Annotated in this window: 210 protein-coding genes and 2 pseudogenes (2 of these 212 only partly in view); 38 read left to right on the forward strand and 174 right to left on the reverse strand. The window is 55.1% G+C overall.

All coding sequences use genetic code 11. The features are described 5' to 3' along the window. The 8 genes from MHI24_RS03915 to MHI24_RS03950 all read right to left on the reverse strand — a co-directional run. Window positions 1-1,722: the 5' portion of an ATP-binding protein gene (locus tag MHI24_RS03915; RefSeq protein WP_340024261.1), read on the reverse strand. It extends 585 nt beyond the left edge of the window; the window shows 1,722 of its 2,307 coding nt (coding positions 1-1,722); it begins with the start codon at window positions 1,720-1,722; the stop codon falls past the left edge of the window. Window positions 1,723-1,935: 213 nt separating this feature from the next. After that, on the reverse strand, window positions 1,936-2,403 hold the full coding sequence (locus MHI24_RS03920) for a DUF2004 domain-containing protein (RefSeq protein ID WP_340024262.1): 468 nt from the start codon (window positions 2,401-2,403) through the stop codon (window positions 1,936-1,938). 15 nt (window positions 2,404-2,418) lie between these two features. Next, complete coding sequence (locus MHI24_RS03925; RefSeq protein ID WP_340024263.1) at window positions 2,419-4,566, reverse strand: HNH endonuclease; 2,148 nt, start codon at window positions 4,564-4,566, stop codon at window positions 2,419-2,421. 107 nt (window positions 4,567-4,673) lie between these two features. After that, window positions 4,674-6,590 carry a hypothetical protein gene (locus tag MHI24_RS03930; RefSeq protein WP_340024264.1) on the reverse strand — a complete coding sequence of 639 codons (1,917 nt, stop codon included), beginning with the start codon at window positions 6,588-6,590 and terminating at the stop codon, window positions 4,674-4,676. A gap of 189 nt (window positions 6,591-6,779) precedes the next feature. Further along, window positions 6,780-7,574 carry a DUF1906 domain-containing protein gene (locus tag MHI24_RS03935; protein WP_340024265.1) on the reverse strand — a complete coding sequence of 265 codons (795 nt, stop codon included), beginning with the start codon at window positions 7,572-7,574 and terminating at the stop codon, window positions 6,780-6,782. 51 nt (window positions 7,575-7,625) lie between these two features. Then, window positions 7,626-7,892, reverse strand: coding sequence for a hemolysin XhlA (locus MHI24_RS03940; RefSeq protein ID WP_340024266.1), 267 nt, complete (start codon window positions 7,890-7,892; stop codon window positions 7,626-7,628). 112 nt (window positions 7,893-8,004) lie between these two features. Beyond that, entirely contained in the window at window positions 8,005-15,723 is a 7,719-nt protein-coding gene (locus MHI24_RS03945) for an HYR domain-containing protein (protein WP_340024267.1), read from the reverse strand. Between the two features lie 93 nt (window positions 15,724-15,816). Continuing rightward, a complete protein-coding gene (locus MHI24_RS03950) occupies window positions 15,817-16,221 on the reverse strand; it encodes a hypothetical protein (protein WP_340024268.1) in 405 nt (134 codons plus the stop codon). A gap of 181 nt (window positions 16,222-16,402) precedes the next feature. On the opposite strand from MHI24_RS03950, the gene MHI24_RS03955 reads away from it, so the two are divergent. Together MHI24_RS03955 and MHI24_RS03960 are read left to right on the forward strand one after the other, a co-directional pair. Then, a complete protein-coding gene (locus MHI24_RS03955; RefSeq protein WP_340024269.1) occupies window positions 16,403-16,837 on the forward strand; it encodes a sigma-70 family RNA polymerase sigma factor in 435 nt (144 codons plus the stop codon). Between the two features lie 29 nt (window positions 16,838-16,866). Beyond that, window positions 16,867-16,995, forward strand: coding sequence for a hypothetical protein (locus tag MHI24_RS03960; RefSeq protein ID WP_340024270.1), 129 nt, complete (start codon window positions 16,867-16,869; stop codon window positions 16,993-16,995). Between the two features lie 211 nt (window positions 16,996-17,206). Here the strand turns inward: MHI24_RS03960 and MHI24_RS03965 are convergent, their stop codons facing one another. From MHI24_RS03965 to MHI24_RS03975, 3 genes are all read right to left on the reverse strand, one after another. After that, complete coding sequence (locus MHI24_RS03965; RefSeq protein ID WP_340024271.1) at window positions 17,207-17,566, reverse strand: hypothetical protein; 360 nt, start codon at window positions 17,564-17,566, stop codon at window positions 17,207-17,209. 96 nt (window positions 17,567-17,662) lie between these two features. Then, the gene (locus MHI24_RS03970; protein WP_340024272.1) at window positions 17,663-18,577 is read right to left on the reverse strand and encodes a hypothetical protein; all 915 of its coding nucleotides are present in this window, start codon (window positions 18,575-18,577) and stop codon (window positions 17,663-17,665) included. Window positions 18,578-18,698: 121 nt separating this feature from the next. Next, window positions 18,699-19,499 (reverse strand): hypothetical protein, encoded by an 801-nt coding sequence (locus tag MHI24_RS03975; protein ID WP_340024273.1) that lies wholly within the window; start codon window positions 19,497-19,499, stop codon window positions 18,699-18,701. Window positions 19,500-19,594: 95 nt separating this feature from the next. Between MHI24_RS03975 and MHI24_RS03980 the strand changes: the two genes are divergently transcribed. After that, window positions 19,595-20,110 carry a GNAT family N-acetyltransferase gene (locus MHI24_RS03980; protein ID WP_340024274.1) on the forward strand — a complete coding sequence of 172 codons (516 nt, stop codon included), beginning with the start codon at window positions 19,595-19,597 and terminating at the stop codon, window positions 20,108-20,110. A gap of 19 nt (window positions 20,111-20,129) precedes the next feature. On the opposite strand, the gene MHI24_RS03985 is transcribed toward MHI24_RS03980, so the two are convergent. After that, window positions 20,130-21,713, reverse strand: a complete 1,584-nt coding sequence (locus MHI24_RS03985) for a helix-turn-helix domain-containing protein (protein WP_340024275.1) — start codon at window positions 21,711-21,713, stop codon at window positions 20,130-20,132. Between the two features lie 132 nt (window positions 21,714-21,845). On the opposite strand from MHI24_RS03985, the gene MHI24_RS03990 reads away from it, so the two are divergent. Beyond that, window positions 21,846-22,631 carry an acetoacetate decarboxylase family protein gene (locus MHI24_RS03990; protein WP_340024276.1) on the forward strand — a complete coding sequence of 262 codons (786 nt, stop codon included), beginning with the start codon at window positions 21,846-21,848 and terminating at the stop codon, window positions 22,629-22,631. An 11-nt stretch (window positions 22,632-22,642) separates the two neighbouring features. After that, complete coding sequence (locus tag MHI24_RS03995; RefSeq protein ID WP_340024277.1) at window positions 22,643-23,410, forward strand: glucose 1-dehydrogenase; 768 nt, start codon at window positions 22,643-22,645, stop codon at window positions 23,408-23,410. An 82-nt stretch (window positions 23,411-23,492) separates the two neighbouring features. Here MHI24_RS03995 and MHI24_RS04000 read toward each other — a convergent pair whose 3' ends face one another. Genes MHI24_RS04000 through MHI24_RS04020 form a run of 5 tightly spaced genes read right to left on the reverse strand, consistent with a single transcriptional unit; the run spans window position 23,493 to window position 26,298 of the window. Further along, a complete protein-coding gene (locus MHI24_RS04000; protein ID WP_340024278.1) occupies window positions 23,493-24,110 on the reverse strand; it encodes an HAD family hydrolase in 618 nt (205 codons plus the stop codon). 22 nt (window positions 24,111-24,132) lie between these two features. Continuing rightward, window positions 24,133-24,747 carry a class I SAM-dependent methyltransferase gene (locus MHI24_RS04005; RefSeq protein ID WP_340024279.1) on the reverse strand — a complete coding sequence of 205 codons (615 nt, stop codon included), beginning with the start codon at window positions 24,745-24,747 and terminating at the stop codon, window positions 24,133-24,135. 21 nt (window positions 24,748-24,768) lie between these two features. After that, a complete protein-coding gene (locus MHI24_RS04010; protein ID WP_340024280.1) occupies window positions 24,769-25,401 on the reverse strand; it encodes a pyridoxamine 5'-phosphate oxidase family protein in 633 nt (210 codons plus the stop codon). Window position 25,402: 1 nt separating this feature from the next. After that, entirely contained in the window at window positions 25,403-25,795 is a 393-nt protein-coding gene (locus tag MHI24_RS04015; protein WP_340024281.1) for a VOC family protein, read from the reverse strand. Window positions 25,796-25,839: 44 nt separating this feature from the next. Then, entirely contained in the window at window positions 25,840-26,298 is a 459-nt protein-coding gene (locus MHI24_RS04020; protein ID WP_340024282.1) for a hypothetical protein, read from the reverse strand. 214 nt (window positions 26,299-26,512) lie between these two features. Between MHI24_RS04020 and MHI24_RS04025 the strand changes: the two genes are divergently transcribed. After that, complete coding sequence (locus tag MHI24_RS04025) at window positions 26,513-26,884, forward strand: iron chaperone (RefSeq protein WP_340024283.1); 372 nt, start codon at window positions 26,513-26,515, stop codon at window positions 26,882-26,884. Window positions 26,885-26,924: 40 nt separating this feature from the next. Here the strand turns inward: MHI24_RS04025 and MHI24_RS04030 are convergent, their stop codons facing one another. The 6 genes from MHI24_RS04030 to MHI24_RS04055 form a co-directional block, all read right to left on the reverse strand. Next, window positions 26,925-27,419, reverse strand: coding sequence for a YcxB family protein (locus tag MHI24_RS04030; protein ID WP_340024284.1), 495 nt, complete (start codon window positions 27,417-27,419; stop codon window positions 26,925-26,927). A gap of 88 nt (window positions 27,420-27,507) precedes the next feature. Next, window positions 27,508-28,431, reverse strand: coding sequence for a hypothetical protein (locus MHI24_RS04035; protein ID WP_340024285.1), 924 nt, complete (start codon window positions 28,429-28,431; stop codon window positions 27,508-27,510). A gap of 18 nt (window positions 28,432-28,449) precedes the next feature. Then, entirely contained in the window at window positions 28,450-29,580 is a 1,131-nt protein-coding gene (locus MHI24_RS04040) for a PTS transporter subunit EIIC (protein WP_340024286.1), read from the reverse strand. 106 nt (window positions 29,581-29,686) lie between these two features. Further along, window positions 29,687-31,243, reverse strand: coding sequence for an ABC-F family ATP-binding cassette domain-containing protein (locus MHI24_RS04045; protein WP_340024287.1), 1,557 nt, complete (start codon window positions 31,241-31,243; stop codon window positions 29,687-29,689). Between the two features lie 87 nt (window positions 31,244-31,330). Next, window positions 31,331-31,648, reverse strand: coding sequence for a hypothetical protein (locus MHI24_RS04050; RefSeq protein WP_340024288.1), 318 nt, complete (start codon window positions 31,646-31,648; stop codon window positions 31,331-31,333). A gap of 160 nt (window positions 31,649-31,808) precedes the next feature. Next, complete coding sequence (locus tag MHI24_RS04055) at window positions 31,809-32,336, reverse strand: GNAT family protein (RefSeq protein ID WP_340024289.1); 528 nt, start codon at window positions 32,334-32,336, stop codon at window positions 31,809-31,811. Between the two features lie 242 nt (window positions 32,337-32,578). On the opposite strand from MHI24_RS04055, the gene MHI24_RS04060 reads away from it, so the two are divergent. Next, window positions 32,579-33,451: a hypothetical protein gene (locus MHI24_RS04060; RefSeq protein WP_340024290.1), complete on the forward strand. Its 873-nt coding sequence runs from the start codon at window positions 32,579-32,581 to the stop codon at window positions 33,449-33,451. Between the two features lie 23 nt (window positions 33,452-33,474). Next, window positions 33,475-33,879, forward strand: coding sequence for a hypothetical protein (locus MHI24_RS04065; protein WP_340024291.1), 405 nt, complete (start codon window positions 33,475-33,477; stop codon window positions 33,877-33,879). A 221-nt stretch (window positions 33,880-34,100) separates the two neighbouring features. Here the strand turns inward: MHI24_RS04065 and MHI24_RS04070 are convergent, their stop codons facing one another. The 3 genes from MHI24_RS04070 to MHI24_RS04080 form a co-directional block, all read right to left on the reverse strand. Further along, entirely contained in the window at window positions 34,101-34,913 is an 813-nt protein-coding gene (locus MHI24_RS04070; RefSeq protein ID WP_340024292.1) for an ABC transporter permease, read from the reverse strand. Continuing rightward, window positions 34,910-35,938, reverse strand: coding sequence for an ATP-binding cassette domain-containing protein (locus tag MHI24_RS04075; RefSeq protein ID WP_340024293.1), 1,029 nt, complete (start codon window positions 35,936-35,938; stop codon window positions 34,910-34,912). The genes MHI24_RS04070 and MHI24_RS04075 overlap by 4 nt, the downstream gene beginning before the upstream one ends. 237 nt (window positions 35,939-36,175) lie before the next feature. Next, window positions 36,176-37,057 carry an AraC family transcriptional regulator gene (locus tag MHI24_RS04080; protein WP_340024294.1) on the reverse strand — a complete coding sequence of 294 codons (882 nt, stop codon included), beginning with the start codon at window positions 37,055-37,057 and terminating at the stop codon, window positions 36,176-36,178. 170 nt (window positions 37,058-37,227) lie between these two features. On the opposite strand from MHI24_RS04080, the gene MHI24_RS04085 reads away from it, so the two are divergent. Further along, a complete protein-coding gene (locus MHI24_RS04085; RefSeq protein ID WP_340024295.1) occupies window positions 37,228-37,773 on the forward strand; it encodes a CDP-alcohol phosphatidyltransferase family protein in 546 nt (181 codons plus the stop codon). Between the two features lie 13 nt (window positions 37,774-37,786). Here the strand turns inward: MHI24_RS04085 and MHI24_RS04090 are convergent, their stop codons facing one another. The 3 genes from MHI24_RS04090 to MHI24_RS04100 are packed head-to-tail and all read right to left on the reverse strand — an operon-like array spanning window position 37,787 to window position 39,607. Further along, a complete protein-coding gene (locus tag MHI24_RS04090) occupies window positions 37,787-38,146 on the reverse strand; it encodes a multidrug efflux SMR transporter (RefSeq protein WP_340024296.1) in 360 nt (119 codons plus the stop codon). A 3-nt stretch (window positions 38,147-38,149) separates the two neighbouring features. Next, window positions 38,150-38,473 carry a multidrug efflux SMR transporter gene (locus MHI24_RS04095; RefSeq protein ID WP_340024297.1) on the reverse strand — a complete coding sequence of 108 codons (324 nt, stop codon included), beginning with the start codon at window positions 38,471-38,473 and terminating at the stop codon, window positions 38,150-38,152. A 12-nt stretch (window positions 38,474-38,485) separates the two neighbouring features. Further along, complete coding sequence (locus MHI24_RS04100; RefSeq protein WP_340024298.1) at window positions 38,486-39,607, reverse strand: SGNH/GDSL hydrolase family protein; 1,122 nt, start codon at window positions 39,605-39,607, stop codon at window positions 38,486-38,488. 181 nt (window positions 39,608-39,788) lie between these two features. On the opposite strand from MHI24_RS04100, the gene MHI24_RS04105 reads away from it, so the two are divergent. Beyond that, window positions 39,789-41,669: an LTA synthase family protein gene (locus MHI24_RS04105; protein WP_340024299.1), complete on the forward strand. Its 1,881-nt coding sequence runs from the start codon at window positions 39,789-39,791 to the stop codon at window positions 41,667-41,669. Window positions 41,670-41,730: 61 nt separating this feature from the next. Here the strand turns inward: MHI24_RS04105 and MHI24_RS04110 are convergent, their stop codons facing one another. Both MHI24_RS04110 and MHI24_RS04115 read right to left on the reverse strand, forming a co-directional pair. Continuing rightward, complete coding sequence (locus MHI24_RS04110) at window positions 41,731-42,606, reverse strand: alpha/beta hydrolase (RefSeq protein ID WP_340024300.1); 876 nt, start codon at window positions 42,604-42,606, stop codon at window positions 41,731-41,733. Between the two features lie 97 nt (window positions 42,607-42,703). Then, window positions 42,704-43,078 carry a MerR family transcriptional regulator gene (locus MHI24_RS04115; protein ID WP_340024301.1) on the reverse strand — a complete coding sequence of 125 codons (375 nt, stop codon included), beginning with the start codon at window positions 43,076-43,078 and terminating at the stop codon, window positions 42,704-42,706. A 136-nt stretch (window positions 43,079-43,214) separates the two neighbouring features. On the opposite strand from MHI24_RS04115, the gene MHI24_RS04120 reads away from it, so the two are divergent. Further along, a complete protein-coding gene (locus tag MHI24_RS04120) occupies window positions 43,215-44,156 on the forward strand; it encodes an SDR family oxidoreductase (protein ID WP_340024302.1) in 942 nt (313 codons plus the stop codon). 90 nt (window positions 44,157-44,246) lie between these two features. Next, window positions 44,247-45,044 (forward strand): lipase family protein, encoded by a 798-nt coding sequence (locus MHI24_RS04125; RefSeq protein WP_340024303.1) that lies wholly within the window; start codon window positions 44,247-44,249, stop codon window positions 45,042-45,044. On the opposite strand, the gene MHI24_RS04130 is transcribed toward MHI24_RS04125, so the two are convergent. From MHI24_RS04130 to MHI24_RS04210, 17 genes are all read right to left on the reverse strand, one after another. Beyond that, entirely contained in the window at window positions 45,041-46,354 is a 1,314-nt protein-coding gene (locus MHI24_RS04130; protein ID WP_340024304.1) for an extracellular solute-binding protein, read from the reverse strand. The genes MHI24_RS04125 and MHI24_RS04130 overlap by 4 nt on opposite strands. A gap of 55 nt (window positions 46,355-46,409) precedes the next feature. Next, on the reverse strand, window positions 46,410-48,461 hold the full coding sequence (locus MHI24_RS04135; RefSeq protein ID WP_340024305.1) for an iron ABC transporter permease: 2,052 nt from the start codon (window positions 48,459-48,461) through the stop codon (window positions 46,410-46,412). Further along, window positions 48,458-49,459, reverse strand: coding sequence for an iron-siderophore ABC transporter substrate-binding protein (locus MHI24_RS04140; protein WP_340024306.1), 1,002 nt, complete (start codon window positions 49,457-49,459; stop codon window positions 48,458-48,460). Before MHI24_RS04140 ends, MHI24_RS04135 begins: the two co-directional genes overlap by 4 nt. Before the next feature lie 167 nt (window positions 49,460-49,626). Then, window positions 49,627-51,243 (reverse strand): response regulator, encoded by a 1,617-nt coding sequence (locus MHI24_RS04145; protein WP_340024307.1) that lies wholly within the window; start codon window positions 51,241-51,243, stop codon window positions 49,627-49,629. 1 nt (window position 51,244) lies between these two features. Next, window positions 51,245-53,032: a sensor histidine kinase gene (locus tag MHI24_RS04150; protein WP_340024308.1), complete on the reverse strand. Its 1,788-nt coding sequence runs from the start codon at window positions 53,030-53,032 to the stop codon at window positions 51,245-51,247. A 107-nt stretch (window positions 53,033-53,139) separates the two neighbouring features. After that, window positions 53,140-53,952 carry a carbohydrate ABC transporter permease gene (locus MHI24_RS04155; RefSeq protein ID WP_340024309.1) on the reverse strand — a complete coding sequence of 271 codons (813 nt, stop codon included), beginning with the start codon at window positions 53,950-53,952 and terminating at the stop codon, window positions 53,140-53,142. A gap of 15 nt (window positions 53,953-53,967) precedes the next feature. Beyond that, a complete protein-coding gene (locus tag MHI24_RS04160) occupies window positions 53,968-54,891 on the reverse strand; it encodes a sugar ABC transporter permease (protein ID WP_340024310.1) in 924 nt (307 codons plus the stop codon). Window positions 54,892-54,982: 91 nt separating this feature from the next. Beyond that, window positions 54,983-56,293 (reverse strand): ABC transporter substrate-binding protein, encoded by a 1,311-nt coding sequence (locus tag MHI24_RS04165; RefSeq protein WP_340024311.1) that lies wholly within the window; start codon window positions 56,291-56,293, stop codon window positions 54,983-54,985. A 266-nt stretch (window positions 56,294-56,559) separates the two neighbouring features. Beyond that, window positions 56,560-58,203 (reverse strand): family 16 glycoside hydrolase, encoded by a 1,644-nt coding sequence (locus MHI24_RS04170; protein ID WP_340024312.1) that lies wholly within the window; start codon window positions 58,201-58,203, stop codon window positions 56,560-56,562. 132 nt (window positions 58,204-58,335) lie between these two features. After that, window positions 58,336-60,111 (reverse strand): sugar-binding domain-containing protein, encoded by a 1,776-nt coding sequence (locus tag MHI24_RS04175; protein WP_340024313.1) that lies wholly within the window; start codon window positions 60,109-60,111, stop codon window positions 58,336-58,338. Window positions 60,112-60,264: 153 nt separating this feature from the next. Continuing rightward, a complete protein-coding gene (locus MHI24_RS04180) occupies window positions 60,265-61,188 on the reverse strand; it encodes a helix-turn-helix domain-containing protein (RefSeq protein WP_340024314.1) in 924 nt (307 codons plus the stop codon). A gap of 85 nt (window positions 61,189-61,273) precedes the next feature. Further along, complete coding sequence (locus MHI24_RS04185) at window positions 61,274-61,999, reverse strand: MOSC N-terminal beta barrel domain-containing protein (RefSeq protein WP_340024315.1); 726 nt, start codon at window positions 61,997-61,999, stop codon at window positions 61,274-61,276. A gap of 42 nt (window positions 62,000-62,041) precedes the next feature. Continuing rightward, window positions 62,042-62,869, reverse strand: coding sequence for an Rpn family recombination-promoting nuclease/putative transposase (locus tag MHI24_RS04190; RefSeq protein WP_340026594.1), 828 nt, complete (start codon window positions 62,867-62,869; stop codon window positions 62,042-62,044). Between the two features lie 295 nt (window positions 62,870-63,164). Continuing rightward, window positions 63,165-65,108, reverse strand: coding sequence for an ABC transporter permease (locus tag MHI24_RS04195; protein ID WP_340024316.1), 1,944 nt, complete (start codon window positions 65,106-65,108; stop codon window positions 63,165-63,167). Further along, the gene (locus MHI24_RS04200) at window positions 65,105-65,860 is read right to left on the reverse strand and encodes an ABC transporter ATP-binding protein (RefSeq protein ID WP_340024317.1); all 756 of its coding nucleotides are present in this window, start codon (window positions 65,858-65,860) and stop codon (window positions 65,105-65,107) included. The genes MHI24_RS04195 and MHI24_RS04200 overlap by 4 nt, the downstream gene beginning before the upstream one ends. Before the next feature lie 98 nt (window positions 65,861-65,958). Further along, complete coding sequence (locus tag MHI24_RS04205) at window positions 65,959-66,963, reverse strand: sensor histidine kinase (RefSeq protein WP_340024318.1); 1,005 nt, start codon at window positions 66,961-66,963, stop codon at window positions 65,959-65,961. Next, on the reverse strand, window positions 66,960-67,649 hold the full coding sequence (locus MHI24_RS04210; RefSeq protein WP_340024319.1) for a response regulator: 690 nt from the start codon (window positions 67,647-67,649) through the stop codon (window positions 66,960-66,962). Before MHI24_RS04210 ends, MHI24_RS04205 begins: the two co-directional genes overlap by 4 nt. A gap of 95 nt (window positions 67,650-67,744) precedes the next feature. Here MHI24_RS04210 and MHI24_RS04215 point away from each other — a divergent pair, with 95 nt between their 5' ends. The 3 genes and pseudogenes from MHI24_RS04215 to MHI24_RS04225 form a co-directional block, all read left to right on the forward strand. Continuing rightward, entirely contained in the window at window positions 67,745-67,978 is a 234-nt protein-coding gene (locus tag MHI24_RS04215) for a DUF6199 family natural product biosynthesis protein (protein ID WP_340024320.1), read from the forward strand. A 101-nt stretch (window positions 67,979-68,079) separates the two neighbouring features. Beyond that, window positions 68,080-68,463, forward strand: a pseudogene (locus MHI24_RS04220) (LysE family transporter); the annotation flags it as partial. Window positions 68,464-68,538: 75 nt separating this feature from the next. Beyond that, window positions 68,539-68,691: pseudogene (locus MHI24_RS04225) on the forward strand (AraC family ligand binding domain-containing protein); the annotation flags it as partial. A 61-nt stretch (window positions 68,692-68,752) separates the two neighbouring features. On the opposite strand, the gene MHI24_RS04230 reads toward MHI24_RS04225, so the two are convergent. Next, window positions 68,753-69,433, reverse strand: a complete 681-nt coding sequence (locus MHI24_RS04230; protein ID WP_340024321.1) for a hypothetical protein — start codon at window positions 69,431-69,433, stop codon at window positions 68,753-68,755. 162 nt (window positions 69,434-69,595) lie between these two features. Then, complete coding sequence (locus tag MHI24_RS04235; protein ID WP_340024322.1) at window positions 69,596-70,147, reverse strand: hypothetical protein; 552 nt, start codon at window positions 70,145-70,147, stop codon at window positions 69,596-69,598. Between the two features lie 457 nt (window positions 70,148-70,604). Between MHI24_RS04235 and MHI24_RS04240 the strand changes: the two genes are divergently transcribed. Next, entirely contained in the window at window positions 70,605-71,558 is a 954-nt protein-coding gene (locus MHI24_RS04240; RefSeq protein ID WP_340024323.1) for a serine hydrolase, read from the forward strand. Here the strand turns inward: MHI24_RS04240 and MHI24_RS04245 are convergent. The 5 genes from MHI24_RS04245 to MHI24_RS04265 form a co-directional block, all read right to left on the reverse strand. Next, window positions 71,545-72,618: an endospore germination permease gene (locus MHI24_RS04245; RefSeq protein WP_340024324.1), complete on the reverse strand. Its 1,074-nt coding sequence runs from the start codon at window positions 72,616-72,618 to the stop codon at window positions 71,545-71,547. The two genes, MHI24_RS04240 and MHI24_RS04245, sit on opposite strands and share 14 nt — an antisense overlap. A gap of 48 nt (window positions 72,619-72,666) precedes the next feature. Continuing rightward, complete coding sequence (locus MHI24_RS04250; protein WP_340024325.1) at window positions 72,667-72,876, reverse strand: hypothetical protein; 210 nt, start codon at window positions 72,874-72,876, stop codon at window positions 72,667-72,669. Then, the gene (locus MHI24_RS04255; RefSeq protein ID WP_340024326.1) at window positions 72,873-74,078 is read right to left on the reverse strand and encodes a Ger(x)C family spore germination protein; all 1,206 of its coding nucleotides are present in this window, start codon (window positions 74,076-74,078) and stop codon (window positions 72,873-72,875) included. Before MHI24_RS04255 ends, MHI24_RS04250 begins: the two co-directional genes overlap by 4 nt. Before the next feature lie 2 nt (window positions 74,079-74,080). After that, window positions 74,081-75,577 carry a spore germination protein gene (locus MHI24_RS04260; protein ID WP_340024327.1) on the reverse strand — a complete coding sequence of 499 codons (1,497 nt, stop codon included), beginning with the start codon at window positions 75,575-75,577 and terminating at the stop codon, window positions 74,081-74,083. 836 nt (window positions 75,578-76,413) lie between these two features. Further along, a complete protein-coding gene (locus MHI24_RS04265) occupies window positions 76,414-77,154 on the reverse strand; it encodes a CPBP family intramembrane glutamic endopeptidase (RefSeq protein ID WP_340026595.1) in 741 nt (246 codons plus the stop codon). Between the two features lie 207 nt (window positions 77,155-77,361). Here MHI24_RS04265 and MHI24_RS04270 point away from each other — a divergent pair, with 207 nt between their 5' ends. After that, window positions 77,362-77,721, forward strand: a complete 360-nt coding sequence (locus tag MHI24_RS04270) for a hypothetical protein (RefSeq protein WP_340024328.1) — start codon at window positions 77,362-77,364, stop codon at window positions 77,719-77,721. Between the two features lie 67 nt (window positions 77,722-77,788). On the opposite strand, the gene MHI24_RS04275 is transcribed toward MHI24_RS04270, so the two are convergent. The 3 genes from MHI24_RS04275 to MHI24_RS04285 are packed head-to-tail and all read right to left on the reverse strand — an operon-like array spanning window position 77,789 to window position 81,833. Next, complete coding sequence (locus tag MHI24_RS04275) at window positions 77,789-79,777, reverse strand: chemotaxis protein CheA (protein WP_340024329.1); 1,989 nt, start codon at window positions 79,775-79,777, stop codon at window positions 77,789-77,791. 16 nt (window positions 79,778-79,793) lie between these two features. Further along, window positions 79,794-80,219 carry a chemotaxis protein CheW gene (locus MHI24_RS04280; RefSeq protein WP_340024330.1) on the reverse strand — a complete coding sequence of 142 codons (426 nt, stop codon included), beginning with the start codon at window positions 80,217-80,219 and terminating at the stop codon, window positions 79,794-79,796. A gap of 24 nt (window positions 80,220-80,243) precedes the next feature. Next, the gene (locus MHI24_RS04285; RefSeq protein WP_340024331.1) at window positions 80,244-81,833 is read right to left on the reverse strand and encodes a methyl-accepting chemotaxis protein; all 1,590 of its coding nucleotides are present in this window, start codon (window positions 81,831-81,833) and stop codon (window positions 80,244-80,246) included. 308 nt (window positions 81,834-82,141) lie between these two features. Here MHI24_RS04285 and MHI24_RS04290 point away from each other — a divergent pair, with 308 nt between their 5' ends. Together MHI24_RS04290 and MHI24_RS04295 are read left to right on the forward strand one after the other, a co-directional pair. Continuing rightward, entirely contained in the window at window positions 82,142-83,497 is a 1,356-nt protein-coding gene (locus tag MHI24_RS04290) for a glycoside-pentoside-hexuronide (GPH):cation symporter (protein WP_340024332.1), read from the forward strand. Between the two features lie 30 nt (window positions 83,498-83,527). Beyond that, entirely contained in the window at window positions 83,528-84,283 is a 756-nt protein-coding gene (locus MHI24_RS04295; RefSeq protein WP_340024333.1) for a PIG-L deacetylase family protein, read from the forward strand. 435 nt (window positions 84,284-84,718) lie between these two features. Here MHI24_RS04295 and MHI24_RS04300 read toward each other — a convergent pair whose 3' ends face one another. Next, window positions 84,719-85,558, reverse strand: coding sequence for a GNAT family N-acetyltransferase (locus tag MHI24_RS04300; protein WP_340024334.1), 840 nt, complete (start codon window positions 85,556-85,558; stop codon window positions 84,719-84,721). Between the two features lie 189 nt (window positions 85,559-85,747). Here MHI24_RS04300 and MHI24_RS04305 point away from each other — a divergent pair, with 189 nt between their 5' ends. Continuing rightward, entirely contained in the window at window positions 85,748-86,785 is a 1,038-nt protein-coding gene (locus MHI24_RS04305; RefSeq protein ID WP_340024335.1) for an asparaginase, read from the forward strand. Window positions 86,786-86,862: 77 nt separating this feature from the next. Here MHI24_RS04305 and MHI24_RS04310 read toward each other — a convergent pair whose 3' ends face one another. Next, entirely contained in the window at window positions 86,863-88,263 is a 1,401-nt protein-coding gene (locus tag MHI24_RS04310) for a HAMP domain-containing sensor histidine kinase (protein WP_340024336.1), read from the reverse strand. Window position 88,264: 1 nt separating this feature from the next. Next, complete coding sequence (locus tag MHI24_RS04315; RefSeq protein ID WP_340024337.1) at window positions 88,265-88,969, reverse strand: response regulator transcription factor; 705 nt, start codon at window positions 88,967-88,969, stop codon at window positions 88,265-88,267. Between the two features lie 159 nt (window positions 88,970-89,128). Here MHI24_RS04315 and MHI24_RS04320 point away from each other — a divergent pair, with 159 nt between their 5' ends. Then, window positions 89,129-89,677 carry a hypothetical protein gene (locus tag MHI24_RS04320; RefSeq protein WP_340024339.1) on the forward strand — a complete coding sequence of 183 codons (549 nt, stop codon included), beginning with the start codon at window positions 89,129-89,131 and terminating at the stop codon, window positions 89,675-89,677. 65 nt (window positions 89,678-89,742) lie between these two features. On the opposite strand, the gene MHI24_RS04325 is transcribed toward MHI24_RS04320, so the two are convergent. The 4 genes from MHI24_RS04325 to MHI24_RS04340 all read right to left on the reverse strand — a co-directional run bounded on the left by MHI24_RS04325 (window position 89,743) and on the right by MHI24_RS04340 (window position 98,931). Beyond that, on the reverse strand, window positions 89,743-91,296 hold the full coding sequence (locus MHI24_RS04325; RefSeq protein WP_340024340.1) for an amino acid permease: 1,554 nt from the start codon (window positions 91,294-91,296) through the stop codon (window positions 89,743-89,745). Window positions 91,297-91,448: 152 nt separating this feature from the next. Beyond that, on the reverse strand, window positions 91,449-92,291 hold the full coding sequence (locus MHI24_RS04330) for a methyl-accepting chemotaxis protein (protein WP_340024341.1): 843 nt from the start codon (window positions 92,289-92,291) through the stop codon (window positions 91,449-91,451). Between the two features lie 37 nt (window positions 92,292-92,328). Next, window positions 92,329-97,752, reverse strand: a complete 5,424-nt coding sequence (locus tag MHI24_RS04335; protein ID WP_340024342.1) for a diguanylate cyclase — start codon at window positions 97,750-97,752, stop codon at window positions 92,329-92,331. Between the two features lie 12 nt (window positions 97,753-97,764). Beyond that, a complete protein-coding gene (locus MHI24_RS04340; protein WP_340024343.1) occupies window positions 97,765-98,931 on the reverse strand; it encodes a small-conductance mechanosensitive channel in 1,167 nt (388 codons plus the stop codon). 314 nt (window positions 98,932-99,245) lie between these two features. Between MHI24_RS04340 and MHI24_RS04345 the strand changes: the two genes are divergently transcribed. From MHI24_RS04345 to MHI24_RS04360, 4 genes are all read left to right on the forward strand, one after another. Next, the gene (locus MHI24_RS04345; RefSeq protein ID WP_340024344.1) at window positions 99,246-100,553 is read left to right on the forward strand and encodes a peptidoglycan-binding domain-containing protein; all 1,308 of its coding nucleotides are present in this window, start codon (window positions 99,246-99,248) and stop codon (window positions 100,551-100,553) included. 89 nt (window positions 100,554-100,642) lie between these two features. After that, window positions 100,643-100,840 carry a hypothetical protein gene (locus MHI24_RS04350; protein ID WP_340024345.1) on the forward strand — a complete coding sequence of 66 codons (198 nt, stop codon included), beginning with the start codon at window positions 100,643-100,645 and terminating at the stop codon, window positions 100,838-100,840. 824 nt (window positions 100,841-101,664) lie between these two features. Further along, window positions 101,665-102,090 (forward strand): VOC family protein, encoded by a 426-nt coding sequence (locus MHI24_RS04355; RefSeq protein WP_340024346.1) that lies wholly within the window; start codon window positions 101,665-101,667, stop codon window positions 102,088-102,090. Between the two features lie 197 nt (window positions 102,091-102,287). Then, window positions 102,288-102,692, forward strand: coding sequence for a CBS domain-containing protein (locus tag MHI24_RS04360; RefSeq protein ID WP_340024347.1), 405 nt, complete (start codon window positions 102,288-102,290; stop codon window positions 102,690-102,692). A gap of 70 nt (window positions 102,693-102,762) precedes the next feature. On the opposite strand, the gene map is transcribed toward MHI24_RS04360, so the two are convergent. The 8 genes from map to MHI24_RS04400 all read right to left on the reverse strand — a co-directional run bounded on the left by map (window position 102,763) and on the right by MHI24_RS04400 (window position 114,845). Beyond that, window positions 102,763-103,509, reverse strand: a complete 747-nt coding sequence (gene map, locus MHI24_RS04365; RefSeq protein ID WP_340024348.1) for a type I methionyl aminopeptidase — start codon at window positions 103,507-103,509, stop codon at window positions 102,763-102,765. A 197-nt stretch (window positions 103,510-103,706) separates the two neighbouring features. Next, the gene (cysI, locus tag MHI24_RS04370; RefSeq protein ID WP_340024349.1) at window positions 103,707-105,422 is read right to left on the reverse strand and encodes an assimilatory sulfite reductase (NADPH) hemoprotein subunit; all 1,716 of its coding nucleotides are present in this window, start codon (window positions 105,420-105,422) and stop codon (window positions 103,707-103,709) included. A gap of 30 nt (window positions 105,423-105,452) precedes the next feature. Further along, on the reverse strand, window positions 105,453-107,312 hold the full coding sequence (locus MHI24_RS04375) for an assimilatory sulfite reductase (NADPH) flavoprotein subunit (protein WP_340026596.1): 1,860 nt from the start codon (window positions 107,310-107,312) through the stop codon (window positions 105,453-105,455). 249 nt (window positions 107,313-107,561) lie between these two features. After that, window positions 107,562-108,026, reverse strand: a complete 465-nt coding sequence (lspA, locus tag MHI24_RS04380; RefSeq protein ID WP_340024350.1) for a signal peptidase II — start codon at window positions 108,024-108,026, stop codon at window positions 107,562-107,564. A gap of 207 nt (window positions 108,027-108,233) precedes the next feature. Continuing rightward, window positions 108,234-109,208 carry an aldo/keto reductase gene (locus tag MHI24_RS04385; protein ID WP_340024351.1) on the reverse strand — a complete coding sequence of 325 codons (975 nt, stop codon included), beginning with the start codon at window positions 109,206-109,208 and terminating at the stop codon, window positions 108,234-108,236. Window positions 109,209-109,508: 300 nt separating this feature from the next. Then, window positions 109,509-112,805, reverse strand: a complete 3,297-nt coding sequence (locus MHI24_RS04390; protein ID WP_340024352.1) for an ATP-binding protein — start codon at window positions 112,803-112,805, stop codon at window positions 109,509-109,511. Continuing rightward, window positions 112,792-113,166, reverse strand: coding sequence for a response regulator (locus MHI24_RS04395; protein ID WP_340024353.1), 375 nt, complete (start codon window positions 113,164-113,166; stop codon window positions 112,792-112,794). The genes MHI24_RS04390 and MHI24_RS04395 overlap by 14 nt, the downstream gene beginning before the upstream one ends. Window positions 113,167-113,210: 44 nt before the next feature. Then, a complete protein-coding gene (locus MHI24_RS04400) occupies window positions 113,211-114,845 on the reverse strand; it encodes a diguanylate cyclase (protein ID WP_340024354.1) in 1,635 nt (544 codons plus the stop codon). A 237-nt stretch (window positions 114,846-115,082) separates the two neighbouring features. Between MHI24_RS04400 and MHI24_RS04405 the strand changes: the two genes are divergently transcribed. Beyond that, on the forward strand, window positions 115,083-115,352 hold the full coding sequence (locus tag MHI24_RS04405) for an ACT domain-containing protein (protein WP_238652918.1): 270 nt from the start codon (window positions 115,083-115,085) through the stop codon (window positions 115,350-115,352). 28 nt (window positions 115,353-115,380) lie between these two features. Next, window positions 115,381-116,736 (forward strand): PFL family protein, encoded by a 1,356-nt coding sequence (locus tag MHI24_RS04410; protein ID WP_340026597.1) that lies wholly within the window; start codon window positions 115,381-115,383, stop codon window positions 116,734-116,736. A gap of 338 nt (window positions 116,737-117,074) precedes the next feature. Here MHI24_RS04410 and MHI24_RS04415 read toward each other — a convergent pair whose 3' ends face one another. From MHI24_RS04415 to MHI24_RS04425, 3 genes are all read right to left on the reverse strand, one after another. Further along, window positions 117,075-118,028 carry a sigma-70 family RNA polymerase sigma factor gene (locus MHI24_RS04415; protein ID WP_340026598.1) on the reverse strand — a complete coding sequence of 318 codons (954 nt, stop codon included), beginning with the start codon at window positions 118,026-118,028 and terminating at the stop codon, window positions 117,075-117,077. A gap of 66 nt (window positions 118,029-118,094) precedes the next feature. After that, the gene (locus tag MHI24_RS04420) at window positions 118,095-118,541 is read right to left on the reverse strand and encodes a carboxymuconolactone decarboxylase family protein (protein WP_340024355.1); all 447 of its coding nucleotides are present in this window, start codon (window positions 118,539-118,541) and stop codon (window positions 118,095-118,097) included. A 128-nt stretch (window positions 118,542-118,669) separates the two neighbouring features. Beyond that, window positions 118,670-120,124 carry an MFS transporter gene (locus tag MHI24_RS04425; protein WP_340024356.1) on the reverse strand — a complete coding sequence of 485 codons (1,455 nt, stop codon included), beginning with the start codon at window positions 120,122-120,124 and terminating at the stop codon, window positions 118,670-118,672. Window positions 120,125-120,293: 169 nt separating this feature from the next. On the opposite strand from MHI24_RS04425, the gene MHI24_RS04430 reads away from it, so the two are divergent. After that, window positions 120,294-120,737, forward strand: coding sequence for a MarR family transcriptional regulator (locus MHI24_RS04430; RefSeq protein ID WP_340024357.1), 444 nt, complete (start codon window positions 120,294-120,296; stop codon window positions 120,735-120,737). Here the strand turns inward: MHI24_RS04430 and MHI24_RS04435 are convergent. Beyond that, window positions 120,711-122,201 (reverse strand): response regulator, encoded by a 1,491-nt coding sequence (locus MHI24_RS04435; RefSeq protein ID WP_340024358.1) that lies wholly within the window; start codon window positions 122,199-122,201, stop codon window positions 120,711-120,713. The genes MHI24_RS04430 and MHI24_RS04435 overlap by 27 nt on opposite strands. Further along, window positions 122,194-123,168: a histidine kinase gene (locus MHI24_RS04440; protein ID WP_340024359.1), complete on the reverse strand. Its 975-nt coding sequence runs from the start codon at window positions 123,166-123,168 to the stop codon at window positions 122,194-122,196. Before MHI24_RS04440 ends, MHI24_RS04435 begins: the two co-directional genes overlap by 8 nt. Before the next feature lie 309 nt (window positions 123,169-123,477). Here MHI24_RS04440 and MHI24_RS04445 point away from each other — a divergent pair, with 309 nt between their 5' ends. Further along, a complete protein-coding gene (locus tag MHI24_RS04445; protein WP_340026599.1) occupies window positions 123,478-124,098 on the forward strand; it encodes a GyrI-like domain-containing protein in 621 nt (206 codons plus the stop codon). Window positions 124,099-124,117: 19 nt separating this feature from the next. Here MHI24_RS04445 and MHI24_RS04450 read toward each other — a convergent pair whose 3' ends face one another. Both MHI24_RS04450 and MHI24_RS04455 read right to left on the reverse strand, forming a co-directional pair. Further along, on the reverse strand, window positions 124,118-125,434 hold the full coding sequence (locus MHI24_RS04450; protein ID WP_340024360.1) for a VWA domain-containing protein: 1,317 nt from the start codon (window positions 125,432-125,434) through the stop codon (window positions 124,118-124,120). A gap of 145 nt (window positions 125,435-125,579) precedes the next feature. After that, the gene (locus tag MHI24_RS04455) at window positions 125,580-126,194 is read right to left on the reverse strand and encodes a 50S ribosomal protein L25 (protein WP_340024361.1); all 615 of its coding nucleotides are present in this window, start codon (window positions 126,192-126,194) and stop codon (window positions 125,580-125,582) included. Window positions 126,195-126,520: 326 nt separating this feature from the next. Between MHI24_RS04455 and MHI24_RS04460 the strand changes: the two genes are divergently transcribed. Both MHI24_RS04460 and MHI24_RS04465 read left to right on the forward strand, forming a co-directional pair. Next, on the forward strand, window positions 126,521-126,796 hold the full coding sequence (locus MHI24_RS04460) for a GNAT family N-acetyltransferase (RefSeq protein WP_340024362.1): 276 nt from the start codon (window positions 126,521-126,523) through the stop codon (window positions 126,794-126,796). Between the two features lie 12 nt (window positions 126,797-126,808). Next, complete coding sequence (locus MHI24_RS04465; protein WP_340024364.1) at window positions 126,809-127,663, forward strand: GNAT family N-acetyltransferase; 855 nt, start codon at window positions 126,809-126,811, stop codon at window positions 127,661-127,663. An 84-nt stretch (window positions 127,664-127,747) separates the two neighbouring features. Here the strand turns inward: MHI24_RS04465 and MHI24_RS04470 are convergent, their stop codons facing one another. From MHI24_RS04470 to MHI24_RS04485, 4 genes are all read right to left on the reverse strand, one after another. Next, window positions 127,748-128,524, reverse strand: coding sequence for a hypothetical protein (locus MHI24_RS04470; protein ID WP_340024365.1), 777 nt, complete (start codon window positions 128,522-128,524; stop codon window positions 127,748-127,750). A gap of 2 nt (window positions 128,525-128,526) precedes the next feature. Continuing rightward, complete coding sequence (locus MHI24_RS04475; RefSeq protein ID WP_340024366.1) at window positions 128,527-128,979, reverse strand: flavodoxin; 453 nt, start codon at window positions 128,977-128,979, stop codon at window positions 128,527-128,529. Window positions 128,980-129,289: 310 nt separating this feature from the next. Then, window positions 129,290-129,655, reverse strand: a complete 366-nt coding sequence (locus MHI24_RS04480) for a VOC family protein (RefSeq protein WP_340024367.1) — start codon at window positions 129,653-129,655, stop codon at window positions 129,290-129,292. Between the two features lie 110 nt (window positions 129,656-129,765). After that, window positions 129,766-130,587: a helix-turn-helix domain-containing protein gene (locus MHI24_RS04485; RefSeq protein WP_340024368.1), complete on the reverse strand. Its 822-nt coding sequence runs from the start codon at window positions 130,585-130,587 to the stop codon at window positions 129,766-129,768. A gap of 204 nt (window positions 130,588-130,791) precedes the next feature. Between MHI24_RS04485 and MHI24_RS04490 the strand changes: the two genes are divergently transcribed. Continuing rightward, window positions 130,792-131,655 (forward strand): class I SAM-dependent methyltransferase, encoded by an 864-nt coding sequence (locus MHI24_RS04490; protein ID WP_340026600.1) that lies wholly within the window; start codon window positions 130,792-130,794, stop codon window positions 131,653-131,655. 3 nt (window positions 131,656-131,658) lie between these two features. After that, window positions 131,659-132,405, forward strand: coding sequence for an RluA family pseudouridine synthase (locus MHI24_RS04495; RefSeq protein WP_340024369.1), 747 nt, complete (start codon window positions 131,659-131,661; stop codon window positions 132,403-132,405). 64 nt (window positions 132,406-132,469) lie between these two features. Here MHI24_RS04495 and MHI24_RS04500 read toward each other — a convergent pair whose 3' ends face one another. The 19 genes from MHI24_RS04500 to leuC all read right to left on the reverse strand — a co-directional run bounded on the left by MHI24_RS04500 (window position 132,470) and on the right by leuC (window position 161,437). Then, the gene (locus tag MHI24_RS04500) at window positions 132,470-132,913 is read right to left on the reverse strand and encodes a MarR family transcriptional regulator (RefSeq protein ID WP_340024370.1); all 444 of its coding nucleotides are present in this window, start codon (window positions 132,911-132,913) and stop codon (window positions 132,470-132,472) included. Between the two features lie 389 nt (window positions 132,914-133,302). Beyond that, complete coding sequence (gene gyrA / locus MHI24_RS04505; protein ID WP_340024371.1) at window positions 133,303-135,744, reverse strand: DNA gyrase subunit A; 2,442 nt, start codon at window positions 135,742-135,744, stop codon at window positions 133,303-133,305. Between the two features lie 31 nt (window positions 135,745-135,775). Beyond that, window positions 135,776-137,758 (reverse strand): DNA topoisomerase IV subunit B, encoded by a 1,983-nt coding sequence (gene parE / locus MHI24_RS04510; RefSeq protein ID WP_340024373.1) that lies wholly within the window; start codon window positions 137,756-137,758, stop codon window positions 135,776-135,778. 67 nt (window positions 137,759-137,825) lie between these two features. Then, on the reverse strand, window positions 137,826-138,815 hold the full coding sequence (locus MHI24_RS04515) for an ABC transporter permease (RefSeq protein WP_340024374.1): 990 nt from the start codon (window positions 138,813-138,815) through the stop codon (window positions 137,826-137,828). After that, window positions 138,808-139,788 carry an ABC transporter ATP-binding protein gene (locus MHI24_RS04520; RefSeq protein ID WP_340024375.1) on the reverse strand — a complete coding sequence of 327 codons (981 nt, stop codon included), beginning with the start codon at window positions 139,786-139,788 and terminating at the stop codon, window positions 138,808-138,810. Before MHI24_RS04520 ends, MHI24_RS04515 begins: the two co-directional genes overlap by 8 nt. Before the next feature lie 64 nt (window positions 139,789-139,852). Beyond that, window positions 139,853-140,782, reverse strand: coding sequence for a GDSL-type esterase/lipase family protein (locus tag MHI24_RS04525; protein ID WP_340024376.1), 930 nt, complete (start codon window positions 140,780-140,782; stop codon window positions 139,853-139,855). Between the two features lie 1,352 nt (window positions 140,783-142,134). Next, window positions 142,135-142,899, reverse strand: coding sequence for a CAP domain-containing protein (locus tag MHI24_RS04530; protein WP_340024377.1), 765 nt, complete (start codon window positions 142,897-142,899; stop codon window positions 142,135-142,137). A 290-nt stretch (window positions 142,900-143,189) separates the two neighbouring features. Continuing rightward, window positions 143,190-145,151, reverse strand: coding sequence for a WG repeat-containing protein (locus MHI24_RS04535; RefSeq protein WP_340024378.1), 1,962 nt, complete (start codon window positions 145,149-145,151; stop codon window positions 143,190-143,192). 204 nt (window positions 145,152-145,355) lie between these two features. Further along, window positions 145,356-145,820 (reverse strand): GNAT family N-acetyltransferase, encoded by a 465-nt coding sequence (locus MHI24_RS04540; RefSeq protein WP_340024379.1) that lies wholly within the window; start codon window positions 145,818-145,820, stop codon window positions 145,356-145,358. Next, window positions 145,810-147,003, reverse strand: a complete 1,194-nt coding sequence (gene purT, locus MHI24_RS04545) for a formate-dependent phosphoribosylglycinamide formyltransferase (protein WP_340024380.1) — start codon at window positions 147,001-147,003, stop codon at window positions 145,810-145,812. Before purT ends, MHI24_RS04540 begins: the two co-directional genes overlap by 11 nt. 149 nt (window positions 147,004-147,152) lie before the next feature. Continuing rightward, on the reverse strand, window positions 147,153-150,827 hold the full coding sequence (locus MHI24_RS04550) for a dynamin family protein (protein ID WP_340024381.1): 3,675 nt from the start codon (window positions 150,825-150,827) through the stop codon (window positions 147,153-147,155). Window positions 150,828-151,202: 375 nt separating this feature from the next. Beyond that, window positions 151,203-151,469 carry an NAD/NADP transhydrogenase alpha subunit gene (locus MHI24_RS04555; protein ID WP_238652953.1) on the reverse strand — a complete coding sequence of 89 codons (267 nt, stop codon included), beginning with the start codon at window positions 151,467-151,469 and terminating at the stop codon, window positions 151,203-151,205. 2 nt (window positions 151,470-151,471) lie between these two features. Beyond that, window positions 151,472-152,179, reverse strand: a complete 708-nt coding sequence (gene nth / locus MHI24_RS04560) for an endonuclease III (protein ID WP_340024382.1) — start codon at window positions 152,177-152,179, stop codon at window positions 151,472-151,474. Between the two features lie 212 nt (window positions 152,180-152,391). Continuing rightward, window positions 152,392-155,133 carry an S-layer homology domain-containing protein gene (locus MHI24_RS04565; protein WP_340024383.1) on the reverse strand — a complete coding sequence of 914 codons (2,742 nt, stop codon included), beginning with the start codon at window positions 155,131-155,133 and terminating at the stop codon, window positions 152,392-152,394. Between the two features lie 84 nt (window positions 155,134-155,217). Continuing rightward, entirely contained in the window at window positions 155,218-155,859 is a 642-nt protein-coding gene (locus MHI24_RS04570; protein WP_340024385.1) for a GerMN domain-containing protein, read from the reverse strand. A gap of 107 nt (window positions 155,860-155,966) precedes the next feature. Then, complete coding sequence (locus MHI24_RS04575; protein ID WP_340024386.1) at window positions 155,967-157,406, reverse strand: N-acetylmuramoyl-L-alanine amidase family protein; 1,440 nt, start codon at window positions 157,404-157,406, stop codon at window positions 155,967-155,969. Between the two features lie 199 nt (window positions 157,407-157,605). Continuing rightward, window positions 157,606-159,165 (reverse strand): N-acetylmuramoyl-L-alanine amidase, encoded by a 1,560-nt coding sequence (locus MHI24_RS04580; protein ID WP_340024387.1) that lies wholly within the window; start codon window positions 159,163-159,165, stop codon window positions 157,606-157,608. A gap of 215 nt (window positions 159,166-159,380) precedes the next feature. After that, on the reverse strand, window positions 159,381-159,983 hold the full coding sequence (leuD, locus tag MHI24_RS04585; protein ID WP_340024388.1) for a 3-isopropylmalate dehydratase small subunit: 603 nt from the start codon (window positions 159,981-159,983) through the stop codon (window positions 159,381-159,383). A 29-nt stretch (window positions 159,984-160,012) separates the two neighbouring features. Beyond that, window positions 160,013-161,437, reverse strand: a complete 1,425-nt coding sequence (gene leuC / locus MHI24_RS04590; protein ID WP_340024389.1) for a 3-isopropylmalate dehydratase large subunit — start codon at window positions 161,435-161,437, stop codon at window positions 160,013-160,015. Between the two features lie 168 nt (window positions 161,438-161,605). Between leuC and MHI24_RS04595 the strand changes: the two genes are divergently transcribed. The 4 genes from MHI24_RS04595 (at window position 161,606) to proC (ending at window position 166,220) form a co-directional block, all read left to right on the forward strand. Then, window positions 161,606-162,517 carry a LysR family transcriptional regulator gene (locus tag MHI24_RS04595; RefSeq protein ID WP_340024390.1) on the forward strand — a complete coding sequence of 304 codons (912 nt, stop codon included), beginning with the start codon at window positions 161,606-161,608 and terminating at the stop codon, window positions 162,515-162,517. 395 nt (window positions 162,518-162,912) lie between these two features. Next, the gene (gene proB, locus MHI24_RS04600) at window positions 162,913-164,016 is read left to right on the forward strand and encodes a glutamate 5-kinase (RefSeq protein ID WP_340024391.1); all 1,104 of its coding nucleotides are present in this window, start codon (window positions 162,913-162,915) and stop codon (window positions 164,014-164,016) included. A 57-nt stretch (window positions 164,017-164,073) separates the two neighbouring features. Next, window positions 164,074-165,321, forward strand: a complete 1,248-nt coding sequence (locus MHI24_RS04605) for a glutamate-5-semialdehyde dehydrogenase (protein ID WP_340024392.1) — start codon at window positions 164,074-164,076, stop codon at window positions 165,319-165,321. 32 nt (window positions 165,322-165,353) lie between these two features. Then, window positions 165,354-166,220, forward strand: a complete 867-nt coding sequence (gene proC / locus MHI24_RS04610) for a pyrroline-5-carboxylate reductase (protein ID WP_340024393.1) — start codon at window positions 165,354-165,356, stop codon at window positions 166,218-166,220. A gap of 241 nt (window positions 166,221-166,461) precedes the next feature. On the opposite strand, the gene MHI24_RS04615 is transcribed toward proC, so the two are convergent. The 23 genes from MHI24_RS04615 to MHI24_RS04725 form a co-directional block, all read right to left on the reverse strand. After that, the gene (locus MHI24_RS04615) at window positions 166,462-167,220 is read right to left on the reverse strand and encodes a DnaD domain protein (RefSeq protein ID WP_340024394.1); all 759 of its coding nucleotides are present in this window, start codon (window positions 167,218-167,220) and stop codon (window positions 166,462-166,464) included. Window positions 167,221-167,243: 23 nt separating this feature from the next. Continuing rightward, window positions 167,244-168,539, reverse strand: a complete 1,296-nt coding sequence (gene asnS, locus MHI24_RS04620) for an asparagine--tRNA ligase (RefSeq protein WP_340024395.1) — start codon at window positions 168,537-168,539, stop codon at window positions 167,244-167,246. A 21-nt stretch (window positions 168,540-168,560) separates the two neighbouring features. Next, the gene (locus MHI24_RS04625) at window positions 168,561-169,769 is read right to left on the reverse strand and encodes an acetate kinase (RefSeq protein ID WP_340024396.1); all 1,209 of its coding nucleotides are present in this window, start codon (window positions 169,767-169,769) and stop codon (window positions 168,561-168,563) included. After that, window positions 169,766-170,638: a 3-hydroxyacyl-CoA dehydrogenase NAD-binding domain-containing protein gene (locus tag MHI24_RS04630; RefSeq protein ID WP_340024397.1), complete on the reverse strand. Its 873-nt coding sequence runs from the start codon at window positions 170,636-170,638 to the stop codon at window positions 169,766-169,768. The genes MHI24_RS04625 and MHI24_RS04630 overlap by 4 nt, the downstream gene beginning before the upstream one ends. 132 nt (window positions 170,639-170,770) lie before the next feature. Next, window positions 170,771-172,273 carry an AAA family ATPase gene (locus MHI24_RS04635; RefSeq protein WP_340024398.1) on the reverse strand — a complete coding sequence of 501 codons (1,503 nt, stop codon included), beginning with the start codon at window positions 172,271-172,273 and terminating at the stop codon, window positions 170,771-170,773. Then, entirely contained in the window at window positions 172,266-172,808 is a 543-nt protein-coding gene (locus tag MHI24_RS04640; protein ID WP_340024399.1) for a hypothetical protein, read from the reverse strand. The genes MHI24_RS04635 and MHI24_RS04640 overlap by 8 nt, the downstream gene beginning before the upstream one ends. Before the next feature lie 199 nt (window positions 172,809-173,007). Beyond that, complete coding sequence (locus tag MHI24_RS04645; protein ID WP_340024400.1) at window positions 173,008-173,775, reverse strand: aminoglycoside adenylyltransferase domain-containing protein; 768 nt, start codon at window positions 173,773-173,775, stop codon at window positions 173,008-173,010. Window positions 173,776-174,055: 280 nt separating this feature from the next. Next, the gene (locus tag MHI24_RS04650; protein ID WP_340024401.1) at window positions 174,056-174,577 is read right to left on the reverse strand and encodes a DUF5590 domain-containing protein; all 522 of its coding nucleotides are present in this window, start codon (window positions 174,575-174,577) and stop codon (window positions 174,056-174,058) included. 29 nt (window positions 174,578-174,606) lie between these two features. Next, window positions 174,607-175,908 carry an amidohydrolase gene (locus tag MHI24_RS04655; RefSeq protein WP_340024402.1) on the reverse strand — a complete coding sequence of 434 codons (1,302 nt, stop codon included), beginning with the start codon at window positions 175,906-175,908 and terminating at the stop codon, window positions 174,607-174,609. After that, window positions 175,895-176,548 carry a redox-sensing transcriptional repressor Rex gene (locus MHI24_RS04660; protein ID WP_340024403.1) on the reverse strand — a complete coding sequence of 218 codons (654 nt, stop codon included), beginning with the start codon at window positions 176,546-176,548 and terminating at the stop codon, window positions 175,895-175,897. The genes MHI24_RS04655 and MHI24_RS04660 overlap by 14 nt, the downstream gene beginning before the upstream one ends. A gap of 119 nt (window positions 176,549-176,667) precedes the next feature. Beyond that, window positions 176,668-179,529, reverse strand: coding sequence for an ATP-dependent DNA helicase DinG (gene dinG, locus MHI24_RS04665; protein ID WP_340024404.1), 2,862 nt, complete (start codon window positions 179,527-179,529; stop codon window positions 176,668-176,670). 114 nt (window positions 179,530-179,643) lie between these two features. Then, window positions 179,644-180,282, reverse strand: a complete 639-nt coding sequence (locus MHI24_RS04670; protein ID WP_340024405.1) for a hypothetical protein — start codon at window positions 180,280-180,282, stop codon at window positions 179,644-179,646. A 113-nt stretch (window positions 180,283-180,395) separates the two neighbouring features. Then, window positions 180,396-180,779, reverse strand: a complete 384-nt coding sequence (gene panD, locus MHI24_RS04675; protein WP_340024406.1) for an aspartate 1-decarboxylase — start codon at window positions 180,777-180,779, stop codon at window positions 180,396-180,398. After that, a complete protein-coding gene (gene panC, locus MHI24_RS04680; protein ID WP_340024408.1) occupies window positions 180,772-181,662 on the reverse strand; it encodes a pantoate--beta-alanine ligase in 891 nt (296 codons plus the stop codon). Before panC ends, panD begins: the two co-directional genes overlap by 8 nt. Before the next feature lies 1 nt (window position 181,663). After that, complete coding sequence (panB, locus tag MHI24_RS04685) at window positions 181,664-182,530, reverse strand: 3-methyl-2-oxobutanoate hydroxymethyltransferase (protein WP_340024409.1); 867 nt, start codon at window positions 182,528-182,530, stop codon at window positions 181,664-181,666. Between the two features lie 370 nt (window positions 182,531-182,900). Then, window positions 182,901-183,701 (reverse strand): biotin--[acetyl-CoA-carboxylase] ligase, encoded by an 801-nt coding sequence (locus MHI24_RS04690; RefSeq protein WP_340024410.1) that lies wholly within the window; start codon window positions 183,699-183,701, stop codon window positions 182,901-182,903. Then, window positions 183,688-185,082: a CCA tRNA nucleotidyltransferase gene (locus MHI24_RS04695; RefSeq protein WP_340024411.1), complete on the reverse strand. Its 1,395-nt coding sequence runs from the start codon at window positions 185,080-185,082 to the stop codon at window positions 183,688-183,690. The genes MHI24_RS04690 and MHI24_RS04695 overlap by 14 nt, the downstream gene beginning before the upstream one ends. 11 nt (window positions 185,083-185,093) lie before the next feature. Next, window positions 185,094-186,251 carry an N-acetyl-alpha-D-glucosaminyl L-malate synthase BshA gene (gene bshA / locus MHI24_RS04700; protein ID WP_340024412.1) on the reverse strand — a complete coding sequence of 386 codons (1,158 nt, stop codon included), beginning with the start codon at window positions 186,249-186,251 and terminating at the stop codon, window positions 185,094-185,096. 55 nt (window positions 186,252-186,306) lie between these two features. After that, window positions 186,307-187,014 (reverse strand): bacillithiol biosynthesis deacetylase BshB1, encoded by a 708-nt coding sequence (gene bshB1 / locus MHI24_RS04705; protein WP_340024413.1) that lies wholly within the window; start codon window positions 187,012-187,014, stop codon window positions 186,307-186,309. After that, window positions 187,011-187,436: a methylglyoxal synthase gene (mgsA, locus tag MHI24_RS04710; RefSeq protein ID WP_238652984.1), complete on the reverse strand. Its 426-nt coding sequence runs from the start codon at window positions 187,434-187,436 to the stop codon at window positions 187,011-187,013. Before mgsA ends, bshB1 begins: the two co-directional genes overlap by 4 nt. A gap of 15 nt (window positions 187,437-187,451) precedes the next feature. Next, window positions 187,452-188,255, reverse strand: a complete 804-nt coding sequence (gene dapB, locus MHI24_RS04715) for a 4-hydroxy-tetrahydrodipicolinate reductase (protein ID WP_340024415.1) — start codon at window positions 188,253-188,255, stop codon at window positions 187,452-187,454. Window positions 188,256-188,287: 32 nt separating this feature from the next. Beyond that, window positions 188,288-188,809 carry a tetratricopeptide repeat protein gene (locus MHI24_RS04720; RefSeq protein ID WP_340024416.1) on the reverse strand — a complete coding sequence of 174 codons (522 nt, stop codon included), beginning with the start codon at window positions 188,807-188,809 and terminating at the stop codon, window positions 188,288-188,290. A 59-nt stretch (window positions 188,810-188,868) separates the two neighbouring features. Continuing rightward, complete coding sequence (locus tag MHI24_RS04725) at window positions 188,869-189,198, reverse strand: nucleotide pyrophosphohydrolase (RefSeq protein ID WP_036698080.1); 330 nt, start codon at window positions 189,196-189,198, stop codon at window positions 188,869-188,871. 134 nt (window positions 189,199-189,332) lie between these two features. On the opposite strand from MHI24_RS04725, the gene MHI24_RS04730 reads away from it, so the two are divergent. Next, a complete protein-coding gene (locus tag MHI24_RS04730; protein ID WP_340024417.1) occupies window positions 189,333-190,205 on the forward strand; it encodes a YitT family protein in 873 nt (290 codons plus the stop codon). Window positions 190,206-190,279: 74 nt separating this feature from the next. Here the strand turns inward: MHI24_RS04730 and MHI24_RS04735 are convergent, their stop codons facing one another. From MHI24_RS04735 to MHI24_RS04970, 48 genes are all read right to left on the reverse strand, one after another. Beyond that, complete coding sequence (locus MHI24_RS04735) at window positions 190,280-191,197, reverse strand: sporulation protein YpjB (RefSeq protein WP_340024418.1); 918 nt, start codon at window positions 191,195-191,197, stop codon at window positions 190,280-190,282. A 55-nt stretch (window positions 191,198-191,252) separates the two neighbouring features. Further along, entirely contained in the window at window positions 191,253-191,885 is a 633-nt protein-coding gene (locus MHI24_RS04740; RefSeq protein WP_340024419.1) for a DUF1405 domain-containing protein, read from the reverse strand. Between the two features lie 100 nt (window positions 191,886-191,985). Then, window positions 191,986-192,858: a c-type cytochrome gene (locus MHI24_RS04745; protein WP_340024420.1), complete on the reverse strand. Its 873-nt coding sequence runs from the start codon at window positions 192,856-192,858 to the stop codon at window positions 191,986-191,988. A 24-nt stretch (window positions 192,859-192,882) separates the two neighbouring features. Beyond that, window positions 192,883-193,554, reverse strand: coding sequence for a cytochrome b6 (locus MHI24_RS04750; RefSeq protein WP_173129040.1), 672 nt, complete (start codon window positions 193,552-193,554; stop codon window positions 192,883-192,885). Window positions 193,555-193,558: 4 nt separating this feature from the next. Then, window positions 193,559-194,113 carry a ubiquinol-cytochrome c reductase iron-sulfur subunit gene (locus MHI24_RS04755; protein WP_340024421.1) on the reverse strand — a complete coding sequence of 185 codons (555 nt, stop codon included), beginning with the start codon at window positions 194,111-194,113 and terminating at the stop codon, window positions 193,559-193,561. Window positions 194,114-194,319: 206 nt separating this feature from the next. Further along, a complete protein-coding gene (locus MHI24_RS04760) occupies window positions 194,320-194,745 on the reverse strand; it encodes a DUF2487 family protein (protein ID WP_340024422.1) in 426 nt (141 codons plus the stop codon). Window positions 194,746-194,868: 123 nt separating this feature from the next. Continuing rightward, the gene (locus MHI24_RS04765) at window positions 194,869-195,048 is read right to left on the reverse strand and encodes an IDEAL domain-containing protein (protein WP_238650027.1); all 180 of its coding nucleotides are present in this window, start codon (window positions 195,046-195,048) and stop codon (window positions 194,869-194,871) included. Between the two features lie 18 nt (window positions 195,049-195,066). Beyond that, window positions 195,067-195,573, reverse strand: a complete 507-nt coding sequence (locus tag MHI24_RS04770) for a gamma carbonic anhydrase family protein (protein WP_340024423.1) — start codon at window positions 195,571-195,573, stop codon at window positions 195,067-195,069. A gap of 11 nt (window positions 195,574-195,584) precedes the next feature. Then, window positions 195,585-196,673, reverse strand: coding sequence for a hypothetical protein (locus tag MHI24_RS04775; protein WP_340026601.1), 1,089 nt, complete (start codon window positions 196,671-196,673; stop codon window positions 195,585-195,587). Window positions 196,674-196,764: 91 nt separating this feature from the next. Continuing rightward, the gene (locus tag MHI24_RS04780) at window positions 196,765-197,352 is read right to left on the reverse strand and encodes a histidine phosphatase family protein (RefSeq protein WP_340024424.1); all 588 of its coding nucleotides are present in this window, start codon (window positions 197,350-197,352) and stop codon (window positions 196,765-196,767) included. A gap of 259 nt (window positions 197,353-197,611) precedes the next feature. Then, window positions 197,612-198,202, reverse strand: a complete 591-nt coding sequence (locus MHI24_RS04785; protein ID WP_340024425.1) for a zf-HC2 domain-containing protein — start codon at window positions 198,200-198,202, stop codon at window positions 197,612-197,614. A 5-nt stretch (window positions 198,203-198,207) separates the two neighbouring features. Continuing rightward, window positions 198,208-198,795 carry a sigma-70 family RNA polymerase sigma factor gene (locus MHI24_RS04790; RefSeq protein WP_238650031.1) on the reverse strand — a complete coding sequence of 196 codons (588 nt, stop codon included), beginning with the start codon at window positions 198,793-198,795 and terminating at the stop codon, window positions 198,208-198,210. 991 nt (window positions 198,796-199,786) lie between these two features. Next, window positions 199,787-200,881, reverse strand: coding sequence for a prephenate dehydrogenase (locus tag MHI24_RS04795; RefSeq protein WP_340024426.1), 1,095 nt, complete (start codon window positions 200,879-200,881; stop codon window positions 199,787-199,789). Between the two features lie 55 nt (window positions 200,882-200,936). After that, window positions 200,937-202,034: a histidinol-phosphate transaminase gene (hisC, locus tag MHI24_RS04800; protein WP_340024427.1), complete on the reverse strand. Its 1,098-nt coding sequence runs from the start codon at window positions 202,032-202,034 to the stop codon at window positions 200,937-200,939. Between the two features lie 43 nt (window positions 202,035-202,077). Next, window positions 202,078-202,899 (reverse strand): tryptophan synthase subunit alpha, encoded by an 822-nt coding sequence (gene trpA, locus MHI24_RS04805; protein ID WP_340024429.1) that lies wholly within the window; start codon window positions 202,897-202,899, stop codon window positions 202,078-202,080. Next, window positions 202,896-204,095: a tryptophan synthase subunit beta gene (gene trpB / locus MHI24_RS04810; RefSeq protein WP_340024430.1), complete on the reverse strand. Its 1,200-nt coding sequence runs from the start codon at window positions 204,093-204,095 to the stop codon at window positions 202,896-202,898. Before trpB ends, trpA begins: the two co-directional genes overlap by 4 nt. Then, on the reverse strand, window positions 204,092-204,772 hold the full coding sequence (locus MHI24_RS04815; RefSeq protein WP_340024431.1) for a phosphoribosylanthranilate isomerase: 681 nt from the start codon (window positions 204,770-204,772) through the stop codon (window positions 204,092-204,094). Before MHI24_RS04815 ends, trpB begins: the two co-directional genes overlap by 4 nt. A 1-nt stretch (window position 204,773) precedes the next feature. Then, window positions 204,774-205,595, reverse strand: a complete 822-nt coding sequence (gene trpC / locus MHI24_RS04820) for an indole-3-glycerol phosphate synthase TrpC (protein ID WP_340024432.1) — start codon at window positions 205,593-205,595, stop codon at window positions 204,774-204,776. After that, a complete protein-coding gene (gene trpD, locus MHI24_RS04825) occupies window positions 205,585-206,625 on the reverse strand; it encodes an anthranilate phosphoribosyltransferase (RefSeq protein ID WP_340024433.1) in 1,041 nt (346 codons plus the stop codon). Before trpD ends, trpC begins: the two co-directional genes overlap by 11 nt. Before the next feature lie 129 nt (window positions 206,626-206,754). After that, window positions 206,755-208,308 carry an anthranilate synthase component I gene (trpE, locus tag MHI24_RS04830; protein ID WP_340024434.1) on the reverse strand — a complete coding sequence of 518 codons (1,554 nt, stop codon included), beginning with the start codon at window positions 208,306-208,308 and terminating at the stop codon, window positions 206,755-206,757. Between the two features lie 351 nt (window positions 208,309-208,659). Next, window positions 208,660-209,031 (reverse strand): chorismate mutase, encoded by a 372-nt coding sequence (aroH, locus tag MHI24_RS04835; RefSeq protein WP_340024435.1) that lies wholly within the window; start codon window positions 209,029-209,031, stop codon window positions 208,660-208,662. After that, window positions 209,025-210,128 (reverse strand): 3-dehydroquinate synthase, encoded by a 1,104-nt coding sequence (aroB, locus tag MHI24_RS04840; protein ID WP_340024436.1) that lies wholly within the window; start codon window positions 210,126-210,128, stop codon window positions 209,025-209,027. Before aroB ends, aroH begins: the two co-directional genes overlap by 7 nt. A 1-nt stretch (window position 210,129) precedes the next feature. Further along, complete coding sequence (gene aroC, locus MHI24_RS04845; RefSeq protein WP_340024437.1) at window positions 210,130-211,299, reverse strand: chorismate synthase; 1,170 nt, start codon at window positions 211,297-211,299, stop codon at window positions 210,130-210,132. 183 nt (window positions 211,300-211,482) lie between these two features. Then, the gene (locus tag MHI24_RS04850; RefSeq protein WP_340024438.1) at window positions 211,483-211,656 is read right to left on the reverse strand and encodes a hypothetical protein; all 174 of its coding nucleotides are present in this window, start codon (window positions 211,654-211,656) and stop codon (window positions 211,483-211,485) included. 110 nt (window positions 211,657-211,766) lie between these two features. Then, window positions 211,767-212,570: a protein-glutamate O-methyltransferase CheR gene (locus tag MHI24_RS04855; RefSeq protein ID WP_340024439.1), complete on the reverse strand. Its 804-nt coding sequence runs from the start codon at window positions 212,568-212,570 to the stop codon at window positions 211,767-211,769. Window positions 212,571-212,597: 27 nt separating this feature from the next. Next, window positions 212,598-213,041, reverse strand: a complete 444-nt coding sequence (gene ndk, locus MHI24_RS04860; RefSeq protein ID WP_340024440.1) for a nucleoside-diphosphate kinase — start codon at window positions 213,039-213,041, stop codon at window positions 212,598-212,600. Window positions 213,042-213,152: 111 nt separating this feature from the next. Next, a complete protein-coding gene (locus MHI24_RS04865) occupies window positions 213,153-214,121 on the reverse strand; it encodes a polyprenyl synthetase family protein (RefSeq protein WP_340024441.1) in 969 nt (322 codons plus the stop codon). Next, on the reverse strand, window positions 214,118-214,978 hold the full coding sequence (locus tag MHI24_RS04870; protein ID WP_340024442.1) for a menaquinone biosynthesis protein: 861 nt from the start codon (window positions 214,976-214,978) through the stop codon (window positions 214,118-214,120). Before MHI24_RS04870 ends, MHI24_RS04865 begins: the two co-directional genes overlap by 4 nt. A 3-nt stretch (window positions 214,979-214,981) precedes the next feature. Beyond that, a complete protein-coding gene (locus MHI24_RS04875) occupies window positions 214,982-215,584 on the reverse strand; it encodes a flavin prenyltransferase UbiX (protein ID WP_340024443.1) in 603 nt (200 codons plus the stop codon). Next, window positions 215,581-216,456, reverse strand: coding sequence for a UbiA-like polyprenyltransferase (locus MHI24_RS04880; protein WP_340024444.1), 876 nt, complete (start codon window positions 216,454-216,456; stop codon window positions 215,581-215,583). The genes MHI24_RS04875 and MHI24_RS04880 overlap by 4 nt, the downstream gene beginning before the upstream one ends. Continuing rightward, on the reverse strand, window positions 216,449-217,198 hold the full coding sequence (locus MHI24_RS04885) for a demethylmenaquinone methyltransferase (RefSeq protein ID WP_340024445.1): 750 nt from the start codon (window positions 217,196-217,198) through the stop codon (window positions 216,449-216,451). Before MHI24_RS04885 ends, MHI24_RS04880 begins: the two co-directional genes overlap by 8 nt. Before the next feature lie 3 nt (window positions 217,199-217,201). Beyond that, the gene (locus tag MHI24_RS04890) at window positions 217,202-218,071 is read right to left on the reverse strand and encodes a heptaprenyl diphosphate synthase component 1 (protein ID WP_340024446.1); all 870 of its coding nucleotides are present in this window, start codon (window positions 218,069-218,071) and stop codon (window positions 217,202-217,204) included. Window positions 218,072-218,185: 114 nt separating this feature from the next. Further along, on the reverse strand, window positions 218,186-218,725 hold the full coding sequence (locus MHI24_RS04895) for a hypothetical protein (protein ID WP_340024447.1): 540 nt from the start codon (window positions 218,723-218,725) through the stop codon (window positions 218,186-218,188). A 123-nt stretch (window positions 218,726-218,848) separates the two neighbouring features. Continuing rightward, entirely contained in the window at window positions 218,849-219,097 is a 249-nt protein-coding gene (mtrB, locus tag MHI24_RS04900) for a trp RNA-binding attenuation protein MtrB (RefSeq protein ID WP_238650053.1), read from the reverse strand. Window positions 219,098-219,197: 100 nt separating this feature from the next. Next, window positions 219,198-219,470, reverse strand: coding sequence for an HU family DNA-binding protein (locus MHI24_RS04905; protein ID WP_042178229.1), 273 nt, complete (start codon window positions 219,468-219,470; stop codon window positions 219,198-219,200). A 352-nt stretch (window positions 219,471-219,822) separates the two neighbouring features. Continuing rightward, entirely contained in the window at window positions 219,823-221,301 is a 1,479-nt protein-coding gene (gene spoIVA / locus MHI24_RS04910; RefSeq protein WP_340024448.1) for a stage IV sporulation protein A, read from the reverse strand. 400 nt (window positions 221,302-221,701) lie between these two features. Next, window positions 221,702-222,466, reverse strand: coding sequence for a hypothetical protein (locus tag MHI24_RS04915; RefSeq protein WP_340024449.1), 765 nt, complete (start codon window positions 222,464-222,466; stop codon window positions 221,702-221,704). 52 nt (window positions 222,467-222,518) lie between these two features. Then, complete coding sequence (locus tag MHI24_RS04920; protein ID WP_340024450.1) at window positions 222,519-222,884, reverse strand: 2Fe-2S iron-sulfur cluster-binding protein; 366 nt, start codon at window positions 222,882-222,884, stop codon at window positions 222,519-222,521. Between the two features lie 22 nt (window positions 222,885-222,906). Further along, window positions 222,907-223,542 carry a hypothetical protein gene (locus tag MHI24_RS04925; RefSeq protein WP_340024451.1) on the reverse strand — a complete coding sequence of 212 codons (636 nt, stop codon included), beginning with the start codon at window positions 223,540-223,542 and terminating at the stop codon, window positions 222,907-222,909. A gap of 88 nt (window positions 223,543-223,630) precedes the next feature. Beyond that, the gene (locus MHI24_RS04930) at window positions 223,631-223,810 is read right to left on the reverse strand and encodes a DUF2768 family protein (protein WP_340024452.1); all 180 of its coding nucleotides are present in this window, start codon (window positions 223,808-223,810) and stop codon (window positions 223,631-223,633) included. A gap of 104 nt (window positions 223,811-223,914) precedes the next feature. Beyond that, window positions 223,915-224,190, reverse strand: a complete 276-nt coding sequence (locus MHI24_RS04935; protein WP_340024453.1) for a stage VI sporulation protein F — start codon at window positions 224,188-224,190, stop codon at window positions 223,915-223,917. Between the two features lie 66 nt (window positions 224,191-224,256). Further along, a complete protein-coding gene (locus MHI24_RS04940; RefSeq protein WP_340024455.1) occupies window positions 224,257-225,297 on the reverse strand; it encodes an NAD(P)H-dependent glycerol-3-phosphate dehydrogenase in 1,041 nt (346 codons plus the stop codon). Beyond that, window positions 225,290-225,907 (reverse strand): glycerol-3-phosphate 1-O-acyltransferase PlsY, encoded by a 618-nt coding sequence (gene plsY / locus MHI24_RS04945; RefSeq protein ID WP_340024456.1) that lies wholly within the window; start codon window positions 225,905-225,907, stop codon window positions 225,290-225,292. Before plsY ends, MHI24_RS04940 begins: the two co-directional genes overlap by 8 nt. Before the next feature lie 11 nt (window positions 225,908-225,918). Then, window positions 225,919-227,244, reverse strand: coding sequence for a ribosome biogenesis GTPase Der (gene der, locus MHI24_RS04950; RefSeq protein WP_340024457.1), 1,326 nt, complete (start codon window positions 227,242-227,244; stop codon window positions 225,919-225,921). Between the two features lie 149 nt (window positions 227,245-227,393). Next, a complete protein-coding gene (rpsA, locus tag MHI24_RS04955; RefSeq protein ID WP_340024458.1) occupies window positions 227,394-228,707 on the reverse strand; it encodes a 30S ribosomal protein S1 in 1,314 nt (437 codons plus the stop codon). A 139-nt stretch (window positions 228,708-228,846) separates the two neighbouring features. Continuing rightward, window positions 228,847-229,434, reverse strand: coding sequence for a lysophospholipid acyltransferase family protein (locus tag MHI24_RS04960; protein ID WP_340024459.1), 588 nt, complete (start codon window positions 229,432-229,434; stop codon window positions 228,847-228,849). Continuing rightward, on the reverse strand, window positions 229,431-230,141 hold the full coding sequence (cmk, locus tag MHI24_RS04965) for a (d)CMP kinase (RefSeq protein ID WP_340024460.1): 711 nt from the start codon (window positions 230,139-230,141) through the stop codon (window positions 229,431-229,433). The genes MHI24_RS04960 and cmk overlap by 4 nt, the downstream gene beginning before the upstream one ends. Window positions 230,142-230,355: 214 nt before the next feature. Further along, window positions 230,356-230,686: the 3' portion of a flagellar brake domain-containing protein gene (locus MHI24_RS04970; protein WP_340024461.1), read on the reverse strand. Its footprint extends 323 nt past the window's final position; only the last 331 of its 654 coding nucleotides appear in the window; its start codon lies off the right edge, out of view — the gene reads right to left on this strand; the stop codon is at window positions 230,356-230,358.

Raw genomic sequence — 230,686 nt, forward strand, 5'->3', positions numbered from 1 at the left:
GAGCTCCAGGCTCAGCTCTGTCGCAATGACTTCGGCCGCCATCGTCTTCCCCGAGCCCGGCGGGCCGGAGAACAGGATGTTGAGCCCTTTGCCGAGGGAGAGCCGTCCTGCAAAGCCCCACTCGCCATAGACCAGCGCCCGGTACTTCACCTGGCGGCAGATTTCCTTAAGCTGGTTCAACTGCTCCCCGGGAAGCACCAGCATGTCCCAGGTATACATGGCCTGGATCTTGTCAGCCAGCGTCTGGATTCTGCGGCTGGACTGGAAGTAACACGCCTGGTAGAGATCGCTTGCGCTCATCTCCCCCTCCGGGGAGCCTCTCCACCACGCGAGGCTCTCACCTGCGTTCAGCGCCCCCCGGATCTGGCTGGCGGTGAAGCGGAAGCTGCCGCTGAGCTCCTCCAGGTCGACCTCCGGAGACAGCCAGTATTCCCGGCTGAAGTCTGACCAGATCGTCTTGCGGGCGGCCGCATCCGGGAAGGGCAGGTCGAGCTGCATGAACTGCAGGGGCAGCCCGGTCAGGCTGACTCCCCACGGCGCTTCTCCCAGAATGAACGTCAGCGGTGCACAGGCTGCCAGCATCTCCATCAGGAGGCGTATCTGCAGACTGTAGCGGTCATCTCCGGTGACGATGCTGTCGAAGCCGGTAAAGAGAAGCGCCGCCTGCGCAAGCATCGCGTGCCGTCCCAGCAGTCTCAGCCGCCCGCTGAACTCCGCCTCCGGGTGCAGCAGCTTCGCAATATCCACCGTCAGCACAGAGTACCCGAGCTGGCTGCAGACCCTGCGGATGCCGCTGCGCTTCGCGGCCTCATCCGGGCCGCTGCAGTAGAGCAGGCTGCCGGGGCTGCGCGCCCCGCCGCTGCTGTAATGCTGCACGAACCGGAGCAGCTTCTGCGCAAGCTCCGGCGGGAAGCCGGTCTGCGCCGGAAGCGGCACCAGGCAGAGCTCTGCCGTCTCCCGCAGACGCTCGTCCAGCACCTCGTAGCCAAGCAGCAGGCTTACCGCCCAGTCCTCCAGCTTCAGCGGCCGAGCCAGCAGGGGGCTCAGGCTGTCGCCGTATTCCCCCCGCCGCTCCAGCAGCTTCATCAGCGGCGCATCTCCCTCGAACAGCAGGCGGGCCGCCAATCGCTCTTCCTCCGCTGTCCCGGCGAACAAATCCAGCACAAGCTCCACCGACGGCCGCCTGTCCGACATGTCGTTCTGCAGGTACGCGTAGATGCGCCCGTACTTGGAATCCAGCTCCGGTGCCAGGCAGGCCACCAGGATGCTTAGCTCAAGCCCTGACAGGCTGAGCCTGGAAGCCACATGCGGGAGCATCAGGCGGGGAGCGGTGCCACCGGACTGCCCCGAGGTTGCCCCTTGGCTGGCCTTCAGCCGGGCAGAGATCCGCTGCTCCAGATGACTAATTTCCGATGTTAGCTGACTTATTGTACGCTCATTCCCGGTACCGTCATCCAGCAATTCATGGATCTCACTGTCCAGCAGCGCCAGCTCAGAAGAACCCGGCGGCGCCTCCAGCAGCCTGAGCTGCAGCCGCAGCTGCAACCGCTGCAGCTCCTCGGCCAGATGCTCGTGGTTCGAGGTATACGGCGGTGCAAGGTCTGATTCGGGAGCTGCAGCAGGAGTGATTACTTGCAGAGCAGGTGCTTCGTCCCGCTCAACAATAACGTCAGCTTCCGCAGCCCCCAGACGAAAGGTTCTGGCCAATCTTTTGAATTTCATCGGCAGTTTCGTTCCTCACTCTATATTTTCTTGCTCATCTATAAAGTAAGTTTTGGACGGGGGAATACAACTGGGGGAGGGGAGAGAATTTTCAAACTTTGAGATAAATAAAAAAGAGTGCATTATGGAATTTCCCACAATACACTCTTTTCTTGATAGATATTGGTTTCCCCTTGATATCTCAGAAATTCGTCCATTTTATAAATATGACGGTTAAATTGCCACATCCTGATAGCCGACTTTTAAAACTTGTTCATTAACTACACGAAGACCCAAGCCATTCTCGTTATCCCAAGTACAATCAAACGTAATCCCTATATCTCTGCCTTCATTAATGTCTGGAAACGGAATAGTTATTCCTGACAATGATATATAATTTAATAATTGATCTGTCGATGTAATTAACGGATAACTTTCATTAACTTCCACATCATAACCAAGCTCATGTCTCTTCTGAATATAATATTTCAAAATTGCGTCTATGAAACTATGCTGCAACTCCCCCCAATGTTGCATTAATGAAGAATATGATTCATATTGTTCTTCATCAATCTCTTCATCTTCTTCACCATCAATCATTATTGATATCTCATATTCCTTTCCAAAAAATTCAATAGTGGTATCTTTTGTCCAACCAAATTCATAGTTCAGTTCACCAAAAATCTCATCATCTATAATCATTCCAATGCCTCCTCTTTATTTATTAGCAAATCCACCAAACTCAAATGCTCCTGCATTTATTTCCCCTACCCCACCCAGGTGTCCAAATGTATCATTGATCTCTGTGGGAACGAGCTGTAGAGTTTTTACATCATTTAGCTCATGCCAAGTTAAACCGTTTCTATTTCGATATTTTGCTACATCTGATCTTTTAATTGATCCTGCTTTCATTCCAAACCGACGTGCTAATTCAGGGGAGGCATTAAGCTGATCAACTAATTTTAAATCCGCTTGGGCAAAATTAATACGTCGAGCCTTTTTCCCCATACCCCCTACTCCCCCTAGCATATGATCTACTTCCACCTGAGCTTTTGCAACAGGCGAGAAGTCAGGAACCGAGTTTTTGTATTCGATTCCCTTAACTCCAGCATCATCTAGTATTTGTTTTAATTTTGGATCTGCGGGTTGCTTGAGAGTAGCCAATGATTCACCTCTAGTTGCCTCAAAGCTTACTTTTACATTCTTTTTACCAGGTGTTTGATGTAATCTATCTTGATAAGAACTAGCAAACTCGGTCTGTTTGAATGCCGGAGGAACATCAGTATCAGGCAATTTAATACTATCAAAATCAATCTTACCATCTGGTTTGGCGACTGCTCTATTATAAATATCAATTCTCTCAGATGGTTTCAGACTCTTAATCTTATCCAGTTCAGCCTGAGTACTGATCCCTGCTTTTCTTCCATCCAGACTATCAACTTCTTGAATCGTTCCATCAGCCAGCAGCACCCAAGGATTAACCTCGCCATATAGACGGATATGCTTGCCCTTGCGCTCCAGCTTGAACTTCTTGAACTTGAATTTCTGCAGAATCCGGTCCAGCAGGCCCCGGAGCTTTTTGGCCCCCTTCATGAGCCCCTTTTGCAGGCTCTTAATCACGATTTTACCGTTACGTATGATCATGCTGCCGCTCTTGGAGGCCAGCTTGGCTCCGGATTTCAGCAGGCTCTTGATGCCTTTGGCACCTGCGCCTACAGCGTTTTTCACACCGCTGGCTGCCGCGCCGGCGCCTTTCTTGACAGCTTGTCCGGCTTTCTTCACGCCGGCCCCGATGGCCTTGAAGCCAACTGCCATCGCCAGCTCAACCAGTCCCATCGCCAGTGCAGCGGCGAGCGCTATCGCGGCAGGCTCAATCATCTTCTGCCAGCCCTGGCTCAGGTAGGTCCCGATGTAGCCGGCGGCTTGCGCCAGGCTCTGTGCGACAGACACAATCGCCTGAGCCTGCATGACAACCGTAATGATATTAAGGATCGGGGGAATGAGAACCGTAACGGCCCCGCCCGTGGCGACAAAAGCAACGCCAGCCACAACCAATACTCCCGCGATACCTGCAATAATCTGTAAACCATGGGCCTTCATCCATTTTATTACATATGATTTAATTTGGTCAAACAGCATTTTCGCATTGTTCGCGCGCAGCTTGGCTCCGTCTGCTATTTTGCCGCCAAGGCTCTGCTTCGCTGCCCCGGTGTCGAATTCGGCCATTATGCTGTCCATCGTGGCCGGGTCACGGCTGCCGGGCATCTCCTTCGTTTCCCCATCCTTAAGATTGGCTTCCTGCACCAGTGCCGGGTCCATTTCGCCCTGCTCCACCGACTCCATCTCAATGTCCTCGGCGCTCAGCTTCTCGTTCGCTGCTGCACCAGCACCAGCTCCCTCCGCCTGCTCTACTTCCCCGCCTTCCACAGCTCCGCCGCCCATCGGCTTCGAAATATCTACGCCCAGCAGATACTCCCACATCTTGCCTTCCAGATGGCTGAAGGAACGCTTCGCCGCCTGGCCGAGCGCGCCGATCCGGGACATCACATCCAGGAACGTGGCAATCAGCAGACTGCCCAGGGTGGAGATCAGCTTGGAGTAGAAGTTCTGCACCGCGGCCAGCGCCTGATCCACCTTGGCGGCCAGGAAATCCATGACCTGTGTGACTTTGGTCTTCAGCTTCTGCGCCAGCTGGTTCACGGCCTGGACAGCCTTGTTGACCACACTGTCGATTTTGCTGCAGATTTTGGCGGCAATGCCGGGGAATTTGGCAAAGACCACGGACACCAGCTTCTTCAGCAGTGCGCCTAAGCCCTTGATCAGGGTGGTGATCAGCCGGCGGCCCAGTTCAATAATGCCCAGCACCGCCTGCTTCGCTTTCTCAAAAATGAATTTGACCGCTTTCCGCAGCCCCTCAAAGATGAAATTGACCGCTTTCTTGACCAGATTCACTACGGCTTCAAGCTTATCCTTCACCCAGCCGAGGAAGCCCCCTTCTTCTCTTCCTTGGCCTTTTCCTCCTCATGCTTGCTGTCCGCTTCCTTCTTGGCCTTGCTGTAGGCCTGGGTCGCCTCCCGTTCCGCCTCGGATTGCTTCTTCTGCGCTTCCCGCTCTTTGTCGGTGCGGACAGTGTTGATCTCCTTCTTCTTCTGCTGGGCGGCGGCTCCGGCCTGCTGCGAATAATCCGCTTCGGCGGCGTCCAGCTCCTTCTTCCATTCGCCCCGCAGCTGGGTGACCTCTGCTTTGGCCCCCGCCTGCTGGCTGAGCTGTTTATTCCTGGCCTCCGTCTCCGCCTGCCGGATCTGCGCCTGGCTGTCCGCTTTGGAGCTCAGCACGCTGCTGTCAAATTTCGCCTGCTCCTTCTTGTATTCCGCCTGCTTGGCGCCCAGCTGCTTCTTCATCTCCGGGGCCAGGCTGCGGTTCAGACCGGCAGTCATCTCTGCGGGCAGCGCCAGGGCCGGCAGCTTCTTGGCTCCGGGCGCTTGCCCGCCCTTCAGCCCCGCCGCAGCTTTCACCACGGTGCCATCCGGTTCGGGATAGATGTCATTCTCGCCCCAAGGCTGCTGGATCTGGCCCAGCTCCGCCTGCTTGGCTGCACCCACCTCCCGGGAGGCCTCCTGGCCCATGCCGTCCATCTGCGCCGGATCGGCCTCGCCGGTCATGCTGATGCCCGGCGGCTGGGCGGCAGCGGAACGGATCTCGCTCATGATTGCCTCGGGATTGTCACCCGAACCGGAAGAGCGGATGGTCATTGTATCCAGGTGACCCGGATTCACTGCCCCGCCGGTGCGCTCACTCTTGAAGCCTTCCTTCACCGTGTGCTTCAAACCTGCCGGCTTCCTCCGGGCCTGCAGTACCTTTCCCTTCAGCCCGGTGGGAACGGGAACCGCAGGCAGCCCTTGCTTAGCCTTCTGGTTCTGCTTCGCGAACGCTCCGGCCGAGACATTCACCGCCTGGGCATAGGCGTCGCCCAGCTCCGTGGGCTGCACCCGGGTCAGCTGATCCAGAATCTGCCCCGGGTCTTCACCGCTGATCTTCACCGTCTTGCCCTTCGCCGGCTTCTCCTTCCCGCCGCCGGCCAAGGCGCCAAGCGCTGCTCCCAGCGAGGGCTCCTTGGCCGCCTTCTTCGGCGTACCGGCTCCCTTGCCCTCTGCAGCCGCCTTCCCTTGCCCCGCAGCGTCGCCCTTCCCGGACGCCTCTGACTTCCTGGCCTCTCTGGCAGGTGTAGCTTCAGTAGCTTGCTCTTCCTTCGCTTCGTCCTTCGCTTCTTCTTCAGTTGGAGCGGCCTCTGTAGTCTCTTCAGCTTTTTGGGCTGCTGCTGGCCCGTCCGCTGCTTGCCGGGCAACAGCAGGCTTCGCTGCCGCCTTCGGCTGGACAGCCGCCACGGTCTTCTTAACGGCGGCTCCCGGACCGGAAGAGGCCGCTTCACTTGAAGACTTAGCCTGTGTAACAGGCACAGGTGCGCTCACTGCCTTAACATCCGGCTCCTCCTTGCCCTGCATCTTGACTTCAGCCGGAGCGCTCGACCGCTCTGCATCCTCCTGCGCCGGCTCCGGTGAATCCGCTTTGGCTTCGGTCTTAGTATCAACAGGCCCACTCGGGCCTTGTCCGGCCGCTTGGGCCCCGGCTTCCGCCTGCTCTTTCTTCTTGCCCTCCTCCTTCAGACTGGCTAACAATTGAACAACAGCCCGGTTGCCCAGTGTGCGCTGGAGCGCCAGCTTGTCTTCACGGCTTAAGGAAGCCGGATTCTGGCGGATGCGCCGGATAATCTCTACCGGGTCCGGCGGCTTCACAGCGGCCGGACGAACGAACACCGGCGGGCTGCTGTAAGGCTTACGTCTGCCGGAGCTTTTTTCCTGTTCCTTATTCACGGTTGCTTGGGTCTGCAAATCGAGTCCCCCCTCTGTACAAAATCGATCCTATAGATAAAGTAAAATCCATAGCGATTTTTACATCCGGAGGTGCAAATAATTCTATTTTTGAATTTTTGTTAAATAATTGTACGACCGGTCACAGCATTCCGGTACGGCAAAAAAGCCACCCGAAGGCGGCTTATGATTAGGCTATGAACTGAACGGCTAACGATTCAGTGTCGCTTTTTGCCCGGAAGCCAGACGCAGTTCATTCGCCAGCCGGTGAAATTCCTTCCCGGATTCGGCATTGCCCGCAACCATATAGGCAGCTTGAAGAAAAGCGATCATCTTATCTGCATCCTCTTTCTTCAACATATAGTCCTTCCCCTCCCCGTTGGCATTGCCGGGCACAGGCGCAGCAGCCGACAATGTATTCCACCAGCCCGCCTCTCCGCTCGACAGGTTGAGATCCACATTGACTCCGTGGATGGGCTGGCCCAATCCCTTCGGGCCGTTATCATATTGATAAATGTGAATACCCTCCGCTTTCCGGCCTTTACTCCAGGCATAGGTCTGCCAGAAGCCGGTACAGGCCCTTGCAGCCATCGCGGCTTCAATAACGGCTATACCGCCATAGACTCCCGACTGGTAATTCCGGGCGGCTTCACCCGCCGCGCTGATATATTGAATTACAGTATCCATCTGTTTCGCAGATGCATCGAAATCTACCGCGAAGTAGATCCGGCTTCCTGCGGGCTGTCCAACCGATAATGCTGTCTGTGCAGCGATCGCCCCATCCGTCAGACCGGCGGTCCGTCCTCCCAGCGCCCGGCTGGCGGTTGTTTCATAGACTGAGACAATCTGCAGCCCGGCTGAGCTAATCGCTTCCGCCTCGGCCTGGGTTAACCTTTTCCAGCCGGACGGTACGAGGTAACGGCATACGAACTCGTAGCCATCCTCACGGAATTTCCTGGCCACTGCCCGCGTCAGCGGTGTTGCACAATCGAAACCTTTGGCCATTCCACCCTCTCCTTTCCCCTTAGATCATTCATCCGTATCCCGTTTCTTACCCTACCCTATTAAAATTTTCATCAGCAGTCCTGCTGCAGCAATACACATCCCCGCGCTGCTAATGATGGTCCCTACCAGCCAGCGCTGATTCTCTCCTTGCCTAAGCTTCAATCTGGACAGCTCATCACGCATCTCATCCATCCGCAAATGGGCGGATTTGCTGCTCTGCATCGCCTCCAGCGCAATATCCCTTGCACTGTTCATGATGTCGAGCTTGGTCTCTACACGGGTCAACCGTTGAAGGATTTCATTCATGTCGTCTGGCATATTGTACCCCCGGAATGAAGCTGGTTGATCTCTGGCTTGCTTTTGCCGGCTCCGGGCTGCAACTGTTCTTCCGGAAGCAGCCCGGGAGCGGCATAGGCTATACCTGCCTCGTTTACGGCTCCAGCCCCGCAATCAGATTGCCTGACGAGTAGACCGTAATTTTGCTCGTATCAGTGAACCCTGTTGCTAGAGCATTGAAGGAATAATCATTCGGCTGATAATAATTAGAGAAGTCTGACTTCCAGAACCGGCACTGGATTTCTACCGTTTCACCCGGCTTCAGGCTGCCTGCTCCACTGGTGAAACCAATTTCCAGGTAATAATCACTGCCGGTCTTGCCGGCCGTCTTCTGGAAGCTTCCGGTGACATACGGCTGAATGACCCTCATACCGGAGCCGGATACCTTGGCATAGTCCGTATAGAAGCTCTGGTATTTCTCCCCGTCAATGGTGTAGTAGTATCTCAGCTTGATGCCGGAGAGCTGCAGGGTGGTTTTACTGGTATTCTCAAAGCTGATTCGCGGAAAAATCGTATTGGTATTACTGCTTCTGCTGGCGTTATAAGATTGAACCTTGAACGTCTGAGTCACGGTTACATACTGCACGGCTGTGGTAACATTGCCGTTACTGTCGGTTGCGGTCCAGGTGACTGCGGTTTTGCCTAACGGGAAGCCGTCAGCCGGAGCATCGTTTTTCACTGTAACTCCGAAAATATCGCTGGCCTGCGCTTGGCCCAGATTCACAACCGTTTTCGCTCCTGTAGCGGGAACAGAAAGGTCGGCGGGCACCTTCAGCACCGGCTTGGTGGTATCGACCACTGTAATCTTTTGCACACCTGTGATTACGTTGCCGTTCTCATCCGTGGCTGTCCAGACGACTTCTGTTACGCCTAACGCGTATGCTTCGGGAGCATTACTCTTCACTGTCACCTTGAAAATATCCGTCGCTGTCGCTTCGCCGATCTCGACCGGAGTCTTCACCGCTGTCGCTTCCACCGTCTTGTCGGCGGGCACCTTCAGCACCGGCTTGGTGGTATCGACCACTGTAATCTTTTGCACACCTGTGATTACGTTGCCGTTCTCATCCGTGGCTGTCCAGACGACTTCTGTTACGCCTAACGCGTATGCTTCGGGAGCATTACTCTTCACTGTCACCTTGAAAATATCCGTCGCTGTCGCTTCGCCGATCTCGACCGGAGTCTTCACCGCTGTCGCTTCCACCGTCTTGTCGGCGGGCACCTTCAGCACCGGCTTGGTGGTATCGACCACTGTAATCTTCTGCACACCTGTGATTACGTTGCCGTTCTCATCCGTGGCTGTCCAGACGACTTCTGTTACGCCTAACGCGTAGGCTTCGGGAGCGTTGCTCTTCACGGTCACCTTGAAAATATCCGTCGCTGTCGCTTCGCCGATCTCGACCGGAGTCTTCACCGCTGTGGCTTCCACCGTCTTGTCGGCTGGCACCTTCAGCACCGGCTTGGTGGTATCGACCACTGTAATCTTCTGCACACCTGTGATTACGTTGCCGTTCTCATCCGTGGCCGTCCAGACGACTTCTGTTACGCCTAACGCGTAGGCTTCGGGGGCGTTATTCTTCACTGTGACCTTGAAAATATCCGTCGCTGTCGCTTCGCCAATCTCCACCGGAGTCTTCACCGCTGTGGCTTCCACCTTCTTGTCGGCTGGCAGCTTCAGTACCGGCTTCGTCGTATCCACGACTGTAATCTTTTGCACACCTGTGATTACGTTGCCGTTCTCATCCGTGGCTGTCCAGACGACTTCTGTTACGCCTAACGCGTAGGCTTCGGGAGCGTTGCTCTTCACTGTCACCTTGAAAATATCCGTCGCTGTCGCTTCGCCAATCTCGACCGGGGTCTTCACCGCTGTGGCTTCCACCGTCTTGTCGGCGGGCACCTTCAGCACCGGCTTGGTGGTATCGACTACTGTAATCTTCTGCACACCTGTGATCACATTGCCGTTCTCATCCGTGGCCGTCCAGACGACTTCAGTCACACCTAACGCGTAGGCTTCGGGAGCATTGCTCTTCACTGTCACCTTGAAAATGTCCGTCGCTGTCGCTTCGCCGATCTCGACCGGGGTCTTCACCGCTGTCGCTTCCACCGTCTTGTCGGCGGGCACCTTCAGCACCGGCTTGGTGGTATCGACCACTGTAATCTTTTGCACACCTGTGATTACGTTGCCGTTCTCATCCGTGGCTGTCCAGATTACTTCTGTTACGCCTAACGTGTAGGCTTCTGGGGCGTTATTCTTCACTGTGACCTTGAAAATATCCGTCGCTGTCGCTTCGCCAATCTCGACCGGAGTCTTCACCGCTGTCGCTTCCACTGTCTTGTCGGCTGGCACCTTCAGTACCGGCTTCGTCGTATCCACGACTGTAATCTTTTGCACACCTGTGATTACGTTGCCGTTCTCATCGGTAGCCGTCCAGATTACTTCTGTTACGCCCAGTGAATAGGCTTCAGGAGCATTGCTCTTCACTGTCACCTTGAAAATATCCGTCGCTGTCGCTTCGCCAATCTCGACCGGAGTCTTCACCGCTGTCGCTTCCACCAGCTTGTCGGCTGGCAGCTTCAGTACCGGCTTCGTTGTGTCCACAATGGTCACTGTCACCACGCCAACCACAGCGTTACCGCTGCTGTCTGTGGCAGTCCAGGTCACTTTAGTTACACCCAGCGGGAAATTCGCAGTAATACTGTCCTCTGAAACGGCCAGATTCTGCTCTTCCTCCCAGCCCGGAGCATCTGTCGTCAGTGTAACAGGGAAGAGGTCCAGCACTCCCGGCACTTCCAGTTCTACAGGCGTTGCCAGAGCCGTTGCTTCCCGGGTTACCTGCAGAGATCCTTTGAACTTGAGCACTGGCTGTGTGGTATCCTTCACTGTAATCCGCTGTACCCCGGTAATTTCGTTTCCATTCGCATCCTTAGCCTTCCAGGTGACTGTCGTTGTTCCGAGCGGATAATCGGCCGGAGCATCCGATGTAAGGGTCACTGGGAAAATATCCTCTGCCACAGCCTGCCCGATTTCAACCGGAGTCTGTACCGCTGTAGCTTCCACTGTCAGATCCTTCGGCACTGTCAGCACCGGCTTGGTGGTATCCACGACCGTAATCTTTTGCACACCAGTACTTACATTGCCGTTCTCGTCAGTGGCGGTCCAAGTCACTTCCGTCACGCCCAGCGGATAAGCTTCCAGGGCATTACTCTTCACTGTCACCTTGAAAATATCCGTGGCTGTCGCCAGCCCAATCTCCACTGGAGTGTTCACCGCTGTCGCTTCCACCGTCTTATCGGCGGGCAGCTTCAGCACCGGCTTGGTGGTATCCATCACTGTAATCTTTTGCACACCAGTACTTACGTTGCCGTTCTCGTCAGTAGCGGTCCAAGTCACTTCTGTTACGCCCAGCGGATAAGCCTCCAAGGCATTACTCTTCACTGTCACCTTGAAAATATCCGTGGCTGTCGCTTCGCCAATCTCCACCGGAGTCTTCACTGCCGTCGCTTCCACCGTCTTATCGGCGGGCAGCTTCAGCACCGGCTTGGTGGTATCCACGACCGTAATCTTTTGCACACCAGTACTTACATTGCCGTTCTCGTCAGTGGCGGTCCAAGTCACTTCCGTTACGCCCAGCGGATAAGCCTCCAAGGCATTACTCTTCACTGTTACCTTGAAAATATCCGTGGCTGTCGCTTCGCCAATCTCCACCGGAGTCTTCACTGCCGTCGCTTCCACCGTCTTGTCGGCGGGCAGCTTCAGCACCGGCTTGGTTGTATCCACCACCGTAATCTTTTGCACACCAGTACTTACATTGCCGTTCTCGTCAGTGGCGGTCCAAGTCACTTCCGTTACGCCCAGCGGATAAGCCTCCAAGGCATTACTCTTCACTGTTACCTTGAAAATATCCGTGGCTGTCGCTTCGCCAATCTCCACCGGAGTCTTCACTGCCGTCGCTTCCACCGTCTTATCGGCGGGCAGCTTCAGCACCGGCTTGGTGGTATCCACGACCTTAACCTTCTGCACCTTCGTGGACACATTGCCGTTCACATCCTTCGCTGTCCAGGTCACCTCTGTGACGCCAACAGGGAAGGAGGCCGGAGCATCACTGGTCACTGCGGCAAGCGCAAAAATATCCGTAACCGCCGGAGCCGGCAGCTCTACCTGCGTCAACTGTCCAGTCGCTTCCGCAACATAATCGGGAAGATCCGCTATGGCCGGAGCAGTTGTGTCAGTCACTGTAATCGTCTGTGTTCCCGTGCTGGTGTTGCCGTTCGCATCGGTTGCCTTCCAGGTAACAATCGTCTTGCCGAGCGGATAGCCGGCCGGAGCATTGCTGGTCACCGTGACCGGGAACAGATCGGTAGCCGTAGCCTGGCCAATCTGAACCGGTGTGTTCACCCCGGTAGCCTCAACGCTGATATCCTTCGGAACCGTCAGGATCGGCAGCGTGGTGTCTGCTACCGTCACCTTTTGCTTGCCTGTAGTGACCAGGCCGTTCGCATCCTTCGCCGTCCAGGTCACCTCTGTGACACCGACCGGATAATCCTCAGGCGCATTACTGGTTACAGTAACCGGGAAAATATCCGTGGCTGTAGCCTCTCCCGTCACAACCGGAGTCCGGATAGCCGTTGCCTCAAGCTTGACATCTGCCGGGAGCTGAAGTACAGGCGCGGTAGTATCCGTAACCGTCACCTTCTGCGTCCCAATGGCCACATTCCCGCTCAGGTCCGTTGCCATCCAGGTCACCTTCGTTGTACCCACCGGGAAGTCCTCAGGCGCGTCATTCACCAGAGTGGTTTTGAACAGGTCGAATACTGCAGGCTTGCCCAGATCGACCTTGGATCGGACCGCTGTCGCCTCCACCGTAACATCCTCCGGCACCGTCAGGACCGGCTTCGTGGTATCCACAATCTTAATCTGCTGGGTTCCGGTGGTGGCATTACCATGCTCATCCGTCACCGTCCAAGTTACCTTGGTCAGGCCAAGCGGATAATCCGCCGGGGCATCATTCTTAACCGTAACCGGGAAGATTTCCGTTACCACCGGCTCGCCGATGTCCACCTTGGTCCGCTCTGCGGACGCTTCCACCGTCTTGTCGCCCGGCAGTGTGACCAGCGGCTTGGTGGTATCTATAATTTTGACCGTCTGCGTCTTCTTCGTGCTGTTGCCGTTCTCATCCGTAGCTGTCCAGGTAACCACGGTAGTCCCGAAGCTATAGCTGTCCGGGGCATTATTAGTAATGGTCACCTTGAAAATATCCGCAGCCGACGCCTCTCCCAGCTCCACCGGCGTCTTTATGCCAGTCGCTTCGGCCGTAATATCTGCCGGAACGGTTAACACCGGAGCCGTCTTGTCAGTAACCGTGATCCGCTGAATAGCCTCCGAGACATTGCCATGCTCGTCTGTCGCTGTCCAGGTCACCTTGGTAGTTCCTACCGGATAATCGGCCGGAGCATCCTTGGTTAAGAGTACATCGAACAGATCGGTTGCTTCGGCTTGCCCGATGTCCACCTTCGTCCGTCTTGCCGTGGCTTCCACCGTGATATCCGCCGGAATGGTCAGTACAGGCTTGGTCGTATCGGTAATTGTGATGATCTGATCTGCCGTAGAGACGTTGCCGTTCTCATCCTTGGCCGTCCAGCTCACCTTGGTCACGCCTACCGGATAGTTCTCAGGCGCATTATTCGTAATATTCACCTTGAAAATATCTGTCGCCGTTGCCTTCCCTGTATCCACAGCTGTTCTCCGGCCTACCGCTTCTTTCGTAATGTTGGCCGGAACCGTCAGCACCGGCTTGGTTCTGTCTACTACAGTAACCTTCTGTGTAGCGGTAACCACATTGCTGTTGGCATCCGTTGCCGTCCAGGTGACGGTGGTCGGGCCAATGGGGAATTCCTTCGGCGCATCGTTCACTACAATGACCGGGAAGATGTCGGTCGCCGATGCTCCCGTGACTACCAGAGGCGTCTTCACCGCTGTAGCCTCCACTACAATATCTCCCTGTACCGTAAGTACCGGCTTCGTGGTATCCTTCACGGTGATCCGCTGCACCTTGGAGGAGGTAAGCCCTACCGGGTCGACCGCAGTCCACTTCACGGTTGTTGTACCGATTGGATAATCCGCCGGGGCGTCGTTCGTCAGGGTTACATCCGGGATGGAAATATCCTGGACCGTGGCCTGGCCAATATCGGCAGGCGTACGTACCGCTTTGGCTTCCATTGTGATGTCTGCCGGAACCGTGATCACCGGAACCGTCTTGTCAATCTTCACTTCCGTCTTCTGGGCAGGCGTCAGATTGCCCGCATGGTCAACCGCCCAGAATTCAATAGGGGTAATCCCCTCGGCTGTTACCGTGAACGATACCGGGCTCCCTGCCGCAATCTGTTCCTCTCCGTCAGCGCCCAGTCTGTAGTGAATGTCCTTCACCCCGGAATGAGCATCTGAAGCAGTGAGCGAGACGGTGACATCCGTACTGTTCCAGCCCTTGTCATTGGCTTCCGGGCTGAGGATACTGGAGATGAGCGGACCGCTCTTGTCAATCTGCACCACTGCAGTCCGTGGGGCCTCCGCATTCCCTGTATGGTCAACCGCCCAATAGCTGACGGTAGTCACCCCTTCCTCCTCCAGCTCCAGCGCAGCGCTAGAGCCGGCAGTCCGCACGGCCTCCTGCTCACCCAGCTTGTAATAGACGGCCTCCACCCCGGAATATTGATCCGCCGCAGTGAACTGCAGGGCTGCTTTTCCCTGGCCCCAGGCCCCGGAATCGGCCCCCGTTACTGTGACTTCTGTAACCGGAGCGCTTTTATCAATGTTAATAGGGCCAAAGGTGGCTATGGAATAATGGTTCTTGTCCTCATCACTGGTGGCTGCACTGTCCACGGCCTTGCCGGTTGCGGTCTGGCCCGCACCCTCCGCCGTGAATTTCTGATCCGGTGTCAGTGATTTGATCGCCGACAAGGTATCCTCTGCCGTGTAATGGACGGTCACCGAATGGCTGGTCCAGGTCCCGGCAATATAAGGCGTACCTGCATCCGTCGTGGCTGTAGCTCTGATCGAAGGCGGCGTGGTATCGACCAGATTGGAGCCAACCGACCCGATCTCCACTTTGAAGCTTACAGGCGTAAGTCCCGGCACGGTGGCCCGTACCTCCATCGTCTTGATAACCCCGGTGCTTTTGGAGTAGACCTGATAGCCTTCCCCGATATAACCGGTATAGTTGTTAGCCGCAGTGGCATATCCGTTCTCATCCGTGAACACTGTAATAGCAGTGCTGTTCAGCCCGCGCATAACCGCTGTAATGGTACTGTCCTCCGAGACGGTGAACGTGACCGGAACTCCGGCCAGCGGATTCCCCGCCGGGTCTTTGACCGCAACGACCTGCGGAAGCATGAAGCCGCGTCCGCCCGGAATGACACCCGAGGCCTGCGCCAACCGCATCTGCTGAAGCAGCGGCGATACCGCGTTCATCGTTCCCTCTACATTGACCGCAGCCAGCAGGTTCAGCTGGTATGCTCCACGGTGTATAATCACCCCCAGCGTCGGGTCCAGCTCATACACCGATTGATAGACGGACTGGTAGACTGAATTTTTGACCGAAGGTGCGGTCAGCTGCTCCGGTGCGGGAGGCTCTGTCCCGTATACCGCTGCATAGGCTGTCCCTGCCTCCTGGTGCGGTGCCCCGTCCGGGGGCCACTTCTCCGAACCGAACACGGCGCCGGGCGCCAGCATCAGGATCAGAAGGGCGAGACACAGCCATCTGCCGATTACACCTAACCTTCCTTGCTGCACATGCTTCCGTTTGCGTTTTGAATGTTTCATCATGCATCCCCTAACTTTTGTAATAGTGAGCTTTACCTGCTCTGACGAAGCTTTATCCTCCTTTACTAATCAAAGGGAACTCGGGACCCGTTTTTACAACTGCTTGTTGCGGTTCACATAAACTTCGATTTTGGCCTCAATCCATGCCTCCAGATCACCGGTGACCAGCTTCAGCTCCTTCTTGGCCGCTTCCCCCAGGAGAATCAGCGCCTTCTCTTTGGCCATACGGAAGGACTTCTCCATCGCCTCTGCATTGAAATCGCCCTGCTGCTTAAGCGTCTCCACGAAGGTCTGATTCACGGCAATCACTGCGGATTCAACCGCATCAGCCGCCTGGTTCAACAGATGGTTCACCGACTCGTTCCCGATCCGCTGCTCCAGCCCGGCAATCTCCCGTTTCAGATACGTAATCAATGACTTCGCCAGCAAGCCCAGCAGCGGAATGACCAGCACGGTTAGAATCGTATTGACCATCTCCGCTGTACTGTAATCCTTCATCACCATCGCCTCCAGAATGAGAATTCGACAATCTATTCCTACACTTTCTCGTAGTAAATGGTAATTAGGAGATTATTCTTACAACTTTCGCTAGAAAAATAGTAATCATGTAAATTTATGTTTTTGTCAGTTGTGGAATCTATGGAATATTTTACTTGTTATACAAGGGGAAGCGGGAGGTATGTCCGGCCTGGGGGAACAGGCGCCGCTGAACCTGTCTGATCCAGTACAACTGAACATGGGGAGGAATATAGTTATGGTTACCTGTGACGATGAACTCGTCGAGACCTGCAGAACATTGTTGAAGCGCTCCGCATGGAGAATCCAGTACAAGACTCGCATTCAGCTGATACGCGAGAGCAAGCCGCTCTACGACAATCAAGTCTATGACAACAGCTTTGAGAGCATGGTGGTCTCGGATCTGTTCGTCGATGAGCTTCTGAATACGATTCCATGGGACAAGTGCAGGTATATCATCAAGCGGACAGTGATTGAAGGGATGCCGGAGCATGAGGTGGCGGCCGAGCTGCAGATGACTCAACAGGGGGTTAGCAAATGGAAACGCAAGGGACTGGAAGTTCTGAAGCAAGTTCTTGCCCATTCGTCGAGACTGTGAAAAAAGCACAAAACGGAGATAAAGCCTCCATGGAGGATATCCTTAGCCTGTTCTCGGTTGACATCGAATATTTATCCAGGTTCATCATGATGCCGCGGGAAGAAGCGATCCAGACCCTGAAAATAGAACTCATGAATATAGTCTTTCAGGAATTGTAAAATCAAAATCAGCAGTTGTAGCCGCACCGTACATATTTCATAGATTCATTACACCAAGCAGAAACGGCTTTGCCGTCCTTTTTAAGGACGGTATCGTTTCAGCGAGAAATATAAGGATAAGTTATCGTGTGCAACACATAAATTCTTATATTTGCAAAAAGGGAATGCCCGGACCCGCCGGTTGCATTCCCTTACACTTCCTATACTAAGCTCAAGCCTTGAACAGAATCACAATCTCTGTGAGCAGAATCAGCCCGGCCGCTGACACGCCTAGTGAATTAATAACAGTGAGGGCATCAGGATAATTCTCCTTGCGGAACTGGGAGCAGAGCGAGACCGTCCATAACACGCTGAAAAAAAGCCCAGTCGCCCCGCAGCCCCGCTCATTCAGCACCTGCCTCCGCCTCCGGAAGTACCTGCCCAGCCCGGCACAGGTAAGCACCATATAAAGGATAAGCTCAGCGGATGAAATCACGATCACCTCACCTGCAGACAACAAATGCATCATTGCATACTGAAGACTGAAACCGATAAATACCAGCATGTTAAAGGAAACCTTCGGGACACTCAAGCCGTCTTCCTCCCTTTACCTTGTAATGAACGCCATCAATAGATAACGCTTACATTATAAAGGGAATTCCTGACATGTTCTGTGATATATGACGCTCTACAGGGCGTCCAGGAAATGAATGACGGCTTGCGTCCGCCGGTCACCGTTCTTCTCCAGCAGTACCAGGAATTCATCCAGCTGAGTCAGCAGTCGGCTGCCTTCAATTCTCTCGGGGCCAGCCTCAGACAAGGTATTCTCGTAAGCGATTGCCGCCTGCTCCAGCATGACCTGTGTCTTCTTGTCGAACAACGGGGTCTTGGCCGTTCCGTTGAACACAATCCGCTTGGCCCGATCCAGCGCTTCTGTCATCGCTGCAGCGCGGTTAGAGCTCTTATATGTCTCCACAAAATCCTCATATTGCACAGCCCGCTCTATGACTTCATACCAGTCCGCCTGCAATCTTCCGCCAGCCACCATCGGCTGCTCCGACTCTGCGGCCATCAGATCGATATAGGACTGCAAGTCCTTGCTGACATATGGCTTGAAGACTTTGAAGCTTTTATAGGGAATAGCGGGTACAAAGTCTTCGTCCTGTACCAGCTTGTAGCCCATCCCTTCCAGGTCCTGCAATACGATACGCACCTCAGCCTGTCTCACCTTGGAGCGCGCCAGCGCCATAGGCATCCCCGGAGTATATATACTCTTGATATTCAGTTGAACGACAGGCGCACTCAGACGTTTGGTTGCCGTAGGCAGGTAAGCCTTCAGCGCATTCTCCAGATGCAATACCGCCAGATTGGCCTCCTGCTGCGTCATCTGACTAATCCGGTTGACCAGCGTAGCTTGAGCCAGGCCAAGGGAGGACGGCTTCTGCAATCTCTGTTCAAATAAGCTGAAGGCCGGTGTAGGCTTCACTGCCGCTGCCCCGATCTTCTGCGGGAAGGCGCTAAGAACAGTAACTCCGGTGCTTGTCAATACCAGTGCAGAGGCAAGTGCGGCTGCCAGGCTTTTTGTCCATCTGGTTGACCTCATAGGCACACCCCTTTCAATGTTTGTAAGCAGCTTATATTTTACCATACATTAACAACCTACTTATTGCAAAAAAGCCCTGCATCTCTGCAAGGCGAGCTTTATTACTGTCTTTTTTCATCTATCAGTATTCTAGAAATTTTTTCAATTGCTTCTGGTACCTTAGAATCTGTTCACTATTAGCAAATTCTCTAAACGACTCAAAAAGAGCTAACAATTTTTTTATTGATATGTTATCTCCAAGAACTACACTTGACGCTAGAGCTTCCAGGTTCTTATCAATCGCATCTTTATAATCTTCCTGATAATATTTATATAGTGAAAACAGGCACAAATATCTCATTAAATATCTTGCTGTTATTTTATTATCCGGATAAGTCTCAATAGCGTTCAACTCGTCAGACAAATCTGTTAGAATCCACTCTATGGATAAACTCTTTTTAATAGCACACTCAAAGATTGTGACCATTCCGGCAATAATCTCTCTCGGATATTGCTTTAAATACTGAACATATTCTTTGAGCACCTCCTCTTTGCCTTCCATCAAGTCAATGGTATATGTATTTCCTAGAGCAAATATACTAAAATCTTGTATAATAAACTTGTCATTTTCCTCTACACCTTTGACCCATGAAAGATCTTTATATTTCAGGATGCAATCTCTTGATTCTGAATATCTTTTTAATTTCTCATAAGCAACCCCCTTGCATAGCTGTGAATAACCAAGGTAGTAGATTAAGGGCCTGTCGTGAGGCGATTGGCGGGAGGACTGGCTAAGCTGATAGTAGTACAAAAAACTAGACGCTTCGTAGAGCCTGTCGGCAACTCCAATCATATTATGCCAATCTTCGTTCGCAAAGGTTAGTCTCAACATGTTTGTAAGTGAATCAAGGTTATCTATGTTATCTAGTTTCAACTCTCCCACTCTAGCCCCTCCTTATTCGCCACATAAATACATATTATACCATAAATATACATAATTCAATCAAAAACAATTTTTCATGAACAGGAGAGAACACAATGAATCTATCTGAATCCTTATATACCAAACGACTACATTTCCGCCTGCTCAATCTGGAGGATACCGATGCTGTCTACAAGCAATTCTCGGACCCGGACATGTGCAGATATTTCAGTGAGCCGCCATGCGATTATAACGAAGCTGTCGAAATCATTGAGCACTATGCCCAGCCTGAAGGCAAAGGCCACCACCGCTACGGGATGTTTGACCGGGAGACCGGTGCCTTCATCGGCACCTGCGGCTATCATTACTGGGACCCGGAGCGGAAGCAGGTGGAGATCGGCTATGACATCTGGAAGGACTATTGGGGACAGGGCTATATATCGGAGGCCTTGCCTGTTCTACTTAATACGTGCTTCACACATCTTAATGCGGAATGTATCTATATCCTGACCCATCCGCAGAATGCTGCCTCGAAGGCAACCGTGCGCAAGTTCGGCTTTGAACAGTGTGCGCCGTGCAGAGCCGTAGAGGGCGAGCCTCAGGTATGTATGAAGCTAATGCGCGGACACTGATCCTCAGCCAAAAGTTGAATCAGGGACACCAGGGGTGGCCTCCGCCATTCAGCTTATCCAGATAATCTGTCATTTGATAAGACATATACAGCCGCAGCACTTGATCAATCTGGCTCAGATCCACCTGAACCAGCTCGTCGATCTGGCGTAACCGGTAGCGCAGGGTGTTGCGGTGGACAAATAGTTCATCGGCCGTTTTTTGCAGCTGCTGGTTGTTCTTCAAGTAACAATAGAGGGTATGGTACAGGTCGGCATGGTGCTGCTCATCGAATTCACGCAGGACGGTAAGCGCCGGATGGCTGATCTCCCGGGAATCCTGCCGCGCATACGGGGATAAAAGATCATAGAGCTGCACATCAGCATACAGCACGCGCGGCTCCGCAGGCCGGACAATCCGCCCAATCTCCAGCGCCTTAAGCGCCTGCAGATAATATTTGCGGCAGTCCGTAAGGTCGGTGAATTCCCGGCTGATCCCCAGGCGGATCTGATGGGCCACCAGAAACTCCCGCAGCTTCGGATTCCTCTCTCTTGGACTGACCGCAGCAGAGCTGTCTTCGCAGACCCCTACCATATGCTCATGGTAAAAGATCAGCCGCTCCTTCCCGAAATACAGGTGCAGCTGATCCCTCAGATACCCGTTATATTTGCTTGCAGCCTCATACCCCGCCAGATCCAGCACCATCACGGATAGCCTGCCCTTGGGCAGACGCACACCGCTCCGCTGGCTCTCCTGAATTAACGCCAGTCCGTTCGCCTCCCCCTCCAGCAACCGATAGATTAACTCTTCATATTCAGCCTGGCTGGAATTCCGGTAAAAGCTGTTCTTCGCCAGCTCCGCCGCCACCAGCTCTGCCGTAAAACCCGCCAGCTCATGATCCCTCTGCCGGATCGGGCGGGTATCGCCCAGCACAATCACATTGCCGACAGGCTTACTGCCAATCCTGATCTTGGCGACCAGCTTGGTCACCTCGCTGCCGCTGCATTCCACTTCGTAAGCCTCCTGCGACGCTATGCCGGTCTGCACACTGGTCAACTGGTGGACAGCGGCTATGAAATCATAGGAGCAATAGCCCTGTTGCAGATTGTCATTCCATATGGGGTCGGTAACCCTGCTGCAATCAGAGGAGGCCAGAATTCTGTAGCTTACATCGATAATAATTACCGGATTGCAGAGCAGCTCCGCCGCAGCCGAGAGTATGGCCTCCAGACCTTTGCCGGCGACACAGGCCTCCAGCATTCTGCCCTTGGCCTGCTCCCGTTCAGCCTCTTCCAGGAACAGCGCCCGGGTCTGATTATAGAGCTCGAAAACATCCTCCGCCGCCCCGAATTCCAGCCGGTTCTGCCCGCTGTGCATCCCCTGACCCAGCTGGCTGGCAGGCTCCGCACCATCATTGATCAGCATCAGGCTGGCTTGCTCCAACCCTTCCGCGTGCTCCGGCAATCCGGACCGGTAGCCCACATAGATAAATTCAGGCGCGAAATAAGCCAGGCTCTTCGTAATCAGCATCGTATCCGCATAATCTGCTCTTAACGTTTTGTTCCACTGGATATGTACAGCCTGCTTGGCAAAATATCTGCTAATCTGTTCAAAGCTAACACTCATCGCTCTCACCCACTGCTTATTATAGTGCGCCGCGCACAATTTTCCCATTTATTTTTATATTTTCCATATATATAAACCCCGGAATGGTAATGTTACATTATTCGTGACCCTATATCACAGGAGGCGCTTGCGATGAGCAGCTTTGTGAAAGATGTGAACGAGATTGCCAAAAGAATCAATACACCAACGACCTTCTATAATGCCGAGACATTAACCGTCTATTGGGAGACCTCTCCCGAAGTGATCCGCAGGATTCTGCCCGCCCCGCTTACGCCGGGTCCAAGACCGCTGGTGCACGCTTTTGTAGCCGATTATCCCCGCACCAGCTTCTGTGAGCCTTACCGGGAAGCGGCGGTCTTCATCCTGGCAGCCTACAACGGACAGCCCGGGACCTACTGCCTGTCCATGCCGATCAGCGATGACATCGCTATGGGGCTGGGGCGGGAGATTTACGGCTTCCCCAAGAAAATGGCTGACATCCGTCTGCGCAAGGAAGATCAGCATGTGGCAGGCAGCGTCTCCCGGCGGGGCACCGAATTCTTCCGCGTTGAAGCCGCGCTTAACGGTACAATGAACACCACGGATGCAGAGAGCCTCATCTCCGCACATTACGGCGCCGGCCTGCCTGTCTTCAACATGAAATACTCCAAATCCCCGGATGGCCGCGGATTCGACATGGGACCGCTGCTGATCCGGCAGACCGCTTCAATGGATATTAGTGTACGCAAGGCGGCACAAGTGGAGATTCACCTGAATGACTCTCCGCATGATCCCTGGGCTGAGCTGGAGGTGGTTCGTATGCTGGGCGGCATCTACACCGTCAGCAATACTGTATTGGAGCGCGGCGAGGTGCTGGCTGAAGTAGATCCGGCACAGTTTCTTCCCTATTCGAACTTGCGCTGGGACTGGTGGGTCTAGAGGAGGGATGAATGATGAGAAATCCTTTTGATTTAAGCGGAAAAGTGGCGGTAGTCACAGGGGCGGCCGGGGGAATCGGTGTGGAAATCTCGCGGGCGCTGGCTGGAGCAGGGGCCGACGTTGCCTTGCTGGATCTGCAATTGGACAAGCTGGAGCTGTCCAGGCAGCAGATTGAGGCCCAGGGCCGCCGCGCGCTTCCGCTCCACTGTGATGTAACCAGCGGCACAGCGATAGAGTCGGCGGCAGCAAGCATTCTGGAGCATTTCGGACGGCTGGACATCCTGGTGAACAATGCCGGAGTCGCTTCCGCAGGCTCTATCGAGGAATTGGATGAAGCCGAATGGGACCGGGTGATGGATACCAATGTGAAAAGCGTTTATCTCATGTCCAAGGCTGTGATCCCGGCCATGAAGGAACAACGCCAGGGCCGCATTATTAACCTTGCTTCGATCTGCGGGGTGAACGGTACGAAGCTGGCCCCTGTTCACGCCTATAATGCCTCCAAAGGTGCTGTCGTGAATCTGACCCGCGGAATGTGCGCCACCCTGGCTCCTTATGGAATTACGGTGAATGCGATTGGACCGAGCCTGTTCCCCAGCGGAATGACGCGTGCACTCTATCAGGAGCAATTCCTGGAGCAGTACAATACCTTATGCCCCATGGGCCGCCCCGGCAATCCCGATGAGCTAAACGGTGCTGTCCTCTATTTCGCATCCGATGCTTCCAGCTACACAACAGGCCAGACGCTGTATGTGGACGGGGGCTGGACAGCAGTCTGATCCTTTGACCAAGGAGCTGTCTTAACCGGCCATGAAACGGCGGTAAGACAGCTCCCTCTTTTGCCGGAACAGACTATTCACTTCAGAATAAATCCAGCAGCCCAGCCAGCCGATCGATAACATAGTCATACCGGCTGACTTCACCGAATCCGTACCCGGCATACACAAAGGGAATCCCGGCGAACTCTGAAGCCTTCCTGTCCCCCTCCGTATCGCCCACGTAGACAGGAGCGGTTAAGTGATTGCGGTCCATGACCAGCCGGATGTTCTCGCCCTTGGACAGCCCGGTGCTTCCCGGATGCTCATAGTCCGTGAAATACTTCTGCAGCTGATGATATTCATAGAACGCTTCAATATACCCCGACTGGCAGTTGCTTACGATGAACAGCTTATATTTTGCCGCTAATGCCTGAAGCACCTCCTCCGCCTGCGGGTATAACCTTCCGCCTTGCTGCCCCAGAACGTGACACTCCATCTCACAGCATTCACTCATGATGCGCTCCCGGATCGCCTCGCCGGTGTCAGGGAACAGCTTCCGGCCAACCTCCGGCACCGGCAGCCCCATAATCCCCTGTAAATCCTGTATCGTTATTTCATTAGCAGCTCCGTTATAGCTGTTAATCACTTGATTCCATCCGCCCACTACAGTCTCCGTCGGGTCCCATATCGTGCCATCCAGATCAAAAATGATACTGTCCATTTCCATTCTCCTCACATTCAGATCATAGTTGTTGTCCTTGCGGGCCAGCCCAGATCAGGTGAACCATATTCAGCGAAAAGCTCTCTGTTCTGCGTATCTGCATCCCGGACTCCCGCACCAGTCCGATGATATCCCGGGTATGATGGCATCCGTAGATGCGGTATAGCAGCGGATTCAGCGCCCGTTGCAGCGTGGTCACCAGGAAGCTGGAACCGAGGCCATGCTCCATAAGCAGGATGGTGCCGTCCGGCTTACACCAGCGATTCATTTGGACCAGCATGCCTAACGGGTCCTTATAGCTGCATAGAGATAATGTCGAGACAATGGTATCGAACGATTGTGCGGGAAAGCTCATGTCTTCAATATCAGAACAGATAAAATCCGCATCCAGGCAGTGCCGGTGTGCCGCCTTCTCTGCACGCTCAATCATAGCACTGCTGAAATCAGCCGCTGTAATCCGGACGCCCTGCGGATAGAACGGGAAGTTAGCCCCGGCCCCCACGGCAAGCTCGAGCACATCACCCTGCGCAGAACCGATCAGCTTCTGGCGCCAGCGCCGCTGCTTCGGATCTTCCCTTCTTCGGTCATAGTCTGCAGCCTGCCGGTCAAAAATCCGGATCAGCTTCTCGGTATCCATCCCCGCAGATCACTCCTGTTCTTAATAAAGCCGCTTCGCGTAGCTCTCCTCTATCCCCCGCCGCACTACTTCCTCCGTGAACTCTGCTGTATTCACATGGGCGGCGATAATGGCCGGCACAGAAGGAAGCGCCGTTTCCTCAGGCCAAGTGTTACTGTTCCACACCTGCGAGCGTTTGAAGGCCTTGGCGCAATGCATATAGCACTCCTCCACCTTCACCCCAATGCCGAGCAGAGGCCGCTTATCTCTTGCTACCATCTGATCCAGAATTGACTCATCCTTGATGACATAGGCCTGCCCGTTAATCCGCAGCGTCTCTTCAAGTCCCGGAATGATGAAAATCAGTCCGATATTCGGATTAACCAATATATTGCGCAAGGAGTCCAGTCTGCGGTTGCCCGGCCGCTCCGGGATCACCAAATGCCCGTCATCCAGCACCAGCACCGAACCGGGAGCATCCCCGCGCGGCGAGACATCGCAGGAGCCGTGTTCATCGGCTGTGGACAGAAACAACAATGGGGACATCGCTATGTAAGCGCGGCAATGATGATCCAGATGATGGATCGCTTTGCGCTTCACCACTTCGTTTGGATACCCGAGCAGGGCTCTAAGCTCATCTTCGGACGTAAGAATATCTTGAAAAGGCTGATTCATGCTAATGCCATACCTCCATTCGTTCATCCAGGGTGGATGTATGCAGCTCCAGCTGGATGCCATCCGGGTCCAGGAAGTTCACTGACCAGCCGGTGCCCCGCTGAACGGGACCTCTGACGATCTGTACATGATGATTGTTTAAAATATCTACCGCTTCTTTGAAATCATCCGCTGCAATATAAAAAGCGACATGATCCATCCCGGCGAGTCCGCCCGGCTGTTCCCCGGCCTCTGTGCGCTCCACCAGGCAAACCCAGGCGCTGCCCCACTCCAGATAAGCATCCGTTCGGCCCCGGTGTCTGAGGCTCATGCCCAGAATGCCCTGGTAGAATTCCAGAGAGGCCTGTAGATCCCGTACGAGAAGTGTAATGTGACTGAATCCGGTGACTTTCATATCCGAAGCTCCTCCTTTGGCCTGCTTGTTTACTATAGATCACATCATCTGGCAAAACCTCTATGGACTACTGCAATCTGATGCTGGTCCGCCCATTGCTGAAGTGCGTCAATCCCTTCATCCTCCTGACCGGTGAAGCAGAAGCAATGTTTATGCTGCACCAAAAGACTGCTCTTGAGCTTAATGGCAATGACAGGCTTAAAATAGCCTTTGATGTAAATTCTCTTCACCCTGGAGGCTTCTATCTCAGTATTCTTGATCTGCAGAACCTCCGGCCTAATCTCCACCGCAAACACCCTGCCTGCGGTCAGCAGCCGAATCGTCATAATTCCTGTATTGAATACTGCAATTCCAGTGACAAGACACACCATGATTACTTCGACAGTTGTTGTCTGGTTGAACGACACCATGTAATTGATCCAGAAAATCATCAGAAGAATGGTGCTGATTGCAGTCCATCGTTCGGCAGGCCGTTTGCCTGTGAATCCGGTTCTGATGTCCATCCGCCACCTCCACTCCAATCCTATCGCAGAACACCAGCTTCTTCTATCATACAGGGAAATGATGGAATGAGGAAGGGAAGGCAGATATTCAGCCCTCTATGGGTTTTACTATCTCATGTGTCTCAATAATTTGCATATCTTAATTTTTGACTAACAGGAGGGTAAAAGATATGATAAGGTGCATAAGCGCGGCTACCAATCTGGAGGGATAACGATGGATGTGTTTGCAGAGTATTTAGCGAAGATTGATAATCCGGTCCACCGTACAACAGTCGAAGAGGTCCTGGCCTGGGTGCTTCAGGAATTTCCGCAGCTAGAGCCGAGAATCGCCTGGAACCAGCCGATGTTCACCGATCACGGAACATATATTATCGGCTTCAGTGTAGCCAAAGGGCATATGGCCGTGGCCCCGGAGAAAGCCGGGATGGATCACTTCGCGGAGGTCCTGAAGCAAGGCGGAGTAGATCACACCAAGCTGCTGATCCGTATGAAATGGACGAGTCCGGTGGACTACGACCTGCTGAGACAGCTGATCGAATACAATATCACGGATAAAGCGGACTGCACTACCTTCTGGCGGGCATAAATTCAAAAGGACATGCCCCTTAGCATGTCCTCTAATTGATCTACCAGATCACACCGCTGCCGATCTTCCGGTGATCCGATACATAGGCTCTGAACCTGTCCTCCTGCGCGGCATCCTGGAACGATTGCTTGGCAATGAACCAGTAATTCTGTTGCCCCTGGAACAGCAGGTAGTAGCTTTTGTTCTCCCATACCCGGGTAAAGCTCCCCCAGCCCACCGGCTGAATCTGCTCACGATCAAAGCGAATCCCCTCTGCATCGAACCGGTATTCATAGTCCTTGTTATACCTGGTGTCCGACCCCAGAATTCTTGGCAGCAGCAAGGTCCGCATGACCAACGACATCAGCGTGGTGAGGACAAGCGTAATCGCAATTCCAAGCAGAATTAACGAATCATTCCTCATGTACAGAACCATACACACTGCTATAAATACAACCTGAACCGCAATCGTAAGGATCGATTTCCATGAGTGGAAATACAGGGCCCGCGCCACCTTGGGAATATGCCGTCCGTAATGAAAGCTGATTGTCTCCATTCTGCCACCTCTTACTTTTTAACTAACAGCCTCTAGTAGTATAGCATTGAATCCCTGAAACTTATAGCCGGGAAAACAGCTCCCGCATTCACACTTCCCGCGTCTCTCCGGGGTGATACAGAATTCGCTGGTAATCCCAATCCTTCGTATCCATATCGCCCAGATACATCCGTTCATGCTCGGGTACAAGCTCATATTTGATTCTAAGCTGCTCCCGGTAGTACTCACTCGGATTCTCCAGATAGGCGTAATAGGCCGCCCGGCACGCTTCATGCGCCGTTTGCTCACCATTAAGCTGCTTGTGAAGGTTGTACAGCTCTTTGAGCTTCTCCTGCGCATCGGCGGAATACAGCGAAGCGCCAAGCGTCACCTCGCCCAATTGCCGAATTTGTACCGGGGTGGAAGGCTCCAGGGTGGTGAAGAGTGTCTCCTCCGCAAAAAGCCCGTCCAGCTCCTCCAGCGTATATTCTGCTTCAGCAGGCAGGTTATAGACCGCTACCCTTCCGTCCTTGTACACCACAACATCGATGAGGTATACCTGGCCGCTATATTTCATGAACAGGTGAACACTTTTGCCCTCCGTGGTCTGATAGAACAGCTCGCTGTTGACATAGAATTCCGTAGCTGTTGGCGAAAGGGCGACCCGGCGCGCCTCATTCCGCTGCTGCTCCAGGAGCGGGATCTCATAAATATTCGTAAGCTCAGGATTCAGGCGCGTAACAATGTCCTCCACATGCTTATAAAAGCTGGCTTCATTATAAGTCCACTTCGCCGACTCGACAGTATACGCCCCCAGACCGTGAATGGACAACTGCTCTCCTGCCGGAACGGATGGCGTTAGCCAGCCCGAATGGATTTTGCCGGATAAGCCCTTCAGGTCGGTCAGCTCCCAGCAGTTCACCATGCCGTCTTCATAGACATCTACATTAATATAGAAATAAGTGCCTCCGTTATGGATGATGCCGGGAATGGAAGTCCCTTCAACGGTCTTGGTTCTTCTAATGGCTCTCATGTGAAAAACCCTCCTATATTATAACTGTGGCTTGGCAGGTTGTCCCGCCACCGGCTCCGGTCCCAGCTTCACCGCCAGCGTGGCAATCAGGGCGATCAGGAACCCGGTGGCACAGGCGATCAGGAATCCGCCGAACCCGTCCCCGAGATAAGCAGGCAGCGTAGCCAGTCCCGGAAAAGCAAACGAGATCGCAGACGAGCCAAACGCTCCAACCATCCCCCCTCCGATAGAGCCTGCGATGCAGACAATGACCATCGGCTTGCGCAAGGGCAGATTCACTCCGAACATCGCAGGCTCAGTGACACCGAACAAGGCTGAAATGGATGCCGACAGTGACAGCGTACGGAATTGCTTGTCTCTGGACTTGATGAATACGGCAAGTGCGGCTCCGGCCTGGGCGAAGGCGGCGGGGCCCATCAGGGCCAGAATCGTGTCCGATCCCCCCGTGCTGATGTTGTTGATCGCCAGCGGAACCAGGCTCCAGTGCAGGCCGAAGATCACCATCGGCTGAATGATCGCTCCCAGCACCATCCCGGCACCGATAGAGCTGAGGTCATACACGGCGCGGTATCCGTCTGCCAGCACATCCCCGGCCAGCCCTCCCATCGGACCGAACACCAGCAGCGTCACCGATGATACCACGACCACGGAGATTAGCGGAGTGAAGAAGCCGCGGATGACCTCCGGCAGTATTTTGACACAGGCCCGTTCGACAAAGACCAGGAACCCCACCGCAAGAATAATGGGAATAGCGCTTGCAGGATAGTTCACCGGCTTGATGCTCATGCCCAGAAAATCAATGTATTCGTTGTTCTCGAATAGTGTGGTCAGACTCGGATACAGCATAACCCCGCCGATAACGACCGCCGTAAAAGGGTTGGCCCCGAATTTGCGGGCTGCCGTGAAGGCCAGCAGCAGCGGAAGGTAATGGAACAGGCTGTCCGCCATCGCATTCAGCACCGTATAGGTGCCCTCCGTCTTGCTCAGCAGCTCCAGCGCCACCGCACCGGCCAGAAGTCCCTTCATAATACCGGCAGCACTCAGAATATTAACGATCGGCAGAAAAATACCGGAGATCCCGTCAATAATCACATTGATGATATTGCCTTTGGATGGCTTCACAGCTGATTTCTCTTGAATTACATTCATAGCGTCCCTTCCTGCTCCACTCTAATATAAATGACCCGCAAGAGTCACTTTGGGCAAAGTTCCCCTCTTACGGGCCAAGCTCTAATCCGGCTTTATTGCCGGTTCTCTAGAATACTTTGGTCGTCCATGATTCGCAGTTCCAGGTATCTGTCACAATATCACGGTAAAATTCAGGCTCATGCGAGATCAGCAGAATGCTGCCCTTGTACGCTTTGAGCGCACGCTGCAGCTCTTCCTTCGCATCGACATCAAGGTGGTTGGTCGGCTCATCGAGTACCAGCAGGTTGCTCTCCCGGTTGATCAGCTTGCACAGGCGCACCTTGGCTTTCTCGCCGCCGCTTAATACGGCAATCTTGCTCTCGATATGCTTGGTGGTAAGGCCGCACTTGGCGAGGGCTGCGCGAATCTCGAACTGGGTGAAGGACGGGAATTCATTCCAGATCTCTTCAATACAGGTGTTGTAGTTCGCATCCTTCATCTCCTGCTCGAAATACCCGATCTCCAGCAGATCCCCAAGTCTGGCCGTGCCGGAAATTGGCTGGATCTGGCCGAGAATACTGCGCAGCAAGGTTGTTTTCCCGATGCCGTTGGCGCCGACGAGGGCGATTTTTTGTCCGCGCTCCATGCTCAGGTCCAGCGGTCTCGATAATGGAGAATCGTAGCCGATGACCAGATCCTTGGTCTCGAACACCATTTTGCCGGAGGTCCGTCCCTGCTTGAAGTTAAACTGCGGCTTCGGCTTCTCCTTGGCAATCTCAATGACTTCCATCTTATCGAGCTTCTTCTGGCGGGACATGGCCATGTTGCGGGTCGCTACGCTCGCCTTGTTGCGGGCCACGAAGTCCTTCAGGTCGGCAATCTCCTGCTGCTGGCGCTTGAATGCGGATTCGAGCTGTGCCTTCTTCGCTTCATAGACCTGCTGGAAATACTCGTAATCGCCCACATAACGCGACAGCGACTGATTCTCCATATGGTAGATCAGGTTGATCACGCTGTTCAGGAACGGAATGTCATGCGAGATCAGGATGAAGGCATTCTCATATTCCTGCAAATAACGCTTCAGCCAGTTGATATGCTGTTCGTCCAGATAGTTCGTAGGCTCGTCGAGCAGCAGAATGTCCGGCTTCTCCAGCAGGAGCTTAGCCAGCAGCACCTTGGTCCGCTGTCCGCCGCTGAGATCATGGACATCCTTGTCCAGTCCGATATCGGTCAGACCGAGACCGCGGGCGGTTTCGTCGATTTTGGCATCAATCATATAGAAATCCTGGCTGGTGAGCATGTCCTGAATCGTGCCGACATCCTCCAGCAGCGTCTCCAGCTCTTCAGGGGTTACATCCCCCATCTTGCCGTACATGTCGTTCATCTCTTGTTCCATATCGAACAGATATTGGAAGGCTCCGCGCAGCACATCCCGGATGGATTGGCCCTGCTGAAGCACTGCATGCTGATCCAGGTAGCCGGCGCGCATCCGCTTCGCCCATTCCACCTTGCCTTCGTCCGGCTGCAGCTTGCCTGTAATAATATTCATGAAGGTGGATTTCCCTTCACCGTTTGCACCGATCAGGCCGATATGCTCACCCTTCAGCAGACGGAAGGACACATCCGTGAAGATGGCGCGGTCGCCGAAGCCGTGACTTAGCTTTTCTACATTTAATATACTCATGAAGTGTACACCTTTTCCTTTATTCTATATTCTCGTCATATTATAAAGGCTAACGCGCCACAACTCCAGAAGGATTGTGAAAAAAGCTCATTTATAAATAATATCATGAGTCTCCACTTTTCCATTCTCATCAAATTGAAGCTGTAATAAAGTAACCTTCACCCCTAATCCAGCACTCCCAATGTAGTACAAGTATTGTGGTGATGGTTCGGTACTCTTTTCTCCCGGGTCACCAAGCAAGTCAATAATTTCATTCTCTGTCATACCCTTAAGTTCATATTTACTCGTTAAACTGTTTATCATACCTTGTCTCTTCTCTGGTTCCTTTTGCCACGTTTCCGGGTCAAACTGGCTGCATGAGCAGAGTATGAGCAGCATTACAACAGAGAATATAATTTTCTTCATAGAAACATCCTTTCAGTTCATAAAGCAAACTTCGTGGTATTATCTTACAACATATCCTTATGCTTCTGCATTAGAATTTAAAATAAACACAATGACAGCCCGCTGGTGTTGGCTATTGGGAGCACAACTCCAGAAGTATTGTGAAAAAACCTGAAAAACACTAACGTAGAGCCCATTCCGTTACAGACAACTCATAGTCAATAAAAGTCTGCAACTCGCCAAGTTGATCTGTCCAGGCATTCTTTCGCACCGCTGTTTTCCGAAAACCGAGCTTCTCGTACACATGCTGTGCCCTAGTATTCTTAATATTGGTATCAAGTATGATCTTGCGATATCTCTCTGCTTCAAATAAATAACGGATCAGCATCTCCAAAAACTGTGTGCCTGCGCCTTTATTTTGTTGACTGAACTCACAGATTTTGATACCAATCTCCACCACATGCTCCGAAACTGCACTGTAACTCATTTCTCCTACAGGAGCAGCATCGATTTCCAGAATCAGGCGTCCTTTCCGCTCAGAATCCTTCCCGGTCTGAAGTCTTGTTAGCACCTCTTGTTCCGTGATTCCTAACCCATTTGGAAATCCGGCATGTGCCATAACCCTGCCATCGTTCCACCATATGCATAGCTGTTGAGCATCGTCATTAGTTGCATCCCGGATGACTAGGTTCCCATTTACCAAATACAATTTTACACCTCCGCATTCACCATGGTTCCGATAAGTACAATATTATCTTAACATGTGCTGATTTTCACAAGAATGACGAATTACCTTCCTCCAGCTACAGAACCTTCCCTATAGCTCGCAAACAGCAACAAATAAGTTTCCTTGAATCGATTGTAATGGAATTAAGAGATTTAATAATATGAGAGTGAATACATAGTGTTCACTCTCATTTGTATTATTACTAGAGGGGTTGCCGAATTATTATGAAAAAACATACAATTGTTATACTCATATTCCTTATAACAGTCATATCAGGATGTGGAAATAAAAATTCCAACAGTCTATTTAAGAAGATAGATTTTAACCAAGCTATTGGTGTGTATTCTATAGATTTAGAACACTCTAAGGACAAGGTCCCTTCGATTCTACTGGTTGGGAATACATATGATCTTAAAAAAAACAATTTTAACGATTTAAGCAGTCAAAATACTTCAGTAACCATATTAAATGACAAAAATGAAGCAATCAAATTTAGTGCAGAAAATGTTGACTGGCAGATTTATGATCCAATTTTATTAGAAGATGGATTTTCTCTAAGACTCTCCTCTAATAAGCTAGCAGATTTAAAAGAACCTATATTCAATAAAGTTACTATTGAGAATAAAGATCAAAAGGATGATAAAAGGAATATAAGCCCAATATACATTCAATTTTATTCAGGCAAGCAAAACGGTCTATCCGTGATGGAATCACCATTTGCCCCTAAGAATAAGATAGAAATAGGAAAGGAATATTCTTTCGGGTATAAAATTTTAGATTCTAATCATATTATGACTCACGATATACGTTCAGAAATTATCTATCCTGACGAAGCAAAAAAGTTCATTGAGATCATTAATGTTAATATTTATCGCGATGAAAACACAGAAGATCAATTAAAAGAGGAATATAAAGGTAAGGTGGATGAAAATAAATTAAAAAACATTGCAGTCTATGAATTACGTTGTACATACATTATTAAGGAACAAGGCAAAATTGTTTTTCAGCCAGAAATCAAACTATTCTTTGATCAAAAAGAACAAAGTTTAGCACCTCTTGAACCAATCTGTTTTTTTAATTTCGAGGAATCACAATAAAATAAAAATTGGAGAAGATGCACATGTCTTTGAATAAAAGGTTCGCTGTACTTTTAGTGTCTTTAGCCTTCTTATCAGGATGCGATGGAAACTCTGAGTCTCCGAAAAATGCCAAAGCAGATGAAGAGTATAACTTGATAATCACTAATAACAGCCCTTTATTCTTGAAAAGTGTAGTTGTGACAGTTGAAGAAAAAGATGAAACTCATGTTAATTCATTTATCGACAGTAATATTAGTGTTGGAGAAATTGCGAAGTTCAAAATGAAGAATGGAAATCATAATTTTAAAATTACACTCAATCCGAAAAAGAACTACTCTGTCAGTAAAGAAGTAAGTGAAAAGTTTGAAGCTGACAAAATTATTGCATATCAAGTGAAAATTATTAATAACGAGGTTGCCATAATTAAAAAAAGTGAAAAAGATTAAAAAATAGAGGGATATAGAATAGAGTTCTATGGGGAGCATCGATACCTTTTATTCGAATGTATTCCATTCCGAGTACATTCGGCCCATTGGCTTCGTGGTTGCTCATTGTGATCGGTTTTTCGATTACATTCTTGCCTCAGGCATAATCCATAAGTTACTCAACAATACAAAAGACGCCAACCCATGCATCCCTGCATCCGTTGGCGTCTTAATGAGGAAAATTACGTCCGGCGCATATAAGCGCGCACGGTGATGGGTGCGAAGATCGCCACAATCACGATAGCTCCCACCAAGGAGTAGATCAGGTCGCTGCCTGCCGTCCCCTGATTGACCAGCTCGCGCACAGCGGAGACGAGATGGGAGACCGGATTCGCATTCACGAACCATTGCAGCCACTTCGGCATCGTATCCACCGGCACGAAGGCATTCGAGAGGAAGGTGAGCGGGAATAATACGATCATTGAGATGCCCTGGACACTGGATGCCGTGCGGGCAATGACGCCGAAGAAGGCGAAGATCCAGCTGATCGCCCAGGAACAGCCGATAACCAGCACCGAAGCAAGTGCAACACCGCCCAACCCGCCTTCAGGCCGCAGGCCCATGAGATAACCCATCACGAAGGTCAATACCGTTGCGATGGTATAACGGATGGTGTCGGCCAGCAGCGCACCCGCCAGCGGGGCAATCCGGGCAATCGGCAGCGACTTGAAGCGGTCGAATACCCCCTTCTCCATATCCTCCCGCAGCTGGACGCCGGTGACGATTGAGGTGGTAATTACGGTCTGTACGAGAATTCCGGGGATGATGACCGGGAGATAGCTGGCGACATCCCCGGCGATTGCGCCGCCGAAGATATACGTGAACATTAGCGTGAACAGGATCGGCTGGAAGGTTACATCGAACAATTGCTCAGGTGTCCGCCGGATGCGGAGCAGGCCCCGGTAGGCCATCGTCAAAGAATTGCGTACCGCCTGGCCGAAGCTGGCCCGATGGCTCAGATTACGTTCTGCCCCCGGCTTCAATATAGTACTCATGCCAGCACACCCTCCTTTTTCTTTGCCTGATCTGTAATCTGTTCCGTATTCTCCTCTGTCTTCACGCCGTGACCTGTCAGGGTCAGGAAGACTTCATCCAGCGTCGGCTTCTGCACACTCATCTCCAGCAGCGGAATTCCGGCATCGCGAAACGCAAGCAGCAAGTCGGTTACCCGGTCTACATTGCCCATCGGCGCAATAATCTTGGCCGCTTCAGCCGACAGATTCGACCGGACCTGGAGCACCTGCTCGATCATCCGGCGGGCCTCCGCCATGTCCTGCGGATTCGCCACCTTCAGATGCAGCGTAGAATGGCCGACCGAACCCTTCAGCTCATCAACCGTCCCCTCCGCAACCACCTTGCCGGTATCAATCACGGCAATCCGGTCAGCCAACTGGTCCGCCTCTTCAAGATATTGTGTCGTCAACAAGACGGTTGATCCGGTCTTCACCAGCCGGCGGATCGTCTCCCACATCTGGTTGCGTGTACGCGGGTCAAGTCCCGTAGTCGGCTCATCCAGAAAAATCAGCGGCGGCTGCGCAATCAGACTGGCCGCCAGGTCCAGCCGCCGGCGCATCCCGCCCGAGAAATTCTTCAGCGGGCGCTTGGCCGCGTCCGCCAAGCCGAATTCCTCAAGCAGCTCTGCCGCCTTGCTTCGCGCCTCCGCCCGCCCCAGTCCGTTCAGCCGGGAGAAGATCACCAGGTTCTCTGTCGCACTCAGCGACTCATCCACTGAGGCATATTGGCCGGTGACTCCGATCAGCTGGCGCACGATATGCGGTTCCTTGACCACATCATGCCCGAAGATCCGCGCTGAGCCTGCATCCGGCCGCAGCAGGGTGGCCAGCATCCGGATGACGGTCGTCTTCCCCGCCCCGTTTGGACCCAGGACGCCATAGATCATTCCTGTGCCTACCTTGAGATTGACTCCATCGACGGCGCGGTGGGTGCCGAAGATTTTGGCCAGGCCTTGGGCTTCAATAGCATAGGTGCCGCCCGGCTGCGCTGTTTGTGTGTACTTCATACTGCATTCCTCCTAGAGCAACGGTTTGTATTAGGATGGTAACCGACTTGTTTAAACTGAATATAAACTTACAGCTGCTCCGTCCGGTTGCTGCTCCCACCCCTTATTCAAACAGAAATCCGATCCCTTGGGATCGGACTGGAGATGTACGCTCGCAGGCGTATGCAGTATGTTGTGTATATTTATTCATTTATCTGTAATCAATATTCAAACGCCTGCCATGCCTGGACCATGCGCTTATCCGCGTTTCACTTCCCGCACCGGAATCCAGATCTCACTCCGGTAATCAGGTGAAGTAGTGTCCTTGCTCTCATTCCACAGGATTTCCGGGCCCTCCACCAACTCGTAACTTGAAGACGGGAACCACTCCGAATAGATCCGGCCCCAGATGTTCTGGAGCGTGTCCGGGAAGGGCCCTACCGCTTCAAACACAGCCCAGGTCAACGCAGGGACCTCAAGCACAGCATAGGACGGAGGACATTCCTGCGTGGTCGCCACTCCAATGTAGTGGTCCAGCTCCCCCTGCTCCTGCATCCGCCCCGCGGAGAAATTCACCGATGCGCTGATCATGCCGGCCGGAGAGATATTAGACAGCTGCTTCAGCTCCGTAATCATCTCCATGCTCAGACTCTGCCACATCGCAGTGATCTCCGGGTTTACCCCGTTGAACTGGATCGGTACTCTTTTCTTCAGACCAACAATGCGGAAAGCCTCTTTCTCTTCCATACGGTAATTCATTTCACTGCCTCCTCTGATCGTTAACTGAAAGGTCATCCGAGGAAAGGATTTCAGCGGAGTCCCCATGCTTCTGGCTTCAGACGGCGTGACCCCATGAACCTGCTGGAACGCCTTGGTGAACGCATCCGGTGAGCTGTAGCCATACTCCAGGGCGATATCAATGATCCGCCGGCGGCTGCTTTGGAGCTTGAAGGCGGCCAGAGTAAGACGTCTGCGGCGGATATATTCGGACAGCGGGATACCCGCCAGAAAGGAGAACATCCGCGTAAAGTGATACTCCGAGCATAACGCGCGCCGGGCAGCCTCACGGACATCCACCTCATCCTCCAGATGATCTTCAATATAAGCGAGCGCTGCGTTCATATTTTCGATAGGATTCATATCTGTCCTCCTTTCCTCATAACCAGAGTAACAGGGATACCGAAGCCGGATCCGACAGTTGGTGCACCAGATTAACGGATGCTCACAGACAATCAGCGGCGATTGGGGGATAATGAGACATATGCAATAGTTAAAAGCCACCGGTCCAGGTTTAGAATAAGGAGGCGGAAATGAAGCTGCTACCTAACTGCATCACACTTAGCCGGATTGGGCTGGCCTTGCTGCTGCTCTGTTTCGAGCCGCTCGGCCCGGCCTTCACGCTCGTCTACATGCTGTGCGGCATCACTGATATGCTGGACGGCCCCATTGCCCGTAAGACAGGAACAGTAACCCGCCTCGGCGCCAAGCTCGATTCCGCAGCTGACATGACGCTGGCAGGCACTGCCCTCTATACTCTGTATCCATTCCTGGGGCTAACCCTTGGCCTCGGCCTGTGGGTGCTGGTGATCGCCATGATCCGGCTCGCTTCCATCCTGACAGCAATGTGCAAATTCAGAACCTACGGCAGCATCCATACCTACGGCAACAAGCTGGCCGGACTCCTTTTATTCCTGACACCCTTGCTGCTTCCTTATGTCAATCTGGAGGGTTGGACCATAGTGGTCTGCACCATTGCCACTTTATCCGCGATGGAGGAACTCATCCTGCTTCTGATCTCTAAGGAGCTGCAGTTGAACCGCAAGGGGCTGTACATGCACCAGAAACGAAGCTCTTGACGGGACAGCATTCTTATTCCGCGGCTTGCCCTTCGTTCACTGTCTGCTGCTGCGCAGAGTCTGAGGAATTCAACAGCACCAGCCCCCCGATGATGATCAGCAGACTGAGGCCGGTCAGCAGGTTGAACGGATCATGCCAGACAAGGATGCCGATCAGCGCTGTCAGCGCCGTTCCCACACCAGACCAGATCGCATAGGCCAAGCTCAGCGGGATGGTTCTCAGACTGATAGACAAGCTGTAAAAAGCAAGGCCCATGCCAATCACCACACCGATGGACGGCAGCACATTACTGAATCCGCTAGAGAGCTTTAGCATGGTCGTACCGAAGATTTCCGAAATAATGGCGATACTTAGCGCCAGATAACCTCTCATCTCTTACACCCCCGTAGACAGCTTCAGAAGAACCACGCCGCCGATGACGAGGATTAATCCGGCTATTTTTTTGATATTCAAGTGTTCCTTATAGACCAGCACGCCAACCATGGCGGTTAATGCCGTTCCCACTCCCGACCAGATGGCATAAGCTGTCCCAAGGGGGATCTCTTTCAGCGCCAGCGACAGGCAGAAGAACGCCAGCCCCATGCCGGCGATGACCGCAAGCGAAGGAAGCAGCTTCTTGAACCCGTTTGAGGCCTTAAGCATGGAGCTGCCGAACACTTCACTTACAATGGCAATCATTAACAATACAAAAGAATTCACTGCACTTGCCTCCTACAGCAGCCCTTTGATATAACCGCTCAATTCCTGTGCGGTCTGCTGGTGCGCCAGCAGGCCCGGATGGGTGCGTGCGCCCATCGTCTCCTCAGTCACATTCGGCAGCTGGAATACTGAGACGTTCTTATCGCTTGTGGCCCGGGTATGGGCATCCACGGCACGGTAGATCGCCGGCATCAGCGAGAGGCCCAGCATTCCATACACCCAGAGAATGTGCGCATCAGGATTACAGGCTCTCAGCTTCGCCAGGAACCGCGTAACCGCCGCCTCGAAAGCAGCCAGGTCCGCTTCATGATAGCTTCCATCCTCATTCAGCCGCTGTTTATAGACCCGGCCGTCCGCCTCATCCTTCCATTCCGGGGAGTGGAAGGCTCCATCATCATTCGTACCCAGGTTGACTACGACCACATCAGGCTGCCAGGCGGCAAAATCATTCGGCTCATGCGCACCAAGCCTTTCATTCTGGTGTCCAGTCAGCAGGCCGCAGACCTCCTCGTAGATGTCAGGAATATTGCCCTTAGGATTATTATCCCAACTGGAGAGCACCCCCCAGCCGCTCTGTGAAACCACCCGGTATTCCGCATCCACAGCCGCAGCCGTCAGCGCCGTATAATTATGGACGCCGCTGAACCAGGCCGGAATCCAGTCTTCTTCTGCCTTGGCTCCGAGCACACCCTCCCCGGAGGTGATGCTGTCGCCGATGAACTCCAGCCGGTAAGGCTTTGCTTCCACCGGAAGGAACACGCCGTCAGTCCGCACGGCATGGAACTGAAGATAGGCGCCGGGATCACCGTTCATCGCCTGGACTTCTTTTACGATGCGGATATTCTTCACACGTTCGGGATTCATGCCCCGGAATACACAGATCCAGTGCCGTCCGGCATTCACCATCTGTCTGCTGACCGGTACGGAGTTGATCACTATACTGATCCAGGATTCGTGATGATCATAACCGGACTCCACTTCAAGCCACAGCTCCGCTGCGCGGACATTCACTTCGATGGCACTGCCTGTCCAGAATAGAGTCAGAGGGTTAAGCTCCCCGGTTGTTCTGCCATGGACCTTCAGATGCTGCACCTCACTCAGCGGCTGCACCTGCAAATGATCATGCTTGCTCATTCCAATATCCTCCTGCGTGTATTTTCATGGATTCTTGTTTTCTCGATTGCTCTTTTGAGGATAACGCAAATGCTACAATTTTACACCTATTTTTCACCGGAATGCCTACAAACCTGGTTGATTTTGAACTCGGCCATGTAATAGAATTAATGAATTATATAGAAAAGGATGCGTATACGCAATGCCTTACAAGGATTCACGCCCGCTTAGCAAACGATCGATATTATTCTTCTCGCTGATCATGCTGGTGAAGAGCTATTTCGCCTGGTATTACCTGTTCGAGGACGGCCCGACCTGGACCACCTGGCTGAAGGAAATTCCCTTCGTGCTGATGCTGTTCTGCCTGATCGAATGGTTCGCCACGAAGCACAAGGTCGCCATCTATCTGCTCGTCAATCTGCTGATTACCGTGCTCTTCTTCTCTCTTATTGTCTATCATAATCATTTTGGTATGATCGCAACCTCCCAGGTATTCGGCCAGGTCAAGCAGGTGGGTGCGGTCAAAAAGAGTATATTCGCTGTTATTCACCCGCAATATATGCTTATTTTCGTGGACATCATTATCATTGGCTTCATCATGCTCCGCCGGAAAAAAGCGCTGGCCTGGAAGCACTCCATGTCCCGCCGCAGCAACCGTAAGGCTGTCGCTGTGCTGTTCTGTATTTCGCTCGTGATGTGTATGCTGAATATTTTTCCGAACAAGGCCAGCATGAATGAGAATGTCAAGGCGGAGCAGATGGGGATTCTCAATTATGAAGCCTATGCCCTGCTAGACACATCAGAGGAGGAGCCGATAGACCGTTCGGAGATCTCCCAGCCCGGCATTGACAAGACCAAGGGGATTCAGCCGGTTGCCCAGCCGGTGATGTTCGGAGCCGCCAAGGGCAAGAATCTGATTATCCTGCAAATGGAGTCGCTCCAGAACTTCCTGATCAACCTGTCGGTGGACGGAACCGAAATCACGCCTAACCTGAACAAGCTGGCGGCCGGAAGCTTCTACTTCCCGCGCTTCGTACAGCAGGTCGGCCAGGGGAATACCTCGGATGCCGAATTCATTGTCAATACCTCCTATTATGTTCCGCCGGATGGTGCGGCAACCCAGATCTATGCTCCGAAGGAGCTGCCGAGTCTGCCGAAGCTGCTGGAGGCCCAGGGCTATGATACCGCGACCTTCCATACGAACAATGTGGAGTTCTGGAACCGCGGGGAGCTGTATAAGGCGCTTGGCTTCAACCGTTATTATGACAAGGCCTACTTCGGGGAAGAGGATACCGTCTTCTACGGGTCATCGGATGAAGTTCTGTACCGCAAAACCGCTGCGGAGCTGGCCCGGATGGATCAGAGCAGCCAGCCGTTCTATGCCCATGTCATCTCGATGTCCTCGCATAATCCGTTCTCCATCCCGGAGGACAAATACAAGATGACCCTGCCGGAACGGTATGAGGGGACGCTGGTCGGCGACTACATCCGGGCGGAGAATTATGCCGATTATGCCCTGGGCCAGTTCATAGATGAACTTAAGCGCAGCGGGGTGTGGGACAACAGCGTCATCGTGCTCTACGGCGACCACCGGGGACTCCCGATCTTCTCGCTGAAGGAAGCGGATAAGGTTCTGCTGCAGGAGATTCTGGAGCATGAGTATAATGAGCGCGACCTGATTAATATTCCGCTGATGATCTCAGCCACCGGTGTTACCACACCGGCACTGAAGGAGCAGTTAGGCGGCCAGGTGGACATTCTGCCGACCGTGGCCAATCTGCTGGGGGTCCCGCTGGACTACCATATCCATTTCGGCCAGGATCTGCTCAATCAGACCGCATATAACCTGCTGCCGCAGCGCTATTACCTGCCTACCGGATCATTCGTCAATAATGAGGAGCTGTTCCTCTCCGGCAGCGGCTTCGAGGACGGCCAGCATTATACGCTGTCCGGTGACGGAACCGACCTCCTTCAATCCACAGAGGATGAGTTCAACCGGGCGCTGGAGCTGCTGCGGATGTCCGACAGCTATGTGTCCCAGCTGCCGGACCGGCAAGTGGAAGAGACGGATGTAAGCGAGTAAATGTGCAAAGCCCGGTTCGGGAGCTATCTCATGAACCGGGCTTATGTATGTATTGCCAAGGTTAGCGCTGCTGGGTGAGGAAATCCCGAACCGCCTGGCCCGCCTTAACCGGCAGCTGCATCCATACATACGCATGAAGCGAATCCGGAATCTTCGCAATTTCATAGCTGTCCAGCAGCTCTGCGAAGGCATTCATACTGCTGAGGACCCGTTCATCATTGCACTCCGCTTCGCTGGGCAGAAACAGGACCGGACATTGTATGTTCTGATAATAGTGTTCAAAGGACAGCTCCCAATACTTCATAATGTATTCGATTCTGACACGGTGCGGATAACAAGAGCTATACTTGCCGCCCTGATGCTGATCCAGGCTATGTGTATAGAACGCACAGAAATAATCATTCCACAGACCCTCTGCTGTCAGCTCAGCCCGCTGCTCGGCCACATACGATTCAACGCTGGCATAACCCGGCTCCTTCCATTCCTCCAGTTCTGCCCGGAGCTGCGCCTTCCTCTGCTCCACCTCTTCCGCCGTGCCGTTAAATATACCATATTGGCCGAATTCATTATAAAGCGCGCCTTCACACACCAGGGATAATACAAGCTCCGGATGGGCTGCTGCCAGACTGACCGCTACCTGTGCTCCCATGGAGCTTCCTACTACGTGGCACTTGTCCACCTGCAAATGCCTCAGTACCTGATACATATCCTCCGCCATCTCATCAATATGATAACCGCTCTCCGGCTTGTCCGACCGGCCATGTCCCCGCAGATCCGGGGCAATAATGCTGTAATCCTGCTCCAGCAGCGGAAGAATTCCCTCCCACATATGCAGATTTCCGCCGCTGAAATGAAGCAACAGGATGACCGGCTTGTCTTGTAAAGAATACTTAGCGTTAATGCTTATCTCCCCTAGTGGGATACGTTCCTCAACCATTTCGATTACTCCTTTGGTTCCAACACACTTTCGTTGCGTCTTATTCTGGGTTACATTCATCTGTCAATCCGTTAGAGATAACTCTAACTGTCCAGCCCTAAATCTCCCGCAGCAGGTCCATATTATGGGTCTCGTACATGGCCACCTTGAGATCAATAATGTTCAGGCTTTTCTTGAGTTCCTCCATCTGCCGCAGCACTTCCTTCCGGTGCGCAACCATCATCCCGCGCCGCGTTTCCCGGGTGCTGTCTCCTTCCATTACCAGTTCAATGTACGTTTTAATCTCTTTAATAGGCATACCGGTGTTTTTCAGGCAGCAGATGACCTTAACCAGAAGCAGATCCCCCTCCGAGAAGATGCGGTTCCCTGCCTCATTGCGTCCAACAAAGGGCATTAGCCCCTCCTTATCATAAAAGCGGAGCGTATGCGCCGTTACCTCACAAATCGCAGCTACCTCATTAATACTGTACACCAGCTTTCACCTCACCATCGGTTTTTAAAGACGGCTTGACTTCGATAAATCTCTAAGTATTAGCATGGAGTATAACAAACGGCGGGTCAACTATATATTGAAGCACCTGACGGACAAACAAAGGAGAGAACATCAAATGGACAAATTCCCAAAATGGACGGCTGCCCAGATCCCTTCCCAGCGGGGGCGTTCGGCCGTTGTTACCGGTACAGGAGGACTCGGCTACGAAACTGCGCTTGAATTGGCGCGGCACGGGGCAGAGGTTATCCTGGCAGGCCGGAATCCGGCGAAGGGAGCTGAGGCGGTGAAAAGGATATCCGCCAGCGTTCCTTCAGCCAACATACGTTTTGAGGTGCTGGATCTGGCCAGTCTGGCTTCAGTGCAGGCATTCGGCACAAGATTGAACGCTCAGCGGCGCAGTCTTGATCTTCTGATTAACAATGCCGGAGTCATGACTCCTCCTGAACGCCAAGTCACCGCAGACGGGTTCGAGCTGCAATTCGGTACGAATTACCTTGGACACTTCGCGCTCACGGCGTACCTGATGCCCTTGCTGCGCAAAGCAAAGGAGCCGCGGGTGGTCAGTCTGAGCAGTATTGCCCACCGGAATGGCTCTATTCATTTTGACGACCTGCAATTTGAACGCCGTTATCATGCCGGGCAGTCTTACGCCCAATCCAAAATAGCGATGATTATGTTCGCTCTGGAGCTACAGCGCCGCAGTGACCTGGCCGGATGGAACCTGCTGAGCCTACCGGTTCATCCGGGTATATCACGTACGGACCTGCTGCTGAACGGGGCGGGACCAAACAGCGCTCCCGGTATTCTCCGCAGGCTGCTTGGACCCATCTTGTTCCAGCCGGCGGCCCAAGGCGCACTTCCGGCACTGTTTGCCGCCACCTCACCGGAGGCCAAGGCCGGAGTCTATTACGGTCCCGGCAGACTCTCAGAGACGAGGGGCTTGCCGAAGCCCGGCAAGATGGCACCGCAGGCGCTGGACCGGGCTGCCGCATCCAGACTGTGGGAGGTCTCCCGGCAGCTGACACAGGTGGATTTCGAAGCCATTGCGAATGGCTGATGTTTCTCTAATGCTGGCTCCCGCTGCCCGCTAGGCACCAATCCCGCCTTCCCATCATACACAGATAGAAAAGAAAGGCGGGATGCGAAAATGACTACCATGACAGGTGAAGCGGAGTGGGCGATTTTTCTGGCGGCGGTCTGCGGGCAGACTTATGTCCAATTCGACAATGCAGAGGGTACGTTCGTGGTCCCGGAGGGCTTCTCGGCCGTGCGCAGCTTCCAGGCGAAATCGATGGGGAATGTGTGGGAGCTGTTCGGCTTCATTCTGGAATCAACGCAGGAGATTGTCGTGGCCTGGCGCGGCAGCATCTCCACCAATGACTGGCTCTCCAACATCAATGCCGCGCAAGAAAAATTTAAATACATCAAAGACCCCTGCCTGACGCACAGGGGCTTCACCGACATCTATGCTTCCGCCAGGGATGACATTCTCTCCGTGCTTGCCACCTTATCCCCGGAGAAGACGCTATATGTAACGGGCCACAGCCTGGGAGGGGCGCTCGCAACCCTGTGTGCGCTGGATATCGCGGCCAATTCGGCCTTCTCCGTCCCCAGGCTGTATACTTACGGTTCCCCGCGCGTCGGCGACCCGGATTTTGCCAGAGCCTTCAGCAGGTATGTCCGCAGCAGCTACCGTTATGCTAATGTGTTTGACGTTACTACGTATGTCCCGCCAACCGTCTTCAAGGTGCCCAAGCAGAATACCAAATACTATTACACACATGTTAAAACGCTTAAATCCTTGTCCTTCCAGAATGGCAGCCCCGAGCTGAACCATGTCATCCGGAGTTATTTCACTGTGCTGAAGCAGACACGGCCGGAATTCACCAAAGCGATGTGCGCCGCGAACCCCCGCTTCTGCCCGGTCCCGGAGCTGATCTCCTAGTTCGCCAGAATCTCATTCAGCCGCGCCTCCAGCTTGCGGAGTCCGGCCTCCGGCTGGGCCCGGCTGCGGACAATATGCTGCAATTCCTCTGACAGCGCTGTGAACAGAGCAGCATATTTATCCGTCTGCGGAGCGGATTTCACCTGATCTCTGGCCTGGAGGAACTGCTCGCGGTAAGGCAGCGCACGGTACACCGGACTCTTTACAACCGTAAGATTGGCCGGGACATGTCCTGCTTCGCCCCAGATCATTCCGCCCACCTCCGAGAAATATTTCATGAAGTCCATGGCAGCCTCGCGCTGTTCACCGTTCACATAGGTTGGGATCACAAGCGTGTGGGAGCTTCCCCACTGGCCGTTGCTGCCGAAGACGGGCGGAAGCGGCATCATGCCGATATCCAGCGCCTTATTGTCCAGATGATGACCTGCTTCCCATACTCCGCCGAACCACAGGCCCGCCTGTCCCCGGTCAAAAGAATCCCAAGGCGTATTATCATTCAGATCGCTTAATCCCTCGTCAAACAGCCGCTGATAGAAGCTCAGCACCTGCACGGACTTCTCATTATAGACGGCTGCCCGCTTGCCGTCCCCGCTGAGCAGGTCCCCGCCCGCCTGATAATACAGATCGAGGAAGGATTCCTGGAAGTAGGGCGTATTGACCGCCATAGCCTGTACCCCCTGCACCCGCTCCGCGATCTGCCGCAGCAGGCGGATGAATCCCTCTGGTGTATTCGCTTCCAGCAGCGGCTGTCCGTCAGCAGATAAGACGCCGGCCTCAGACAGGATGCCTTTGTTGTAATAGAGCAGGTGATAATGAGTATCCAGCGGCACCGCGTAATATTGCCCTTCGTAGCTGACATCCTTGAGATTTTGTTCCCTGATGTGGTTGAACTGGAGTCCTGCCTGTGCTGCCAGATCATTCAGCGGAATGAGCTGCTGCGCCTTAATGAACGGCGACAGCCGGTCGGCATGGATAACCGCCACATCCGGCCCTTTGCCGAAGGACAGAGCAGTGCGGAGCCGCACATAATATTCGTTCGATTCCAGCCTGAGCTGCTTAACGAACACTTCAGCCTGCGAAGCATTATAGTCCCGGATAATCCGCTCGACGAACTCGCCTTCCCCTCCCCCAAACGGATTCCAGAAGGACACCGTAACCGGTGCTCTTCGCTCCGGCGGCTCAGGACGCACAGATGAGTAGTCCGAGCAGCCGGTGATCAGGAGCAGGCCTAACAGGAGCGCAGCAGACAATAAGGCAGGCCGGAGGGCAGGCCACCCGGCACGCGGCCGGGCGGAAAACATTGATTTCATCACCGTATAGCCCACTTTCATGCGGTAAGGTATGAAACTAGGGTTTTGTGCTGTTTTATTTGACCGCTTTGCGCCAGTTCGAACGGTACATCAGGTACAGGAAATATGGCGTGCCGATGATGGCAATCAGAATACCTGACGGTATTTCGGTTGGAGCCATTACCGTTCTGCCTATCGTATCGGCGAGCACCAGCAGCACGGCCCCGGCCAGTGCCGACAGGAACATGGACTGTCTCAGCTTGTGGCCTGTTAACAGCCGGACCATATGCGGTGCAATCAGACCGATAAAGCCGACCGTACCTACACAAGCGACGGCACCAGCCGCAAGCAAAACACCGGTAGCCATCGCGAGCAGGCGGGTACGCCGTACGTTCATACCAAGCCCGGAAGCGCTGATATCATCAAACACCAGCAGTTCGAATCTGCGGGCAAGCCACCAGGCGACCGGAATCAGAATCAGCAGGAATAGGCCAATGACCTTGACCTGTTCCCATGTGCGGGCATACGTACTGCCTGTGAGCCAGATGTAGCCGCTGCTGCCGTAGACGGCTCCGCGTACAATCAGAATTTGAATGCCCGCGCCGGCTATAGCTGACATGGCAATCCCCAGCAGTACAACTGCGGATGGATTCAAGTCTTTTTTCCATGAGAGCGAAAATACAACGGCTGCCGCAATGGCAGCGCCCGCGATCGCTGCAACAGGCAGTATATACGTCGGCAGACCGGGCCAGAGGATGAACACCATCATGGCTCCCAGCCCTGCACCCGAGGATACTCCGACAATGGAAGCATCCGCAAGCGGATTGCGCACTGCCATCTGAATCAGTACACCGCTGATGGCGAGTGCAGCCCCTGCCCCTGCAGCCACCAGCGTACGGGGGATGCGAAGCTGCACAAGTGTAGAGAACATGCCATCGGACTGGAACAGGCTCGGCAGCAGTTCAGCCAGAGGAATACGCATTCCGCCAAACATGGTACTAAGCAACAGCAACAGAATCGTAATCGCTGAGAAAAGAATAGCCAGCGGCATGAAGGCGAAGCGGCGCACACGTCCGCCAGTGCTCATCGATGTTGTCATGCCGCCGCCATTCCCGGCTTTCATGCGGGTAAGCACCAGCCAAATGAGCCAAGGCGCACCAATGATGGCCATAACCGCACCTGTTGGCAGCTCCATGCTGGAGTTGTGTACCATTTTGGCAAGCACATCCGCCCCAACCAGCAGCGCTGCCCCCCAGATGAATACGCCAGGAATCAACAGCCGATTGGAGCGCACACCGCTCAGACGGACCAGATGCGGAGCGACCAGACCGACGAAGCCGATGGGTCCAATGACACTGACAATCACAGCAGCCAGAATAACCGCAATGATGAGTCCACCCGCCCGTGCAAGTGCAACTCGCTGGCCGAGAGAGGAAGCAGTAGATTCATCCAGCTCCAGCATATCCCATTGCTTAGACAGAAGCAGCGCCAGCAGCGTTACTCCCATCACCCATGGCCAGGCATATTTGACACCCGTCCAGTCATTTTGAACAAGTGTTCCTGAGCCCCACAGAAATAATCCCTGTGTCTCCATGGAGTAAAAAATATGTAATGCGCTCGTAAATGAACCAAGGATCATCGACACAATCATACCGGATAATGCCAGCCTTACCGGAGTGGATTTCCGTCCGCCCCCCATAAAATAAGCGGCAAACGCAGCAAACAGGCCACCCATGGCAGCAAAAAGAAATGGCGACTGGCTGAGTACACCCGGGAAAAGTATAGCACCGAGCACAACGACAAAGTAAGCCCCGGCATTGATCCCAAGCGTGTCTGACGCAGACAGCGGGTTTCGCGTAATCGTCTGCAGCAATGCTCCGGCAACAGCAAGTGCTCCACCGGCAAGGATGCCAATAACGGTACGCGGCATACGCAAATCCCAGACCATATTATGCTCAAGCGTTCCTTGTCTGTTCGTAAGCGCACCCCAGACGTCATGCAAGGAAATGGCGGCCTCACCATAACATAAGCTTACAAAAAAAAGCACGATAAGGGCGGTCAGACCGCCCCCATAGATGCTTAACATACGCCAGCTCACGGCTGGCTTGGCTCCTTGAAGCGAGCTCATTTGGTAATCGCCTCAACTACACCGTCAACCAGCACTTTGGAAGAAACCGGTCCGCCAAAGGTCCATGTTGTACTGCCCAACTGGTACGTACGGTTTTCCTTCACAAAGTTCAACCCGTTCCATACCGAATTATTTTTCATCGCCGCTCCAAACACATCATCATCCGGTTGTGTAATATAGATAAAATTACTGTCCTGTACAGCGGATAAGGATTCGATCCCTACAGTAGAGAAACCGTAATTTTCCAGCTTCTCCGGCTGCCAATCATTGATCATGCCGATCTTGCTCAGGGTACCTGCGACGACCGAGTTATCCGAGAACATACGCAAGGAAGCCGCGTTTTGATAGGTGAATGCCTGGGTCAAAGCATAGTGGAAATTTTCTTTACCGGCTGCAGCCAGCTTTGCATTGGCATCGGCATAGTGCTGATCCAGACCGCTCAACACTTCCTTCGCTTTATCTTCCTTGCCCAGAGCCGCTGCAATGGTATTAAAAATGGTCGTCATCTTCTCATAGGTATAACCTTCACCGTCGTATGGATCAAATTCCAGCGTTGGCGCAATTGCGTTCAACTGATCATACACATTCTTATTGTTGTCCGCATTCGCGATAATCAGATCCGGCTTGAGTGCAGCAATCGCCTCCATATTCGGTTCACTGCGTGTTCCGATATCGGTTACGCTGTCATCAAGAGCAGCTTCACTAGTTACATACACTTTATAATTAGCATTATCGGCATTGCCGACAGGCTGAACCCCCAGGGCAACAACATCCTCTGTATACGTCCATTCCAGCGTGACAACACGTACAGCGGGCTTGTCCAGTGTAAACTCTCCACGCTTATGCTGCACCGTAATCGGACCAGCAGTCTCTTCAGCAGGCGCACCGCCGGAAGCAGTATCTTTACTCGGTTCTGATGTGGTAGCTGCATTACCGCAACCTGCCAGCACCAGGACAAATGCCATCATAATCATTAGTACGTGTAACCCTTTTCTCATATCTCTTGTCTCCCCAGTTGGTATGTATTTATTTGATAACAATTATCATTATCACTAAGGTGCTCTATTTTGTCAATACAAAAGGGAGAGGCATGGTTTGCAGTCCATCCCCTCCCCGCCGCCTAAATATTGTAAGCGTTCGCATTTAGTTCCGCCCAAGACTACCCTCACTGCTCCTTCCGGGCCAGTGCACGATATTCCGAGGGAGATACACCGGTGATTTTTTTGAACACCTTGGAGAAGTATTTCGGGTCCTGGATACCAACCAGGCTGCCTACATCGCCAGCCTTCAGCTCTCCTGTCAGCAGCGTCTTGGCCTTCTCAATGCGGATGCGGGTCAGATATTCGAGGAAGCTCTCTCCGACTTCTTTGCGGAACAGATTGGCGAAATAGTTCTTGCTGAGATGGACCAGACGGCTGATCGACTGCAGCGTGATTTCCTGATGATAATACTGCTGAATATACTGGGTGGCCTTAATGATACTGTTACGGTCGCTGTTATACATCTCTTTCATATGCGCAACCAGCGCCTGAAAAGCCTGCAGGAACCACAGCTGGTTCTCTTCCAGCGTCTCCAGCCTCGACAGCTCGTCGAAATACCGCTTCTTCAGCTCCAGCACCTGCTCGGCATCCTTCGAGACATCGGGCCACAGGGTGGTTAAGATCATCAGCAGCTCCAGCGTAATAATCTGCACCAGCTCCGCATCCCGGCGCACGGCAAGCTGCCCGAATAGCTGCTCCAGATACGCTTCCAGCTCTCTGGACTGAAACGCATAGACCATGGACTGAATCTGCAGGCTGCTGATCTGAAGCGATTGAAGCTGCGTTGCCTCCGGCCCTCCTTGCGCAGGCAGCTCCCCGCTCCCGTGCACCAGTACACGCCCGGTGCCCAGGAACAGCCTCATCCCGGCAGCCCCGGCTGCCTCTTCATAAGCTTCCTTGAGCGCTCCCCACTGCCCGATAGGCCCGCTGACCCCAATGGTTACTGTCCAGCCGTATTGTCCGCTCAAGTGCTGAATGAGCTGTTCCCCCAAGCTCAGCAAGCGCCCGGGAACAGCAGGGCCGTCCGGCTGCCTGCCCGCCCCGGCAGTCACGATCAGTTGAACGGCGCCCTGCCTGTCAGGGACCAGCTCATAACCAAGGGCAGAATTCTGCCAGAGCCCGGCCATTATACTGCGGATGGCGGCTGCCCCCTGGGCATAACCCCGCTCAATACCGCTGCCTGTCATCACCACATGCAGCAGATAGAGCGGCTCCACCCCGGCCAGCCCCGCCTGAATCAGAGCGTCATGGCCGGCAGCCAGCCCGTGGGCCGCCCCACGCTCCAGCAGCTCCTGCAGGATGGCCTCCTTATGCACCGGCTCCGCCTGCACAGGCCCGGCCTGGACCGGCGCAGGCTTCAGCGCCTCATCCAGACCCTGCTTCAGCTTCAGCAGCACCTGCTCGAAGTCACGCGGCATCATATCCGACTTGATAATATAATCGGATACACTGTGCCTGATCGCTTCCTTGGCATACTGGAAATCCTCCAGATTGCTCAGGATCAGGATCTTCAGGTCCGGGGACAGCTTCCGCACCTCCGCAATCAGTTCAATGCCGTCCATGACGGGCATTTTGATATCCGTAATCAGGATGTCGGGCAGTCCGGCGGCCATCAGCTCCAGCGCCTCCCGGCCGTTGGAAGCCTCCCCGGCAACCTCCATCCCAATGGCGTCCCATTCAATCATTGACCGGATGCCATATCTCACGATAAATTCATCTTCTACGATAATGACCCGGTACATATCAGCGGTTCCCCCTTGTATCATCTGTGATGAGCGGCAGCTTGATCCGGATCGACGTTCCTTTTCCCGGTTCACTGCGCAGGTCCAGCCCGTACATTTTGCCGCAGATCAGCTTGATCCGCTCGTCCACATTCGCCAGCCCGATGCCTCCCGGCTTCTCTTCCTCCCGCGCTTCCCCGTCCAGCAGACTGCTAGCCAGCGCCGGTTCCATGCCCTTGCCGTTGTCAGTGACCTCGAACCACAACAGATTGCCCGGCGCCTTGGTGCAGGTGATGCGGATCATACCGCCGGACTCCATCTCGCCAAAAGCATGAATGATCGCGTTCTCCACAATCGGCTGAAGAATCAGCTTCGGTGTATGCAGGCGGCGGACGTCCTCGTCCATCTCAACCACAGTGTCGATATTGAAGTTGAAGCGGAATTTCTGAATCCCCAGATAACACTGCACATGCTCGATCTCTTCCTCCACCGTAACCGTCTCTTCCCCCCGCCCCAGGCTGATCCTGAGCAGGCGAGACAGCAGGCTGACCATCTCAGCCGCGTTATTAGCCTTCTGAATGAGTGCCGTCCATTTAATAATATCAAGCGTATTGTACAGAAAATGCGGGTTGATCTGCGCCTGCAGAGCTTTCAGTTCTGCCATCCGCTTCTGGTCCTGCTCCAGATACACCGCTTTCAGCAATCCGTCGAGCTGTACAACCATCGCGTTAAAATTGTCACCGAGGATGTCGATTTCATCATGCCGGCTTTTGGCTTTGTAGCGCACGCTGAGCTCGCCGGACATGACCTGGCGCATCAGCCGGATCATTTTCAGAATCGGGTTCGTAATCGAGTTCGCCAGCACCAGGGCAGCGATAACCGAGAACACAATGCAGAGCAGCCCGACGAAGATAAAAATCTGCAGCAGACGGTTGGAATCCTGATACAGCGCCGCCTTGGAGATGACGTTGACCACCACCCAGTCATTGGTATGCAGCTTCTTGGCGTTGACGATCAGGCTGTCGCCCTTGTACGCCAGGGGAAACCGTGTCTCCTCCGTGCCCGTATGCAGAAGCTGCTCATAGCCGGCCTGTCCCAGCACCTCGCTCACACTCCGGCCGATCAGCCGGCTGTCCGGGTAGGAGACCAGCCTGCCCGCGCCGTCCATCACGAAGCTCTGCAGATCACGGTTGTTGCTGACCGCCTTCGAGATCAGCTCCTTGATCACTTCCTCGCGGATATCCAGCACGGCTACAATCTTCAGGGGGCTGTCATCGGATATTTTGTAGAGCTGCTTGGCGACCGAGAACACATGGGTGCTCTGCGAATTGAGGCTATCCACATAAGTCCCGTAGCGGGTCGGATACCAGCGGAAATTGCTGCCGCCCTCAAGGGTCGTAAGGAACGGCTCCACCTCGGCAGGCGTGCGCGTGCTCCAGCGGTAGATGCCTTTGATATAATGCCGCGCAGAGACGAAGGAGATCGACTGTACATCCTGGTTAATCGCCACAATCGTGGACAGCTTCGTCGTCAGCGAGAGACTGTCCACATCATAGCTGGCCGGACCGGTCTGGTCCAGTGTCCGCAGCATCCCCACAATCTCGTTATTGTTCAGCACCTGCATCATCATATCCTTGTAGATCCCCAGGCGCGTGTCCAGATTGTCGGCGGTCTGGTAGAGCAGATGCTCGGAATATTCAGTGGCCTTGTGGTTAATGGTTGATTTGGAGATGGCAAAAGAAATAATCCCCATGACCACCAGCGGTGTCAAGGAGAACAGAACAAGGAGCAGCATCCACTTATAGCGCATGCTGCTCTTCATTTGACTTATTCGGGATCTCAGGCGCAGCCGCAGGGGCCCCGCAGATTGCTCATGAGAGATTCGCATCAGTAGTCCTTTCCTGTCTGTCTTAAGAGTCAGCCCTTGACGCCCGACATCGCTACCCCCTGGACAATATGGCGCTGAAGCAGGATGAACACAATGATCGTCGGAATCGCCGCCAGGGCGCTGGCTGTCATGATCAGATTGAGCGACATATTATTATTCGACAAAAAGGTAGGCAGCCCTGCCGACAGAATCATATTCTCCTCCGAGGTAATCGCCAGGTAAGGCCAGAGGAAATTGTTCCACGAGAGGATGAAAAAGAAAATCCCTACAGACACCATCGCCGAGCGCGTCAGCGGCAGACAGATACTCCACCAGAGCCGCAGGCTGCGGCTGCCGTCCATCTGTGCAGCTTCGATATAGTCCTTAGGCACGCCGTCCATGAACTGCTTCAGCAGCAGAATGCCGATCGGGTTGGTCAGCCCCGGCAACACAATGGCCCACAGGGTATCAATCAGCTCCAGATGCAGCGCTGTTTCATAGAGCGGGATCAGAATCGCTTCCGTCGGAATCAGCAGGCCCGAGACCATCAGCACATAGAAGATGCCACGCGTGCGGAACGGCAGCTTGGAGAACGAGAACGCCGCCAGCGAGCTGATCAGAATGGAAATTACGGTCGTGAGGACGCCAATCACCAGACTGTTCCAGGTCCAGAGCAGAATCTGCGAGTCCCGGATGACCTTGATATAGTTATCTGTATTGAGATCGGACCAGTCGACCCAGTCGGCCACCGTATAGACGTTCACACCATCAGGCTTCAAGGAGGTGAGAAACATCCAGATCAGCGGAAAAATAAACAGCAGCGCCAGCAGAATGGCAACAGCATTCAAAGCAAGCTTTTTCATGAACCTTCTCCTCCCCTATCCGTTCTTGCGGTCAGTGACCTTGAATTGAATGACAGCGATCAGCAGCATGATGATGCAGAAGATGATGGATTGCGCCGCCGCCAGGCCGAACATGTCTTTCTTGAAGCCGGTGACATAAATGTAGCGGATCATCGTATTGGTGGAATCGCCCGGCCCGCCGCCGGTCATAATCTGCACCTGGCCGAACAGCTTGAGACAGTTGATAATCTGATAAAAGATCTGGATCTTCATCACACTGGACAGCCCCGGCAGGGTAATGCCCCAGAATCTCTGCCACGCGTTCGCGCCGTCGATCTTCGCCGCTTCATAATGGTCGGTGGGAATCTCCTGCAGCCCGGCCAGGAACAGCACCATGACGAAGCCGACACTCCACCAGTCGGTTGCCAGGGTAATTGCCCACCACACGAACCGGTGATCCGTAAGCCAGTTAATGTCCGCGTTGATGCCCAGCATATGTAAGGCTGCATTCACCGGACCGTTCTTCGCATCCAGCAGCCGCAGCCAGATGAAGCTGACCACGGAGACGGACAGGACATACGGCAGGAAGAACACCGAGCGGATCACGGTCCGCAGCCAGATTCTCTGATTGATGATCAGTGCAAGCAGCAGCCCCAGGATGATCACCGTGGGGGCGCACAGCAGCACGAAATAGAACGAGTTCCACAGATAAGCATAGAAATCCGGATTCTTCAGAATTTTCGTATAGTTCGCCAGAGCCACATATTTCTGCATCCCTTGAATGCCCCACACATGCAGGCTCATCCAGGCTCCGCGGATCACCGGCCACAGATAGAATACCGTGAACGGGATCAGGAACGGGATCAGGTACAGAATAGCCTTCAGTTCAGTCAGCAGGTGTACAGGCTCTCTTCTGCGCAGGGTGGCAGCCGCCTTGTTCTCACTCAAGCTCCGCTCCATCGTTGTATCTCTCCTTCAATTGAAATGATACATAAGCCGGAGCGGGAGCCCCGCCTTCAGGCAGGAGCCCATCCGCTCCGGGACAGGGGTGCTAGTTCTCCAGCACCTCGTTAATCTGTTTCTCCAGCTTGGCTAAGCCGTCCTCCGGTGTCTCGCTGCCAAAGATAATGTTCTGCAGCCCCTCCGAAATTGTAGTGATAATCGTCGTATATTTATCAGTCGGCGGCGCGAACTTCACCGTCTTCTGTGCTTCGATGAATTCGCTGCGGTAAGGCAGGCTCTTGTAGGCGTCGCTCTCTGTGATCTTGCTGTTCGCCGGCACATGGCCCGCCTGTCCCCAGATCTCCCCGCCCACCTCGGAGAAATACTTCATGAACTTGGCTGCGGCTTCCTGCTTCTCCGGCGTTACGTAAGACGGGATGACCAGCGTATGGGAGCTGCCCCAATGCGTCTGGCTGCCGAAGATCGAAGGCAGCGGCATAGCGCCGATGTGCAGCGATTCATCTCCCAGCAGCAGCCCCGCTTCCCAGACCCCGCCGAACCAGAAGGCGGCTTTACCGTTGTGGAAGGTATCCCACGGCGTTTTGTCGTTGAGATCGGCATATTTTTTATTGAAGACATCCATATAGAAGTTCAGTACATCCAGCGCCTGCGGATTGTTGATGCTCGCCTTGGTCATCTCCGGATTGAGCAGCTCGCCGCCTGCTTCATAGTACAGATTGAGGAACGGCTCCTGGAAATACGGGGTGTTCACCGCCATCGCCTGGACATCCGGCACCTTGGCCTGAATCTCGGAGAGTGTCTTCTCGAAGCCTGCCGGGGTCATATCGTCCAGCTTGGGCGTGCCGTCCTCCTTCAGCAGATTGGCCTTCTCCAGAATGTCCTTGTTGTAGTAGAACATGTGGAAATGGGTATCCAGCGGCACCGCGTAAGGCTTGCCGTCATAGGAGACGCTCTTGATATTGGACTCGGAGATCTGCTTCAGATCGAACCCGGCCTTGGAGGCCAACTCATCCACCGGCACAATCTGCTGGGCCTTCACGAACGGCGAGATCCGCTCCACGTGGGCCACTGCAACATCCGGGCCTTTGGAGGAAGACAGCGCCGTGCCAAGCTTCGCATAGTACTCATTGGATTCCAGCCGGAGCTGCTTCACCTTCACCTCTTGCTGCGAGTCGTTGAAGCCCTTGATAATCTGGTCTACGAACTCCCCTTCCCCGCCGCCGAACATATTCCAGAAGGAGATCTCCACCGGACTGCCGCTTGCGCTCTCTGTTGCTGCGGGCCCGTTCGATGCCTTAGCCCCTCCGTTCTCTGTATTTCCGGAAGAGCATCCCTGCAGGACCAGCGCCAGCGCCAGCCCGCCCGTTACCACACTTGTTAAGCCTTGTTTCATATTCATCTGTACAACCCTCTTCTCCGTAAAGTTTGTGCCGCGAAAGCCGCCATCGCTTGATGTAAGGGCTTTCTTGTCTCTAACTCTACCGCGAACAGTGCTCTGCTTGAACCGACAAACCGCCGCTCCTTGGTGAACAAACGACAGATTTTAACCGGGCCGGAAGCCCGGAGAGGTAGACGATCTTACGGAGGGTGGAGAATCGACAGGTGGTGAATCTGGGGCTGCACATACAAAAAGGGACCCCTGCTGAGGTCCCCATGAACTAGCTATTAATTTACTTTAAAATTGTCAAAGCTGACGCTGTTGCCGAAGCCGCCGCGCACCCCAACCGTGCCTGAAGTAAAGACGGCATCATTCTTGTCAATCTTGGGCACCGTCATATCGCCGACATAGACCTTAATGTTGCCGTTATTGACCACGACCTTCATATGATACCAGGTGTTCACGGCAATCGGGGTATTAACAGTCTGCAGCGAGGTCCAGTTATTATTGAACCGCCCAAGCCACACCTCACCGGCAGAATCGATGCCCGCCGCATAGCCCTTTTGCAGATCGGCTCCGGTTCCCGGACTGGTTACATTGAAGAGCAGACTGCCCTGGCCCGCATTATTCAGCCGGATATCGCCCTCCAGCGTATAGCTCATTAAGGAAGGATACGGGGTGAGCAGCGATTTGTCGGCATTCACCGAGTTCAGATTATAGGTCCCCCCGCTAACCGCCCATGTTCCGCCATACCGGGCCCACCCGTTGTCATTCGCCGAGAAATCATTGGTGTATGCGCCGCTGAGCGTGCCGAACCGCACCTGGACATTATGTCCGCCGACACTGCGGTCCACTGAATTCACGAAGGCGACCTCATTCGCTCCCGTCTGGTACATCGCGCTCCACCATGAATTTCCGAAGGCCGGTATGTCATTATCTACCCAGGTGTTCCCGTAATCGTTGCTGAGGGATAGCACATTGGAATTGGAGCTGAGCAGCAGACGGCCGTCGGCCAGGGACAGAATATAAGGACCACCCTGCTGGTTGGTTGAGACCTGAGTGCCAATGCCGCTGGACCAGGTTTTGCCGTCTGTGCTTTTTTTGGTGAAAATTCTGCAGCTCTGCGTCCCGCACACCTCAAAGGCTACAATATACTGCCCGTTCGCCATCTTGGTCCAGACCGGCATTCCCGGACGTGCTCCCGAATTAGAGGGGTCCCAGGCAACATAGATTTCATTCCCCCAGCTCGCGCCGCCATTGGTGGAGATCTTCTGGGAGATGATCTGGCTGTAGGACGGATTCTCGGTCACATGCTTCTCGCTCGCATACATCACGCCGACTGAGCCGTCATTCAGGAGCTGCATATGCGGCTCGTACACGCCTTTGTCAGGGTTCCCCAGCGCACCGGGAGCGCCGTTATTCTCGTCGATGGTGCTGAGATAGCTCCAGTTCGCGCCGCCGTTCACGCTCTTATACACTCTGAGCTTGTACGATTCCTGCCAGCGGACAGAGCGCATCGCCAGCAGCAGGTCGCCATTCGGGAGCTGCAGAAGCTGCCCGTTATCCAGGTCGCGCCCGTCCTCCCACAGGGTGGACATCAGCGACCAGGTGCGGCAATTATCGGTGCTGCGGAACACCTGCAGCCGGGTGCCTCCCCAGGACACCTTGGTGTAGCCGTTGTTGTCGTAGATAGCGGCCACTGCCAGCCAGTCCCCGTTCGCCAGCTTGATCATCCGGGCATATTCGGAGCCGAAAGTTCCTGGCCTTAAGCCGCGGGCATCAGGACCCGCATCGGTGAACGTGTTAATGTTGGTGATGGTGGAGGTGGTCCCCCAGACCACCGGGCCATTCGCGGCATTCACCGGGATGGCGGCAAAGATCAGCAGCAGACTCAGGGAAGCGGACAGCGAGACGAACCATTTTTTGAACACAGTAGCCCTCCTCTTAATCTTAAGTGATGTAGTATGTTGACCGCACTTATAATGTAAGTGCTTTCACCAAAGATTCTAAACGGCTTCCCTTGGTCATAGAACCGATAATTCACCGCTATTTGGGCTACAATGTTACGATGATCTCCCCGGCTGCAGGTTGATCTTACGAATCTCGTCCAGCGGAAGCTTCGGTGTCCGGTCCTCCGTAAGCAGTCCGTTCACCTCCTGCTGCACATCCGTCACCTGGGTGTAGCAATAACCGCAGATATAAGGGGTATCCTTGATCGCCTGCGTAATGCTGCGGAAGCGCTCCAGGAAGGCCTTGGTGCTGCGTACCTGCTCCCCATATCCCCAGCCTGTGCCGGTGTCGAAGGCAATTCCTCCGAATTCACTGACCATGACCGGCTGCCCCCGATACTCGTAGCCCTTGGCAATGGCGTATTTCCAATTATTGAATGAAGAACTGCCGCCAAGCACGCTGCCGGAATCGGCATAACGCTCCAATAGAGCCGCGCCGCTCTCCTCATAGTCATGCAGGGTGATAATATCGCTGACCGTATGCTCCCAGCCGTCATTCACAATTACCGGCCGGTCCGGGTCCAGCGCCTTCGTCAGATGATAGATCCCCACCGTGAACTGCTGCTGGCGCTTGTTCGTGTAGACCTGCGGAACACCCCAGGATTCGTTAAAAGGCACCCAAGTAATCACCGAGGGATGATTATATTGCTGGCGGACAATCTCTGTCCATTCGTTCGTGAACTGCTCCACCGCCTCATCATTAAACTCGAAGGTCGCCGCCATCTCCGACCAGACCAGCAGGCCCTTCACATCACACCAGTACAGGAAGCGCGCATCCTCAATCTTCATATGCTTGCGGACGCCGTTGTAGCCCATCGCCAGAATTGCGTCGATATCGGCAATCAGCGCCTCCTCTGAAGGCGGGGTCAGATGACTGTCCGGCCAGTAGCCCTGATCGAGAATCAGCCTCTGGTATACCGGCGTGTTGTTGAGCAGAACCTTGCCCTGTTCGATGGAAATTTTGCGGAGTCCGAAATAGGAGAATACCCGGTCGATCACCTGTTCCTTATCGTACAGAATGAATTCCACCTCATACAGCACCGGCGATGCAGGGGACCAGGACTGGAGCTTCCATGGGCCATTCGCTTCATGCGTCAGTTCAACGTCAAGCTGGAGCGAAGTGCGGTCCGCCTGCAGCGAGACCTGCTTGAAGGTCTTCTCCCCGGTGCTGATTCTTGTCTCCAGCCGGAGATCAGGATTCGCCCCGTGCGTGTTGTATTCAAAGTGGACCGAGCGGTTATCGAGATCCGGGGTGATTTTGACAGATTTGAGATACGAAGGAGATACACACTCCAGCCACACACTCTGCCAGATTCCCGTCGTCTGCACGTAGAAGCATTCGAAGTTCTCGTCCACCCAGCGCTGTTTGCCCCGGGGCTGGGTGCAGCTCTGGCTGTCCTCTGCCTTGACCGTCAGACGGTTCACCGCACCAGTGCCCGTGTTCAGATAACCGGTAATATCCAGTGTAAAAGCCGCATACCCGCCTTGATGCCCCCCGGCATAGCTGCCGTTGACCCATACCTTCGCGATGTAGTCCACCGCCTGGAAATTCAGCAGCACCCGCTTGGTGCCCAAGCTGTCAGGAAGCTGCAAGTCCCGCTCATACCAGACATAGGGATGGAATACGGGATCACCGATCCCGCTGGCCTCTGTCTCATAGGTGAACGGAACCTCAATCTTCAGATCGCCATGCAGCGCCTCATACCATCTGTCCTTCTCCCCTGTATTGTCATCGTCATAACGGAAGTCCCATTGTCCGTTCAGGCTCTGCCAGGCGTCACGGACGAACTGCGGCCGCGGATAATCCTTAATATAGTGCCGGGTTGTCATTGAACAGTGCACACTCCTTATAAACAATAATTTTGTTTTAATACAATAATTATGTATCAATTATTACAGAATCTGCCGAAATGTCAATGCCAACAAAAAAGAACCGCCGCCATAAGCAGCAGGTTCTTCATATAAGACCAGCTATTGTTCCTTCTATGCCTTCACACTATAAAAAATCTTCATCACCAGATCCTGCTCATAATCGCCGAACTTCTTGCCGAACAGGTTCATTCCGCCCTTGTACCTGGCATCCTCCTTCACACCGAGCCGCAGATCCACATGGTTCTGCCGGGTGAGGCTCAACTGCTCCAGCGTCACAGCGGATAGCTCCTGATGGTCGATGGTGCTGCGGGTATGGTCTATGCTCCAGGTCTTGAGCGCACCGAACTGGGTGCCCGAATCGATCCACCAGGCAGGATTCAGCTTCCCGCGCCGGCCGCCGAAATCGCCCGGTGAGGTCCAGGTGCCGACCTCCACCTGATTAATCCAGAGCGTAATATCCGACGGCCAGTCATTGGCGTAATTCGGCGCTTCCGAACAGATCTCCATCGAGAACTGGATCTCGCGGATCTCCGCCCCCGGCGGAATCTCCAGCGGGTAGCGGTATTCGAGATAGCCCTTGCGCAGCCACACCAGTTGGGCCTGTACCCGGTTCGGGTGAAAGAATCCCGCCGGCGAGTCCTCCGTGATGATCGGGCCGCTCTCACTGACCATGCCGCAGGTCGGGGCTACCTCACAGGCGGTGAAATTGCCGATCGGCATGGCAATCTCGTAGCAATGCTCGCCCTGACCCGCCTCAGCCAGCGGCTGCGGAGCATTAATGATGATCTTGATGTCATCATAGATCCGGCTGCAGACCTTCATCGCGCCGCGTGAAGCAGGCAGCAGCTCTGTCTCGATCAGCCTTGCCTGCTCCAGCACCTTCACATTGGAAGCCGCTGTCGACACCGGGATCTCCAGCGCCTCCGCCAGCTCCGCTACATTCATTCGCCGTTTGTTGAGCAGTGCCAGCATTCCTAGCCTCAGCTCGGTAGACAATGCGTGTGTTACCTTCACCAGCTCATCCGCATGCTCCATGGATAATTCCAGTATACCAATCACCCCGTTTTGACACAGTATGTAATTCCCGCCGCCCGGGCAGGATCAATGGACTTCTCTCAGACTAGTCCTCCAGCATAACCACCTGATCGCCCAGCCGGACTTCTCCTGTGCGGATCACCGAAGCATAGACGCCGAACTGCTGGTTCAGCTCCTTGTAGACCTGCTTAAGGAGTGAGCTGTCGCGCTCCAGTGTATCCGGGTCAGTCGTAATCATCACGCAGCGCTCACAATAGCTGTCCACCTGCAGCTCCGCACTGCCTATGGTCAGACGGCGGCCCAGCCACTCTTCTTCCCCCAGCGAGTCCTCACTCACTTCCACAAGGAAATTGCCCCGGAAGCGGCGCTGGTCTATAGGCTTGCCCCACAGAACCTCCAGCTTCTTCAGGCTCTTATCGGTCACCAGCAGAATACTGGCCCCATCTACCGATAACAGCTCAGGGTACTGCGCCTCCGGGTGAGGAGCTTTAGGCTCCGACATTGTAATTTCAGTCTTCGTCAAACTTTGAATTTCCGCCAACAGCTCCCGGTCCCAGCCGAACACCCGGCCATCCTCCGCCGTAACGCGAATCGCTCCACCATTATACTCAGCCTTGTAGGACATCATCCGGGGAACCTTCCGGGCCGTGATGTACTGCGACCAGTCTTTTTTGGTCATATCATAAAAGGAACAATACCGGTCCCCCTCCACTCCGTAAGATACAACCTTACAAGACTCCAGTTCCTCCCCCGCAAAGGATTTCACCGGATAACGGTTAATTGCCTTAATCTCGCCAACTGTAACTGGCACGCCCCCACCTCTTCTGTCTTTAATCTGATTTCTCTGCTACTTTTACTGCAGCGGCTTTAACTTCTGAATCTCTTCAACGGAAAGACCGGTTGCTTCGGTGATGACAGATAGCTCTATACCTAAAGCAAGCAGCTTAAGAGCCGTTTCTTTTTTTGAATCAGCCTTACCTTTTGCCTCCCCTTCAGCCCAGCCCTTAGCCTCGGCCACCTTAGCCGCTTCATACATCGACGCCTCATCGTGCAGATAACGTTGACGAGCTTCGTATTGTCTGCGGGCCTCTTCATTCTGACTCAGAAACTCCAGCGTATTCATGGCTTTTTTCAACACAGGTTCGTTCATAGTCAGCACCTCCCATTTGGTTTGGTCTACGCCCTTAAGGAATAACAGCCAATTCACCAGTCCGCCTTGCTCCAGGGAGACCGCCTGCTCATCCAGCTTCGGCAATTCCAGGAAGTGAATCTCAATATCGTCAAGCAGAGGAATTCCCGTGCGGTCCTCCCGTAAGTGAAAAACATTATGATACAAAGTATTCGGAAGTAAAGCAAAGTTTATAATGTTGATTGTCACGCACCGCTTTAACTGGTTATAGGGCTGGCTCTCCTGCAATTGAGTAGAATACTGTTTGCTCCAATAGTAAAGTGTCCGTTTCTCCGTATCGTATTTGTTGAACAACTGCATCTCCACATTAATAATTTCGCCCTCGGTCGTCTTGGCCCGAATGTCGAGAATCGACTGCTTATCGCGGGGAGAGTCCTTATCGGTATAAGGATTCAGGAGAATGATATCACTTAACAAGGGCTTGCCCGCTTCAGTAAACGTTCGATTCAGAAAAGCCAGCAGCACGTCACGGTTCTCTTCACTTCCAAAAATCCGTTTAAATAAGCGGAAACGGCTTTATCGCCCCTTTAAGGGCGGTACCGTTTCAGCGAAAAATAGAAGGAAAAATTATCGTGTGAAACAAATAAATTCTTATATTTCAAGAAGTCATTTCGGGGATCCAGCAGCTCCATCCAATACAAACCTCCGTTTCAGTGTTTCAGTCTTATTATACCATTATCGCTGCCTGTTTTGCGTGAGGCAAGAGCCGGGCACGTTCAGATTAAAACAACCTCTATACGCAAATAGAAAAGGACAGCCCGAAGGCCATCCTTTTCACATCATTTCTTTACAGTGATTCCCCGATCACCCGCTTGTAATACAAAACAGACAAGAGACCGAAAATGGAATACAACACGGTATATAATCCCATGACAGCGAACATCGGGGTCAGCATCTCGGTTCCGAAGAAGAACCAGCCGGATTTCACTGCAAAGTAACTGTGGCACAGCCCGACAATCAGCGGGATGCCGAAATTGAACAGCTGTTTGAAACGGATACCGCGCAGGAGATCACCCTGAGTGAAGCCCAGCTTGCGCAGGATCGTGTATCCGCCCCGCTCCTCCTCGCTCTCATCCATCTGCTTGAAGTAGAGAATACAGCCGGAGGTAATCAGGAACGTTAAGCCCAGGAAGCCGACAATGAACATAATCAGGCCCATATTGGTCCGCTGGTTGAACTCATATTGATATTGCGAGAAGCTTTGCAGCTCTGGCTTCTGCTGTGTATAAATCTCATACGCCTGCTTCACCTGTGAAGACTGGGTCAGATTAAGCCCGTAATAGATCCCATCGCCGCTTACCCGTTCCTGCTCTTTCGGATCTTTACGCTGAGCCAACTCCTGGTAGACTGAATCATCCACCACGAACACCCCCAGGATTCCGCCGCCAAAATAATACGGCAGCACGCTCTCCTCCGACAAGCCTGCAAGCTGCTGCTTAACAACACCATCCTTAGTGAGGAAGTCCAGCTCCCCTTTGTTCTTAAGCTTCAACATCGTTTGCTTCGTAGTCGTATAACCCATAATGCTGGCTTCGCCGGGTTGCACATCTACATCCTTCAGACTGCTGTCACTAATTACGGTTGCTAAGAGGCTGGTTTCATCGCCCGGTGTATTTTTGGTATCCAAGACTTGCTTAAGATCGATCTCCATCTGCACCGTTGGAATCTCCAGAGTGGTATACCCGATGCCGGCCTGATCCAGCGCCTTCCGGAATCCCTCCTCATCAGCCTTCTGCAGAAAGCCGTAATCATGCGGCGAGCTCTCCCGCGCGGAGGACTCCACTGAATAATAGGAAATATAGCTCAGTGAGAGCAGGCCGATGGCCAATGCAGACACGGTGGTAATGACGGTCAACAGCAGCGCATTCGATTTCATCCTGAACATAATCGACGATAGCGACAATACCTCCTGGATGGACAGGTACCCTTTTTTGCTGCGGCGGATAAGATTGAACAGGAAGCTGACAGAGCCTTTGTAAAAAAGATACGTTCCGATAATTACCAGAGCGAGTATGGCGATCATCGCAAACATCAATGCGTTCATTCCATAGAAGGTACCGTTGAACAGCTTCCCGGAAATATAGTAGCCTCCGCAGATACTGCCGATTCCGAGCAGGCCGATCACCACCTCCCACAGCGACATTCTCTGGATACGCGTCTGTGAAGTCGCCGTAACCTTGAACAGCGAGAGAATGCTCTGGGCCCGGATGAAAGTGTAGTTCATGATCATAATGAGGATATATACTCCTACGAACACCAGCACCGTCTGCAGCAACGCCTCAGGGGAGAAGCGCAGCGCAGCGAGCTGATCAACCCCCAGGATTTTGAACAGCACCATCAGAATCAGCCGTGACATCACGAATCCTGCGCCGATTCCAGCGAACATCGAGCCAAAATACAGAATCAGATTCTCGGCGCTCAACAGCGCGAAGATTCTGCTCTTGGTCAGCCCGATCAGCTGGAACAATCCGATCTCCTTGCTGCGGCGTTTGATGAAGATCGTGTTCGCGTACAGCAGGAAGATGGCGACAATGGCCACCAGCAGGACCGAAGATGCCCCGATCGCCGCACCGCCTTTGACGGAACCGCTAACCTCATCCATTGCCGGGTCATACTGCAGCGTGACGAAGGAGAAATACAGCGCCACACTGAAAATGAGAGCGAAGACGTAGAGATAGTAATTCTTGATGTTCTTCTTGAGATTCCGCAGGATAATATAGTTCAGACTCATTGCGCGACACCGCCAAGCACGCCCTGAGTGCTGATAATATCGCCTAAGAAGGACTGCCGCGTCTCCTCGCCCTTGTTCAGCTGGGTGTAGATTTGCCCGTCCCGGATGAACACCACCCGGCTGCAATAGCTGGCGGCCACAGCATCGTGCGTCACCATGACAATGGTCGCTTCCCGCTTGCTGTTCATAGCGGCCAGCTTGTTCAGCAGATCAGAGGCAGACTTGGAATCCAGGGCTCCTGTAGGCTCATCGGCAAAAATAATGCTCGGCTGATGCACAAACGCCCGCGCCGCAGACGTACGCTGCTTCTGCCCGCCGGAGATTTCCGCCGGGTACTTGTCCTTCAGCTCATGAATACCCAGCTCGCCGGCTACCTGGTCGAACCGCTGATGCGCCTCTTTCTTGGAGATGCCTGTAATGGACAGCGGCAGCATGATGTTCTCCTTGACGGTCAGCGTATCGAGCAGGTTGTAATCCTGAAAAATGAATCCGAGATGATGCTTACGGAACTCCGCAAGCTGCTTCTCCTTCATCCCGGTGAACTCCTTGCCCTCAATTTCAATCGTGCCCTTGCTGACCCGGTCGATGGAGGACAATACGTTCAGGAGCGTCGTTTTACCGGACCCGGACGGGCCCATAATGCCGACGAACTCGCCTTTATTCACCTGAAGATCAATGCCTCTCAGCACTTCCTGCTTATTGAATTTGTTGCCATAGGTTTTATAGATTTTGTTGGCCTGCAATATAACCATCTGTTCCCCACTCCTTTTCTGTATCTCTATCATAAGCGGGTGAAGGCCCGATTTCCTGCTTATCGCCGAACAATATGAAGAAGCATGTGACACTATTGTCACATGCCTGATAACCGCTGAAAGTCGTTCTCCCTCGGAAAAGTCAGCGAAAACTCGCTCCCCTCCCCCGGGACCGAAGCCGCATCAATCCTGATCTGTAACGGCTCTGCCACCTGCCGGGTCAGATATAATCCCATGCCGGTGGCCGCCCCCTCCTGACGCACACGGGATGACGTGAACCCTTTGTCGTAGATCCGGGGCAGGTCCCGGGGATCGATGCCTTGGCCGCTGTCCTCAATGGTAAGGATGACATGACCGTCCTGCTCCCGGCTGCGGATCAGAATATCCGAGGCTTCGCTATATTTCACAGCATTGGTCAGGAGCTGCCGGAGCATGAAGGCCAGCCATTTGCCGTCCGTCAGCACCGCCTCGGCCTCAAGCTCAACATCGAACCCGATGCCCTTGGAGAAGCACCAGGATTTCAGAGCCCGGATCTCCTGGTTCAGAATAGGCGCAAGGCTCACCTTCGTGATGAACAAATCATTCTGGATGAAGGGAATCCGCTTCTGGTGAAGCTGCTGGTCAAGCAGGTGGTGAATCCGCAGCCACTCATACATCAGCTGTCTTTGCAGCGTCTCATCCGGGAGACGCTCAATCATAAGCTGCATGGCGGTCAGCGGGGTCTTGACCTCATGAATCCAGGCCAGCTGCTCGTCCTTCTCCGACTCCAGCAGCTGGACATTCATGGACGACTCACGCTTGTAGCGGTCAGTCTGGGCGCTCACCGCTTCATGGACAAGCTGTTCCAGCGGACTGCGGGGCGTAAGCACTGTCTGCAGCTCATAGATCTGGTCCCAGCCCTCCAGGCTCCGGTAGAACGGGGTCTCCCGGAGATAGCGCAGGAAGAAGAAGACCAGGAAGATCAGCGTATTCAGCAGGACAATATACAGGATCGGCAGCAGCGAAATGGCCGAGTCCAGATAAGCTACGGCAATAGTAATCAGCTGGAGGGATGCCAGCAGCAGCAGCCAGCTCCGCTTTTCCACAATGTATTTCCAGATCATTCTGCCGCCTCTTCCGTGGCCATATACCCCTGACCAACCTTGGTCTCGATGAACGCATCCAGACCGAGCGGCTCCAGCTTCTTGCGCAGCCGGTTCACATTCACCGTCAGCGTATTATCGCTGACAAAATGCTCGTTGTCCCACAAACTCTTAATGATCTCCCCGCGGTCCACAATGCTGTTTTTGCGCTCCAGGAGGATTTTGAGAATCAGCATCTCATTCTTCGTCAGCAGTGCCGATCCCCCGCTGCCCGTCACGGTATTCTTCACGAATTCAATGGCCGCCCCGCGCCAGGTCTTCAGCTCCGTGCGTTCCGTACTATAATTGTAGACCCGGCGGAGCGTGGCCTGAATCTTGGCGATCAGCACCTCGAAATGGAACGGCTTCTGTATGAAATCATCCGCCCCGAGCTGCATGGACATCACCATATCACTCGGATGATCCCGGGATGAGAGGAAGATGATCGGTACGTTAGAATGATTGCGCAGAATCCGGCACCAGTGGAACCCGTCGAACTGCGGCAGCTGGATATCAATCACCACCAGATCCGGCTTCACCTCGGTGAATTCCTGCAGCACCTTGCCGAAATCCGTAACCCCATACACCTCATACGACCATTGGGCCAGCCGCTCCCGGATCTCTCCGAACAGCGTAATATCATCTTCTATCAGCATGATTTTGAACAAAGTCAGATTCCCCTTCCCCACCTAATGAAACCATATACATTATAATAAACGTATTAGTACTGAACCTCAGATTCAATTATACAGAGGAGTTGGTCATGATGGGAACGTTTGGCGGGATTTTCACAATACTGATGGGACTGGCACTGATCGCAGCAGGAATATATATACGCACCAACCCCACCTCCGGCTGGCGGATGAGCGAGGGCTGGAAGACGAAAGGGGATGCTGAACCGAGCGACGCCTATATTAGCTCCAGGCGCTTCACCGGGGCTGTACTATTTTGGATTGCATCATTTTTTATCGTTATGGGGATATTGAGTTTGCTCTAAAATAGCGAATTGATGCTATACAGCCAAAGCTGCAATAATGTACTATAGCCGTTGTCACGCCGGGTGTATATTCAGGTAACTACTTCAATATGGAGGTTATCATGAATATATCCGCCTTTATCATCTATTGTATAGTGGTTACCTTCACACCCGGCCCGACTAATATTGTCATCCTGTCTTCCGTCCAGCATCACGGGGCCAGAAAAACCATGGTGTATGTCTGGGGCGCGACGCTTGCCTTCGGACTGCTGCTGGCCGCTTCGGCCCTGCTGAACCAGCTTCTGGCAGGAATACTCCCGGAGATTCTCCGCATCATGCAGATAACCGGCAGCGTGTACATGCTCTACCTGGCGTACCAGGTCTACCATATGGGCCGTGGCTCCGGCGCGGACGCCCGGTATTCCACCGGCTTTCATTCCGGTCTGCTGATGCAGTTCGCGAATCCCAAGGTGCTTTTGTTCACACTGACCGTTATTCCGGGTTACGTCCTGCCTTACCATCCTTCTTCGGCTGCTACCCTCGGGTTCGTGTCCGCAGATATCCTCGCCTTGTCGGCAAGCATGACAGATTTCACCTACAAAAAGCACTGCCATGCAGAATACGCCGTCGGCGTCACCCTGCGCGGCATTCAGCAATATACACTGGACGGCAGCTTCCAGTCCTCGCGCAAAAACGGCGTCATGCTGTTCAACCCGGAGCAGATTCATGACGGCAGCGGCTTATGAGTATATGCTGCAGTTGGCGTAACACGAGCCAATCCTATACTTAAATGATTCAGTTACTCCAATCCACCGAACCGCTGCCTCTGGCATCAGTGACAATTGTGGATACAACCGCTTTTCCATCCTCATCTGTTCCCTGAATTTCAAACGGGACCCCTGCAGTTGCTGCCTGAAAAGCAAACCAGATCGTCCGGCCGGACGCCGCCGTAACCAGCTTCGCTTCCGATTTATCCGTCCCGGCCTCTTTCTGCCTAAGGGTGATATGCCGGATAGACGGGCTCAGCACTTCTCCGAACACCAGCGGAAAAGGCGTTGACACCTGCTCAAGCTCCGGCAATCTCATATAATTCATAGCCGAGGCGGCAGGGTCCGCATCCGTTCCGTATCCTGCTCCCCAGACCCATTTCCAGCCGAGCCAGGTTTTGCGGACATATTCGACCTGAAGATCGCCCCCCGTCTGGCTGCCAGACCGGGTAAGGAATACAAGCTTCCCTCTGCCGACAGCCTCCTGATGCATCACTGTCATGGAATCCGATTTGCGGAACAGACGCACGGCCTCCTCCGGGCTGCCGCCAAGCGGTATCTCCAGTATCTGCCCCAGTCCAAGCGACTTCGACATGCTCCGGTCGGACCAGCCGCCGGGTCTTTCATACATATATAATAATAGATAAAGTACCGCTACAGAAGCCAGAATGACCCCGGCAGCCAGCCCCCATCTCCGGGTAGTTGTCATAAGTCCATGCATCCCCTGTCCCAAGTGTTTGCGCTTACAGTACCTTCCATATAACTATAAAATATTTATGGCAGGATTTCAAAATTCCACTGCCCCGCAAAAAAACCGCCAGACCAGGTCCATAAGGACCTTCGTCTGCCGGCTTTGCGTTTGCAGCTTCTATTATTTCACTTCAGTGGCTCCGGTAACTTTACCTTCAAGAACCGCTGTTGCTTTCACATCTTCGCTGGAGAAGTACAGGTTACCGTCAATGGTTGCATCCTTGTAGAGGTTGAAGCCGTTAGCTTCTACATAGACATCCCCTTTGATCGTACCGCCCTGCACACGGAAGTTCTCGCTCTGTACAGTTACTTTCGGTGCTGTAAGTGTATAAGTAGCGGTTACCTTGTGGTCAGCGTCCTGTGCGTAGAGCGCAAGCTTACGGTAGATTGGCTTGGAGGTATCGTTCTTGTCGTGGAACTCGCCGGCTACAACGACATCCTTGTCCACAGTCAGATCGTTCAGCACAGCCACAATCCAGGTTCCTTTATCGCTAACTGCGGTAGTGAATGCATCGGCCTGATTTACGATGGAAGCAGTTGTTACCGCATCTGTCTGCTCAGCAGCTGGTGCCGCTGTAGCTGCCGCATTTTTCGCTGCATCCTTATCCGATCCGCAACCTGCCAACAATGCTGCTGTTACCCCTGCAACTGCTAAAATTTTGAATAATTTCATTTTAACTCCCCCTGTTTCTTTTAATTAACTTTATTATATATTAAAATTTTATGAATACAACGTGATAATTTTCACAAATTTGTGTCTTTTTTTCACAAGCGCTTTTATGTACACCTCATCTTACAGCTTCATCCCTTCTTCCCACTCCTCTCTTAACAGCCCCATCCCCTTTCTTCCATTCCGGCGCTTCTTCTTCATACACAAGCTCCCACAATCTGCGTACATCTGTTGCTGCTATCGGCCGGATAATCAATTCCTGATCCTGATACATTGCTTCCCTCCGTTGCCGTGAATGTTTTACCTACTAAAGCTTATAATAACGGATTAGAGCAATCCGCAGCTGGTAATGAATGTGTATAATCAAATTGGACTTCCTGGCAACAGACTGAGATAATACAGGGAACGAAAAGAACAAGGCCCATATCGACAACACAGAAACCCGGAAAGGATACCCGCCATGAACCTGTCCACACTACCGGCCACCCTGGCACAGCTTGATCTGCGGAGCTGCCTGATTCAGCGGCAGGGTAAGCTGATATTTGAATATTATAGAGATCAACATATACCGTCTGAGCTGGCGAAGATCAATTCCTGCACCAAAAGCATCCTCTCCGCACTCATCGGCATCGCTATAGACAAGGGTCTGCTTTCCGGCGTGTCGGCTCCGCTCCGTGAATTCTTCCCGCAGCTTACGCGGGATGCGGATTCACGCAAGCAGCATATTACCCTGGAACAGCTGTTGAACATGTCCGCCGGCTTCCGCTGGACCGAGTTCGGCGGCGCCAACTCTTTCCCCAAGATGACCCGCTCGTCCCACTGGATCAACTATGTCCTGGAGCAGCCGCTCGCCGAGGAGCCGGGAGTCAGGATGGAATATAACTCCGGCATCTCCCAGCTGCTGTCGGCGATATTGGTACAGGCTGCGGGGCGGAGCACGGCGGAGTTCGCCGAGGAATTCCTCTTCGGTCCGCTCGGTATCCGCGAGTATGAGTGGGAGACTGATCCTCAGGGGATTCACACCGGAGGCTACGGGCTGAAGCTGCGTCCGGCGGATCTGCTGAATTTCGGGCAGCTCTATTTGCAGGAGGGGATCTGGCAGGGAGTTCAGCTTCTGTCCGGTTCATGGGTTAAGCAGTCGGTACAGCCGGCTATGGAGACCGAGCCGCCCCGGCACGGGGGCTATGCCTGGCACTGGTGGACTGAATCCATGATCCGCCGGTCAGGAAGCGATGAGTCTGTAATAGCAGACTACTATTATGCACGCGGGTACGCCGGGCAATTTGTTTATGTTCTGCCGGCGCTTCAGCTTGTGGTTGTACTGACGCAGGACAATAAGCGGGGGCGCAACAACCCGCCGCCGGATGTCTTCCGCGATTACCTGTCACCGCTGCTCAAGGCTACTTCGTCCTGAACCTGAGCTTATGGATGATATACCATAACAGCGGGCACAGCAGGTTGAAGAAGAACACGTTCAGATACCAGACCTCATTAAGCTCGCCAACCACCGAGGGATTGTCCCAGGCATTGAGAGCCAAGGGAATACTGGCCAGCGCCAGCGGAATCAGCAGACCCTTATACTGCTTCACTCCGAATAATTCCGCACAGCCGCTGGCGGAGATGTAGAAGGTCAGAATAAGCCGGTAAAAGATTACGATGAACCACAGCACCGTCACTACAGTCTCAATCCGCTCGTAGAAGCCGCCGATGGTCACGGTCTTGGCGGCAAACTGGCTGACATAGGGGATATTCACCGGAAGCTTATCGCCAAGCACTGCAATCACAAGCACGGTCAGCAGGAGCAGGGCCAAACTGGTGATCCAGGTGCTATGGAGCAGAGCTCTGCGATAGGCAGATTGATCCTGGAGAAGCGGGACCAGGAACAGGCTTAAAGCCACCTCGCTGTTAGGGTATCCCACGAATATAACGATTCCTTGAAATACTCGCTGTCCCCCCTGTTCAAGCACTGGCAGGAAGCTGGTCCATTCTGCTCCATGTACAAGAGACAGCAAGAGCAGCAGCAGCAGGAGCAGCGCAGCCGGGAAGGCAATTTCGGCAGACCTGCCCACCGCCGTGATGCCTTTGTACAGGCAATAGACCAGGGCAAACAGCATCACGATATAGATGGCCGATGGCGGGGTTTCAATGAACAGATCATTGCCGGTGAAGTCCCCAAGGCTGCGCAGGGTCAGGACGAAGATCAGGAAGGGTACGAAGAACAAATACAGGGCCAGCATGATTTTGCCGGCCATTCTGCCCAGCGTCCGCATCAGAAACTTCCCCAGAGATTCCCCATTCATTTGAGCGAAGAGCGCCACAAATAACCGGATCACCAGCAGTTGAATCACCATGCTGATCAGAATCGGAATCCAGGCGTCTTTACCCGATAACCCGATCAGCATGGAAGGCAGTCCAAGCAAAGCACTGCCCCAATAATGCAGCGTCAGCAGCATCGTTAACTGGCGGGAGCTCACCAGCTCATCACCTCCTTATTCCAGTCTCCTTCATTGAACCCGCACTCCCTAAATCTTCAGCCATTGCAGCAGCTTGATGAACGGCCGCAGCAGATCCGGGGTGAATCCGTCTGTGGCCAACACGATCAATAAGCCCAGCGCCACCGCGTATAGCATATGCACCAGTACTTTCTCACGAAGGCCCCCCTGTTTCCTGCGATACCGGCCGAATTGCCACATCCACAGCAGCACATTGACCGAGATCAGAAAAACACTCATGCCTCCGGCTCCTTAAGCGGAGGATTGACAATTCTCCCTCTGCCCTTGATGATGTATTCCACCACCACGTTCACATCCATCCTGCTGAATTTCTCATTCCACTGATCCTTCCATTTGCTCCAGTAGCGGGGATGCCGCTGATGAAAAATCGTGCCAAAGCCGAAAATATCCACGCCAAATTGATCCTGCACATCCTTAATTCCGGTAGCAATCAGCTCCTTTGTCCGCTTGATGGCCTGCAGCTTCATCTGCCGCAGCGTCTCCCGGCTGTTCAGATCCAGATTGCAGCCCACCTCGCCGACATTAGCCTCGATTCTCACCTTTACAGTGGCGTAAGGTTCACCGTTGCGTATCCCTGGTTTGATGGAGGACTTGGCATCCAGCACCTCCATCACAAAGTTCCCCTCCCCGCCCGGGCAGTCCACCTTGCCCACCGTAGATTTTACTTTGCCGGTTACATAGTTGTAAGCCTTGCTGTCGTCCTCATCCAGCCAGCCGAGCAGCATATCATTTTTCATCACTCCGATGCCCCTGTACTCAAATTTAAGCGGGCTGTTGATCGCATCCACATTCTCTTTGGTTTTGCCCTTCTCCAGATTCCCCACCAGGAAAAGTCCGGTTAATACCGCCTCCTTACCCTCCAAATCAAACCATTTCATAAGATCCAGCAGACGGACCGCAGAGGTAGGAGCCCAATTCTTCTGCGACCCGTTCAGGGAATCATAGAGATCTCTGGCCGGCAGTCGTTCAAGCGGTGTCATAATGGATAAGGCATCATAGGCAGTCCCTTCCCGGACGATAGCCAAATCGAAGTCAGGCCGGACCTCATGATCCCGGAACAGGAAATCCAGCGGCTTGCGGATGCCCTCCCTCGCCGTAGCTTCATCCAATAGCAGGATGCTCAGGTGGGATAAATAGATCTTGCGCGGCAGCATCGTTGTTAATTTGCGCACGGCCTCCATAATCGTGACTGACTCCGTAGCAACCGCAAGCGCCGGCGGACCTCCCGTACCCCCGCCGCTGCTGGCTGCGGCCAGGCTGGGTGCCACGATCTGCACAGTTACGCGGTAGCCCTTGTCTGTTTTATCGATGCCCAGGCCGATGGCAACCGCCAGATCGCCAAGCTCTTTGCGGCTCCAGCAGCCCGTCAGCGGGGTAATCAGCAGCACCAGCACTACAATAAGTAATACCGTTCTTCTCATGGCTATGCTCTCCTGCGGCTGCGCTTATTCCGTGTGCTTGACCAATAAGGGCTGCGGAACACCGCGTCTGCCTGCTCCTTCTTCAGATATGGCGCATAAGGCCTCATATAAGGCACTCCAGCGGAGTCCAGACTGCATAAATGAACGAGCATAATAAGGAAGCCCACGGTGATTCCGTAGATGCCGAAGGATGCTGCCGCACCCATGAACAGAAAGCGGATCAGCCGCACCGGAATGGACATATTGTAGGCGGGAATGACAAAGCTTGAGATTCCGGTAATCGCGACTACGATGACCATTCCTGCCGACACAATACCGGCGTCTACAGCGGCTTGCCCCACAATCAGCGTCCCGACAATGGAGACAGCCTGGCCGATATTGCGGGGCATCCGGATGCCCGCTTCCCGAATGATCTCGAAGGTGATCTCCATCAGCGTAGCTTCAACGAATGCCGGAAACGGCACCCCCTCCCGCTGAAACATGATACTCAGCAGCAGCCGGGTGGGCAGCAGATCCTGATGGAAGGTGGTAATCGCGATGTACAGCCCGGGTGCGAAGATGCTGATCATCACTGAAACGAGCCGCAGGACCCGGATCAGGCTGGAGAACAGATACGGCTGGTAGCTGTCCTCGGCAGACTGGATGAAATCCATGAACAGGGAGGGAACCACCAGCACGAACGGGGTCCCGTCGACCATAATGGCAACCCTTCCTTCAGATAACCCCGCCGCTATGCTGTCTGGTCTCTCTGTGTTAAAAACCGTAGGAAATACCGTATATTTATCGCGCTGAAGATACTCCTCCACGAACTCGCCTTCCAGCACGGTTTTCAGTCCGAGCTCTTCAAACATAAGCTCGATCTGCTTCAAGACCTCATGGTCAGCCATTCCCTCCAGGTAGACGACAGAAACATCCGTCTGGGTAACACGCCCCACAGACTTGGTCACTATCCGCAGGCGTTCATCCTTGATTCTTCTGCGGATCATTGTAATATTTGTCCCGAGATCGTCGGTGAAGCCCTCCTGCGGCCCCCGGATTACCGTCTCTGTCTTGGTATCGCCGATGCCCTTCTTCTCATAGCCCTGTATAGCCAGAGAGAGTGCCTGGTCGCAGCCGTCGAACAGCAGGAGCGCGCAGCCGGATAAAATATCTTTCACCACACCTGACAGCTCTCCGGCCGTCTTGATCTGTCCTGCGCTCAGCACGTGATTGCTGAAGTACTCCGGCAGGCTGCAATCCTCTGTTGCAGGCGGAGCCGCCTGAATTGCGGGAATAATGGACTCCTCCAGCACCTGATTGTTCACCATACCGTCCAGGAAAATGATCCGGATGACCATTTCCCTCCCGGAATGTCCCCGGTTCAGATGCAGGGTGCGCACACTGACATCCGAGCTGTTGCCCAGCCTGCTGCAGATCAGCTCCGCATTAGCGCGCGAGTCCCGGTACAGACACTGCTGCTGTGGTTCATGCTGGTTAACGTCCTGGTCATGGAATTTCATGTATGTCGTCTCCCTGCTGCCTATCGCCGAATTGTTGTTGTCCTCAGTCTTGCCTAATTCGGCGCACTTCTAAACCCGAATAAGCCCCTTCCGTTCCCGGCAGGGACAGTAGGGGCTAACTATGTATATACGTCTGAATCCCCGCTGCCTGTTGCTTAAAGGCCCGGGGATTCAGATGTTGATTCCTGTATTCAATTCAATCATTTCCTCCAAGTAACAAAAGCCATATCCCTGACATGGTAGTTGTTCTCATATTCATTGTTCCGTGTTGCCCGTTCTCTCCTGTCCGGAGTGTTGCTCTCCATGTCCAGCATATGGGGTGGATTCCCGCGTACACGATTTCACGAAAAACGTTTTCACGGACGTTTTCCCTGCTGTGATGAATCGCAATTGTACGCTTCGCTAACCTTTTTCAACGGAATCACGCTCTTTCTTCCGCAAGAGAATCGGTATTCTCCCGCTTAATGAACAGCATTTGGTTCAGTTTCAAAAAAGATTTGCTCCGGGGTCCCGCATACCCACGATCTGCCAGAAGATGTTGTCACCCACCTTCCTTGTCAGCAGCCGATTCCGGCATGCTTCGCTAGCGCTAGTACATCGGGATTCTCTCCTTTCCTTCATTCATTGCTAAATTTAGGAATGAGCCATCACCTTGGGTTCCACTTGTGAAGAATTGCTGTGGTTCCTGTGGTGATGACTACATTATACCCTGGACCCGATAAAATTTAAACTTTTAAAATCGCACGTATTCCCGCTGTATCCGTATTAATCCTGAATGTAAGCGAATACACTGCCTATCTCGGAAAATTGCTCACGATATGAATGATTTCCTCCCGTTAGCGTGCAGCCTTCCGTTTCAATACTATCACCAGATAGACCCCGTAGATCAGATACAGGATATTAAGGATGGAAACAATCAGGACTTCATGCTCCAGATTCTCATTACTGACCATGGCCAGCGCGTCGTAGAGGAAGTGAAAAGCGATCAGCGGAATCAAATTATTTCCTGCCACGATCAGCAGCGCGAGGACACAGCCCAGCAGCAGGGCATTGACCACCTGGAGAAGCGTATGTATAAGTTCATTCCCGCCAAACGCATTGGACATATGTAGGAGACCGAACAATACAGAAGAGAACACAATATAGAACAGCGGTCCCTTGGATCTCAGATAATTCCAGATGATTCCTCTAAAAACCACTTCTTCGGCGTACCCCACCAGCAGGGTCATAATGACGATACTGATTACTTCAGGCGCACCGAGCTTCACATTGATTCCGTTCATCAGCGGCTGGGCTGACGCTAAAATCAGCAAGGGGATGTAGAACAGCACGGCTTTGGACGGAGCTGCCTCAAGCTTGCGCAGGCCGAAGCTTAAAAGCGAGGGGTCCTTTCTTTTCATATAGACGGTAGTAATGACAGCCATCAGCAGGTAGGCACACGCCTGGGCATTGCGTATCCCCATATCACCGAATTCCTGGATGGTAGCTACAGCAGAGGCTACAGATACAGCCAGTGTCAGGACCACCCCCCATACCAGTGAGAATATAAGCGGATGTTCTTTGGCAGCAGTTCTCATCAATCTCTTGTCTCCTTTATACAGCAGGGTTGTGTATTGCCGCTTCTGGACAATAGTGAGCTTATTGTATACGATCTCCAGGAAAGATTCTACAGTTTTCGGTTTGAGTGAATCTTCCAGTGGGCAATGCCGCCTGGGCCATGCTATAATCTCTGAATCCTACAACGAATAAGATGAGTGTGGGAGCCTGCAGGAGGTTACGACAACATGAACAATCCTATCAAAATCTATAAAGTGACCATGCAGCTGGAGAAGGATGAATGCGGCATAGAGGTCAGCCATTGGCGTCTGCTGGTGGAGACCAGCCGCTACTATGAGATCAAGCCCGAGAACGGGCCGGTCAAGCGGATCTATAAAGAGAAGCTGCATACCGTGGTGGATGATACCAAGGCTTATCAGGGCGGAATGCTGGCTTGCTCCGCATTCTGCCACGAGGACCGGATCGAAGATATGCACAGCCTGATGCTGGATTCGCTTCAGCTCAAGATCAGAACCTACCTGGAGGCGCTGCATTTGAATCAGCAGGCCATTGAGCAGCAGGCCCGAAATCTTAAGTCTATGTTATAAATCAAAAACCGGAAGAGGCGTGATATACACGTTCTTCCGGTTTTTGGCATAGCTTCTACTATGAAAATCAATGGCTGACCAGATAAGCGGCATCCAGGATCAGAGCGACCCGCCCGTTGCCCAGAATCGTTGCCCCGGACAGATGGTTCAGCGTCCCCAGATAATTCCCCAGCGACTTAATCACTACCTCCTGGTTGCCGATAATCTCATCAACCGCATAGGCGGCAATCTTGTCCACCGACCTCACGATCACCAGCGGAATCGTCTTGGAGCCGCGCTCGGTGCGCGGATAATGCAGCTTGTCCCTGAGCCAGAAGAGCGGGACAATCCGCCCGTGGCTGATGATCACCTGCTCCCCTTGGACCACCTGAAGCTCTTCCGGGGAGATCCGCACAATCTCGGCCACGTTATACATCGGGAAGATCAGCACGCGCCCGGACACCTGGACCAGCAGCCCCTTGATGATTGCCAGCGTAAGCGGCAGGCGGATCGTGAACAGCGTGCCCTGGCCCGGCTCCGTCTCAATATCGATGATCCCGTTCAGGCGTCCGATCTGGCTGCGCACAATATCCATTCCCACACCGCGGCCCGATACTTCGCTGACCTCAGAGGCCGTCGAGAAGCCCGGCTCGAAGATCAGGCCTACCGCTTCCTGCTTCGTCAGGTATCCGGCCTGCTCCTCCGTAATGATTCCTTTGTCCAGCGCCGAAGCCTTGATCCGTTCGGCATCAATGCCCTGCCCGTCATCCTGCAGCCGGATCACCACCTGATTCTCCTCATGATAGGAGTTCAGGGTAATGACGCCCTTCGGGGCTTTGCCCTCCCGGGCCCGCACCTCGGGGCTCTCGATCCCGTGGTCCGCGCTGTTGCGGATCAGATGGATTAACGGATCGCTCAGCTCCTCAATAATCATCCGGTCCAGCTCGGTCTCGCCTCCCTGAATCCGCAGCTCAATCTCCTTGCCCAGCTTCTGGGACAGATCCCTGACCAGGCGCGGGAACCGGCTGAACAGCTGGTCGATCGGCAGCATCCGGGTCTTCATGACCCCCTCCTGCAGCTCTTTGATCAGGCTGCCCATATGATCCGAGGCGGAATGGATCTGCGGCAGGACACCGGCAGCATTGCCCCGCTGCCCCGCAGTGCTCAGGTCGGCCAGGGAGGTCTGCTCGATCAGCAGCTCTCCGACCAGATTCATCAGATGGTCCAGCCGTTCGACGCTAACTCTGACCGTGGCCTGTGCCCCGTGGGTTTTCTCCCGGCCCGGCGCGGCCGCCGGGTCAACCTGTCCCGGATCAGCCGGAGCAGCCGTGCCGCTTCCGGCTGGCGGTCCGGGCTGGTAACCGGCAACGGCTGCATGCTGGACATCAGTCTCTCCCGCCAGCTTACCGGATACCTCCTGGATGTCAGCGGAGGATGCTGCGATTACGGCAAACTGGCCGTAGCGTTCATCCTCATCCGCTCCGGGAGCGGACGCATTCGCCAGTGCAACAGCGATGACCTTGCCGCAGACCTCTTCTATCCGCTGAAGCAGCAGGTAATGTCGCGCGCCCTTCATGAGGCAGTCATCCTTCAAGGTTACCACAATAGACAGCAGCGTGTACCCGGCAGATGCCGCCTCTTCAGCCTGCTGCCTCTCCGTAGCACTCAGCACCGGCAGCCTTACCGGCTGCGGCTCATTCTGCCTGCTGAGCAGCGCCTCGATCTCTGCAACTACGGAGCTGACGTCTGTAAAGGGACCGCCGCTGATATACTCAGTACGCAGCAGCTTCATGGCATCCAGCGCCCGGAAAAGCGTATCGATCAGACTGCCGGTGATCTCCGGCTTCTTCTCCCGCACCCATTCCAGCGCATATTCCACCTCATGCGTGAGATCGCTCATCTCGCGGAAGCCCATGGTGGAGGCGGAGCCTTTGATGGTATGGGCAGCACGGAAGATGGTCTGGATCAGCTCCGGAGCGGGAGCATGCTCCAGAGCGAGCAGAGACTGGTCGATCCGCTCCAATTGTTCATTTAACTCTTCAATGAATATGTCGCGGTAAGCAGACAGCTCCATCATAATGATCGCCCCCTTCTCAGCCGCCCAGGATTTCTTCGAGCTTCAGAATCCCTACCAGCTGCTCCTCACGTTGCCCCATCCCGTGGAACACCGCTTCCCGGCTGCGGCTGTGGCCGCCTGCCGGCGGGTGGATTTCGGTGTACGTGGTCACCTTGTTGACCTTGTCCACAATCAGGCCGATGAATTCCTCCCGGTAATTGACCACAATGATTCTGGTGTTCCGGGTATACGGCTCATCCGTCATGCCCAGCAGATTGCGCAGGCTCATGACACAGACGACCTTGCCGCGCAGGTTGATGACACCCTTGACTTCATTCCGGCTGAAGGGAATGTCTGTGATGCTGAGCATTTTGATAATTTCATGAATCTCTTCAATACGGATGGCACAGGTCTCGGCTCCTACAGCAAGCTCGATATATTGTTCCTTCGTTAAGGATGACATGGCTTCACCTTCAGTCTGCAGGATTTAATGAGTCTTGAATGCGGCGGCGGATTTGGCCAGATCCTCGGATAGCAGAGCCAGCGCCTGGCAGGTGGCCGCCGTCTCCTCGGATGCTGCAGCCGATTCCTCGCTGGAGGCGGCGATTGACTGAACTGAGCTCATCACTTCTGCCGCCTGGGCAGATTCCTCCTCGCACGCTGCCGCAATCTCGTTGACCTTCAGGGAAGAGTTATTCACCATCTGGATAATCTGCTCGAAGGCATGGCTCGTCATCGAGGACTGCTCCACGCTCTCAGCTACCGCCCGTACGCTCTGCTTCGTATTCTCCTGCATCGCCTTGATGATCTTTGTGATCTCCTTTGTGGCATCACTGCTGCGTTCTGCCAGCTTGCGGACCTCATCGGCCACCACTGCGAAGCCGCGGCCCTGCTCTCCGGCACGCGCCGCTTCAATAGCCGCATTCAGCGCCAGCAGATTGGTCTGCTCCGCAATATCGTCGATCACTTCGATGATGTCGCCGATTTTGCTGGAGTCGTCCTCCAGTTGCTTCATCTGCTGATTAACAGTCTGCATTCCCTGAAGCGAGGTTTCAACCACATATCCGCCTTCCCGGGCCGTGCGGACCGTCTCATTAGACAGCTCTGCCGCTTCCTCCGCGCTGGAGGCGACCGAATCAATGGCCAGCGACAGCTCCTTGAACAGCTCGGTGATATTATTGGCTGCCGCAGACTGGTTGGTGCTGGTTCCGGCAATCTCCTGGGTGCTGGCTGAGATCTGCTCGGAGGATGCGGCTACACTCTGCGAATTCATCACAATGCCGTTGATTAGTTCCTTCAGATTATCAACCATCCGGTTGAGTGCGGCAGCGAGCTGCCCTACTTCATCCTTAGTGGAAATATCCGCTTGCTGGGTCAGATTGCCGTTAGCAACCTCAGAAGCCACATGCAGCATTTTCATCAGCGGTCTGGAGATGGATCTGGCGATCAGGTAACCGATGATCACACTGAGAATGACCCCGCCGATGACTACAGTCAGCGTAAGAATGAAGGACGAAGAATAGGCGGACTGTGACCGGTTGTTCGCTTCATCCGCCAGGTCCACATTAACCTTGATCAGACCATCCAGACTGCTAAGCACGATCTGGCCCTGTACATTCAGCTTGGTGCTAAGAAAGGTATTGAAGGCTGCGGGATTATCCTCACCAGCCAGAACGAGCGCTTCATCGAACAGCTTGCTGTACACTTCGAACTCTCTGTCGAAGTCTGCCAGCAATTCCTGCTCCTTAGGGGTAGTGGCCAGCGGACGGTAATTATCCACCTTCTGGTTGATCTCCTGGCGGCCGGCGCTAATCTTGTCGCGGAAGGAAGCAATTTGCGTCTCATCTGTAGTCACGCTCATATCCCGCACATAGACGCGGTTGATCTGGTAACTGATCTGGGCAGCCGACAGGTCTCTGACAGAAATCAGGTTGTTGCTGTACATCTCCTTCATATTCTGATTGCTGCTGCGCAGGGATAAGACCGAATAGATACCAAGTCCCGCCATAATTAAAGAGACAATTAAGAAAGCGGTAATAATCTTTGTTGCCGTTTTTAAGTTACCGAACCATTTCATGTGGCTTCCCCCTGTAGTTAACAACTTAAGTCCCTCATGCGGCGTTATCCATGCACTCTCCTATCAGCCGTCGGGACATCTTCAGCTATATTTCGACATTTTTCGTTAAATAATTTATATATCTTTTTAATAATTTTCATTTTATTTTCGTCCGTCTGCTTGCGAATTAATTCTTTATAACTATTAATGAATTTCGCAATGAAAAATTTGTAAAAAATCCGCTTGACAGAACGGCTGCTTATCACTAAACATAGCAAGTAGAAACGGCTAAAACTCTCACCCCTATCCTGCGCGAAAAGAGGCCTTCCATGACAACCAAAGTACCTGCGGCCGAAAAAGTGATTTTCTCCGGCGGTCTTCTGGGCCAGAACCTGCTGTATAGCTTCATGTCGATGTACATTCTGTTCTTCTACACCGATCTGCTGGGGATTCCGGCTGCTGCAGCCAGTGTCATCCTGGTGGTTGCCAGTATCTTCGATGCCTGTCTTGATCCGGTGATGGGGATGATTGCCGACAAGACGCGCTCCAGGTGGGGCAAGTTCCGGCCTTATCTGCTGTTCGCCCCTTTCCTGATTGCACTGGCGACAGTGGTCTGCTTCTGGGACTTCGGCGGTCCCCCCACTCTGACGCTGGTCATCGCCACCGTATCGTATCTGCTCTGGGGCATGCTGTATACGGTCTGCGACACTCCGCTGTGGGCCTTATCGTCCGTCATCTCCAGCGATCCGGGTGAACGCAACCTGTTTATCACTTTGGGCAAAATCGGCGGCACCCTCGGCGCAGTCATTATCACCGTAGGCGGCATTCAGCTTCTGCTCGCCTTCGGCGGCGAACGGAGCTCACAGGCGTACCTGTACTCGGCCATCATTATCGGGATTATTGCTGCCCTGTCCATCTTCCTGACCGGCGCACTTACCAGAGAACGGGTCACCCCTTCTGGCAGGACAATCCCATTCCGCCACAACCTGCGGACTGTGTACACCAACAAGCCGCTGCTCACCCTGCTGGCCTCGCTGCTGATTATCAATCTGGTCAACGGTATCCGGCAGAGCATTCAGCTCTATTACGTGGTCTATGTATGGGGAGATGCGGGGTATGCCACCCAGGTCGGTATCAGTCTGGTGGCTGGTATGCTGCTGGGGATGGCAGCTACGCCGTCGCTCCTGCGCCGCCTGTCCAAGAAGAAGCTGTTCATCGCTTCCTGCATCCTGGGAAGTCTCTCCTGTCTCCTGCCTTATCTGCTCGGGGACCATCAGGTGCTGCCGACGCTGATCTGGTTCGGAGTCAGCTTCTTCTTCACCGGGATGACCACGATTGTCAGCACTTCCATGCTGCTGGACACCATAGATTATTCGGAGTGGAAGCTCGGCTTCCGGGGCGAGGGGATCGTGTTCTCCACGAACACCTTCGTCACCAAGTTCAGCGGGGCGCTGTCGCGGCTGATCATTGGCGCAGGCCTGGGCCTGCTCAGCTATGTGGAGAACCAGCCGGCGACGCCCAGGCTCCAGGATGGCCTTAGCCTCATCATGTTCCTGGTGCCTGCGCTCTGCTTCCTGGCTGCGATCCTGCCGATTCTGTTCTACAACCTGAGCGACCGGCAGCGGGTGCAGATCCAGAGCGAGCTGGACCATAACCGGTCCGTACAGGCGGCTCAGCAGAGCTAAAATCATACTATTCTATAGGAGCGATTAGAGATGGAATTATCCGAAATATCTGCCCTGATGTCACCGCCTGACCTGAGCGGCTGCCGCAGAATCCTGTGTATCCAGCCGCATCCGGACGATAACGAGGTGGCCATGGGCGGTACGATTGCCTCGTTCGCGGAGAAGGGCTGCGAGATTCATTACTTGACCGTCACGAGCGGGGATCTGGGCGCGGCGGACGCGCATACATCATCTGCCGACATCGCCGCTATCCGCGCCCTTGAGCTGGAAGCAGCCGGGCGGTCGCTGGGAGCCACCGTGTTCCACCAGCTCGGCCATGGCGACGGCACACTGGAGCATATTCCGGCGCTGGCGGGGGAGATTGCCGAGGTGATCCGCACCGTGCAGCCGGATGCCGTGTTCTGCCCTGACCCGTGGCTGAGCTACGAAGCGCATTATGACCATATTGTCACCGGCAGGGCTGCGGCCCACGCCTTCCTGTCCTCCGGGCTGCCGCTCTATCCGAGAGGGACAAGCACACAGCCCTGGCAGGCGAAGGCCCTCGGGTTCTATCTGACGGCCGAGCCTAATACCGTGATTGACATCACGGACCACTTCGAGCGGAAGTTCGCAGCCATGGCCCTCCACCGCAGCCAATTCAGCGGGGAGATGCTGGCGATGTACCGGATTTACTTCCGGGAGCAGGCCCGCCAGCTGGCCGAAGGCCGGGGCTTCGGGCTGGGGGAAGCCTTCAAGGTACTGTCCCCGCTGCATCTGCACTGCTTCGTGGATGCCCGGCGGGTCTAGGAGCAATTGCGGCTGGGAGCGCGGGGTTGCGATGGAGTGCGATGGGGTGCGATGGGGTGCGATGGGTTGTGGAGGTTACCGGCGGATGCCTGCTGTTGTTGGGGGACACCTACGTCTTCTCGTTAGCACCGGTTGTGTTCGGTTTTTCGATTACATTTGGCCTGCGCGCCCTCCCCCGGTCCCATTGTATTCGGTTTTTCGCATACATCCGGCCTACGTGGCGCGCACAGTCCAATTGTGTTCGGTTTTTCGATTACATTTGGTCTACGCGCCCTCCCCCGGTCCCATTGTATTCGGTTTTTCGCATACATTCGGCCTACGCGCCGCCCTCGATCCCAATGTGTTCGGTTTTTCGATTACACCCTAGGCCCTCATAAACTTAAAAGAGCAGCAAGCCTCCTAACTGGAGATTTGCTGCTCTTTATGTAGAGGAAGCTAGGGCAATCGGTAGTAGGGTATGGTCCGCAGCGGCTTGAAGCCCAGCTTCTGCGCCAGTCTGTAAGAGCCGGAATTCTCCATGCGGCAGCCCCATACCGGCTCCAATCCCTGCTCCAGACAGTAATCGATGAGCGCACAGCATACAGAGAAGGCGAAGCCTTTTCCCCGGTGGGCCGCCGCCGATTCAATGCCAATCTCCAGTTGCTCTGCTGTACGGTAGGCCGAGAACGCACTTGAAGCATCCTCCCCCTCCCAACGCAGGGTGTATCCGGCACCTGAATTCAGAAAGTGTTCCGCATCACGCCAGAAATACCGGGGAATAACCAGCCCGGACTGACTGCTGAACCCCTCACCGTTCATCCGCACAATATCGGCATCCTGCCGGAACCATTTCTTCCTGGCCTCCCGGTAAACTTCTGCGTCAAAAGTAAAATTCACCCGGGTATGAGCGTACATCCGGCGTTGGTCCACCGCTTCAGGCCCAGGATCAGCATCATCAAGCAGCGCATTATGCTCCTTCACGACAGATTCAAGCAAAGGCTCCCAGCCGCCTGCCGGATCAGCCTGCAGCCATTCCGCCGAAGGCCTGCGTCCCGTCCCGTTGGTCATATAATCAGTTAAATCCCTGTTAAACGCCTCATTCTCCGAATTCCCATACAGCAGTGACATCCCGTATTCATGAGCGACATAGAAGGTGCTTGGATTTTGCACATTGTCTACAAATACATTGCCGGTAGTCTGCCCTTCGAGCACGGCTTTCGCGAACAATGTGTTTATTTTCACTTGACGTAACGGCAGCAGCGCCAGATTATAGTCCCGGCGGTCCAGCTTAAGCATGGTCCTCTCCCCTTTTCTGTGAATACCTATATGCATTATACCTTATTATGGAATTCTCCTCAGGATGATTTATCCGCAGAGGAAGACCCCGGCAAAATCAGTTCCTTGTCTCCAGATAACCTGTGTTATAATACATTGATTGTTCTTCTCTCCCCTTAAATCCGATATCACCTTGAAAGGAAATTACTGATGATTAATCATATACCTGAAGTGAATTTCACGGCTTCTCCTTACTATAATCCCAGCCTCAAAAATGTCGTGATTCTGGCCACCGGCGGCACCATTGCGGGCAGCGGCGAAGCGCACAAAACGTTGAATTACGAGCCCGGCGCGCTGCCCGTGCAGGATCTGCTGGACAGCGTGCCGCACTTGGAGCGGCTGGCCAATTGTGCAGGCGTACAGGTGAGCAATCTGTGCAGCGCCGATATCACCAGCGAGCATTGGCTCACACTGGCAGCCTGCATTAACACGCTTGCCCTGCGGGAGGATGTCCACGGGTTCGTGATTACGCACGGCACCGACACGCTGGATGAGACCTCTTATTTCTTGAACCTGGTAATTAAGACCGATAAACCGGTCATTATTACCGGCTCCATGCGCCCGGCTACCGCCATCAGTGCGGACGGGCCGCTGAATCTGTACCAGTCGGTGGCGCTGGCCGCCAATCCCGAAGCCCACGGGCAGGGCGTAATGGTTGTCTTCGCCGAAGGCATCTACAGCGGGCGGGATGTCCAGAAGGTGAACACCTTCAAGGCCAATGCCTTCGATGAGCGCGATTTCGGCTGTCTGGGCTACATGCGCGACAGCCATGCCTTCTTCTATACCCGCACACTTAAGCGTCATACCACCGCAGCACAGTTCGATGTGTCGGGCATGACAGCACTTCCGGAGGTGTCGGTAGCCTACTTCCATGTGGATGCGGATCCCGGCATTCTGGATTATCTGGCTACCATCTCCAAAGGAATCGTCATTGCCGGAGCAGGCGGAGGCATCTACAGCAAGCCTTGGATCGACAAGGTTGGTGAGCTCAAGAACAATAACATCCCTGTCGTCCGCTGCTCGCGGATTTCCAGCGGAATCACGCTCAAGGACTCGTACATTGACTTGTCCGCCAATTCCATTCCCTGCAACAGCCTGGTCCCGCAAAAAGCCAGAATTCTGCTCTCCCTCGCCTTGACGCAAACGACCGGCTATGATGAGATTGCCGCCATGTTCAACGAGTACTGAACACTTAATAGGGTGTCCCGTAAGCCATATAATGGCGCGGGACACCCTTTTTGTCTGTGAAGCTGGCCGGAGGGCGCTCAGCCCGTTGCGGGCGGAAACTGAAAGGTGAGGACCGCACCTTCGCCTTCGGGGCTGTTCCGGGCGGCAAGGCTTCCGCCGCAGCGCTCCACAATGGCGCGCGAGATGGCCAGCCCCAGCCCGGACTCGCCGTTCTTGCCCTTGACGAATCTGTGGAACAGGCTGGGCAGCAGCTCCTGCGGAATGCCCGGGCCATCATCCGATACCGTTAAAATAATCTCTCCCTTGCCTGCACCCGCCCTGATATATATATTATTGCTGGCATACCGGGCAGCATTCGTTAATACATTCAATAGGGCCTGAAGCAGCTTATCCCGGTCAGCCAACATCGTCAGCCCGGCGTCTCCGGCAATCTCCGTATGCAGTACGAGCTGTCTGCGCACCAGCAGCGGGTTTACCCGCTCTACGGCTTCCGTCACCAGTTCGTCCAGCTTGAACTCCACCGGCCGGAAGATATCCTCCTCGCTGTCCAGTTTGGCAAGAAGCGTCATTTCCCCGACCAGATCCCGCAGCCGTCCGCTTTCATCCAGAATAATATCCAGCCCTTTACGGACATCTTCTCCTTCGAACACCCCGTCCCGGATGCCTTCCGCATACCCGGATATCGACATCAGCGGAGATTTCAGCTCATGGGAAGCATTCTGGAAGAATTGCTTCTGCACCCGGTTGAACCGGTGCAGCTCGCCGGCCATTTCGTATACGGTCCGGGCTACAGAGCCGATCTCGCCGCCCGCCCGGATCAGGTTCACCTCGGCAAAACGGCGGTTTTTCACTTTTCCCAGCTCCTCACGCAGGCTCATCAGCGGATGAATCAGCTTCCTGGTGATGAACAGGCTGAACAGGAACATTACGGCCGCACCGACGGCAAAGACAAGAATGAGGCGTTTGAGCAGAGCCTGCTCAATGGCCTGGATTCTGCTGACAGGAGTCAGCAGGGTCAGCTTCCCCTGGGGAAGCGTATTGACCTGCACCAGATATCGCCGGTCATTGCCATCCCATAGATTCTGGAGGGAATACGGCTCCGCAGCTGCCACATCAGTCCTTCCGTGCTCCATGACCGTTTCATCCGGGAGAGGCCCCGAGACCACATTTCCTTGCTGATCCGTCACAATAGCCTGCACTCCGCTGGAGAGCGTAGCATAAGGAGGCGTTAACAGTTCACTCTCCGGCATTTGCCCGGCCTCTACTGCCGGATGGGACTGCTTGATCAGACTGGCAGACAACGTAGCGCCCAGCGTCCGCAGTCCCTCCTGCTCCTTACCAATGAAATGGTCCATCAGCACTAAGTGGATCATTACCCCCGTGATGGACAGGACAACCAGCAGAGACAGTCCAAACGCAGCATTAATCTGATGGACCAGCTTCATCTGCTTCATCCGCTCTTTGAGCTTCGTCACCATGCTAGTCCCTCCCTTCTCTCATCCGGTAACCGTGTCCCCAGACCGATTCCAGCGGCAAATCGCTGATTTTTTTGCGGATACGCTTGATCAGATGGTCAACCGCCCGGTCACTGCCGAAGTAATCATCCCCCCAGACCTGCCCCAGCAGCTCTTCCCGCGTGAACGCCCGGTTCGGATGCCCGGTGAACACCTTCAGCATCAGGAACTCCTTACTTGTCAGCTCCACTTCAGATCCGTGCCAGAAGCATCTTCGCTCTTCCGGAAGCAGCCGCAAGCCGCCCAGCTCAATCCCCGGGGTGAGCGGCAGAGCGGCAGCAGGCCGGGGCTGATGGAGGCGCTCCCACCTCTCCAGCTGACGCCTGATCCGGGCCACCAGTTCCCGGGGACTGAACGGCTTGACCAGATAATCGTCGCTGCCCAGCTCAAGACCGAGTATTTTATCGACCTCGTTATCCTTGGCTGAGATCATAATAATCGGAACCTCCGCTTCATCGCGGATACGCCTGCACAGCTCATACCCGTCCATCCCCGGCAGCATAATATCAAGCACCCACATGTCCGGGGGATCACTAGTCCACAGCTCCCAGGCCTCCTCGGCACTTCCCAGGCCAATGGTGCGGAAATTCTCCTTATGTAAATAAGCTTGTACCAGATTGCGTATATTCTCATCATCGTCCACAACGGCAATGACCGTCTCATTATTCATCCCAGGCACCCTCCACGGTTTTCTCTGCTCCATTATATCAAGCTGCAGGAAGCGGCAGGGCTCTGCCATTGTTTTTCCACAAAGCGGCCCATTTCCTGCCACAGAAGAACGTTATATTGGGACCTGTAAGACAATCACACAGATGAGGAGTGTTAAATTATGAACCGTTTAGTCTTTAGAAAAATGGCCCTGTCCACCCTGCTGCTGTCCTCCATTGCCACCCCGGTGTTGGCCGATGCCGGTAACGACCCGGCACAGGTACCCACACCCGCTGTCACGTCAACCGCCGCCACTGCACCTGCGCAGGGCAGTACCGTGAGTGCTTCCTCCTTCCCCGGCCTGCTGGCTCTGGCAGAACGCTACGCACCGGATACGGTTAAGGATTGGACCGATACGCTTAGCAAATACACTACTGCGGCCGGTATTAATGTAAAAACACTTAGCCTTGACGTAACCGCCCAAGACTCTGCGGCTACAGCAGCAGCCGTTTCTGTGAACCTCACTTCCGCCGGACCTAACGGCTCCATAGCTATTGAGGCCGCCGCTCCGTCCATGGTGGCAATGTTCGATGACAACGAATTCCTCCGGGCACAGACCGAGTTATTGAAGGCTGTAGAATCCAAGGATGCCACAGCGGTCAAGCAGGCGCTGGCCGGATTGCTGTCACAGTATAAAGAACATACCGCCAAGCTGGAAGAAGCCAAATAAGCTAGGTACTGACACGAAAAAACAGCCGGAACGTCCGCTTCAGGACCTTCCGGCTGTTCGTCATTTCAGTTCGATTCCTCGTCGACAGGTTTCCGGTCCGCTTCTGCTTGCGGCCTGCCGCCCGTCAGCTCCTCTGCGGCTTCCATTTGCGCCCTGGCAACGGGAGCATTCACCTGTAACCCAGGATGGCGCCCGTCTCTGAGGCTGCTTCGTCTGCGTAACGCCTGTATCGTATAGATTCCAGAGAACAGCAGCACAAACATGATTCCTGCTGCCAGCCCGCCGCCTTGCCCGGGAATCAGCGGCATACTGGCCAGAATCGCCAGCAGGCCGCCCATGGCGAACCATGAGCTGTAGGGATATCCGCGCTGGCCGCGCTGGCCGGTTAGAGGGCGTCCGTGCTTCTGCCGCAGCCGGTAGTGGCTGGCGACAATGATGAAGTAGGAGAACAGCAGCGAGAACCCGCCGGAGCTGACCAGGAACAGATAGACGCCTTGCGGCAGCAGCAGTCCAAGGCCAAGTCCGGCGAGCATCGAGCCTCCGGAGATCAGAATCCCCCGGTAGGGGATATCGCCATGGTCGCGCATCCAGCCTGGCGTGTGCCCCTCCTCCGCCAGAGAACGGAGCATCCGGCCAAGCCCGAAGACCGAAGCCAGCATCGTTGAGAGAATGGCGGATACAAGCACCATATTCATGACGTTGCCCGCCCAGCCAAGCCCGTACAGGCTGAGCGCGGAGACGAACGGGCTGACCTCCCCGGAGACCCGGGCCGGAGGGAGCAGCAGGAACAAGGCGGCCATAGCGGCCAGATAGAGGCTGACCAGCAGCAGGATGGTGCGCCGGATGGCCTGTGGAATGGTGACCCGCGGATTCCCGGTCTCCGAGGCGGCCAGCCCCAGCACCTCGAACCCTGCGTAGGTGAACATCACCATAAGCATACTGCCCGCGATACCGGCAATCCCGCCGGAGAAGAAGCGCTGTCCCCGCAGCACATTCAGCCCCGCTGTCCCCGCAGCCCCTGAGCCTATGCCGACAATTCCGGCAACGATAACCAGCGCCAGTACAATAAACGCGGCAATAGCGAGCAGCTTGACAGCGGCCAGTCCGCTCTCCAGCCTGGAGAGACGCTCGGCCCCCAGCAGATTCAGCAGCGTGACCAGCACGATAATTCCCGCACCGGCTGCGGCCAGCGGCAGGGCCGGGAACCAGCCCCGCAGCAGGATAGATACCGCCGTCGCTTCACTGGACATCGCGAGCACAAGACCGGTCCAGTAGACCCAGCCCACCATGAAGCCCGCTCCACGGCCGAAGGCCTGCTCGGTATACGTGCGGAATGAGCCGGAAGCCGGATTCGCCACCGTCATCTCTGACAGGGCAGACAAGATGCAGTAGACCAGGACGCCACCGATCACATAGGCCAGCAGCACCGACGGGCCTGCCGCCCGGATCGCCACGGAGGACCCGAGAAAGAACGACCCGCCGACCACCGTACCGAGCGCCAGCATCGTCAGCTGCCAGACGGATAATCCTTTTGAGCCGTGAGCACCGGACTTCCCGCCCTGATCCCGGGCGGCGCGCTCCGCTTCCCCCGCTTGCTTCCCTTGCCTTCCTTGCTTCATAGCCTTCATCCTCCCGGAACTGAGATACCAGCAGTATCTGCAAATTCCCGGAATCTTAGCCGGAAGTAACTCCACAAAGTGGGCTTTAGCCGACTTCACAGCATAACGGTTCAATCCCGTTCCCGTGAAATCCCTGCAGCCCGGCCTCCCGGTTAGATCAGCCGCGCAATGCTCTTAATCTCAACTGCTGATGCAGCAAGCTGCTCCATCGAGGCGGTAATCTCTTCGGTCGCAGCCGCCTGGCGCTCGCTCTGGGCCAGACAATCGGTCAGGATGGCATCCATCTGGCTGATCTTCTGCTTGATCATCTGCAGAATACCGGCGATATCCTTCGCCGAGGAGGCACTGGAGACCGACATTTTGCGGATCTCCTGGGCCACAATCCCGAAGCCCCGGCCGTGCTCCGCTGCATGGGCTGCTTCAATCGCCGCATTCAGTCCAAGCAGATTCGAGTTCTCTGCAACCTTGCGGATGAAATCCAGGATCTCATCTGTCTGCTGAAGATCCTCCACCACCTTCTGCCCCAGCTCCTTCAGGCCGTTTACCGTGCCGGCAAGCTCCGAAGCTGTACCGGCAATCTCCATCGATGTCGAGCTAAGCTCATCGGAGGTCACTGCCATAGCATTCGCTGCCTCGCTCAGCGTCACCTGATTGCTCAGGCTGATGCCGATCGTGAATACGCCTGTAACAGCGCCGTCCCGGTCCCGGATCGGCATGGAGGAGGATTTGAAGGGCAAACCATAGATCTCTTTGGGAATGGTACCGCTGACCTCTTCCCCGCTGTCCAGTGCAGCGCGGATTCCGCCGCTTGCCGGCACAGGAGTTCCCGGTTCAATCCGGGCATCCAATTCTTTGCCTGGCAGATAATAAATGAATTTCTCCGTATCCGCCAGGGCAAACATGACATCCAGCGGAAAAAGATGCTGCACCAGCGGCAGAGAACGTTCAAGCGCCTCCTGCAGCTGGTCCATTTCTGATCGTTCTTCGGTATTCATAAGCTCAACAGCTCCCTGGATTTATATTTATGTATCTCTATCTCTCGAACAAAGTGACCCGGTTGCGGCCTTCCGCCTTCGATTGGTACAGCGCGTCATCGCCCAACTTATAGATATCCCCCTCGCGAAGACCGTCCGCACGCACCGAGGCTACACCGATGGATACGGTAATTCTGGCGTATTCCGGGCTGCGGTCATGGCGGATGCCAAGCTCTGCTATATTGCGCCGGATCGATTCTGCATACTCCTTCGAACGGTCCGGGGTATATCCGGACACCACAATCCCGAACTCCTCACCTCCAAGGCGGAAGGCGAATCCGCCCGCCTGTTCGGCCAGCTTCTTCAGTAACCCGCCCACCTGGCGCAGCACCGAATCCCCTTCGTAATGCCCGTACGTGTCGTTGTATTTTTTGAAATAATCGATGTCAAGCATCAGATAGGTCAGATACCGCTGCTCTGCAGCCGCCTGGCTGACCTCCTCAAGGAACACCTTGTTGAAAAATCTGCGGTTATACAGTCCGGTCAATTCATCGGTAATGGAGATTTGCTCGATCATGCCGATATACTTGTTCAGCTCCTCGTTATTCCATTCCAGCTCCTTCGTCCGCTCAGCCACCAGCTCCTCCAGATGCTCCTTATGCCGCCGCAGCTCCTCCTCGGCCTTCTTGCGCTCGGTAATATCCTTGACCGTCCCTTGAATCGCGGGCTCGTCCATATACATGATCCGGATGACCTTGTGAATGACAATCAGCTCACGGTTCTTGTCCTTGTGCATCAGCCGGGTCTCGTATTCTGCGGGCACCTGCTTGCCTTCGACTCTTCTGGCATAATAATGCATAACCTTCTCCCGTTCAGAAGGACTGATGAAATGCTCGAACGGCTGCTCCAGCATCTCGTCCGCCTGATAGCCCAGCATCGCCGCCAGCGCTTCATTCACGTAGACCAGACGCTTATTCCGGGTCACGAACACCCCGTCCTGCAAATTGCTGACCAGCTGCCGGTATTTCTCCTCTGAACGCTCCAGCTCCGTATACAGGCTGGCATTCTCCAGCGAGAACACCATCTCTCTGGACAGCAGGTTGATGATCTTCATCCGTTCCCGGGTGAACACCCCTGTGACCAGATTATTCTCCAGGTAGATGATGGCGATCGTCTTGTTCTGGTTGATCAGCGGCATGCAGACCATTGATTTCGGCTGGTGCTTGACAATATAGGGATCGTTCACGAATGGAGTCTCCGAATAAGCGTCATTGTAGATCAGGCTCTCCCGGCTCTCCTCCACCTGCCTGATCACTGCGGCGGGCAAATAATCAGGCGGCGGCGATTCATGAATCCGCACGGAGATTTTGTCGGTATCCGCCTTGTACTCCCCTTCCACCAGCAGGCTGGCTGTTGACATCATCAGGATGCACCCGCGCTGGGCACCGGCATTCATGATTACAATCTCCATCAGCGCCTCCAGCAGGTTGTTCAGCTCAATCTCCTTGGAGATAGCCTGGGAAGCCAGGATGATCGAGTTCAGATCGATGCTCTCGGTATAGTCAGTCACCGTCCGTCCATGCAGGAACTCCTTGCTGCTGATTCTCTGTTCGACCGCCGGGTACCGCTCCCGGATGAACCGGATCTTCTCCTTCGCCCCCCAGACCGAGTAATAATACTCCGCCTGTCTAAGCAGATAGGCCGCGAACTCCTTGAACCCTTTGTCATAATAAAATCTGGCCGCCAGCTCATTGCTAAGCGCCTTGTAACGGACGAACCCGCTCTGCTCGCTTGCTTCAATCGCCAGATCGTAATAATGGGCGGCCCGTTCCCCGTTCCCGGAGATCCTCGCCCATTCCGCCCTCATGAGATACTCATGCTGCCGGAAGGTCTCCGGCGAATTCCCTGCCCATTTGCGGACACGCCTGATCTCCTTGCGCATCCGCAGTCTGGCCTTGGCCTTGCCCCCTGCGCCTAAGTCCTTATAGGCATAAGCCAGGTTCAGGAAGGTGTACAGGGCGAATTCCTCCATAAAAGCAGACCCGGCCAGCGTTCCGGCCACCGGATAAGCCCGGTCGATGTATTGCAGGGCTTCGTGATGCTGCTCGTAGGTGAACAACAGCTTCATTTTGTAGATGTAGTAAATGGCAATGCCGGAATAATACCGGGCATCCTCCAGCTCACGCAGATACGCCTCTTCGCTGAAGGCCTCACTGTTGAAGGAGGTGCGCTCCGGCAGTTCGCCGGCCAGCCCGAGATAATACTGGCGGACCAGCTGCGCGGTAGCCAGCGATTCCTTGTATTTCGTGTTCTCAATCAGCGAGATCGTACGGCTGCTCTCCTGGAGCAGGGCGGGAATGTCCATCGACGGGTTCCAGAGATTCAGATAGAAGGCCGAATGGGCCAGATAGAGCAGATCCCCTGTCCGCAGGCTGGCATCAATCGAAGCCCCGAACCAGTCCTGCAGCGTATCCCAGGGCTCGGTCCAGACATGGTTGAACAGCGTATACAGGACATGCGCCGCGCTTTTCCACTGGAGGTCCTTGAACTTGTCGTTGATTCTGATCCCCAGACGCCCGTAGGCGAAGGCGCCCCGGGTATCGCCGAAGCCTGACAGGAGCATGGCATAGCCGATGAAGGCCAGGGCGGACTCCGGCGAGTTGCCGTATTTCAGGGTCAGCCCTACCTTCTTAAGCACTACCAGGCCGAACAGGGCGGTCTCGCCTGAAATAAACGACGGCGGAATGAAGTTAATCAGCAGCCGCATGACCAGCTTCATCTCCGGGTCCTTCATCTCCGGCGCGGCAAAAATCGTCTCCGGCGTTCTCCCCCGCAGCGCGGCCTTGATCACCACCAGCTCCTTCAGCACCGCAGCCATCCCCACCTTGTCCGGGATTCGGATGCCCAGCTCCTTCAGCCCCAGCCGTCCTGCAGCAATCGACTCCGGCATCATGCCCAGATACATGTAATGAGTCGCCTGCATCTCGCAGATCTCCGCACGGGCCACCCGGCCGCGTGTCTGCTCCAGCAGCAGCCGGCAAGCCTGGTCAGCCTCTGCAGCATGGTGAGTCAGATAGCCGCATTCAGCATACAGCCGGTAGATCTCGGCCGTCTGCTCCGGCTCCCGGCTCCAGGCATCCGCCGGGAGTAACGCAATTGCCGCTTCAAGCAGCAGGAAGGCGGTATCATACCCGTAGCCCGCCTTGGCCTTCCGGGCGGCCCGCAGGTTAAGCCCTATGACCTGATTGACCTCGGCCGGCTCGGTGATGAACTCCAGCCCTTTATTCATGTGCGCGGCGATGTCAATAATCCGGTCCTCGGCTTCCGCTTCCGCGAGATTCAGCAGCAGCAGCCGTCCGATTCGAAGATGAAGCTGCTTCCCCTGACTGGCATCAATCAATTGGTAGAACGCCTGCTGTACACGGTCATGAGCGAATCTCAGGCGGATACCGGCCTGCACGGCCTCCAGGCCCGCTTCAGGCAATGTGACGGAGAACATCGCATATCTATGATCCGCCGGCACAAGGTACTCGTCCTGCACCGCCCGGGCAACGGCTGCCGCGATGATCTCCGGCGGCTCCTCAGCGATCAGCGGCAGGATGCCGTAATCGAATACACTGCCTGCGGCTGAGCCAAGCATCAGGATACGGCGGACCTCCTCCGGCAGATGGCGGAGCTGCCCGACAAGGAAGTCCACTACACTGTCATGGATAGGCAGCGTATCCATCCGCTCCAGGCTCCAGCGCCACTCCCCGTCCGGCTGGCTGAAATAGATAATTCCCTTTTTGTACAGGTCCTTCAGCATCTCTGTGACAAAGAACGAATTCCCTTTAGAGCGTCTGAACAGCCGGTAAGCCAGCTCCTGCACACGTTCCGGGCTGCTGTGCAGCGTACCAGCCACAAGGCTGCGGATATCCGGCTCCTTCAGCGGCTGCAGATGAATCCGGCCCACCTTGCGGTTCTTGCCGATTCTGTCCATGACGGTGAACAGGGGATGGCCGTCATGGATCTCGCTGTCCCGGAAGGAGCAGACGACAAACAGCCGCTGCAGATGATAATCCAGCACCAGCTTCTCCACCAGCTGCAGACTGGAATAATCGGCCCACTGGACATCATCCAGGAATAGGACCAGCGGGCGGCCGCCCCGGGTGATGCCCTCCACCAGCCTGGCGAAGGTCAGGAAGAACCGGTTCGTCTCCTCCGCCGGTCCCAGCGGCTCCACCTCCGGCTGCACACCGATCCAGGCGGCCAGCTCAGGAATCAGTCCGGTGATGACACCGCCGTTGCCGCCCAGTGCCTGGCTCAGGTAACGGCCGGCCTCGCGCGTCCCCTCCTCATCCGGGCTGTCCAGCAGCTGGCGGACCAGCCTGCGGAACGCCTGAAGGATCGCGCTGTAGGGAATGTTCTTGTTATACTGGTCGAACTTGCCTTCGGCGAACAGCCCTTGCTCCCGGCTGATGCTCCGGTGGAGCTCATGGACCAGGGCTGTTTTGCCTGCTCCCGCATCACCGGAGATGAGCATCAGCTCTGCATTCGCTCTAACGCTGCTGCGCAGCGCCTCCTCCAGAAGGGACAGCTCATCCTCTCTGCCCACCAGCTTCTGCGGGATACGGAAGGTATCCAGGCGGTCTTCCGTGCCCACTGCGAAATCCTCAAGCCCGGCCAGACATTTCATCAGATCGCTCTTGATGCCGTGAGCGCTGCGGTATCTGTCCTCCGGGGACTTCTCCAGCAGCTTCATGATGATGGCTGACAGGCTCCCGGAGACTTTGCCTCCGGTTGCTTTTGCGGGCGGAACTGCCTCTTTGGCGATGATGGAATAGATCTGCTCCACCATCTCCGGGGACTGAAACGGCCTCATGCCGGTCATCATCTCGTAGAGCACAACCCCGAAGGAATAATAATCGCTGCGGTAATCAATGCTGCGGTTCATCCGCCCGGTCTGTTCTGGGGAGATGTACAGCAGACTTCCTTCCAGCACACCGCTGTTCTGGAACTCTCTGGTCTCCCGGGGCAGCTTGACGGCAAGGTCGAAGTCGATAACCTGCACGATGTCCTGCCCGCGGTTCCAGATGATATTTGACGGCTTAATATCCTTATGAATCACATTCTGCCCATGGATAGAGGCCAGAATATCCGTAAGCTTAACGGCCAGCTTCAGTAATTCCGCCTCGTCCGGCTGCTCCTCCGCCAGTATCCGCTTGAGCGAACGTCCGTGAATGTCCTCCAGCACCATCATGTACAGCCCGTTCTTCTCTTCGAGCTTCAAGGGGCGGATCACGCCAGTGGACTGTCCGCTCAGCTCTGCCAGCAGCTTATATTCCTGCTTGAAGCGCAGGACCGCTTCCGTTCCGGCATACTCCGATTTCAGCACCTTCAGAATAACCGTTCCGCCGGAGGAACCCTCGCTGCACCGGTATACCGCTTTGGCAGGATGATCTGAAATGGTCTCCAGGACCTCGTAATTGGTATTCGCAATCATTGGACTCCACCTCTAGCGGGTTTCTCCCGCAACTTCAATATCTCCATCAAATTTGAACACATAGGCGGCAATCAGCCAGATTATCCAGCAATTCAGCCCGAAGAACAGATAACCGAAGTACCCCAGCAGCGGCATTTCGGAGAAAATATGAATTTTGTCCAGGTAAGGCACAGAATATTTCCAGTAATTCGGATTGGTCGGGGCGTCGTCATGGAACCACTCGCTGCCGAAGTTCCACAGCTCCCAGAAGAAGCCGTTGAACAGCGTAGCCAGCCCCACGAGAATCACCTTCGACCAGTCGCCGTTCTTCACCGGGGTGAAGGGGGTCCAGTAGCCAACCAGTGCCATCGCCGCAGACAGCATCGGCACCAGCGCCACCCATAGTACCCAGAAGAGCAGATAAGGATAATAACCCATCCCGAAGGCCAGAATCAGCCCCAGTATGTAATAGACAATCAGCCAGCTGCGGGACACATTCAGCTTCGGGCCGCTGCTGTAACGGCTGCGGAAGAAGCGGAAGGTCTTCAGCAGCAGATACCATTCGAAGATAGCCGGAAGCACGGTGGTGTACGACAAGGAGAACCAGAACACATTGCCGAAGTTAGAGAAGACCTCATTATTGGGATAATACCAGTTCTCAATGACGAAGAAGTTGAGGTATTCAAAAGCAAACCAGCTGAAGCAGGACACCACGGCCAGCAGCTGCATCACGTGGGGCTTGCGCGAGATAATCGAGGCTCCGCCGTTTCTCCGGTAGACCAGCCCGTCCAGAATCAGGATGAAGGACCACCAGAGCGGCACAAAGGTGTAATACTCCAGCGAGATGGACAGCTTCACCCGGCCCCACATCAGCAGCCAGCTCACCGCCAGCACCGGCAGGCTCCACCAGAACCACACCGGATAAGGAACGGGGGCTCCTGCCTTCCGGGGGGCTTCCGCCGTCTTCTTGAAGCCGAACCATCCGGGGAAGACCAGAATCAGGGTGATGATCAGGGCTACTACACAGGCAAAAGAGAAATAGAGCAGGCTGAATCCCGGGTCCGCCTCCACCTTCTGGGCAGGGAAATCACCGTAGCCGGGCGGCATCCCCTTCCATTTCGCCACACTCCCGAGCAGAGGCAGCAAGAAGATCAGTCCAAAGGTGATGATCAAGAATAATGTCTTTTTCCATGTGTTCATTGTGCATGACCCCGCTTAGTTATGTAGTTATAAAGTCGAATTTTGTTGATATTCGCTATTATTCGATAGAGCACCAGATTATTCCTGCTCAGGCTATGCAAAAGTGGCTGAATTTGTGATTCTGAATTAGATAGATTTTTTAAGAAGAAAGAGGAAAAGCAATGCAAAAAAAGAAAAGCAATCCTCAAATGTACTTGCAAATTTATTCACAAATGGGCATATAACATTCCGTATACCGGCAACGGCGGAACGTCAACATAAGATTATCCATTTTGTTTTGTTGGTACAATCATTCTAAAGAGGTGAAAGAAAAGATGGCAGAAACATCCGCTAGCGGCTTATTGAACATCGAAATTAATGGGAGTAACCCCAGTGATCCAATTGAAGGTGCCAAGGTGACCATTACTGAACATCGAAGCAGTAGAATTGTAAAGATTTTGGAGACCGACAGGCAAGGACAGATCAATGCTATTGAGTTGCAAACCGTCCACTCTTCCAGTGAAGATCCTTGGCGACCTTATAAAAAATATGATCTGTCCGTAGAGATCCCCCCTGTTGGAAACCGTGCAGAAACCAGCTACACTTATACTAAAATCGGTATTCAAATTTATGCTGATAGTGTAACGAACAATAATGACGAACTCAGCTACATCCTTCAGTTAGAAGAAGCTCTGACGCAAAGAAGCGGGTTCGAGATTCAGTTGTCAGAGAACAACTCTGCTGAACATGCAGAAAGTATGGTGGAGCAGCCTGAAGCTTCGCATCTCCCCGATAGAATTAATGAGTCTGTTTTAGGATTTATGCCGATGTACATTATGCCCTTTGTACCGGCTTTTATTGATATCTTTTTAGGAAAGGTAGATCCCTATGCTGAGCGCATAAATGTAAATAATAAAAGAATCATTCAGGATACGTATAAAAATTATCTGAAACGGGTCTGTGCGAAAGAATTCGGAGGGATGAAAAATCTGGCGGAGCAGGCGATTATCGCTAACGTGCTGGCAGTGAATTCCTTTGCCCTTAATCGGATGTATACGGAGGTATATACAGATAAAGGCTACAATTTCAATATTACAAACTCTACAGCTTTTGATCAGAACTATCCGCCTGCGCAGACATCGAATGAACGAATTGATCGTATCATCGACCAGTATTTCGATAAATACATCCGCAAAGGAGAAAAGATCCAGCCGTATTTTTCACAGTACTGTGCTAAGGCTCCCTGCAAGAATAAAGGGATGGGCCAACTGCTGAGCAACCATTATGCATTACAAGGCAAAAATCATCTGGAGATTTTGAAGGCATTCTATGGCTCTGACATTGAGATTCTTACAGCAAACCGGGTCGATACTCTGCCCAATTCATACCCGGGTGTTCTAAAAAAAGGAATGACCCACCAAGGTGTCGGTACATTGAAGAAATATCTGAATGTTATCGGCAAAAGCTATACTTCTATTCCCTTGCTGGATTCATCTAATCTATTTGACGAAAAAACCGAGAAAGCAGTCATTCAATTTCAAAAACTCTTCAAAAAGAGATTGCCGGCAGCAGATGGTATTGTGGATGAACCGACCTGGAGATTAATTTCAGAGAAATATTTCTTCTTGGGTGGTGAACATTAAGCTTGCCTAATGATGAATTGCATGTAAAAACTGTATTACGGCGAATTACTTATCACGTATGTTGAATTAAACTATGTGAGGTGTAAGAAATGCAGCGATTTATGATTGGTCAATATGGAGGATTTGATTACAGCAAGTTTCACAAGGATTTCAAAGCTGAATTCTATGGAATCAAGACTTGTTCTTTCAGGGCGGAAGAAGATTGCCGGACGCTGCTGGAAGCCGTACAGAAGTATGGATTTCAACCGGAGTCCATTTTCCGCTCCGCGCCAATCCTGCAAGACTAAGAGGTGCTTTGTTCCTCTCATCGGATGCTTACGAACGTTCCGAAGCGTTCCACCACATTCAGGAAGAACTGGACTATATGGTGAAGCTTCGGCCGGTTTACATATTATTTCATTATTCTAAACCGGTTATTTTAGGCCCTCGGGCAGATTGGAGCAATTGGCGGTTTGCAGACCGGAAGGAATATATCTATGAGGGGGACCTCTCTTTAAACGAACTGATACAGCATAGCAGGTATCTCTTTTGAATGGCTTAGCGCAAAGAGCAGGGAGTACCAGTTTCAGCCCAAACTGGAATTTAACGGACTGAACAGTTACTTCTACCTGCATGACTTTCTGGAACAGCTCTTGCTTGCCTTTCCAGATGTTAAGTTATGTCTGCACACCAGCCGATTGTATCAGCAGGATAAGCTTGATCCCAATTTCGATGCGCGTGCCCTTCTGAGAAAATACACCAAATATGCTGCATTGATCTATCTGTCGAATGTTCAGATCAATGAAAGCATCCAGCACAGCCATTATCCGGTCCTGCCCGAATTAAGCACCGACGAGGGCTGAACCCCCATCGAAGACTATCTCAACATCATCCGTGACGAGAACAGCGAAGTGAAAATCATGTTCGAGCACCGCTCAGATCTCATCTCCACAGAAGATCTGGAACGTTGTTATACTTGGGTAGAGAATATACTAACCACCCCTGCAGCTCCTCCAGCTTGTCCATCGCGCTGATAACACACCCCCTCCCGGATATTTGTCTCAAGACAAGCGCATGATACAATGGGACCGTAATGTGCTTGCCTTAACTCAACATAAGAGGAGTGACAGATGTGGCAATCAATGTGTACCTGAATTTCAATGGCAATACCCGGGAGGCTGTAGAATATTACGCTGAAGTGTTCGGGACCGAACCCCCGCATATCATGACCTTCGGCGAGGCTCCGCCTGATCCGTCCCATCCTGTACCGGAGGAAGCCAAGCACCTCGTCATGCACGCCAATCTGATGATTGCCGGAAGCCCGGTGATGTTCTCTGATGTGTTCCCGGGAATGCCTTTTACGGAAGGGAATAATGTCAGCCTGACGGTGACAGATGCCGATGAAGAGAAAATTCGTCACTGGTTCAGCAAATTGAAAGAGGGCGGAACGGTGCACATGGAGCTGCAGGAGACCTTCTGGAGCAAGGCCTACGGGAATCTGAAGGACAAATTCGGCATTCACTGGCAGCTTAGCCACGATAACGGAACGAACGGCTAGACTTGCTGTTTGCCCCTTTGACACACGCTCAGGATATGTCTGCTTCTCCCCCGGGAGAGCGGCATATCCTTTTTCATGTGGGCCTGCTGGCGGACGATTTCAAAGTTGTAACCTGATTTTTGATGCGCTTACATCCTGTTCTATGTTTTAATTGTAATAAGTTATGAACCCCATCCTTCTGTAAAGGAGACTGACCTATGGAAATATCCTCTTTCTTGCTGCCCAAGGATCAGGTGGCGTACATCACCTCCTCGATCTCCATGCGGGAAGCGCTCGAACAGCTGGAGAATCATTATTACTCGGCGATTCCGATTATTGATGAGGCAGGCAAATATGTTGGGACCTTGTCGGAGGGCGACCTGCTGTGGAAACTGAAGAACACCGAAGGCCTGAGCTTCGAGAATATGGCCGGGGTGAGCATTAGCACCATTCAGCGTCATGTGCATAACGAGAGCGTGGAGATCCACGCCCAGATGGAGGATATGCTGACCCTGGCTGCCGACCAGAACTTCGTTCCGGTGGTGGATGACAGCGGAGTCTTCCTCGGCATTATCCGGCGCAAGGATATCATCGAGTACTACACCCGGAATATTACCGATTGATTCTATGATGAAGACGCAGCAAAGGCAGGGCCGTCCGCGGGACAGTCCTGCCTTTGCTGCGCTTCTAAGCCTATAGCTCCGTCAAAATAATCGTACCCTGCGGCGTCACCGCCAGCGTATGCTCATACTGTGCCGACAAGCCGCCGTCTATCGTCCGGGCGGTCCAGCCGTCCGCATCCACCTTCGTCCGGTAGCTGCCGGTGTTGAGCATCGGCTCAATCGTGAAGACCATGCCCTCCTTGATCCGCGGACCTTTGCCCGCCGGGCCGTAGTGCGGCACTTCCGGCGCTTCATGCATCTCGGAGCCGATGCCGTGCCCGATGAAGTCACGGACGACAGAATAGCCGTTCGATTCAGCATACACCTGGATGGCATGGGCTACGTCCCCAATGCGGTTGCCGGCTACGGCCTGCTCAATGCCTTTGAAGAGGGATTCTTTGGTCGTTGCCAGCAGCTTCTCCGCCTGTTCACTAATCGTACCCACCGCGTAGGACCAGGCCGAATCCGCCAGCCACCCGTTCAGGTTGACCACCATATCAATCGTGACAATATCGCCGTCCTTCAGCTCCTCATGCTTCGGGAAGCCGTGGCAGATGACATCATTCACAGAAGCGCAGGTGGCATACGGATAACCGTGATAGCCCTTCTGCTCCGGGGTTGCGCCATTCGAGAGGATGAATTTCTCGGCGAACTGGTCAATCTCCCAGGTGGTAATGCCCGGCTTAATCAACTTGGCAATCTCCCGGTGGCATTCCGCCAGGATTTTGCCGGCTGCACGCATCTTCTCAATTTCTTCCATCGTCTTCATAATGATCATTCAATTCGCCTCTTCTGTACAGAATCCATTACTCACTGTATATAATGGCTCTTGTCTATAATGGGGTAGTGCTACTCTATATTATGAAAGAAAACTGTAGAAAATCCAAATCTGCATAACAAATGAGCCTGTTTCCGCCGCAAAAGAGCAGAAAACAGGCTCATGACTAACGTTTCTTCTTCAACAGGCGGCAGTCCTCAATCGTGGAAATTGAGTCCCGAGGTGACCGCCTTGACATATCCCGCGCGGATCACAAAGTCCCCGAAGCGCTCCCCGGTGCTGCGTTCCTTGGCATAGCGGTGTATAATCGGCCCCAGGGTCGCCAGAATCTCCTGCTCGTCGATGTTCTCCTTGTAGAGCTTGTTCAAGCGGTCCCCGGTGAAGCCTGCACCCAGATACAGGTTGTAGCGGCCCGGCCCCTTGCCGATGAAGGCAATCTCGCCGAGCGCCGGTCTGGCGCAGCCGTTAGGGCAGCCGGTCATGCGGATTACAATCTCTTCATTCCGCAGGCCTGCCTCGTCAATGACGACTTCGAGCTTATCCAGCAGATGCGGCAGATAACGCTCCGCCTCGGCCATAGCAAGCCCGCAGGTCGGCAGCGCCACACAGGACATCGCGCTTCTGCGCAGAGCGGTATGATGGGCCCCGTCAGTCAGTCCGAATTTCTTGGCCAGCTCCGTGATCTTGCGCTTCTTCGCCTGGGTAACCCCGCCGATAATCACATTCTGGTTGGGCGTCAGCCGGAAGTCTCCGCTGTGAATCTTGGCGATCTCCCGCAGGCCGGTCATCAGCAGGTAGCCCTCCTGGTCCTGAATCCGTCCGCTCTGGATATAGAGTGTCAGATTCCATTTGCCGTCTGTTCCCTTCACCCAGCCGTAACGGTCCCCGTTATGGTCGAAGTGATACGAACGCGCAGGCTCCAGCGCCCAGCCGAGGCGTTCATGCAGCTCGTCCTTGAACCAGTCCAGACCATGGCGGTCAATCGTGTATTTGAAGCGGGCATTCTTGCGGACCGAACGGTTGCCGTAATCCCGCTGAATGGTGACCGTCTTCTCCGCCACATCAATCATCTGCTCCGGCCGGCAGAAGCCGATAATGCGTCCGAGCTGCGGATACGTACTCGTATCGCCGTGCGTCATGCCCATCCCGCCGCCGACCGAGACATTGAACCCGGCCAGCTTGCCGTCCTCCAGAATGGCAATGAAGCCTAAATCCTGGGAGAATACATCGACATCGTTGGACGGCGGCACCGCCAGCCCGATCTTGAACTTGCGGGGCAGATAGACCGGCCCGTAGATCGGCTCCACTACCTTGCTGTCCTCCACCTTCTCGCCATCCAGCCAGATCTCGTGGTAAGCCCGGGTACGCGGAGCGAGATGATCACTGATCCGTCCGGCCCACTCATACACCTCGGCATGAGCCTCAGACTGATAAGGATTCGGAGCGCTCATGACATTCCGGTTCACGTCGCCGCAGGCGGCCAGCGTAGTCATCAGAGTGTCGTTAATGGACTTGATCGTCTTCTTGAGATTCCACTTCAGCACCCCATGCATCTGAAAAGCCTGCCGTGTCGTCAGCCGCAGCGTGCCATTGCCGTACTTCTGGGCCAGATCATCCAGCACAAGCCACTGTGCAGAAGTCGCCACGCCTCCGGGCGCGACCACCCGCAGCATGAATTGATACGCCGGCTCCAGCTTGGAGCGCTCCCGCTCATTGCGCAGATCCCTGTCATCCTGCATATAGCTGCCGTGGAATTTCAGCAGGCGGTTATCATCCTCCGGCAGTCCTCCCGTAATCGGATTGCTGAGGGTCTCCACCAGCGCCCCGCGCAGATAATTGCTCTCCTGCTTAATATGTTCAACATCGCTCGGCGGCCCGCCAATCGGCTTCACCGCTGATTCCTTGTTCGCCATCGCTGATCCTCTCCTTCCGCTGATTCCCTCTTAATAGACGTCACGCTGATAGCGCTGCTCCTGCTGCAGTGTCTCCAGATAAGCGGCCGCCGCTTCGGGGCTGAGCCCGCCTTCCTGCTGAATCACTGTAAGCAATGCGGAGTGGACATCATGAGCCATATGCTTCTCGTCGCCGCATACATAGACATGCGCCCCCTCCTGCAGCCAGCTGTATAATTCCTTGCTCTGCTCCAGAATACGGTGCTGTACATATACCTTCTCCTCCGTATCGCGCGAGAAGGCAACGTCCAGCCTGCTGAGGACCCCGTCCTTCAGCATCCGCTGCCAGTCCGTCTGGTAGAGGAAGTCAGTCACGAAATGCCGGTCACCGTAGAACAGCCAGGACCGCCCCTGCGCACCCAGCTCTTCGCGCTCCTCCAGGAAGGAGCGGAACGGAGCAACGCCTGTGCCCGGACCGATCATGATAATCGGCGTATCGGGGCTTGCGGGCAGCTTGAAGTTCGGATTGCTCTGAATATAGACCGGCAGGGTATCTCCCGGCTGTACCCGTTCAGCACAATGCACCGAGCAGACCCCATACCGCTCACGCCCGTGCGATTCGTAACGCACAGCTCTGACGGTGAAGTGAACCTCATCCGGGTTAGCCTTGAAGCTGCTGGCAATTGAATACAGCCGGGCCGGCAGCTTGCGCAGCACCGTTACGAAGCTGGCTGCCGGAACCGTCCATGGCGCATAGTCCTGAATCAGATCCAGCAGGTCGCGGCCCTGGATATAGTCCTTCAGCTCCTGCTGGCGCTCCGGGGCCAGCAGCTCCTGCAGCGCCGGTGTGGAGGCCAGCTTCGCCGCCTGCTCCAGCAGCGGTCTGGTCAGCACAGTGATCTCATAGTGCCGCAGCAGCGCTTCACGCAGGGTCCCCTCATCGCCCTTCTTGTTCAGCGGAACGCGTTCATCTCCGCTCCAACCCATCGCGGCAATGATGTCTTCCACCAGCTGCGGGTGATTCTCCGGATAGACGCCAAGCGAATCTCCCGGCTCGAAGGTCAGGTTCGAGCCGGCTAACGACAGCTCCAGATGGCGTGTCTCCCGGTCCGAGCCGCGCCCGTTCAGATTCAGGTTCTCCAGAATCTCGGCATGAAAAGGATGATTCCGTGAATAGACAGATTCCGGTGAACCGGCGGTCCCGGCAGCCTGGACCGCTGCCTCGGCGATTCCCTCAGCATTCTGAACGCCGTTCAGAGCGCTGAGGACCTGGCCGAACCAGTCCGCAACCGGCTCATCATAATCCAGATCGCAATCGGCACGCGGGCTTATACGCTGTGCGCCCAGCTCCTCCAGCCGCTGGTCGAAGTCCTTGCCGGTCTGGCAGAAGAATTCATAGGAGGTATCGCCGAGTGCGAGTACCGAGAAGCGGAGGCCTGGAAGCTGCGGCGCTCTTTTGCTGTAGAGGAATTCATGGAAGGCCCGCGCGTTATCCGGCGGCTCCCCTTCCCCGTGGGTGCTGACCAGCAGCAGCAGATTCTCGACTTTCTTCAGTCCGGCAGGCTTGAAGCTGTTCATGGCGCTCACTGTAACCTTGAAGCCCTGCTCCTCCAGCTTGCGGGAGAGGCTTCCTGCCAGCCGCTGGCAGTTGCCGGTCTGGGAGCCGAACAATACGGTCACTTCACGCGATACCTGCGGCAGGGCGGCTGCCGCAGGTGGTGCTGCATCGCCGGAGGAAGGAGCAGCTGCCGGAACCGCTGCGCCGTCTTGCGCTACACTGTTCTGCAGCGCCAGAGCCGACAGATACCCGTTCAGCCAGACCTGCTGGGATGGACTCAGCGTCGGCAGGAGCTGGTTCAGCAGCTCCGCCTGGCGCTCATTAAAAGGGCTGTTCGTAACTTGTAATTGCAACAATATTGACCTCTCCTTAACGTGCAATCTTCATTCCTCTGCGTATCATGAACTCAGGCTAACACAATACTGCCAAACGGGCAACGATGCTTATAACAAGCATTAAATAGGATAAATGCCAAATACATGCATAAAATGCACAAAAACCGGCTAAATCATAGTGAAATGCTATGATTTAGCCGGTTTCATTACTAATAGTAATAACTTGCATCAGATAAAATGATAGTCCGCCCGGCCGGAATCCGGCATTTAAAAGCTCCTGCGGGCTATCCTGCTCCGCACATAGTCCCATAAGAGATAAACGGCGAGCAGCAGGCCGCCGGCATTAATCGCCAGATCGGCCAGATTCAGAATCCCGCCATTCTCTCCGAAGACCAGAAAGTCAGTGACCTGATGATAGATAGCGCGGTCAATCCCGTTGCCTGCGGCCCCTCCGACCAGAAACCCGCTGGCTGCTTCGAGGAGCGGACCGCGGATTCGCCCTTGGCGGCGGTAATAGAACACGGCTGCGATGAACAAGACAGCGACAATGGCAAAGTAATGCCCGTAGCCTTGAAACAGGCTGAAGGCGGCGCCGCTGTTCTCATAATAGACAAACTGCACATGCGGACTCCAGAACGGAATCGTCTCGCCCAGCTCCATGTGGGTGCGTACGATCCATTTGGCCGCCTGATCCAGGACGAGCACCAAGCCGGCTATAAAGTAAAATAACATCTGCCCCTCCCCTTCCTGCTGTTCCGCCTGCTGATTAACCCAGAACCAGTCTACCACAGGCGGAAGGGCATTTTCATCTTGACGGCTGCCAGTTGCCTCCCGGAGACCGCTTACCGGGCGCACGCAAACAGCCGGAGAATTCCCTCAGGAACACTCCGGCTGTTATTTACTGAACCCGTAGAGTCAGGTGAATCTGCTGAAACCGGCTTACCAGGCGTAGGCTTCCGGTGCCGGCTTGCCCGGTCCGGGGAAGATTTCGTCCAGCTTCTTCAGCGTAGCTTCATCCAGCTCGATGTCAACCACCCGCAGGGAGTCCTCGAACTGCTGGATGGTACGCGGTCCGATAATCGGCGCAGTTACTGCCGGATTCGCCAGCACCCAGGCAAGCGCAACCTGATCCTCATGCTCGCCCAGCTCCTTGCAGAGCGCGGAGAACTGCTCCAGCTGGCTGCGGTGCTGCTCCAGCTTGGCCGAACGGGCGCTGCGCACACCTGTCTTGGAGAGGGCGTTGCGTCCCAGCAGTCCCCCGGCCAGCGGGCTCCACGGGATCACACCCAGCCCCAGCTCTTTGGAGGCCGGCAGCACTTCAAGCTCCGGTGTCCGCTCCAGCAGGTTGTACAGATGCTGCTCGGAGACAAGGCCAAGGAAGTGGCGCTCCTTCGCCTTCGCCTGAGCTACAGCAATATGCCAGCCTGCGAAGTTGCTGGAGCCGATGTAGTCGGCTTTGCCCTGGTTCACAAGCACCTCAAAAGCTCCCCACAGCTCGTCCCACGACACATTCCGGTCGATATGATGCATCTGGTATAATTCGATATGATCCGTCTGCAGACGTCTCAGCGAGCTTTCGAAATGACGTCTGATCTTGTAGGCAGACAAGCCGGAGCCTGAATTGGGACCGTCTTGCTCATCTAACATGTCATTATAGACCTTGGTGGCCAGCACAACCTTCTCGCGCCGTCCGCCGCCCTGCTGGAACCAGCGTCCGATAATCTCCTCTGTCCAGCCCCGGCGGTCCTGGCCGCCATATACATTGGCCGTATCGAAGAAGTTAATCCCCGCATCCAGTGCAGCGTCCATTATCCGGAAGGCTTCCTTCTCCTCCGTCTCCGGCCCGAAATTCATTGTCCCGAGACACAGCTGGCTGACCTTAAGACCCGATTTGCCCAAATAACTGTACTTCAACGCAATTCCTCCCTTTCATTCCTGCAAGATTGGCTGCTTCACATTTACTATAAACCTTAGAGTAGGCTCTAAAGCAAGTTTTCCCAGAAACATCCCCCGCCAAGTGGAGCTTTATCCCCGATGATGACTCATGTACTTTGCGGGGACCCACCCACGCAACGCCGAATGTGTTCGGGATTACATTTGGCCCACGTACCCATGCAATGCCGAATGTGTTCGGTTTTCCGCATACATTCGGCCCGCTTACGCACACCAGTCAAATCAAAAAAACAAGCCCCCCGAAAGAGACTTGTTCCCCTACTACTCACTCTGGCTCCAGCCAAACGGCGCTCCATGCCCGCTCTCCCCGTCATCCGGGAACAGCACCTCGCCCGTCTTCAGCTGAATATCCACGATCTCCTGCAGCGTGCCCGACAGTTCGCCCGGCGGATACGGCTTGGTCAGATACTTCTGCACATTGGCCATCATGCTCTTGTCGTCCTTATCCAGCGCGGAGGAGATCACAATCGGCACCTGCTCCGTGCGCGGATCATTCTTCAGCATCCGGATCAGATCCCAGCCATCCAGCTCGTCCCCCAGCATCAAATCTACAATAATGGCTACAAAAGGGGTTTTGAGCGCCTGATCGAAGGCCTTCTGCGGATGGTAATGGTGGGTGACCCGGAAGCCCTTGCCCTTCAGCTCCTCCGAGAGCAGCAGCGACAGGCTGTAATCATCTTCAACGATCATGACATCCGGCTTCTGCTCCTTGCCCGTCCCCCATCGATGGGGATGCTCGTCTTCGGAATGGCCGCTCTGCGCTTCAAGCACCGGGAGGCGGAACCAGACGGTCGAGCCTTCGCCTTCCACAGATTCAATGCCGATGGTCCCCTGCTGCTTCTCAATAATCTCCTTACAAATAGCCAGCCCGAGGCCAGTTCCGCCGATCCGCTTCGAGGCGCTGTTGTCCACTCTGCGGAATTTCTGGAACAGCTGCCCGATCTGGTTCCTCGGAATCCCGAGTCCGTGATCCTGAATCTGAACTACAATGGAGCCTGGCTCGTTATGAAGCATCATCTTGATCTCATTGCTGCCGGGCGAGAACTTGATCGCATTGCTCAGCAGATTGGTCAGCACCTGGATGATTTTGTCCTTGTCCACCTCGACCTCTGCATTCAGCGCCTCGTCCTCCAGCAGAATATGATGCGTCCCGCTCAGCTTATACTGGTCAATCACACTTAAGACCGTCTCGCTAAGATTGACCTTCTCCACATTGTAGAGCTGCGTGCCCGACTCCATCCGTTGCAGGTCCAGAAAGTCATTGATCAGCTCGGTCAGGCGTTTCGCTTCCTTGTGGATCGTCTCCAGGTACTTGAGCTGCTTCTCCGGCTTCATCGTCCGCGACAGCAGCAGCTCGGTGAAGCCCAGCACACTGGACAGCGGGGTCCGCAGCTCATGGCTAACGGTGCTGACCAGCTCCGACTTCATCAGATCCAGCTCATACTCGCGGGTGATGTCACGGTGGACGAATAACGTCCCGACACGGACCTCCCGGCGGAAGACCGGAATGGCATACGCATCTACATGCTTCATCTCTTCTTTGCCAAGCGAGTATTTCATCGTGCTGGAATCTACCGTATGCGGCGACATTGCTATCTGGTAAAAGCGCCTCAGCTCCTCTGACTCATTCACCCGGTCTGTGAAGTGATCCATCCAGCGCTCCTTCGGAATCAGCATCCCTTCCTCCCAGTCCTCATAGCTGAACAGCTGGCTGAGCGCCTTGTTGATATGCTGGATAACCCCTTCCGTGTTGACGAACTGGATACCCTCATTGACATTGTTGACGATATCGCGGTTCAGCTCGCGGCCATTCTCAATTTCCTCATACATGAACAGGCGTTCAATCGCCAGCGCCACCCGGATCATAATCCCCTGGATTTCACTGTTCTCCTCGTCCGTGAAGGAATGGCCGATGCGTGTCCCGCTGAAGACCGCCAGAATCTCGTCCTCCGCATTAACGACCGTTGTGTAGAAGTCATAGCAATAGACCTCCTTGGCAGCAATCCCCTGCTCGCTGGGCGTGCCTACGCGCTTCACAATGTAGGACTTCTCCTGGCTGAGCCGGTACAGCATCTCCTGGCTGTTCCCGTCCAGATACCGCTCCACATTCTCCGGAGGCACCCCTTTGACAACTGCGATCTTATCCTTCACCAGCAGGAAAAAGCTCGAATCGAACGAATACAGCCGGTTCATGAACCGGTTGAACTTCTCCGCGAATTCCTGCTTGTCCAGGGTATATGTGATTTCATGGTTCAGCTGATTGTTCAGCTCCAGCATGATCGTAGTCTGCTCCGTGCTCTTCAGCGTTTCGGCCAGCTCCTGCTGTACGCTTTTCATGGAGGTGATGTTGTTGGCAATCAGAATGTACTGGTAGATCCGGCCCTCATCATTCAAATACGGCATGATCGTCAGCTGAAGCCAGAGCGGTGCCCCGTCCTTCGCTGTAAGCTCCGTCTCCCCGCTCCAGACGCCGCCTGTCGACAGCTTGCGGATCATCGCCTCCACCTGAAGCTCCGTAATATTATGCAGCTCAAACAGGCGGAAGGTGTACCCGATAATCTCGGCATTCTTGTAGCCTGTATAGAGGCTCAGGTTATCATTGGCATAGGTGAATACGCCCTTGTCTGTCAGGATGCCTACGGCTGAGGTCTGATCCAGCGCCTTCATCATGCTCTCGATCTCACTAAGCGACCGCTCCAGCCGGAATTGCTGGTCCTGCAGCTCATCCTGCTGGGCATGAAGCTCCTCATTCTGCATCGTCAGCTCTTCTTCCTTGTCCTGGATGCTCCGCGCCATATTCAGGAAGGCATCATAGAGCCGGCCGATCTCATCCCGCTTATGGAGCTTGCCCAGCAGAACAGCCTCCCCGGCGGCCAGTGAATTCGTCGCTTCCTCCAGCCTTACCACCGGATCAACCACCGTGCGGAGCATCCGCCAGATCAAGAGTGTGAAGAATAACAGCAGCAAGCCGCTAAAAGCAAAGGCGGTGCCTGTAAACAGATCCGCCTGCCTGATCGAGCGGGAGGTCATATCCTTAAGCTGCGTATCCGAATTGGCTAAGAACTGCTTCGTGTACCTTAGATAATCATTCACAGCCCGGGTGCTGCCGCTCTCGGACAGCTTGCGGATTCCCGTATAATCATTGTTCTCCACCAGGCGGATCACCGTTGGCAGAGTCTCGCTTTTGTACTGGCTATAGAACAGCTTCAGGTTATCCCCGTACTGTATCTCTTCAGGCGACAGCTTAAGCAGGGAGTATCTCTCCAGCACGCCGTCAAGCCCCTCCACAGCCGTCTTCAGCAGCTTAAGCTCATTTCCGCTCTGAGTGGCCGCATACCCTCTGGCCCGGAAGAACAGCTCGCTCAGCATCGCTGCCAGATCGTTAATTACCTCTGTCTTATGTATCAGCTCCTTGCGGTCATCCTCCAGCTTCTCCTGGTGCACGCTGATATAGAAGAACAGCCCGATCCCGCCGGCCACAACAGCCGCGAACAGGGTGAGAATCGTGCGGAAATACTTGGTTTTGATGCTCGGATCGGAGGGTTTACGGTTTCTCACTGAGGATGTCCTCCACGAGCTGCAGCAGCTCCATCGGGCTGAACGGCTTCGGCATAAAGTAGCGGGCCCCCGCCTCCCTTGCCAGGTTACGGTCCGTTTCCTGGGCCTTGGCCGTCAGCATCATAATCGGCGTACGCTGCTTCACTTCAGCATCCAGCTCGCTGAGCACCTCAATTCCGGTCATCTCCGGCATCATATAATCCAGTATCACCAGATCATACATCTCCGCCGCAAGCCGTCCGAGGGCTTCTACACCATTCTCGGCGGTATGAATCTCCACATCCTCCAGTTCCTCCAGCGTATCCTCGATCAGCATCCGCAGAACGTCTTCGTCATCAACAATCAGTACCTTTTGACTCATTGCACAATCTCACCTTTCACTATCCCTTCCGGGATGCACTTGCTTCAGAACAGGAATCTGTGGGCCAGCCGCTCGATCCGGCTCAGCAGCTCCGGCAGATGGAACGGCTTAATGACATAATCGTCCGCCCCCATCTGCAGGGCATGAATGATATCGCGCTGGTCATTGCGGCCAGTCAGCATAACAACCAGTATATCGGCCTCAGGATAGCCCGCACGCAGCTTCTCCAGCACCTCAAGCCCGTCGAGATCCGGCATGACCCCGTCCAGCAGAATGATGTACTTCTCCTCGGGAATATACCAGTCCGATTTCAGGAACTGTGCGCCGTCCGCATAGCTGTTCACTTGGATTCCGGCGATATTCTCCGGCTCCCAAAAAGACAGATTGCCAGTGATAATCCTACGGATCAGCGGATCATCATCCACAATGATGACGTTAAGCTGCGTGTCCCTCTGACCCTGCATGGTCTCCCCGGAATATACAGTAGTCTGGTTTCTTCCGTTAGACTTGCTGTAGTAGAGTGCCTGGTCCGCTTCCCCGACCAGCAGGTCCGCATCCTGCTCCTCGCCGCTGATCTCGGTAACCCCGCAGGAGAAGGTCACCAGGAAGCTGTCGCGCCTTGCCCGGAATTCCCTGGCTGCGAAGCTGTCCTGAATCCGCTCCATCACCAGCAGCGCCTGCCCGGCCGGGGTATTCGGCATGAACAGGGCGAACTCCTCGCCGCCATACCGGCAGAAGGTGTCCTCGGTGCGGATCGACTGCCTGACCAGCTCCGAGAAGGACTGCAGCACCTCATCTCCCGTCAGATGGCCGTATGTGTCATTGACATGCTTGAAATAATCCAGATCCAGCAGCGCAAGCGAGAAGATCCGGCCGGTGCGCCTGTAATCTGAGATCAGCTGCTTCATCGTCTGATTGAAATATTTGCGGTTGAATGCACCGGTCAGCTCATCGACAATAATTGAATCCTGCCACTCCTGCTTCAGCTCGAACCGGTTCTTGATCAGAGCCAGGAACAGATCGATATCCACCGGCTTCAGGATGTAATCCATCACCCCAAGCGAATACGCGTGCTTCTGTACCTCCCTGGAGTGTTCACCGCTGATGATCAGGATCGGAATCCGCTCCTTTTTGGCCTTGCCGATAATCTGGTGCAGCACATCGATCCCGCTGCGGTCAGGCAGCATGATGTCGAGCAGAATCAGATCCGGCTTGTTCTCATAGAACAGCTTAAGCCCGCGGCTGGCAGACAAGGCGATGCTTACATAATAAGCGCTCCGTTCCAAAGCCTCCCGCAGATAGGCAACCAGTTCCACATCATCATCAATGATCAGAATCTCATACTGTTGCTCTATCATGCCGGGAGACAGTGCGCTTCCAGGAGCAGCCGGAGGGAACGCACCCTTCCTTGCAGGCTCGTCAAATAAGCCCAGCAGAGGATACAAATAATCCCCCCACTCGGCTTCCGTCCAGCTCCGCTGTTGATCTTCCGAGAAATAGAGCAGCGCATTGCCGGAGAAGATCTCCACCGCTTCAAGACCTACAGTGCCGGAGGTGCCCTTCAGATTATGCAGAAAACGGTAAATATCCTTCTCCTTGACCTCCGGCTGTTCAGACCATTTCTGCAGTGTTTCCCGGGTGCGCTCTTGAACCAGCTCTTTATATTTTCTCGTTGTCATAATAGCTCCTTAATTCACGCCGTATGCTTTAAAACTCCAATAAATCATATTTTACACATGATGTCAACAATATTATATACTCCCTCAAAAACAAGCTCAAATCTGTGTCCGGACTGACACAAAAGCTTTGGTTGATAACCGGCCCTGCATTTGACATAATAATTGAAATCGTTCATTCCGTTAAAGCGGCAGTGAGCGAAGAATACAGAGCATATAACGGAACGGGAGGCTTTATAAGTGAAGGGGATTATTACTGTACTGGGAAAAGACAAAGTAGGTATCATCGCCAAAGTATGTACATACCTCGCAGAGAACAATCTGAACATCCTGGATATTTCGCAGACGATTGTGCAGGATTACTTCAACATGATGATGATTGTGGACATCTCCGCCCCTACCAAGTCCTTCGAGGAGATTGTTGAGGATCTTCAGCAGGTAGGCAAGGACATCGGCGTGGAGATCAAGCTGCAGCACGAAGATATTTTCAACATTATGCACCGGATCTAGCCGGCCGAGAGAGGGGGAGACCAGAGTGATCTCACTTGTAGAAGTTCAGGAGACCAACAAAATGATCCGGGAGATGAACCTGGATGTCCGCACCATTACGATGGGAATCAGCCTGATGGACTGCGCCCATGCGGATATGAAGATTTTCAACCAGAAGGTGTATGACAAAATAACCCGTTCCGCCGAGAAATTAGTCAAGACGGGCGAAGACCTGGAGCGCCAGTTCGGCGTGCCGATTGTCAACAAGCGGATCTCCGTTACGCCGATCTCGATTGCTGCGGGTGCCGTGCATACCGACACGTATGTGCCTGTCGCCCAGGCGCTGGACAAGGCGGCCAAGGAGGTCGGCGTCAACTTCATCGGCGGCTATTCTGCGCTGGTGCAGAAGGGCTGCACTACAGGCGACCGGATTCTGATCGACAGCATCCCGGAAGCGCTGGCCGTTACTGAAAGAGTCTGCTCCTCCGTCAATGTCGGCTCCTCGCGCAGCGGCATCAACATGGACGCCGTGAAGCTGATGGGCGACATCATTCTCCAGACCGCCGAGCGCACGAAGGACCGCGATTCCATCGGCTGCGCCAAGCTGGTCGTCTTCTGCAATGCCGTAGAGGACAACCCGTTCATGGCCGGGGCCTTCCATGGTGTTGGGGAGCGGGAATGCGTCATCAACGTGGGCGTTAGCGGGCCCGGCGTCATCAAACGGGCGCTGGAGGAAGTGAAGGGGCAGGATTTCGAGACGCTGTGCGAGACAATCAAGCGGACGGCCTTCAAGGTGACCCGGGTCGGTCAGCTCGTGGCCCAGGAGGCCTCGAAGCGGCTGAACGTGCCATTCGGCATTATCGACCTGTCGCTGGCCCCCACACCTGAGATCGGCGATTCCATCGCGGAGATCTTCCAGGTTATGGGCCTGGAGGAAGCCGGAGCGCCTGGAACCACGGCAGCGCTGGCGATCCTTAACGACAATGTCAAAAAAGGCGGGGTCATGGCCTCCTCCTATGTCGGCGGCTTAAGCGGAGCGTTCATCCCGGTCAGCGAAGACCACGGCATGATCCAGGCCGTCCAGCGCGGGGCACTGACCCTGGAGAAGCTGGAAGCGATGACCTGCGTCTGCTCGGTTGGCCTCGATATGATTGCCATCCCGGGCAGCACCAGCAAGGAGACCCTGTCCGGCATCATCGCCGATGAAGCGGCCATCGGCATGGTCAACAACAAGACCACCGCCATCCGCGTGATCCCGGTCATCGGCAAGGACGTTGGCGAGATGGTGGAATTCGGCGGCCTGCTCGGCTATGCGCCGGTCATGGCGGTCAACCCGTTCAATTGCGCCGGCTTCATCAACCGCGGCGGACGGATTCCGGCGCCGATTCACAGCTTCAAGAACTAGGCGAGTGTGCAGAGTTAATTGCATTCTGTACATCTATAGCTTCTAATTTTCAACCCTTTCTGCGTTTAGTTGTATATCGCACATGTATAGTTCGTTTTTTTCTTTCTACTCACACTTTTAGGCAGATTTAGTTGTACACACTACACTTAAACGTGACATGTGTGAATTTTCGCTGTTTTTAAGTGTACATTCTACAACTATCCCTGAAATTCAATGGAGCTGAAGACTTCCATCGCGAAAATGGTGTGAGTTGTATTCTTCATATCAACCCTATCAACCAAGAAGACACGTTGTCTCCCCCTTCGGGATGGCAACGTGTCTTTTGGTCATGCCTATAATCATTCCTCCGGCAGCGCCGGCTGTACCGGATGATCCGGCGGCAGAGCGATACGGGTCAGCTTGGCAGGGTCCATCATCAGATAGAGCTGCTCTATCTGCTCCCCGCTGCCGTCCGGGCTCAGCAGAAGCACCGCCTTAACCTCACCCTGACAGGTGAAGATCAGGGCAGGTCCCCCATTCACCAGCCCGGCGGTATGCTCCCATTCGTGAAGATAATGCATTACCCGGCGTGAGGTCAGCAGCGCTGTCACTCCCTTGCGGCCCGTCATCGGCCGGAGAATCGTATGCACCTCCCGGCCGCCGCCGTCGGCCACAAGCACCGGATGATCGCCAAGCAGCTTCAGCATACCGTCCACATCATAGGCCGTGAAGGCCGCCGTGAAGCGGGTCAGCAGCTGCCTGGACACGGGGGCGTTCCCCGAGGCCCGGCGGGAAGACCGCTCGCCCTGGAGGACGCGCTTTGCCCGGCTATAGAGCTGGCGGCAGTTGCTCTCCGTCTTGCCGGTCATTTCCGCTATCGCTGCATAGTCATACTGGAAGGCCTCCCGCAGGACGAATACAGCACGCTCGGCCGGAGCCAGCCGCTCCATCAGAACCAGGAACGCATACGACAGGCTGTCTCTGCGCTCCGCTGCCGCCTCCGGTCCCTCATATTCGCGGCTTACCGGTTCCGGCAGCCATTCCCCGATATACGTCTCCCTGCGGCTGCGGGCCGTATTGAGCAGATTGAGGCAGCGGTTGGTTACCCCTTTGGCGATATACGCCCGGACATGCTGGATTCCGTCCCGGCCGCGGAGCTGCAGCTCTGCGAAGGTGTCCTGTACAACGTCCTCCGCATCCGCCGCCGTGCCTAACATCCGGTAAGCAATAGAGAAGGCATATCCTTTATAGGTCTGATACAGCTCCTCGATCCCTGTGTTGTCCGCAGCTGGCGGATCAGCGGGAATTTTGATTGTGCCGCTATCGCGTCTGTCCACTGCCCGCAGGCCTCCTTCTATACTTCTTGCGTCTCTCCTGCCTTAACTGAAGCACCCCGGGAACATACCCGTCGTAATTGCAATCCGGTTCCAGCTGTTGATCGTATTAACCGCCATAATCCAGTCCACTACTTCCTCTTCGGTAAAATGCTTAAGCATCTTGTGATACAGCTCCAGCGGAACGCCAGCCTGGCTAATCAGAGTGACATGCTCGGCGAATTCCAAGAGCACCCGCTCCTTCTCACTGAACAACGGCGCTTCCCGCCAGACACTGAGCAGCAGAATATGCTCGGCATAGTTCCCCAGCTTCATCAGGTCCTTGGCATGCATATCCAGACAGAAGGCACAGCCGTTGATCTGTGAGACCCGGATTTTGACCAGCTCATACAGTACTTTATCCTTGCTGCGGCTGCCTGCGTGCTGCTCCAGTGCCATCATGGCCCGGAACGCCGGCCCGTTAACCTCACGATAATTCATTCTTAGACTCATCTCAACAACGCCTCCATTTATGGTCTTCACTCCTGTAGACAAGATGGGGCGCTTGTTTGTGACAGAATCACTATAAAAAACCGGAAGTCATAAAAATGCACTCCCGATTCTGATGATAATCGCTGTACTTATACGCTTAGGCTCTTGGCCCTGCGCGAGTTGAACAGCCTCCAGCCGGTGAGCAGCGCCGACAGCAGGCAGATGCCGGAGGAGGTCATGAAGACCACATGCATCCCTGAGAGGAACAGCTCCGGCCGTCCCTCCACCAGTCCGGTCACCCGGTAGCCCGCCTTGCTGCTCATCACATGGAACAGGATAGTGGTGGCCACGGTGATGCCGACCACCATGCCCACATTGCGCACCAGCGAATTGACGCTTCCCGCTGACCCGAGCTGAGTGCGTGGCACGGTCGACATAATCAGCGAGTTGTTCGGCGAACCGAACATCCCGCTGCCGATGCCGAGCATGGCGATCCAGGTGCCGACCAGCAGCACCGGACTGCCTTCATGCAGCCGGGCCAGCCCGAACTGTGCTGCGACCATGACAAGCAGCCCTGCGAAGGTCAGCAGCTCGGAGCCGATCTTGTCAGACAACGCTCCGCTGAGCGGGGCAATCACGACCATACAGATCGGATAGAGCATCAGCAGGAAGCCCGCATCGAACGGTGACAGGTTCAGCATGTTCTGCGCATAGAACGGGGCGATAATATTGAAGCAGAAGTTCGAGACGAACACGAGGAAGGCGCAGAAGATGCTCAGAGAGAACAAGGGATTCTTGAACAAGGTGAGCTGAAGCAGCGGTTCCCGGCGGCGGAGCTCTACGATCAGAAAAGCGGCAAAAACAACTGCCGCAACAACCAGCGAAGCCAGAATCCGCTGATCGCCATACCCGAGCTGCTGGCCGAGCAGCAGTCCGGCGAACAACGTAACAATAAAGACAGCGAACAGCCCGCTGCCGGGCAGGTCAAGCTTTGCTTTTACCCGGACCAAATCCTTAGGAAGCACCTTCCAGCCCAGAACGATGGCCAGGATGCCAATCGGAACATTCACGAAGAAGATATATTCCCAGCCCAGCGATGAGACAATGATTCCGCCAAGACTGGGACCTGCGATACTCCCGAGGGAGACGAAGGTTCCGATCAGGCCCAGCGCCTTGCCCCGTTCAGTGGACGGGAAAATATCGGTAACAATCCCCTGACTGTTGGCCATCGTCATCGAAGCGCCTATAGCCTGGATCACCCGGGAAGCAATCAGCAGCGGCAGGCTGTGGCTTAACCCGCAGAGCAGGGAGCCGATAGTGAAGACCACCATGCCCAGCTTGAATATCCGGATCTTCCCGGCAATGTCGCCGAGCTTCCCGAAGAACAGGATCACCGCACAGATCGCCATCAGATAACCGGTGGTTACCCATTCCACCTGCGCTACCGGCAGGCCCAGCTCCCTCACCAGCACAGGTAGGGCAATATTCACAATGCTTCCGTCCAGGGTGGACATGAAAGTAAACAAATTGAGAACGATCAGGATCATCCAGCGCTTCTGCTGTATCCCTGCATCCTCCTGGTAGGTTGCCTCTAAGCTGCTCATCTGCATACACCCTCTAGTCTCAAATTCAATATAGTTGCGCACGCAACGAATCAACACTATCCAGTGTACAGCATATTAGTTGCGTGCGCAACAATATTGCGGTAAGCTTTGAGCAAGACGGTAGTTCAGTGAGCAGCTTCCGTTATTATCTAGAGCGAGGTGTCCGCCTGTGACTTCACATCATGAACCGATCGGCAAGCTGATCTCCCATCTGTTCCGCCAGAATCAGAAAGCGCTGGCCAAAGAGCTGGCCCCCTACGGCATGGGCAGCGGCGGCCAGCACAGCTTCCTCAAGCTGGTGCTGAACCATCCGGGGATTACCCAGGATCAGATGACCAGCCACATTAAATGCGATAAGGCTACAACGGCCCGCTCCGTCAAGCTGCTGGAGGCCTCCGGTTACATCGAACGCCGGACCGATCCCGGCGACCGCCGTTCCTCCCTGCTGTATCCCACGGCCCAGGCGCTTGAATTCGCGCCCGTTCTCCAGTCGCTGCTGGACGAATTCAACCGCCAGCTGAGCGCAGGTCTGACCGGAGAAGAGCTGGATACGCTGATTACCCTGCTCCATAAGGTCACACTTAATTCAGAGCGGCTGAACGGCCAGATCTGACTGCAGGGCATTAAGAGAAGCCTGATCATTCGATGCTTCCACCCCGGAGGACGAGCAAGAACTCAAGCTGCCCGTTCCCTCTGCGCGGTATTCGCTCGGCAGCTTGCCTGTATGCGCCTGGAACAGCCTGCGGAAGTATCGCTCATCCTCGAAGCCGGACATCGCAGCGATCTCGCTCAGCGGAGCATGGGTGTGCAGCAGAAGAGACTTGGCCTGGGCCAGCCGCATTCCGCGCAGGCTCTCCCCGAAGGACTCCCCGGCAAAGCGGGCGAAGCACCTGCTGAAATAGCCGCGGCTCAGATGAACGGCTGCGGCAACCTGGCCCTGATTAATTTTCTCCCCGGCATGGCTTCTCATGTAGCGCACTGCACGGATGAGACAGAGCATGATCTCCCGGTTCAACCCGAGCGCAAGCATCCGGCGCTGAACAAGGTCGGAGAAGCGGCGCAGCCAGCTGCTCCAATGGCTCCAGCTCCGGTTGCCTCCCGCCTCCTGCTCCAGCTGCTGCGCCTCCGCAGGGCTCAGCAGCAGGTTGCGCCAGCTGTGCAGCAGCTCCAGCCCGAAGGCGGCCACCGCCTCCTGGCACGGCTGCTGGGACAACACGGCAGCGGTGAGGCGCTCCCACTCCGCCTGCTCCAGTGTCCAGCGGAGATCCTGCGCGGCAGCCAGCACCCCGGCCCCGCCTGAAGCCGGGTGGGACAGTGCCGCCAATGCCTGCAATTTACTGTATGCCAGCCTCGGGAGCTCATCTGCGCTTGATGCATAGAACAGCGCCTGCCGGACCGTCCGTCCCAGTACAGCGCCGATCTCCTTCAGCGCCTGGCCGCGCACTCCGGTCAGCAGTGCTGTTGTCCAGCCAGGCCCGAGCCTGTCCGTAAGTGCTGTATGGATGGCCGCTGCTTCATTGCCATCCGGGAGCGGAGCCAGCCACATATCTTGTACACGCAGCAGCGGATAGCTCTGTACCGAAGGCAGCATATAGCACTGCTCCTTCATCTCCAACCTTAGCGGCACATAGACCAGCGTCTGGTCAGCTGCCATCCGTTCCCGCTCCCTGCCTGCCAGTGCGCTTCTCTGCCCGCTCTCCAGCCGGACCCGGTCCACCAGCCTGCGGATGACCGCTGCGGCGTTGTCTGCTTCCAGCAGGGTTTTGACAATATAATCAACTGCACCCAGCCGCAGCGCCTCCTGCACATACTCGAATTCATGGTGGCAGGTCAGCACCGCGCAGCTTACCCGGGGATAGCGCAGACGTACCTCGCGGATCAGCTCGAACCCGGTCATCCCCGGCATCGTGAGATCCGCGAACAGCAGGTCAGTCTCCTGCCTGCCGAGCAGCTCCAGGGCCGCCCTGCCGTCGGCCGCCTCGCCGGTGATGACCACCCCGAAGGACGGCCAGTCCAGCAGCGAGATGAAGCCCCTGCGAACCAGCCGTTCGTCGTCTACAACCACAGCTCTAATCATCGTAATCCCCCCTGCTTGTGATGGGAATCAGGATTGATACCGTTGTTCCGCTCTCCCCGGTGTGAATCTCCAGGCTCATCCGTTCGCCGTAACACATCCGCAGCACCCGCAGCACATAAGTCAGCCCGATGCCAAGCCCCCGGCCGCGCGCCGCTTCCCCAGCCAGTAACTCATCCATCTGCGCCTGATCCATGCCCGTCCCGTTGTCCTTGACCATGAGCCGTATCTCATCCGCACCCTGCCTGGCGACTATGACATCAACTTTGCCGCCTCCGCCCGCCCCGTGATAGATTGAATTCTCCACCAGCGGCTGGAGGACGAACCTGGGAACCGCTGCGGACAGTACTTCAGCTTCAGCCTCCACATTCAGCTCGAATTCATAATCGTAACGGATACGCTGCAGCTCCATATAATTGCGGACCGACTCAATCTCCTCTCCGATCGTCACGATCATGCTCTGTTTGCCGAGATTATAGTGCAGCACCTTCACCAGCAGAGTAACCAGCCTGTCGATTTCCTGCTGCCCGTTCAGCCGGGCCAGCCATTGAACCGTATTGAGTGTATTATGCAGAAAATGCGGGTTAATCTGGCTGCGCAGCTTCTCTGCCTCCAGACGGCTTATCTGTTTCTCGCTTGCGGCTGCCGTCTCCATCAATCCGCTCACCTGTTCCTTCAACCGCTGGATTTGAATGAGCAGCGGAGCATACAGCCGCCTCCAGAGCAGCCGGGCCAGCAGGGCCGCGAACCCGAGGGCGAGCAGAGGGGCAAGCAGCGCTAACAGGATGGTCATCCCGGTGCTGATTCTGCCTGACCGGTTCGGATCAGATGAGGCATACGAAGCACAACCGGCAATCAGCAGCAGCAGAATAGTACCGATCCACAAATAGATTACCAGTGCTGTGCGCACAGCTTTCACCTTCGGCGGCGGACTTGACGGCGGATCATCTGCCTGCTTTTTTCCAGACATGGCACCGGACATCTCCTCTTCATGGAAGCGTTTCAATATATTGATAGAATACCAGAATTTGTTTATTGTGAAAATAAGGAAGAAGCCCTACGCGCCCCCGCCCGCCTCCGCTGCACCGAATGTGATCGGTTTTTCGATTACATTTCACCCAGGCACACCCCTGCGCTTACCCATTGTATTCGGTTTTCCATATCCCCCCTGTAATGTTGCTACCCGGCCCGCTGCGAACATGACATACACCTGTCCGGTTGGCATGGTAATCTGGAGAAGAAAGAGAGAATCCTATGACTGAGGTGAACTTAATTGAAAGTGGAGTGGAAAAAGCATGACAAAGCCCTCTACCTCCCTGCCGCCCAACCGGCGCTAATTGAGGTTCCGGCCTTACCTTATTTCATGCTGCACGGGGAGGGTAATCCGAATGCGGATGCTTTTAAGGAGGCAGTTGGTGTGCTGTATTCGTTGTCCTATGCGATCAAGATGCTGCCGAGGAAAGGTCCGGCCCCTGAGGGGTACTACGATTACACGATCTACCCTCTGGAAGGCATATGGGACCTCAGTGAAGCGGGGCGCCGCCAAGCTGCTCTGGACAAGGACGAGCTGGTATACACCATCATGATCCGGCAGCCGGAATTCGTCACTCCGGAGCTTGCAGACGGAATTATCCGGCAGGTCAAGGCCAACAAGCCGCATCCGCTATTGGAAAAAGCCGTCTTCGGCATAGTGGAAGACGGCCTCAGTGTACAGATGCTGCATACCGGCCCCTACGACGAGGAACCGGCCAGCTTCGCCAGAATGGAACAGTTCTGTGCCGGACAGGGACTGCGGCGGGAATCGAAGCTTCACCGCGAGATCTATCTCTCGGATGCCCGGCGCGCCAAGCCGGAGAAGCTGAGAACCGTGCTGCGGTTCAAGGTATCACGGCTGCATTAACAGTGCAGCCGGCTCTATGCTAAGAACGTACAATGCCTTTTTGCCGGGCTTCGCGCAGCCACTTGGGATATTCGTTGAACAGACGGTCGTAAAGCTCCTCGTCACTGACCGCATCCAGATCGTCGAGCGCGAAGAAGTCGGCATTATCCACTACGCGTCCCTGCAGATCGTCAAGCTGGCGCAGGACGCCGTAATCCGCGTTGCCGATGCCGACAAACTGCCAGAAGATATTATGCTTCGAGCTTTCGACCAGCAGCTTCGAGATTTTGGGCGTTTCATAGATGCCGCCGTCGCTGAAGAAGACGACATATACCGGCAAAGGCCCCGGCTCCTCTTTCGTATATTTCTTGATCAGATCCTTCATCACCACAGGCTCATTGTTCCCGATCCCCAGCCCGCCGAACATCTTGGGTCCCGGGTAGGTGTTCTTCACATAATCCTCATACCCGTGTTCATTTACACTCGGCATCCGCTTGCACTTGGTGGCGAAGAACCAGACATCCATCTCTCCGTCATCGTCCATGCTGGCCGCCACCGCCAGCACCCGTTCAAAAGCCCGCTGCACGACTCCCTTCGCATACAGCCCGGCCATCGAGCCGGACGCATCGAACACCACTGCCACCCTCGCCTTCTCCTGGTCCAGGTTCTTCTTGCGCAGCGAAATGCTAACCTTCTGCTTCAGCAGATCAATCTTCGTCAGGTTCAGAGCCGGCTTTGGCGCAGTATTATGTACAGTCTCTGCAGAAGCACCGCTGACAGCAGCAGCAGCTTCCCTATGCCCCGCCGCAGGCTCCGCCGCTGCTCCTTCCTCATCCTCCACCTCAACCCCGTGGGCCTCTGCCAGCGGCTTCAATCCGCCATGGAAGCCCCGGCCGACCGCTCTCAGCTTGAAGCCCCCGCCGTGACGGTACAGCTCGGCCAGCACCAGCGAGGTCTCGGCATTGGCTTCGCTGATCTCATAGACCAGCTCCGTCCCGTTGCCGGCGGCGCTGATTTTTGCGCCCCTGACGTCAGCGAAGGTTCCGGGGCCGTCCAGCGTTGCCGCGAAGACACATTTCTCAACGCCTGATTTCTGCAGCGCATGCAGATCGATCACAAATTCTCCGCTAGTTTTGTCGATCGGATTGAATACAACCATCCGCCCGGGATCGGAGGTCTGATTATAGAACACAAAAAAATCATCAGACGCCACTTTTCCGTTCTCCCCGACCATGAAGCAGCTGATGTCCAGAACTGCCGGTGAGAAGCTGCAGGATATTTTGACAGTCGCCTGTGCGGCCGCCTCATCCAGCTTCGCATTCGAACCGCTTACAAGCCTAATGATATTCGGATTCATGATTGCACACTCCTACACTCTCAATTATTGAATGACATACATAGACGTCTTCATCTGCAAAAAGAGCAGACAATTCCCCTAAAAGGATATGTCTGCTCCTGGTTCATCACAACTATAGCTCCCCGAACCGCCCGGGAACTGAAGCTTACTCTTCGGACTTAGCTTCTTCGCCTGCTTCATCTGCGGCAGGCGCAGCAGCCTCTTCAGCCGCCGGATCTTCAGTGACAAGCGGAGGTGAGATCCGCACAATCAGCGTATCTTCCGGGGTCAGGATCTCCCAGCCTTCATGCTTCGGCAGATCGGATACAAGCAACTGATCGCCGATATCCAGTCCGCTGATATCCACTTCAAACGTTGGCTCCAGCTTGTCCGGCAGGGTACGGATATCCAGCTCGTACAGCTCAACCTGCTGGACACCGCCGCTCTTCACTCCCACCGGATCGCCGGTGAAATGGAACGCAACCTTGGTGTCAAGCTCCGACTTCATATCAATCTGCTGAAAATCTACATGCAGCAGTGTACGGGACAACGGCTGGCGCTGGTATTCGTGAATTACGGCATTCTTGGCGCCTGCGCCCGGTAATTCCACCTTCAGGATGGCACGCGGATTTTTGCTGAGAATCTCATTTAAGGTTTTGGCATCTGCTGAAAAGGACTGGGTATCTGAACCTGCACCGTAGACAACGACCGGTACGAAACCTTGGCGGCGCTGGGAAGAAGCCGAGCCGGATCTTTCTGTCAAGCGTACTGTGGTATTCATGATATTTCCTCCTAATAGTTTTTTAGCACTGCACCTTTTGATCCGGGGAAGCAGGCAAGCCGCCCCGCGGGCACAGGCCAAGTAGTGTCAGCATTGCTGCAAAAAAACAAAGACCAATTAGATCTCTTAAGTCTAATCAGTCTCTTATTAACCATATCTGCCTGCTTTGGAATCAGTATAGCACCAGGAAAGAGGTAAGTCAAAATAGGGTGCCATTCAAGATATATCCATATCGTGCAGGAAAATGGCGTTTTTCGCTTTCTCGCTTTTTGCCGGACAGGGTAGTAAAATAGAGGCACTACACCGGAATGGAGTGAGGGTATAAGATGGATAAAATTACAAAGGGAAAAGGACGTTTCTATATCGCTGGTGACGTAAAGGACCTGGCCGAGATTACATACAGAACCGAAGAGAACACAGGGAATCTGGTGATTGACCATACCTTTGTCTCGGAGGAGCTGCGCGGCCAGGGGGCTGGAGAGAAGCTCGTGCGGGCGGTCGTTGACCTGGCCCGTGAGCAGAAGATCAAGATTGTACCGGAGTGCCCGTATGCGGCACATCAATTCGAGAAGCACGCTGAGTATAAGGATGTGCTCAAATAGGAGGAAGACCGTTTGACGAAGACAGATACACTGAACCAGATTGAAGAGCTGCAGCAGCGCTGCGAGCAATATGAGGGCATCACCCTGAAGCTGAACTGGGATATGCTCCGGCAACCCGGCAAGACAGGCAGTACGCAATACCTGGTGACTTATGAAGAGGACATGCTGGTGGGATTCATCGGAATGTATAGCTTCGGGAATAAAATGGAGGTATGCGGCATGGTCCGGCCGGGCTACCGCCGCCGGGGAATCTTCAGCGCTCTTTGGAAGCAGGCAGAGGCCATCATCCGGAAGGGAACAGTGAAGACACTGCTGCTGAACACTCCTGCAGGCTCAGCCTCCGGCAACGCTTTTCTGAAGACTCTGCCAGTGGCATTCAGCCAGGCGGAATATCAGATGAAGTGGGACGGGGCAGGCGGGAGCCTGGCAGCCGCAGAAGCCAGTTCGGCCGCCGGCCTTGTTACGCTCCGGCCGTCACGCCCTGAGGAGATCCCCCTGCTCATCACCTTGGACTGTGACGGATTTCAGATGACTAAGGAAGAGGCCGCCGAAATGTACGGACAGCAGGAGCAGGATGGCTCCGAGGAGCATATTATCATTGAGCTGGACGGACAGCCGGCCGGCAAGCTTCGGCTGTGGTCTGAGGACAACGAGACCTGGATCTACGGATTCGTCGTAGACAAGAAGCTGCGGGGGCTTGGGATCGGCCGGAGTGCGCTGATGCAGACCATTGAACGGGAGCAGCACCATCATAACGGCGTGAATCTGGAGGTTGCGCTGGACAATCCGAATGCGCTCAGGCTCTATGAGAGCTGCGGCTTCGTCGTTCTTAACCAGCAGGATTATTATGAATACCGGCTGAACTAGAATAATAATCAGGAACAACAATAATAAGCATCTCTTCCCGGCCGCGCGGCTGTGGAGGAGATGCTTATTGTATGTAGAACCGGGCTACATCAGCCCGTATCCCCGCAGAACAGAATCGTCCCGCTCGTTCTTGCCGCCGCCGCAGCACGGGCAGCCTTGTGCCCCGGCCTCCCGTTCCAGGAACACCGACAACAGCTGCACATAATCAAGTGATTCCTGCAGCGGCAGATCCGCACCCTCCACCCTGTGCCTGCGCCCGTCCAGCAGCGAATAGATCTCGATGGTGTCCGCCGGTTCTCCATAAGCCATGTGAGAGAAGACATTCGCCATATGCATGAATCCGGTAATGACTTCGTCGCTGCCTTGCACCATGAATTTCTGGATATTCAGGCTCCGCCCCTTCTGCTGCGGGCTCCAGGCCAGCTGGAAAATCACCGCCAGCTCAACCGACAGCTCAGGAACCTTCACATGCCACTGCTCATAGCGCATCACCGGAAGCTCTCCGGTATGATTAACGGCAACAATCCGCATCAATTCATCGGCAACCGCCTGCTTCACATCCCAGTACTGCATCAGCGAAGGAAAAGCATTGCCCTTCGGCGGCCAGCGGCGCTCCAGCAGGAACTGTACCGGAGTCTCCCGGCGCACCTCGGGCGGCAGACCGTAGAAGTCGTTCAGCGTGTGTCCAACCGCATACTGGACCTGCTGCCTCCAGCGTGGAAGCCCGGTAGCCGGTCCGCTGCCGGCCACCTGAGCTCCGCCCAGCATAATATGCTCCATGCGGTAATCATCAAGCCGCCTGTACGCGTTCATCCCGCCGGCAGGCTTGCTTCCTGTCATGACCCCAGCCGACGCGCCCATCGTCAGGATACCGCCGCGCAGGCTCCGATGAACTGGCGGCCGAAGTTCCGGCAGTCCTCCTTCTCGGCGGCATTCGGCCCGTACTCAATCTTCAGGCTGGCCTGAACGATCTCAGCCCCGCGCTCCTTCAGCTTTTTCTCAATCTCGTCTACCGCCCCGCAGTAGATCTGATACCCGGTGTCCCCGCTTCCGAAGGCTGCCGCCTTGCAGCTGCTCAGGTCCAGCTCATCCATCTCCTCATAGAAATCGAGGAATTCATCCGGCAGCTCCCCGTCGCCCCAGGTATAGGCGCCCAGGAGGACCGCCGCGTAGTCCTTCATCTCCTCGGCATTGCAGTCCGTGACCGATTTCAGCACGGCCTCTCCCCCTGCCTCGCGGATGCCCTCTACAATCAATTCAGCGATCTCCTCCGTATTGCCTGTCAAGCTGGCATATGCCACTAACACCTTGGCCATCACTCTATCCTCCCATGGTAAATCATATAGTCTATTTAACTTGAACGCTGCCGGAGCCGTAAGCTTTACGGTCACAGTATGAACTCTTGGGCCTCCGGCCGCTGCCCGTCAACTGATTTATGAAGCACAAGCAGAGCATTGCTACCCTCATTCTATTTGATAATGATTATCATTGTCAATATTTATAGCTGTTTATCTTCTTAACCCGTTGGTATACCGTCCTCCCCGCAACACAAACAACGGCAGTCCGGAGAGTCCATTGACCTTCCAGAGCTGCCGCTGTGCGATTAGGTTTGTGGCGGGCAGACAATCAGTATCCGCCTTCGAGCAAGGTGATGCCGTTGCCATCCGGGTCACGGAAGTTCATTTCTTTACCGCCGTACTCCATCGTTGACGGGGGCTGACAATCCAGGCCTCTGGCCTTCAACTGCTCGTACGTCTCATCCAGGCTGCTGCAGGAGAATACCAGGTTCACCGTCCCGGTCGTCAGGTTCTCCCACTTGGCGGCATTCCAGATGATAATCCCCGGCTGGGTACGTTCGAAGGCAATTTTTGCCCCGTCGTGCTCCCCGTAGCCCTCAAAGGGAACCGGGATGCCGAGTACCTCCGAATAGAAAGCGGCCAAGGCCGCCGGATTCTTGCTGTACAGATTAATGCCGTCAAACGATGTAATCATAATATTATCCTTCCCTTCATGGCATGTAATAGGTTAAGCAGGCCGTCATCAGCCTGTCTATACTCATTGTACGTGGGGCGGTCAGGCTTGTATTGCAAAAAAACGACACTTCAGCTCCGGGCCTTCACCAGCGCCTCCAGCGGCGTCCTGCCCGCGAATTTCTTGAAATTGTTGATTAAATGTGACTGGTGGCTGTAGCCGTAAGCGTACACCATATCCTGCATCACTCCCGGCCGCCGGGGGGAACGGTACAGATCCAGCCAGACATTCTGGAAGCGGATCAGGTCGGCCACCTTCTTGGGCGGAAGGCCGATATGGCGGCGGAACAGCCGTTCCAGCTGGCGGCTGCTGATGCCAGTGCTGTCCTCCAGCATCCCTGAGCTTACCCTTCCCTTGGACTGAAGCAGTCTATGCACCGCATTCATCATCCCGTCGCTGCTGCGGCCTGCCCGCTCCAATCTCCGCAGCAGGAAGACTTCAGCCGCCGCAATGCGCTCAGCCATCGTCCCGGCATGCTGCAGCCGTTCTCCCAGCTCCCGGCGGAAGGTGTGGAAATAATGCTCCACCGGAACATGAACATTCAGCACATCTGTCATGGGCTCGTCCGCGAACAGATGCACCGCCCAGAAATGAAAGCGGATGGCGAACCGCTGCCGGGAAGCGGGCTGTACTGTCTGTCCGGCTTCAAAGGACGTATCGTTGATGCCGCAAAAAATTCCGTTCGCCTCTCCGTTCTCCCCGTCCCATTCCCATATAATGTCCATACAGGTGTCGGGAATGATCGTCTCAGTCTGCTGCTTCCGGGGCTGTGCCGCAGCCGCGGATTCCCAGAAGCAGCGGATATACGGCAGGAGCGGCCTGCAAGGCAGATATTCTCCGCCCCCGGCAGGGTTAGCCGTAATCGGATAATACAGCTCCGACAGGTTGTACATAGCCATCCCCCTCCCTCATCACTTGGTGAACAATAGTATTCTGATCATACACAATCCCTGCAGGAAGTGCCAATAGGGATGATGTTCTGCCCGCTGCTTGGATAGACTTAGAATAGTTGCTGCTTTACAGCCATTTTGTTTGTAGGAGCAGCCGGAAATGTTGTACAATATAGGCTAAATGACTTTTTGAAGGATGGATCAATGATGTATATAGCGACTGACTGGAAGGACTATGAAGTGCTGGATACCGGGGGCGGGGAGAAGCTGGAGCGCTGGGGGGACATTGTGCTGCGCCGTCCGGACCCGCAGATCATCTGGCCGCTGGCCTCAGAGAGCGCCAAATGGCGCGATGTGCACGGGCATTATCACCGCAGCTCTGCCGGAGGCGGACAATGGGAGATGAAGAAGGCCATCCCGGAAGACTGGAAAATCAGCTACGGCAAGCTGAAATTCCACCTCCGCCCGACCAACTTTAAGCACACCGGGCTGTTCCCGGAGCAGGCGGCCAACTGGCGCTGGATGATGGACAAGATCGCCGCTGCAAACCGGCCGATCTCCGTGCTTAACTTGTTCGCCTATACCGGCGGTGCAACGGTGGCGGCGGCAAGCGCCGGAGCTTCTGTCGTGCATGTCGATGCCGCCAAGGGCATGGTGCAGTGGGCCAAGGAGAACGTCGCCTTGTCCGGTCTGGCTGACAAGCCGGTCCGCTTCATTACGGACGATGTGTTCAAGTTCGTCCAGCGTGAACAGCGCCGCGGCAGCAAATACGATGCCATTATTATGGACCCTCCCTCCTACGGAAGAGGGCCGGGCGGTGAGATGTGGAAGCTGGAATCCAGCCTCTATCCGTTCTTGGAGAGCTGTATGCAGATTATGAGCGAACGTCCGTTGTTCATGCTCATTAACTCCTACACGACCGGGATCTCGCCTACTGTACTGCGCAATATGCTGGCGATGACCATGGGTAAGCGTTATGGCGGCAAGCTGAACTCCGGTGAGATCGGCCTGCCGATTACAGCCTCCGGCATGAATCTGCCCTGCGGGATTCTGGGCCGCTGGGAGGCGTAAGCTATGGCCGATCAGCATCACGGAGCTGCCGGACAACCCGGCAGCGGGCAGTCCCGGTTCGAGATTCTGTATGAGGATAACCACCTGCTGGGTATCGTGAAGCCGGTGAATATTCCCGTTCAGGAGGATGCTACGGGCGACAAGGATCTGCTGACCCTCCTGAAGGAAGACGTGAAGGAACGGTATGCCAAGCCCGGGAATGTATTCATGGGCCTGGTTCACCGGCTGGACCGCCCCGTCGGCGGAGCGATGATCTTCGCCAAGACGTCGAAGGCCGCCTCCCGGCTGTCCGAGAGCGTCCGCACCCATGCCTTCCAGAAGGTCTATCTGGCCGTCATTCATGGCCAGCTGCCGGGCTCAGAGGCGCGCCTGGAGCATACGCTGCTGAAGGACCCTAAGAGCAATACCGTCCGGGTCGTCCGGCGGGGAACGCCGGGCGGCAAGGACGCCATTCTCGATTATACGGTCATCGGCAGCGAAGAGGGTTATTCCCTGGTGAAGATTGAGCTGCTGACCGGCCGCTCGCACCAGATCCGCGTTCAGCTCAGCGATGTCGGCTGTCCGCTCTATGGCGACCAGAAATACGGAGCCGCCGTGAACCGGCCGGGGCAGCAGATTGCCCTCTGGTCGGCCCTCACCCGCATCCCGCATCCGGTCACCAAAGAAGAGGTCGAGCTTCTCTCACTGCCTCCCCGGGATTATCCCTGGAATCTATGGCCCGCCAAAGTTCAAAAGCAGGCTGTCCTATAACGGACGGCCTGCTTTTTTTGATGCGAAAAAACAATAAGGTTCTGGCTTAAATTCATTATGAGTCTTATAAGGACTGGACTGAAGAGGCTTCCTCCGCTGCCGGGTTTACGGCCATCTTCCCCATGAGATAGAGCAGCAGCTGCTGGTTATGCGAGGAGATCGGATCAAGGGCTTCGGCAAAAAAGTCACTGCGGATCTTCAGTCCGCGCTGAGTCTCCTGCTTGCCTGTCTCGGTGATGCTCACCCAGACGATTCTGCGGTCGGAAGCATCGCGTTCGCGGACAATCAGATTGTGCTTCTCCATCCGGTCAAGCAGCATCGTGACAGCCGCCGGGCTGGTCGCCAGATGAGGAGCCAAATCAGAAGGCTTCATCGCGTCACGTTCCTGCAGCAATTCCAGCACGGTAAGCTGGGCATCCGTCAGTGTAGGGGCAAGCTTGCTGTCCATATGTAGCTTATAGTCCTTGAGTATCTTATGCCAGATTTTACTGAATTCAGTGGAGTGCACACTTATTCCTTCCTTTCCTGATCGATAAGAATTTATGTGTTTTGGGGTCCCCGCAAAGTACCTGAGTTATCACCTACGCTACAGCCCCACTTGGTGGGGTTATCTTGCGGATCTCTATCCGGTATACTTACTTGTTCGCGAGAAAACTTCCATTTCCTGCAAGAGAAAAAAATAAAGTCACCGCATATCCCTTCAATTTCTCCGAAGCCAACAAGTGGAAACAGCTATGCCGTCCTTTTTAAGGGCGGTATCGTTTCAGCGAGAAATATAAGGACCAGTTATCGTGTGTAACATATACATTCTTATATTTTGATAAAAAACAGCGCGGGCCGCCCGGTCTCCCTGAGCTGCCCGCGCCGTTCCATGCGAACCTGTAGCTTAATATCCAGTTACTTCACAGTCTTAAAAACAATTGCGATCTCGTCCTTCTTCTCGATTGCCACCATCTGCTTCCCGGTGGAGCGGCGCTCCCCGATCGGCGCGGCTTCGGAGGAGAAGGAATAGACGGCCCCGCTCTGGGTAATCGCGGTCAGCTCCAGCGGCTCCTTGCAGTAGAAGGCGCCTGCCAGCCTGCTGCCGTTCGGGCGGACACGCTTGCCCTCCTTGAATTCAAAGGTCGGCATCCCTTTGCCCCCTCGGCTCTGGGACGGATAATCGACCATCAGCGAGCGCTTGGCGTAGCCGATGTCAGACACGGCCAGCAGCTCACCCTCATCCTCGCTGATCCAGAAGCAGGAGACCACTTCGTCCCCTTCCCGGAGCTGAATCCCCCGGACCCCGCTGGCCACCCGGCCCATCGGGTTCACTTCGCTCTCCTTGAAGCGGATACTCATGCCGCCTTGGGTAACCAGCACGATATCCTTGTCTCCGGTGCTGAGCGACACGTTAAGGATCTCATCTCCCTCAGCCACCTTGCATGCGGCAACGGCTCCTGAACGGCTGGTGGAGTATTCCTTCAGCTCGGTACGCTTCACCTGGCCCTTGCGGGTGACGAAGACCAGACTGGCCTGAGGGTCCTCCAGATTACCGACCGGCAGCACACTGACCACGCCGTCGCCCTTGGCCAGACTGATGACGTTGACAATCGCGGTCCCCGGCTCCTTCCACTTGAATTCCGGGATCTGATGCACCGGCAGCAGGAAGTATTGGCCCTTGCGGGTAAATACGAGCAGGCTGTCCCGGGTATTCAGGTCCAGCAGCTTAACAATGTGGTCGCCTTCCTTGACGCCTGAGGCATGGCGTTCCCCGCCTGAGCGGGTGAAGGACAACATGCCTGTCCGCTTGATATAACCGTCGGCAGACAATGCCACCAGCACATCCTCAGCGTTCACCAGCACCTCCATGTTGACCTTAAGCTCCTCCACCTCGCCCTGGATCAGGGAACGGCGGTCGATCCCGTATTTGTCGCGGATCTCCAGCAGCTCCTTGCGGATGACGGCGATCAGCTTCTTGTCGCTGTCCAGAATCCCCTGCAGGGTTGCAATCCGTTTCTGGGTCTCGTCCAGCTCCTTCTGCAGCGAATGAATCTCCAGATTGGTCAGACGGTAGAGCTGCAGGGTCAGAATGGAATCGGCCTGGCGTTCGCTGAAGCCGAACATCCACACCAGGTTATTCTGCGCATCCTGGCGGTTCTTCGAGGCCTTGATGGCAGCGATTACTTCGTCCAGAATGTTCAGCGCCTTGACCAGTCCCTCCAGGACATGGGCGCGGTCCTCCGCCCGCTCCAGATCGAACCGGGTCCGGTGCGTAACCACCTCACGCTGGTGGGCGATATAGGCCTCCAGAATCGCCTTCAGACCGAGCTGCTGCGGCGCTTTGTTGACAATGGCGACCATGTTGAAGTTGTAGGTGATCTGCAGATCGGTTTTTTTGAGCAGATAGGCCAGAATGCCGTTCGCATCCGCTTCCTTCTTCAGCTCCACCACAATCCGCAGTCCCTCGCGGCCGCTCTCATCGCGCACTTCGGCAATGCCCTCAATCTTCTTCTCCAGACGGATGTTCTCCATCGAGGTTACCAGCCGTGACTTCACGACCTGGAACGGCACCTCGGTGATGACGATCTGCTGCTTGCCGCCGCGCAGATTCTCAATCTCCGTCTTGGAGCGCAGATAGATGCGGCCTTTGCCGGTGCGGTAGGCATCCATAATTCCATCCCCGCCCATAATCGTTCCCCCTGTAGGGAAGTCCGGCCCCTTGATGAAGGTCATGATATCCTCAAGGGCAATATCGGGCTTCTGCATCACGGCGATGCAGGCATCGATGACTTCCCGCAGGTTGTGCGGCGGAATCTCGGTGGCGAACCCGGCGGAGATTCCGCTCGTTCCGTTCACCAGCAGATTCGGGTAACGGGAAGGAACGACAACCGGCTCCTTGGCCGTATTGTCGAAGTTGTCCTTGAAGAGCACGGTGCGCTTCTCGATGTCGCGCATCATCTCCATAGCAATCGGAGACAGGCGCGCTTCGGTATAACGCATGGCTGCTGCCGGGTCGTCATCCATCGAACCCCAGTTGCCGTGCCCGTCTACCAGCACATGCCCCATCTTCCAGGGCTGGGCCATCCGCACCATACCGTCATAGATCGAGGAATCCCCGTGGGGATGATAGTTCCCCATGACGTCCCCGACTGTTTTGGCGGATTTGCGGTACGGCTTATCCGGGGTATTGCCCGAATCGTACATGGCATACAGAATCCGGCGCTGCACAGGCTTCAGCCCGTCACGGACATCGGGAATCGCCCGGTCCTGAATAATATATTTGGAATACCGGCCGAACCGGTCGCCTACGACCTCTTCCAGAAAAGCCGGCATAAATTGCTCTGACAAACTGCTCATTGACTATTCACCTTCTGTTCCTCAATCTGTCTTATTCCACGATCTCCGTGAAATCGACGTTCTCGACAATCCAGCGCTTGCGCGGGTCTACCTTGTCGCCCATCAGCGTGGAAACGCGGCGTTCCGCCTTGGCGGCATCCTCGATCTGCACCTGCAGAAGCGTGCGGGTATCCGGGTTCATGGTCGTCTCCCACAGCTGCTCCGGGTTCATCTCGCCCAATCCCTTGTACCGCTGCAGCTCGAAATTCTTACCGAACTCCTTCAGGTAATTCTGCAGCTGCTCATCGCTCCAGGCGTAGCGGACGGTCTCCAGCTTGCCGGATTTGCGCGTCAGCTTATAGAGCGGAGGCTGGGCGATGTAGACCTTGCCGGCATCGATCAGAGGCTTCATGTAGCGGTAGAAGAAGGTCAGCAGCAGCACCTGGATGTGCGCTCCATCCGTGTCGGCATCCGTCATAATGATGATCTTGGAATAATTGCTGTCCTCGACGGTGAAATCAGGACCGATTCCCGCGCCGATGGCGGAGATAATCGCCTTGTACTCGTCATTCTTCAGGATATCCAGCAGCTTGGCCTTCTCCGGGTTCATCGGCTTGCCCTTCAGCGGCAGAATGGCCTGAAGCTTGGAATCGCGGCCCTGCTTCGCAGAGCCTCCGGCAGAGTCCCCTTCCACGATGAAAATCTCGGTCCGCGTCACATCCTTGGACTGGGCAGGCGACAGCTTGCCGCCAAGGTTCGAGCTCTCGCTGCGCTTCTTGCCGCTGCGGATCTCATCGCGCGCCTTGCGGGCTGCTTCGCGGGCCTTGGACGCCTGAATCGACTTCTTCAGCAGGCTCTGCGCGACCTGGGGATTCTCCTCCAGGAAGCGCGCCATCCGCTCGGAGACAATAAAGTCCACGGCGCTGCGCGCTGAGGCGCTGCCGAGCTGATCCTTCGTCTGTCCGACGAATTCCACATCCGACATCTTCACGCTGATGACCGCCATCATGCCTTCCCGCAGGTCATTGCCCTCCAGGTTCTTATCCTTCTCCTTCAGGAGCTGGGTCCGGCGGGCATATTCGTTCAGCACCCGGGTATACGCCGTCTTGAAGCCGGTCTCATGCGTCCCCCCGCTGCGGGTAGGGATCGAGTTCACGAACGACGCAATGGTCTCTGTGTACCCCGCATTATATTGCAGCGCAATCTCCACTTCAATGTCGTCCTTCTCTGAGCTGAAATGAATGACATCATGCAGCACATCCTTGCCCTCGTTCAGGAACTGGACGAATTGGCTCGCGCCGCCTTCGTAGAAGAATTCGTCCTGGCGTCCGCTCCGCTCATCGCTCAGAACGATTCTAAGACCGGAGTTCAGGAAGGCAATCTCCTGCACCCGTTCAGCAAGCGTATCGTAGTTAAGCGAGATTCCGGCGGTGAAGACGCGAATATCCGGCTTGAAGGTAATCTTCGTACCGGTCTTGTTCGTATTGCCGAGAATCTCAAGGCCTGTTACAGGCTCGCCGACATGCTCCTTTCCGCTCTCATCAACCCAGTATTCAAAGCGCTGGCGGTGGGTTTTACCCTCACGGTAGATCTCCACCTCAAGCCACTCGGACAGCGCATTGGTTACTGAAGCGCCAACGCCGTGCAGACCGCCTGATTTCTTGTAGCCCGAGCCGCCGAACTTGCCCCCGGCATGGAGGATCGTGAATACGACCTGTGGAGTCGGAACTCCGGTCTTATGCATTCCGGTCGGAATCCCCCGCCCGTTGTCAATGACAGTGACCGATCCGTCCTTGCGCATTGTAATTTCAATCTTCGTGCAAAATTTCGCTAAATGCTCATCTACGGCATTATCAACTATTTCCCATACCAAATGGTGCAGACCCGAGGAACTCGTACTGCCAATATACATGCCGGGCCGTTTGCGGACCGCAACCAGACCTTCGAGCACCTGAATGTCGTCAGCATCGTATCCAGACCCGCCGGCACCGGCGTTCTTGGAGACTTTTGCAAACATATCGATCTGTTCGAGCATTCATGCTCCTCCTTCTCTTGTCTTACTCTCTAAAATGCAAACAAACGTTTTGGTTACTTTGTACATTCTAATTCAAAATATCCCGTTTCGTAAAGACGGCGAATGAAATGATTACGGCAGCAAGCCCCCAAACACCCAGAACCGCCATGGAGAAGCCAAGCGTCATGCCCTCAATCGGGGCGGGGGTTCCGGCTAAATACCGGGTAAGCTCCATGTTGACCATAAATAAATATTTGGCCGCCGTCCAGGCGGAAGCCATATTGGTCAGAATCGTTCCGGCAATCAGCGCCGCCATCATCACGACAATGCTTGCCGCCGTGCTGCGTACCAGCACTGACACCATGAAGGCCAGCAGAGCCACAACAACGCTCACGAACCAGACAAGTCCGCCCTGCATCAGCAAGTACTTCCACTGCGGCACTGCATGAACGGTAGACATATCTACCGTATCGCCGCTGATCTGGAAGCCGGTGAAGACGGGAACATTGAACCCTTTATAGCCAAAAGCCAGCCCCGATATCAGATAGCTGACCACATACGCCGCCAGGACGATCAGCGACACGAACATCAGCAGGGCGGTCATTTTGCTCAGCAGCACCTTCCAGCGCCGGACCGGACGGGTCAGCAGCATCTTGATCGTGCCTGTTGTCCGCTCCCCGGACACCAGGTCGGAGGCGATCGCCATGATCAGCAGCGGAATGAACAGAGAGACCGAATTGCTGAGGAATTCCCGGGTAAACGTAACCCCGCTCGGCTCGTTCGGATTGACGTCATGATCCAGATAATACTGCAGCTGCTGGACAAAAATCCGCCGGTACGACTTCCACTCCTCCGGAATCCGGTCGCTGCCGAGCGAATTCTGGTTATCGGTAATCCGCTGCTGGATCTCCAGCCTCCAGTCCGAGTTGAATTTGTCACGGCTGCGTTCCGCAACGCGCATCTGGGCGTAGGTGAACATCGGCACCAATACCAGCAGTATAAGCAGGATGACATAGAAACGTTTCTTTTTGATGATCTTCAGACACTCATTGCGGATGAGCGGCAGCAGGTTAGTCAATAGATTCACCTTCCGTTAGCTTCAAGAATAGCTGTTCCAGTGTAGGGTTGATTTTATGCACTGCGCGGATTTCTACCTCTTTCGTAACCAGCACGGCCACAATCTCCGGGATCAAGTCCTCTTCCATCGCCGTAATCTGGGAGTTCGCTCCCATGCCTGCGATCACCGAATCATCCAGCGTGACCTCATCCGGCTCCAGCAGCTGAATATCCGGCCGCGCAGCCATGATCTCTCTGGCCCGCCCGAGCGGCTCCAGCTCCCACAGCACATAGGGAGAGTTGCGGGCAACCAGCTCGTCTACACCGCCTACAGCCAGTACACGGCCTTTGCTGATAATCGCCACCCGGTCACACAGCAATTGAATCTCGCTCAGCAGATGGCTGGAGACAAACACCGCCAGACCTTCGTCTGCCAGCTTTCGGATGAATTCGCGCAGCTCCTTGATTCCCTTGGGGTCGAGGCCGTTCGTCGGCTCATCCAGAATCAGCAGCCGCGGACGGCCCAGCAGCGCCTGGGCAATCCCCAGCCGCTGGCGCATCCCGAGCGAATATGTACTGACCTTGTCGTGAATGCGCTGATCCAGACGGACGATATCCACGACCTCCGCAATTCTTGCCTCGTCTACCCCAGGCTGCATCCGTGCGAAATGCTGCAGGTTCTCCCAGCCCGTCAGATAGGTGTATACCTCAGGATTCTCGACGATGGAGCCGACATATTGCAGCGCCTGCTCTGGGTTCTTGTTCACATTATAGCCGCAGACGGTGATGCTTCCCTCACTGGGCCGGATCAGGTCCACCAGCATGCGGATGGTTGTGGTTTTGCCGGCACCGTTCGGGCCGAGAAAGCCGAAGATTTCCCCTTCCCTGACGTCAAACGTGACATCATCAATGATCCATTTGCGGCCGATCTTTTTGCGGACTCCCCGGGCAGACAGAACTACTCCGCCGGGTTCCTCGGTTGTTGGTCTCGCCATCTGTATCCAGCTCCTTGCACATCATTTCTGCTTCCACCTTCACGCTGTCCTGTTCATTGGACGATTACCGTACCGCCTGGACAATCCGCTCGCTCATCCGCTGATACCCCTCCCCGTTCGGGTGAAAATGATCACTGGAGAGGTACTTGTCCAGATGTCCGTTAAACAAGTCAAAGGTCGGAACCAGCGTCATATTGCTATGGGTATTAATAATATCCATGGCGGCATTGTTCCACGCGGTAACCGCCTGATTGCCCGGCACCAGCAGGTCCGGGATATCGCCAAACGGATTATACAGTCCCACATAAAAGATTCTGGCCTGCGGATTAATCTCAGATATCGTCTTCAGGATCTGGCCCAGCCGCTCCGAAGCCTGCGGCAAGGCAGCGAGCAGCGATTCGGGAGACAGATCATCTGCTGAGGCTGTAGGCACTGAAGTAGAGCCTTCGACCTTCTGGTCCGCTGGGTCTCCAGTCTCAGGTGTTGCGGCTCCGTCCGTGTGCTGCGCTGCATCCGCTGACGAAGCAGTCTGTCCGCTGCTGCTGCCTGTCCCGAGAATATTCGAGCCGCGGAACAGGTCGTTGCCGCCGATTGAGATCAGGATGAGATTCGCCTGACGCAGCGCATACTGCACGCCCTCCTCCTTCAGCTTGCTCTGGAGCGCGGCTGTTGTGAGGCCGTTAATGCCCATATTGCCCATCAGCTCAGCCTTGCCGCCGTGCTCCGCTAACGACTTCAGCGTCCGCTGAACGAAGCCTTCGCCGGAGTTGTCCCCGGTCCCTTTGGCCAGCGAATCGCCCAGCGCCAGAATCCTGAACTCATCGCTTGCGGCCGCATCTGGTGCTGTGGTCTCCTGCGGAAGAGAGGACAGGAATTGCTCTCCCTTCGGGTTCAGGATATCGCCTGCGGCATACACAAACCCCGTAATCAATAGTAAAGTGGCCAGGATGGACGCAAGACTTACTGCCCTCCAGGTCCATTTGGAATCGTTCAAGGCTATCCCTCCATCATCCGTGCTTGTTCTCCATGATTCACCATTTATTAAATTGTTAACTATGTAGATAAACATAATTCTTCTTGGTTGAATTTGCAAACGGGGAGTGGTTTAGGTGAGGGCGCGGCTGCGGGGAGTTCAGGTGAGCGGCGCGGCTGCGGGATGTTCTGGTTGATCGGCGCGGCTGCGGGATGTCCTGGTGATCGGCGCGGCTGCGGGATGTCCTGGTGATCGGCGCGGCTGCGGGATGTTCTGGTGATCGGCGCGGCTGCGGGATGTTCTGGTGATCGGCGCGGCTGCGGTGATTTTGGACTTCCGGCCGCTGTTGTCTGCAGATTTCTTGATTTATGCCGCAATTTGCGATGGAAATCCGCAGACAAAGGCGGACGCTCCCGCTCCTCCAGTTCCAAAATCCCCTCCGCCACTTCCCACCTAAACGATGTAAGTAGTAAAGCGGCACTATAGCGTTGCGCTGATAGTGCGCAAGTGAAAAGGCAAATGCCTAAAGAAAAAAACGTAAAGAAAAAAGCATAAAAGCAAGAGCAAAGAGCGAAATGCAAGAGATAAAAAGGAAAAGCAAGAACAAAAGAGATGGGCAAACCCAAGCTTGGCAAAAAAGCAACCCACAAAATAGCAGGTGGAAAAATGTATCTTAATTTCGCGAATTCCAGGCGATTTGCTCAAGCAAGTGGAAAAACAGCAGCTATTGCGGAGGAAACTGATACTGTACAGAAAATGTGTCTAAATTAAGTGCTGTCATTCCAACTGTTGCCCGGACGCGCCTGCTTATCTCCCTAACAAGTGTGCAAAATCCAACTATTCTACGTTCCCCATTCAATCTGGCACCAACTATTCTGGGCAAACTTCATCCATCATGGCAATCCAGTTGCCTATCCCTCTAACTATACCACGCTTAATACACTCCAGGCGTGCGAATGCGGTATTTGTAGCAGATTATTTACCTTAGCAGCCTCCTAATGGCATTGTGATCGATTTTTCGACTATATTTGGCCACGGGCCTTCCCGCGAGCGCATTGTGATCGGTTTTTCGATTACATTTGGTCACGGACCTTCTGGTGAGCGCATTGTGATCGGTTTTTCGATTACATTTGGCCCGCACACCACCACCCGGCGCATTGTGATCGGTTTTCCGACTATATTTGGTCACGGGCCTTCCCGCGAGCGCATTATGATCGGTTTTCGATTACATTTGGCCTACGCGCCATCTCCACGGTTCCATTGTGATCGGTTTTTCGATTACATTTTGACCCGGGCACACTCCTGCTCCTACCCAGCCGGTCCTTCACCCGCAAAAAAGCCCCCCGGCTAAGCCGGAGGGCGAAGTGCAACCATTATTTGCCGATGAATTCCTGGACCCAGTAGTTATTGTCGAAGCCAACGCCGATGTAGTTGAAATTGGCGCTCAGGATGTTAGCCTTGTGGCCCGGGCTGTTCATCCAGGCGGTCATAACCTCCTGCGGTGTCTTCTGGCCCATAGCGATGTTCTCTCCTGCGGCTCTATATGTGATGCCGAAGGATTTCATCATATCAAACGGTGATCCGTAGGTTGGAGAAGTGTGCGAGAAGTAATTGTTCACCCGCATATCGGTCGCCTTGGCGGCAGCCACTTTGTTCAGGCTGTCCAGTGCGGACACCGGAGCCAGTCCGGCGGCAGCGCGCTCTTTGTTCACAAGGGCTACTACCTGCTGGGTGTAGCTTGATGCACTGGAAGGTGCAGCAGCTACCGCTGTCGGAGCTGGAGTCGCGGCCGGCTTCGCTGTTGGAGCCGGAGCCGCTGTAGCAGCTGGCGCTGGCGTAGCCACCGGCTGTGCTGTAGCTACCGGCTTCGCTGTAGCGGAAGGCTGGGCTGCCTGCGGGGTACCCGCAGCAGGTGTCGTATAGACAATCGTCTTAGTGAAAGTGAATGTGTTGCCATCCCATACGAAGGATTTCGGATTCTGCTGTGAGAAGTATTCAATGAATTGCTTGAAATCCATATTTGATCCGGCTGCTTGTGTGCCAGATGCTGCATTTGCCTGCAATGGAAGAGAAATACCAAGCGCCATAACAGCGGCTACGCTTCCACCAATCATTGCTCTAAGTGTCTTGCTTTTCATTCTGCCATCTCCTTGTTCTGGTTGTAGTCCAATCCTGATGTCTTGGCCTGAGTGAATTGTTACAAAGTTGTAATCTGTTCCTTAGCCATTGTAACACAAAACTATTAGCCGTGCTCTTCTAAATTATGTAAAAAATGATAGATTGGTAACGGCAAAATAACTCCACAAAGAGAGGATTTAGCGTAGGTGTTGACTCAGGTACTTTGCGGAGGCCCCAAACATATAAAAAACCGCCCTGATCAGGACGGTTCCCGGTCTTACCTTATATATCGGCGCTGCGCCGGCCTATTTTAATGATAGGATTGCCAGAAGTCGCCTTCCGTTGAGATCAGGCCCATAATCTCAGCATAGGGGATGCGGAAGGTGGGGAAGCCTGCTGCATACGGGGCAATCTCATAGGGAGCGAAATAGAGATACAGCGCCTCGCCGTCGACGTAGAAGGGCTGATCGGCGGTAATGCCTTTATACGTATCCGGAAAAACATAAGAATACTGCGGGTCATTCGCAATCTGCTTGCCGACAATGTCACTGAGCTTCTGAACATATTTGCTGCCGGGCTTGAACAGATCACTAAGCGTATAGAATCTGCCGGTGCGCAGGTTGATATGCTCGTAGATGCGCGTAGGCATTCCATGAGCTGCCCCGAACGGGAACTTGTATCCGTCCAGCTCCAGCACCAGCAGGTTCTTGCGGAAGAAGGACACCGCGAAATCGCCTGTATAGCTGAAATCCTGGCTCGCCCCTCCCGGCCCGGCCCCCTCGGCCAGAGACAGGCTGCGCAGCCGGTCATTGACTGACTTCGCCACCTCGATCATGGCAATGCCCTCCACTACCGGATAGTAGACCAGATAATCGCGGTTCGGCTTATATTTTTTCTCCAGCACGGAGTACGGCGGTCTGAGCGGAATCACCCCGTTCTGCCGCCACACCTGCTTCCCTCTGCGGTCATAATATGCTGTGCGCAGATCAATATCGGCCCGGATCAGGCTGCCGCTGAAGGACAATGAGCCGGAGCCGGGGAGCACAGGGGGCTGGGCTGCTTTTTTGCCGCTGGTATCAATGAAATAGGTGTCCTGGGCATCATAGGCCGAAGCCAGCCCATGCTCATAATTGTTCACCCCAAGCAGCGGATGCGTGCTGAGAATACGTCCCGTCAGCGCATCGGCAATCACATAGCTGGAGCCTCTGTAGGGCTGGTCGGCATACAGCGGGGTGCCCAGCGCAACGCGGTTCTCGCCCAGCTGCTGGACTTCATAATACGTGGCAGGAATAATCAGCTTCCCCTGCTTGTCGATCAGGCCGTAGGCATTGCCGTAATTCTCGGCGGTGTTAATCACCGCACGGCCCCCGGAGAACGGTAAGGCGGCAGTGAACTGCGGCTGGATAGCGACCGTCCCGTCTGTGCGCAGGTAGCCGTATTTTCCATTCTCCGTAGCCTGGAAGGCGAGCAGCCCATCCCCCGGATAGCCGACAAAAGGATATTTGTACGTGTGCAGTACCTGGCCCGCCGGATCAATCAGCGCATATTCGCCTTCGGCGGTTTTGACCAGTGCCGTACCGTCCGAGAAATCACCGGCATCCAGATAGACGGCAGGCAGCACCTCCTTGCCCTGGGCATCCAGATAGCCATACAGCGAAGGCCCCCCGGAGGTATTCTGCTTCGAGTACAGCGCCCGCCCTTCATGCAGCGAATTCAGATAATCATAACGCGCCGCCGTCACCTCTTTGCCCTGCTCATTGATGAACGTGTAGCCCTTGGCATCCGACACCACCGCCCGCCCTTCCGAGAAGGGGCCGATGAAGGAATAGACCGGTTTCACCTTCTCACGCCCGGCGCTGTCGATCAGGCCGCTGATATTCCCCTTTTGGACCACCGCCAGACCGTTTCGCTGGAATTCCTCGGCATAGTCATACCGGGGCTCGATCACCGTCCGCCCGTCATTGTTGATGTACCCCCACAGCGTCCCGTCCTTCGTCTTAAAAGGAGCCGGATGCAGCAGCTCTGCCCGCAGTCCGTCCCCGTCTTCCGGCAATACAATAAGCGCGTCCAGCGGCTTCCTGGAGTAGTCTACGCGGTATAACCCCGCCTCTGCCGGGATCGTCACAAATAAATCATCATCCGCCCGGATGAAATCCTCCTCCTGCTGCGGAATGCTTTCGTTCCAGCCAATTCCGTCCCACCGCCATACCTCGGTCTGAATCAGTCCGCTGTCGTTCCCTTGTCCCAGCTCGTTCAGCCTTATTCTCAGCATGCTGTCGCTCTCCCTTACTAAAGGCATTTGCCTATAGAATATGAGACAGGGGCGGAAAAGGTGTGTATCCGGGAGAGCCGGGTTACCGCCCGGTGTGATTCAAAAGACCCAATTGAGGGTTATATACAAAAGTCTGCGCCTGCCAGGGCAAAAAAAACCATCCCGTTTACGCCGGGATGGGGATGTTCGGTGAATCGTATAGGATTATAAAAGTGCTTTGTTGAAGCGGTAGCCCGTATCCTTCTCAAAGCCCATATGGCGGTAAAAAGCATGCGCCGGGGCCCGCTCCACGCGGTTGCCGCTCCGCAGGAACAGCTGGCAGCAGCCCTGTTGGCGTGCCCAATCTTCCGCTGCTGCGACAAGTCTTTTGCCGAGGCCTTGTCCTCTAAGCTCCTCTGCTACGATCAGCGCGGTAATCTCCGTTATACAATCGGCATGCTTGTAGTAGGATTTCACCTGGCGCAATCCGATCATTCCCACAACTTCATTATTAAGCTCTGCGACCATGGTGCAGTTATAGGGATCATGCTCCATGCCTTCCATTCTCTCTTTCATCACGCTAAGCGTTGTCGGATAACCGAATTCCCGCAAAAGGGCTGTTACTCTCTCCAGATCATTCATGCCGCATTTGCGGATTTGCAGTACCTGCTCCTGAGTACTACTGTTCATCCCCGTATACCTCCACTTGTAGCTTAGACGCAGCCTGCTTGGCTGTTGTCCGCGCGATTTCAACCTCTTCCGCTGTACTGAGTGCTACTGCCATACGCCGTCCCGGCCGGATCTCCGGCTTGCCGAATACACGGATCTGTGTTCGGGGAAGGGACAGCGCTTCTTCCATGCCGGTAATTGCAAAGGCTTGTCCCATGCCTTCCCGGGCCTTCAGGGTAGCCGAAGCCCCCGGTGCCAGCAGGTGTACCTCCTCCAGCGGAAATCCAAGAATGGCTCTGACATGCAGAGCAAATTCCGACAAATCCTGCGTAACCATTGTAACCATACCTGTGTCATGCGGACGGGGGGATACTTCACTGAACAGAACCCCGCCTGAAGTGAGGAACAGCTCCACACCAAAAATACCGTAACCTCCAAGCTGATCGGTAACTGCCTTAGCGATGGCCTGGGCTTCTGCCAGCTGTGCTGCACTCATCGGGTGCGGCTGCCAGGACTCCACATAATCGCCATCCTGCTGGATGTGGCCGATCGGCGGGCAGAAGATGGTCCCGCTGACGGAACGGACCGTAAGCAGGGTAATCTCGCTCTCAAAGGTTACAAAAGCTTCAACAATCACGCGCGTTCCCTTGGCGCGGGCTCCCTCCAGCGCCGTGGTCCAGCAGGCTTCGGCATCCTCCGGCCGCCGGCAGATGCTCTGCCCTTTGCCGGAGGAGCTCATAATCGGCTTGACTACGCAAGGGGTTCCCAATTCCTGCACAGCCTGCTGCAGCTCCTCCAGACTGTCCGCGAACCGGTAAGCCGCAGTCGGCAGACCCAGCTCCTCTGCCGCAAGGCGGCGGATGCCCTCACGGTCCATGGTCAGCCGGGCAGCACGGGCGGTAGGAATGACCAGGAAGCCTTCCTCCTCCAGCTCGGCCAGCGCTCCGGTCGCAATCGCTTCAATCTCGGGTACAATCAAATCGGGCTTCTCTGTACGGATCAGCTGCTTCAGCGCCTCTGCATCCAGCATATCCAGTACATAAGAGCGGTGGGCGACGCCCATCGCGGGTGCAGCTTCATAACGGTCCACAGCTACGGTCTCTACGCCAAGGCGTTGAGCTTCGATAATGACTTCCTTACCCAGTTCACCGCTGCCGAGCAGCAGCAGCTTCTTGCTCCGGGCTGACAAAGGAGCTCCCCACATTGTCGACTCCAACCTCTTTTCGCAAATTTGTCTGCTGACTTCTATGTTTCTGTAAAATGTCGCAGTTTTCTTTGTAAATTTTCAGGCTCCTTTATTTTCTTCCATCGCCCGGCAGATTGCAAGTGTTCTTCGACATTTTCCTACAAACTTCACAGATCGCTGTTCACCCATGCGGCTGCGGCCTGCTCCAGTCGCTGCAATTCCTCAGCGATGCCGGCCCAATGCTGCGCGGAATCACCTCCCTTCAGCAGCTCCGCCATAGCGGCCTCCCGTTCGGCCAGCGCCTCGCGGAGCCGCCCGGCGGCATGGGATAATCCCGCCGCAGCCGCACCCGTATAGAAGGCCAGCAGCTCCTGCTCCTGGGCTTCCGCAGCGGCGGCTACCGCTTCTTTGCACCACGGCTCGGCGGCTGCGCGGATCTCGGCCCGCCCGGGCCCCTCGAAGAAATGGCGCGGGGACTTGAAGCGTCCCCACAGGCTGGACCAGTCCAGCGGCGCCAGCGGGCAATCCAGCTTCTCAGGTGCCGGCCAGCGCTCCTCCGCATTCTCCAGGAGCTGAAGCTCCTGCTCCGGGAAGTCCAGCTCCCTTGCGGCGGCAGCAGCGGCGGCCGTGACGAATCTGCGGCCTGCCGCCTCCAGGCGCAGGGTGGTTGCCCACAGCTCCTGCTCCAGCTCCCGCCGGATGGAGCGCTCCAGCTCCCGCCCGCAGGCGGTGAAGATGTCCTTCAGATTCCCGCCGTCCTCCCTCAGCACCGAGGGATGGAACGACTCCTGAAAGGAACGGCCGAAGGAGAAGGCCAGACGCTGCCGGACATGATACAGCAGCTCCTCTCCCTCGCGGCGCAGGTCGCGGAGCGGACGCTCCTCGTGCTCCAGCTCCGCCAGGCGCTGCCGCGCAGCTTCGCGCTGCTCCTGCAGCCGCTTCAGGCCTTCCTCGCGCTGGCCTGCTTCCATCTGCGCCAGACGCTGCCATTCCTCGGCGCGGAGGCGGACGGAGCCGAGGCTGTCCCTGGCTGCTGCCAGCGACAGTCTCGGCAGCTCTTCACCCGCGAACGCCGAGAGCGCCGCTTCAAAGCTGCCGAACCCCGAGGCCTCATAGGCCTCCCGGCTCCGGCGGGACTTGCCCTGCAGCGCCAGCAGGCTGGATACGCTGAAGATCCGCGGCGAGGTCAGTCCGCCGGCCCGCAGATTCTGCGCGACATGCGCCTTCACTTCCGCAAGCTCAGTCTCATCCGAAGCGAGGTCTGCGGCGTTGATGATGAAGAACATTTTGTCGAGCGCGAAGCTGTCCTTGATCCTTCCAAGCTGGGCCAATAGGCTGCGGTCTGCCTTGGAGAAGGCATGGTTATAGTACGTCACGAAGCAGATGGCGTCTGCATTCTTCATGTAGCCGAAGGTCACGCCGGTATGCCGCGCATGCAGGGAATCTGCCCCTGGGGTATCCACGAGCACGATACCGCTGCGGGTCAGCGGGCTGTCTACATACAGGTCTGTGCTCTGAATGAAGCAGGCCCGCTTCTCATCGGCGACCAGGCTGCGGTATTCCTCCAGGCTGACGGTCCGCTCGGTGCCGAGCAGCGGCCCGGATTCGGCCCACCCGGCGGCGGCAGCCCGCAGGAAGCCGATATGCGGCAGCGCGGACGGGTGCAGCCCGCCGCCCTGCAGCCGGTCGACCGCGGCGGTCCAGTTATCCCGCTGCGGCGGCGGAAGCTGAAGCACGCTGAAGGAGTGGAGGATATCCTCCCAGAAATCCTCCGCCCGCTTCATCGTGATGAACGCCGTCCGATGGGCGAAGCCGCCCTCCGGCGCCAGAATGCGCCCTACGGCTGCCGTCGCCGGATGCGGCGACACCGGCAGCACATCTTCGCCCAGCAGGGCGTTGGCGAAGGAGGACTTGCCGGCGCTGAAGGCTCCGAACAGCGCCAGGGTGAAGCGGCCGCCGGCGAGATCCTCCGCCCGCGCCGCAAGTGCGCGCGCCGCCGAGGCCATGGCCGGCTCGGCGCGCAGCACCCCCGCCGCCTCGCGCAGCACGGCGGCAGCCTGCGTCAGCCGGCGGCGTCCGCCTGCCGGCTGGGCCGTATCCGCCGCCCACTCCGTGGCGGCGGGCCCTGCCGCCGCGCTGCTGCGCTGCGGCGGCTCCGGGCTGGCGTCGCTTAGCGCGCCAGCCGCCAGGGGCGGCACCTCCGGCAGTGCGCCGGAGGTGAGGGCACGGCGCGGCGGCAGCAGCGCCGTGAGGGCATCCGCGCGGGCGGCAGCCGCGCGGTCCAGCGCAGCCAGCGCGGCGTAGGCGCGAAGCTGGCTGTGCAGCGCCGCCGAGCGGGCCGCCAGCGAGGCTTGCCGCTCGGCCGCGAGCGGCGGCAGCGCGTCCAGCAGCTGCTCGCTGAAGGCCAGGACCGCGCGGCGGAAGCCTGCTTTGATCTCTGCCGCCAGGGAGCGGCAAAAGTTAAGCAGCGCCTCGCCAGAAGCCCCTGTTCCCGGCTTCACCTGATCCGCCAGCCACTGCTGGCTCACCGCCGGGAAGGCCTGCTTCAGCAGCGGCTCCGCGCCCTCCTGCCACAGCTCCAGGCCTTCAGCCCAGTCGCGCACCAGCTGGAGAGTGTGCCACTCCAGCTGGGCCGTAATCTCTCTGGCCTGAAGGCTGTGCCAGTGCGCAAGGCGCGTGCTCTGCTCCTTCTCCCGCTTCGCGGCGGTGAAGAGCAGGCCCCGCCGGAAGCCCGGCTGCATGCTCTCGATATACGCGCCTGCCGCATCTCTGAGATCGGCCGGCATCAGGTTCGTGTTGCCCAGCAGCGCATCCAGCTGGCTGCGCAGCTCCTGGCGGGACTGCTCAGGCAGCTGCTCCAGCTGCGCTTCCTCCTGTTTAAGCCCCTGCAGCTCTGCCTGCACGGCCGCTTCCCCGTTGCTGCCTGCTGCTTCCTGCAGCTGCTCGCGCTCCTCCTGCTGCCCTTCGCGGTACGCTGCCAGCACCTCATCGGCAGTATGATGAATCGATCGGGACAGGCTGTAATCCACCAGCTCCCGCCGCTGCTCCAGCAGGCCGTTAATCACGCCAATCAGTGCCTGCCACTGGTTGAGCGGATGGGCCTGCACCTTAAGCGAGGTGAGCAGCAGTCCGGCGGAATGAATCCCCCATTCCCGGAAAGCGCTTTCCACTTGCTGCCGGTAATCCGCAATGGAGATTTCGTGCTCCCTGTGCTTGTCGATCTGATTAATAATCAGATACAGCGGCTTCCCCCAGTCGCTGAGACTCTTGGCGAAAGCGAGGTTGTTCTCAGACTGCACATGGTTGTAATCCATCACATAGAACACGGCATCCGCCAGATGCAGTGCCGAGCGGGTCGCCGCCTGATGGCCTTCATCGGTGGAATCGACCCCGGGAGTATCCATCAGCACACCGTGGCTGCCCAGCAGCGGAATGTCCTCCCAGACCTCGATCGCTGCGTATTCCGTACCCTGGCGGCAGTAATCCTGCAGCCGGTCGGGTGTGGTCTGAATCACAGGCCGCTTCGCCCGGGTCCCGCCGGATTGCGGATGAAGCAGCACCTTGGGTGCTCCGCTGCGGATCGACACGATGTTGGCACTGGTTGGAACCGGGCCCGATGGCAGCACGTGCTTGCCGCAGAGCGCATTGATCATGCTCGACTTCCCCGCCGAGAAATGCCCGCAGAACGCCAGGGTCAGCTCATCCGCCTGCTCCTTCAGGTTCAGATCCGCAATCACCTGTGCATTGTCCTGTTCTCCCCACTCCCGCAGCTGCTTCTCCAGCAGCCTAAGCGCTGATGACCCCGCTGTAACCTGCTCTGCTCTTCCCTGTTCTGCTCCCACGACATCCCCGCCTCCGCTGCGATCTATAATGAAATTCAGCACATTAAATTCATAATTTCTACATTTGTATGATTTATTTCACTGCAAGAATAGAATAATACCATTTTATCATCAGATCGTCACAAATCAAATGTCCGCTTTTACAAAAACAGCTATAATCCTTCACGAAAAACCAGACTTCGCCGCCTCCCAGTCCCCTAACATCCCCTGTAAGCTCCCCACACGACAAAACGCCCACACACACGCCTCCGCCACGCCCAATGTATTCGATTTTTCGATTACATTCCGCCCACACACCACCAACCAAAACAGAGGGGCTGCCCCGTCAGCCACTTTCCGGCTGCGGGACAACCCCTCTGAATAGATGTTGCAGAATTAAGCTGTTTCCAGTACTGGAAGCAGAATTTCAAACACTTTGCCGTGCTGCAGAATAGTAAGACCGCGGGACTTGTCCTTCATCACGACAACCTCCGGCTTCGCGGACATACGCTCCAGGTAATGCTCAGGCACATCGCCGGAGTGGCTGATTGTGATGCCTTCCACTTCCTGCTCTTCATTCTCTTCCATCGGACTGTCTACCACACGGTCAAAAATATCGGAGAACGCTTCAAAATTATCGGTGTATACAGAAATGCATTTCATCCCTATCCCATCCTCTTCTTCTCTAATTCTTTGTTAGGCTTCGTATGAACCTTATCTTTCCTGATAACCGCTGTTTTCATACGTTTCTTGCCCTCCCGGCACACATCCAGCAGCGGACAGACCTGGCACATGGGACTCTGGGCCTTGCAGTGATACCGTCCGAAAAAGATCAGCCGGTGATGGGTCAGCGTCCATTCCTCACGCGGCACCGCCTTCATCAGCTTCTTCTCCACTTCCAGCACCGAATCCTTCCAGCCCGCGAGCGCGAGCCGCTTGGCTACCCGTTCCACATGAGTATCCACAGCAATCGCCGGAACCCCAAAAGCATTGGACACGACGACATTCGCCGTCTTGCGTCCGACACCGGGCAAGGTGACCAGTTCATCATGAGCCTGGGGCACTTCCCCGCCGTATTGCTCGATCAGAATCGAGCAGAGGTTCTGAATATGCTTGGCCTTGTTGCGGAACAACCCAATCCGCCGGATATCCTGCTCCAGCTCCTCCAGCGGCACGGAAATGTAATCCGCCGGGGTCTTGTACTTCTGAAACAGGTCCTCAGTTACCTTGTTCACTGTAGCATCCGTGCATTGGGCAGAGAGCAGTACGGCAATCGTAAGCTCAAAGGCGTTGCTGTGGTTCAGCTCGCAATGCGCGTCAGGGAACATGCCGCCGATGGTATCCAGGATGTGGCGGACCTCTGCAGCTTTCATAGCGTCCCCTCCACGGAGTCCTTATACCCGCTGGAGTCTGACGGGCATATGATCTCTATTCTGGTGAAATATAAGCAAATATACATTATATCGTATACTTTCATAGCGTTCAAGCGAACACAGGGCTGATCTTATATTTCAAAAAAAACGCCTTGATCCCGGGCGAAGCCCGGGCTCAAGACGGTGTTTCACACGGAAAAGCACCAAAACAATTATTGTTTCACAATTTCTACAATCTTGTCATTGTTGAAATACATTATAATATTATCATTTTCTTTGAGAGATTGCACGGATAAAGTCGTGTCACCTTGATGAATATATACATTCGGCGCAAGTGTGAACTGGTAATTGTCATTCAGGTTAGCGCGCTTGGTGATTATTTGATTCGTCCCACTCTCGTAGCGGGCGAAGGTCCGGCTCTGCTGGCTGAGCACCGAGATGATCACGACACCGCCGGCATCCTTGCGTGCCAGTATACGGTCTGCTGTACTGAGACTGCTTAATGCGCTAGAGGTAACCCCGTCCCGCACAATTCTGACTCCGCTGCCGGCAGCGAGCGTCTGGGCGGCTCCCGAATAATCCTTCACCGTCAGTGTTCCTGCGGCAGCGTCTACTGCCGTAACTTGTCCGGCATATTGCTTCACTGCCTGCAGAGTGAGCGGCGTAGACCCGTCGAAGGCCAGATTCACGAAATCTCCGGATTTCAGCTCGCTGAGCGCAATCTTTTGGCCTGCTTCATTGGTAAGCGGCACAGAGACCAGGTTCAGCTCACTGCTTTTGGCCCCGCTATCCAGCTTCACGGTCATCTTGTTCAGGTTGGCATCCACGGTTGCAATCTCGAACTGGGCCGATCCGCTGACCCGCAGCACGGAGATGAGCTCCTGGTTGCTGGCGAGCACAGCAGTAACCGGAACATTCAGCGGAACATCCGTGATGGCCGGAGAGCTTTTGCCGAACATATCCACCGCCTGCGGGTAAGCCATCGTCAGCAGCTGTCCGTTGCCGAGCTTCATCACAATGGTTCTGGCATTCGTATTTATCGCCGTCAGGACGCCTGTATATTTGGTAGACAGCTCAACAGACATCGCACGCTCATTAATGGATGTCACATCAATCTTGCGGTTCTCTACCAGTCTTGCACCCATGGTGGTCAGCGAAGTCGTCACCAGTCCGCCGTAAGCCATTTTGGTCTTCTCGTCCAGCTTGACCACATGAGCCTTGCCGTTGCTGTCTGTGAAGGTCAGATACTGGGTCTTGCTGTTATAATCGACAACGGTAGCGGCGGCGTACTGTTCAATCTGGCGGCTCAGCACCTCGATCTTAGTCACCTGGTCACTGCTGTTCAGCGTAAGCTGCACATTGTCTCCGCCTGTCTTGTCGGCAATCAGGTCACCCATCACCGGGCTGACGTTATTAGGAATGACAAGCGCCGGATTGGCTGCAAGCAGCTTGGCCTCGCGGCTGCCGTCACTTTTCTGATAGACAATTGTCGAATCCGTCAGCTCATAGATGAAGCCCTTCACTACGCGCTCTACCCCGGAGGTAACCTCTACAGAACGAATCACATTATCCTTGATCGTATAGGAGGCGGCAGCACCGGTTTTCAGCTCTGCCGGCTGAACAATTGCGTTCTGCGAGCTGAACAAGGTCGTTCCTTCCTCCCACTTGAAGCTCTCCACTGTGCCATCCTCATTCTTGAAGGTTATGCTTTTGGCCGCAGTGTCGACGGTCTGAATGGTGCCTTTGGCTGTCTTGTTGACAATCCCCGAGGTGACCTGGACCTTGACTACCTTGCGGGAACCGGTGAAGGTCTCGCGCAGAATCGTAATTTTGCTGCCGGCCGTAATAGCTGAAGGCTGGATTGCCGCCCCGTTCACATCCAGGAACGTGGTGTCCGCATCATAGGGATATTGATCATATCCGTTGGCAGAATCCACCCAGACCACACCTGGGGACAGCTTGGTAAACACACCCTCTGCCTGCTCGACCTGAACCGCCGGATCGGTCAGCTCTACATAAGCTGCACTATAGGTCGCTCCAATAACTGTTACCTTCGTATAAGGCTGAATTTCATTCAAGGTAATCCGGTTCTCGGATGCGCTTGTGAAATAAGCGGTACTCGCGTTCAGAGTGAAATCCAGTGTGCCGCCATTGGTGTACAGTGCCAGCCTGCCGTCTTTCAATGCGCTGACCGTTCCTTTGAACGTATTGTCATACTCCAGCGTGTTGTGCGCTTCGGCACGGCTGAAGAAGGTAGCCAGCTGGGCGCGGGTGACCGCCCCCTGCGGGTCAAAGCGGTTACCGGTAAGACCGTTCGCCAGTCCCAGCTCCACCGCAGCATTCACATAGCCGCGTTTGTTCGCGGAGATCTTCGCATCATCGGCGAAGCCGGTCGGTCCGCTTGCTCCCCCTGCACTCTTGCCCAGTGCCCGGATCAGCAGCTCTGCGACCCACTCACGGCTGGCCTTGCGTTCTCCCCATGAGGTCTTGAGATTATCTGCCGCCATTTCGGTGGACTTATCAAGCAGACCTTGCTGGAAGGCCAGGATTACATAAGGTTTGTAGTAATTCGTGACTAGGAAATCATTCGGAAGCGCAACGTCTGTATTGGTGTTCACATTGCCCTGCAGCTTCATGAAACGCAGCGCCATCAGCACGGCTTCCTGCTGGGTTACCGAGTCGCCCGGACGGAACAGGCCGTTATTGCCGACGACAATTCCCTGGCCTGCCAGCTTGTAGATATGTTTCTCGGCCCAGAAGCCTGCCTTAACATCACTGAATATTCCGGAAGCTGTAACCGCTGATTGACTAGGTGTAGCCCCTGCTCCGGTAGAGGTGTTGTCCGCAAATGCAGCTCCAGCCCCGCCCAGAACCATCGTACCCGCCAGAAGGGCAGATACCGCTTTTGCAGAATAAGATTGCACCGTACGCTTAAGTTTTTTTGGACCGGACAATTCGGTATTCCCCTCTCTGTGGCTCATTCTGAATGCTCTATGTTGGTGTCTTCGTCAGCAGCCTGCCTGTTTCCTGCCTGCAGCCTACAATCCGTTGTTCTCACGGGTGATCGGATGCACAAGATCCACATGCCCCATGAGACTCTCTACTTGCTCGCCATCCACCAGCACATCAATATTCTTGACCTCATCGAACTGGAAAAAGGTCTGGGACAGCGCGCTGATGGCCAGCGCCTCGCCGCCTGCACCCAGCTGTGCCTCGTCCGGCTTATGGATATCCAGGACCACCTGTCCATTGGAGAACTCCAGCGACTTCAGTTCAATTTTGTTCCAGAGCGGAATCTGGTCGGCCTTGCTGCTGTTCTGCAGCGCCTTGAAGACCTCTGTGTACTTCTCCTTATCATCCTTGAAGGCAATCGTGGCTTCTCCCGTTACCAGATCCATCTGCTGAGGATCGGTATAGAACACCTTGATGCTCAGGCTCTGCTTCTCAGGAGCAGCCGGCTTGTCGGTCTTTTCAGGGGCCGCAGTTGCCGTAGGCTCAGGTGTGCTGGTCGCCTCAGGAGTAGCCGTAGCGCTGATTACATCATTGCCTCCGGCGCCGCCGGACACCGAGGAATCCGGAGTCGCTGTAGCTGCCGGTGCAGCCGTGGGTTTATCACCGCAGCCCGAAATTACCAGGAGCAGCATGGCGGCGATACCTGCATATGTCAATTTCTTATTCATTTCGATGAACCCCCTTCAGATGAATACGGGCAGGACGGGGCCGCAAAGTCCTTGTGACCTAATTTATGGCCCTAATCCGACTCTGCGGCCCCTGCTGCCGCCCGATGTTATTGAACCCCGAGATACTCCTTGATTCCCTTGGCCATTCCTTCCGCAACACTATTCTGAAGCGCTTCGGTGAAGAGCAGCGCCTCATCCTTTTTGTTGCTGAGATAGCCTACTTCAAGCAATACCGCAGGCATCTTCGTCTCACGTATCACATGGAAGTTACCGTACCTTACGCCCCGGTTGCTGAGCCCGGTAGCCTGAACAAGATATTTGTGCATCACATTCGCCAGAGCTTTGCTGGCCTCGCGCTGATAATAGGTCTCTGATCCGCTGGCTGCGGAAGACCCGCTGCTGTTGGCGTGGACGGAGACGAACAGATCCGCATTAAGATTATTGGCGATGGCTGCCCGCTCCTTCAGTTCAAGGAAGGTGTCATCGCTGCGGGTCAGCACCACATCGATTTTGTTCTCCTGCTTCAGCAGCTCTGCCGCCTTCAGAATAACTGCCAGATTGAAGTTTTTCTCGTATTTGCCGGTCACTCCGACAGCACCGGAATCCTTGGCGCCATGCCCCGCGTCCAGCACTACGAGCTTCCGCCCGTTGTTGCCGGGCTGGGTGGAGGTGTCTCCCGAGCCTTGCGCATTCAGATCAATCACAATCAGCTTGGAGGTATCTCCCGATACCTCAACGCTATAATTTTTGGGAGTATTAAGATCAATCACAAAACGGACCGTATACGGATCGGTACTGTACAGCGAATAGCGGATGCCTGATACATCCGGATAGTCCGTCACGGTAAGCTTGCCGTTCAGGTCGGGGTCAAGCTCCTGGCCCGTTCCAAACAGATCGGAGAAGGTGGCATTCGGCAGATCGATCACGATCCGGTCCGGATTACCCACTTTGGAAACAACCGGCTGGCTGTTGCCCTCCAGGGCAATCGAGAACCTGTTCTCATTGAAGCTGATACCGTTGATCATGCTTAGACCGCTTGCATCTTCACCAGGCGGCACTACAACGGTTCCCCCGTCGCCTCCGCCATTGTCCGTGTTAGGATCGGGAATCTGCGGGGTAATAAGATCTACAATCTTCTTCGTATTATCCCATTTGACCGTAAGGCCGAACTGCTCCCCGATGAAACGGATCGGTACAAGCGTGGTGTTATTCTTAAGCAGCGGTGCTGTAGTCATAATCACCGTCTTGCCGTCAACGGATGCGGCCGTCTGGTCCACGATCAGTTGTATGGTCTTCCCTTGCTGTTCAATCTTGACGGTCTTACTGGGCTGATCCCAGTCTACCTTGTACCCAAGATTCTCAGCAATCATTCTTAGCGGCACCATGATAGAGTTATTGACATTCTCCACCTGGACACCTTGTCCGGCAGTCAGTTCCTGACCATCCAGGAAGATCTTGCTCTGCGGCTGCGCGGAAGCGGCCTGTCCATGTCCCGGCAGCACAACAACCAGGAGCAGCAACAACAGCATAAAAGCAAATTTCTTCATTCTTCACCTCTAAGACTCTAGTATTCCGCCCTACCTGAGCGTTCTTGATGGCATTCCCTGCTGACAGCCTTCGACATAGTTTAGACGCCTGGAGCACTTAAAAGTTGCGAATAAATACCAAAGCTAGTGGAAATGTCTGTGTAATTCACATCGCTGACTGTATGTATTGCAGTAACAGACACCTTGCTTGGACGCAGGATTATAACCCTAGATATTCCTTGATTCCCGCTACGATCTCACGGGCCAGATTATCCTGCAGTTGCTCGCTGAACAGGGCCGCATCATTCCCTGCATTGGTCAGATACCCGGCTTCCAGCAGAATCGCAGGCATCTTGGTTTCTCTGGTCACATGCAGGCTCTTCGACCGGACACCGTTATCCTTGAAGCCCGTGCCCGCTACCAGATGCTTCTGCATAATCTGGGCCAGCGGAAGGCTCTCGCTGCGCGAATAGTAGGTTTCGCTGCCGTTGATTTTGTCTCGGTTCGGATATCCCTTATCGAGTGAATTCGCATGAAGCGAGATAAACAAAGTAGCGTTTGCCGCCTGGGCAATCTTCACACGGTCCTGCAGACCCAGCGTAGCATCCGTAGTACGCGTGTAGACGACATCTGCCCAGCCCTCCTGCTCCAGAATCACTCCCGCCTTGAGAATCACGGCCAGATTGAAGGTTTTCTCCAGCTTGCCGGTAAGGCTGACCGCCCCCGATTGCTTGCCTCCATGCCCTGCGTCCAGTACAATAACTGGTCTTCCGGTCACCCCTGTATCCGCTGGTGCTCCGGTTCCGTTGATCAGCGCATTGAGGTCTATCGTGACCAGGCCGGTGCTCTCATCCGTAATCAGTTCATAATTCTGATAACCCGTTGTCTGAATGACGAAGCGGACCGCCGAAGGGCTGCCGGTGAACAAGGCGTAGCGAATCTCAGAAACTAGCGGATAGCCGGTAGTGTCCAGCTTGCCTTGGGGACTGCCTCCTGTCGATACGCCGGGAAAGCTCCCGCTGAAATCCGGGGCAAACACCGCGCCCTGAAAATCAACTACGATCCGGTCCGGCCCGGTCATTCTCGAAACCGTAGGTTTGGCGCCTCCCGCCGCAGAGATGATCAGGCGGTTCTCGCTGAACACCGCCCCATTCACCACAGGAGATGTTGCCAGGGGTGTTGGACTGGCTGTAATGCTGCCATTCACTTCCTCTGTAATCTCGGTGCCTGTACTAGGCTGAGCGGGTAGAGACGGGACAGCCTCTGCCCCAGGCTGAGGTGCCGGGGTAGCACTCGGCAGCGGATCTGGGGATAACGGCTCATCACTGGTCACACCTCCGCTGAGGTAGACTGTTTTGTCCGTATTGTCCCAGCCGACGCTGAGCCCGAACTGTTCACTGACGAACCGGATCGGCACAAGCACCGTACCGCCGGTCTGCTTCGGTGCCGCGTTGAGATCCAGGCTTACCCCGTCGGCCTCAGCCGTCTTGCTCCCCACGGCCAGCTGAACCGATTTGCCGTCCTGCTGGACGGTTACTTTGCGGGTGGCCTGCTCCCACTGCACTTCAAAGCCAAGATTCTCCGCCACTACGCGGAGCGGAATCATAACGCTTCCATTCACATTCTCAATAATTACGCCCTTGGGCAGCACCAGCTCCTTGCTGTCCATTACGATCTTCCCGGAACTTGCCGCGGCTGCAGCAGCTTCATGGCCGGCGAATGACAGTAAGAATAATGGCAGCAACAGCAGCAGCAACACCCGTTGTCCGGCTTTCTTCATCCTTTCCTCTCCTTTTAGTCCATTGTTAGATCCCTAGATAAGATTAAGACGACAGAAATCCCCAAAAGTTGCCTTCACAGGCAATGAATATATCGATTATAGCAAAAAAACTTCTATTTCCGACACCCGGAAATAGAAGTTTTGTGTAAAAGATGCAAAGTTTACGAATCTCTTCACCGGTTGTTCATCATCTGCCGCATCAGCAGTATGAGAATTTAGGCGAACAGCTTGGCGGCATGGCGCTCTTCGTAAGCGGCAATTTCGTCCGCATGCTGCAGCGTCAGACCGATATCATCCAATCCCTGAAGCAGGAACTGGCGGCGGTGTTCATCCAGGTCGAACGAGAGATCCAGCCCGTAATCGTCCGTAAGCTTTTTGTTCTCAAGATCGACGGTCAGCTTGTAGCCTTCATGCTCTGCCGTACGGTTGAACAGATCATCCACCTGAGCCTCGGAGAGCTTGATCGGCAGGATGCCGTTCTTGAAGCAGTTGTTGTAGAAGATATCCGCATAAGACGGGGCAATCACTACTCTGAACCCGTAGTCCATAATCGCCCAAGGTGCGTGTTCCCGTGAAGAGCCGCAGCCGAAGTTGGCACGGGAGATCAATACAGAAGCGCCCTGGTAGCGCGGCTTGTTCATCTCGAAGGACGGATTGTCATTGCCCGCTTCATCAAAACGCCATTCGTAAAAAAGAAATTGTCCAAACCCGGTCCGCTCGATCCGTTTCAGGAATTGCTTCGGGATAATCGCATCCGTATCTACATTCACCCGGTCTACCGGGGCTACGATACCTGTTAACTTCTTGAATTCTTCCATTGCTGTGTCCTCCTGCTCTCTCGATTATTCTATGAGTTGACGGCTTCCGTCTTGTAGTTCCAGTCACGTACATCGGTGAACCGGCCTTTGATTGCAGCCGCAGCCGCCATGGCAGGCGAGACCAGATGCGTGCGTCCGCCGCGTCCCTGGCGTCCTTCAAAGTTCCGGTTAGAGGTGGATGCGCAGCGCTGTCCCGGCTGGAGAACATCCGGATTCATCGCCAGGCACATACTGCAGCCGGCTTCACGCCATTCAAATCCTGCTTCGGTGAAGACCTTGTCCAGACCTTCCTTCTCTGCCTGCAGCTTCACGCGGCCCGAGCCGGGTACTACAATGGCGGTAACCTTGTCGGATACCTTATGGCCCTTGGCTACTTCAGCCGCTGCGCGCAGATCCTCAATACGTCCGTTCGTGCAGGAGCCGATGAAGACATAATCGATCCCGATCTCGGAGATCGGCGTACCTGGAGTCAGGTCCATATATTCAAGCGCCTTCTCAGCCGCTTTGCGTTCGTTCTCGGTTGCGAAGTCCGCCGGGTTCGGCACAGCGGAGTTAATATCTGTACCCATGCCCGGGCTGGTGCCCCAGGTAACCTGCGGAATGAGCGTCTCCACATCGAATTCCACAACGGTATCGTACTGGGCGCCTTCATCGCTGACAAGCGTCTTCCAGCTCTCAACAGCAGCATCGTAAGCTTCGCCCTGCGGCACATACTGGCGTCCGCGCAGATAGTTGAAGGTAGTCTCGTCAGGGGCGATCAGGCCCGCTCTGGCTCCGCCTTCGATTGACATGTTGCAGACCGTCATGCGCTCTTCCATCGACAGCTCACGGATCGCTTCGCCTGTATATTCAATAACATAGCCTGTCGCAAAGTCAGTTCCGTACTTGGCAATCACGCCGAGGATCATATCCTTGGCTGTTACCCCCGGATTACGCTTGCCGGTGAAGCGGACCTCCATCGTCTTGGCCTTGGATTGCTGCAAACACTGGGTGGCAAGTACATGCTCCACTTCGCTGGTGCCGATCCCGAAAGCCAGTGCACCGAATGCTCCGTGGGTGGAGGTGTGGCTGTCCCCGCAGACAATCGTCTTGCCGGGATGAGTCAGGCCAATCTCAGGACCCATAACGTGGACAACACCCTGGTCAATATCGTTCAGGTCAAACAGCTTAACACCGAAATCCTGGCAGTTCTTCGAGAGTGTATCAATCTGCTGCTTGGAGATAGGATCGGTAATATTGTAACGGTCCTTGGTCGGCACGTTGTGATCCATCGTCGCGAACGTAAGTTCAGGACGGCGTACCTTGCGCCCGCTCAGACGCAGTCCTTCAAAGGCCTGCGGAGATGTAACCTCATGAACCAGATGAAGATCGATATAGATGATGCTCGGCTTGCCTTCCTCCTGATGGATAACGTGATTCTCCCAAATCTTCTCAAACATTGTCTTGTTGCCCATGATTTCACCTCATAATAATAGAATCGTACATTGATGAAGAGAGCGTGGAGTCTCTCTGGAATGCTCTAAATATAACATCAGTGTGTTTATAATTCCAAGATATGATTTCTATAGGGTTCATAGGTTATACTTATAAACAGATCATTAGCATGATAAAGGAGCTTAAGTATGGAACTCAGACAATTGCAATATACGCTGCAGATTGCGGCAGAGCGCAACTTCTCCCGGGCCGCCGACAAGCTGCATATTGCCCAGCCCTCCCTCAGCCAGCAGCTGTCCAAGCTGGAGAAGGAGCTCGGGGTGCTGCTCTTCCAGCGCAATACCAGCTCGGTGGAGCTGACCTATGCCGGGGAGAAATTCGTTGAACAGGCCCAGGTGATTATGGATGCCGTGGAGCTGCTGAGGCAGGAGATGTCCGATATCTCCCAGCTGCGCACCGGCCGTGTGGTGGTTGGCAGTATGCCAATTACGGGAGCGCATCTGCTGCCCCATGTCCTGCCTGTCTTCAAAAGCAAATATTCCGATGTGGACATTACCCTGCTGGAGGACTCGTCCATGAATCTGGAGAAGCTGACGGCCAGCGGACAGACGGATCTCAGCCTGCTCTCCCTGCCGCTGGAGATTCCGACGCTCGCCTACGAGGTGCTCGGCGAGGAACGGATCGATCTGGCAGTCCCGCCTGAGCATCCGCTGGCAGCGCGCGGGACGCAGGGGGTCCGCACGCTTTTGGAGGAGCTGAAGGATGAACCGTTCATTGTCCTCAAGAAAGGCCAGGGCTTCCGTAAAATGACGGTAGATCTGTGCCGGGAGGCCGGATTCGAGCCGCGGATTGTGTTCGAGAGCAATAATATGGAGACCATCCAGTCGCTGGTCGCCGCCGGTATGGGGGTTACGCTGGTGCCGCATTTCATCGCCCGGGCGCCCCGGAGCGAATTCGTGCCGGTCTACCTTCCGCTGGCGGAGCCGGTGCCCGGCCGCACCCTGGTTATTGCCTACCGGCGCGGACGGTACTTATCCCGTGCTGCCGAAGCTTTTATCGCAACCTTCAAAGACACCGTGGCCAGTCTCGCAGACGATTAACCCTGGTCTTAACCTGAAGAAAGGCTCAGGCGGCTGCAAAAATATTCTACAGACGCTCTTTGCAAACCCTGTGCCCCCATGGTATTCTAAAGGACAAATAGTGAAACGTGCAGACGGGACCAGTAAGAACAGGCAATGATCCGCGTGCAGAGAGTGAATTCCGGAAGGCTGGGAGAGTTCACCGCGGATGTCCGTTCCGAATCCTACCCCCGAGCGGCCTGCTGACTGCAGGACGGATACTCCCGTTACGAGAATGAAGTCGGATGAACCCTCATCAATGAAGGTGGTACCGCGGAAGTGAAACAGCTTTCGTCCTTTGCTAAGTCTTAGGATGGGGGCTTTTTGTCATTTTCGGACTATAGATGATTAACAATTCGAGAGGAAAGTGAAGGACAATGACGACAAGAATTGTGGTCAAAATCGGCAGCAGCTCGCTCAGCGGACCTGAGGGCGGACTGAACCGGGACGCGGTTGCCTTCTTCGCCGCCGAGATTGCCGCGCTCCGGGAAGCGGGCAGTGAGGTGCTGCTGGTCACCTCGGGTGCAGTTGCCGCCGGATTCCGCGGCATTGGCTACTCCACGCGCCCCAAGCTGCTCCATGAGAAGCAGGCGGCAGCGGCGGTAGGTCAGGTGATGCTGATGCAGGCCTACCAGGAGGCTTTTGCGCTGCATGGCATTCCTACCGCGCAGATTCTGCTGACGCGTACCGACTTCTGCAGCCGCCGGGCGATGAACAATGCCTTGATGACTGTAGAGGAGCTGCTCCGCCAGGGTGCGGTTCCGGTGTTCAACGAGAACGATACGGTATCCGTGGATGAGCTGAAGTTCGGGGATAACGACACCCTGTCTGCCCTGGTCGCCAATCTGCTGAAGGCCTCGCACCTGCTGGTGCTGACCGATATGGACGGCGTATACAGCGCAGATCCGCGCAAGAACCCGGATGCGGTAAGGTATCAGCATATTGCCGAGATCACACCGGAAATCTATGCGATTGCCGGAGGCGCAGGCACCAGCGTAGGCACCGGCGGCATGAAGTCCAAGATCGATGCCGCCAAAATCGCCACACGGGGCGGCGTTCCGGTCTTCATCGGCCGGGTGACCGAGCCCGGAGACCTGTCTCTGGCGGCTGCGGGCACGGGCAAAGGCACTTATTTTGCCACCACCCTCTCCTCCTTGCCGGTCAAGAAGCAGTGGCTCGGCTTCATGTCCACCCCGCTCGGATCGCTGTATGTCGATGACGGGGCTGTAGAAGCGCTGCTGCATGGAGGACACAGCCTGCTGCCGGTCGGTGTAAGGCGAATCGAAGGAAGCTTCCATTCCGGGGATGTGGTGGAGGTCCTCGGCCCGGATGCGAAGCTGCTTGGCCGGGGCATTGTTAATTATGACGATGCCCAGCTCCGCAGCATCCAAGGCTTGCCGAGCCGGGAGATCATTTCCAAGCTTGGGGAGGTACACCGGCTTGAGGTTATCCACCGCGATGAATGGATTACCCTAAGATAATCCGTGCTGCCCTGATGTATACCTGTGCTAACATAACTTTTAATAGGGGGAATGGTCATGAGTGAAGTGGTACACAAGGCCACGCTGGCAAAAGCTACAACAGGAGTATTGGCAAGCCTGACTACCGGGCAGAAGAATGAAGCGCTGCTGGCAATGGCTGCGGCCTTGATTGCCGAGGCGGATTACATTATTGCCGCGAATGCGGAGGATCTGGAGCGCGGCCGCTTGAACGGGACAGCTGAGTCGATGCTGGACCGGCTGGCGCTGGATACCGGACGGATTGCAGGCATCGCGGAGGGCCTGCAGCAGATCGCGGTGCTGCCCGATCCGGTAGGTGACCATCTGGAGACCATTGAACGCCCAAACGGCCTGTTCATTGAGAAGGTCCGCGTGCCGCTCGGAGTCATCGGTATCATCTATGAAGCCCGTCCGAACGTAACCGTTGATGCAGCGGGACTATGCCTGAAGACCGGGAACGCAGTTGTCCTGCGCGGCGGTTCGTCCGCCCTGTCATCCAACCGGGCCATTACCGAGGTGCTGCACCGCGCGCTGGCCGGCACTGCGCTGCCGCCGGATGCCCTCCAGCTGATCGAAGATCCGAACCGCTCCTCTGTCGATGAGATGCTGAAGCTGAACGGCCTGCTGGATGTCATCATCCCGCGCGGAGGCAGCTCGCTGATCCAGAACGTGGTGCTTAATGCCACAGTTCCTGTCATTGAAACAGGCGCAGGCATATGCCATACTTATCTGGATGCAACTGCCAATCCCGAGATGGCAGAGCGGATCAGCATCAATGCGAAGGCCCAGCGTCCTTCCGTCTGCAATTCCATGGAGACGCTGCTCGTCCACCAGGCATATGCACAGGAGCATCTACCCGCACTTGCCGAAGCCTTCCGCGAGGCCCGGGTGGAGCTGCGCGGCTGCCCGGATACACTGGCTCTAGTCCCTTGGGCCAAGCCGGCTGCACCGGAGGATTTCGCGACCGAGTATAACGATTATATCCTGAATATCCGGATCGTAGATTCGCTCGAAGCCGCCCTCCGGCATATCGCTGAATTCGGCACCAAGCATTCCGAATGTATCGTGACAGAGGATGCCGGGAATGCTGCTCGCTTCTTACAGGAAGTGGACGCCGCTGCCGTGTACCATAACGCCTCCACCCGGTTTACAGACGGCTTCGAATTCGGCTTTGGCGCCGAGATCGGCATCAGTACCCAGAAGCTGCATGCCCGCGGGCCGATGGGACTGCCGGCACTCACTTCCAGCAAATACCTTGTTCATGGCTCCGGCCAGATCAGAGGGTAATTCACTTTAAACTTATAGGGGGACTGCCAGCCATGTGCCAGCAACCTGCAATTCCGTTGATTAATCATCCTATTGTTTTTTATGGCGCAGGCTCAATGGCTGAAGCCATTGTCCGGGGAATGATCGCCCGCAATGTAGTCGAAGCGAACCGGATTATCATGCTGAACCGCAGCAGCAATGAACGCCTGGCTGAGCTTCGCAGCCGTTATGGCGTACTTGGGTATAACAGCAGTGAGCAGAAGACTGAAGCTCTCCGCTCGGCGCCGGTGATCGTACTGGCCATGAAGCCCAAGGATGCCGCCGAAGCTCTCCGCTCCCTGGGCCCGCTGCTGTCGCCGGACCAGCTCATCATTTCCGTCATTGCCGGGCTGACCATCCGCACGATCCAGGGCTTGCTCGGAACCGCGCAGCCTGTTGTGCGCTCGATGCCCAACACCTCCAGCTCCATCGGGCTGGGCGCAACCGGCATTGCCTTCTCCAAGGAGGTTGGCGATGAGAGCCGGAAGACTGCTCTTAATATCTTTGAAGCCGTGGGGTTAACAGCGGTCATTGACGAAGAGCGGATGGAGACCTTAACCGGCATCTCCGGCAGTGGTCCGGCTTACATCTATTACATGATGGAAGCGATGATTGCCGCAGGTATCCGCGGGGGCCTGCCGCTTGAGCAGAGCCGTGAGCTGACGGTCCAGACCGTGCTGGGCGCAGCGCGGATGGTGCAGCAGACCGGCGAAGAGCCAGCCGCTCTGCGCAAGAAGGTTACCTCGCCGAACGGCTCCACCCAGGCAGCCATCGAGGTGCTGGAACGCGGCGACTTCTTCGAGACCGTCATCTCTGCGGTCAACCGCTGTGCCGAACGCTCCCGGGAGATGGGTGCGGCGCTGGAGGATGAGCTGCATTAATTCTCGGCCTTGTTATTGAGTTATTGAATACTTACCGCCACAGCCCGCAGTTCCTTCGATGTGAAGGACTGCGGGCTGTTTGCTGGTTGGGAGGCATCCTTCCGCCGCATCCGGCGCAATCAATGGCGGCAAAAGAAAAAAAAGGTGCCCCCATAAGCCACATAAGTGACTTATAGGGGACACCTCATCCGGCCGGGCCAATGCCCTGAACCGGTAAAATACAATAGCTACCTCGCTTCGCTCATCGGCCCCCGCCCCGGAACTTCTGGGCATAGGCTTTGACATCCTGGGCGTTCTTCACCCGGTTGCGGGACCATTCCAGCAGGATGCGGTCGATGTAACGGAAATGGACCTTGCCGGCGAAGACAGATTCCTTCAATGCGAGCAGGATCAGCTCCTCGGGATAGCGGTCTTCGTCCACCCAGCCGGAGATGGACTCGCATTCCATCGGGGACAGCGGACGGCCGAATTCCTTCTCGAAAATGCTGAACAGGCTGCGTTCCTGTTCACTTTCTCTGGCTGCACCTGCAGCTGCCGGACTGCTATAGCTGTCATCCGGCACGGCAGAACGGGCATTGTGCCCGGACGCCTCAGAGACGCGCTCACTGCCGCTCCGCCCCCCTGATTCCTGCTTCACCTTCGCCAGATACGCGCCCAGCTTGGCGTACAGGCCGGAGAAGTTGTAACGCTCATAATGGATGTCCCGCAGCTCGTCGTTATCTCCGTCGATGCTGATGAACCCTTCCTTCATGAGCTTCTGCAGCTCGCCGGCAATCACCGGGATGCTGCGCCCGGTTACCGCCTGCAGCTCCTCGAGCGATGGGAAGTCAATCCCCTCGACCTGTCTGAAGGAGAGCAGGTGAATCAGCAGCATCGCCTCGCTGCCGGTCAGATTCAGCTTCCGGTAGTGCTTCAGGAGCGCATAAGGAATGACGGCCATTCCGTTCTCCAGGCCGAAGGCGGCGCCTTCACCCCAGGTATTCCAACTTGTTCCGTCCATATCCAGGCCCCCTTTTCCCGTCCTTAAGGGTACAGACGGTACAATGTGCGAGGGAACGCAATCGTCTCACGGACATGATCCAGTCCGCAGATCCAAGCTACCGTCCGCTCCAGACCCAGGCCGAAGCCGGAGTGCGGAACGCTGCCATAGGTCCGCAGGTCCATGTACCACTGATAAGTCTCCATCGAGAGATTATGCTCCTTGAAACGGGCTTCCAGCAGCGCCGGATCATCGATACGCTGTGATCCGCCGATGATCTCCCCGTAGCCTTCAGGGGCGATCATATCCGCGCATAGCACCACTTCCGGACGGTCAGGGTGCGGCTTCATATAGAAGGCCTTGAAGGACGCCGGATAATGGGTGATGAATACCGGACGGTCGCTCATTTCGGCGATAGCCGTCTCATGAGGAGCCCCGAAATCATCGCCCCAGGCGATTTCGTAGCCTTTTTCATTCAGGAACTTGATGGCATCATCGTAGCTGATCCGCGGGAACGGTGCCTTGATGTTCTCCAGCTTCGAGACATCGCGGCCCACTGCCTCCAGCTCGGCACGGCAGTTTGTCAGGACGGACTGCACCACGAAGCTGATGAAGTCCTCCTGCACACGCAGGCTCTCCTCATGCTCCACGAACGCCATTTCCGGTTCAATCATCCAGAACTCGATCAGATGGCGGCGGGTCTTGGATTTCTCGGCCCGGAAGGTCGGACCGAAGGAATAGACGCGCCCGAGCGCCATAGCCGCAGCTTCCATATACAGCTGTCCGCTCTGGGTCAGATAAGCATCCTCATCGAAGTACTTCGTATGGAACAGGTTCGTTGTGCCTTCCGCTGACGTTGGCGTCAGAATCGGCGGGTCCACCTTGGTGAAGCCGTGCTCATTGAAGAACTGCTGAACCGCACGGATGATCTCCGCACGAATCACCATTACGGCCCGCTGCTTGGTGGAACGCAGCCAGAGATGGCGGTGATCCATCAGGAAGTCTACGCCATGCTCCTTTGGAGTAATTGGATAGTTCTCGGTAATATGCAGCACCTCAATGCCCGTAACCGTCAGCTCATAGCCGGATTGGCTGCGCGGCTCCTCACGGATAATTCCGGTCACATACAGGGAGCTCTCCTGGGTAAGGCTTTTGGCATCGTCCCAGACCTGCTCGGGTACCTCAGACTTCACCACAACCCCTTGGATATAACCAGTACCGTCGCGAAGCTGCAGGAACTGAATTTTACCGCTGGAGCGCTTGTTGTTCACCCAACATCCGATGACAACACTCTCTCCGACATGCTCATTCACGTTCTTGATTACACTTTTGTTGGCCATGCCTAAGATCTCTCCTCTAATTTAGCCGTTAATTCCTTGCACAATACTGTATGTATCGCGTGCAATGACAAGCTCTTCGTTTGTCGGAACCACAAGCACCTGAACCTTGGAATCAGCCGTGGAGATACGGCGCGGATCGCCGGAGCGGACCTTATTGGCTTCTGCATCCAGCTGGATTCCGAGGAACGTAAGATTGTTCAGTACTTTTTCACGCAGCAGGGAAGCATTCTCGCCAACACCGGCGGTGAACACAATGACATCTACCCCGTTCATGGCAGCAGCGTAAGAACCGATATATTTACGCAGACGGTACTCGTACATTTCAAAAGCAAGCGTCGAATTAGGCTCGCCTTTCTCCGCACCGTCAATGATATCACGCATGTCACTGCTCACGCCAGAGATGGCCAGAAGACCGCTGTGCTTGTTCAGCATGGAGTTCACTTCACCGACAGACAGCTCTTCCTTATTCATCACATAAGGAACAACAGCCGGGTCAAGGTCGCCGCTGCGCGTACCCATCATCAGGCCTTCCAGCGGAGTCATCCCCATCGAGGTGTCCACAGAAATGCCGCCGTCTACTGCAGTTACACTGGCACCGTTACCGATGTGGCAGGTAATAATCTTGAGGTCCTGAAGCGGACGGTCCAGATACTCGGCAGCCGCTTTGCTCACGAAATCATGGGAGGTGCCATGCGCACCATAACGGCGGACTTTGTATTTGTTGTAGAGCACTCTCGGAATGGCATACATATACGCCTTCTCAGGCATAGTCTGGTGGAAGGCGGTATCGAACACAACCACCTGCGGCACACCAGGCATATTATTCTCGGAAGCGGTAATCCCCATCATGGCAGCCGGGTTATGCAGCGGCGCAAGGTCGAACAGCTGGCGGATCTTAGCCTTAGCATCAGCATCAACAAGTGCGGAGGTTTTGAAGAATTCACCCCCGTGTACTACACGGTGGCCCACTGCATTAATCTCGTCGGTGGATGCAATAACGCCATGCTCCTTGTCTGTCAGGCAGGCAAGCACCTTGCGGATGGCCGTATTGTGCTCCAGAATTTCACTGACTTCAGTAACTTCCTGCTTGCCGGTCGGCTTGTGGTTCAGAATGGAGGAGTCCATTCCGATACGTTCTACCAGGCCTTTGGCCAGGACAGACTCATCTGTCATATTGTACAGCTGGTATTTCAATGAGGAACTGCCGGAGTTAATTACTAAAATATTCATATACGGTCACCATCCTTGTCATACTTGAAGAAGCCTTCGCCCGATTTGGTCCCCAGTTGTCCGGCACGCACCATCTTCTTGAGGATGGTCGATGGACGATACTTGAGCTCGCCGTATTCACGGAACATGTTCTCAAGCGCAGCCAGGACGGAGTCCAGACCGAAGCGGTCAGCCATTTCAAGCGGTCCGTTCTGGAACTGGTAGCCGATGCGCATAGCGTCGTCAATATCTTCAGGGGAGGCAACGCCTTCCTGGAGCACATGCATCGCTTCGTTAATGAACAGGCAAATGAGGCGTGAAGATACAAATCCTGGGGATTCGTAGATCATTACGCCTTTCTTTTCAACAATCTCATCAACAAAGGTCTTGGTATCCTCGAAGGTGCTGTCGGAGGTCTTCAGTCCGCGCACGATTTCAACCAGGTCGACCTTGCCTACAGGATGTATGAAGTGCATACCGATTACGCGTTCCGGATACATTGTTGAGCTTGCAAGCTCTGTCAAGCTGAGCGTTGACGTGTTGCTGGCAAGAATAATGTGGCTCGGACACACCTGATCGAGCTGATTGAATACCTTTTGCTTCGCTTCCAGGTCTTCCACAATGGTCTCAATAACCATATCGCAGGAGCTCAGTTCAGCGAAATGAGTAACTTTCTGGATACGGGAAAGAATCAGCTTCTTCTCCGCCTGGGTAATGGCCCATTTCTCCAGCTGTTTGTCGAGACTGGTCTCGATCATTTCGTAGGAGTAGTTCAGTCTTTCAGCAGTTTTCTCCACCAGCATTACATCCAGGCCTTTGGCTGCCAGCATTTCGGCAATGCCTTGACCCATTGTGCCACCGCCGATGACACCGATCTTCTTAAAATTCATTCTTAAGTCTCCATCCTTTCAGGTATCTATACTTCTGTATTGTACCTTGTCTGTCGTAAAAAATAAGTAGCCCGACATATAATGATATCTTAGCATGTCTGAAAAGTAAAAAAAAATAACCGGCATAAAGAATTATGCCGGTAAAAGGACACTGTCACGAAATTGACAACGAAATTGCTCTCCGGAGAGAACTTCTTCCTTCATTAAAATGTCAAGGCAGTAATCAAATACATTTCTTTGCTGGCTCAGCAGCTCATTGGTGCGGACCATTAACTCATCCAGGATCTTACTATTCTCCTTCATCAGCTCTTCGGTTGTCACCATCTGCAGATTCGCGATTCCGAGGGAGGTCAGGCCCGACTTCATCATCGTCTCCACAATGTTCAGCGCCTGGTCGAAATCGCCGCGCGAGCCGGTGCTGCGCCCGCCGTAATACATTTCTTCCGCTGCCGCGCCGCCCAGGGCGATCATAATCTGATTCTCCAGATAATCCTTCGTGTACAAATACTGCTCTTGCTGCGGATTATGCCGCACATAACCGAGGGCTTGTCCGCGCGGAGTCAATGTCACCTGGCTGACGCTTCCCGGACGCAATAGCTCGGCCATAATGGCATGTCCCAGCTCATGAATCGCTACACGCCGCTTCTCTTCGTGGTTCGTCTCGCGGTCGGTCTTCTCTCCCATCATCACCTTATCGATGGCCATCGACAGATGGCGCTGCTCCACCAGGGTCAGATTCTCGCGCATCATGTAGATCGCCGCCTCGTTCATCACGCTCTCTAATTGCGCCCCGGAGAAGCCGTAGGCTTCTTCAGCGATTTTATCCAGATCGACTGTCTCATGCAGCGGCTTGTTCTTGGCGTGAAGGTCGAGAATCGACTTGCGGCCCTTCTTGTCGGGCATATCCACCTGAATGTGACGGTCGAACCGGCCCGGACGCAGCAGTGCCGAATCCAGCATTTCCTTGCGGTTCGTGGCGGCTACCAGCAGAATGCGCGGGGTATCATTATTATAAATCCCGTCCATCTCCGTGAGGAGCTGATTCAGCGTCTGGTCATACTCCCGCTGCTGTCCGCCTTCACGCTTGCCGCCGATCACATCAATCTCATCGATGAAAATAATCGCGCTCTGCTTGTTCTCCTTCAGCGCACGCGAGCGGGCATCCTTGAACAGGTCACGGACCCGTCCGGCCCCGACGCCGACGTACATCTCAACGAATTCACTGCCCGATGCAGCGACAAACACAGAGTTCGTATAATGCGCCGCAGCCTTCGCCATCAGCGTCTTCCCGGTTCCGGGAGGACCGGTCAGCAGAATGCCTTTGAGCGGACGAATCCCGAACTTGCTGATTTCTTCATGCCGGATCAGGAAGTCCAGTGCTTCGCGCAGCTCCTGCTTGGCATTGTCCTGTCCGCCGATCTCTTCAAAGGTCAGCTTGGACGGGCCGTTCTTCTTCCGCTTCTTGTCTGCGCCTGCATTAACCGCCAGGCCGCCGCGCGCGTGGGCAATGAACAGGAGAGCAGCAACCATGCCGAGCGCTATGATCACAGGGAAAATATTAATCCCTACAAAAACCATAAAAATCAGCACGACCGGAACAAATCCGGCTATAATCTCTTTCCAGTACTTAGGCATTGTCCCACACTCCCATCTTGGCACCGGTGCGCGGCAGAATGATGAACTTGCTCTCTGTACCGCTGCTCAGACTCACATATACATTATTGTCATCAATCTCCGTGGTTGCTGTAATTCCGCTGTACTTGCTGTTCTGTTCCTTCAATCCATCCAGCTTGGCTGGAATTAATGTATATTTACGGCTCTCCATCGCTTCGGCAACAGAGAACATCGCTTTGTCCCAATATTCATCGAGCAGCGCACTGGAGTGCTGTTCCACATCCAGCTTAAGGGTCCGCCCGTTGATGGCTGAGCTGCCTTCACTTGATACATACTGCACCAGCTCACGTAATTTCGTGCCCGGCTGCAAATTTAGTTTCAAAGTCACTTCATTGCGTTTAATAGTAATATGGGAATCCTTCACTCCCTCATAGGATGATACCAGCTTCTGCAGCGGCTCCTGTACAGCGAACTGACGATAGGAATACCAGCCGCCGAACAATACAGCAGCAGACAGCAGAGACGTTAGCAGCACAGGCATAAGACGCAGTTTCAAGAAACGTCCTCCTCTCCAAAATAACCAGCTTTTTCTATAAAAATCAACGATTCAGCGTGTCTAGCGCCCTTCCGAGACTGACATGCTATTAGGCATGTCTTAATACAAGTAGTAGTATATCACAGGTGTATATACGATTTTACATAAAGTTGTGAATATATTTAAAATTTTTGATTCTAATTTCTGGGTGTTTCATAGATTAACCATTTTCCCGCTGATGCTCAATTTCATTTATCATATACGCTGCGTAATCAGTTAGCAATTCCAGGTCGTAGGCTTCGCCGCCGGACGATCCGTTATAGACCTCCAGACACCGTGTAAGCAGTCCGTGATATTTCGCCGGCAAATGCTTCTGTCCCCACTCTCCGCCTTCCTTTTTGGAAGACACCACACCTTCCCGCACATAATACAGTACCCGGCATAGATTCAGCGTATAATACACGGGAGCTTCCTTGATCTTCAGGGGTGCGTCTCCGATATCATTGATTATGGAATCCAGATAATACCTGCGGTCCACCGGCAGAAACGCCTCATGGATCGGCTCCCCGTACAGGCTCACTCCCCGGTGATAGACAACGGTAAAATGCGCCGCCAGATCAGCATCCTCGTAGCCGCCGCACAGGTAATGTCCGTCTGTTCTGTACCGCTCTAAATGGGCTTCTGAGAAATGAAACTCAAACGGAGTCGGGTACACAAACTCCCTCAAGTATGTCTTCAAGACAATAGACAGTTCAATTCCGCGCTTATTCGGCAGCATGTCATGTAAAGCTACAATCCGTTTCGCGAGCCTCCGGCTGACTTCTTGGGACAGCTTGTCCTGTACCACGATCAGCAGATCGATGTCTCCCGTATCCGCATGGAAGCAACCCATCGCCAGCGAGCCATGCAAATAAATCCCCGTCAGGTTAGCCCCCAGCTCCTGCTTAAACAGCTCTACCGCACGATCTAAATATGGTAATGTTTCCAATTTCAGCATCCTCCTCGATTGACAGCATTCATAAGTTTGACCCTTGACCGCATGATTATGGTATAGCAAAAAGTATATCAATCCTCATATATCCATTTAGCCACAGGGTCACCCCAGCCGCCAGTCCAAGAACGGTTACAGATCGTTTTCGCCGGAAAATTACCTTACACACATCCCATTTGCACATTGTGTTCGGTTTTACGCATGAAAACAAAAAACGGAGGAACAGATGACCTGTTCCTCCGCACTTCCTGTCTGCCGCAGCCGCCGGGCGCTTAACCTAGCGGTTCGGCAGGCTGTACCCCTCACCGATGGCGCTGCCGTCAGAGAAGCGGTAGAAGCTGTAATAATAACGCCCCTCTTTTTGGTAAAAGAGCTGCCAGGCGTATTCCCCGTTATACACTCCGGGGAGCAGCCGTTTGATCTTAATATCCGGCATCTGGCCGGCTAACAGCTTGCGCATCTGCGCCTCTGAGGTGCCCTTGCTCAGCTCTTCGGCATAGAGGCCGTTCTCTCCTCCGGCAGGCTTGCCCTCACTTGTGAAACGTACCCATACCATCAGCTCGGTCCCTGCCGCATTGCTTCCGGTCAGCACCCAATAGATCGAATTCTCATCCCAGACCGACTTCTGGGCCTTGGTGATCTCAGTTAATCCGGCCTGTGCTCTGGCCAGTTCCTTGGCTTCGTTCCGCTCGGTCCACTGATCCTTCATAATATAGGCATAGAACTGGCTCAGTCCGAACAGAAGGAGCAGCACCAGGATAATCCCCAGCCAGAGCCATTTTCTCCTCTTCTTCTTCACCGCGTTGCTTCCTTTCCCGTTCTGCTGGATTAACGTTTCAGCAGGCTGTCGAATGTCTCCTGCGCTCTGCGGCGGATGGCTTCTTCATCCAGGGTCAGGCATTGCCCGTGCTTCACCACCTGCTTGCCGTTGACCCACACATGCTCCACATCCTTGGCGCTGGCCGAATAGACGGCATGGGAGAGCAGGTCGGTATGCGGCAGGAGATGCGGCTGGTCAATATCCAGCGCGATGAAGTCCGCCTTCATACCCGCTGCAAGCCGGCCCACGCTGTTCAGGAAGACCGACTGCGCCCCATACTCAGTCGCCATCAGCAGCGCCTCAGGAGCCGGCACAGCGGTTGGATCACCGCTGACTCCCTTATGGATCAGTGCAGCCAGCCGCATCTCCTCAAACATATCCAGATTGTTGTTGCTGGCCGCACCGTCTGTCCCGAGCGAGACCTTAACCCCTGCTGCGAGCAGCTCAGGCACGCGGGCTACGCCGCTGGCCAGCTTCAGGTTGCTGCCCGGGTTATGCGATACGCCAACGTTATACCGGGCCAGAATGCTAATCTCCTCATCGTTCAGGTGCACACCGTGGGCGATCAGGGAAGGCCGGGTGAACATCCCCAGCTTCTCCAGATGCGCGACCGGACGAAGACCGTAATCGGTTACGTTCTGCTCCACCTCATGGCGCGTCTCGGACATATGTGTATGCATCGGCAGATCGAGATCATGGGCGGCCTGCACGAACTTCACGAAGAACTCAGGCGGACAGGTGTATGGAGCGTGCGGCGAGAGCATCGTTGTGATGCGGCCGTCTGCCTTGCCGTGCCAGTTACGGGCAAACGCGATCGCCTCCGCCAGCTTGTGGTTCTGCACCTCTTCCGGGCAGAGGCCGATAACACCGCGCATCAGCACAGCACGAATACCGGATTGCTCTACCACCTCGGCTACCCGGTCCATATGGTCATACATATCGAGGAAGGTGGTGGTGCCGCCCTTCAGCATCTCCAGCACAGACAGCGCCGTGCCCCAGTAGACATCCTCGCCGGTAAATTTCTCTTCCATCGGCCACATTTTCTCCTGCAGCCAGGACTGAAGCACCATATCGTCCCCATACCCGCGCAGCAGGGACATCGCGGCATGGCCGTGGGTGTTAACCAGACCCGGCATAAAGAGCAGACGGCTGCCGTCAACAATCAGAGCCCCCTCTTCATGGGCAGGCTCAGCTTCACCTATGTAAGTGATCAGATCATCCTCTATGGTCATATATCCGCCAAGTACCGGCTGCTTCGTACCCGGCACCAGGAAGCGTCCGTTCTTAATTATTGTCTTATTGCTGCTCATCTTCAGCCTCTTCCTTTCCATCATGCAAATAATAAGCCAGGCTCTGCAGATCGGTAGTGAAGTCTGCGGCATGAATCCGGATATTGGCAGGCGTCTTCAGAATGACCGGCGCGAAATTCAGAATGGCTTCAATGCCGGAATCCACCAGAATATCCGCTACGTTCTGGGCTTCGCTGTCCGGTACGGTAATAATGCCGATCCGGATGCCCTGTTCGCGGATGGTATCCCCCAGCTCTTCCATCGGCTGTACAACCAGGGAGTTGATCTTCTGGCCCACCTTCGGCGGATAGGCATCGAAGATCGCTGTAATCTTCATCGTATCCTTCAGATAAGCATTGTAGTTGGACAAGGCGTGCCCGAGGTTACCGGCGCCTACCAGTGCAACGTTGATCTGCTGGTCCAGCTTGAGAATATGGCGGATCTTCTCGATCAGATACGAGACATCATAACCGATGCCCTTTCTGCCGAAATCCCCGAAGTATGCCAGGTCCTTGCGGATCTGCGCAGGGTTCAGATCAAGCTTCTGTCCCAGCTCCTGGGAAGAAACGGTGGAGATTTCACGTTTTTGGAGATCGTTCAGGAACCGCAGGTACACTGGGAGCCTGCGGACTACGGCCTCCGATATTTTATCCGATTTCATGCTTTCTCCTCCTCGATTATATGAACCGTTCCCCGCCGCCTTAACGAAACGGCTAAGTCAGCCGGGGAGCGGAACTTCAGGTTAACCTTGTCTTCTTAATAATATCAACAGCAGGTGAATTATGAAACCCCGCCTTCGTCCAGCCACTCGGCGATCCGCGGTACCATCTGGTCGGTCCGCATATGCTCCATCTTGGGTCCGGGCAGGGAATACAGAAAGTACTTCCCATAATAAGATTCAATAACCCTGGTATCATAAACTATAACGATTCCGCGGTCCTGCGCGGTCCGCACGAGCCGTCCGAAGCCTTGCTTGAAGCGGATGACCGCCTGCGGAACAGACAGCTTCATGAACGGATTCTTCTTCTGGGCCTGCAGCAGCTCCGACTTCGCCTCGGCCAGCGGATGATTCGGCGGCTGGAACGGCAGCCGGACAATCGCCAGACAGGTCAGCGCCTCGCCGGGGATGTCCACCCCTTCCCAGAAGCTGCTGGTGCCCAGCAGCACAGAGGCGGTGCTGTCCTGGAAGCGCCGGATCAGCTTATTGCGGCTGCCGCCCTCCACGCCCTGTCCAAGCACAGCTATATCCTCAGGGGCCAGCGCTTCCTTCAGCGGGTCATACACCTGGCGGAGCATCTTGTAGGAGGTGAACAGCACCAGCATCCGGCCACGTGTAACGACAGCGGTCTCCGCAAGGGAGCGCACCAGTGTGTCCACGAAGCGTGCATCCCCTATGCTTCCCTTGACGCTTGGGAAGTCGCGGGGAATAACCAGAAGTGCCTGCTCCCGGTATTTGAAGGGAGAGGGCAGCAATGCGGTCATCAGCCGCCCCTGCTCCGCAGCACCGTCAAGCCCGAGGTTGTCGATCATGAACTGGAAGGATTTGTCCACCGACAGGGTCGCCGAAGTCAGAATCACGCTTTTCTTCTTGTCGAAGAACAGCTCGCGGAGTTGGGCGCTGACATCTACCGGAACGGCATACATCTGCAGCGATTTGCCCTTGTAGTTGCCGCTGCCCTCCAGCCAGTACACGATATTCTCATCATTCAGAGTCATGAAGAAGCGGATCTGGTCCCGGATCGAGGCCAGGTCTTTGAACAGTCCACCGATATCCGTGACCAGACTGTCCGCAGAGGACTGGCTGTCCGTGTCACGCATCTCGCTGAGCATTTTGTCACCCTTGCGGATAATGTCGCTCAGGCTCAGATGAAGGGTCTGCTCAAGGGCGGCCAGCTCCTCCCATTCCTTAGGCTTCTTGCCCGGCTGCAGACGCGTCACCAGCTGTCCGGCTTCACCGGCCGCCGCGTCGCTGCGCTCAGGCAGCAGCGCGAAGAGACGCTCGCTCAGGGCATCCCAGGATTCCTTCACGGTCAGCAGGTCCGGATAGATCCGGTCGATGACCCCGCTCCACTCGGCGGCCTGCTCACTGCCGGAGCTCTGCAGCGTCTGGCGGAGCGCAGGCAGCTGGCCGCTGCGGCTGTCCTTGTACAGGCGGGTCAGCGTATGCGCAACTGTGAAATATTTCATCTGCATGCCCAGATGCTTGCCGGCAATATCCTCCAGATGATGGGCTTCGTCTATAACGAGATGCTCATACGCCGGAAGGAGCTGATGACCGGCCTTGACATCCGCGAACAGCTTGGAGTGATTGGTAACTACCACATCCGAGATGCCGGCTTCATGCTTGGCCCGGTGGTAAAAGCACTTGCGGAACCAGGGGCAGGCCCGCCCCAGGCAGGAGTCGGTGTCACTGGCAACTGTCTCCCAGAAGTCGCCGCCCCGCCCGCTCAGGTTAAGCTCCTCATCGTCACCGGTGGTTGTCTGGGTCAGCCAGACGAGCATCTGCGCGGCTGTCAGCGCCTCTTCTCTGGTGCTGGTGAAATCCTTTTTGATCAATCTATGTTCAAATTTACGCAGGCACAAATAGTGCCCTCTCCCCTTGAAGATGGATGCCTTGAACGGGAACGGCACAACACGGGTCAGCAGCGGGATATCCCGCTCATGCAGCTGGTCCTGAAGGTTGATCGTATGGGTGCTGACCATGACCTTCTGCTCATTGCGGACACTGTGATAGATCGCCGGGAGCAGGTAACCAAGCGATTTGCCGGTGCCTGTCCCCGCCTCAATCAGCAGATGCTTATCCTCCGCAAGCGCTGTGCTCACCTCATGAATCATCAGATCCTGGGCTTCACGGCTCTCATATTGGGGAAAAGCCTCCTGCAGCCGCAAGGTGACCTCATCCATATATTCTTCAAAGGTAATATTCTCCAGCGGATTGCCGGTTCCCTCCCCGCGCGGCGGGGCAAGTTCGGTCCAGTCGCCGGCAGCCAGCGCCAGCTGGCGGTAGAAGGTCAGCCCGTTCTCAGGCTGGAAGGTCTCCATCTCCCGCTCCCGCAGCAGACCGTCGAAATACCAGGCCAGGTCGCTATCCTCGTCAGCGAACAGCTCATTCAGCCGCTGGATCGCCAGGAGAGGCAGACTGCGCAGCTCCTCGAGGCATTTGAGCAGCACAAGCGCTGTAGCCAGCGCATCGCTGTCCGCCTGATGGGGCCGATCATGGGCAAGGCCGAAATGGCTGCTGACCGCTCCAAGCTGGTAGGTGCCCAGGGTCGGGAAGCAGATTTTGAGGAAATCAATCGTATCCAGAATCCGGCCCTGAAACGGCAGATAGCCGCAGCGGTCCAGCGCATTCTGCAGAAAGTGAAAATCAAACGCTACATTATGGCCAACCAGGACCACATCATCCAGCAGCGGCACCAGCTCCATCATCATATCCTCAAGCTCCGGTGCCTCCTGCACATCGCTGTCTGTAATTCCGGTCAGGCCTGTGATAAAAGGAGGAATGGGTGCTCCGGGCTTGACGAAGGAACCATATACCCGGGAGATGGACCCGTCTTCTTCAATAATGGCAAGGCCAACCTGGATGATCTCACCCACAGATTGGGTTCCCGTAGTTTCGAAATCAAGCACGGCAAATTTCATTATAAGTTCTATTCCCTTTCACTTGAGACTCTTTATCAGCATAACAGAAGTTACGAAAAAAGGCGATGCACCCCCGGGAAGCGGGTTACATCGCCTAGAAAGAAATGGAGGGCATTAGAGGAGCGACACCAGCTGCTGACCGAACTGGAGCTTCCCGCCCCGCCTGCGGCACACCTCCAGATTCACATTCGGCTCCGGCAGCGCCGGGTCGTGCATCAGGGAGAGGCCGAACAGCTCACTGGCCTCCTGATAACGCTCCTGGGAGGCCCGGATGCACCCCAGCGCATTATAGACCATAGCCTTCAGCTTATTCTCGCGGATCAAGCCGAGCATGTGGTGCAGATGCTCCCAGGCTGCACAGCCATCGCCTTCCTGCAGATAAGCCATCGCCAGGTACAGACGGGCGGCCAGACTGTCCGGGTGCCTGGCCGTGACCTCACTGAACTGCTCGATGCACTTGCGGTACATCAGCAGCTTGTAATAGCCCTGGCCTCTGACAAAAGCATCCATGCCAAGCTCAGGGGCCTCCTGCCCGGGAAGCTCCTCCGGCTGGGTCTGCATATCGGCCTGCCCGCGGAATTCGCTGAGCTTCTCGGCGAAGAGCAGCCATTCATCCATGACATGATCACTGATCCGGTGGAGCATATTATATTTGGATAAAAGCTCATTGCGGCGCTCCCCCTCCGCAGTAGGGTAGTCGGCTTGGATCTCATGCAGCATCTTGTTCATCTCGGCGAATAAATGTTGAAACACCGGACATCCCACCCTTACTGATAATGAAGTCAGGTCAAGCTTGCCTGACTACATTTTTAGCAAGTACGGAGGTCTTCATCCCTGCCATTGATTACATGGCTTATGCCGCGAAGTTAAGCAATGGTCGCGTGAATCTCATGATCGGCCAGCTTGACCGGCTTGTTGTCCGCATCCACAAACACTACAGTCGGCTTGTGTCCGGCCAGCTCCTCTGCCGACAGCATCGCATAGGAGATGATAATGACGGTATCGCCGGGCTGCACCAGGCGGGCAGCTGCGCCGTTAAGACAAATCACGCCGCTGCCGCGCGGGCCGGGAATGACATAAGTTTCCAGACGGGAGCCGTTGTTATTATCCACAATCTGTACCTTCTCGTTCTCCAGCAGGTCTGCGGCTTCCATCAGATCCTCATCAATGGTGATGCTGCCCACATAATTCAGATTGGCTTCCGTGACCGTTGCCCGGTGAATCTTGGATTTCATCATATGTCTAAACAAGGGCGTGCGCCTCCTTGGGAATGAATACGTTATTGTCAATCAGGCGGGTTCTGCCGAACTTGACAGCCAGCGCCATAATGATCTCCCCGCCGGCGTCACTCAGCCGGCTTGCGCCTTCCAGCGGCTCCAGATCAGGGAAGGTTAGAATCTCTGCATAATCAATCACAGCAAGCGGAGATTCCGAGATCACCGATACCAGCAGACCGCGTGCCTCATCCACCGTACGGATGGTGCCGCTGTCGATGCCCTGGCGCACCTCGCGCAGCGAGCGGGAGAGCACCAGCGCCTGTCTGCGTTCTTCATCGCTCAGGTAGACATTGCGCGAGCTGAGCGCCAGACCGTCATCCTCGCGGACAATAGGACAGGCGACAATCTCTACGTTCATATTCAGGTCGGAAACCATCCGGCGGAGCACCGCCACCTGCTGTGCGTCCTTCAATCCGAAGAAGGCATAATCCGGCTGGACAATATTGAACAGCTTGCTGACCACCGTTGTCACTCCATCGAAATGCCCCGGACGCGACGCGCCGCAGAGCTGCGTAGTCAGCGAGGAGACCGATACGCCTGTACGGATCGGCTGCGGATACATTTCCTCAACGCTTGGAATGAAGACCAGGTCTGCCCCCTCACGTTCCGCCAGCGCAAGGTCGCGCGCTTCATCGCGCGGATAAGAGGCATAATCCTCATTCGGTCCGAATTGCAGCGGATTGACAAAAATACTCATCACGACCGTTCCGCTCTTCTCGCCTGCCTTGCGCAGCAGACTGGCATGCCCTTCATGCAGATATCCCATCGTGGGTACAAAACCAATGGGCCCGTGGCCCCCCTGACGCATATATTCAAGCGCTTCACGCAGCTGCGCAATAGTCCGAATCACTCTCATGTTATTTCGCTCCTTTGGCGGCGCTGCCGTATAAAGCTTCCAGCACCGTATCATCTGCCTTGAACACATGCTCCTCCGCCGGGAACGAACGGTCCTTCACTTCCCGGACGTAGCTGCTGATCCCTTCGCGGATCACGCTGCCGACATCGGCGTAAGTCTTGACGAACCGCTTCTCCCGGTAAGGCGAGTCATAGCGCAGCAGATCATGGAAGACCAGCACCTGGCCGTCACAGTAACGTCCTGCGCCAATCCCGATGGTCGGTATGCTGACCGCCTTGGAGATGGCTTCTGCCACTTCCTCCGTGACCAGCTCCAGCACAATGCCGAACGCCCCGGCAGCCTCCAGCGCCTTCGCTTCATCCATCAGCCGCTGCGCATCCTTGGCATCCTTGCCCTGAATCCGGTAGCCGCCGATCATGTTGACCGACTGCGGAGTCAAGCCGATATGTCCCAGCACCGGTACTCCGGCAGCTACGACTGCGGACACGGCAGCGCAGATTTCGAGGCCGCCTTCCATTTTGACCGCATGGGCCTGGCCTTCCTGCATCAGCCTCCGTACCCCGCGCAGCGTCTCGTCCACGCTTCCGTGGTAAGTCATAAACGGCATATCTGTTATTATAAATGTATTCGGCGCCCCCCGCTTCACCGAACGGGTGTGGTAGACCATATCGTCTATGGTAACCGGCAGGGTTGTATCGTAACCAAGCACAACGTTGCCCAGTGAATCGCCCACCAGAATCAGGTCGATCCCGGCTTCCTCGGCCAGCAGAGCTGAAGGATAGTCATAGGCGGTCAGCATAGTCAGGGGCGTCCCGTCTGCTTTCATTTTGCGCATTTTGATAATATTCAGTGCATGTTTGTCTGCCATTTGCTCTCATTCCCCTTGTCCATTAGTGATGTGCGCAGGCTTTGCGCAAACAAAAAAACCTTTTAGCAGGTCCGCTAAAAAGGTCCGAAGGGCAAAAAAGAGTCACTCGCGATCGTCCCTTCTGTCTCGGTCCTTACGGCTCAGAGCAGAATCCAACGTAACCGTTACAATGCAGTTATGATGGCACATCCGGTAAACAACTTCCTGTTAAAGATTCATTTGCCGAGTACAGCTCGGGTTATGCCGATGCCGCCTCTATAAGCTAGTATAACAAATATATACAACAATTACACGTAAAAATAGAGCAAGCCTGCTGGTAAAGGTAACAGGCCTTGGAAAGGATTCAACTGAAGGCGGCGGCTTCCAGTCTCTAGATCATCTCGATCTCGCCGGACAATACGCTGGCTATTTCACCGGAGGCCTTGCGCAGCAGCAGCTCCCCGTGGTCACTTAGTCCGACAGCGGTCGCTTCGCTGCGGCCCTGCGGCGTATTCACGCTGACCTGGCGGCCTAATGTCACCGACATGGCCTCCCAGCGCTCCTTCACCGGCTGGAAGCCCTCCCGGTTGTATAGCGTGTACCAATATTCAAGCTCCTCCAGCACCGCCTCTGCCAGCCTCATCCGGTCGACCGGAATCCCGCCGCCTTCGATCAGCAGCGAGGTTCCGATGCCGCGCAGCTCCTCGGGGTAGTCCTCCTCCGTCAGATTGGCGGCGATGCCGATCCCGGCAATGCAATAATGAAGCCCGCCCTCGCGGAGCGAGGATTCGAGCAGAATGCCGCAGATTTTGCGGCCTCCGGCCAGCAGATCGTTAGGCCACTTGATGCCGGCATCAACTCCGGTCACCTCACGGATGGCCGTACATACCGCCACGCCGGCCAGCAGCGTCAGCTGGGGCGTCAAGGCCAGCGGCAGGCCGGGGCGCAGCACCAGGCTGATCCAGATGCCTTTGCCGTGGGGAGAATGCCATTTGCGGCCCATCCTCCCCCGGCCTCCTGTCTGCTCCTCGGCCATGACCGCCGTTCCCTCCGGCACACCGCGTTCAGCCAGCAGCTTGGCCTCCTCCTGGGTAGACACCACTGTATCCATATGCTCTATTCTGCCGGACCAGCTTGCAGCGAAGCTCTCCCGCTTCAAGCCGCCGGAGATACGGGCATCAACGTCCTTCATCGTTATCCATCCTTTGTGCTTCAAGCAGCAATAATTGGTTGTCATTGGCCAGGTCGCCCGCAGCAGCGGCCAGAAGCAGCCGCCCCAGCAGCTGGCCCAGCCACGGTCCGGGCCGTTTCTGCAGCGCATCTGCCACCTCGTTACCGCTCACCGCCAGCTCCGCGAGCGTTGTCAGCGGCATCTCAGCGGTCCAGGACCGCAGAAGCGCTGTGGTGAGGGGGCTGGGAGGTGCTGCATGATCGGATGCACCTGAGGCGGGTCCGCCGGGTGCAGGGGTTGCGCCAGGTTCAGCATGTGCTGCACCTGACGCGTGTTGCCCGGGTCCGGCGGCAGCTCCGCCCGCCGCCGCATCCAGCACCGTCAGCCATCCTTCGGCGGCTGACGTGCCATGGGCCAGCACGGCGGCGATCCACCGCCGCCGCAGGCCCGCAAGCGCGCCGGAAGCCCCCGGCTGCGCTAGAGACAGCGCCGCGTCCCAGGCTTCGCGGACGCGGAGCACGGCGGCGATGCCAGTGCGCGCCGCCCCCGGGAACGTCCATGCCCGCAGGAGCTCATCGGCGCGCTGCGCCGACGATCCCAGGGCATGAAGCAGGAGCGCCCAGCGCAGACGGGCGTCCTGCAGGGTCTCCAGACCGGCTGAACGGGCGGCTGCCGCCGCCAGCTCCTTGCCGGTCCAAGGGAACGGCGCTTTGCCGCGCGGCAGCAGGCCGCTGCGCAGCAGCAGGCCCAGCCCGCGCTGCGGGTGCGGGCCCTCCACGATGCGCGTTACCTCCGCGCGCACCCGCTCAACCGCGATATGCGCCAGCTTGTCGCGCTGGCGCAGCAGTCCGCGCCAGGTGTTCTTCGCCACCGCGAAGTCCAGCACCGAGGCGAAGCGCACGCAGCGCAGCATCCGCAGCGCGTCCTCGTCGAAGCGCTCCTCCGCCCGGCCCACGCAGCGGATAACCCGCAGCTTCAGGTCGCGCTCTCCGCCGAAGGGATCGATCACCGTGCCGTCCAGGCCGCAGCAGATCGCATTGATGGTGAAATCCCGGCGGCGCAGGTCCTCCCTCACATCGCGGACAAAAACGACCTGACCGGGACGGCGGTGATCGGCATAACCGCTCTCCGTCCGGTAGGTCGTTACCTCGAAGCTGTGGCCGTCCTGCAGCACCGTAACCGTTCCATGCGCAAGTCCTGTCGGGACGCAGCGCGGGAACAGGGCGATGACCTGCTCCGGCAGCGCGGAGGTTGTGATGTCGATGTCATGCACCGGACGTCCCAGCAGCTCATCGCGCAGGCAGCCGCCTACGTAATAAGCCTCATGGCCATCGGCCAGCAGACCTGCAATTACTGTACCGGCAGCTTCTGCCATGCCCGCCGGCGCCATTGTCCATTCCATACCAGCACTCCTTACCCCCGGACACCGTTCAGTCCGGGCACCTTGCGTTCAAGCACACGGTAATATATATCTTCATATTGATTGGTAATCATATCTCTGCTGAAGTCATGACAGGCCCGCTCCAGACACGCTTGCCGGAAGCGCTCTGCCATCGCTTCATCCGAGAGCAGGCGTACAGCATATTCCGCCATCGATGAAGTATCCCCGACCGGGGCAAGGAAGCCCGTCTTGCCATGCTGGATCAGCTCCGGGATGCCCCCGGTCTGCGAGCCGACTGTCGGCACACCGCAGGCCGCCGCCTCCAGGGCCACCAGCCCGAAGCTCTCCTTCTCGGAAGGCAGCAGCAGCAGGTCGGCCAGGGAGATGACTTGGGCAATCTCGTCCTGCTTGCCGAGGAATCGCACTCTGTCGTCCAGCCCCATCTCGCTGATCTTGGCCTGGATCTTCGGCAGATCCGGCCCTTCGCCGACCAGCAGCAGCCTGGCGGGCAGCTTCTGGTTCACCTTGGCGAATACATCCACCACATCGCTGACCCGTTTAACCGGACGGAAGTTGCTGATATGCATCAGAATCTTCTCATCCGGCATAGCGAAGTCGCCGCGCAGCTCAGACACATCCCGCGGGTAATAGACACGCTTGTCCACGAAGTTATAGGTCAGATCGATCTCCCGGGTGATGTCCAGCGCTTCCCGGGTCTGTCTGATGAGATCATTAGAGACTGCGGTAACTGCATCACTCTCATTAATCCCGAGCCGGATCAGATCCTTCAGGGATTCATCCTGGCCCAGCACCGTAATATCTGTACCGTGCAGCGTGGTGACCACCTTGATGTCGTTGCCGAGAATCTGTTTGGCCAGATAGGCACAGACCGCATGGGGTACAGCATAATGTACGTGGAACAAGTCGAGATTCTGCATTTTGGCCACCTGGGCCATCTTGTTCGCCAGCGCCAGATCATACGGCGGATAACGGAACACATAATAATCGGTAACCTCTACCTCATGGTAGAAGATATTCTTCTGGAACGTCCCCAGCCGGAACGGGATGCTATGGGTAATGAAATGAACCTCATGGCCCTTCTCGGCCAGCAATTTGCCCAGTTCAGTCGCCACAACACCCGATCCCCCAAGGGACGGATAACAGGTAATGCCTATTTTCAGCCGGTCCATAACGCCGCCCCTTCACTCTGCATAGATTATTACTTCTGGTAATGATGTGAATTTATTATAGCATACGGGCAGGGCTGAACAAGTCTACTGTATACGGCACCTTACTGGCAAACCCTTCGGCAAAAGGGATCAGCCGCCGTTGACCCAGCAGCATGTCCCTTGAACGGACGCGGTCGATATACCCCTCTGTTAAAGGCGTCGATACCGCATCTTCGCCCGGAGAAAGTCCGAATTGGGAACGGTAGCAGGACAGAGACTGCTCCTTAACCGGATACTGCGCCGTGACATCGACGATCAGATCCGTCCGGCCCAGATCATTAATGAAATAGAAATATAATTGCGGTTCTTGCACCGCAGGCTGCTCCGGCATATACTTGCGCAGCTTGGCATTGAAGACGGCTTCCTCCACCAGCTTGCTGCAGGCGATATGGTCCGGATGGCGGTCCTCCCAATAAGGGGCGAACACAATAGACGGAGCGAACCTGCGGATCTCCGCAGTTACTGCCGCCAGATGCTGCTCGGTCAGATAGAGGCCGCGGTCAGGCAGCCCAAGATTCGTGCGCACAGCCGCTCCGAGCAATCCGGCAGCCTGCTCGGCCTCCTGGCGGCGAAGCTCTACCGTACCATTCGAGGACATCTCCGCCTGCGTCAGATCACATATTCCCACCTTGAAGCCTGCAGCGGTATGCTTCGCAATGGTTCCCGCCATGCCGATCTCTGCATCATCGGCATGGGCGCCGAATACGAGGATGTCCAGCTTCATGCTTCATCCACGCCCGGCTTGTATTTATGTACCAGCTCACGCCAGCCAAAGTCTCCCCGGTCAATCGCCTTCACCAGAATCTCCGCTGTAGCAATATTGGTGGCTACCGGAATTCCGTACACATCGCACAAGCGGAGCAGCGCGGTAATATCCGGCTCATGCGGCTGGGCCATCAGCGGATCACGCAGGAAAATAATCAGGTCCAGCTCATCTGTGGCCACCATGGAGCCGATCTGCTGGTCCCCGCCCAGAGGACCGGACATATACCGGTGGATCGAGAGGCCGGTGACCTCCATAATCCGTTGCCCCGTGGTTCCGGTGGAGAAGAGCTGATGCCCTTCAAAAACATGCTCATAGGCAGTAACGAAATTTACCATTTCATCTTTTTTACGGTCATGTGCGATAAAAGCGATTTTTAACATCTTGCTCTCTCCCGTCTATTCTATAAAATGCTCGAAGCCGTAAATCATGCCGGTATAGCCCATTACCTTCTCAATCCCCAGCTTCACTCCCGGCATATATCCGGCCCGCTCGTAGGAATCGTGCCTGATCTTAAGTGACTGCCCGAAGCCGCCGAACACCACTTCCTCCTGGGCAAATACCCCCGGAAGGCGGACGCTGTGAATACGGAAGCCGTTATAATACCCGCCGCGCGAGCCTTCAATAATCTCTTCTTCCTCCGGGTGTCCCTGCCGCAGCTCCTGGCGCGCCTCCGAGATCAACTCGGCGGTCTTGATGGCCGTACCTGAAGGAGCATCGAGCTTCTGGTCTCCATGATATTCAATAATCTCTAAGTGAGGGAAATACTTGGCAGCCTGAGCGGCAAATCTCATCAGCAGAATGGCCCCGATCGAGAAATTCGGCGCAATCAGTCCGCCGATTCCCTGCTCCCGGCATTGCTTGTCCAGCTCTTCGATCTGCTCTGGCGTGAATCCGGTCGTGCCGACCACCGGACGCACCCCATACTTGATGGCCATAGCTGTATTGGCATATGCGGACTGCGGAATCGTAAAGTCTACCATTACATCCGCTGCAGCTCCTGCCAGTGCGCCTTCCAGGTCTGAAGTAACCTGAACGCCGCAATCCTCCAGCCCCACCAGACGGCCGGCATCACTGCCGGCCGAAGAGCGGTCAATAGCCGCTGCCAGCTCGAGTTCATCTTCCTGCAATACCAGCTTCACAACTTCTTTACCCATCTTGCCTCCTGCTCCTGAGACAATAACCCTGATCTTGTCACTCAAATGAATTCTCCCCGCTTTCCCTGGCTCTGATATTATTGTATATATTGTTGCAGTGATTTCTGCAGATCCTTCATCAGCAGATGCAGCCCGTCATCATCCGGGTGCAGTGACATCACTTCTTTGAGGACCGCTATGGCCTGAAGATGCTCATTCATCCGGCTGTGTGCAATCGCCAGCCATACATAAGCATCCCCGTATAGCGGGTCCAGCGATACAGCTTCTTTGAGCAGCGTTACCGGATGGTACGGATTACCCGGCAAGGCTTCCTCATCCTCCAGCAGCCGCTTCGCCTCCTGCACCAATTGCATCGCCTGCAGATGCTGGAGGTGCAGCTGATACTCCGGCTTACTGTGATCCAGCCGGCGCGCCGCAGCCGCATGGTCCAGCGCTTTGTCCAGCATGCCGCTGCGGGCATAGGTGATTGAGCAGCGGTACCGGACCTCGGCATCATCCGGACTGGCCGCAATGGCCGCCTCGAACAGTGTAATCGCCTCGGCGAAGTCACTGCGCAGAATCGAGCGGTAGGCCGCTTTTACATAATCATTATGATCCATATCCTCACCATCCTCACGGCTAAATCCCGTTCGTTTGGTACAGCATATGTAACATAGGCTTAATCGGTGTTTTTGGGCGTCCAGCGCCCGGCGTCACGGGTATTGAATTTGTGCATAACCTTATTATGGGCTTCGGTTAAGTCAATGCCCAGCGAATTGGCGAAACAAACGGTAATGAAGAGAATGTCGCCCAGCTCCAGCTCGATCGAATTATCGGCTTCATCCGCCTTCTTCGGCTTCTCGCCGAATTGATGGTTCACTTCACGGGCCAGCTCCCCGACTTCCTCGGACATCCGGGCCAGCATGGACAGCGGGCTGAAGTAGCCTTCCTTGAACTGTGAGATGTAAGCATCGACCTCACGTTGAATGTCACCAAGACTTTTATCCATATATTGTTGTTTCACCCCCTGTATGTTCTTGCCTTCTGTTTGCCCCTATGTTATCGTAAAGACGTTTTGAAGACAAATCTTTTTTGAACAGCGTGTTAACATTTGCCCATTCTGAGGCGTAGGCGAGGGATTATATGAATTCATCAATCAAGCTCGGCACCATCAGCAAAACCGTGGCCCCCATCCTGCTGGGCGCTGCCATTTACGCATTCGGTCTCCTGTATTTCATCGTTCCCAATCAGCTGATGGAGGGCGGCGTTACCGGGATTACCATCCTGCTCAATTACGCCTTCAGCATCCCGATCTTCCTTACGACCCTGCTGATCAATCTTCCGCTTTTTCTGCTGGGGTGGAAGGTGCTGGGAGCCAATCAGATTGTATACACGGGGGTCGGGATCGGATCGCTGTCCTTCTTCCTCTGGTTATTCGAGCGGATGATCAAACTGGGCTGGATTGTGCCGTTCAGCACAGAGCATGATTTCATTCTTGCTTCATTATATGCCGGGGTCACCCTGGGGCTGGGGCTGGGGATTGTCTTCCGCTTCGGCGGCACCACCGGCGGTGTCGATATCGTCGCACGGATTCTCGGGCGCAGATTCGGCTGGAGTATGGGACAGATCATTCTGGTGGTGGATGTGGTCATCATCGGCGCCTCCCTGCTCTACATTCCCCGTGAAAAGATTCTGTACACCCTCGTCGCCGTCTTCATCGCCTCCCGGGTGATTGACTTCATCCAGGAAGGGGCCTACGCCGCCAAAGCGTTCACGATCATCAGCGACGAAGCGCCGAAGATTGCCGATCTGATCACGGCCGAGCTGGAGCGCGGCGTCACCATGATCCCGGCGATCGGCGCCTATTCCAAGCAGGCCAAGCATATGGTCTACTGCGTAGTCTCCAGACAGGAGATCCGCCGGCTCAGCCTGCTGGTCAAGTCGGTCGATCCCAAGGCGTTCGTAATCATTAATGATGTCCACGATGTGCACGGCGAAGGCTTCCGCGAAACATAAAATAACCTCACCGCTTATACAAATAGGGAGGACCCGCACAGCCGGTAATGGCTGATGGGGTCCTCCCTTGTTCGTTATACCGTCTTCGTGTCCCTTTGCTGGCCCCGGTACTTGCGGTAGGCCGCGTAGGCCAGCATGGTAAGAATAAATGCACCTGTAAGAAGTCCCCAGCCGCCGTATTCCGGCGGAGCAAGCGGCAAGGACAGGGCGGGCTCATCACGATCCTTGCCGAACATCACCCGGGCCGCATCCTGTCCGTAGGACACCATCTCCACCAGGCGGGTGCGCTCCGGCGGCTGCTCGGAGGCCGTTGTCCCGGCCGCGTAGGACAGCCAGGAATCGAACGCATTCACCGTTTCAGCCGGACGGGAGATGATTACCGCAGGCCGGATGTTGGCGTACCGGCTCTGCAGCCTGGAGAGGGCTGCGGTCCAGCTTTTGAGATCACCTGCGGCGGCGCTTTGCTCCATATCCTTCAGATCCTCACGGACCAGCTTATAATACTGCAGCCACATCGGCGCTCTGGGATGATTCAGACTGTTCGCAGCCAGCCTCAGCTTCGCAGCAGCGGCCTCCCATTTCTCCGGGGAAGGCTCTGCGGCAGCCAGCGCCGACTTCATATCCATAATCACTGCCGAGAGGGCATTAATTCCCTCCACAGAGGTCATCCCCTCAAAGGACGAAGAGATGAAGATCTGCGAGACCTGCTCCGCCTCCTCGCGGGCCTTCAATATATTGCCTTCCAGCACATAGCCGTATAAGGCCTCCGCTGCCTCTTCCAGCCGCTGTGCCCCGCTCCGCGAGGTCAGTGCGGCCGGATCACTGGCATCCGGCGACGTTGCTGCTGAGGCGATGTAAGCACCCGTAACCGGTATTGTACCAGCACCGGCAGCACCCGCCTCCGCCTGCACCTTCCCTCCGCCAATAGCCGTACCGGCCAGCAGCCAGCACAGCATCATTCCAGACAGTATGAATATGGTTCTGCGCGGCATGAGACATCCCTCCCACCTTAATGTATGGCGGGAGGACAAGAGTTAGAACAGATGCTCAGCGCTTCGCGGCGGCAGACCGCCTGCTCCTGCCGCTGAACAGCCAGGCGGCCGCGGTGCTGAAGAGCGTCAGCCCCATGGTGAAATACTGGACGGCCTCTACGTCATCATCCAGCACCGAGGGCAGCCACGGATACACCCCTTGCGAGTAATCCACCATATCGTTGGCGAATGTCCATAGAAGCGCTACCGGCAGCATCCGGCGGAGATTGAAGAAGCGGGCATAGATCAGCGCCTCAACGGCCATTCCGGTATGGGAGACGATCAGCATCCAGTCCTTCCAGGTAATTGAATCCCCCTGATAGCCTCCAGCCACGATAATGCTGACTGCCCAGATTCCGTACTTCACTGAGGTGACAACGGCAAGTGCCTCAATCAGCTGGCGCACCATTGTTCCTGTGAGGCCCTTGGGCGGATAGAGCAGCAGCAGCAGCGCCAATGTGAAGAACAGGCTGGCGGTAGGGCTGTCGGGCACGAACGGCAGCAGCCAGAGCGGCTCCGTCTCCGCCGTGAACTGGAGCTGGTTCCCGTACCACATATAGCCGTACACCGTCCCCAGCAGATTAACGATGAACAGCAGCCAGATAATTCTTCTGTCCCTGAATAACCTCTCAAACCAATGACCCGGCATATGTACTTCTTCCTCCCGACTTATAACAGCTTGATGTCATTTACGGCTTCACATGCAAAAGCCTGACCGCATGAACGATCAGGCTTGCGTAATTTTCATTTTACTGTTCACTTTTTTGTTTGGCAAGCCAGGCGGCCAGCGTATCAATATCCTGCTCGCTCAGCCCTGCTCCCAAGGCCGTCTCGTACATCGCCGGCATATTCCCTTGGCCTTCTTTGATGATAGCCAGGATGGCGGCCTGATCATGGGTGTCTCCTACACCGCGCAGCGAAGGTCCGCTCGCACCCTTCAGATCTGCGGCATGGCAGGATATACAGGTTGCCTGCTTGAACAGCTCCATCGCCGGGTCATCCTTGTCCACAATGGCAATGCTCTTCGGCTGGACCGCACTTGTAGTCGGTTTGCCTGCCGCCTTGTTCTCAGCGGCCTTCTCCTCCCGCTGGATGTGCTCCGGAATCTGGTTCGTTTCGGCCATCTCATGCTTGTATTCCGTCCAGGCCGTATTCGTCAGGTAGATAATCGCGATCAGGGACAGGAACATCAGCGAGGATGCAATCGGTCTGCGGTAGAACCGGCGCTCCCGGCCTGTGTCCAGGAATGGCGCCAGCAGCAGCGCCCCGAAGGCCACCCCTGTTACGCCCAGTGTTCCAAGCACAATATAGTCACCGGATGCATAAGGCAGCTTCAGATATTGATACAGGAACAGGAAATACCAGTCCGGGATCGGAATAACCGATGCTGCAGGATTGGCGGGGAACCCGAGCGGCGCCGGCTCGGAGATGGTCAATACCAGAATCCCCACCAGCACTACTACGCCCACCATCCATTCCTTCAGCAGAAAGTTGGGGATGAAGGCCTCTGATTTGCCCGGATAAGCCGTATAGTCAGGCGGGGTAATGAACCCGTTGCCCCTGCGGACCCGGGAATCCCCGACATAGACCACCTTCTCTTTGGAGTCGTCTCCGTGTGCCATGACAGTGCCTCCTATAATGGTATTTTACAATGGACCGGATATGCCTTGTCTGCGGATCATGATGAAATGTCCGACCAGCAGTATAAGCAGGACCGCCGGGAGGAAGAATACATGGAGGGCGAAGAAGCGGGTCAGCGTCTCCGCACCGGCAATGGTGCCGCCCTGCATCAGCTCCTTCAGCACCGGTCCCATGAACGGAACCGAGTTGGCAATCTCCAGTGTTACCTTGGTGGCGAAGTAAGCCTTGTTGTCCCAAGGAAGCAGGTAGCCGGTCAGCCCCAGCCCCAGCATGACGAAGAAGATCAGCATGCCCACCACCCAGTTCATCTCGCGGGGAGCCTTATAGGAGCCGGTGAAGAATACACGCATCGTGTGCAGGAACATCATGACAATGACCAGACTCGCGCCCCAGTGGTGCATCCCGCGGACGATTTTACCGAAGGCTACCTTGGTCTGCAAATATTCCACACTGGCATAGGCATTGATAATATCGGGAACATAATACATCGTCAGGAACATGCCGGACAGAATCTGAATGACGGTAATGAAGAAGGTCAGGCCGCCGAAGCAGTAGACAAACGCCGAGAAATGGTGCGCCGGATTGACATGCTCGGGAACCTCGTGGTCGGCCACATCTCTCCAGATCGGTGTAATATCCAGACGTTCGTCGATCCAGTTATATACATTTTTGAACACGCCCTTACGCCTCCTTCTGAGCTTGCGTATTCGGAACGATCTCCCCCAGATACACCCAGCCTCCGTCAATCTTGGTGGTGTACTGGTCCAGGGGCTTGGGCGCTACAGCAAGCTGCTTGCCCTGTTTGGTATACCGCGCACCGTGGCAGGGGCAGTGATACTCATCGGGATACGCCTTGTTGTTGTTCCAGCCGACCGTGCAGCCAAGATGCTTGCAGATCGGTGAAAGCGCATAAATATCTCCGTTCTCACCTTTGCGGATCCATGCTGTCAGCAGCGATGTACTGGCATACCATCCGTCCTGCTGCGGAAGCTCGAAGGTGAACTCCTGCGGCTCGTCGGTGATTTTGGACACTTCCGCCACCTTGATGAAGGTTCCCTCGCCCTTTTTATGTAAGATCGGGTCTACGGCAAACCGGACCATCGGCATTAGCGCCCCCACCCCCATAAAAGCAGTAGCTCCACCCAGCGTATAGGTCAAAAATTGTCTGCGCGACATCTCTTTTCGGCTAGGCGGTTTAAGCGGATGGGAATCCTGGTCTTCGTTAAGGCTGCTCATACTGTGTGTAACCCCCTTTTCAAAATTGGAGAAGGCACAATACATTTCTGGTAATTAATCCGTTTTCAATGAAATAAATCACATGACATATAAGTTCATCCTTATCATAGCTTAGGGGTCCAAAACCCGTCAAGAATATTGTCTAAATTGTGACAGGCGTTCAAGGCTGTTTTTTAATAAATTGTTGATTTTTCGTCACATTTAACTCATTTCCCGTTCTCCCACAGAGCCTGGATTTCCCCGCGCACATAAGCGCTTACCAGAACCTGCGAATCGGCTGCAATTACAGGCATGCAAAGGACTAAATCGCTTTCATGAATCTCCCCCTCAGGCAGCGCTTCGTTGGCAGACAGCACGATGGCGTACTGGAAGCCAATGGATTTGACTTTCCGGCAGATCTCGTTCATCAGCGCTATGCTGCCCGTCCCCGCATACTGGATTGCAGGGTAAGTCACTACCCGTCCCTGAAAAGGCTTTTCTACCAGATCCAGAAAATCACGCTGCCGTTCGAGTATGTACACCGTCTCTGGCGGCGTCTCCGTGCCCCGCAGTCCGCTGTAGGGAATCACACAGGTGTCGTAGTAGTGCCCGTTAGTCTCCCAGCTCTCTCTGTCAAAATCACTGAATTTCATAGAATGCCCTCCCTCTGGCCGCTGCTGCAGCGACATTAATCACTATTACAAGCATCATAATCAAGCGGAGGACGCTTGGCAATCACCTGCACTCAAAAAAAGAAATGCGCCAGGCGCATTTCCTTATGCCAAACTTTTCAGTTCTTCAGTCAGATTCCGGAAAGCCGCCTCATCTCCGGCAGCCAGCGCCGTGTCGATCTCCCGGTACAAGATGTCGGTACGACGCTTTTTTAACGCTTCATCCCACACCATTTCTGCAGCAAGCCCCAGCATCACTTCATAAGTAGCCTTCATTTTGTCCATTCGATACACCTCCGCTGTTTAAAAGTTTCCGTATTCCCTTGCCTTATGAACATAGCTGTCACTTGTGCGCGCCATCCTCAGCAAATCCTGCTCCGTTAATTCGCGGACTACTCTGGCCGGTGTGCCCAGTGAAAGCGTGTACGGAGGAATGATGGTATTCTCGGTAACAATGGAGCCGGCTCCTACTAAAGCATATTCACCAATCTCTGCTGCGTTCAGTACAATTGCACCCATTCCGATTAATGTGCCCTTGCCTATCCGGCAGCCGTGAATGATTGCTGAATGACCGACCGAGATGTCATCCTCCAGCACCAGCGGCAAGCCCTCTGCCACATGGCCGACTACACCGTCTTGAATATTACAGCGCTCCCCGATGATCACCGGGGCCAGATCGCCCCGCAGGACGGCGTTGAACCAGACACTGGATTGTTTGCTTATCCTTACATCGCCCACGAGCTTGGCGCCTTCCGCCACATAGACGGATTCCGCAAGCTGCGGTATGTAACTCCCATAGGCAATCCGCATCGCTCTCCCCCTTACCTGAACAGATGCTTCGGCACTGCCGCCTCACATCCCCAGGGTGTCATCATGACTGCTGTTCCTCCGGCGGCCTCCCCAAGCCTGACCATCCCCAGATGCAGCATCATCCTTAAAATGCGCTGTTCCAGTATGGAACCTGCATCATCGTAATAGAAAGGCTTGATCAGCCAGCCGATGCCTTCAGAGAGCGAAGCAGCGGTTACCCACCTGTCCGCCCCCAGGCTGATCCAGTAGACCAGTGAAGGCAAATTTGGAATAGCACCTTTATACAGTCTTAACCAAAAGGAGAATAACTGCATCAGCTTTTCCGATTTCCCCTCTTCCAGGAAGCGGCTGCCTGCATCGGTCAGCGTCAGCCGGTAGCCTTCCTCCGAGATCCAGCGGCGGTGGCGGGCATAATCGTACAGCAGGGCGAATCTTGGCGGATAATGCTCACAGGCTCTGCCGTAGCCGAACCTCCAGCCGCCCTTGCCGAGGAGAGGCTCTGCAATCTGCAGCGCATTCATCAATCCCTGCTGACTGCGCTTATACAGCGCCCCCTCCTGGTTCAGCTCCGGCTCGTTCTCCAGCACATAGCGCAGGAACAGCAATAAGTCTCCGGCCAGCAGCTCCCCTTCACCGCGGTACACCGCCGGCTCCGGGCACGGCTCTATCCGTTCCTTCATATATTCGCCGAGCCGGTCGCGGAAGCGGTGCTTCAGGTCCAGCGGCACCTGGAACAGATATCTGTTCTGCTGGGTGGTGCCGCTGAAGAGCCAGCCGCCGTTCTTGATCCGGCTGACCAGCTCGCGGTAATCCCCGCTTGCTCCGGGCGGAGCATCGAAGGAAGCCTGACGGGCCATCGCCAGCAGATCCTCCAGACTGAAGTGGCTGCGCTCATCGAAGAGCAGGGTATTGAGCAGGCGCAGCTCCTCCGGGGAAGCCCCCCGGATATGAGTCTCCATGAACTCCCGGCTGCCTAAGGTGATCAGGATGCTCTGAATCAGATCATGTTTGGAATTCCGTTTGCACTCGCACTGGTAGCGCCCCGCAATGGCGGTAAGCTGACCAATATCTGCGTATGTGAGCATATCCGCCAGATTCATCATTTTATCGCCTCACTGTTTTACTACCATTATGGGAAATACAGCCCTTTTTATTCCTGATCCGCAAAAAAAATAACCCGAGGTGCCCGGGTTAATGCTGCTGCTGCAAGATATGGCGTGTACAGTTGTACAGGATCGGATTCCATTCCGGCCCGTTCTGCTCCAGGATCGTCAGGGAGAGATTGCCGAGCCGTTCCGAATATTTGTCTTTGTAGAGGGCGGTATATAACTGGGCAAGGAACCCTCCGTGGGAGATGACCAACACGTTCTTATCCGGATACAGCGCCGTAATCTCCTCCAGGAAGGCCAGCCCGCGGGCCTGAAGCGCCTCATCGCTCTCCTGTCCAAGCGACAGCTGCTTCCAGTCCTTGCCCCACTTGGCTTCGCGGGCGGCAGCCGTCATACCCTCCACTTGGCCGTAGGCGCGTTCGCGGATACGGTCGTCCGGTGCAAGCAACGGAATGCCCAGCTTCGCGGCCACAATCTTGCCGGTCTCTGCCGCGCGGGAAAGGCTGCTGGTGATACAGTAATCCCAATGGTAAGGCTCCTGCAGCAGCCGCTGGCCCAGCATCTCAGCCTGCCTGCGGCCTTCTTCGTTAAGCGGAATATCACTTTGTCCCTGAATTCTACCTTCCGCATTCCAATCCGTCAGCCCATGGCGTATTAAGCCGATCAGCATCGCCTATCACCTTTCCCTTCCATTGATGTTTGCTTAATAATGTAACATGAATGAAAACAATTGTCTTCTTTTTTAATAAAATTGCAGCCTTTTCTTCACAAATGGAAACGGCATTTCCGTCCTGTCCTTTTAAAGGACGGTACCGTTTCAGCGAGAAATAGAAGGATAAGTTATCGTGTGAAACATATAAGTTCTTATATTTTAGAAAAAACATGCTTATCATACAACAAAGCCCTCTTCGCTATTCAGGGAAGGGGCTTCATTGTCTGCGGTAGCGGTTCAGGCGCACCAGCAGGAATATAGACAATCCGACGCCCAGCGTCGATAATACCATCCAGTACTGCGGGTGTGCGGGACCCATGTTGGCCACCAGCGGTTCGATAATCCCGCCCTCCGACTCTACCGGATAGGATGAGGACCAGTCCAGCGTCAACCCTGCCACTCCGGTCTCCACAATCCCGCTCTTGGCCGAAGTGGTATTCGAGGGGGTCTGGAAGACGGTGAAATACAGGAAGCTTGAGATGAACACCGCCAGGAAACAGGCGATCCAGAGGCTTAAGCGGCGGCGGAAGCCTGCCGAGCTGCCTGCGGTTTTGCCGTCGCCGGGCATTAGCCACGGGCTCTCCAGGTAGATGCGCTCCATAACCTTCTGGTTAATCGCCTCTGCCCGCTCATCGCTGACGTTGAACCGTGTATCCTGCATCAGATCACTGGTCTCCTGCCATAGTGCCCATTCGGCACTGCAGTAGGAGCAGGTTGCAATATGTCTCTCCAATCTAATCCGCTGCGGGTCCGTGGGGGGAGCGTCCCACAAGAGCGGAATGGAATCCTGCGCTTCCCTGCAATTCATCGGCTCTACACCCTCTCAGCCTGCTCTTCAGCCTCAGGCTCATAGAAATAGGATTCAAGCTGGAGCTTCACGCTGCTCCTTGCGCGGAACAGCAGTGACTTCACCGAGCTGACACTTTGATCCAGAATCACTGCAATTTCCTGGTAATCCATTTGGTCATATTCACGCAGAATCAGCGCTGAGCGCTGCTTCTCCGGCAGATTGTTAATCGCTTCACGGACCAGGTTCATCCGTTCTTTGCGTAAGGCTGCCTGCTCCGGGGCAACTTCAGGCGGTGCTACCGGCGTATATCCGCTCTCTTCAAGCGAGACATTCCCGGCCCGGTTCTTGCGCAGCTCGCTCAATACCGTATTGCGGGCAATCGTATACAGCCATGTTGAGAATGAAGCATCCACTTCACGGAAGGAATGCAGACTGCGGAACGCCTTGTAGAAGGTCTCTGAACAGAGGTCTTCGGCGATCAGCTCCATATGGGAGTTCTTCAGCATATGATATACAAATGCCAGTATTTTGCGTTGATAACGTCGCATCAGTTCCGAGTATAATTCGGTATCTCCTTGCTTGATCAGCTGGATCAACTGGGAATCCGTCATGGTGAGTCCGGCCCTCCTCGCCCTTGCACGTGTTATCCCGTCCGGTCCGTATCTACTTATACCGGGCAGGCTGGAAAAAGTTGCGGTGTTGCTGCAAATTTGCCAATTCAAAATTCAATACATCCTATGTATATTCAATCGATCCTAATTTAAGGCTTGGCGTATGTAAATACAGAAAATTAACCGCAGCTTTACAATGAGAATTCCTTGTCCAGCAAGGCAGCCTGCTGCCTATACCTGGAAGGAATCTATAAACATACTTAACCCAGTATATCATAGATTCTAACAGGAGGAAATTCATAGACTCTGAGGAAGGACCCGCCACCCCGGGATGAAAGCGGTGTTATTTTTTTGTGAATAAAGTGTTGACAAAATGTAAACGGATACATATAATAAAAGTACAGTATGGTTTCTCTCCACTCCTATCCAAACACTGAACGGTTCCAACTTGATTGTGAACTGTAGCCGCTTACTTTGTAAGCGGTCTTTTTTTGTGCGGGAGAGGAGTACGGTAAAAAGGTTGCGGCGCTTAGTTTGCATATGAGCCTCATGTATCCCACTCAGCAGAAGCATTTGTGCCTTCTTCACGCCCATTGTAGTCGGTTTTCCGATTACATTCGGTCCACGCGCCTACGCCACGCCTATTGTGGTCGGTTTTCCGATTACATTTGGTCCACTCGCCCCCCACTAGCACGTTGTGATCAGTTTTTCGATTACATTTGACCCACGCGCCCACGCAGCTCCGAATGTGTTCGCTTTTCCGCATACATTTCGACCACGCGCCTACGCCCAGCCGAATGTATTCACTTTTTCGCATTCATTTGCCTCACGCGCCACACAGCTCCGAATGTGTTCGCTTTTCCACATACATTCGCCTCACGCGCCCCTACAGCGCCGAATATGTTCGCTTTTTCGCATACATTTAGCACACTCGCCCCAACGCCAGCCCATCGCGCACCAAAAAAGCCGGGGCGGATGCCCCGGCTCAAGATTACATATACACCGTATAGTTGTTCTGCTGCAGCAGGATCTTGGCCCGCTCCATGTCGTCCTCCTGGCGGAAGGACAGCCGCATGATCCCCGGGACATCCTCCCGGCTCTCGATAATCTGCAGGTTGCTCAGGTTGATGCCCTGGTCGCCCAGCTCCATGGCGATGCGCCCGATAATCCCCGGATGGTCGGGAACATCGATATGGAGATCGAACAGCGGCGTGATCATTCCCTTGCGCCGCTCGGGAAGCTGGCTGCGGAACTGGTTCGCCTCGTGGAAGGCCGACTCGATGCCCGCACCGTCCCCGCTCTCCAGCAGATGGATGAAGGTGGATACCTCATCGTTCCAGTCCTTCAGCAGCCGCAGCATTACCGAACGGTTGTTCAGCAGAATGTCGCGCCAGATAATCGGATCGCTGGAGGCAATGCGTGTAATATCGCGGAAACCGCCCGCAGCAAGTGTACTGTACAAGGAGTCCGATGTGTCATAGGCATGGATCTGGTTGACCAGGGCCACCGCAATAATATGCGGCAGGTGGCTGATCGCGCCAACAATCTCATCGTGGCGCTCCGGGTCCAGCCGGACAATCTGCGCCCGGGTCTGCAGCAGCAGCGTCTCCAGCGCCTGATACGCGGCCTCCGGAACCCCTGGCGGCGGCGTCAGCACGTAGTAGGCGTTCTCGAACAGCAGCGATGAGGCCGCCTCAACCCCCGAGCGCTCCGAGCCTGCCATAGGATGGCCGCCGATGAAGTGCACGCCGGGAAGATCGAGCGTAAGGGCGCAGGCGGCTATGCTGGCCTTCGTGCTGCCGACATCCGTGATGATGCAGCCGGGCTTCAGCGGCAGCCTGCTCAGCTGCTGAAGATACTCCTCCAGCCTTCCCACAGGTACACACAGGAAGATGAAATCCGCGTCCAGTGCGGCTTCCTCAAGCGACAGGGTAGCCTGGTCGACTACCCCTCTGTTCACATATTTAACGGCAGATTCCGGCCGGTGGGCGTGGCCGACAACGGTCACGCCCTCCTTGCCTTTGAAGCAAAGGGCCAGCGAGCCGCCGATCAGACCGACTCCGAATATGGCTATTTTTGTCGTCATGTTCTTAGAACTACCCGCCTTCTGTGATATCGTCTATTCAGCTTCTTATTTACAGTTAAGCGCGTATTTCCTGCTCGGCAATCACCTGCTCCAGGGCAGCAATGAAAGCTGTATTCTGCTCGGCAGAGCCAACGGTCACCCGTACATAGGTCGGATAGAGGTGGAATCCGGCTCTTACAATAATACCCTTGCGCAGCAGCTGCTCGAACACTTCAACAGCAGGCTTGCGCACATCCACCATGATGAAATTGCCGTTCGCCGGGAAGGATTCCAGCCCGAGGCGCTTGAATTCAGCCTGCAGCTGTACAATTCCCTCACTGTTAAGCTTACGGCACCGCTCCACATAATCCTGGTCCGAGAGAGCGGCGATCGCCCCGACCTGGGCCAGACGGGTCGTGTTGAACGGCTCGCGCACCTGGTTAATGAGGGAGATGACCTGCGGGCTGGCTACGCCATAACCGATGCGGAGGGCGGCCAGACCGTAGATTTTGGAGAAGGTCCGCAGAACTACAAGATTAGGATAAGTATCCAGCAGTTTAATGCCGTCCGTGTAGCTTAAGTCCGTTACATATTCATAATAAGCCTCATCCAGCACCACCATCACACCGGAAGGCACCGCGTTCAGGAATGTTACCAGAGCATCCTCCGGCACGATCGTTCCGGTCGGGTTGTTCGGATTGCAGATCCAGACGATCTTGGTCTTGTCTGTGATCTTGGCCAGCATCCCGTCCAGGTCATGTGTTCCGTTCTTCAGCGGCACTTCGATGGTTACCGCCCCTTCAATGTCCGCGTTGCTCTTATACACAGAGAAGGTCTGATCTGCCATAATTGTCTCGTCCCCGGGCAGGAAGAAGGCGCGGGCAATGAGGGCAATGATCTCGTCAGAGCCGCATCCGAAAATAATCTGTTCATTCCCTACCCCCAGATGCTTGGCCAGAGCAGCCGTCAGCTCAGAGGCAGAGCCGTCCGGGTACAGAAACAGGTTATCCAGCTCCGCGGTAATTGCAGCTCTTGCACTGGGTGCAGCCCCGTAAGGGTTCTCGTTGGAGGCCAGCTTAATCACTTCGCTTAAGCCGAGCTCCTTCTTGACTTCTTCAATCGGCTTCCCCGGCTTATACACCGGAAGGCCAACGATATTCGGTTTCGGGTTCATGGGTGATCCTCGCTCTCCATTCTTATATTTGCATAAAAGACCGTTATGGCCTTAATTGTGCCACAAATTCACGAATTTGCAACAGCCCTTCGCCTCTTGTCTTCGCCTCGGACAGCAGAGGGATAACCTCCTCCACCTTGCGGACAATTGCGCTTCCTACGACTACGCCGTCGCAGATCTCGGCAAACCGGGCAACCTGCTCCCCGGTCGAAATCCCGAAGCCTACAGCCACAGGCAGGTCCGTGGCCCGGCGCACAGAGGCAATGAACTCATCTATGCCGCTATGGAAGGAAGAGCGCTCTCCGGTGACGCCGAGGGAGGATACGCAGTAGACGAAGCCGCTGGCACCGGACACAATCCGGGCAATCCGTTCATTGGAGGTTGGTGCCACCAGCGGAATAAGATTCACACCGGCGGCGCGGCTGCGGGCCCGCATATCCTCTGATTCCTCTACCGGCAGATCCGGGATGATCAGCCCGCTGATCTCATGGGCGTTCAGCTCCGCAAAGAACGTGTCCAGCCCCATCTGCATCACCGGGTTGTAATAGGTGAACAGGATGAACGGCAGAGCGCTTCCGGCTTGCCGCGCCTTCAGCGCCGTCTCCATGCAGGTGCGCAGGTGGATGCTGCCGCGCAGCGCCCTTGCGGACGCCCGCTGGATGACAGGTCCGTCCGCCAGCGGATCAGAGTAGGGAACGCCAAGCTCCAGCATATCTGCGCCGGCCGCTTCCAGCTCGGCAATGATATCCAGCGTCGTATCCAGATCGGGATCGCCGACCGTAAGGAACGGGATCAGCGCCGTGCGTCCTTCCGCCTTCAGCCTGCCGAAGGCCAGGTCCATCCGGTTCGTCGTTTCGGTTGTCATTGCTGCCCCTCCCTTTCCGTATAAGCCATAATGGACTCAACGTCCTTATCGCCGCGCCCCGAGAGGCAGACGACTACGATATCATCCTTGGTCAGTGTCTTGCCGAGCTTCATCACGTGGGCAAGCGCATGGGCAGACTCCAGCGCGGGAATGATCCCCTCCGTCACGCAGAGCAGCTTCAGCGCCTCCAGCGCTTCCGCATCCGTAACCGGTACATACTTGGCCCGCTCAATGTCCTTGAGATAGGAGTGCTCCGGGCCGACACCCGGATAATCGAGTCCGGCCGAGATGGAGTGCGCCTCAATCACCTGGCCGTGCTCATCCTGCAGCAGATAGCTGAGCGAGCCCTGGAACACCCCGTGGGTTCCCTTGCTCATGGTTGCTGCATGGAACGGGGTGTCTACGCCCTTGCCGGCGGCTTCAACGCCGATCATCGCCACCTGCTCATCCTCCATGAACGGATAGAACATGCCGATGGCATTGCTGCCCCCGCCGACTGCGGCGACCAGCAGATCCGGCAGCCGTCCTTCCGCCTCCAGAATCTGGCGGCGGGTCTCATCCCCGATGATCCGCTGGAAGTTGCGGACCATCATCGGATACGGATGCGGGCCGACGGCTGAGCCGAGCACGTAGAATGTATCCTCTACATTGCTCACCCAGTAGCGGAGCGCCTCATTCCCGGCATCCTTCAGCGTTCTGGAGCCGGAGGTCACCGGAATGACCTCGGCGCCGAGCAGCTTCATGCGGAAGACGTTCAGCGCCTGGCGGCGGGTATCCTCCTCGCCCATGAACACCTTGCACTCCATGCCGAGCAAGGCCGCTACGGTAGCTGTAGCCACGCCGTGCTGTCCTGCGCCGGTCTCGGCGATGACCTTGGTTTTGCCCATCATTTTGGCCAGAATGCCTTGTCCGATCGCATTGTTGATCTTATGGGCTCCGGTATGGTTCAGATCCTCGCGCTTCAGATAGATCTTAGCCTCGCCGAGATGCTTGCTTAACCGTTCCGCATAATACAGCGGGGTCTCGCGTCCGGAATACTGCTTCAGCAGATAATCGACTTCCTCCTGGAAGGCCGGGTCTGCCGAGAATTTACGGTAGGCCTCCTCCAGCTCAATCAATGCGGTCATTAAGGTTTCAGGAACGAAGCGGCCGCCAAAAGAACCAAAACGGCCATTCTTGTCCGGTACTTGTATCATGATTGCTTCACCCTTTCTACGAACGCTGTCATTTTCATAATATCCTTGCTGCCGCCCGTCTCGACACCGCTGGAGACATCCACACCGTAAGGGGCGTAGCCTGCGACGAGCTCATTCACATTGTCCGGATGCAATCCTCCGGCTATAAATAAAGGCAGCGCATAGTCCGCCGCCGCTTGCTGGTATAAAGGAATCTGCTCCCAATCAAACGTACGGCCTGTGCCGCCGCTGCCCTGCGGATCATAAGTATCCAGCAGCAGCGCGTCAACCGTTCCGGCGTAGCTCTCCAGGAGAGCCTGAATGCTTCCTGCCCCATTCCCGCCGTGGCCGGCAACCGAAAGGGCCTTCCATACTTGTACCCGGGGAAAAGCCTGGCGTACCTCTGAGCAACGCTGCGGGCTCTCCTCCCCGTGAAGCTGCACCACCTTCAACGGCACCGTCTCAAGCACCGCTGCCAGTTCAGCCAGCTCCGGATTGACGAATACGCCCACCGCATCCGGCACTGCCCCGGACTCCCAGTCCTGCAGCTCGGCAGTCAGCCGCGCGGCCGTTTCAGCACTTACCCGGCGGCGGCTTGGGGCAAAGATCAGACCGATGTAATCCAGCGGTAAACTCTTCATAGATTTTAGCACTTCAACGTCCTGAAGTCCACAGATTTTTATGCGGGTATCAGCCATGCTAGGCACGTTCCTTCCCTGCGGGAAGCGGCCCGAGCAGCCCGGTGACCGCCTGCTCCACATCCGGCTGGCGCATCAGGTATTCCCCGACCAGCACACCGGTTGCCCGGGTCTCCCGCAGATAAGCGATATCCTCCGGACCGGCGATTCCGCTCTCACTGATGACCGGAATGCCCTCCGGCAGCAGCCCGGCAAGCTCCGCTGTCGCTGAGAGCGAGGTCTCGAAGGTCTTCAGGTTCCGGTTGTTGATGCCAAGCAGCACCCCGGGGTGCTTGGCCTTGCCGGTCGCCAGCACCATCTCCAGCTCGCTGCGGTCATGCACCTCAATCAGAATATCGAGCCCAAGCCCGGCAGCCGTGTCGGTAAATGAGCTTAGCTGTTCCGGGGTCAGAATGGCGGCAATCAGCAGAATCGCGTCCGCACCCAGCAGCCTGGCCTCATAGATCTGCTTCTCATCGATGATGAAGTCTTTGCGCAGCAGCGGAAGCTTCACTGCCTCTCTTACCTGCTGCAGATACTGCCCGCTGCCCTGGAAATACTCGCTGTCCGTCAGCACGGACAGGCAATCCGCCCCGCCCGCTTCATAGCCTCTGGCAATCGCCACCGGGTCGAAATCGGCGCGGATCAGCCCTTTGGACGGCGATGCCTTTTTCACCTCGGCAATCAGGCCCATCTCCCGGTTCCGCCGCTCTGTTAGTGCAGCACGGAAGCCTCTGGTGGCCGGCAGCCCGGCAATCGCCCGCTGCGCCTCCTCTATCGTCAATGTCTGGGCTAACGCTTCGACTTCCTTCTGTTTGGTCGCTACAATCCGGTCAAGATACATAATCAAGCTCCTTTGTCATCGCTTTAAGCTGTTCCAGCTTGTGAAGTGCGGCACCTGAATCCACGACCGCTCTTGCGCGGTCCACGCCTTCTCTCAGTGTGTCAGCCAGACCGGCTACATAGATACAAGCTCCGGCATTGGCTAATACAATATCCCGGTATGGATTCATCTGCCCTTCCAGTACGGAAGTGATGATCGCGGCATTCTCGGCGGCATCGCCGCCCATTACATCCTCCAGCGGATGCTGGCTGAGACCCAGCTCCTGCGGCGTAATCTCATAGGTAGTGACAACGCCCTGCTTCAATTCGGAGACCTGGGTCGGTGCCGAGATGCTGATCTCATCCAGTCCGTCCAGGCTGCTGACGATCATCGCCCGCTTGGAGCCGAGCTCGCCCAGCACTTTAGCCACCGTCTCCGTCTTGTTGCGGTCATAAATGCCCATTAGCTGGCGGTCTGCGCCTGCCGGATTGGTCAGCGGGCCCAGCATATTGAATACGGTCCGCACACCCAGCTCACGCCGGGGAGCAGCGGCATGCCGCATCGAAGGATGATAGATTTGCGCGAACAGGAAGCAGATGCCGATGCTGTCGAGACATTGCCGCGCCTGCTCCGCGTTCAGGTGAATATTGACGCCCAGCGCCTCCAGTACATCCGCGCTGCCCGCTCTGCCGGAAGCCGAGCGGTTGCCGTGCTTCGCTACCCGGACCGAAGCAGCGGAGGAGATGATCGCCGAAGCGGTGGAGATATTGAATTTGTGGATGCCGGAGCCGCCCGTGCCGCAGGTATCCAGCAGCTGGCTGCGCTCCGTCACGACGTGCGTACCAAAGCCGCGCATCGCTTCTGCGAAGCCGGTTATTTCTTCGACGGTCTCCCCTTTGATCCGCAGTGCGGCCAGCAGCGCACCGATCTGCGCGGGAGACGCCGCTCCCTCCATAATTGTGCCCATGATCTCGCGCGCCTGCGCGCGTGTAAGATCCTTACCCTCGATTAATCCGGCGATTCCTGTTTGTATTAACTGGCTTGCTTCCATAGTGGGTATCCTCCTAAAAGTTTTGTAGGCGGGGCTTCCTGAATCGGCTTCGTACAAAACTCGCTTCAGAAGCATCTGCTTAATAGTATGGAGCATTCTCTGCTCGGCTCATCTCAGCTTGCTGCCGGCTTACGGGGTGTATTCGTACATATAATCCTGGTTAATGACCTGCTTTTCTTTGACCTCGGCCGGGAACATCGCCTCCGCCATGCGGATCGCCTTCAGCATCCCCTTGGCCTTGTTCACCGTCTCCTCATATTCCTTCTCCGGCACGGAGTCCCAGACAATCCCCGCCCCGGCCTGCACATAAGCCCGGCCCTTGCGGAAGATAATCGTGCGGATCGTAATGCAGGAGTCCATGTTCCCGGAGAAGCCGAGATACCCGATCGCTCCGGCATACGCGCCGCGGGCCTCCCGCTCCAGCTCGGCGATAATCTCCATCGCCCGCAGCTTCGGTGCTCCCGAGACCGTCCCCGCCGGCAGGCAGGAGAGGAAAGCATTGAAGAAATCCTTATCCTCAGCCAGCGTTCCGGTAACATTCGAGACCAGGTGCATCACATGTGAATATTTCTCAATCTCCATGAAGGAATTGCATTTCACCGTACCGAACTTCGACACCCGGCCCAGATCGTTGCGGCCCAGATCGACGAGCATCAGATGCTCAGCGCGTTCCTTCTCATCCTCCATCAGCTCGGCGGCGAGCTGATGATCCTCGGCCGGGGTCGCGCCGCGCGGCCGGGTTCCGGCAATCGGCCGGGTCTCGACCCGCCCGCCGTCCACCTTGACCAGCGCTTCCGGGGACGTTCCGACAATGATCTCCTCATCCATTTTGAGATAATACATATAAGGTGAAGGATTCAGGGTGCGGAGCATCCGGTACACATGCAGCGGGGAGACCTCTGTCTCAATGTGCATCCGCTGCGACAGCACCACCTGGAAAATGTCGCCGGCCCGGATATATTCCTTCGCCTGCTCCACATTGCTCATATACTGCTCCTTGGTAACGTTGGAATGAATCTCGCCCAGCTCAATATCCTGCGGAATGCTGCGGCGGTTCACATTCTCCTTCGGCCCTTCCTTCTGCAGCTCCTCTGCCATATTCTCCAGACGCCGGCTCAGTTCTTCATAGGCTGCGCGGATATCCGAATCGGTATCGCCGTCCTTGATATGCAGATTGCCTACCAGCAGAATCTGCTGCTTCACATGATCGAACACGATAATCCGGTCACAGAACATGAAGCGGATATCATCCATATTCAGATCATCCAGCGCATGGGCGGGCAGCTTCTCATAATACTGCAGCAGATCGTATCCGAAGAATCCGATGGCTCCGCCCGTGAATGGCGGCATCCCGTCCAGCTTCGGACTGCGGTAGGAGCGGAGCAGCGCTTTGAGCTCCTCTACAGGCTTGCCCTTAAGCTCTCTTTTCTCGCCGCCGGTCTCAACGTGGATCAGCCCTTTTTTGCCGGAGATCATCAGGAACGGATCACTGCCGATGAAGGAGTAACGCGCCCACTGAACGCCGCCTTCTACACTCTCCAGCAGAAATGCGCGATCCTGCCCGGCAAACCGCTGGAACAGGCGGATCGGTGTCTCCATATCGGCCAGCAGTCTTGTAACGACAGGGATCAGATTGTATTCGCGCGACAGCGACACCACTTCTTCAATGCTCGGATTCGTCACTCGGGTAACCTCCTAGGGTCATATAGGTAATGTCCGAAATACAGAAAAACCTCTACCGAAGTAGAGGTCTGTTGGTTAGTAGTATAAGAAATTCAAGCACGGACACGCATACACCAAATAGAATACAGCACATTCCTGAAACAGGTACACATACGTATAGCACATGTGCAACTCATGCACCGTCACTATACAGGTCCCCTGCAAGAATCCTGCTCATCTCTGGTCTGCTGTTCAATCGTCCTGCACTCTGCTCAACTATACTCCACTCAACTCATCTAAACTCTGCTTCACTCGGCTAACTTCACTATACATGATGACGGTAGTCATTGACAACCCCGCATTCGTAATTTATTACTTGCTCTGTGAGAGATCCGGACGAAGCCGCTGAGCCTCATTCAGATAGACATGGCGGATATCGCGCTGGGATTTGTCTGTGTTCACCTGCACCATCAGGCGGATACAGTTCGGCAGGCTGCCCTTCACTGGAATCTCGACGGAGCACATCAGCGGAACCATCTCCCAGCCTTCGATCTCCCGGATCGCCCGCGCCGGAAAGGTTGCATCCAGGTCGGCGGTCATTGTAATCCATACACTGCAAATATCCTCGGCAATCACATCGTTGCGCTCCACGATCTCTCTGAGCAGCACAACCGTCTCACGTAAAATTTCGGTCTCATCATTCCGGGTTACAGTTGTCGCCCCGCGTATGCCCCGGTTCACCATGGGCTCCCCTCCTTCTTAAGCTGGGCTATAACCTCACGCACATCGCCCTGCTGCACATCCTTAATAATGCTGACCACACCAATCGCTTCCGGCACGATAAAAGTCAACTGCCCTTCCTTGAACTTCTTGTCATGCATCATCGCTTCCATCAGTTCTTCCTCGCTTACGTCCACAGGAAGTCTGGTCGGCAGAGACAGGGCTGAGAGCATCGACACCGTGTCCTCATAGATCGCTCTGTCCCGGCCCAGCTTCGCAGCCAGCAGCGCCGATCCGGCCATACCGATAGCAATAGCCTCTCCGTGGAGGAAGGTTCCGTAGCCGCCGACGGCTTCGATAGCATGACCAATTGTATGTCCAAGATTCAGAATTGCACGCTGCCCCTGCTCCCGCTCATCATTCCCGACCACATCCGCCTTAATGGCACATCCGCGCTCCAGTGCATATCCGAGCGCTTCAGGCTGGAGGGACAGCAATTCGTCCGCATGCTCCCGGCACCAGTAGGCGAACTCACGGTCGAGAATCAGACCATGCTTCACTACTTCAGCCAGGCCTGATGAGACTTGCCGGGGCGGAAGTGTCGCCAGCGTATCCAGATCATACAGCACCATAGACGGCTGATAAAAGGCGCCCAGCATATTCTTGGCCAGCGGGTGGTTGACGGCCACCTTGCCGCCGACACTGCTGTCATGGGCAAGAATGGTCGTCGGAAGCTGCATGAACCCGATTCCCCGCATGTAAGACGCGGCGACGAATCCGGCCAGATCGCCTACGACTCCCCCGCCGAGCGCCAGCACCGCCGAGCTGCGGTCCAGCCCGGCCTGAATAGCTGTCGTAATGACTTCCTCATAGACGGCCAGCGATTTGGAGGCTTCCCCGGCCGGAAGGATGTGGCTGACCACCGTATATCCGCTGCTGCGCAAGGATGCCTCCACCTTGGCCAGATACCGGGGAGCGACTTCACTGTCGCTGACCACGAGCAGCGGGCTGTGCTTCGCGAATCCGGCTTCCCCGCAATACTCTCCGGTATGCTCCAGCAGGCCGCTGCCGATATGAATCGGGTAGGAGCGTTCGCCTAAATCTACCGTAATGCTGCGCATCTTAATAGCTCTCCAGCTGTGTCAGGTAATGATTGTAGTTGGCGCGGATCTCTTCCATGGAATCGCCGCCGAACTTGTCCAGGAACGCCTTGGCAATCTCCCAGGCCACGACACTCTCCAGCACGACGCAGGCAGCCGGAACGGCACAGGCATCCGAACGTTCCACCTGGGCTGTGAACGGCTCCTTCGTATCGATATCCACGCTCTGCAGCGGCTTATACAGGGTAGGAATCGGCTTCATCACGCCGCGGACGACCACCGGCATTCCGTTGGTCATACCGCCCTCGAAGCCGCCGAGCCGGTTGCTTGCCCGGTAGTAGCCTCTGGAGGCTTCATACATGATCTCGTCATGAACCTGGGAGCCGCGCAGCTTGCCCGCCTCGAAGCCGATGCCTATCTCCACGCCCTTGAAGGCATTGATCGAGACAACTGCTCCGGCAATGGCCGAATCCAGCTTGCGGTCCGACTGCACATGGCTGCCAAGGCCGACCGGCAGACCTTCGACGATACATTCCACAATCCCGCCGACAGAGTCGCCTTCCTCCTTGATCTTGTCTATGTAGGCCTCCATCTTCTTCTCGGTTTCCTTATCGACCACCCGCACAGAGGATTCCTCGGTCTGCGCAATCAGCTCATCCACGGAGAGCTGGTTCGCCGGCGCTTCGATTTCACCGATGCGGATTACCTGTCCGGCAATCTTCACACCGAAGGCTGCAAGGAACTGGCGGGCTACTGCGCCGACAGCTACTCTGGCCGCCGTCTCCCGGGCGCTGGAGCGCTCCAGAACGTTGCGCAGATCCGTCAGATTATACTTGAGGCCGCCGTTCAGGTCAGCATGTCCCGGACGCGGACGGTTCACCCGGCGTTTCTCTTCATCGCTGCCCGGAACGGGCTCAATATTCATGATATTTCTCCAGTGGGTCCAGTCCTTGTTCTCCACGACAAGCGCAACCGGGGCCCCGGTGGTATACCCGTGGCGCACACCGCCTACAATCTGGGCAGTATCCTTCTCAATCTGCATCCGCCGTCCGCGGCCGTAGCCCTTCTGTCTGCGGTGCAGCTGGAAATTAAGCGCTTCGAAATCAATCGTCAAATTACTGGGCAACCCTTCAATAATGGCAGTAAGCTGGGGGCCGTGCGTTTCCCCCGCTGTCAAATAGCGTAAACTCATGCTGCGTTCCCCCTTCACACTTTTGGACTGTAAACCGCTAAAATCTTAAATGTCTTTGCTTATTATAGTATAGGCTCCCGGCTTTGACAAGAAAGCAGTAACGCTTCCGGCCTGCCCCTATTATAAGAACAGCGCCGCTTCTGCTCAATCGAGCAGACAACGGCGCTGCCTGTGCGTCTCCGTTCAGGAGCCTGTCTCCAGGCTGTCATTCTCCGGTGCAGGACGGCGGACGGATCTGCCCTCTTCCAAGGCAAGCAGACTCTGCAGCTGCCGCTCCTCCATTCCGAGAATCTGCCCGCATTCGCGGACCGTAAGGAAACCTCGTTGGTATGCGGTGATGACCTTGCTTTTGTCCATCTGGGTTAACGACCTTTCACTTGGCGTAAGGTTCCTGCTAATTCCCAGTATCACTTATAATTAACCAAATTATACCTCCGCAACCTTAAGGCATAGTCAGACAGAGCGCTTTACTTCTTGCGGTAGAAGAAGGTCTCCGTAGACTCGAAGCCGTATTGCGCAGGCGTGAAAATCTGTTCGGTGCTGCCCACAAACAGATAGCCGCCGGGTCTGAGACTGGACGAGAATTTGTGGTACAGCTTATTCTTCGCTTCCTCTGTGAAATAGATCATGACGTTGCGGCAGATAATCAGGTCAAAGCCTTCATCGAATTTGTCCAGCAGCAGATTCTGCTTGCGGAAGTCAATATTCTTCTTCAGTCCGTCACTGACCTTGAACACCGGACCATCCGGTGTGAAATAACGCTCAGCCACATCCTTCGGCACATCCTTCAGGGAGCGTTCCAGATACAGTCCCTGCTTGGCCTTGGCCAAGGCGCCGTCGTCAATATCGGTTGCCAGAATGCCGGTCTGGCTGAGAATATTTTTATCCGAGAGAATCATTGCCAGCGTATACGGCTCTTCTCCGGTCGAGCAGGCAGCGCTCCACAGCTTCAACCGGCGGCCCGAACGCTGCAGCTCCGGCAGAATAACATCCCTGAGCACCTCCCAGCGGTTCGGATTGCGCCAGAATTCAGAGACGTTAATCGTCATGCGGTCGAGAAATTCATAGAAGAGAGCCTTGTCCTTCATCATTGCTGCAAAAAATTCATTAAACGTATGAAATCCGTTCTTCATGCGCAGGGTGGTCAGGCGGCGCTTCATCTGGGCTTCCTTGTACTGGGCCAGATCAATTCCGGTGCTCTGCTTGACATTATGAATAAACCCGGCGTAGTCCGGGTCCGGGGCTACCGGGGATGCTTCACGTTCAGCCATAATCGTTCTCCTGTCTCCCGCCGGATGTTACATCCAGGCTGCAATGTCTTTGTTATACTGCGCCAGCTCATCCGGAGCGAAGAAATTGGCGATTTCACGTGCTGCGCTTTCCGGCGAATCCGATCCGTGGATCAGATTAAGCGGAGTATGGCTCGCGTAATCCCCGCGGATCGTGCCGGGCAGAGCTTCCCCGACCTTGGTCTTGCCGATCAGCAGACGCGACAAGGCAATGACATCATCACCTTCCCACACCATAGCGAACACTGGACCGGAGGTAATGAAGCCCACCAGCTCCGGGAAGAAATCCTTGCCCTCATGCTCGGCATAATGCTTCTTGGCCTGCGCTTCGGTTACGGTAATCAGCTTAGCCGCCACCAGCTTGAAGCCCTTATCCTCCAGGCGGGCGACAATCCGCCCGATTAATCCGCGTTGTACCCCATCCGGCTTGATCATCAGATATGTCTGTTCCATAACGTCACTCTCCATTTTCGCTTAATCTTCATGACTCTGCTGAGTGTATGGTCTGATATTATCAGAAACCCCGGCATCTGTGAACGTTAATTTATGAGGCCATCTCTAACCCTAGTAAGCGCGTCCGGTTACAAAAAAAGCGATGTCGCGCAAATTGCGCTTGGTCCGGTTGCCCGGCAGCTGATCCAGCGCCTCCAGCGCTTTGGCAATATACCTGGAAGCCAGCTCCTCCGCGCGGGATATTCCGTCTCCCGAGAGGATCATGTCGATCGCCCGGCCCACTCCCCTGCTGCCTTCGCGAATCCGGTCCAGTTCCTCCAGCAGTCCGGCGCGGAGCCGCTCATCCTGCAGGCTGTAGATGACCGGAAGGGTGATATTCCCCTGCCGCATGTCACTTCCCGGCGGCTTGCCGATTTGCTTCTCTGTTCCGGAGAGATCGAGCAGATCATCACGGATCTGGAACGCCATGCCCACGTTGTATCCGTAATTATAGAGCAGCCGTGCGGTCTCCTGCCCCGCATCTGCCGCCAGGGCGCCAAGCTGGCAGCTGACGGCAATCAGCAGTGCGGTCTTGCGGCGGATTCTCCGCAGATAGTGGCGCACGCTCTGCCCGCTGTTGAAGAAATCGCGGATCTGCTCCATCTCTCCGATGGACATCTCTACCATAGCTTTGGAAAGGATCTGATGAATCTGGGGATTCTTCAGCCCCGAGGTCATCACCAAAGCCTTGGCATAGATATAATCACCCGTATACATGGCGATCTTGTCGCCCCATTTCGCCTTGACGGTAGGCTCGCCGCGCCGCAGCTCTGCATCGTCAATGACATCATCATGAACCAGCGAGGCGCTGTGGATCAGCTCCAGCGGAATGGCAACACGCTTCAGCTTGTCGAGGTCGTACTCACCGAACTTGCCGCCCATCAGCACAAAAACCGGACGCAGGCGCTTCCCTCCCGCCTTGAGCAGATGCAGCGAGGTCTCGGTCAGCAGCTCATCGTCCCCCTGGACACTGCGGTAGAGCTCTTTCTCAATCTGATCCATATCTTTGTTCAGCAAGCCGAAAATTTGCATTCGCTTCATTCTTTCACCCGTGTCAGCAGATTGTGGTTCCACAGCTCCATCTTCACTTCCTGCGGCAGCAGGCCCATGTCATTGGCATAGCGGAAATAGAGATTCAGACCTTCCTGCTGCCTTTCCCCAAAGTCATAACATAAATTGCTGAAGTACTCTTTCCAGTAAGAGGCCGTACCTCCGATCAGGCGGCAAGCTTCATGAATGACAGGACTCATGTCCTTCAGTGTGCGCAGCTTGCTGTTCCCGAAGGCTTCCGAGATCTCGGCGATGGCTCCGGGTCTGCGTTCCGCCGCTGTACGGTTGACCGCCCATACAGCGAAGGTCATACTCAGTCCGGTCCATTCCTTCCACAGTCCGCCAAGATCGGTTACATAGTATCCGTGATCCTGCCAGGAGGCGCGGATGGCATGATCGCCGATCAGCAGACAGGCCTCGGCCCGGCTCATCATTGCCTCCAGATCAGGCTCGGCGCTGATATACTCGGGAGATGCGCCCAGCGCCTTATGCATCAGGATCTTCAGCAGATTGACCGAGGTCGCCGAAGTGTTGGTTACTGCGATTCTTCCACTGCCTATCTGCTCTGCCGGTCTTCTGGAGAAGAGCAGAATGGAACGGACCGGTCCGTCAGCACTGACGGAGAGGCCCGGCAGGAGCAGCAGCCGGTCGCTGGCGGCAGCATAAGCGAAGGAGGATAACGCGCCTGCATGGATATCCCCCGCCGCCATCCCCTGATTCAGCACAGCCGGGACGGCACTCACCATCTCTGCCGGGAAGCTGAGCGCAGAGGGATCAAAGTAATGATAGACCGGCCACGAATTGGTATAGCTGATTTTGCCGATGATGGTGTGCTCAGTGCGGGTCATCCTTCATTCCCCCCATCTGCGAAATAACGTATGTTCAATCTGGAAGCTGTCGAGCACCTTGCCCACCATAAAGTTAATCAGATCGTCCATTGTTGACGGACCGTAATAGAATGCCGGCATCGCCGGAATCAGCTTCACGCCCAGCCTGGACAGCTTCAGCATATTCTCCAGGTGAATGGCGTGCAGCGGCGTCTCCCGGGGAACAAGGACCAGCGGCCGCCCTTCCTTCAGCATTACATCCGCCGCCCGGGTCATCAGGTTGTCGGAGCTGCCCTGCGCTACAGCAGACAGTGTTCCCATCGAGCATGGCATAATAATCATGCCCTCGGTCCGGAAGGAGCCGCTGGCAATCGAAGCGCCGATATCCTGCACCGGGTGATACAGAAGAGAACCGGGACAGCCGCCGAACAGTTGGTTCAGCAGCCCTTCCCGGTCGGAGACGGCATAGCCCAGTTCTTCCTTGAAGACACGCCAGCCTGCATTGCTGACAACCAGATGCACCGTGTAGCCGAGCGAGAGAAGAGTTTCGGTCAGCCGGATGCCGTAGACTCCGCCGCTTGCGCCGGTGATGCCGACCACGAAGTTCTTAGGCTTAAGTTCGCTCATTTGTAGAACTGCACCACCAGGTCAATCAGAGTAAAGGAGAAGACAACAATGCTCAGCACCCCGTTCATGGTGAAGAAGGCGGTCTGCAGCTTGCTGAGATCTCCGGGGGACACAATATAATGCTCATAGAACAAAATGATATAGGCAATCAGCATACCGGCCACATACCACCAGCTCAAATCCGTCATAAAGAGCAGCGATATGAATCCGAGGCCCGTTAGCAAATGGAATACCTTAGCGATTCTAAGAGCGCCGGCGACTCCGAAGCGCACCGGGATCGAATACAGCCCTTCCTTGCGGTCGAAATCCACATCCTGGCAGGAATAAATAATATCAAAGCCTGCGGTCCAGAACACAATCGTGAAATAAAAGACCATCGCGGTCCAGTCCACCGTACCGGTTACGGCTACCCAACCGCCAAGCGGAGCCAGGGCAATCGTAAGACCCAGAATCAGATGGCAGGCCCAGGTGAAGCGTTTGGTGAAAGAATAAAACACCAGCAGGAACACGGCGATCGGCAGCAGCTTCGTAGACAGCGGATTAAGGTTAAAGGAGGCCCAGAACAGCAGGAAGAAGGAGAACGCGATAAACAGCAACACCTCGCCAACCTTCAGCAGCCCTGCGGGAATCGCCCGGCCGGCCGTTCTCGGGTTCTTCGCATCACTGATACGGTCAATCAGCCGGTTCAGCCCCATTGCCGCGCTGCGGGCGCCGAACATCGCCACCACCACCCAGCCGATCTGGCTCCAGGAGGGCAGCTCGCCGAACATGACTACGGAGCCGAGCAGAGCTCCCATGAAGGCAAAGGGTAAAGCAAAAACCGTATGCTCAAATTTAATCATTTGTAGAAAGATGCCGATTTTCTTAAACATTACAGTTCTCCTTGAGCCCAAGATGTAACGCTGCGATGCCACCGGTCAAGGGGAACGATTCCACTTTGACTAGTCCGGTATTCCGGAAGATCTCTTCAAGCTGAAGCCGGTCAGGGAACAGTGCAAGTGATTCTGGAAGCCACTTATATTGCTCATACCGCTTGGCGAACAGCTTGCCGAGCAGCGGAAGCACACGCTGGAAATAGAAATAATAAATACCTTTGAACGGCTGCTTCATCGGCTTGGATAACTCCAGGCAGACTACCATGCCGCCCGGCTTCACCACCCGCTTCATTTCATTCAGCACCTGCACAGGATCGGGCACATTGCGCAGCCCGAAGCCGATGGTGGCATAATCGAAGGAATTGTCGCCGAACGGCAGCTCCATCGCATTGCCCTGAACCAGGGAGATGCGGTCCTGAAGCCCCCGCGCCTCCACCTTGCGCCGTCCGACCTCCAGCATTCCGGCGCTGAAATCCAGCCCCGTCACACTGCCGGTCCCGCTGGCCTCCGCCAGGGCGATGCTCCAGTCGCAGGTGCCGCAGCACAAGTCGACGGCCGAATCGCCGGGCTTCATACCCATCTTGCGCATCGTGAACCTGCGCCAGGCTTTATGGCGGCGGAAGCTCAGAATGTCGTTCATCAGATCATACTTGCCGGCGATACTCTCGAATACGGAATGGACGAATTGCTCTTTCGGTTTGATGCCCTCCGCCGTCACTGAAGTTTTATCTGTTGTCATTCTCTAACCCTCCACGGCAGCTTGTCTCGAAATTTTCATACGCATGAGCAGGCGGTCCAGTGCAGCCCGAAGCTCACCGGCCAGCTCCTCGTCCCTGATGTCCTGCAGCAGCCCCCGGATGGATTCAAGCGAGGTATGCAGCTTGTCCGTCAGCAGGGAATCGCATTTGCACCTGAGCTTCAGCTTCTTCCAGTCCTTAAGCTCCAGCGTCTGTCCCTGAAGCTGCTGGCGTTCCTCCTCGGTTGCCGATTCGAGCACCTTCCAGTAAGCATAGCCCTCCAGGGCATTCGCCGGTGTTTCCCCCCTGCGCAATTCCTGCGCCGCAGTCTCGCACAGGCTGAATTCAGCGAGCAGCTTCAGCCAGCTCTCTCTTAAGGATTCCTCAATCAGCGGCGTAAATGAAAGAAACAGCCGCATATTGAGCTGTACCGTGTGCTTCAAATATTGGTCGGCCGGGATAAGCGCGCCGCTGAACCTGCTGTAGAGCTTGGCTTTCATCACGTTATAGTCAGCGATTGCCTCGCTGAGCGTGCCCACCATCTCCACCTGGCCTTGCTTGGCGAGCAGATGATAGAACCAGCTGCTGAAATAATCACCGGCCAGCACCTTCAATTGGCGGGAACGCATGATGTCGCCTCCGGGCTCATCCTGATAACGGTCGATGCCCTCATGGGTATCCAGCCCGAGCTGGACCAGGCCGGTCACCAGCGTGAACAGCTCGCTCTGCTGAAATCCGGTTCCCCGGCTTCTGCCCAGAAAAATATATAACAAATGACCCCGCCCGTCTGAGAACGGCGGCAGTTCCGTATGCCGCTGAATCATATCATAGTCGGTGTAGGGTTTTGCCAGTTGCGGTATGCGGTACGGTTTCATTTCAGCCTCCGAAGCCATTGACGTTTGACTAGTACTTTGTTCACAATCTTGTCTATTATATCACATGTTTTTTGGTCACGCACGAGTGGGGGCCCGCAGTTTCTTGAACACTGCTTACGGATGTATGAACTGCTTTTTCCACAGCTCGCTTTCACTGATCCGCAGGCCGGTCTTCAGGGCTTCCGGAAGCGGTGTATTGCCTGCATGCTCCAGCGCTTGCTGCAGCAGGGGGCTCCATTCGCTCCGGCGGATATCTCCGGCCAGCAGCAGACGGCGGGTATCCAGCCATTGATCCTCTGCCACCACACGCAGCAGCAGCTGGTCCACGTTATCCGTCTCCTGAATGGCAAAAGCGACCGCCAGCGCCATATTGCGGTATAGCTCCTTAGGCTCATGATGATCGCTGTTCACCTTGAGATCCAGTGAGAGCACCCCATTCTCCCAGCCCGCCTTGTCAATGGCAAGACTGAACGGAACGGAGCTGAGCGCATCTACCAGATTATCATCCTCCAGCATCCGGCTGCCCGGCCCGGTAATCATTACATCGCCATAGACACCCTTGGCCGCCGGCCCGAGGCCGGCCAGCTGCGGGAGCACCAGGGTGGTTGCCGCACTCAGCAGCAGCACCGCTCCGATCAGCCAGCTCCGGTTCATGATAAGCCCCCTTACTCATAATTTCCGCTGCTTTACAGGATTATACGGCTTCTAGCGGAAGGCCGGCAGCGGCTCAATCTATATAGGTATATTTTGAAAAAAAGCAGGCTATGCCTGCTCTTCTCAGCTTTCACTCTCCAGTTGTCCGTGTTTGCTCCAGATTTCAGCCTTGCCGCGGATTTTCATGGCTGAGGTATGATCGGTGAATTGGGCAATGAGCACCTCGCCTTTGTCCAGCTTCTCCGTATGGTGAAAACGTGTATCCATTCCACGGGTCAGCCCGATGACCTGAACACCGTTCTCCTTGGCCTTAACTACGATATAGTCGCTGCCGGACGGCGCAGGATTCACTTCATTCTTCTTCTCCGTCATCGTAATCCTCCTCAACGTTAGGAACGTGTTAAACACAAATGCCGCCTTGAAGGGCGGCATCGTTGTTATTCATAGACAATGGGCAGATATGTAGAAATCTTTATTTGATTCCGTCTTTCAGCGCTTTACCGGGTTTGAATGCCGGCACTTTGCTTGAAGGAATTTCGATTTCTTCACCAGTCTGCGGGTTGCGGCCTTTGCGTGCGGAGCGTTCGCGCACTTCAAAGTTTCCGAATCCAACCAGCTGAACTTTATCTCCGCTTTGCAGGGCATTTGTGATTGCTTCAAAAACGGCATCTACCGCTTTGGTTGCATCCTTCTTGGGAAGTTCAGTTGCTTCGGTCACTACATTGATCAAATCAGATTTATTCATGTCTTTTCACCTCCCTGATTAAAGTTCCGGTATCATACACTGTTTCCGTTTCAACGCAAAATATACGTGATAATCCCGTTTATTACTAGATACTGGCGCCTCTCTTCTAGAAGCGCAACAAACTTATAGTAATACAGCCCATCCATAATTTCAAGGCGTTACTCAAAAAAGGAGCAGAAAGTAGCAGGTTTCTATTCTTTTGGGTTCGTTCACGCAGTCTATTACTACCAATTATTCCGTAAAAGCGGAGCCCTTCCTGAGAGATTCCAGCGTTTTCGGGCAGATGCCCTGCGGCTGCGGACGCCAAAAGAGCGGGATAGCTCCCGCTCTTAACTGGTAATGCCTATTTTCTTTAGAGGATAATGGCAATGAGGCCGCCCGAGCCTTCGTTGATAATCCGGCCCAGCGTTTCCTGCAGCTTGTAGCGGGCATTGTCCGGCATCATTGCAATCTTGCCCTGGATGCCCTCGCGGACGATGGAGTGGAGCGAACGGCCGAAGATGTCGGACTCCCATATTTTGATCGGGTCGTTCTCGAAGTCCTGCATCAGGTAGCGCACCAGCTCCTCGCTCTGCTTCTCCGTGCCGATGATCGGCGAGAATTCAGACTCGACATCCACACGGATCATGTGAATGGAAGGGGCGGTAGCCTTCAGCCGGACGCCGAACCGCGAGCCCTGGCGGATCAGCTCAGGCTCATCGAGCGCCATCTCTGCCAGTGATGGTGCGGCGATACCGTATCCGGTCGTTTTGACCATTTCCAGCGCTTCCGAGAAGCGGTCATACTCCCGCTTGGCATGGGAGAAGTCCTGCATCAGCTGGAGCAAGTGATCCTTGCCGCGGATCTCAACCCCGACAACCTCCATTAGCACCTGGTCATACAGCTCTTCCGGGGCATAAAGGTCAATCTCGGCTACGCCCTGCCCCATATTCATTCCGCTGAGGCCGGCCCTGTCGATGAAATCATACTCCGTGAACTGGGAGACCAGCCGGTCCACGTCACGCAGACGGCGGATATCCTTCACGGTATCGCGGACGGAATTCTCATAGCTGCTGCGCAGCCAGTGGTTCTCGCCCAGCACCATCACCCAGCTCGGCAGGTTCACATTGACTTCATGCACCGGGAATTCGTACAGCACTTCGCGCAGTACACCGGTTACATCGTCCTCTGTCATATTTGCAGCGCTGAGGGTCATGACCGGAATATCATATTTGACGGCCAGCTCGCTGCGGAGCTGCTGGGCTTCCTCGCTGCGTGGCCGGGTGGAGTTAATGACGAGCACGAACGGCTTGCCAACCTCCTTCAGCTCGGCGATCACACGTTCCTCGGACTCCACATAAGAGGCCCGGGGGATCTCGGCGATGGTTCCGTCCGTCGTCACGACCACACCCAGCGTGGAATGCTCCTGAATGACCTTGCGTGTGCCGATTTCAGCCGCTTCCTGGAAGGGAATCGGCTCCTCGAACCACGGAGTCGAGATCATGCGCGGCCCGTTCTCATCCTCATATCCTTTTGCCCCTTCAACCGCATACCCCACACAATCCACCAGCCGGACGTTAACCTCAAGCCCTTCGGTAACCTTAATCTGCACCGCATTGTTCGGCACGAATTTAGGCTCTGTGGTCATGATCGTTTTGCCGGCCGCACTCTGCGGCAGCTCATCGACCGCTCTTACCCGGTCTGCCTCACTGGTGATGTTCGGCAGAACGATCGTTTCCATGAAGCGTTTGATGAATGTCGATTTCCCCGTGCGAACCGCGCCGACGACGCCGAGATAAATGTCTCCGCCGGTACGCTCGGCAATGTCCTTGAAAATATCCACTTTTTCCAAAAGAGATCCCCTCCTCATAGTACTCCGAAGAAAAAATGCCTGAAGAGCATCGACTTCGCGTTCCGCCGGCAAACTGACCCTTGCAGGACAACCACCGGACTAGCTTTGCCCGCCCGAAGCCTAGCTGATGCCTGAGCGGGAAGCAGATGCCCCGCGCTAAACTCCGAATGCTCGGACATGCATTTGGACTAGTATCATCATATGTATCCATAGCGGATTTATGACCAGCGTCCGAGCATTTTCCCTCCGAAATTTCATATGCCCGCTCGCCCGGAAGTCTTCTCATCAAGTCTATGAAGAGGGTTCAATTCGTAGAACTGCTAATTATTGGGGGTTCCAGCCATTTCCCGCCCGCACCAAACAGCACCGGAAAGGCATTCCGGTGCTATACATCACTTCGTTATTGCTTGGGGGCCTGCGGAACCGGACGGCCATCCTCCCACTCATAAGGGAGCGACTTGACCGGCACATAATAGGAGGCCTCCTCAAGCTCCTGGCGCAGGTCCCGGCCTGCTTCAGGCTCATGGCCGTTCTTGCCGAGCGCTGAGGCGATATCGGCGCTGTAATCGGCATAGACTGTGCCTTCCTTGTCCATCAGGAACTCCAGCGGCTGGCCGGAGTAGACGCTGCTCAGCTTCAGCGCCTCTGTTCCCGCCCGCTTGGCATCGACCGCAAACAAGCCGGGGTACAGCTCCTCTCCCGCAGGCAGCTTACCGCCGTGCGCAGACTTGTAGAGGTTCACCTTACGCTGGACATCATTAACTTTCTGGACCGTGACCAGGTCCATTAATTTGACCTTGGGATCATTCTCCTCGTCCTGGATCAGAAAATACACGCTGCCGCCCTTCTCGAATGCGGCTGACGGAATCTCGTCCAGATAGCCCTCCAGGTTCAGCTTATGCAGGTCAACTACGAACTTCTCATATTTAGGCACGGCCTCATCAGCGGTCAGCATCGGCAGCAGGCCGGTCTCTGCCTGATAGTCGTCCACAGCCGCCTGCACCCGCTTCACACTCTCACGGTATCCGCTGCCTTGCTGCTGCTGCTGATCACCGGGATACATGCAGCCGCCAAGGGATAAGATCCACAGGGCAAGCAGCGGCAGCACCGCTGTCCTTCGCCGCCGGAGACGGTGCTTCAACTGATGCTGATGCATGAATTTCATTCCCAAGCTCCTCTCTGATTCCACTCTCTGCGGATCTGCTCTAACCAGGCAGTCACCACAGCTCGTCCGCTTCCCCGCGCCGGGCTGCCTCCAGTCTGCGGCGTACAGCCGCCTTCAGCGGGTCCTCGGGAATATGTACACAGACATCCCCCTGTACGGTTGCCTGGCAAGCCAGCCGCACTCCCTTCTCCAGCAGGCTGCCCAGCTTGCGTCTCTCCGCATCCCCGGGAGGCCGCAGCGCCGCCGCTTCCCCGCCTTCTACGGACACCTTGCACATCAGGCAGCCCGCTTTGCCGCCGCAGCGGGTGGGCAAGACGATTCCGGCCCGGCGCACCGCTTCCAGCAGCGAGACACCGGTCTTAACAGAGATGCTCCGGTTGTCCGGCAGGAAAGTAACCGTTGCTCCGGAATTGTTCATATGACCCCCTCCCTTCTCTCATTCAATTCACGGCAGTATTTATATTTTGTAAAGATGAGGATAACCTCAGAAGCTGCTCCAGTCTGGGAAGCAAGCTGCCCTCCAGCCGATTCTCATCGATGAGCTGATACAATAGCGGCAGATGAACGGCCAGATTCTCACGAATCATTCCGACGATCGCCTGGCAACGGTCCTCCCTGCCGCGCAGCAGATTGAAGACCAGCTCGTGGGCCAGCGGCATCAGCGGCACCCGTCCAATCCCTTCATAATAGTACACAGGAGCATGAGCCTGCAGCATACCGACATCCACGGCATATTGTGCTGAGCTGCTCCCGATCCGGAAGCCGCCTACCAGCTCCACCTTCACTTCTCCCAGATAATACAGCCCGCGCTGGGAATAGCAGCCCCCGCTGAAGTCTTCCTCCGGCCGGCTTACCGTGTACCTCTGAAGCGCCTGGTGAAGCAGCGGGGTATCCTCCAGATCACAATAGAGATCGATATCGCGCGGAGGTGCCGACAGCTGAACCCCGTGCAGCAGCAGGCCGCAGCTGCCTCCGAGCAGCCATACCGGCGGCTTGCTTGTCCCGCAGAAGTCTAATTCGTCCACAATGCGGGAGAGCGCCGTCTCCACTGCAAAGGGAATCCCTGAACCCGTCATAGAACTACACACGCCCCATTCCTGTAAAATCATCAAAGCGATTCTCTCAGAAATCAGAAATATGTCTGTCTTAACGTGTTGTAACTGCTTACATAATTGAAGCGGCCCCGCCCAGAATTCCAATCAGCAGAAATATAAAGGCAAGGACGGACAGAACCACTCTAAGCAGGCCCCTGGTTTTGTTGCGTGCAAATGTAATCAGAAAAACGGATAAGCCCATAATCAATACCGCAATCAGAGACAGCCACATCTTTGTCATCGGGTCCATTGCTCATGCGCCTCCATTCCACTTTACCCGGATTGCGACTATTATAGCGTGAAACACGAAAAAGGGCCACCCCCAGAAGGAATGGCCACGCCCTAGTACTCATGCTATTTTTTCAGCATCATTTTCATCAAAGATTCCATCGAGCCCGTGCCGGCTCCGCCTTTTTTGACAGCATTGACGATCTCCTGTACGGTAGACTCGCTGACCGGCACTTTGGCCATGGCTGACACCTGCTTGATCAACTGGCGGAGCTGGGCTTCATTCTGGGTAGTGCTCGGCTTGACCGTACCGGCCAGCTTTTTGATGGCACTCTCGGAAATATTTTTGCCGGTCTTCTTGTTGATCGCCTTCAGTGCATCCTTGGAAAAATCTCTGCTCACTATTCATCCCTCCTCCGTCAATCCCCATTACAACATATGAGGGGAAGCGGTAAAAGGTGAACGTGATCAGGTGTGCCACTGCTCCCAGGTCTCCTGCGGGATGGCCTCCATCTCTGTCTTGCGGTCACGGCCCATCAGGGCCTCCACCGCGCTGCGCGGCGTTCTGCCCTTGAACAGCACATGGTAGATCTGGTCGGTAATCGGCATCTGCACCCCTGCCTTAAGAGAGATCGCATATGCTGCTTCCGTGGTGCGGATGCCCTCCACCACCATGCCCATCGATTCCAGCACCTCGGCTAAGGGACGGCCCTGGCCCAGCATGGAACCGGCACGCCAGTTGCGGCTGTGCTGGCTGGTCGCGGTAACGACGAGGTCGCCAAGTCCGGCCAGGCCGGCGAAGGTCAGAGGATTGGCTCCCATCTCTACGCCGACACGGGAGATTTCAGCCAGTCCGCGCGTAAGCAGCGCCGCTTTGGCATTGTCGCCGAAGCCCAGTCCGTCGGACAGCCCGGCACCCAGAGCAATAATGTTCTTAAGCGCTCCGGCCAGCTCTACCCCAAGCTGATCGCGGTTCGTATAGACCCGGAAGTCATTGTTGATGAACAGCCCCTGCGCTGCCGCAGAGCGGTTGTCATCCGGCGAAGCTACCACCACGGTGGTCGGGCAGAGCCGGACGACTTCCTCTGCATGGCTCGGCCCGGAGAGGACGACAATCTCGCCTTCACTGCAGCCCAGCTCCTCCGAGATCACAGTCGACATCCGCTTCATGCTCTCCGTCTCGAAACCCTTGGTCGCATGGATACAGAGCATCTCCGGCTTCCAGAACGGCTTCAAGCTGCGCGCCACCTGGCGCATCGCAGAAGAGGGCGCAACAATCACGACCGCCCGGGAGCCGGAGACCGCAGCCTCCATATCCGTGGTGGCGATGATATTCCCGGGGAGACTGATTCCCGGCAGATAATGCTGATTCGTATGGCTGCCGTTAATCTCAGCAGCCTGTTCCGGCTTGCGCGTCCACAGATAAACCTCCGAATGGTTGGCCGCCAGCACGGTAGCCAGTGCCGTTCCCCAGCTGCCCGCGACCAGCACGGTTACTTTATCAGACAACGCGGTTCCCCTCCTTCGCTTTGGAGCCGATCTTGTTCTCCCGGCCCTGCGAGATCTTCACAATATTGGTGCGGTGACGCCAGAAGGCGAACAGCACGATAATGAGGCTCCCCCACAGCTCAGGGGCCGTGTACTCCGTGAACAGCAGAAATACCGGCGTAAGGGCTACGAAGATCAGGGAACCCAGCGAGACATAGCGGGTGAACACAATCGCGAGAATGGCAATGATCCCTGCGATCAGCGCCGGCCAGAACACCAGTGTAGCCATTACACCAATCGTTGTAGCGATGCCTTTCCCACCACGAAAGTGAAAATAAAGCGGCCAGTTATGCCCTGCAATGGCCGCAAGGCCGCAGGCCACAGCGACCCAGGTTCCCCATCCGCCGATCCATGTGCCAAGCCACACTGCAGCAATTCCCTTCAGGACGTCCAGAAGCAGCACAAGAATGGCCGGTCCCTTCCCGAGTACCCGCAGCGTATTGGTTGCTCCTGCATTGCCGCTTCCGTACTGGCGGATATCAATGCCTTTGAGCAACCGGGCAAGCAACACGCTGAAGCTGACGGAGCCAAGCAAATAGCTGATAACGATTACCAGAAGTTCTAACGCCACTGTCTTCTCCCCTAACCTTCGTTCTCGGACTTGCGCCGTGTAAAGATGCGGATCGGTGTGCCGTCGAAATTGAACGCCGCACGGATCTTGTTCTCCAGATAACGCTCGTAGGAGAAGTGCATCAGCGAGGGGTCATTGACGAAGACAATAATGGTCGGCGGCTTCACGGCAACCTGGGTGACATAGTTGATGCGCAGACGCCGTCCTTTATCCGTAGGCGGAGGGTTGATGGCCACTGCATCGGAGACGACATCATTCACCAGATGGGTTGCGATCCGCAGAGCATGCTGCTGTGCGACATGCTGTACAACAGGCAGCAGCTTCTGCAGGCGCTGCTTCGTGAGCGCAGACAGGAAGACCACCGGAGCATAAGCCATGAACAGGAAGTGATCCCGGATATTGCGCTCGAAGTTCTGCATCGTCTTGTCGTCCTTCTCAATGGCATCCCATTTGTTGACGACGAAGATTGAGGCCTTACCGGCATCATGGGCATAACCGGCGATATGCTTGTCCTGGTCGATAATGCCTTCTTCCCCGTTGATGACGACAAGCACCACATCGGCGCGCTCAATCGCTTTCATAGCTCTCATTACACTGTATTTTTCCGTGTTCTCATAGACCTTGCCGCGTTTGCGCATGCCGGCTGTATCAATCAGCACATAACGCTGGCCGTCCCGTTCAAACGGTGTATCGATCGCATCTCGGGTCGTTCCGGCCACGTTGCTGACAATGACGCGTTCCTCGCCCAGAATCGCATTCACCAGCGAAGACTTGCCGACATTCGGGCGGCCGATCAGTGCAACCCGGATGACATCCTCATCATATTCCTCATCGCTAAGCTCCGGAAGACGCTCAACTACAGCATCCAGCAGATCACCGATTCCTGTGCCGTGACTGCCCGATATTCCGATCGGATCACCGAAGCCCAGGCTGTAGAATTCGTAAATGTCCTCGCTCCGCTTCATATTGTCGACCTTGTTGATCGCCAGTACCACCGGCTTGCCGGAGCGGAACAGAATCTGGGCGACCTCTTCATCCGAGCTGGTCAGCCCGCTCTTCGCCTCACACATGAAGACGATAACATCCGCTTCTTCAATCGCCAGCTCCGCCTGAACGCGGATAGACTTCAGAATGGCGTCTTCACCGTCAATCTCAATCCCTCCGGTATCAATTACACTAAAGGATTGGCCGTTCCAGTCCGATACGCCATAGATCCGGTCACGTGTAATCCCCGGTTTATCCTCTACAATAGCCAGTCTATCGCCGATCAGCCGGTTAAAGATCGTTGATTTGCCGACGTTCGGCCTCCCGACGATAGCCACTACGGGTCTTGCCATATTCATTCCTCCTGTCTCTCTATACGTTACTCATCATAGCAAAAAACAATACAATTGGCTAACAGTAAGCCGTGTAAAACACAATCGGCGAACCCTCTGACCGAGGGCTCGCCGATTACTGTACCCGTTATGAAAAAATAACTAAGGGATTAGTTGTTACCCTTGAATTTGTCCAGCTTGTCGCCGAAGCGTTCAGCCAGTGTGAAGCTGAGACCTTCGTTGCTGAGCGATACGTTAGGATTGTTCAGCACTTCCTTAGGCGCTCTGTCGCGGTTGCTGCTGCGTTCCGGTCTTGCTGTTGGAGCAGGAGCTTCCTCAGTTTCCTTGATGCTCAGGCTGACGCGCTTCTCGGAAGGATTGAAATCAAGCACCTTCACTTGAACTTCCTGTCCTTCTTTGAGCACTTCATGCGGAGTGCCGATGTGCTTGTGGGAAATCTGGGAGATGTGCACAAGGCCTTCAACGCCTGGCAGCAATTCAACGAATGCGCCGAAGTTCACGAGACGCTTAACTTCGCCTGTTACCACATCGCCGATGTTGATCTTGCCTGCTGCGGAATCCCAAGGACCCGGGGAAGCGGCTTTGATACTGAGGCTGATTTTGCCCTTCTCAGGGTCTACCTTAAGTACTTTGACGCGAACCTTATCGCCTTCAGATACAACATCGGATGGCTTATCCACGTGAGTCCAGGCAATCTCGGATACGTGAACCAGACCGTCTACGCCGCCCACATCAACAAATGCGCCGAATTGGGTCAGACGTTGAACTGTACCTTCGATGATCTGTCCTTCGGACAGCTCGGACATAATCTTCTGCTTGTTAGCTTCGAATTCTTCCTCAAGAACTTCCTTGGCGGAGAGAATGACCTTGCTGTTCTCGCGGTCAAGCTCTTTCACCTTGACACGCAGAGTGCGGCCCTTGTAATCGCTGAAATCTTCAACGAAGTGGCGTTCTACCATGGAAGCCGGAATGAAACCGCGCGCGCCGACATCAGCGACCAGGCCGCCTTTGACAACGTCAGCTACAGTAACTTCGAACGCTTCCTGGGAAGCAAAATACTTCTCCAGATCATCCCATGATTTCTCGCTGTCGATGGCGCGCTTGGACAGCACGAGGCTCTCCTTGTTGTCGTTGATGCTGACAACCTTGCATTCCACCTCTTGGCCGACTTCTACCGCTGCTGCGGCATTGTCTACCTGCACGGAGGACAATTCGCGAATAGGAATAACGCCGTCGTATTTATATCCAATGCTTACATAAGCTTGGTTATCTTCGATTTTGACGATTGTTCCTTTCACGGTATCGCCTTTTTTGAGAGAAATGATCTCCAGGCCTTCCTGGCTGGTCACTTCTTCTTCGTTACTGGCAACAGGTGCTGCGGTTTCCACAGCTTCGGTTGCTTCTGCGGTCTCAGTGCTCTCCACTTGCTCCGCAGCTTCTTGATTGTTAATTTCTTCAGACATGTGATTACCCTCCTCGATTCAAAACCCCATTTATTTAAACCCGCGTAGAGCAGAGTTCAAAACATTCATTGCCTCTTACTGAACCAATTTCATTGTGTAGATTAGTATGTTCCAAAAACAATAAAATTACATCCGCCGCCTAACGCGAGCTGGGCTTGCCGGTGTTGATCATCTCATGGATGCGTCCCATGATAACATCGGTTACGGCTTCCAGAGATTCGCTGCCTGCATCCGCGAACGCGCTGAGGTCGATGGGAGCCCCATAGACTACAGTCATCCGGCGGAACGGCTTGTAGGAGCCGATAATCGCTGCCGGTACAACCGCTGCGCCGCTGCGGAGGGCAAAGCTTGCTGCCCCTTTCTTCGCTGAACCGGAATCGGAGTTCCGGGTACCTTCAGGGAAGATGCCCATTACATTGCCGCTGCGAAGCGTGTTGAGGGATGTCTTAATTGATTCTTTGCTTACGCCGCCGCGCTTGACAGGGAATGCGCCCAGTTGCTTAATGAGCCAGCCCAGAACCGGAACGGTGAACAATTCCGCCTTGGCCATGTATTTCACCTGCCGCTTCAGCTTGATGCCGATCGTCATGGGATCGAGCAGGCTGATGTGGTTGGCGCAGAGCAGGACTCCGCCCTCCTTCGGCACATTGTCTCCTCCCACAATCTTCAGCGGGAACAGTATGGCATAAATCAAGCGAAGCAACCCACGGCAAACAACATAAATCATAGATGATTTCTCTCCCTGTCCACATAAGTTCTGCAGTGGGAGACAATGGCGTCCACGGCCTGATGAATATCCATATGCGTCGTATCCAGAAGAATTGCATCCCCGGCACGGCGCAGCGGTGAAATCTCACGGCCCTCATCGAGCCGGTCCCGCGCGGCAATATCCTGCTCAAGCTGCTGGAGTGTCACTGTTTCCGTATCCTTCAGTTCCTTGTAACGACGGAGAGCACGCTCCTCCACACTTGCCGTCATGAAAATCTTCACTTCGGCGTCCGGCAGTACGGTTGTACCGATATCCCGGCCATCCATCACGACCCCCTTGCGGAGCGCCATCTGACGCTGCAATTGGCTCAGTCTGGTTCTGACACCCTCAATCTTCGAGTACTGTGACACCTGTCCGCTGACCTGAAGACTGCGGATATGCGGGGTCATATCTTCCCCATTAATCAGCACCTTCTGCACGTCTTTCTCCGGAAGAAGGTCTATCGTGAGATTCCGGACCATCCGGTCCACCACCTCATGCTCCTCCGCAGCCACGCCTTCACGGATCATATACCAGGTAATCGCCCGGTACATCGCTCCCGTGTCAACATAGATGTAAGACAGCTCCCGTGCTACCAATCGGGCTACAGTGCTCTTGCCTGCCCCGGCAGGTCCGTCGATGGCGACGTTAATTCTGTCATAAGTATGTGTACCCTGCCTGTCCAACGGGGCATTCCTCCTCAAAACACTCTTCCTCAGGAAAATGCCTATCGACATCTCTCTCCAGGAACCTGCTGATATTATCAAGAAAAAAGCAGGCATTGCCTGCGACTTATGAAATTATACCACAGTTTATGCATCAGTGCAAAATGAGACCAAGGTTTTTTGCGGAGAAAAAAGCGGATTTTTGCTGCCCTTTGAACATTCTTCTGCCGAAAAATCAGCGGTTGCGGAAATCAAACTGCCGTTCGAAGCAGTAGCGGATAATTTTTTGGCGCTCCGTATCGGAAATGGCCGAGAATTTGATCATCACCAGATTCCGCCCGGTATCCAGCTTCTTGATCCTAACAACCTCACTCTCGAAATTCACATGCTCGGTGCTTCCGTTGCGGTAGGATACAAGCAGCCAGCAGGTCAGCTTATCCCCTATGTTCAGTGTAATCTTGGCATCGCCCAGAAAAGACGCTCCCCCGCCGCCGATATCCTCGGTCCGCACCAGAAAGCGGCTGCCCATGGCGTCCTTGACGGCCAGCTCCAGCTCGGCATTGACG

It is taken from the genome of Paenibacillus sp. FSL K6-1096, from assembly GCF_037977055.1.
Taxonomy (GTDB): domain Bacteria; phylum Bacillota; class Bacilli; order Paenibacillales; family Paenibacillaceae; genus Paenibacillus_AQ.

Coding starts and splice junctions, on each gene's coding strand:
- MHI24_RS04605 (WP_340024392.1), top strand. CDS start 164,074: ATGAGTGAAGTGGTACACAAGGCCACGCTGGCAAAAGCTACAACAGGA.
- MHI24_RS04010 (WP_340024280.1), bottom strand. CDS start 25,401: ATGAATCAGCCTTTTCAAGATATTCTTACGTCCGAAGATGAGCTTAGA.
- MHI24_RS04575 (WP_340024386.1), bottom strand. CDS start 157,406: ATGAAGAAATTTGCTTTTATGCTGTTGTTGCTGCTCCTGGTTGTTGTG.
- MHI24_RS04215 (WP_340024320.1), top strand. CDS start 67,745: ATGATGGGAACGTTTGGCGGGATTTTCACAATACTGATGGGACTGGCA.
- MHI24_RS04470 (WP_340024365.1), bottom strand. CDS start 128,524: ATGGGCGCGTCGGCTGGGGTCATGACAGGAAGCAAGCCTGCCGGCGGG.
- MHI24_RS03955 (WP_340024269.1), top strand. CDS start 16,403: ATGTCCGGCCTGGGGGAACAGGCGCCGCTGAACCTGTCTGATCCAGTA.
- MHI24_RS04725 (WP_036698080.1), bottom strand. CDS start 189,198: ATGGATAAAAGTCTTGGTGACATTCAACGTGAGGTCGATGCTTACATC.
- MHI24_RS04325 (WP_340024340.1), bottom strand. CDS start 91,296: ATGAAGCAAGGAAGGCAAGGGAAGCAAGCGGGGGAAGCGGAGCGCGCC.
- MHI24_RS04060 (WP_340024290.1), top strand. CDS start 32,579: ATGAAAAAACATACAATTGTTATACTCATATTCCTTATAACAGTCATA.
- MHI24_RS04775 (WP_340026601.1), bottom strand. CDS start 196,673: ATGAATCTGGCGGATATGCTCACATACGCAGATATTGGTCAGCTTACC.
- MHI24_RS04530 (WP_340024377.1), bottom strand. CDS start 142,899: ATGAAAAGCAAGACACTTAGAGCAATGATTGGTGGAAGCGTAGCCGCT.
- MHI24_RS03990 (WP_340024276.1), top strand. CDS start 21,846: ATGAGCAGCTTTGTGAAAGATGTGAACGAGATTGCCAAAAGAATCAAT.
- MHI24_RS04040 (WP_340024286.1), bottom strand. CDS start 29,580: ATGAATGTAATTCAAGAGAAATCAGCTGTGAAGCCATCCAAAGGCAAT.
- MHI24_RS04455 (WP_340024361.1), bottom strand. CDS start 126,194: ATGAATACCACAGTACGCTTGACAGAAAGATCCGGCTCGGCTTCTTCC.
- MHI24_RS04420 (WP_340024355.1), bottom strand. CDS start 118,541: ATGAGTCTAAGAATGAATTATCGTGAGGTTAACGGGCCGGCGTTCCGG.
- aroB (WP_340024436.1), bottom strand. CDS start 210,128: ATGCGCAGCATTACGGTAGATTTAGGCGAACGCTCCTACCCGATTCAT.
- MHI24_RS04320 (WP_340024339.1), top strand. CDS start 89,129: ATGAACCGTTTAGTCTTTAGAAAAATGGCCCTGTCCACCCTGCTGCTG.
- MHI24_RS04100 (WP_340024298.1), bottom strand. CDS start 39,607: ATGAGCAAGCATGATCATTTGCAGGTGCAGCCGCTGAGTGAGGTGCAG.
- MHI24_RS04340 (WP_340024343.1), bottom strand. CDS start 98,931: ATGAACACATGGAAAAAGACATTATTCTTGATCATCACCTTTGGACTG.
- map (WP_340024348.1), bottom strand. CDS start 103,509: ATGATCATTATGAAGACGATGGAAGAAATTGAGAAGATGCGTGCAGCC.
- MHI24_RS04000 (WP_340024278.1), bottom strand. CDS start 24,110: ATGGACAGTATCATTTTTGATCTGGATGGCACGATATGGGACCCGACG.
- MHI24_RS04395 (WP_340024353.1), bottom strand. CDS start 113,166: ATGAGTCAAAAGGTACTGATTGTTGATGACGAAGACGTTCTGCGGATG.
- MHI24_RS04440 (WP_340024359.1), bottom strand. CDS start 123,168: ATGTCTGGAAAAAAGCAGGCAGATGATCCGCCGTCAAGTCCGCCGCCG.
- MHI24_RS04230 (WP_340024321.1), bottom strand. CDS start 69,433: ATGACAACTACCCGGAGATGGGGGCTGGCTGCCGGGGTCATTCTGGCT.
- MHI24_RS04085 (WP_340024295.1), top strand. CDS start 37,228: ATGAAGCTGCTACCTAACTGCATCACACTTAGCCGGATTGGGCTGGCC.
- MHI24_RS04330 (WP_340024341.1), bottom strand. CDS start 92,291: ATGAATACCGAAGAACGATCAGAAATGGACCAGCTGCAGGAGGCGCTT.
- MHI24_RS04495 (WP_340024369.1), top strand. CDS start 131,659: ATGGCCGATCAGCATCACGGAGCTGCCGGACAACCCGGCAGCGGGCAG.
- MHI24_RS04555 (WP_238652953.1), bottom strand. CDS start 151,469: ATGAAATGCATTTCTGTATACACCGATAATTTTGAAGCGTTCTCCGAT.
- MHI24_RS03985 (WP_340024275.1), bottom strand. CDS start 21,713: ATGAGTGTTAGCTTTGAACAGATTAGCAGATATTTTGCCAAGCAGGCT.
- MHI24_RS04065 (WP_340024291.1), top strand. CDS start 33,475: ATGTCTTTGAATAAAAGGTTCGCTGTACTTTTAGTGTCTTTAGCCTTC.
- MHI24_RS03980 (WP_340024274.1), top strand. CDS start 19,595: ATGAATCTATCTGAATCCTTATATACCAAACGACTACATTTCCGCCTG.
- MHI24_RS04400 (WP_340024354.1), bottom strand. CDS start 114,845: ATGACAACGAGAAAATATAAAGAGCTGGTTCAAGAGCGCACCCGGGAA.
- MHI24_RS04745 (WP_340024420.1), bottom strand. CDS start 192,858: ATGGCACACGGAGACGACTCCAAAGAGAAGGTGGTCTATGTCGGGGAT.
- MHI24_RS03940 (WP_340024266.1), bottom strand. CDS start 7,892: ATGCCAGACGACATGAATGAAATCCTTCAACGGTTGACCCGTGTAGAG.
- MHI24_RS04730 (WP_340024417.1), top strand. CDS start 189,333: ATGAATTCATCAATCAAGCTCGGCACCATCAGCAAAACCGTGGCCCCC.
- MHI24_RS04720 (WP_340024416.1), bottom strand. CDS start 188,809: ATGGATCATAATGATTATGTAAAAGCGGCCTACCGCTCGATTCTGCGC.
- nth (WP_340024382.1), bottom strand. CDS start 152,179: ATGAAAGCTGCAGAGGTCCGCCACATCCTGGATACCATCGGCGGCATG.
- MHI24_RS04270 (WP_340024328.1), top strand. CDS start 77,362: ATGAACAATCCTATCAAAATCTATAAAGTGACCATGCAGCTGGAGAAG.
- MHI24_RS04815 (WP_340024431.1), bottom strand. CDS start 204,772: ATGGCTGATACCCGCATAAAAATCTGTGGACTTCAGGACGTTGAAGTG.
- MHI24_RS04540 (WP_340024379.1), bottom strand. CDS start 145,820: ATGAACAGTAGTACTCAGGAGCAGGTACTGCAAATCCGCAAATGCGGC.
- MHI24_RS04790 (WP_238650031.1), bottom strand. CDS start 198,795: ATGACGGATTCCCAGTTGATCCAGCTGATCAAGCAAGGAGATACCGAA.
- MHI24_RS04260 (WP_340024327.1), bottom strand. CDS start 75,577: ATGAAATTCCATGACCAGGACGTTAACCAGCATGAACCACAGCAGCAG.
- der (WP_340024457.1), bottom strand. CDS start 227,244: ATGGCAAGACCCGTAGTGGCTATCGTCGGGAGGCCGAACGTCGGCAAA.
- MHI24_RS04250 (WP_340024325.1), bottom strand. CDS start 72,876: ATGAGTGTTTTTCTGATCTCGGTCAATGTGCTGCTGTGGATGTGGCAA.
- MHI24_RS04165 (WP_340024311.1), bottom strand. CDS start 56,293: ATGAATATGAAACAAGGCTTAACAAGTGTGGTAACGGGCGGGCTGGCG.
- MHI24_RS04780 (WP_340024424.1), bottom strand. CDS start 197,352: ATGCTGATCGGCTTAATACGCCATGGGCTGACGGATTGGAATGCGGAA.
- MHI24_RS04135 (WP_340024305.1), bottom strand. CDS start 48,461: ATGAGCTCGCTTCAAGGAGCCAAGCCAGCCGTGAGCTGGCGTATGTTA.
- MHI24_RS04080 (WP_340024294.1), bottom strand. CDS start 37,057: ATGAATCCTATCGAAAATATGAACGCAGCGCTCGCTTATATTGAAGAT.
- MHI24_RS03995 (WP_340024277.1), top strand. CDS start 22,643: ATGATGAGAAATCCTTTTGATTTAAGCGGAAAAGTGGCGGTAGTCACA.
- MHI24_RS04655 (WP_340024402.1), bottom strand. CDS start 175,908: ATGAGCAGCAATAAGACAATAATTAAGAACGGACGCTTCCTGGTGCCG.
- MHI24_RS04050 (WP_340024288.1), bottom strand. CDS start 31,648: ATGAAGAAAATTATATTCTCTGTTGTAATGCTGCTCATACTCTGCTCA.
- MHI24_RS04580 (WP_340024387.1), bottom strand. CDS start 159,165: ATGAAGAAAGCCGGACAACGGGTGTTGCTGCTGCTGTTGCTGCCATTA.
- MHI24_RS04475 (WP_340024366.1), bottom strand. CDS start 128,979: ATGGCCAAGGTGTTAGTGGCATATGCCAGCTTGACAGGCAATACGGAG.
- MHI24_RS04045 (WP_340024287.1), bottom strand. CDS start 31,243: ATGAGTATATTAAATGTAGAAAAGCTAAGTCACGGCTTCGGCGACCGC.
- proC (WP_340024393.1), top strand. CDS start 165,354: ATGTGCCAGCAACCTGCAATTCCGTTGATTAATCATCCTATTGTTTTT.
- parE (WP_340024373.1), bottom strand. CDS start 137,758: ATGCTCGAACAGATCGATATGTTTGCAAAAGTCTCCAAGAACGCCGGT.
- MHI24_RS04785 (WP_340024425.1), bottom strand. CDS start 198,202: ATGAATTGCAGGGAAGCGCAGGATTCCATTCCGCTCTTGTGGGACGCT.
- MHI24_RS04795 (WP_340024426.1), bottom strand. CDS start 200,881: ATGACGACAAAAATAGCCATATTCGGAGTCGGTCTGATCGGCGGCTCG.
- MHI24_RS04630 (WP_340024397.1), bottom strand. CDS start 170,638: ATGAATTTTAAGAAGATCGGTGTCATCGGCGGTGGCACAATGGGTCAA.
- MHI24_RS04205 (WP_340024318.1), bottom strand. CDS start 66,963: ATGATCTGGAAATACATTGTGGAAAAGCGGAGCTGGCTGCTGCTGCTG.
- MHI24_RS04425 (WP_340024356.1), bottom strand. CDS start 120,124: ATGAGCAGCTTAGAGGCAACCTACCAGGAGGATGCAGGGATACAGCAG.
- MHI24_RS04490 (WP_340026600.1), top strand. CDS start 130,792: ATGTATATAGCGACTGACTGGAAGGACTATGAAGTGCTGGATACCGGG.
- MHI24_RS04105 (WP_340024299.1), top strand. CDS start 39,789: ATGCCTTACAAGGATTCACGCCCGCTTAGCAAACGATCGATATTATTC.
- MHI24_RS04850 (WP_340024438.1), bottom strand. CDS start 211,656: ATGGACAAAAGCAAGGTCATCACCGCATACCAACGAGGTTTCCTTACG.
- MHI24_RS04070 (WP_340024292.1), bottom strand. CDS start 34,913: ATGAGTACTATATTGAAGCCGGGGGCAGAACGTAATCTGAGCCATCGG.
- MHI24_RS04535 (WP_340024378.1), bottom strand. CDS start 145,151: ATGCTGAGAATAAGGCTGAACGAGCTGGGACAAGGGAACGACAGCGGA.
- MHI24_RS04660 (WP_340024403.1), bottom strand. CDS start 176,548: ATGAAATCGGATAAAATATCGGAGGCCGTAGTCCGCAGGCTCCCAGTG.
- MHI24_RS04890 (WP_340024446.1), bottom strand. CDS start 218,071: ATGAAACCGTACCGCATACCGCAACTGGCAAAACCCTACACCGACTAT.
- MHI24_RS04895 (WP_340024447.1), bottom strand. CDS start 218,725: ATGAACCGGAGCTGGCTGATCGGAGCGGTGCTGCTGCTGAGTGCGGCA.
- MHI24_RS04435 (WP_340024358.1), bottom strand. CDS start 122,201: ATGATTAGAGCTGTGGTTGTAGACGACGAACGGCTGGTTCGCAGGGGC.
- MHI24_RS04290 (WP_340024332.1), top strand. CDS start 82,142: ATGACAACCAAAGTACCTGCGGCCGAAAAAGTGATTTTCTCCGGCGGT.
- MHI24_RS04930 (WP_340024452.1), bottom strand. CDS start 223,810: ATGGACCCGATGACAAAGATGTGGCTGTCTCTGATTGCGGTATTGATT.
- MHI24_RS04130 (WP_340024304.1), bottom strand. CDS start 46,354: ATGAAATCAATGTTTTCCGCCCGGCCGCGTGCCGGGTGGCCTGCCCTC.
- dinG (WP_340024404.1), bottom strand. CDS start 179,529: ATGAAATTTGCCGTGCTTGATTTCGAAACTACGGGAACCCAATCTGTG.
- leuD (WP_340024388.1), bottom strand. CDS start 159,983: ATGGAAGAATTCAAGAAGTTAACAGGTATCGTAGCCCCGGTAGACCGG.
- panC (WP_340024408.1), bottom strand. CDS start 181,662: ATGAGAGTGATTCGGACTATTGCGCAGCTGCGTGAAGCGCTTGAATAT.
- rpsA (WP_340024458.1), bottom strand. CDS start 228,707: ATGTCTGAAGAAATTAACAATCAAGAAGCTGCGGAGCAAGTGGAGAGC.
- mgsA (WP_238652984.1), bottom strand. CDS start 187,436: ATGTTAAAAATCGCTTTTATCGCACATGACCGTAAAAAAGATGAAATG.
- MHI24_RS04235 (WP_340024322.1), bottom strand. CDS start 70,147: ATGAAATTATTCAAAATTTTAGCAGTTGCAGGGGTAACAGCAGCATTG.
- MHI24_RS04195 (WP_340024316.1), bottom strand. CDS start 65,108: ATGAGTCTGAACTATATTATCCTGCGGAATCTCAAGAAGAACATCAAG.
- MHI24_RS04885 (WP_340024445.1), bottom strand. CDS start 217,198: ATGACAACAGATAAAACTTCAGTGACGGCGGAGGGCATCAAACCGAAA.
- MHI24_RS03920 (WP_340024262.1), bottom strand. CDS start 2,403: ATGATTATAGATGATGAGATTTTTGGTGAACTGAACTATGAATTTGGT.
- MHI24_RS04025 (WP_340024283.1), top strand. CDS start 26,513: ATGGATGTGTTTGCAGAGTATTTAGCGAAGATTGATAATCCGGTCCAC.
- MHI24_RS04300 (WP_340024334.1), bottom strand. CDS start 85,558: ATGCTTAAGCTGGACCGCCGGGACTATAATCTGGCGCTGCTGCCGTTA.
- MHI24_RS03935 (WP_340024265.1), bottom strand. CDS start 7,574: ATGGCCAAAGGTTTCGATTGTGCAACACCGCTGACGCGGGCAGTGGCC.
- MHI24_RS04635 (WP_340024398.1), bottom strand. CDS start 172,273: ATGCCTAAGTACTGGAAAGAGATTATAGCCGGATTTGTTCCGGTCGTG.
- MHI24_RS04005 (WP_340024279.1), bottom strand. CDS start 24,747: ATGGATACCGAGAAGCTGATCCGGATTTTTGACCGGCAGGCTGCAGAC.
- MHI24_RS04315 (WP_340024337.1), bottom strand. CDS start 88,969: ATGAATAATGAGACGGTCATTGCCGTTGTGGACGATGATGAGAATATA.
- MHI24_RS04625 (WP_340024396.1), bottom strand. CDS start 169,769: ATGAATATTTTAGTAATTAACTCCGGCAGTTCCTCATTGAAATACCAG.
- MHI24_RS04110 (WP_340024300.1), bottom strand. CDS start 42,606: ATGGTTGAGGAACGTATCCCACTAGGGGAGATAAGCATTAACGCTAAG.
- MHI24_RS04275 (WP_340024329.1), bottom strand. CDS start 79,777: ATGATGGAGCTGTCTGCTTACCGCGACATATTCATTGAAGAGTTAAAT.
- MHI24_RS04035 (WP_340024285.1), bottom strand. CDS start 28,431: ATGAGAGCCATTAGAAGAACCAAGACCGTTGAAGGGACTTCCATTCCC.
- MHI24_RS04735 (WP_340024418.1), bottom strand. CDS start 191,197: ATGCCGCGCAGAACCATATTCATACTGTCTGGAATGATGCTGTGCTGG.
- MHI24_RS04695 (WP_340024411.1), bottom strand. CDS start 185,082: ATGGAATGGACAATGGCGCCGGCGGGCATGGCAGAAGCTGCCGGTACA.
- MHI24_RS04015 (WP_340024281.1), bottom strand. CDS start 25,795: ATGAAAGTCACCGGATTCAGTCACATTACACTTCTCGTACGGGATCTA.
- MHI24_RS04770 (WP_340024423.1), bottom strand. CDS start 195,573: ATGCGGATTGCCTATGGGAGTTACATACCGCAGCTTGCGGAATCCGTC.
- MHI24_RS04020 (WP_340024282.1), bottom strand. CDS start 26,298: ATGGACATCAGAACCGGATTCACAGGCAAACGGCCTGCCGAACGATGG.
- MHI24_RS04030 (WP_340024284.1), bottom strand. CDS start 27,419: ATGGAGACAATCAGCTTTCATTACGGACGGCATATTCCCAAGGTGGCG.
- proB (WP_340024391.1), top strand. CDS start 162,913: ATGACGACAAGAATTGTGGTCAAAATCGGCAGCAGCTCGCTCAGCGGA.
- purT (WP_340024380.1), bottom strand. CDS start 147,003: ATGTGGGGAGCTCCTTTGTCAGCCCGGAGCAAGAAGCTGCTGCTGCTC.
- MHI24_RS04335 (WP_340024342.1), bottom strand. CDS start 97,752: ATGATTGCGAATACCAATTACGAGGTCCTGGAGACCATTTCAGATCAT.
- MHI24_RS04090 (WP_340024296.1), bottom strand. CDS start 38,146: ATGAGAGGTTATCTGGCGCTAAGTATCGCCATTATTTCGGAAATCTTC.
- gyrA (WP_340024371.1), bottom strand. CDS start 135,744: ATGAGCAGTTTGTCAGAGCAATTTATGCCGGCTTTTCTGGAAGAGGTC.
- MHI24_RS04310 (WP_340024336.1), bottom strand. CDS start 88,263: ATGGTGACGAAGCTCAAAGAGCGGATGAAGCAGATGAAGCTGGTCCAT.
- MHI24_RS04760 (WP_340024422.1), bottom strand. CDS start 194,745: ATGAAATTCAGTGATTTTGACAGAGAGAGCTGGGAGACTAACGGGCAC.
- panB (WP_340024409.1), bottom strand. CDS start 182,530: ATGGCAGACAAACATGCACTGAATATTATCAAAATGCGCAAAATGAAA.
- MHI24_RS04740 (WP_340024419.1), bottom strand. CDS start 191,885: ATGCCGGGTCATTGGTTTGAGAGGTTATTCAGGGACAGAAGAATTATC.
- trpC (WP_340024432.1), bottom strand. CDS start 205,595: ATGTATCTTGACCGGATTGTAGCGACCAAACAGAAGGAAGTCGAAGCG.
- MHI24_RS04265 (WP_340026595.1), bottom strand. CDS start 77,154: ATGAGAACTGCTGCCAAAGAACATCCGCTTATATTCTCACTGGTATGG.
- trpD (WP_340024433.1), bottom strand. CDS start 206,625: ATGGAAGCAAGCCAGTTAATACAAACAGGAATCGCCGGATTAATCGAG.
- MHI24_RS03970 (WP_340024272.1), bottom strand. CDS start 18,577: ATGAGGTCAACCAGATGGACAAAAAGCCTGGCAGCCGCACTTGCCTCT.
- MHI24_RS04180 (WP_340024314.1), bottom strand. CDS start 61,188: ATGGAGCATGCGGATGAGCTGGTGAAGGTAACACACGCATTGTCTACC.
- MHI24_RS04200 (WP_340024317.1), bottom strand. CDS start 65,860: ATGGTTATATTGCAGGCCAACAAAATCTATAAAACCTATGGCAACAAA.
- MHI24_RS04865 (WP_340024441.1), bottom strand. CDS start 214,121: ATGAAGCGAATGCAAATTTTCGGCTTGCTGAACAAAGATATGGATCAG.
- MHI24_RS04285 (WP_340024331.1), bottom strand. CDS start 81,833: ATGAAATGGTTCGGTAACTTAAAAACGGCAACAAAGATTATTACCGCT.
- MHI24_RS04145 (WP_340024307.1), bottom strand. CDS start 51,243: ATGTACCGGGTCATTATCGTAGAAGATGAATTTATCGTGAGATATGGC.
- MHI24_RS04915 (WP_340024449.1), bottom strand. CDS start 222,466: ATGAAATTCATGCATCAGCATCAGTTGAAGCACCGTCTCCGGCGGCGA.
- MHI24_RS04480 (WP_340024367.1), bottom strand. CDS start 129,655: ATGATTACATCGTTTGACGGCATTAATCTGTACAGCAAGAATCCGGCG.
- MHI24_RS04925 (WP_340024451.1), bottom strand. CDS start 223,542: ATGACGGGTTCAGGGATTCCCTTTGCAGTGGAGACGGCGCTCTCCCGC.
- aroH (WP_340024435.1), bottom strand. CDS start 209,031: ATGGTGAACCGGGGCATACGCGGGGCGACAACTGTAACCCGGAATGAT.
- MHI24_RS04520 (WP_340024375.1), bottom strand. CDS start 139,788: ATGGCGAGACCAACAACCGAGGAACCCGGCGGAGTAGTTCTGTCTGCC.
- MHI24_RS04875 (WP_340024443.1), bottom strand. CDS start 215,584: ATGAGCGAACTTAAGCCTAAGAACTTCGTGGTCGGCATCACCGGCGCA.
- MHI24_RS04460 (WP_340024362.1), top strand. CDS start 126,521: ATGGATAAAATTACAAAGGGAAAAGGACGTTTCTATATCGCTGGTGAC.
- mtrB (WP_238650053.1), bottom strand. CDS start 219,097: ATGACGGAGAAGAAGAATGAAGTGAATCCTGCGCCGTCCGGCAGCGAC.
- MHI24_RS04280 (WP_340024330.1), bottom strand. CDS start 80,219: ATGTCATCCTTAACGAAGGAACAATATATCGAGCTTGCTGTAGGAGCC.
- MHI24_RS04155 (WP_340024309.1), bottom strand. CDS start 53,952: ATGAAAAAGCTTGCTTTGAATGCTGTTGCCATTCTGCTGGCGCTGCTG.
- MHI24_RS04485 (WP_340024368.1), bottom strand. CDS start 130,587: ATGTACAACCTGTCGGAGCTGTATTATCCGATTACGGCTAACCCTGCC.
- trpA (WP_340024429.1), bottom strand. CDS start 202,899: ATGACAACCGAAACGACGAACCGGATGGACCTGGCCTTCGGCAGGCTG.
- leuC (WP_340024389.1), bottom strand. CDS start 161,437: ATGGGCAACAAGACAATGTTTGAGAAGATTTGGGAGAATCACGTTATC.
- MHI24_RS04570 (WP_340024385.1), bottom strand. CDS start 155,859: ATGAATAAGAAATTGACATATGCAGGTATCGCCGCCATGCTGCTCCTG.
- MHI24_RS04360 (WP_340024347.1), top strand. CDS start 102,288: ATGGAAATATCCTCTTTCTTGCTGCCCAAGGATCAGGTGGCGTACATC.
- MHI24_RS04755 (WP_340024421.1), bottom strand. CDS start 194,113: ATGAGCAGCCTTAACGAAGACCAGGATTCCCATCCGCTTAAACCGCCT.
- MHI24_RS04920 (WP_340024450.1), bottom strand. CDS start 222,884: ATGAACAATTCCGGAGCAACGGTTACTTTCCTGCCGGACAACCGGAGC.
- cysI (WP_340024349.1), bottom strand. CDS start 105,422: ATGGCGAACAAGGAATCAGCGGTGAAGCCGATTGGCGGGCCGCCGAGC.
- lspA (WP_340024350.1), bottom strand. CDS start 108,026: ATGTTATTTTACTTTATAGCCGGCTTGGTGCTCGTCCTGGATCAGGCG.
- MHI24_RS04595 (WP_340024390.1), top strand. CDS start 161,606: ATGGAACTCAGACAATTGCAATATACGCTGCAGATTGCGGCAGAGCGC.
- asnS (WP_340024395.1), bottom strand. CDS start 168,539: ATGGCCAACAAAAGTGTAATCAAGAACGTGAATGAGCATGTCGGAGAG.
- MHI24_RS04905 (WP_042178229.1), bottom strand. CDS start 219,470: ATGAATAAATCTGATTTGATCAATGTAGTGACCGAAGCAACTGAACTT.
- MHI24_RS04855 (WP_340024439.1), bottom strand. CDS start 212,570: ATGGCTGAACGTGAAGCATCCCCGGTAGCCCCGGACCCGGACTACGCC.
- MHI24_RS04615 (WP_340024394.1), bottom strand. CDS start 167,220: ATGGACGGAACAAGTTGGAATACCTGGGGTGAAGGCGCCGCCTTCGGC.
- MHI24_RS04960 (WP_340024459.1), bottom strand. CDS start 229,434: ATGATTTATGTTGTTTGCCGTGGGTTGCTTCGCTTGATTTATGCCATA.
- MHI24_RS04690 (WP_340024410.1), bottom strand. CDS start 183,701: ATGAAGGACGTTGATGCCCGTATCTCCGGCGGCTTGAAGCGGGAGAGC.
- MHI24_RS04350 (WP_340024345.1), top strand. CDS start 100,643: ATGCAGCGATTTATGATTGGTCAATATGGAGGATTTGATTACAGCAAG.
- MHI24_RS04870 (WP_340024442.1), bottom strand. CDS start 214,978: ATGACCCGCACTGAGCACACCATCATCGGCAAAATCAGCTATACCAAT.
- MHI24_RS04765 (WP_238650027.1), bottom strand. CDS start 195,048: ATGGACAAAATGAAGGCTACTTATGAAGTGATGCTGGGGCTTGCTGCA.
- MHI24_RS04255 (WP_340024326.1), bottom strand. CDS start 74,078: ATGAGAAGAACGGTATTACTTATTGTAGTGCTGGTGCTGCTGATTACC.
- MHI24_RS04160 (WP_340024310.1), bottom strand. CDS start 54,891: ATGGAGCGGAGCTTGAGTGAGAACAAGGCGGCTGCCACCCTGCGCAGA.
- MHI24_RS03945 (WP_340024267.1), bottom strand. CDS start 15,723: ATGAAACATTCAAAACGCAAACGGAAGCATGTGCAGCAAGGAAGGTTA.
- hisC (WP_340024427.1), bottom strand. CDS start 202,034: ATGAACCCGAAACCGAATATCGTTGGCCTTCCGGTGTATAAGCCGGGG.
- aroC (WP_340024437.1), bottom strand. CDS start 211,299: ATGAGTTTACGCTATTTGACAGCGGGGGAAACGCACGGCCCCCAGCTT.
- MHI24_RS04120 (WP_340024302.1), top strand. CDS start 43,215: ATGGACAAATTCCCAAAATGGACGGCTGCCCAGATCCCTTCCCAGCGG.
- MHI24_RS04240 (WP_340024323.1), top strand. CDS start 70,605: ATGAACCTGTCCACACTACCGGCCACCCTGGCACAGCTTGATCTGCGG.
- MHI24_RS04295 (WP_340024333.1), top strand. CDS start 83,528: ATGGAATTATCCGAAATATCTGCCCTGATGTCACCGCCTGACCTGAGC.
- ndk (WP_340024440.1), bottom strand. CDS start 213,041: ATGGAACAGACATATCTGATGATCAAGCCGGATGGGGTACAACGCGGA.
- MHI24_RS03950 (WP_340024268.1), bottom strand. CDS start 16,221: ATGAAGGATTACAGTACAGCGGAGATGGTCAATACGATTCTAACCGTG.
- MHI24_RS03960 (WP_340024270.1), top strand. CDS start 16,867: ATGGAGGATATCCTTAGCCTGTTCTCGGTTGACATCGAATATTTATCC.
- MHI24_RS04305 (WP_340024335.1), top strand. CDS start 85,748: ATGATTAATCATATACCTGAAGTGAATTTCACGGCTTCTCCTTACTAT.
- MHI24_RS04345 (WP_340024344.1), top strand. CDS start 99,246: ATGGCAGAAACATCCGCTAGCGGCTTATTGAACATCGAAATTAATGGG.
- MHI24_RS04175 (WP_340024313.1), bottom strand. CDS start 60,111: ATGACAACCCGGCACTATATTAAGGATTATCCGCGGCCGCAGTTCGTC.
- trpB (WP_340024430.1), bottom strand. CDS start 204,095: ATGATACAAGTACCGGACAAGAATGGCCGTTTTGGTTCTTTTGGCGGC.
- MHI24_RS04140 (WP_340024306.1), bottom strand. CDS start 49,459: ATGAGAAAAGGGTTACACGTACTAATGATTATGATGGCATTTGTCCTG.
- MHI24_RS04880 (WP_340024444.1), bottom strand. CDS start 216,456: ATGTTTAAGAAAATCGGCATCTTTCTACAAATGATTAAATTTGAGCAT.
- MHI24_RS04125 (WP_340024303.1), top strand. CDS start 44,247: ATGACTACCATGACAGGTGAAGCGGAGTGGGCGATTTTTCTGGCGGCG.
- bshA (WP_340024412.1), bottom strand. CDS start 186,251: ATGGACCGGCTGAAAATAGGCATTACCTGTTATCCGTCCCTTGGGGGA.
- MHI24_RS04150 (WP_340024308.1), bottom strand. CDS start 53,032: ATGCGCTATAAGTGGATGCTGCTCCTTGTTCTGTTCTCCTTGACACCG.
- MHI24_RS04075 (WP_340024293.1), bottom strand. CDS start 35,938: ATGAAGTACACACAAACAGCGCAGCCGGGCGGCACCTATGCTATTGAA.
- MHI24_RS04450 (WP_340024360.1), bottom strand. CDS start 125,434: ATGAATCCGAATATCATTAGGCTTGTAAGCGGTTCGAATGCGAAGCTG.
- bshB1 (WP_340024413.1), bottom strand. CDS start 187,014: ATGAAGCTGGACATCCTCGTATTCGGCGCCCATGCCGATGATGCAGAG.